The 230,686-nt window shown below is 27.2% G+C and carries 202 protein-coding genes, 1 tRNA gene and 8 pseudogenes (1 of these 211 cut by a window edge); 109 read left to right on the top strand and 102 right to left on the bottom strand.

The window, feature by feature from the left end; translation table 11 throughout:
- A protein-coding gene (locus tag BFL38_RS07525) for a M24 family metallopeptidase (protein ID WP_069726467.1) crosses the window boundary here: on the top strand, positions 1–37 show its 3' portion. It extends 1,079 nt beyond the left edge of the window; only the last 37 of its 1,116 coding nucleotides appear in the window; its start codon lies off the left edge, out of view; the stop codon is at positions 35–37.
- Between the two features lie 63 nt (positions 38–100).
- Here BFL38_RS07525 and BFL38_RS07520 read toward each other — a convergent pair whose 3' ends face one another.
- The 4 genes from BFL38_RS07520 to BFL38_RS07505 all read right to left on the bottom strand — a co-directional run bounded on the left by BFL38_RS07520 (position 101) and on the right by BFL38_RS07505 (position 4,549).
- Positions 101–775 (bottom strand): hypothetical protein, encoded by a 675-nt coding sequence (locus tag BFL38_RS07520; protein WP_069726466.1) that lies wholly within the window; start codon positions 773–775, stop codon positions 101–103.
- A 2-nt stretch (positions 776–777) separates the two neighbouring features.
- A complete protein-coding gene (locus tag BFL38_RS07515) occupies positions 778–1,365 on the bottom strand; it encodes an OmpA family protein (RefSeq protein WP_069726465.1) in 588 nt (195 codons plus the stop codon).
- Between the two features lie 12 nt (positions 1,366–1,377).
- Positions 1,378–2,628 carry a hypothetical protein gene (locus tag BFL38_RS07510; RefSeq protein WP_069726464.1) on the bottom strand — a complete coding sequence of 417 codons (1,251 nt, stop codon included), beginning with the start codon at positions 2,626–2,628 and terminating at the stop codon, positions 1,378–1,380.
- A gap of 112 nt (positions 2,629–2,740) precedes the next feature.
- Positions 2,741–4,549: a hypothetical protein gene (locus tag BFL38_RS07505; protein ID WP_176720559.1), complete on the bottom strand. Its 1,809-nt coding sequence runs from the start codon at positions 4,547–4,549 to the stop codon at positions 2,741–2,743.
- A gap of 158 nt (positions 4,550–4,707) precedes the next feature.
- Here BFL38_RS07505 and BFL38_RS07500 point away from each other — a divergent pair, with 158 nt between their 5' ends.
- From BFL38_RS07500 to tmk, 6 genes and pseudogenes are all read left to right on the top strand, one after another.
- Positions 4,708–5,016, top strand: coding sequence for a LysE family translocator (locus tag BFL38_RS07500; protein WP_069726463.1), 309 nt, complete (start codon positions 4,708–4,710; stop codon positions 5,014–5,016).
- Positions 4,998–5,198, top strand: a pseudogene (locus BFL38_RS14635) (cell surface protein); the annotation flags it as partial. The gene BFL38_RS07500 and the pseudogene BFL38_RS14635, both read left to right, overlap by 19 nt.
- Before the next feature lie 38 nt (positions 5,199–5,236).
- A complete protein-coding gene (locus tag BFL38_RS07495) occupies positions 5,237–6,181 on the top strand; it encodes a hypothetical protein (RefSeq protein WP_256097221.1) in 945 nt (314 codons plus the stop codon).
- A 190-nt stretch (positions 6,182–6,371) separates the two neighbouring features.
- Complete coding sequence (locus BFL38_RS07490; RefSeq protein WP_069726462.1) at positions 6,372–7,676, top strand: hypothetical protein; 1,305 nt, start codon at positions 6,372–6,374, stop codon at positions 7,674–7,676.
- Positions 7,677–7,947: 271 nt separating this feature from the next.
- Positions 7,948–9,099, top strand: a complete 1,152-nt coding sequence (gene mraY / locus BFL38_RS07485) for a phospho-N-acetylmuramoyl-pentapeptide-transferase (protein ID WP_069726461.1) — start codon at positions 7,948–7,950, stop codon at positions 9,097–9,099.
- 66 nt (positions 9,100–9,165) lie between these two features.
- Complete coding sequence (gene tmk / locus BFL38_RS07480) at positions 9,166–9,777, top strand: dTMP kinase (protein ID WP_069726460.1); 612 nt, start codon at positions 9,166–9,168, stop codon at positions 9,775–9,777.
- On the opposite strand, the gene BFL38_RS07475 is transcribed toward tmk, so the two are convergent.
- Together BFL38_RS07475 and BFL38_RS07470 are read right to left on the bottom strand one after the other, a co-directional pair.
- On the bottom strand, positions 9,746–10,162 hold the full coding sequence (locus BFL38_RS07475; protein ID WP_069726459.1) for a single-stranded DNA-binding protein: 417 nt from the start codon (positions 10,160–10,162) through the stop codon (positions 9,746–9,748). The genes tmk and BFL38_RS07475 overlap by 32 nt on opposite strands.
- An 83-nt stretch (positions 10,163–10,245) precedes the next feature.
- The gene (locus tag BFL38_RS07470) at positions 10,246–11,292 is read right to left on the bottom strand and encodes a hypothetical protein (RefSeq protein ID WP_069726458.1); all 1,047 of its coding nucleotides are present in this window, start codon (positions 11,290–11,292) and stop codon (positions 10,246–10,248) included.
- A 160-nt stretch (positions 11,293–11,452) separates the two neighbouring features.
- Between BFL38_RS07470 and BFL38_RS07465 the strand changes: the two genes are divergently transcribed.
- A complete protein-coding gene (locus tag BFL38_RS07465) occupies positions 11,453–12,346 on the top strand; it encodes an AAA family ATPase (RefSeq protein ID WP_069726457.1) in 894 nt (297 codons plus the stop codon).
- Positions 12,347–12,393: 47 nt separating this feature from the next.
- On the opposite strand, the pseudogene BFL38_RS07460 reads toward BFL38_RS07465, so the two are convergent.
- The 6 genes and pseudogenes from BFL38_RS07460 to BFL38_RS07435 all read right to left on the bottom strand — a co-directional run bounded on the left by BFL38_RS07460 (position 12,394) and on the right by BFL38_RS07435 (position 19,103).
- Positions 12,394–14,203, bottom strand: a pseudogene (locus BFL38_RS07460) (methyl-accepting chemotaxis protein).
- 1,180 nt (positions 14,204–15,383) lie between these two features.
- Positions 15,384–15,956 (bottom strand): tetratricopeptide repeat protein, encoded by a 573-nt coding sequence (locus BFL38_RS07455; protein WP_069726456.1) that lies wholly within the window; start codon positions 15,954–15,956, stop codon positions 15,384–15,386.
- A 400-nt stretch (positions 15,957–16,356) separates the two neighbouring features.
- Positions 16,357–17,025, bottom strand: a complete 669-nt coding sequence (locus BFL38_RS07450) for a DNA alkylation repair protein (protein ID WP_069726455.1) — start codon at positions 17,023–17,025, stop codon at positions 16,357–16,359.
- A gap of 17 nt (positions 17,026–17,042) precedes the next feature.
- Positions 17,043–18,047: an Ldh family oxidoreductase gene (locus tag BFL38_RS07445; protein ID WP_069726454.1), complete on the bottom strand. Its 1,005-nt coding sequence runs from the start codon at positions 18,045–18,047 to the stop codon at positions 17,043–17,045.
- A gap of 157 nt (positions 18,048–18,204) precedes the next feature.
- Positions 18,205–18,456, bottom strand: a complete 252-nt coding sequence (locus tag BFL38_RS07440) for a PepSY-like domain-containing protein (protein ID WP_008722057.1) — start codon at positions 18,454–18,456, stop codon at positions 18,205–18,207.
- A 32-nt stretch (positions 18,457–18,488) separates the two neighbouring features.
- Entirely contained in the window at positions 18,489–19,103 is a 615-nt protein-coding gene (locus tag BFL38_RS07435) for a PepSY-like domain-containing protein (RefSeq protein ID WP_069726453.1), read from the bottom strand.
- Positions 19,104–19,374: 271 nt separating this feature from the next.
- Here BFL38_RS07435 and BFL38_RS07430 point away from each other — a divergent pair, with 271 nt between their 5' ends.
- Positions 19,375–20,463, top strand: coding sequence for an aspartate-semialdehyde dehydrogenase (locus tag BFL38_RS07430; protein WP_069726452.1), 1,089 nt, complete (start codon positions 19,375–19,377; stop codon positions 20,461–20,463).
- Between the two features lie 283 nt (positions 20,464–20,746).
- Here BFL38_RS07430 and BFL38_RS07425 read toward each other — a convergent pair whose 3' ends face one another.
- A complete protein-coding gene (locus BFL38_RS07425; RefSeq protein WP_069726451.1) occupies positions 20,747–21,760 on the bottom strand; it encodes an ankyrin repeat domain-containing protein in 1,014 nt (337 codons plus the stop codon).
- A gap of 231 nt (positions 21,761–21,991) precedes the next feature.
- On the opposite strand from BFL38_RS07425, the gene BFL38_RS07420 reads away from it, so the two are divergent.
- The 6 genes from BFL38_RS07420 to BFL38_RS07395 all read left to right on the top strand — a co-directional run bounded on the left by BFL38_RS07420 (position 21,992) and on the right by BFL38_RS07395 (position 32,755).
- Entirely contained in the window at positions 21,992–23,092 is a 1,101-nt protein-coding gene (locus tag BFL38_RS07420; protein WP_069726450.1) for an ankyrin repeat domain-containing protein, read from the top strand.
- 17 nt (positions 23,093–23,109) lie between these two features.
- The gene (locus tag BFL38_RS07415) at positions 23,110–24,030 is read left to right on the top strand and encodes a hypothetical protein (protein ID WP_069726449.1); all 921 of its coding nucleotides are present in this window, start codon (positions 23,110–23,112) and stop codon (positions 24,028–24,030) included.
- A 111-nt stretch (positions 24,031–24,141) separates the two neighbouring features.
- Positions 24,142–26,664: a DUF5682 family protein gene (locus tag BFL38_RS07410; RefSeq protein WP_069726448.1), complete on the top strand. Its 2,523-nt coding sequence runs from the start codon at positions 24,142–24,144 to the stop codon at positions 26,662–26,664.
- A 310-nt stretch (positions 26,665–26,974) separates the two neighbouring features.
- Entirely contained in the window at positions 26,975–28,342 is a 1,368-nt protein-coding gene (locus BFL38_RS07405; RefSeq protein ID WP_069726447.1) for a TolC family protein, read from the top strand.
- 7 nt (positions 28,343–28,349) lie between these two features.
- The gene (locus BFL38_RS07400) at positions 28,350–29,585 is read left to right on the top strand and encodes an efflux RND transporter periplasmic adaptor subunit (RefSeq protein WP_069726446.1); all 1,236 of its coding nucleotides are present in this window, start codon (positions 28,350–28,352) and stop codon (positions 29,583–29,585) included.
- A gap of 29 nt (positions 29,586–29,614) precedes the next feature.
- On the top strand, positions 29,615–32,755 hold the full coding sequence (locus BFL38_RS07395; RefSeq protein ID WP_069726445.1) for an efflux RND transporter permease subunit: 3,141 nt from the start codon (positions 29,615–29,617) through the stop codon (positions 32,753–32,755).
- A gap of 137 nt (positions 32,756–32,892) precedes the next feature.
- On the opposite strand, the gene BFL38_RS07390 is transcribed toward BFL38_RS07395, so the two are convergent.
- Together BFL38_RS07390 and BFL38_RS07385 are read right to left on the bottom strand one after the other, a co-directional pair.
- Complete coding sequence (locus tag BFL38_RS07390; protein ID WP_069726444.1) at positions 32,893–33,702, bottom strand: hypothetical protein; 810 nt, start codon at positions 33,700–33,702, stop codon at positions 32,893–32,895.
- A gap of 198 nt (positions 33,703–33,900) precedes the next feature.
- Positions 33,901–34,428, bottom strand: coding sequence for a hypothetical protein (locus BFL38_RS07385; protein WP_069726443.1), 528 nt, complete (start codon positions 34,426–34,428; stop codon positions 33,901–33,903).
- A gap of 530 nt (positions 34,429–34,958) precedes the next feature.
- Here BFL38_RS07385 and BFL38_RS07380 point away from each other — a divergent pair.
- From BFL38_RS07380 to smpB, 11 genes are all read left to right on the top strand, one after another.
- A complete protein-coding gene (locus tag BFL38_RS07380; protein ID WP_069726442.1) occupies positions 34,959–36,503 on the top strand; it encodes an acyl-CoA carboxylase subunit beta in 1,545 nt (514 codons plus the stop codon).
- A 31-nt stretch (positions 36,504–36,534) separates the two neighbouring features.
- Positions 36,535–36,855 (top strand): OadG family transporter subunit, encoded by a 321-nt coding sequence (locus BFL38_RS07375; protein WP_069726441.1) that lies wholly within the window; start codon positions 36,535–36,537, stop codon positions 36,853–36,855.
- Between the two features lie 137 nt (positions 36,856–36,992).
- Positions 36,993–37,400: a biotin/lipoyl-containing protein gene (locus BFL38_RS07370; RefSeq protein ID WP_069726440.1), complete on the top strand. Its 408-nt coding sequence runs from the start codon at positions 36,993–36,995 to the stop codon at positions 37,398–37,400.
- 15 nt (positions 37,401–37,415) lie between these two features.
- Positions 37,416–38,543 (top strand): sodium ion-translocating decarboxylase subunit beta, encoded by a 1,128-nt coding sequence (locus BFL38_RS07365; protein WP_069726439.1) that lies wholly within the window; start codon positions 37,416–37,418, stop codon positions 38,541–38,543.
- Between the two features lie 153 nt (positions 38,544–38,696).
- Entirely contained in the window at positions 38,697–39,962 is a 1,266-nt protein-coding gene (locus tag BFL38_RS07360) for a M16 family metallopeptidase (RefSeq protein ID WP_069726438.1), read from the top strand.
- Positions 39,963–40,089: 127 nt separating this feature from the next.
- The gene (locus BFL38_RS07355; protein ID WP_008722095.1) at positions 40,090–41,445 is read left to right on the top strand and encodes a signal recognition particle protein; all 1,356 of its coding nucleotides are present in this window, start codon (positions 40,090–40,092) and stop codon (positions 41,443–41,445) included.
- Positions 41,446–41,467: 22 nt separating this feature from the next.
- Complete coding sequence (gene rpsP / locus BFL38_RS07350) at positions 41,468–41,827, top strand: 30S ribosomal protein S16 (protein ID WP_013113612.1); 360 nt, start codon at positions 41,468–41,470, stop codon at positions 41,825–41,827.
- A gap of 30 nt (positions 41,828–41,857) precedes the next feature.
- The gene (locus tag BFL38_RS07345; RefSeq protein WP_008726607.1) at positions 41,858–42,100 is read left to right on the top strand and encodes a KH domain-containing protein; all 243 of its coding nucleotides are present in this window, start codon (positions 41,858–41,860) and stop codon (positions 42,098–42,100) included.
- Positions 42,097–42,606, top strand: coding sequence for a ribosome maturation factor RimM (rimM, locus tag BFL38_RS07340; RefSeq protein WP_069726437.1), 510 nt, complete (start codon positions 42,097–42,099; stop codon positions 42,604–42,606). The genes BFL38_RS07345 and rimM overlap by 4 nt, the downstream gene beginning before the upstream one ends.
- Before the next feature lie 74 nt (positions 42,607–42,680).
- Positions 42,681–43,328: a DUF305 domain-containing protein gene (locus BFL38_RS07335; protein WP_069726436.1), complete on the top strand. Its 648-nt coding sequence runs from the start codon at positions 42,681–42,683 to the stop codon at positions 43,326–43,328.
- Positions 43,329–43,446: 118 nt separating this feature from the next.
- Positions 43,447–43,935 carry an SsrA-binding protein SmpB gene (gene smpB / locus BFL38_RS07330; protein WP_069726435.1) on the top strand — a complete coding sequence of 163 codons (489 nt, stop codon included), beginning with the start codon at positions 43,447–43,449 and terminating at the stop codon, positions 43,933–43,935.
- Between the two features lie 7 nt (positions 43,936–43,942).
- Here the strand turns inward: smpB and BFL38_RS07325 are convergent, their stop codons facing one another.
- From BFL38_RS07325 to BFL38_RS07310, 4 genes are all read right to left on the bottom strand, one after another.
- Positions 43,943–44,221, bottom strand: a complete 279-nt coding sequence (locus BFL38_RS07325) for a hypothetical protein (protein WP_069726434.1) — start codon at positions 44,219–44,221, stop codon at positions 43,943–43,945.
- 8 nt (positions 44,222–44,229) lie between these two features.
- On the bottom strand, positions 44,230–45,459 hold the full coding sequence (locus BFL38_RS07320) for a hypothetical protein (protein WP_069726433.1): 1,230 nt from the start codon (positions 45,457–45,459) through the stop codon (positions 44,230–44,232).
- Positions 45,460–45,691: 232 nt separating this feature from the next.
- Positions 45,692–45,958 (bottom strand): co-chaperone GroES, encoded by a 267-nt coding sequence (locus tag BFL38_RS07315; protein WP_008722116.1) that lies wholly within the window; start codon positions 45,956–45,958, stop codon positions 45,692–45,694.
- A 110-nt stretch (positions 45,959–46,068) separates the two neighbouring features.
- Positions 46,069–46,581: an adenine phosphoribosyltransferase gene (locus tag BFL38_RS07310; RefSeq protein WP_069726432.1), complete on the bottom strand. Its 513-nt coding sequence runs from the start codon at positions 46,579–46,581 to the stop codon at positions 46,069–46,071.
- A gap of 144 nt (positions 46,582–46,725) precedes the next feature.
- Between BFL38_RS07310 and xylB the strand changes: the two genes are divergently transcribed.
- A complete protein-coding gene (gene xylB, locus BFL38_RS07305) occupies positions 46,726–48,243 on the top strand; it encodes a xylulokinase (RefSeq protein WP_069726431.1) in 1,518 nt (505 codons plus the stop codon).
- A gap of 184 nt (positions 48,244–48,427) precedes the next feature.
- Positions 48,428–48,940 (top strand): hypothetical protein, encoded by a 513-nt coding sequence (locus BFL38_RS15455; RefSeq protein WP_256097220.1) that lies wholly within the window; start codon positions 48,428–48,430, stop codon positions 48,938–48,940.
- 564 nt (positions 48,941–49,504) lie between these two features.
- Here BFL38_RS15455 and BFL38_RS07295 read toward each other — a convergent pair.
- The 5 genes from BFL38_RS07295 to BFL38_RS07275 all read right to left on the bottom strand — a co-directional run bounded on the left by BFL38_RS07295 (position 49,505) and on the right by BFL38_RS07275 (position 55,299).
- Positions 49,505–51,112, bottom strand: coding sequence for a peptide ABC transporter substrate-binding protein (locus BFL38_RS07295; protein WP_069726430.1), 1,608 nt, complete (start codon positions 51,110–51,112; stop codon positions 49,505–49,507).
- 110 nt (positions 51,113–51,222) lie between these two features.
- On the bottom strand, positions 51,223–52,563 hold the full coding sequence (gene bioA, locus BFL38_RS07290; protein WP_069726429.1) for an adenosylmethionine--8-amino-7-oxononanoate transaminase: 1,341 nt from the start codon (positions 52,561–52,563) through the stop codon (positions 51,223–51,225).
- Between the two features lie 44 nt (positions 52,564–52,607).
- Positions 52,608–53,273: a dethiobiotin synthase gene (gene bioD / locus BFL38_RS07285; protein ID WP_069726428.1), complete on the bottom strand. Its 666-nt coding sequence runs from the start codon at positions 53,271–53,273 to the stop codon at positions 52,608–52,610.
- 25 nt (positions 53,274–53,298) lie between these two features.
- On the bottom strand, positions 53,299–54,300 hold the full coding sequence (gene bioB / locus BFL38_RS07280) for a biotin synthase BioB (protein ID WP_069726427.1): 1,002 nt from the start codon (positions 54,298–54,300) through the stop codon (positions 53,299–53,301).
- A 15-nt stretch (positions 54,301–54,315) separates the two neighbouring features.
- The gene (locus BFL38_RS07275; protein ID WP_069726426.1) at positions 54,316–55,299 is read right to left on the bottom strand and encodes a biotin--[acetyl-CoA-carboxylase] ligase; all 984 of its coding nucleotides are present in this window, start codon (positions 55,297–55,299) and stop codon (positions 54,316–54,318) included.
- 366 nt (positions 55,300–55,665) lie between these two features.
- On the opposite strand from BFL38_RS07275, the gene BFL38_RS07270 reads away from it, so the two are divergent.
- The 8 genes from BFL38_RS07270 (at position 55,666) to BFL38_RS07235 (ending at position 66,170) form a co-directional block, all read left to right on the top strand.
- Positions 55,666–56,115 (top strand): Hsp20/alpha crystallin family protein, encoded by a 450-nt coding sequence (locus tag BFL38_RS07270; RefSeq protein WP_008722136.1) that lies wholly within the window; start codon positions 55,666–55,668, stop codon positions 56,113–56,115.
- 107 nt (positions 56,116–56,222) lie between these two features.
- On the top strand, positions 56,223–56,651 hold the full coding sequence (locus BFL38_RS07265) for an Hsp20/alpha crystallin family protein (protein WP_069726425.1): 429 nt from the start codon (positions 56,223–56,225) through the stop codon (positions 56,649–56,651).
- A 180-nt stretch (positions 56,652–56,831) separates the two neighbouring features.
- The gene (locus BFL38_RS07260; RefSeq protein WP_069726424.1) at positions 56,832–57,905 is read left to right on the top strand and encodes a restriction endonuclease subunit S; all 1,074 of its coding nucleotides are present in this window, start codon (positions 56,832–56,834) and stop codon (positions 57,903–57,905) included.
- Between the two features lie 241 nt (positions 57,906–58,146).
- Positions 58,147–59,334, top strand: coding sequence for a restriction endonuclease subunit S (locus BFL38_RS07255; RefSeq protein ID WP_069726423.1), 1,188 nt, complete (start codon positions 58,147–58,149; stop codon positions 59,332–59,334).
- Positions 59,335–59,455: 121 nt separating this feature from the next.
- Positions 59,456–62,596 carry a type I restriction endonuclease subunit R gene (locus BFL38_RS07250; RefSeq protein ID WP_069726422.1) on the top strand — a complete coding sequence of 1,047 codons (3,141 nt, stop codon included), beginning with the start codon at positions 59,456–59,458 and terminating at the stop codon, positions 62,594–62,596.
- Entirely contained in the window at positions 62,580–63,287 is a 708-nt protein-coding gene (locus BFL38_RS07245; RefSeq protein ID WP_069726421.1) for a M48 family metallopeptidase, read from the top strand. Before BFL38_RS07250 ends, BFL38_RS07245 begins: the two co-directional genes overlap by 17 nt.
- 89 nt (positions 63,288–63,376) lie before the next feature.
- Positions 63,377–64,867 (top strand): DUF4026 domain-containing protein, encoded by a 1,491-nt coding sequence (locus BFL38_RS07240; protein ID WP_069726420.1) that lies wholly within the window; start codon positions 63,377–63,379, stop codon positions 64,865–64,867.
- A 334-nt stretch (positions 64,868–65,201) separates the two neighbouring features.
- Complete coding sequence (locus tag BFL38_RS07235) at positions 65,202–66,170, top strand: beta-ketoacyl-ACP synthase III (RefSeq protein ID WP_069726419.1); 969 nt, start codon at positions 65,202–65,204, stop codon at positions 66,168–66,170.
- 166 nt (positions 66,171–66,336) lie between these two features.
- On the opposite strand, the gene BFL38_RS07230 is transcribed toward BFL38_RS07235, so the two are convergent.
- Together BFL38_RS07230 and BFL38_RS07225 are read right to left on the bottom strand one after the other, a co-directional pair.
- A complete protein-coding gene (locus tag BFL38_RS07230) occupies positions 66,337–67,575 on the bottom strand; it encodes a M14 family metallopeptidase (protein ID WP_069726418.1) in 1,239 nt (412 codons plus the stop codon).
- 113 nt (positions 67,576–67,688) lie between these two features.
- Complete coding sequence (locus BFL38_RS07225; protein WP_069726417.1) at positions 67,689–68,546, bottom strand: hypothetical protein; 858 nt, start codon at positions 68,544–68,546, stop codon at positions 67,689–67,691.
- A 381-nt stretch (positions 68,547–68,927) separates the two neighbouring features.
- Between BFL38_RS07225 and BFL38_RS07220 the strand changes: the two genes are divergently transcribed.
- Both BFL38_RS07220 and BFL38_RS07215 read left to right on the top strand, forming a co-directional pair.
- Positions 68,928–70,199, top strand: a complete 1,272-nt coding sequence (locus BFL38_RS07220) for an MATE family efflux transporter (RefSeq protein WP_069726416.1) — start codon at positions 68,928–68,930, stop codon at positions 70,197–70,199.
- A gap of 52 nt (positions 70,200–70,251) precedes the next feature.
- A complete protein-coding gene (locus tag BFL38_RS07215; protein WP_069726415.1) occupies positions 70,252–71,547 on the top strand; it encodes a dicarboxylate/amino acid:cation symporter in 1,296 nt (431 codons plus the stop codon).
- Between the two features lie 386 nt (positions 71,548–71,933).
- Here the strand turns inward: BFL38_RS07215 and BFL38_RS07210 are convergent, their stop codons facing one another.
- Positions 71,934–72,698 (bottom strand): cell division protein FtsQ/DivIB, encoded by a 765-nt coding sequence (locus tag BFL38_RS07210; protein ID WP_069726414.1) that lies wholly within the window; start codon positions 72,696–72,698, stop codon positions 71,934–71,936.
- Between the two features lie 35 nt (positions 72,699–72,733).
- Positions 72,734–74,689, bottom strand: a complete 1,956-nt coding sequence (gene metG / locus BFL38_RS07205; RefSeq protein ID WP_069726413.1) for a methionine--tRNA ligase — start codon at positions 74,687–74,689, stop codon at positions 72,734–72,736.
- A gap of 584 nt (positions 74,690–75,273) precedes the next feature.
- Here metG and BFL38_RS07200 point away from each other — a divergent pair.
- A pseudogene (locus tag BFL38_RS07200) lies at positions 75,274–77,120 on the top strand (methyl-accepting chemotaxis protein).
- Between the two features lie 139 nt (positions 77,121–77,259).
- On the opposite strand, the gene BFL38_RS07195 reads toward BFL38_RS07200, so the two are convergent.
- The 3 genes from BFL38_RS07195 to BFL38_RS07185 all read right to left on the bottom strand — a co-directional run bounded on the left by BFL38_RS07195 (position 77,260) and on the right by BFL38_RS07185 (position 79,755).
- Complete coding sequence (locus BFL38_RS07195) at positions 77,260–77,790, bottom strand: Fe-S-containing hydro-lyase (protein WP_069726412.1); 531 nt, start codon at positions 77,788–77,790, stop codon at positions 77,260–77,262.
- A gap of 25 nt (positions 77,791–77,815) precedes the next feature.
- Complete coding sequence (locus tag BFL38_RS07190) at positions 77,816–78,658, bottom strand: fumarate hydratase (RefSeq protein WP_069726411.1); 843 nt, start codon at positions 78,656–78,658, stop codon at positions 77,816–77,818.
- A gap of 212 nt (positions 78,659–78,870) precedes the next feature.
- Complete coding sequence (locus BFL38_RS07185) at positions 78,871–79,755, bottom strand: MBL fold metallo-hydrolase (RefSeq protein ID WP_069726410.1); 885 nt, start codon at positions 79,753–79,755, stop codon at positions 78,871–78,873.
- A 162-nt stretch (positions 79,756–79,917) separates the two neighbouring features.
- Between BFL38_RS07185 and BFL38_RS07180 the strand changes: the two genes are divergently transcribed.
- From BFL38_RS07180 to BFL38_RS07160, 5 genes are all read left to right on the top strand, one after another.
- Complete coding sequence (locus tag BFL38_RS07180; RefSeq protein ID WP_069726409.1) at positions 79,918–80,703, top strand: exodeoxyribonuclease III; 786 nt, start codon at positions 79,918–79,920, stop codon at positions 80,701–80,703.
- A 98-nt stretch (positions 80,704–80,801) separates the two neighbouring features.
- Positions 80,802–81,134: an STAS domain-containing protein gene (locus BFL38_RS07175; RefSeq protein WP_008721947.1), complete on the top strand. Its 333-nt coding sequence runs from the start codon at positions 80,802–80,804 to the stop codon at positions 81,132–81,134.
- Between the two features lie 16 nt (positions 81,135–81,150).
- Positions 81,151–81,471 (top strand): YggT family protein, encoded by a 321-nt coding sequence (locus BFL38_RS07170; protein ID WP_069726408.1) that lies wholly within the window; start codon positions 81,151–81,153, stop codon positions 81,469–81,471.
- Between the two features lie 8 nt (positions 81,472–81,479).
- Complete coding sequence (locus BFL38_RS07165) at positions 81,480–83,618, top strand: tetratricopeptide repeat protein (protein WP_069726407.1); 2,139 nt, start codon at positions 81,480–81,482, stop codon at positions 83,616–83,618.
- 61 nt (positions 83,619–83,679) lie between these two features.
- Positions 83,680–83,889 carry a DUF1858 domain-containing protein gene (locus BFL38_RS07160; RefSeq protein ID WP_069726406.1) on the top strand — a complete coding sequence of 70 codons (210 nt, stop codon included), beginning with the start codon at positions 83,680–83,682 and terminating at the stop codon, positions 83,887–83,889.
- A 79-nt stretch (positions 83,890–83,968) separates the two neighbouring features.
- Here BFL38_RS07160 and BFL38_RS07155 read toward each other — a convergent pair whose 3' ends face one another.
- Positions 83,969–84,715 carry a DUF3108 domain-containing protein gene (locus BFL38_RS07155; protein ID WP_069726405.1) on the bottom strand — a complete coding sequence of 249 codons (747 nt, stop codon included), beginning with the start codon at positions 84,713–84,715 and terminating at the stop codon, positions 83,969–83,971.
- A 556-nt stretch (positions 84,716–85,271) separates the two neighbouring features.
- On the opposite strand from BFL38_RS07155, the gene BFL38_RS07150 reads away from it, so the two are divergent.
- From BFL38_RS07150 to BFL38_RS07125, 6 genes and pseudogenes are all read left to right on the top strand, one after another.
- A complete protein-coding gene (locus BFL38_RS07150; RefSeq protein ID WP_069726404.1) occupies positions 85,272–86,141 on the top strand; it encodes a DMT family transporter in 870 nt (289 codons plus the stop codon).
- Positions 86,142–86,158: 17 nt separating this feature from the next.
- Positions 86,159–87,271 (top strand): ATP-binding protein, encoded by a 1,113-nt coding sequence (locus BFL38_RS07145; protein ID WP_069726403.1) that lies wholly within the window; start codon positions 86,159–86,161, stop codon positions 87,269–87,271.
- A gap of 330 nt (positions 87,272–87,601) precedes the next feature.
- The gene (locus BFL38_RS07140; protein ID WP_069726402.1) at positions 87,602–88,735 is read left to right on the top strand and encodes a variable surface family protein; all 1,134 of its coding nucleotides are present in this window, start codon (positions 87,602–87,604) and stop codon (positions 88,733–88,735) included.
- 870 nt (positions 88,736–89,605) lie between these two features.
- Positions 89,606–90,619 carry a coiled-coil domain-containing protein gene (locus BFL38_RS07135; protein WP_069726401.1) on the top strand — a complete coding sequence of 338 codons (1,014 nt, stop codon included), beginning with the start codon at positions 89,606–89,608 and terminating at the stop codon, positions 90,617–90,619.
- Between the two features lie 44 nt (positions 90,620–90,663).
- Positions 90,664–91,806 (top strand): variable surface family protein, encoded by a 1,143-nt coding sequence (locus BFL38_RS07130; RefSeq protein WP_069726400.1) that lies wholly within the window; start codon positions 90,664–90,666, stop codon positions 91,804–91,806.
- A gap of 165 nt (positions 91,807–91,971) precedes the next feature.
- Positions 91,972–92,508 (top strand): annotated as a pseudogene (locus BFL38_RS07125) (cell surface protein); the annotation flags it as partial.
- 32 nt (positions 92,509–92,540) lie between these two features.
- Here BFL38_RS07125 and BFL38_RS07120 read toward each other — a convergent pair.
- Complete coding sequence (locus tag BFL38_RS07120; RefSeq protein ID WP_069726399.1) at positions 92,541–92,804, bottom strand: hypothetical protein; 264 nt, start codon at positions 92,802–92,804, stop codon at positions 92,541–92,543.
- Positions 92,805–92,874: 70 nt separating this feature from the next.
- On the opposite strand from BFL38_RS07120, the gene BFL38_RS07115 reads away from it, so the two are divergent.
- Positions 92,875–93,564 (top strand): hypothetical protein, encoded by a 690-nt coding sequence (locus BFL38_RS07115; protein WP_069726398.1) that lies wholly within the window; start codon positions 92,875–92,877, stop codon positions 93,562–93,564.
- Here the strand turns inward: BFL38_RS07115 and BFL38_RS07110 are convergent.
- The 8 genes and pseudogenes from BFL38_RS07110 to BFL38_RS07085 all read right to left on the bottom strand — a co-directional run.
- Positions 93,560–94,411: pseudogene (locus BFL38_RS07110) on the bottom strand (cell surface protein); the annotation flags it as partial. The gene BFL38_RS07115 and the pseudogene BFL38_RS07110 overlap by 5 nt on opposite strands.
- An 871-nt stretch (positions 94,412–95,282) precedes the next feature.
- Entirely contained in the window at positions 95,283–96,368 is a 1,086-nt protein-coding gene (locus tag BFL38_RS07105) for a variable surface family protein (protein ID WP_069726397.1), read from the bottom strand.
- 168 nt (positions 96,369–96,536) lie between these two features.
- Positions 96,537–97,277: pseudogene (locus BFL38_RS07100) on the bottom strand (cell surface protein); the annotation flags it as partial.
- Positions 97,278–97,332: 55 nt separating this feature from the next.
- Entirely contained in the window at positions 97,333–97,935 is a 603-nt protein-coding gene (locus tag BFL38_RS07095) for a hypothetical protein (RefSeq protein WP_069726395.1), read from the bottom strand.
- 246 nt (positions 97,936–98,181) lie between these two features.
- Positions 98,182–98,283: pseudogene (locus BFL38_RS15850) on the bottom strand (ATP-binding protein); the annotation flags it as partial.
- A 274-nt stretch (positions 98,284–98,557) separates the two neighbouring features.
- A complete protein-coding gene (locus tag BFL38_RS15155; RefSeq protein WP_176720558.1) occupies positions 98,558–98,725 on the bottom strand; it encodes a hypothetical protein in 168 nt (55 codons plus the stop codon).
- Positions 98,726–99,733: 1,008 nt separating this feature from the next.
- Entirely contained in the window at positions 99,734–100,651 is a 918-nt protein-coding gene (locus BFL38_RS07090) for an NHL repeat-containing protein (RefSeq protein WP_069726394.1), read from the bottom strand.
- Positions 100,652–100,796: 145 nt separating this feature from the next.
- The gene (locus tag BFL38_RS07085; protein ID WP_069726393.1) at positions 100,797–101,726 is read right to left on the bottom strand and encodes an SMP-30/gluconolactonase/LRE family protein; all 930 of its coding nucleotides are present in this window, start codon (positions 101,724–101,726) and stop codon (positions 100,797–100,799) included.
- Positions 101,727–101,893: 167 nt separating this feature from the next.
- On the opposite strand from BFL38_RS07085, the gene BFL38_RS07080 reads away from it, so the two are divergent.
- Positions 101,894–102,334, top strand: coding sequence for an RrF2 family transcriptional regulator (locus BFL38_RS07080; RefSeq protein ID WP_008728106.1), 441 nt, complete (start codon positions 101,894–101,896; stop codon positions 102,332–102,334).
- Between the two features lie 9 nt (positions 102,335–102,343).
- Here BFL38_RS07080 and BFL38_RS07075 read toward each other — a convergent pair whose 3' ends face one another.
- Positions 102,344–103,054, bottom strand: coding sequence for a Crp/Fnr family transcriptional regulator (locus BFL38_RS07075; protein WP_083249396.1), 711 nt, complete (start codon positions 103,052–103,054; stop codon positions 102,344–102,346).
- A 224-nt stretch (positions 103,055–103,278) separates the two neighbouring features.
- Between BFL38_RS07075 and BFL38_RS07070 the strand changes: the two genes are divergently transcribed.
- Positions 103,279–104,808, top strand: coding sequence for a sodium:solute symporter family protein (locus tag BFL38_RS07070; RefSeq protein WP_069726392.1), 1,530 nt, complete (start codon positions 103,279–103,281; stop codon positions 104,806–104,808).
- A gap of 23 nt (positions 104,809–104,831) precedes the next feature.
- A complete protein-coding gene (locus tag BFL38_RS07065) occupies positions 104,832–106,013 on the top strand; it encodes a cyclically-permuted mutarotase family protein (protein WP_069726391.1) in 1,182 nt (393 codons plus the stop codon).
- 441 nt (positions 106,014–106,454) lie between these two features.
- On the opposite strand, the gene BFL38_RS07060 is transcribed toward BFL38_RS07065, so the two are convergent.
- The 8 genes from BFL38_RS07060 to BFL38_RS07025 form a co-directional block, all read right to left on the bottom strand.
- A complete protein-coding gene (locus tag BFL38_RS07060; protein WP_069726390.1) occupies positions 106,455–106,673 on the bottom strand; it encodes a putative Se/S carrier-like protein in 219 nt (72 codons plus the stop codon).
- Positions 106,674–106,675: 2 nt separating this feature from the next.
- Positions 106,676–107,791: an aminotransferase class V-fold PLP-dependent enzyme gene (locus tag BFL38_RS07055; protein ID WP_069726389.1), complete on the bottom strand. Its 1,116-nt coding sequence runs from the start codon at positions 107,789–107,791 to the stop codon at positions 106,676–106,678.
- Between the two features lie 12 nt (positions 107,792–107,803).
- Complete coding sequence (gene yedF, locus BFL38_RS07050; RefSeq protein ID WP_069726388.1) at positions 107,804–108,376, bottom strand: sulfurtransferase-like selenium metabolism protein YedF; 573 nt, start codon at positions 108,374–108,376, stop codon at positions 107,804–107,806.
- 122 nt (positions 108,377–108,498) lie between these two features.
- Positions 108,499–108,966 (bottom strand): CvpA family protein, encoded by a 468-nt coding sequence (locus BFL38_RS07045; protein ID WP_069726387.1) that lies wholly within the window; start codon positions 108,964–108,966, stop codon positions 108,499–108,501.
- Positions 108,966–110,918, bottom strand: a complete 1,953-nt coding sequence (locus BFL38_RS07040; RefSeq protein ID WP_069726386.1) for a methyl-accepting chemotaxis protein — start codon at positions 110,916–110,918, stop codon at positions 108,966–108,968. Before BFL38_RS07040 ends, BFL38_RS07045 begins: the two co-directional genes overlap by 1 nt.
- Before the next feature lie 11 nt (positions 110,919–110,929).
- Positions 110,930–112,864, bottom strand: coding sequence for a methyl-accepting chemotaxis protein (locus BFL38_RS07035; protein ID WP_069726385.1), 1,935 nt, complete (start codon positions 112,862–112,864; stop codon positions 110,930–110,932).
- 235 nt (positions 112,865–113,099) lie between these two features.
- On the bottom strand, positions 113,100–114,500 hold the full coding sequence (locus tag BFL38_RS07030) for an MATE family efflux transporter (RefSeq protein ID WP_069726384.1): 1,401 nt from the start codon (positions 114,498–114,500) through the stop codon (positions 113,100–113,102).
- A gap of 140 nt (positions 114,501–114,640) precedes the next feature.
- Positions 114,641–115,183, bottom strand: a complete 543-nt coding sequence (locus BFL38_RS07025) for a hypothetical protein (protein WP_256097219.1) — start codon at positions 115,181–115,183, stop codon at positions 114,641–114,643.
- A gap of 154 nt (positions 115,184–115,337) precedes the next feature.
- Between BFL38_RS07025 and lepB the strand changes: the two genes are divergently transcribed.
- The 3 genes from lepB to queA are packed head-to-tail and all read left to right on the top strand — an operon-like array spanning position 115,338 to position 119,154.
- Positions 115,338–116,387, top strand: coding sequence for a signal peptidase I (lepB, locus tag BFL38_RS07020; protein WP_069726382.1), 1,050 nt, complete (start codon positions 115,338–115,340; stop codon positions 116,385–116,387).
- Between the two features lie 16 nt (positions 116,388–116,403).
- Positions 116,404–118,050 carry a hypothetical protein gene (locus tag BFL38_RS07015; protein ID WP_069726381.1) on the top strand — a complete coding sequence of 549 codons (1,647 nt, stop codon included), beginning with the start codon at positions 116,404–116,406 and terminating at the stop codon, positions 118,048–118,050.
- A 24-nt stretch (positions 118,051–118,074) separates the two neighbouring features.
- Complete coding sequence (queA, locus tag BFL38_RS07010) at positions 118,075–119,154, top strand: tRNA preQ1(34) S-adenosylmethionine ribosyltransferase-isomerase QueA (protein ID WP_069726380.1); 1,080 nt, start codon at positions 118,075–118,077, stop codon at positions 119,152–119,154.
- Positions 119,155–119,158: 4 nt separating this feature from the next.
- On the opposite strand, the gene BFL38_RS07005 is transcribed toward queA, so the two are convergent.
- The 4 genes from BFL38_RS07005 to BFL38_RS06990 form a co-directional block, all read right to left on the bottom strand.
- A complete protein-coding gene (locus BFL38_RS07005) occupies positions 119,159–119,857 on the bottom strand; it encodes a hypothetical protein (RefSeq protein WP_069726379.1) in 699 nt (232 codons plus the stop codon).
- 80 nt (positions 119,858–119,937) lie between these two features.
- Positions 119,938–120,888 (bottom strand): dipeptidase, encoded by a 951-nt coding sequence (locus BFL38_RS07000; protein ID WP_069726378.1) that lies wholly within the window; start codon positions 120,886–120,888, stop codon positions 119,938–119,940.
- A 46-nt stretch (positions 120,889–120,934) separates the two neighbouring features.
- Positions 120,935–121,525, bottom strand: a complete 591-nt coding sequence (locus tag BFL38_RS06995) for an ECF transporter S component (protein WP_069726377.1) — start codon at positions 121,523–121,525, stop codon at positions 120,935–120,937.
- A 247-nt stretch (positions 121,526–121,772) separates the two neighbouring features.
- On the bottom strand, positions 121,773–123,131 hold the full coding sequence (locus BFL38_RS06990; protein WP_069726376.1) for an FAD-dependent oxidoreductase: 1,359 nt from the start codon (positions 123,129–123,131) through the stop codon (positions 121,773–121,775).
- 440 nt (positions 123,132–123,571) lie between these two features.
- On the opposite strand from BFL38_RS06990, the gene mtnK reads away from it, so the two are divergent.
- Both mtnK and BFL38_RS06980 read left to right on the top strand, forming a co-directional pair.
- On the top strand, positions 123,572–124,786 hold the full coding sequence (gene mtnK / locus BFL38_RS06985; protein WP_069726375.1) for an S-methyl-5-thioribose kinase: 1,215 nt from the start codon (positions 123,572–123,574) through the stop codon (positions 124,784–124,786).
- Between the two features lie 39 nt (positions 124,787–124,825).
- Positions 124,826–125,881 carry an S-methyl-5-thioribose-1-phosphate isomerase gene (locus tag BFL38_RS06980; RefSeq protein ID WP_069726374.1) on the top strand — a complete coding sequence of 352 codons (1,056 nt, stop codon included), beginning with the start codon at positions 124,826–124,828 and terminating at the stop codon, positions 125,879–125,881.
- 9 nt (positions 125,882–125,890) lie between these two features.
- Here BFL38_RS06980 and BFL38_RS06975 read toward each other — a convergent pair whose 3' ends face one another.
- Positions 125,891–127,336 (bottom strand): phosphohydrolase, encoded by a 1,446-nt coding sequence (locus tag BFL38_RS06975; protein ID WP_069726373.1) that lies wholly within the window; start codon positions 127,334–127,336, stop codon positions 125,891–125,893.
- Between the two features lie 198 nt (positions 127,337–127,534).
- Between BFL38_RS06975 and BFL38_RS06970 the strand changes: the two genes are divergently transcribed.
- From BFL38_RS06970 to pth (BFL38_RS06950), 5 genes are all read left to right on the top strand, one after another.
- Positions 127,535–127,606: transfer RNA gene (locus BFL38_RS06970), tRNA-Gln, on the top strand.
- A gap of 23 nt (positions 127,607–127,629) precedes the next feature.
- Positions 127,630–128,583, top strand: a complete 954-nt coding sequence (locus BFL38_RS06965) for a ribose-phosphate diphosphokinase (RefSeq protein WP_069726372.1) — start codon at positions 127,630–127,632, stop codon at positions 128,581–128,583.
- Between the two features lie 17 nt (positions 128,584–128,600).
- A complete protein-coding gene (locus BFL38_RS06960; protein WP_069726371.1) occupies positions 128,601–129,191 on the top strand; it encodes a 50S ribosomal protein L25 in 591 nt (196 codons plus the stop codon).
- Positions 129,192–129,216: 25 nt separating this feature from the next.
- Positions 129,217–129,807 carry an aminoacyl-tRNA hydrolase gene (pth, locus tag BFL38_RS06955; RefSeq protein ID WP_069726370.1) on the top strand — a complete coding sequence of 197 codons (591 nt, stop codon included), beginning with the start codon at positions 129,217–129,219 and terminating at the stop codon, positions 129,805–129,807.
- Entirely contained in the window at positions 129,804–130,700 is an 897-nt protein-coding gene (pth, locus tag BFL38_RS06950) for an aminoacyl-tRNA hydrolase (protein ID WP_176720557.1), read from the top strand. Before pth (BFL38_RS06955) ends, pth (BFL38_RS06950) begins: the two co-directional genes overlap by 4 nt.
- A gap of 3 nt (positions 130,701–130,703) precedes the next feature.
- Here pth (BFL38_RS06950) and BFL38_RS06945 read toward each other — a convergent pair whose 3' ends face one another.
- Positions 130,704–131,795: a PP2C family protein-serine/threonine phosphatase gene (locus BFL38_RS06945; RefSeq protein ID WP_069726369.1), complete on the bottom strand. Its 1,092-nt coding sequence runs from the start codon at positions 131,793–131,795 to the stop codon at positions 130,704–130,706.
- A gap of 230 nt (positions 131,796–132,025) precedes the next feature.
- Between BFL38_RS06945 and BFL38_RS06940 the strand changes: the two genes are divergently transcribed.
- Positions 132,026–132,490: a NanQ anomerase/TabA/YiaL family protein gene (locus tag BFL38_RS06940; protein WP_069726368.1), complete on the top strand. Its 465-nt coding sequence runs from the start codon at positions 132,026–132,028 to the stop codon at positions 132,488–132,490.
- A gap of 245 nt (positions 132,491–132,735) precedes the next feature.
- Positions 132,736–133,686, top strand: a complete 951-nt coding sequence (locus BFL38_RS06935) for a flavodoxin family protein (RefSeq protein WP_069726367.1) — start codon at positions 132,736–132,738, stop codon at positions 133,684–133,686.
- A gap of 92 nt (positions 133,687–133,778) precedes the next feature.
- On the opposite strand, the gene BFL38_RS06930 is transcribed toward BFL38_RS06935, so the two are convergent.
- The 4 genes from BFL38_RS06930 to BFL38_RS06915 form a co-directional block, all read right to left on the bottom strand.
- A complete protein-coding gene (locus tag BFL38_RS06930) occupies positions 133,779–135,527 on the bottom strand; it encodes an NADH-dependent [FeFe] hydrogenase, group A6 (protein WP_069726366.1) in 1,749 nt (582 codons plus the stop codon).
- 22 nt (positions 135,528–135,549) lie between these two features.
- Positions 135,550–137,238, bottom strand: coding sequence for a NuoF family protein (locus tag BFL38_RS06925; protein ID WP_069726365.1), 1,689 nt, complete (start codon positions 137,236–137,238; stop codon positions 135,550–135,552).
- Positions 137,239–137,252: 14 nt separating this feature from the next.
- Entirely contained in the window at positions 137,253–137,753 is a 501-nt protein-coding gene (locus tag BFL38_RS06920; RefSeq protein ID WP_069726364.1) for an NADH-quinone oxidoreductase subunit NuoE family protein, read from the bottom strand.
- Positions 137,754–137,982: 229 nt separating this feature from the next.
- Positions 137,983–138,867: a DUF4261 domain-containing protein gene (locus BFL38_RS06915; protein ID WP_069726363.1), complete on the bottom strand. Its 885-nt coding sequence runs from the start codon at positions 138,865–138,867 to the stop codon at positions 137,983–137,985.
- A gap of 362 nt (positions 138,868–139,229) precedes the next feature.
- Here BFL38_RS06915 and BFL38_RS06910 point away from each other — a divergent pair, with 362 nt between their 5' ends.
- From BFL38_RS06910 to BFL38_RS06860, 12 genes are all read left to right on the top strand, one after another.
- Entirely contained in the window at positions 139,230–139,682 is a 453-nt protein-coding gene (locus BFL38_RS06910; protein WP_069726362.1) for a hypothetical protein, read from the top strand.
- Positions 139,683–139,813: 131 nt separating this feature from the next.
- Positions 139,814–140,092 carry a hypothetical protein gene (locus tag BFL38_RS06905; protein WP_069726361.1) on the top strand — a complete coding sequence of 93 codons (279 nt, stop codon included), beginning with the start codon at positions 139,814–139,816 and terminating at the stop codon, positions 140,090–140,092.
- 107 nt (positions 140,093–140,199) lie between these two features.
- Positions 140,200–141,423: a hypothetical protein gene (locus tag BFL38_RS06900; RefSeq protein ID WP_069726360.1), complete on the top strand. Its 1,224-nt coding sequence runs from the start codon at positions 140,200–140,202 to the stop codon at positions 141,421–141,423.
- Positions 141,387–142,043, top strand: a complete 657-nt coding sequence (locus BFL38_RS06895) for a hypothetical protein (protein ID WP_069726359.1) — start codon at positions 141,387–141,389, stop codon at positions 142,041–142,043. Before BFL38_RS06900 ends, BFL38_RS06895 begins: the two co-directional genes overlap by 37 nt.
- Before the next feature lie 140 nt (positions 142,044–142,183).
- The gene (locus BFL38_RS15450; protein WP_256097218.1) at positions 142,184–142,312 is read left to right on the top strand and encodes a hypothetical protein; all 129 of its coding nucleotides are present in this window, start codon (positions 142,184–142,186) and stop codon (positions 142,310–142,312) included.
- A 152-nt stretch (positions 142,313–142,464) separates the two neighbouring features.
- A complete protein-coding gene (locus BFL38_RS06890; RefSeq protein WP_256097217.1) occupies positions 142,465–142,746 on the top strand; it encodes a Smr/MutS family protein in 282 nt (93 codons plus the stop codon).
- A 32-nt stretch (positions 142,747–142,778) separates the two neighbouring features.
- Positions 142,779–143,525 carry a MerR family transcriptional regulator gene (locus BFL38_RS06885; protein WP_069726358.1) on the top strand — a complete coding sequence of 249 codons (747 nt, stop codon included), beginning with the start codon at positions 142,779–142,781 and terminating at the stop codon, positions 143,523–143,525.
- A gap of 149 nt (positions 143,526–143,674) precedes the next feature.
- A complete protein-coding gene (locus BFL38_RS06880; protein ID WP_069726357.1) occupies positions 143,675–144,037 on the top strand; it encodes a hypothetical protein in 363 nt (120 codons plus the stop codon).
- A 505-nt stretch (positions 144,038–144,542) separates the two neighbouring features.
- A complete protein-coding gene (locus tag BFL38_RS06875; protein ID WP_069726356.1) occupies positions 144,543–145,667 on the top strand; it encodes a chorismate mutase in 1,125 nt (374 codons plus the stop codon).
- Positions 145,660–146,193 carry a shikimate kinase gene (locus tag BFL38_RS06870; protein ID WP_069726355.1) on the top strand — a complete coding sequence of 178 codons (534 nt, stop codon included), beginning with the start codon at positions 145,660–145,662 and terminating at the stop codon, positions 146,191–146,193. The genes BFL38_RS06875 and BFL38_RS06870 overlap by 8 nt, the downstream gene beginning before the upstream one ends.
- Before the next feature lie 75 nt (positions 146,194–146,268).
- Positions 146,269–146,967: a DUF554 domain-containing protein gene (locus BFL38_RS06865; RefSeq protein ID WP_069726354.1), complete on the top strand. Its 699-nt coding sequence runs from the start codon at positions 146,269–146,271 to the stop codon at positions 146,965–146,967.
- Positions 146,968–147,001: 34 nt separating this feature from the next.
- Complete coding sequence (locus tag BFL38_RS06860) at positions 147,002–148,123, top strand: hypothetical protein (protein ID WP_069726353.1); 1,122 nt, start codon at positions 147,002–147,004, stop codon at positions 148,121–148,123.
- 156 nt (positions 148,124–148,279) lie between these two features.
- Here the strand turns inward: BFL38_RS06860 and BFL38_RS06855 are convergent, their stop codons facing one another.
- From BFL38_RS06855 to BFL38_RS06830, 5 genes are all read right to left on the bottom strand, one after another.
- Positions 148,280–148,693: a hypothetical protein gene (locus BFL38_RS06855; protein ID WP_069726352.1), complete on the bottom strand. Its 414-nt coding sequence runs from the start codon at positions 148,691–148,693 to the stop codon at positions 148,280–148,282.
- A gap of 8 nt (positions 148,694–148,701) precedes the next feature.
- A complete protein-coding gene (locus tag BFL38_RS06850; protein WP_008722992.1) occupies positions 148,702–149,520 on the bottom strand; it encodes a PTS sugar transporter subunit IIA in 819 nt (272 codons plus the stop codon).
- An 89-nt stretch (positions 149,521–149,609) separates the two neighbouring features.
- The gene (gene fusA / locus BFL38_RS06845; protein ID WP_069726351.1) at positions 149,610–151,700 is read right to left on the bottom strand and encodes an elongation factor G; all 2,091 of its coding nucleotides are present in this window, start codon (positions 151,698–151,700) and stop codon (positions 149,610–149,612) included.
- 741 nt (positions 151,701–152,441) lie between these two features.
- Positions 152,442–154,139, bottom strand: coding sequence for an amidohydrolase (locus BFL38_RS06835; RefSeq protein ID WP_069726349.1), 1,698 nt, complete (start codon positions 154,137–154,139; stop codon positions 152,442–152,444).
- 10 nt (positions 154,140–154,149) lie between these two features.
- Positions 154,150–154,533, bottom strand: a complete 384-nt coding sequence (locus BFL38_RS06830; protein ID WP_069726348.1) for a VOC family protein — start codon at positions 154,531–154,533, stop codon at positions 154,150–154,152.
- 238 nt (positions 154,534–154,771) lie between these two features.
- Here BFL38_RS06830 and BFL38_RS06825 point away from each other — a divergent pair, with 238 nt between their 5' ends.
- Positions 154,772–158,533 carry a phosphoribosylformylglycinamidine synthase gene (locus BFL38_RS06825; RefSeq protein ID WP_069726347.1) on the top strand — a complete coding sequence of 1,254 codons (3,762 nt, stop codon included), beginning with the start codon at positions 154,772–154,774 and terminating at the stop codon, positions 158,531–158,533.
- A gap of 82 nt (positions 158,534–158,615) precedes the next feature.
- Here BFL38_RS06825 and BFL38_RS06820 read toward each other — a convergent pair whose 3' ends face one another.
- On the bottom strand, positions 158,616–159,374 hold the full coding sequence (locus BFL38_RS06820; RefSeq protein ID WP_069726346.1) for an FkbM family methyltransferase: 759 nt from the start codon (positions 159,372–159,374) through the stop codon (positions 158,616–158,618).
- 245 nt (positions 159,375–159,619) lie between these two features.
- Here BFL38_RS06820 and BFL38_RS06815 point away from each other — a divergent pair, with 245 nt between their 5' ends.
- The 3 genes from BFL38_RS06815 (at position 159,620) to BFL38_RS06805 (ending at position 163,532) form a co-directional block, all read left to right on the top strand.
- Positions 159,620–160,432: a Cof-type HAD-IIB family hydrolase gene (locus BFL38_RS06815; protein ID WP_069726345.1), complete on the top strand. Its 813-nt coding sequence runs from the start codon at positions 159,620–159,622 to the stop codon at positions 160,430–160,432.
- Between the two features lie 20 nt (positions 160,433–160,452).
- Positions 160,453–161,679, top strand: coding sequence for a M20 metallopeptidase family protein (locus BFL38_RS06810; RefSeq protein WP_069726344.1), 1,227 nt, complete (start codon positions 160,453–160,455; stop codon positions 161,677–161,679).
- Between the two features lie 110 nt (positions 161,680–161,789).
- Positions 161,790–163,532, top strand: a complete 1,743-nt coding sequence (locus BFL38_RS06805) for an LTA synthase family protein (protein WP_069726343.1) — start codon at positions 161,790–161,792, stop codon at positions 163,530–163,532.
- 57 nt (positions 163,533–163,589) lie between these two features.
- On the opposite strand, the gene BFL38_RS06800 is transcribed toward BFL38_RS06805, so the two are convergent.
- Complete coding sequence (locus BFL38_RS06800) at positions 163,590–164,027, bottom strand: PepSY-like domain-containing protein (protein ID WP_008732191.1); 438 nt, start codon at positions 164,025–164,027, stop codon at positions 163,590–163,592.
- Positions 164,028–164,227: 200 nt separating this feature from the next.
- On the bottom strand, positions 164,228–164,665 hold the full coding sequence (locus BFL38_RS06795; RefSeq protein ID WP_069726342.1) for a PepSY-like domain-containing protein: 438 nt from the start codon (positions 164,663–164,665) through the stop codon (positions 164,228–164,230).
- A 255-nt stretch (positions 164,666–164,920) separates the two neighbouring features.
- Here BFL38_RS06795 and BFL38_RS06790 point away from each other — a divergent pair, with 255 nt between their 5' ends.
- Positions 164,921–165,157 carry a hypothetical protein gene (locus BFL38_RS06790; RefSeq protein WP_008723013.1) on the top strand — a complete coding sequence of 79 codons (237 nt, stop codon included), beginning with the start codon at positions 164,921–164,923 and terminating at the stop codon, positions 165,155–165,157.
- A gap of 36 nt (positions 165,158–165,193) precedes the next feature.
- Here BFL38_RS06790 and BFL38_RS06785 read toward each other — a convergent pair whose 3' ends face one another.
- The 4 genes from BFL38_RS06785 to dhaK form a co-directional block, all read right to left on the bottom strand.
- Positions 165,194–165,667, bottom strand: coding sequence for an ankyrin repeat domain-containing protein (locus BFL38_RS06785; RefSeq protein WP_069726341.1), 474 nt, complete (start codon positions 165,665–165,667; stop codon positions 165,194–165,196).
- Positions 165,668–165,747: 80 nt separating this feature from the next.
- On the bottom strand, positions 165,748–167,193 hold the full coding sequence (dhaM, locus tag BFL38_RS06780; RefSeq protein WP_069726340.1) for a dihydroxyacetone kinase phosphoryl donor subunit DhaM: 1,446 nt from the start codon (positions 167,191–167,193) through the stop codon (positions 165,748–165,750).
- Between the two features lie 24 nt (positions 167,194–167,217).
- On the bottom strand, positions 167,218–167,832 hold the full coding sequence (gene dhaL / locus BFL38_RS06775; protein ID WP_069726339.1) for a dihydroxyacetone kinase subunit DhaL: 615 nt from the start codon (positions 167,830–167,832) through the stop codon (positions 167,218–167,220).
- 198 nt (positions 167,833–168,030) lie between these two features.
- The gene (gene dhaK, locus BFL38_RS06770; protein ID WP_069726338.1) at positions 168,031–169,026 is read right to left on the bottom strand and encodes a dihydroxyacetone kinase subunit DhaK; all 996 of its coding nucleotides are present in this window, start codon (positions 169,024–169,026) and stop codon (positions 168,031–168,033) included.
- Between the two features lie 268 nt (positions 169,027–169,294).
- On the opposite strand from dhaK, the gene BFL38_RS06765 reads away from it, so the two are divergent.
- From BFL38_RS06765 to BFL38_RS06750, 4 genes are all read left to right on the top strand, one after another.
- On the top strand, positions 169,295–170,020 hold the full coding sequence (locus tag BFL38_RS06765) for a HEAT repeat domain-containing protein (RefSeq protein ID WP_069726337.1): 726 nt from the start codon (positions 169,295–169,297) through the stop codon (positions 170,018–170,020).
- Positions 170,021–170,240: 220 nt separating this feature from the next.
- Positions 170,241–171,239 carry an ABC transporter ATP-binding protein gene (locus BFL38_RS06760; protein WP_069726336.1) on the top strand — a complete coding sequence of 333 codons (999 nt, stop codon included), beginning with the start codon at positions 170,241–170,243 and terminating at the stop codon, positions 171,237–171,239.
- A gap of 25 nt (positions 171,240–171,264) precedes the next feature.
- A complete protein-coding gene (locus BFL38_RS06755; RefSeq protein ID WP_008723028.1) occupies positions 171,265–171,972 on the top strand; it encodes an ABC transporter permease in 708 nt (235 codons plus the stop codon).
- A gap of 24 nt (positions 171,973–171,996) precedes the next feature.
- A complete protein-coding gene (locus tag BFL38_RS06750) occupies positions 171,997–172,572 on the top strand; it encodes an ankyrin repeat domain-containing protein (protein WP_069726335.1) in 576 nt (191 codons plus the stop codon).
- Here the strand turns inward: BFL38_RS06750 and BFL38_RS06745 are convergent.
- Entirely contained in the window at positions 172,552–172,845 is a 294-nt protein-coding gene (locus BFL38_RS06745; protein ID WP_256097216.1) for a hypothetical protein, read from the bottom strand. The two genes, BFL38_RS06750 and BFL38_RS06745, sit on opposite strands and share 21 nt — an antisense overlap.
- A gap of 222 nt (positions 172,846–173,067) precedes the next feature.
- Between BFL38_RS06745 and BFL38_RS06740 the strand changes: the two genes are divergently transcribed.
- Together BFL38_RS06740 and BFL38_RS06735 are read left to right on the top strand one after the other, a co-directional pair.
- Positions 173,068–173,841, top strand: a complete 774-nt coding sequence (locus BFL38_RS06740) for an ankyrin repeat domain-containing protein (protein WP_069726334.1) — start codon at positions 173,068–173,070, stop codon at positions 173,839–173,841.
- 88 nt (positions 173,842–173,929) lie between these two features.
- Positions 173,930–175,522 carry a tetratricopeptide repeat protein gene (locus tag BFL38_RS06735; RefSeq protein ID WP_069726500.1) on the top strand — a complete coding sequence of 531 codons (1,593 nt, stop codon included), beginning with the start codon at positions 173,930–173,932 and terminating at the stop codon, positions 175,520–175,522.
- Between the two features lie 101 nt (positions 175,523–175,623).
- Here BFL38_RS06735 and BFL38_RS06730 read toward each other — a convergent pair whose 3' ends face one another.
- Entirely contained in the window at positions 175,624–176,568 is a 945-nt protein-coding gene (locus BFL38_RS06730) for an alpha/beta fold hydrolase (protein ID WP_069726333.1), read from the bottom strand.
- Positions 176,569–176,703: 135 nt separating this feature from the next.
- Between BFL38_RS06730 and BFL38_RS06725 the strand changes: the two genes are divergently transcribed.
- Genes BFL38_RS06725 through BFL38_RS06715 form a run of 3 tightly spaced genes read left to right on the top strand, consistent with a single transcriptional unit; the run spans position 176,704 to position 179,148 of the window.
- A complete protein-coding gene (locus BFL38_RS06725; protein WP_069726332.1) occupies positions 176,704–177,486 on the top strand; it encodes an outer membrane beta-barrel protein in 783 nt (260 codons plus the stop codon).
- A gap of 34 nt (positions 177,487–177,520) precedes the next feature.
- Entirely contained in the window at positions 177,521–178,291 is a 771-nt protein-coding gene (locus tag BFL38_RS06720) for an RNA-dependent RNA polymerase family protein (protein ID WP_069726331.1), read from the top strand.
- Positions 178,292–178,308: 17 nt separating this feature from the next.
- On the top strand, positions 178,309–179,148 hold the full coding sequence (locus BFL38_RS06715; RefSeq protein ID WP_069726330.1) for a hypothetical protein: 840 nt from the start codon (positions 178,309–178,311) through the stop codon (positions 179,146–179,148).
- Between the two features lie 50 nt (positions 179,149–179,198).
- On the opposite strand, the gene BFL38_RS06710 is transcribed toward BFL38_RS06715, so the two are convergent.
- The 9 genes from BFL38_RS06710 to ispG all read right to left on the bottom strand — a co-directional run bounded on the left by BFL38_RS06710 (position 179,199) and on the right by ispG (position 187,960).
- Positions 179,199–179,732, bottom strand: coding sequence for a Gx transporter family protein (locus BFL38_RS06710; protein ID WP_069726329.1), 534 nt, complete (start codon positions 179,730–179,732; stop codon positions 179,199–179,201).
- An 8-nt stretch (positions 179,733–179,740) separates the two neighbouring features.
- Positions 179,741–180,103 carry a NusG domain II-containing protein gene (locus tag BFL38_RS06705; RefSeq protein WP_069726328.1) on the bottom strand — a complete coding sequence of 121 codons (363 nt, stop codon included), beginning with the start codon at positions 180,101–180,103 and terminating at the stop codon, positions 179,741–179,743.
- 16 nt (positions 180,104–180,119) lie between these two features.
- Positions 180,120–181,160, bottom strand: a complete 1,041-nt coding sequence (locus tag BFL38_RS06700) for a CdaR family protein (protein ID WP_069726327.1) — start codon at positions 181,158–181,160, stop codon at positions 180,120–180,122.
- On the bottom strand, positions 181,157–181,939 hold the full coding sequence (gene cdaA / locus BFL38_RS06695) for a diadenylate cyclase CdaA (protein ID WP_069726326.1): 783 nt from the start codon (positions 181,937–181,939) through the stop codon (positions 181,157–181,159). The genes BFL38_RS06700 and cdaA overlap by 4 nt, the downstream gene beginning before the upstream one ends.
- A gap of 74 nt (positions 181,940–182,013) precedes the next feature.
- Complete coding sequence (locus BFL38_RS06690) at positions 182,014–183,075, bottom strand: hypothetical protein (protein WP_069726325.1); 1,062 nt, start codon at positions 183,073–183,075, stop codon at positions 182,014–182,016.
- A gap of 175 nt (positions 183,076–183,250) precedes the next feature.
- Positions 183,251–184,087, bottom strand: a complete 837-nt coding sequence (locus tag BFL38_RS06685; RefSeq protein ID WP_069726324.1) for a hypothetical protein — start codon at positions 184,085–184,087, stop codon at positions 183,251–183,253.
- Positions 184,088–184,221: 134 nt separating this feature from the next.
- A complete protein-coding gene (locus BFL38_RS06680) occupies positions 184,222–185,511 on the bottom strand; it encodes a hypothetical protein (RefSeq protein ID WP_069726323.1) in 1,290 nt (429 codons plus the stop codon).
- Positions 185,501–186,853, bottom strand: coding sequence for a tetratricopeptide repeat protein (locus tag BFL38_RS06675; protein ID WP_069726322.1), 1,353 nt, complete (start codon positions 186,851–186,853; stop codon positions 185,501–185,503). Before BFL38_RS06675 ends, BFL38_RS06680 begins: the two co-directional genes overlap by 11 nt.
- A 39-nt stretch (positions 186,854–186,892) precedes the next feature.
- Positions 186,893–187,960 carry a flavodoxin-dependent (E)-4-hydroxy-3-methylbut-2-enyl-diphosphate synthase gene (gene ispG / locus BFL38_RS06670; protein WP_069726321.1) on the bottom strand — a complete coding sequence of 356 codons (1,068 nt, stop codon included), beginning with the start codon at positions 187,958–187,960 and terminating at the stop codon, positions 186,893–186,895.
- A gap of 389 nt (positions 187,961–188,349) precedes the next feature.
- Between ispG and BFL38_RS06665 the strand changes: the two genes are divergently transcribed.
- A complete protein-coding gene (locus BFL38_RS06665) occupies positions 188,350–190,347 on the top strand; it encodes an ATP-dependent helicase (protein ID WP_069726320.1) in 1,998 nt (665 codons plus the stop codon).
- Between the two features lie 116 nt (positions 190,348–190,463).
- Here BFL38_RS06665 and BFL38_RS06660 read toward each other — a convergent pair whose 3' ends face one another.
- A complete protein-coding gene (locus BFL38_RS06660; protein WP_069726319.1) occupies positions 190,464–190,895 on the bottom strand; it encodes a PepSY-like domain-containing protein in 432 nt (143 codons plus the stop codon).
- A 292-nt stretch (positions 190,896–191,187) separates the two neighbouring features.
- On the opposite strand from BFL38_RS06660, the gene BFL38_RS06655 reads away from it, so the two are divergent.
- The 3 genes from BFL38_RS06655 (at position 191,188) to BFL38_RS06645 (ending at position 193,910) form a co-directional block, all read left to right on the top strand.
- Entirely contained in the window at positions 191,188–191,508 is a 321-nt protein-coding gene (locus tag BFL38_RS06655; protein ID WP_069726318.1) for a hypothetical protein, read from the top strand.
- Between the two features lie 5 nt (positions 191,509–191,513).
- Complete coding sequence (locus tag BFL38_RS06650) at positions 191,514–192,497, top strand: DUF2157 domain-containing protein (protein WP_069726317.1); 984 nt, start codon at positions 191,514–191,516, stop codon at positions 192,495–192,497.
- Between the two features lie 84 nt (positions 192,498–192,581).
- Positions 192,582–193,910 carry a tetratricopeptide repeat protein gene (locus BFL38_RS06645; RefSeq protein ID WP_069726316.1) on the top strand — a complete coding sequence of 443 codons (1,329 nt, stop codon included), beginning with the start codon at positions 192,582–192,584 and terminating at the stop codon, positions 193,908–193,910.
- Between the two features lie 97 nt (positions 193,911–194,007).
- Here BFL38_RS06645 and BFL38_RS06640 read toward each other — a convergent pair whose 3' ends face one another.
- From BFL38_RS06640 to BFL38_RS06625, 4 genes are all read right to left on the bottom strand, one after another.
- Positions 194,008–194,817 carry a family 1 encapsulin nanocompartment shell protein gene (locus BFL38_RS06640; RefSeq protein ID WP_008723064.1) on the bottom strand — a complete coding sequence of 270 codons (810 nt, stop codon included), beginning with the start codon at positions 194,815–194,817 and terminating at the stop codon, positions 194,008–194,010.
- A 33-nt stretch (positions 194,818–194,850) separates the two neighbouring features.
- Positions 194,851–195,201, bottom strand: coding sequence for a demethoxyubiquinone hydroxylase family protein (locus tag BFL38_RS06635; RefSeq protein WP_020064030.1), 351 nt, complete (start codon positions 195,199–195,201; stop codon positions 194,851–194,853).
- 174 nt (positions 195,202–195,375) lie between these two features.
- The gene (locus BFL38_RS06630; RefSeq protein ID WP_008723067.1) at positions 195,376–196,248 is read right to left on the bottom strand and encodes a glycine--tRNA ligase subunit alpha; all 873 of its coding nucleotides are present in this window, start codon (positions 196,246–196,248) and stop codon (positions 195,376–195,378) included.
- Positions 196,249–196,455: 207 nt separating this feature from the next.
- Complete coding sequence (locus tag BFL38_RS06625; RefSeq protein WP_069726315.1) at positions 196,456–198,117, bottom strand: methyl-accepting chemotaxis protein; 1,662 nt, start codon at positions 198,115–198,117, stop codon at positions 196,456–196,458.
- A gap of 238 nt (positions 198,118–198,355) precedes the next feature.
- On the opposite strand from BFL38_RS06625, the gene BFL38_RS06620 reads away from it, so the two are divergent.
- Positions 198,356–199,540: an ATP-binding protein gene (locus BFL38_RS06620; protein ID WP_069726314.1), complete on the top strand. Its 1,185-nt coding sequence runs from the start codon at positions 198,356–198,358 to the stop codon at positions 199,538–199,540.
- 130 nt (positions 199,541–199,670) lie between these two features.
- Complete coding sequence (locus tag BFL38_RS14905) at positions 199,671–199,847, top strand: FmdB family zinc ribbon protein (protein WP_256097214.1); 177 nt, start codon at positions 199,671–199,673, stop codon at positions 199,845–199,847.
- 8 nt (positions 199,848–199,855) lie between these two features.
- Here BFL38_RS14905 and BFL38_RS06615 read toward each other — a convergent pair whose 3' ends face one another.
- Together BFL38_RS06615 and BFL38_RS06610 are read right to left on the bottom strand one after the other, a co-directional pair.
- Positions 199,856–200,428, bottom strand: coding sequence for a DUF3226 domain-containing protein (locus BFL38_RS06615; protein WP_069726313.1), 573 nt, complete (start codon positions 200,426–200,428; stop codon positions 199,856–199,858).
- Positions 200,429–200,431: 3 nt separating this feature from the next.
- Positions 200,432–201,463 (bottom strand): AAA family ATPase, encoded by a 1,032-nt coding sequence (locus tag BFL38_RS06610; RefSeq protein WP_069726312.1) that lies wholly within the window; start codon positions 201,461–201,463, stop codon positions 200,432–200,434.
- A 136-nt stretch (positions 201,464–201,599) separates the two neighbouring features.
- Between BFL38_RS06610 and purE the strand changes: the two genes are divergently transcribed.
- Both purE and purC read left to right on the top strand, forming a co-directional pair.
- A complete protein-coding gene (gene purE / locus BFL38_RS06605) occupies positions 201,600–202,088 on the top strand; it encodes a 5-(carboxyamino)imidazole ribonucleotide mutase (RefSeq protein WP_069726311.1) in 489 nt (162 codons plus the stop codon).
- Positions 202,089–202,189: 101 nt separating this feature from the next.
- Positions 202,190–202,906 carry a phosphoribosylaminoimidazolesuccinocarboxamide synthase gene (purC, locus tag BFL38_RS06600; RefSeq protein WP_069726310.1) on the top strand — a complete coding sequence of 239 codons (717 nt, stop codon included), beginning with the start codon at positions 202,190–202,192 and terminating at the stop codon, positions 202,904–202,906.
- An 83-nt stretch (positions 202,907–202,989) separates the two neighbouring features.
- Here the strand turns inward: purC and BFL38_RS06595 are convergent, their stop codons facing one another.
- From BFL38_RS06595 to glmS, 5 genes are all read right to left on the bottom strand, one after another.
- Positions 202,990–203,475, bottom strand: a complete 486-nt coding sequence (locus BFL38_RS06595; protein ID WP_069726309.1) for a hypothetical protein — start codon at positions 203,473–203,475, stop codon at positions 202,990–202,992.
- Positions 203,476–203,571: 96 nt separating this feature from the next.
- On the bottom strand, positions 203,572–204,984 hold the full coding sequence (gene purF / locus BFL38_RS06590) for an amidophosphoribosyltransferase (RefSeq protein WP_069726499.1): 1,413 nt from the start codon (positions 204,982–204,984) through the stop codon (positions 203,572–203,574).
- Positions 204,985–205,267: 283 nt separating this feature from the next.
- Positions 205,268–205,447, bottom strand: a complete 180-nt coding sequence (locus tag BFL38_RS06585) for a hypothetical protein (RefSeq protein ID WP_069726308.1) — start codon at positions 205,445–205,447, stop codon at positions 205,268–205,270.
- Positions 205,425–206,456 carry a deoxyguanosinetriphosphate triphosphohydrolase gene (locus BFL38_RS06580; protein ID WP_069726307.1) on the bottom strand — a complete coding sequence of 344 codons (1,032 nt, stop codon included), beginning with the start codon at positions 206,454–206,456 and terminating at the stop codon, positions 205,425–205,427. The genes BFL38_RS06585 and BFL38_RS06580 overlap by 23 nt, the downstream gene beginning before the upstream one ends.
- Before the next feature lie 370 nt (positions 206,457–206,826).
- Positions 206,827–208,656: a glutamine--fructose-6-phosphate transaminase (isomerizing) gene (gene glmS, locus BFL38_RS06575; RefSeq protein WP_069726306.1), complete on the bottom strand. Its 1,830-nt coding sequence runs from the start codon at positions 208,654–208,656 to the stop codon at positions 206,827–206,829.
- 236 nt (positions 208,657–208,892) lie between these two features.
- Here glmS and BFL38_RS06570 point away from each other — a divergent pair, with 236 nt between their 5' ends.
- A complete protein-coding gene (locus BFL38_RS06570; protein WP_069726305.1) occupies positions 208,893–211,013 on the top strand; it encodes an alpha-amylase/4-alpha-glucanotransferase domain-containing protein in 2,121 nt (706 codons plus the stop codon).
- Positions 211,014–211,030: 17 nt separating this feature from the next.
- Positions 211,031–211,696, top strand: coding sequence for an AAA family ATPase (locus BFL38_RS06565; RefSeq protein WP_069726304.1), 666 nt, complete (start codon positions 211,031–211,033; stop codon positions 211,694–211,696).
- Positions 211,697–211,702: 6 nt separating this feature from the next.
- Here BFL38_RS06565 and BFL38_RS06560 read toward each other — a convergent pair whose 3' ends face one another.
- Complete coding sequence (locus tag BFL38_RS06560) at positions 211,703–212,677, bottom strand: substrate-binding domain-containing protein (RefSeq protein WP_069726303.1); 975 nt, start codon at positions 212,675–212,677, stop codon at positions 211,703–211,705.
- Positions 212,678–212,971: 294 nt separating this feature from the next.
- On the opposite strand from BFL38_RS06560, the gene BFL38_RS06555 reads away from it, so the two are divergent.
- The 4 genes from BFL38_RS06555 to BFL38_RS06540 all read left to right on the top strand — a co-directional run bounded on the left by BFL38_RS06555 (position 212,972) and on the right by BFL38_RS06540 (position 218,122).
- Positions 212,972–214,330, top strand: coding sequence for a family 4 glycosyl hydrolase (locus BFL38_RS06555; RefSeq protein WP_069726302.1), 1,359 nt, complete (start codon positions 212,972–212,974; stop codon positions 214,328–214,330).
- 105 nt (positions 214,331–214,435) lie between these two features.
- The gene (locus BFL38_RS06550; protein ID WP_069726301.1) at positions 214,436–216,019 is read left to right on the top strand and encodes an alpha-glucoside-specific PTS transporter subunit IIBC; all 1,584 of its coding nucleotides are present in this window, start codon (positions 214,436–214,438) and stop codon (positions 216,017–216,019) included.
- Between the two features lie 38 nt (positions 216,020–216,057).
- Positions 216,058–217,383, top strand: a complete 1,326-nt coding sequence (locus tag BFL38_RS06545) for a 6-phospho-alpha-glucosidase (RefSeq protein WP_069726300.1) — start codon at positions 216,058–216,060, stop codon at positions 217,381–217,383.
- Positions 217,384–217,531: 148 nt separating this feature from the next.
- Positions 217,532–218,122 (top strand): phosphatase PAP2 family protein, encoded by a 591-nt coding sequence (locus BFL38_RS06540; RefSeq protein ID WP_069726299.1) that lies wholly within the window; start codon positions 217,532–217,534, stop codon positions 218,120–218,122.
- 61 nt (positions 218,123–218,183) lie between these two features.
- Here the strand turns inward: BFL38_RS06540 and BFL38_RS06535 are convergent, their stop codons facing one another.
- From BFL38_RS06535 to BFL38_RS06525, 3 genes are all read right to left on the bottom strand, one after another.
- On the bottom strand, positions 218,184–219,860 hold the full coding sequence (locus BFL38_RS06535; RefSeq protein WP_069726298.1) for a VWA domain-containing protein: 1,677 nt from the start codon (positions 219,858–219,860) through the stop codon (positions 218,184–218,186).
- A 116-nt stretch (positions 219,861–219,976) separates the two neighbouring features.
- Positions 219,977–220,654, bottom strand: a complete 678-nt coding sequence (locus BFL38_RS06530) for a hypothetical protein (protein ID WP_069726297.1) — start codon at positions 220,652–220,654, stop codon at positions 219,977–219,979.
- 378 nt (positions 220,655–221,032) lie between these two features.
- Complete coding sequence (locus BFL38_RS06525; protein WP_069726296.1) at positions 221,033–222,364, bottom strand: glucose-6-phosphate isomerase; 1,332 nt, start codon at positions 222,362–222,364, stop codon at positions 221,033–221,035.
- A 117-nt stretch (positions 222,365–222,481) separates the two neighbouring features.
- On the opposite strand from BFL38_RS06525, the gene dcd reads away from it, so the two are divergent.
- Positions 222,482–223,000, top strand: a complete 519-nt coding sequence (dcd, locus tag BFL38_RS06520; RefSeq protein ID WP_069726295.1) for a dCTP deaminase — start codon at positions 222,482–222,484, stop codon at positions 222,998–223,000.
- Between the two features lie 626 nt (positions 223,001–223,626).
- On the opposite strand, the gene BFL38_RS06515 is transcribed toward dcd, so the two are convergent.
- Positions 223,627–223,950 (bottom strand): cupin domain-containing protein, encoded by a 324-nt coding sequence (locus tag BFL38_RS06515; protein WP_008723089.1) that lies wholly within the window; start codon positions 223,948–223,950, stop codon positions 223,627–223,629.
- A gap of 88 nt (positions 223,951–224,038) precedes the next feature.
- Entirely contained in the window at positions 224,039–226,717 is a 2,679-nt protein-coding gene (gene mutS, locus BFL38_RS06510; RefSeq protein WP_069726294.1) for a DNA mismatch repair protein MutS, read from the bottom strand.
- A gap of 128 nt (positions 226,718–226,845) precedes the next feature.
- Here mutS and BFL38_RS06505 point away from each other — a divergent pair.
- Positions 226,846–227,750: pseudogene (locus BFL38_RS06505) on the top strand (Rpn family recombination-promoting nuclease/putative transposase).
- Between the two features lie 66 nt (positions 227,751–227,816).
- A complete protein-coding gene (gene purD, locus BFL38_RS06500) occupies positions 227,817–229,070 on the top strand; it encodes a phosphoribosylamine--glycine ligase (RefSeq protein ID WP_069726293.1) in 1,254 nt (417 codons plus the stop codon).
- Between the two features lie 95 nt (positions 229,071–229,165).
- On the opposite strand, the gene BFL38_RS06495 is transcribed toward purD, so the two are convergent.
- The gene (locus tag BFL38_RS06495; protein WP_069726292.1) at positions 229,166–230,134 is read right to left on the bottom strand and encodes a leucine-rich repeat domain-containing protein; all 969 of its coding nucleotides are present in this window, start codon (positions 230,132–230,134) and stop codon (positions 229,166–229,168) included.
- Between the last annotated feature and the right edge of the window lie 552 nt (positions 230,135–230,686).

Here is a 230,686-nt window from a genome sequence, read left to right as displayed (position 1 = left end):
TATAAATGATACTCCTACAGATTTAATAGTTTTATAAAAATTAGATTTTAACAAATAAAAGGCATATAGTTTTTTTCTATATGCCTTATTTGTTTAAAATTTATTGATTAAATATATATGCTCCAAATCTAGGACCGAATCTATATCCTATTTGAACACCTACATCTAAATTTCCATAGCTGTCTCCTGATGAAACACTTGAATCTGCTATAGTCTGATTCCATTTAAAGCCCCAATCATAACCTATATAAAGCCCTATATTCAAAGCATTATTGTCATCAAAAAAGAAAGAATAATCAAAAGTACCTTTTATATATGTTCTAGGCTGAATTTTAGTTTCTGCCTTTAACTCAGAACTAGAATTTCTTAATGAAGAAGAAGATGCTAATCCAAATTTTACTCCGGAATTAATACCTATAGAAAATCCTTGTATATTAAATTTAGGATAAAAACCTATATAAATATCATGCACATAACTTTTAAAATTAATATCATTACCATGCGAATAACTGAATCCTGTAAAACCATATCCCAAAGAACCAAGCAGACTAAAGCCCATATTTTCTCTTATATTAAACATATACCCTATATCAGCTTCTACACCTATTTGGAAATTTCCGCTAGTTTTAAACTTTGAATATGGTTCATAAAGTGTCACACCTGCCCCTATAGGTACATTTGCTATTATCTCAAATCCCCCTATATTTGCATAGGAAATTTGACTTAATAGCATTAATGATAAACTTATAAATATTATTTTATATAATTTAACCATAATCATTTCTCCATATAGTTTAACTGATTAATAATATTATTATAATATTTTATATATTTGTCAAGATCTGTTTCGCATTTCAGTGCTATAAAATTTACTCTTCTATTTTTGTAAATATCATTAGTATATTTTGGCATTATATCGCTATAAGGGAAAATTTTAACTCTTTTATAAGAAAATCCGTAAGAAAGTATAACATCTCTTATAACACTAGCCCTTCTCTGTGATAATTTGAAGTTAATATCTCCATTGCCTTGCCCTATAATATCAGCATGCCCTTCTACAACTAAAATACAGCTTTTATTATTACTCATAAAACTGATAACTTCATTCATAACATATACATAGTCTTCTATATTATAAGGTTTTTCTTCATTTAACCTATAATATATTTCTTTATCAGTATCCAGCATTGTTCCTCTTTGCGTTTCAATCAAATTCATATTACTGCTTATATTAAATTCATAATTGCAAGGATCTATTTGTTTAGCGGGTCTGTTCCAAGTAAAATATAATCTTCTTTCAGGTATAAAACATGAGATTAAAATAAAAGCAATTAATAAAATAAAAAATATCTTTAAATATCTCATAATACTTTCCTATTAAAACCTTATGTTTATAGGTATGAAAGAAACAGCAAATTGTTTTGTAAATATGCCGTACTCAATAGCAAATGACTGATAGAATATATCAAAATGAAAGCCCACTCTCATATCATAAAGCTGATAAGACATTTTATCCTGAGAATTAGGTACATATAAATCATTAACTGTTATTTCATGCCCAACAATATTAGCATAGCTTCCTATACCATTTACTCCAACCTTTGATTCCAAACTTCCATATATGATATCAGCACCCACAGAAAAATAAGCAGCTAAATACTGTATAACAGGCACTTTATCTTGCATTTTAAATCCGAATACTAATTTAGGACTCAAGGCAAAAGTTTTCCATTTTGATTCTAAAAAAGCATTTCCATTAAATACTACACCTGTATCGGTTCCTCCTCCATAACCTAAATAAAGAGGCACATATACATTTCTATTATTGGCAGCCATTTTTAAATTTCCTTCGTCATAATTAAAATCGAATCTTAAATCTCCGAAGAAATATTTAGTTCTAAAAAGATAAGCCTTTAATGAAGCACCTATATTCCAGCCTAGAGATTCTATTTCAACATCGTTTACAACAGCACCATAAATCTCTTTAAATCCCAAAGCCATTCCTCCTCTAAGAGTTAAAGCCAAAGGTACAGGTCCGAGATTAACCTGCAAATAGGCATTAATATGAGGTATAGGAAGTATATCCAAAGCGTTAGCCAATGAATCATAATCATTTTCTGTTTTAGGCGGATTTTGTATATCGTTTATATGAAGCAGAGGCACATCACTATATAAATTAATACCAAAACTTCCTATAGGCGTATGCATAGGTATAAGAAGTCCTGTATTATTTCCGGAAGCTGCATTGAAAGCTGCTTTATTTTTTAAAGCATTAATAACTACTGCAGCCGTTCCCTGCTGCATATTAGCAACCTCTAAAAATCCTAATGTAGTACCTACTAACAATATAACAGATTCATTTGTTGTAGTATCAAGAACTTTTTCAGGATTCTGTGCTATTGTTATAAGCTCACCGAATGTAAAAGTTTTTATTCCGTCATCGAAAAGCTGATTCATCTGTTTGCTTTCTGTTAAAATATTCAATGTTTCTTTTGGAATATTATTATAGATTCCTGTAGATTCTATATAAGCATTAATAAAAGTTTTATAATCAATAGTTGGAAACTGTGAATATAAATTGATGCTTATAGTAATTATTATTGTAAATATTATATATATCTTTTTCATAAATAATTAAAAATCAATATAGATAAATCCATTAATAAAATAATTTTTTTATTATATTTTAATATTAATTTAATGCAAGCTAATATGAAAATAAAATCATTAATAATTAGCATTAAAGCTCAAAAGTATAATGCGTAACGGCCTCATCAGGACGGAAATAATTATTACCTTTGTCTTTAATTATTTTTAACATATCAGCCATGACTTTGTAATATAAGAAATAATAATCATAATTTTTAAAGTCGGACATTGTAGAGTTTAAAAGTAAATTATAATATTTCTCTGCAAGGTTCAAAGCCGTTTCATATTGAGTATTAAGTTTAAACTGCCTGTCATAATCCACTAAACGCACTATTTTGCTGTTGAAAGTAAATAAATCAGCCCCGCCGCTCTCCCAGCCTATATCGGAAGTTAATTGATTATTAGGCACTACATTAACCCAGTCGGATTCCTGTGCTTTGTCTGGAGATACTGAAGAGACTTGTAATTGATAATATCCAGACTTTTTAATATGCTCCTCTGTAACGGTAAAGTTTGTTTCAAATCTATCAACCGTTTCCATAATCTCTTTTATTGGCGGCATAGGATAAGTGCTGTTGAAAGTCCTGTAATATTTACCATTTAACTCAGTGTATGAAAGCTCGAAAGGCGTACCATCTTCAAATTCATAACCTCCAACTATACCAAATTTTCCTGTAAAAGATGCATAACGTGTTAGGTTATTAATATCTACGTTATTTTCTTTTTTCCAGTTTATACCGTCTTCTGTTGACCATATTCCGTCTTTTTGAGTAAAACTTTTATCACTAAAAAAACTCCATTGTTTTGTATTTGTACCATAAGAATCAGTATATTCCCAATGACTAGATTCACCTCCGTATACATATACTTTATCCAATTTATTTTCATCATATAGTATATAAAATTGCTGCCTTTTTTCTGGAAATGGCAATTCATATTTTACCCAGTTATTATTATCAGAAACATCTTTTGTTATATCAACTAAATAATAGTCTTTTGAATCATCACTGTAATTAGGCTCTTTCGGATCTCTATATCCTAGAATATGATCATCTAAAGGAGACTTCTGCCCTGTGATAAATAACTTACCTTTAATATAAAATAAAAAAGCAAGATTAAGAGTATCCATACCATATCTGCCCTGTATAGTGGGATTATCTGCATTAGGCTCTGGAATATTATAAATTTTATTTTCTATATTTGCAGAGTCTGACCAATTTATAAGGCTGTCTGATTCTCTTTTATAAAAATACATAGAGAAACTTGTAAAACAACCAAAATTCCAATAAGGATATATGGATGAAATAGAAATAAAATTTAGTTTTTCAAATGCCTTTTTATATGGATCATTCCAAGTGAACGATTGATCAGCTTTTGATGGTATTAATACTCTATTCGCTTCTATTATTAATTTTTTTGAATTTAGATTAGTCCAATATTCTGTTTGTTCTAAATCGCTGCCTGAGGAAAGGCTGTGTATTTTGGTTATTGTACTGCCGTCATTTTCTATTCTTAATACTGCTCCTTTGCCTGTGGGGTTAAGTGTTTTTGTGTTTGGGTTGTATTGGTATTCATTAGTAGCTAAAACATACCAGTCATTTTTAAACTTAAACCTTCTTCCGTATCCACCGAACACTGTACCGTTTGCCACTATTTCGGGTTTTATTTCTACTGGCTTTTCTTCAATTTTATCTTCTTCTGGAGGCGTTGGGAGAGGGGTTGGGTTCGGGTAGTCTGGTATTTCCGCTTTTCCGTCATCTTTACTTGCAAATTCTGTTGGATGCGGTATATATGTGGGGCTTAATAAATTTACCTTCTTACATGACATTATCAATACTACTATCAAAATCAATAAAAGAAGTAAAAAATACATTTTTTTGTTAATAAAATTCTTTTTCATAGTACAATCCTATTATTGTTAGTTATTGTAAACTTGATTAATTGAATGTTTACTGTTTCATAGATTATTTTTATATTATTGATAAATATAATTGATTGATTATTTACAGATTTGAAAAAATTGTTAATAAAAAATTTTAGGTAAATTTTTTTTGATGCTTGACAATAAACCGAGTTCATACTACTTGGCTTGGCTTGGCTTGGCTTGGCTTGGCTTGGCTTGGCTTGGCTTGGCTTGGCTTGGCTTGGCTTGGGTTTGGAACCTTAGCAGATATTCAAAAAAACACAAAACAAGAAGAAATAACTCCAGAATATCATGAAGAAGTAGAATCATATAGTGAAGAACCTAAGGAAGAAGATGTACAAGAATATACTAATGAACCTCAAGAAGAAGTAAAAGCAGATATTCAAGAAGAATCAAAACAAGAAGAAATAACTCCAGAATATATACCGGAGATGTTAAATTAGATTCAACTATTTCTGCTGGTATAGGCTACACTTCTGATGCTTTTGGTATAGGTATTGGTTATAACTATACTTTGGTAAACGGACAATTAGGCGTACATACTCCTGTACTTATGTTTAATGCTTTAAATAACAATTTAAGAATAGCTATACCTATACAAGTAGCTGTAAAAGATTATAATTCTGGTAAGATCTTGATAGAAACGGAAAAATAATATTTTTAATGGCTGTTATTATTACAAATGGAAATGATACAGGAGGGTATTTTTCTAGTATGGATTTGATTGATGGAAAAGATGGAATAAGAGGTGAATATCTTCATGTAAATGTTAAGTGGGAATTGGAATCAGTATTTGGTGTTATGATGCATGAACTTCAGCATTTGATTAATTACAATGTAAATGTTTTTGAACATAATATAGAAATGGATATTTGGCTTAATGAGGCACTTTCTGAGTCCACATCACATACATTTAATAATAGCATTGTACAAATGAGAGTAGAATCATTTAATGTAATACCTTATTATTCTTTTTATTCTTGGTATTTGAAATATGAAGACACAACAGATATATTTGGAGTAGATATGGCTACTTTAAGCTATTCTCCAGTATCAATTTTTATGAAATGGATTGACACTAAAACAGGAGGAAATCAGGAAGTTTATAGAAAAATAGCTTCTTCTACCATAGCAGACAGTGAACAAAGACTTGTAAATTCTGTAAAAGAATTAGCACACTCTTTAGGCAGCGATATGGATACTTTATTGATTAATTATATTTCTGATATATATAAGGGAAATAACTTAGGGTTAAATATTGGTGCTATTCCTTTTTCTGAATCTTATCCAGGAGTTATTGAACATTTAACTGTAAACGGACAATTACAATTAGTTCCTAGAGCATTAATAGTTTGCTCTGCTGAGGATGCTGGTAAAGTTACTGATCCTAAAATCAGAAAAACAGATTTAGATGGTAGTTATTATCTTCTATTAAATACTTCAAAAAATACAACTCCAGGATTGGTTTCAGCGAATAATATTGTAGATGTTTCAATAACTTTGCCGCCGTCATCAAAATCTTTAAGCGTACAATATAATGATTTTAAAGATTTAACCATATTCAAAGATAATTACTTCAGAGATGTGATAATTAATGAAAAGGATTAAGATAATATATTATTTAATAATCAGGCTATTATAAAAAATTGTAATAGTCTGATTTTTTGATTATTATTTTTAGTGATAAACTATATAAAAATATTTTACAACTAAAGTTGCAAACTGCTTGTTCATTGATTTAGAATTGCCATTGATAAAATTTTTATTATATATAAAAGTAAAACTATAAGGAATAATTATGAAAACATTTTATTTATTTTTATTTATTGTTTTTATGTTTATTGTTTCATGCGGTAATAAGGTTACATCCCCTTCAGAAACCATAGGTAATATAACATATTATAATCCAGCATATTCAGAAACTAAAGAATTTCCTTTTTGGCAATTTGATAGATTAGGAAACTATAATGAAACTAGAGCAAAATTCAGCAAAATAGTTGAATCAGAACATACAATTGTTTATTTACAAGATGGATATAATATTACAAGAGAGAAAGTAATATCTTTTTTTACAGAATTTGAAAATAATTATAAAAAAGAAATAGAAATATATGGAAATCATTCAGATCTTGATGGAAATGGTAAAATAATATTTTTAATGGCAGAATTAAATATCAATATTAGACCTGAAGATTCAGTTTTAATGGGATATTTTGCGCCAAATGATATAACTGAAGGAAAAGATGGTGTAAGGGGAGAATTTTTGTATATTGATGTAGTTTATATTAATGAAACTACAATTGGATTTATTATGCATGAATTTCAGCATTTAATTAATTATAATGTAAATGTATTAGAAGGTAAAAAAGAACCAGATATTTGGTTTAATGAAATGCTTTCAGAATCTACATCTCATATATTTTCAAAATATTTAACAGATGAGAGACTTGCTATATTTAATATTATTCCTATCTATTCTTTTTATTCTTGGTATCTTAGATATACGGATGGACAGCATATATTAAATGATAATAAAGTTATATTTAGTTATGCTTCTGCATCAGTATTTTCAAAATGGCTTGATATGAATACAGGAGGAAATTATAATATTTACAAAGAATTAGCAAATTCTTCTCCTAAACTTTCAAGTGAAGAAAGACTTGTAAGTACAGTGAAAAAATTAAATTCTAATCTAGGAAATGATATGAATGATATGCTTATTAATTGGCTAAAAGATATAAATGATAGAAAAGTTCCAAATGCTTCACTTATAGTATTGGAGTCATCAAGCGGTAATCTTTTTCCATTAGTACCTAAAGCAGCAATACTTTATGAAACAGTTAATATTCCTTCTATAGCAGATAGTCAAAAAATCAAAACTAAAGATTTAGGAAATGGATATTCTATAATATTAAATACTTTAGTCAATGCTGAGGCAGGTTTGGTTGATAGAAAAGATGTTGTAGAAGTTAGATTACCTCAATTATCTGCTTTAAACTCTTCATCAGCATATCAAAAATATGATTTAGATTTATTGCCGAAAAGACATTATTTTATAGACAGAGTAATTACTGAAAAAGATATAAAATATATTAATAAATAATAATCTATAAAAAATGAAAGATATTATAAAAATTGTTTAGAATCTTACTTACAGCTTTTTTATATACAAAAATAATATTTTAAATAAAACTCAATATCAGGCTATTATAAAAAATATAATAGTCTGATTTTTTTATATCAAAAAGTATACTGCAATAATTAGAATTTATTAATTAACATAATATTTTTTAATTGACAAAACCTTATATATATAATAGTATATTTACAATAAATATTTAACTTTTTTAATTATATAAAGGTTGTATATAATTATGCTGTATCAAATTTTTTATCCATTAAGGGAATCATTTTTTGGTTTTAACCTATTTAGATATATCACATTCAGAACTGCCGGTGCTGTAGCTACTGCATTGATATTAGTGCTTTTATTTGCTCCGAATGTTATAGAAAAATTAAAAAAACTTAATTTCGGTCAGGTTGTAAGAGATGACGGTCCTGAAACACACTTAGTTAAAACAGGCACTCCTACTATGGGAGGTATATTTATAGTAGGAAGTATTTTAATCAGTGTGCTTTTATGGGCTGAATTAGATAATTTAAAAATAATACTTCTTACTTTATCATTAGTAATACTTTCAATAGCAGGTTTCTTAGATGATTTTTTGAAGATTAAATATAAAAACTCGAAAGGTCTTCCCGGAAAATACAAAATATTTTTTCAAACTTTTGTAGGAATTATAATAGGAGTTTATTTATATTATTTTGATAAATCAACTTTTTTGATGACATTTGAACTTAATCAAGGCATAGGAGTATTAGAAGCTGTAAAAGTGGCACAGGTACCTTCTTCAACTATATTTCTTCCATTTGCAAGTACAATATATATAGATTTAAAAATATTATACATACCATTTGCAACATTTGTAGTTGTAAGTATGAGTAATGCTGTTAATCTTACCGACGGACTTGACGGACTTGCTATAGGTCTTTTAATAATAATGTCTATGGCTTTAGCAGTTCTCTCTTATGTATCAGGAAACTCACTAATAGCAACTTATTTAAAAATACCTTTCATATCAGATGCAGGAGAGGTTACAGTTTTTGTTGGTGCTTTAATAGGTGCTGGTTTAGGATTCTTATGGTTTAATGCCCACCCTGCTCAGGTGTTTATGGGAGATGTAGGAAGTTTATCTTTGGGAGGAGTTTTAGGTATCATAGCCTTATTTATAAAGCATGAATTACTTCTTGTTATAATAGGAGCTGTTTATGTGGCAGAGGCTTTAAGTGTAGTTTTACAAGTGTTCTCTTATAAATTTTTTAATAAAAAGCGTATATTTAAAATGGCTCCTTTGCATCATCATTTTGAAAAATCAGGCTGGAAAGAAACTCAGGTGGTATTTAGATTCTATATTATAGGAATAATAATGGCTCTTATTGGCATAGCTACGCTTAAGATAAGATAGAATTATATATTGATTTATTTTGAATAATTAGTATTATTTATAATATAGGTATAGTGGGAATAATTAATGGAAGGAAAATTAATAGTATTAGAAGGCATAGATGGTTCCGGAAAATCTAGTATTGGTATGATGCTCACCGATACTTTGAATAGTCTTGGAATAAAATCTATATATACATTTGAGCCTACTTATGCATATTATGGTTCTAAATTGAGAGAAAGCTTGCTCTCTAAAGATTTAAAACCTGAAGAAGAATTATCGTTATTTATAGCTGATAGAAAAGAGCATATAAAACATATGATTAAGCCTGCCATTAATGACGGATATGTAATAGTATTAGATAGATATATTTATTCATCTATAGCATATCAAGGTGCTAAAGGAATTGATAAAGAATATATATACAATCTGCATAAAGATTTCATATTACAGCCTGATTTAGTATTCATACTCCATCTCGATATAGAAACTGCATTAAATAGAATCATGGAAAAAAGAGGATTCGTTGATAGATTTGAAAACAAGAATTATTTAGAAGAGGTTGATAAAATATTCTGCTCTTTTGATGCCTCATATATACATCATATAGATGCTTCCAAATCTCAGGAATCAATCAAAGATGAAATTTTAAATACTATAAAAGAATCTAAAATACTTCCTCTAAATTCTCTTCAATAGAATCTGATATTATTTGATTATTAGCTGTTTTTGTGTAATAAGTATTGCCTATAGATTTCTTATCTAAATTTTTTATATCTAATGCTAGTATATAAACGGCACTTTTTTTAGTTCCGTCTTTTGATGTATAAATATTTTGTCTCAATTCTCCGCTTACTAGTACATGTCTTCCTTTAAATAAGCTAACAGCAGCTTTATCTGCATTATATCCCCAAGTTACTAAATCAAAGAAATATACTTCCTTTTGTAAAGTTCCATTTGTATAATAGAATCTATTATTGGCTACAGAAAATTTGCATAAAGATTTTCCATTTTTAGTTTTCATGTAAGTAGGATCTTTTGTTAATCTTCCTTCTATTACTATAATATTAGCATTTCCTGACATATTAAAACTCCTATTTATTATTATCTTTATGCTAATAGTTAAACAAATTTCTTTATCAATTTAAGCCTAACTTTTATAAAAAATTATAAAAATAAATAACATAAAGGGGAATCCTCTTTTATGTATGGTTTTAATTCTTCAAATGTAAAACTTATCTCTGTAATTCCTACTGTATATGGTGATATATCATTAGCCTGCCATACAAAATTTAAAGAATTGGGAAGAACTCTAAAAGTTGAGCTTTCCAATGTGATAGAATCAAATTCATAGTAATCCTCTTTAGAATAACCTTTTTTTAATATTTTATCTCTCATTAATGATATTAAATCAGCATTATTAAAGTCAGATATTAAATCTCTTATAGTAATTAGATTAGAACTTTCTAATGAAAATACTTCCTGAATATTAGCTTTTGCTGCATAATCTCCGCCTGTATATAATGATGAATAATTATCAAGTGCTATTATATGGCTGTCTATATATCCTACATTAACTGTATTATCTATTTCATAAGTAGTATTACTTGAACCTACATATAAAAGTCCTTTCCATTCATTATAGTAGTTATCACATTCTTCCTCGGCATAATTAATAGATGATTCCATATCTGAAGAGCTTATATCATTGCTCTTACTAAATAAAAGTAAAGTTTTATGATATGAGAATATAGAGTTACTTATACTTTCATTTTTATAATAATCTACTATATCCGCATAATATACAGGAAGATTTCTATTTAAAGAAAACTCGATATCTTTAACTTCATTTAACTCCTCATATTTTATTTCTGCATTTAATATTATATCATCACTTAAACTGCCGACTATAGAAGCATGAATATTATTATTATCATCAACTTCCTTCAAATTTATTTTATTGTTATTAATAGTACCTGTAATTACTGATTTTCCATTTTTTGTATAATAATAACCGCTTACTTTTTGATTCTTTTCATTTACATACAAATACATATCGGCCTTTTCACCGGATATATTTCCTTCAAGTAAATAGAATTTAGATTCTTGTATTTCTGAACCATTTTTAGTTTTATCCGTTGTAATGCTTTTAGAATTATTGCAGGAAATACTTAAAATAATAACAATTACCAAAGACAAAAACTTTTGAAACATATATAATACACCCTTAATTTTTTTGCTATAACTGTTAATATATAAATTAATATCAATAAATCAATACAAATAATTAAAATTATTATAAATAATTGACTTTTTATAAAATTAATAATATCATTGATTAATTATAAATTTCTTCTAAAAAGAGGATTAAAGTATGGAAAAAGTGCAAATAGAAAATGTTGAACTCACATTATCTCACCCGGATAATTTAAATATAAAATGGACAGGGCAGAATGATTTGGTAAGACAGATAATGGCTTCTTGGCATTTAATTTCAGAAGATGATATACCGCTAAATCCTAGAATCGTAGGAAAACCCGGTGCCGGAAAAACTACGCTTTCATATTATGTAGGAAAAGAGATTCTAAATAGAGATGTTTATATATTTCAATGTACAGTAGATACAAGACCTGAAGATCTTATAATTATTCCTGTAATATCTGAAAACAATAAAATAAGCTATCATGCTTCTAGTTTGGTTACTGCTATGATTAAAGGAGGGGTAGCTATACTAGATGAAGGAAATAGAATGAGCGAAAAAACTTGGGCTTCGCTTGCTCCGCTTCTTGATGATAGAAGATATGTAGAAAGTGTAATAGCTGGAATAAAGATAAAGGCTCATCCTGATTTTAGAATCATAGTTACTATGAATGATGATGCCAGCACTTTTGAGCTTCCTGAATATATACATTCTCGTCTTCAGCCTACTATAGAACTTCCTTTCCCTGATGTTAAAGAAGAATATGATATATTAAAGATGAATCTTCCTTTTGCTGATGATGAAATATTAAAAATCACTGTAGGTTTTTTACAAAAATCACATATTCATAATGCTTCTTTTTCTGTGAGAGATGGTATTAATATGGCTAGATATGCAATGAAATTATATAAAGGAAACATTGCAAGCAGCAGAGATACCGCATTTTTAATAGCATTAAAATCTGTACTTGGTAATGAGGGGCTTAGAATATTAAGTCTTAATATGGATGATAGAGATAATAAAAATAATAGAAGAAATATGGACGATGACGAAACTAATATCATATAATCATACAATGCATTTTTTATATGCATTATATGATATTGATTTTGATATTATCCTATTTTATGCAATTTAAAATATTCTAATTCTGAATAAACCCTTTCTGTATTATTAGCAACTTCTTTTCCTAATATGGAGCTATTATTTACTAGGGCAGAGTTTTCATGAGTGATATTATTTAATTCATTCATAGCAAGTGCAATTTCTTTTACGCTTCCTTCTTCCTTTGAAACCGCATTATGAAGATTATTTAAAACTTCTGAAACTTCATTGGCAGAAGCCTCTATATTTAAAAGTATTTCCAAAGAATGTTTAACAGATTCATCTCCTGTTTCTATTTTAGCAACTGTGTTTTCTATTATATTTGTAATCTTTCCGGCAGAACCATTAACATTTTGTGCAAGAGAACGGATTTCTGAAGCAACAACAGCAAACCCTTTACCTTGTTCGCCGGCTCTGGCAGCTTCTACAGCGGCATTCAAAGAAAGTATATTAGTTTGAAATGCTATAGACTGTATAAGTTTTATTATATCTGATATCTCTTTACTAGACTGAGATATATCAGCCATATTATTAGAAATCTGTGTTACAGCATCAACTCCAACTCTTGTGGAATCAGATACTTTATTACTCATCTCTTTTACATCATTAGTATGCTTAGATGTTTCGGATATAGAAGAAAACAGGCTTTCTATGGCACCGCTTATTTGTTCTATTGCAGCAGCCTGAGAAGATGTTCTGTCCGATAAGTTATCTATGCCATTGGATATTTGTCCGCTTGAATTATTTATAGAAGCCATATTCATTTTTATTTCTGATACTATAGATGATATTTTGTTTTGCATATCATTAACAGAATTAACCAAATGTCCTGATTCATCTTTTAAATGCAAATCTTCTTCATCAAATACACTATTAAAGTTGCCTTCTTTCATTAAATCTATAATCTTTATTGTGTTCTTTAAAGGCTTTACTATTTTATAAACTAAAAACCCTTCAAGGAATAAAAGAATGATCATAACAATAAATATGACAAACATTAAAATCATAAATTGATTATTTAATTCGCTGGCATCTCCTTTGAATATTAATATCCATGGAGCATTGTCTGTTTTTTGTACTGCATACCATTGATTGCCCACAATTTTTACTTCTCCTACATGTGATATGAGATTTCCTTTAAAGGAACTAAAAAGCGGATCTTTAAATAAATTATTATTTTCATTTAGTACATAATCATTATTTTCATGAGTCATATATATTCCATCAGCAGATACTATATAAAAACTTTCATCAAAACTTTCTTTTATATCTTTCATAATGCTATTCATATCAGCAAAGTCTATAGCAAATACTCCTTTTAATTTTCCATTTGTATATACAGCTTTACTGAATGTAACTGTAAGTTCATTAACAGCAAAATCTATATATGGATCGCTTATTGCTATATCATTAGAAGCTACTGCATCCTGATACCAAGGTCTTGAAGTTTGATTATATGTACGCGGATATTCTTCTAAAGTATTTATATATATGCCACCTTCTGAATATGGTACAGTATCTCCAAAATACATATTTAAGTAACCGGTACCTGATTTCTGTACATTTGTTATAAAATCACCGAATGTTTCTAAACTTGGATTTGCTTCTAAATTATTAACTATTAAATTAACTGTGTTTTTTATTTCTTTTACATACGCTTCTGTTTCATTTTTTGAATTTAAAGTTTGAAACTATTTTTCTTTTAAAAATTTTGATTTATATATTGGTTTGTATATAAACAATATTGCTAAAAATGCAGCAAATAGAAATATGAAATATAGAAAAAATACTCAAAAATTTGAACATTAATCCTATTTTCATTAATTTCTCCAAAATTTACTTTATATTTTTATAAAATTAAAAATAATAAAAAATTTGTAAAATATATAAAAAAATACAATTTTTTTTATAAAAAATAAAAAAATTATTTTTGTAATTTTCTAAAATTATACATTAGATAGTATTTTGTAAATTAGTTATCTTATATTTATTATTTTTAAACGCACGCAGAGTAAGGTTAAAATTATAAACTTATTTTTAATTCATATTTTTGTTATATTATAAATTTTATTTACAGTGCGTTAAATGATTTTTTTAAATCTAATCCTCGCTAGGGCGGGTGCTAACAAATTCTAATTAGGCTATAAAGATAGTAAATATTGAAATCCAAAGTAAAGCAGTAAATTTTAAAGGTCTAGTTTTTAAATTAAAGTTTAAAAGTTATTTTTTATCAACTTTTCCCGCAGCAAAAGTTGCAAAAGTTCTAATTCTTCTATAAATAATATGATTTTATCAATTATTATTAAATAAATTCTAAATTTACTCAACACTTTTGTAGATACTATAATTTCTAATTAAGTTATAAAGATAATCAATATAAAAATCTAAAATAAAGCGTTAAATTTTAAAGGGCGTGGTATGTAAATAAAGTTTTAAAACTTATTTTTCATTTGCCAACCCTCTATACTTATGAATTTAATTTGTAATTATTATTTTTTATTGCTTTAAAGTTTAACCAGAATTTTTAATACCCACCCAAGATTTTTTTAAATTTATAGCGTATTCACCGCACGCAGAATAAAATTAAAAATATAGATTTGTTTGTAATTAAAATTTTATTATATTATAAATTTTGCTTACCGTGCGTTAAATGATTTTTTAAATCTAATCATCACTAGGGCGGGTATTAACAAATTCTAATCAGGCTATAAAGATAGTAAATATTAAAATCCAAAGTAAAGCGTCAAATTTTAAAGGGCGGGGTATGTAGATAAAGTTTTAAAACTTATTTTTCATTTTCCCACCCTCTAGGCTTATGACTTTAATTTGTAATTGTTATTTTATATTTTCTTTTTTTGTTTAATTAGAATTTTTAGTTGCCCACCCAAGATTTTTTTAAATTTATAGCGTATTAACCGCACGCAGAGTAAAATTAAAAATATAGATTTGTTTGTAATTAAAATTTTATTATATTTTTAATTTTGTTCACCGTGCGTACAGTTTATCTCAAACCACATTGATTTTGAATATTTTTTATATTTTCTCTAGCATATTCATCATTAGGGTCTAATTTTAAAGCCTTTTTATAATCTTTTAAGGCATCTTCATATTGTCCTAGATTTTCTTTAGATATTCCTCTGTTATTATAAGCATAACTATAATTAGGGTCTATCTCTATAGCCTTATCATAGTCTTTAATAGCTTCTTCATACTGTCCTAATTTTTCTTTAGATATTCCTCTGTTATTATAAGCATCACTATCATTAGGGTCTATCTCTATAGCCTTATCATAGTCTTTAATAGCTTCAAAATACTTATTTAAATCTAAATTTATATTTCCAAATACTAAATAGATTTCAGCATTATTTTTATCCAGCTCCAAAGCCCTTTCAGCATCTTTTTTTGCTTCTTCATATTGTCTCAAACCGTTTTTTGCTCTGCCTCTTGCACTATAATATTTTGATGTAGTATTATCTAATTTTATAGCTTTATCAAAAGACTCTACAGCTTCTTTATATTTTGTTTCTTTATGATAATTAACGCCTTCTTCATAATATTTTTCTGATGATAACATATTAGCACTCACAATATTTTTTATTATAAAAATAATATATTTTATTTTTTAGTATTTTCAAGTTGTTATTATTTTAAAATACACTTTTTATTTTAATTTGCAATTATAATTTTTTATTAAAAAATAATTTATAAAATCATACCAAAGTTTTATTTGAATTTTAGTGTATTTACCGCACGCAGAATAAAATTAAAAATATAGATTTGTTTGTAATTCAAATTTTATTAATATTGTTAGTTTAATTTACCGTGCGTTAAATAATTTTTAAATCTAATCAACACTTTGGCGGATACTGAAATTTATAATTATGAGTTTTAAAGTAATAAACGAGCAGCTGATAACTGACAAAGGAAGTTGTCAGCTATTTCTTAGCGAGTTTATCGCTATCAACAATAATAAATTAAATGTATTTGCTTGCTTCTTTTATACTTAAATTTGCCATATTATCTTTATGCTTTTCTATAAAGTCTCTTACCCAATTAGCATTGGTTTTGCTGTAATCTCTTAATGCCCAGCCTATTGCTTTGTTTATAAAAAACTCTTTATTGTTTAAATTGTTTATTATAATTTTCTCTAATAATTCTCTATTTGTTTTTTCTTTTCTTGAAAGCTGATGATCTATAGCTATTCTTCTAAGCCAAATATTATCAGATAAAGACCATTCTAAAAGTATGTCATTAACTGTTTCATCTTTTAAAGCAATATCTCCGATAATTCTGTCTAAAAAATCTATAGTATCCCACCATGATTTTATGAGGGCATATTCTTTTAGCTTTTCTATATGAGTTTTATTTAAATATTTATTTTTTAAAATAAGATAATCTATTGCTGCATACTGAAATTCTCTGTATTTATTTTTATAGCATTTATCTGTAAAGTTAAAATCGATATATTCTTTTTTATCTTTTGAAATTGTTTTAAATACTTTTTTCTGAGCTTCTTTTCTCTCTTTTGAATGAATACCCAAAAACTCAAAATTATTTTTCATGTATTTAGCCATTGAAGCAGCTTCTTTATTGTTTTTTAATATTTCAAATTCTTTTGAGAGATTATTATATAAATCATTCATTTAGTGAAGCCTTAAAATTACTTATCAAAAATATATTTATAAACATGCTCTGATAAAGTTATTCCATTTTTTAAGTAATCAGCAGAACAAGCTTCTTTTCTCTCCCCCGGTATTGATATAGTTTCACCTTCTTTTAGAGCAGGTTCTTTTCTTATATCATCAATGAATGACTGCACAGTATTTAAATAAGTATCTAAATCATTATAAACAGCAGGATCAATAACAAGCATAAATGTGGATAGATTTCTTTTTTTATCCATATCTCCGTACATCTTTACTAAATTATTGCAGTAGGCCTGACCTATTAAAAGCCCTGTAAAAGCCTCAACCATAGTCATTATTAAATATCCCTTAACTCCTCCGAAAGGCACAACATATTTTATTTCATGCGGATTAGAACTAGGATTACCATTTTCATCAACCCCCCAATGCATAGGCACTGTTTCATTATTTTCACGGGCGGTAAATATGCGTCCTAATGATACTTCACTTGTAGCCATATCACCAAGTATAAAATCTTTTTTGGCAGGAAAACCATAGCTTATAGGATTAGTGCCAAAGAAAGATCTCTTTCCTCCGAAAGGTATAACGCAAGGATCCGTATTAACCATTATTAGAGAAACTTTATTTCTGTCTATAGCCATTTTATTATAATAGCCTAATGCCCCTGCATGACTATTGTTTTTTATTCCTATTAATGCAATTCCTTGTTTTTCAACAGTTTCCAAAGCCCATTCCATAGCATACTTCGTTGCTACATGTCCGAATCCTCCGTCAGCATCCATTAATGCAAAAGACGGTTTTTTCTCCTCTATATTAAACTCCGAATTTAAATTTATTCCTCCTGCTTTTATTCTTTCTATATAATGCTCTACTCTTAATACTCCATGCGAATGTATTGATCTTATATCTGCATAGATTAATAAATCTGTAACAATTCCAGCCTGTTCATTAGGAACTCCAGCCATTTTAAATTTATTGTATACGGCTTCCATTAATTCTTTTGTATTAACTCTTATCATGTACAAAACCTTTTTGTTATTCAATAAACATAATAAAGTTTACATAATTATAGATATAATGTCAATAATTTTATTTTAATATTAAATTAAAAAAAAGAACAAGAGATATATGAATATCTCTTGTCCTAATATATTTTTATGTTAAAGTGTATTTATATTAATCGTCCCATTCCTGACCTAATAGATTTCCGGCTTTATCAATGTATAATTCCATCATATTATTCATTTTAACTTTATATACATTGTAATGTTCCATTTCTACTGCCCAAATCTGAGCCTGAGGATAAGTTCTCTTAGCAGTTGCTATTACAGCTTGAGGAACTTGATTAAGAGGCACATACCAATCAGCAAATAAAGCTGAAGTGCTTAAAACTGTTAAAGCTGCTAATAAACAAAGTATTTTTTTCATAATATTACTCCTTTTATATAAAATGTATTAAATTAGTCGTCCCATTTTTGACCTAATAACTGACCATTATTATCAATGTATAATTCCATCATATTATTTAATTTGATTTCAAATATAGTAAACTGTTTTTCTATTTTTATAATTTGAGCATTAGGGTAAGTTCTTCTTATTGTATTCATAACATTAGCAGGAAGTATAGTAGAAGGCATATTTCCATAACATTTTACTTCTTTCCAATCTCCATTAGGGAAGAAATCTATTTGAGTGCCATTTTCTAAATATACTTCGATATCGTCCCAATCTCTTTCTATGAAAGTTACTTTCACATTAGCAAAATGCTGTTTTATAAAATTCTGAGCATTCTGAGGTATAGAAGATAATTGCACTCCATATCCATATTGTGCACCTTGACCTCCTTGCTGAGCATAAGGGTCTTGATAATTTTGCTGTCCTTGAGCTGGAGGCTGAGCATAAGGATCTTGATATCCTCCTTGTCCTCCCTGCTGACCATAAGGATCTTGATAACCTCCTTGTCCGCCGCCTTGACCTTGATTATTGTCATAATATCCATTATATTGAGCAAACAATGAACCTGTAAGCATTGCTGAAACAAAAATTATAGATAAAGCTTTTTTTATAGTAGTCATAAAATTTCTCCTATTTTTAATTTTGTAAAGACACCCTAATAGTAGGTAAATTATCTTTACATTTAGTATTATAGTATAATTTTAAGATTATGTCAATTAATTTTACTAGTTTTTTACTAAAAATTTACATTTTTTTTGTAAAAATTATAATAAATTCATTGAATTAAACTATAAAAACTATAGTTTTATATGTAAAAAAATCTTGATTTTAATGTACAATCAATGTATAATTATATGAATAAAAAAATAATTAATTAATGGTAATACAATTATGAAAAAAGTAAATTTATGTTTATTAGGGGCTTCCGGTGCTGTAGGTCAGGAAATGCTTAAGGTATTGGAAGAAAGAAAATTTCCTATTAATGAGTTAAGACTTCTTGGAAATAGAGAAGCAGGAAAAAAAGTAAAATTTAACGGAAAAGAATACACAATCGAAAAGACAACTAAAGATTCATTCAAAGATATGGATATAACATTGGTTGCTGTAGGAGCTGATTTAAGTAAGAAGTTTAGCCCATTAGCAGTAAAAGCAGGAAGCATAATTGTAGATAACAGCAGTGCATTTAGAATGGATAAAAATGTTCCTTTAGTAGTTCCTGAAGTTAATCCTGAAGATGTTAAACTTCATAAAGGAATAATAGCAAATCCTAACTGTTCTACAATAATAGCTTTAGTAGCATTAGCTCCGCTTCACAGATTTGGAAAAATTAAAAGAATTATAGCATCTACTTATCAAGCTGTTTCAGGTGCTGGTAAAGAAGGTATGGAAGAATTAGAGCAGCAGATTCAAGATTATGTTGCTAAGAAAAAACTTGTTAATAAGACATTCAAATATCAAATAGCATTCAATTTAATTCCTCAAATTGACTCATTTGATAAAAACGGATATACTAAAGAAGAATTAAAAATGACTAATGAAGGAAGAAAAATACTTCATGCTCCTGATATGAATGTAAGCTGTACTTGTGTAAGAGTTCCTGTTATAAGAAGCCATAGCGAATCTATTACAGTAGAAACTGAGAAAAAAATCACTGCTAAAAAAGCTAAAGAATTATTATCTAAAGCAAAAGGCGTGAAAGTAGTTGATGATCCTGCTAAGTTTAAATATCCTATGCCTTTGGATACTTCTGATCAAGATTTAATATATGTTGGAAGGATAAGAGACGATATCAGTGCTAAAAACTCATTAACATTCTGGTGTGCGGGAGACCAAATAAGAAAAGGTGCTGCTACAAACGCTGTACAAATAGCTGAGCTTCTTTTACCTGAATTAGAAAAAAAATCTGATGATTCTAAAGCTAAAACTGACGAAAAGAATCCTACTAAAAAATCGGCTGTAAGAAAATCAGTAAAAAAATAATAAATATAGAGGCTGTGTATATATACATAGCCTCTTTTTTTATTATAATAAATTAAGTAATTTGTATAACTTATCAGATTTGTTTCAAAAACAATTTAATAAATATTTTTTATATAAGTCTATATTAAAAACACAGAATATTATTTATTAAAACTATAAAATTATCTTATATCTATCTAAATTTATATGTAAAATTATACTTGTTTAAAAACTAATTTTTTATAATTTCGGCTGTGTGATTCCTAACCATAAGTATTAACAAATTGAGTTTAAATCAAGCTTATTAATTATATTTTTCAAGAAGCTCAACTATATCCTTATAATCTTCTAATTTTGCTAAATCAAGTGCAGTCCTGCCATATTCATCAGTTACAGAAGTATCTGCATTATTTTCTAAAAGTACTTTTGCAGCTTCAAACTGATTAAAACTAGCGGCCATCATCAAAGCAGTCATTCCATAATCAGTGGTATAATTAATATCAGCACCATTTTCTAATAACATATTTATTATATTAGTATTCCCTCTATAAGCAGCATTCATTAAAGGAGTAGGCGATATATCAATATGTTCATTTTCTATTTCGCATACTGTATTTGCATCAGCACCTTTCTCAAGTAAAAATTTTACCATCTCTTCATTATTATAAGTTGAGGCATAAACTAAAGCATTAATGTCGTCATCATCTTTTGCTTCAATGTCCACACCTTTTTCAATTAAAAGCTCTGCTATAGCAATATTATGCCGACCTGCACTTGCCATAAGTGGAGTAAATCCTGACTCAGTAGTTAAATTTACATCTGCACCTAAATCTATAAGTTTACGAACAAGTTCTTCATCATACATAGCTTCTATTAATGGAGTAGAATATCCCAAAGCTAAATTAACATCTGCATTATTTTCTAATAAATAATTTATGATATCAGTTTGCTTATATTCTATAGCTTTTATTAAAGGGGTTGACTTAGAATATTCATCTATCTCTAAGCTATAATTAACATCTAAACTTTTTGATTCAATTAATTTTTTGATTGTTTGAAAATCTCCTGATTCTATAAAAGATATAATTTCTTTATCTGTGTATGAATAATATTCTGTTTCTTCTGTTCCATTTTTATTTATTGATGAATTATTGTCTTCATTACTATCTGTAGTTTTTAATTCTTTTGTTTTATTTATATTATTATCTGTACTGTCATCTAAATTTATAGTTACTTTATCTGTATTATTATTGTTTGATTCTTTGGTATTACAAGAAAATATAATTATAGGAAGTAAAAAAATTAATAAATATTTCATAAACGATATATCCTATAGTCAAGTTTTTATTAGTATATTATATAAATATTTTTTTTCAAGTTTTTATATTAAATCCATATAGGGTATATAATCTTAAAGTATATTGATAATAATAAAATGAAATAATTATAAAAAATATAAACTATTTTTATGTTTTAAACTATTTAATAGTTGACTTTTTATGTATATTTTATATTATAGTATGTATAAAAATATTATTAAGGAGAGTTTATGAAAATTACTAAAATATTAATAACCATAATATTTTCATTAGTTTTATTTAATTCATTTGGTTTCAGTCAATATAATAATGATGAAAAAGCGTTAATAGAAGCTTGTAAGAAAGGCGATTTAGAAACAGCCAAAAAACTAATAAGAACAGGCACTGATATTAATACTAAAGATGATAAAAGAGTAAGTGCTTTGATGTATGCTGTTAAAAGCGGAAATTTGGATTTAGTAAAAGAATTAGTAAGATTTGGGGCTGATATAGGCTATTATTATGGTTCTTCTGATGACAGAGGTAAAAGAGTAAATATTGATATAGCTTTCTTTGCTATCGAAAACGGCAATAATGATATTATTGAATATTTATTAAGTAAAGGAGCTAATCCTAATGATTTTTTATTTTTTGCTATATACAAAAATGATATTAATAGAGTGAAAGAATTTATAAAAGCAGGAGCCGATGCTGATTATTATCTTCCTTATGCATCTGAAAGAGGTAATGTAGCTATAATGCAGGAACTTATAAAGGCCGGTGCTAATGATTTTAATAATTCTTTGAGAAGGGCAATATTTGAATATATTTATCAGGAAATAGATAATAGTGAAGCTATAATTGAATTGATAAAAAGAAATGCTGATATTAATATGACATTAAGTGTGGATATATCAGAAACTGACAACTATTCATATTATATTCAAGTACCAATATTTTTTTACGCCATACAAACAAAAAATTACAATATTGTTAAAGCTTTTTTAGATAAAGGAGTAAAACTTGAAGGTACTAATAGGGATAATCAAACTGTAATAATGGCTGCAATAATAACTAATAATGCTGATATAGTAAGAGAGATTCTAAAAAAAGATAAAAGTTTATTGGAAGACGATATTGAAGATGAGACAGTATTAACTTGGGCTATAAAAAATCATAGAGGTTTTCGTTATAATTATAATTATAGTGTAGATGTAAAAGTTATAGATGCTCTTTTAGAGGCAGGGGCAGATTATAATGCAGAAAATTCTGATGGTAAAAATGCTTTAATGGCGGCAGCTTCTGAAGGCAGAGAAGATATTATTGAATTATTGGAAAAATATGGAGCTTGATTTTTGGAGCATTATTTATGAAAAAGTTATTTATTATATTTATTATTTTAGTTAGTGTTTTGAATGCTCAGGAAGGAAAAGAAAAGTTTGTAAAATTATTTGAGGGTAAAGTTATTCTTAAATATTTTGAACATTATTCTGATAATGATTCCATATATTCTGGTAATGATCCTCTATATAAAATAGATAAAAATTCTAGTATTTTATCTGAATCCGGAGAAATATTATACTATTTTGATAGTGCTAAAAATGATAATCAATTTTATTTGTATAATATTGTAGAAAGACATAATTATGAAGAAGATAAATATGAAAAAGTTACAAATTATTATTTATCTATAATTGAAAATAATGTTTTGTATGTAACACCTTTGCTAGTAGGATACGAGCCTGATATATGGAGTGAATTTGCTGTTAATAAAAACGAAGCAGATAATGTATATGAACGATATGGAGCAGAACCTATAGCAATATTATTAGATGATAGTATATATAATTCGATTAGTAAAGTTTCATTAGAAAATTTTTTAGAAAGTTTATTCACTATATTTAAATCAGAAAACGGAGAAATATCATTTATTTTATCAAAAGAAAAATTTCTAGAATACTATTCATATCCTTATAGTATGTATTTTTCAGAAAATACTGATAGTTATTTATATGAAGATAATAAAAACAATTGTTATTTTAAATCCGGCTCTTCTAAATTAAACAAATTTATAGAAGAATCAATAAAAAATGATATGGGCGGTGAGTATCCATTTGGTTTTGGATGTTCATTTTTTAAAAACAAATTTGTATTTTCGTATGGATGGGCTGTTGAATATAGAATTATGATGTTTATAATAGATAGGGATACTTTATTTCTTATGGAAGTACCTTATAATCATAATGAGAATCAAAAATACGGGTTTAATGGAATATTCAAAAGACAGTAATATTTAAAAAATATAACAAAATATATTTTATCTATTTTCTATGTAGTTTCTAATTATTGCATTATGCTGTTTTTATAGTAAAATATTTTTCATTGTTAAGGATTTTTAATAATGAAAAAAGCGGATAAAATAAATAAAGATATTATAAAAGATAATAACAATTTTGATGAGTGTTTTGAAGAAAGCATAAAAGATAATGTAATATTTTTTCCAATCAGACACCACTCTCCAGCATGCTCATATCATTTGAAGAAAATTTTTGAGAGTTTTAAGCCTGATGCTGTACTTATAGAGGGACCAAATGACTGTAATGATTTGATGAAGTATATGATTGAAGAAGATACAAAAGCACCATTTTGTATTTATTCAAGCTATGTTGATGGAAATAATGAGAAGTACAGATGCTACTATCCTTTTTTAGACTATTCTCCGGAGTTTACAGCTATAAGAGAATCACTTAAAAATAATATTCACTGCTGTTTTATAGATATGAATTATGCTTTTATGATAGAGAATTCTATAGACAATTCAGAGGCTGAAAAAGAAAATAATGAAGAAGAAGAAAATTCTGAAGAAGTCAATAATGATACATATACAAAAAGAAAAAAATTAATATCTGTTTATGATAATGATGATAATAAATTCAATGTTAATGCTTATACTGTAGAGCTGACCAAAAAAGCAGGACTTAGAAGTTTTGCCGAGCTTTGGGAGAGAGATTTTGAGATAAACGGAATATTAAAAGACAGTAAAGATTTTATAAGAAGTGTTTATGCTTTAGGCTATTATATGCGTTTGATAGAAGATGAAGATTTTGAAACTAGAAACAGAGAATATGTAATGGCTTTAAATATTAAAGAGGCATTAGAAAAATATAATAGGGTTTTGGTAGTTACAGGAAGTTTTCATACTAAAGGTATAATAGATAAATTAAAAGAGGATGAAAAAGATAATAAAAAATTAAATAAAGAATATAAAAGATTAAAAAAATACATAATTTCAAATACAGCCAACTATTTGATACCATATTCTTTTGAAGATGCTGATGCTAGAAGAGGATACAGAGCCGGCATAGAGTTTCCGGCATTTTATAATTTGGTTTATAAAGAACTTGAAAATTATATAAGTAAAAATAATACCGGCAATATAGGTGATATGTATTTAGATGTTGTAATGTCATTTATAATAAAGGCTTCAAATATAGACAGATACAATCATAATGTAAGCATACCAGACTGTATTAATGCTTATTATATGGCAGTTAATCTTGCTAAATTAAGAGGTAAGTATTCGGCAGGAGTTTATGAGCTTATAGATGCCGCTAAAAGTGCATTTGTTAAGGGTGATATATCTTTGGAGAATACTAGCAATCTTGATTTGATGCTTAAACTTCTTTCAGGCATGTCAAATGGTCATGTGTCGTCAAAAAGTATAGTTCCTCCTGTTGTAATAGATTTTAGAAATAAATGCAAGGAATACAAGATAAAAACTAATAAAACAGAAGAAATAGAATCTGTATTAGATATAGTAAAAAATAGAAGTCATTTTGAAAAGAGTAAATTTTTTCATAAGATGCGATTTTTAGATACGGGCTTTTGCAAATTAGAAAGAGGACCAGACTATGTAAATAAAGTTAATAAGAATCTAGCAAGAGAGATTTGGAAATATGAATATAAAACAGCAGTAGAGTCCGTTTTAATAGATAAATCTGTTTATGGTGTAACAATAGAAGAGCTAGCATCAAATTTGATAGTTGAAAAGTTAAATAGCCGTATAGAATCTGCAGAGGTTTCAAAACTTTTAATAGAAGCTAATGTCATGGGGCTTTACAGCTTTTTTACTGATAACTATAATAAAATAGAAGAAACTATACTTAGTGATAATAATTTTGTAAGTCTTTGCACCTGCCTTAATAATTTATCATATTTAGCTAATATGGAAGCTATTAATAATAATTTATCAATAGATAGGGAATCCTTATTTTGTAATTATGATATAATATCTGTTATAGAATCTTTAGCCAAACAGGTATTTACGATTGCTGTTACAAATATGGACTCTATGAAAAATCTTAATGAAGAAGAAGCATTAAAAAATTCACATTATATAAAAAATTTATATTCATTTACATTAGAAAATCCTAATTGGTGCGATATGGAGATTTTCAATAATAAAATAGACTCAATGCTTGATAATACATTTGGAAGTTCTCATATATATGCAGTTTGCTTAGCATTAAAATATAAATTGGGAAGATTAACAGCAGATGAATTTTCTCATATAATATCATCTTTTATGGAATCTTCTGATATAGAATCAGCTTCATATTTTTTGAACGGTATACTTTTAGCAGCAAGAGATATATTATTCATAAATGAGAATATTATAGAAAGTATAGACTCTGCAATAAAAAAATTAGATGAAGATAAATTTTTAGAGATACTTCCTAATTTCAGATATGCATTTTCAAATTTAAGCCCTATAGAAATAGAGCGTTTATCATATATTATAGCTTATAAATATAATATCAGTAAAAACAAAATATTAATAGATGTTAATCTGCCTATAGAAGAAATACAATTAGCTTCCAAAATAGATAATGAAGTTTTCGATTTAATTACTAAAACTTTATAAAAAATCATAAAAATGAACATATTAATATTAAATTTGTATTATATGTATAAAGTGATTTATTAATTCATTATTATTTATTTATATTTCTTATTTATTGATAAAAAATATAAATAAAAGTATTGTAAGTATAGTTTACAATATTATAATTTTATTGTTATAAATTTATAAATATATCAGGAACTATTTTTAAATTTATTCGTCTAATAATACGAATTTTATATGGAAACTTGATATTTTCTATTCTAAGTTTATAATATGAAGATTTATTACTAAACTTTATAATATGATAAATTGATATTAGGAGCATGTGGTGAGATTTTATGTTACTCTGGTTTTGATTTTAATATTAAATATTTCTTTATATTCACAAGATACAAATTTAACAGATAATATTACAAATGAAACAAAAATATTTATAACTTTAGAAGATGCTCTGAATATGGCTTTTGATGCTAGTAAAACTTTGAAAAAGGCTGAATATGATGTGAGAATAGCACAAGTTCAAAAAGATGCATCATTCTCTGACTTATTTATGCCTTCTTTAAGTATAAGCGGAGGATTGGATTTAGCTGAATCTAAAGAATACTCTATCAGCAATAGAAATACAGGTGTTTATACAAGTCCTGATACTTGGTCAGTTTCTGCCGCTTTATCAAAAACATTATTTACAGGATTTAAAAATTGGAATACAGATAGAGCTAGAGATGTTAATTTAAAAATGAAAAAGGATACATATTATGATGAAAGACTCAATGTGGATCTCAATACAAAATTAAATTTTTATAATACATTTGTAGCTCAGGAAAATTACAGAGTATATTTACAGCAGCAGCTTAATTATAGCAATAGAATGCGAGAATCATATATAAAGTATAGAAACGGACAGGTTTCAGAGTATGAATATTTGAATGCTAAAGTACAATATGAAACTACAAAACCTCAGGTTATAAATTTAAGCAATCAATATCAAAGTTTGAAATTAACTTTTATCAGACAAATAGGTTTAACTAATGTTGCTGATGATGTAGATTTAGTAGGTAATATATTGGATGCTACAAATATAGCATTGCCTGATATGGCTTATGATGATTTGCTTACTATTATAATGAATAATAATATAGAATTAAAAAATATGGCTAGCAATTTAGAAATGTTAGAGTATAATAGGAAAGTAGCAAGGAGTTATTTATGGCCTACTTTATCAGCAAATGCTAATGTAGGAGTAACTACAGTAGATAAAGTAAAAATGGAGAATGGTACATTTAAGAAAAATAGGGCTGGTGAATTTAGTTGGAGTGTAGGTTTTTCTTTGTCATATAGTCTTAACTCTCTTTTGCCTTTTTCTTCTACAGCAAAAGCTGCTGAAGAAATTGAGCTTAGTATAAAGCAAATGGAAGTAAGCTATGATGAGTTAAGAGATACTATAGAAATAAGCAGCCGAGATTTGATTTCTACAGCAAAGTCTCAAGCGGTAAATTTGCAGTCGCAGGCAGAGAATGCCAGAACGGCAGCTTATGCTTTGCAAATGGCACAAAGGCAGTATAGAGGCGGTACTATATCTACACTTGAACTTAGTGATGCCGAAATTACATATTTGAATGCACAGCTTGCATATTTGCAGGCTATATATGATTATTTTTCAAGCACTTTACAAATATTAAAGCTTTTAGGTGCTTAAGGAGATTATGATGAGAAGAGTAAATATTATAATATTATCAATTGTTTTAATTTTATCTTTTTTATCTGCTTCTTGTAAAAAGTCAGCAGTAGATTTAAAGAAAAAAGAGAATCCTATAAGTGTATTGGTAGCAGCACCTATAAAGCAGCATTTAGAAGAGTATTTAGATTTATCAGCTGAGATTAAGGCCATTAAAGAAGTAGAAATATCTTCTGATGTACCCGGAAAAATTGCAAGTATCTTAAAATACGAAGGAAGTTTTGTTAATAAGGGAGACACTATAGCTTTAATAGACAGATTTGTAATAGGTGCAAATTATGCTTATGCTCCGGCAAGAACTCCTATTTCAGGATATGTTACCACTACATATATGGCGGCAGGTGCATCAATAGCAGCTTCTACGCCTATAGCAAATGTTGCTGATATCAGCCAATTAGAGGTAGAAATACAAGTTCCAGAACGTTCCATTTCCGGAATAGAATTGGGTCAAAAAGTAATTATAAGAGTTCCTTCAGCTCCTAATAAAGAAATAGAAGCTGAGATAACAAAAAGAGATTATGCTGTTAATCCTTCCACCCGTACTTTAATGGTAAAAGCTCTAATAGATAATAAAGACAGACTTCTTTTACCTGGAATGTTTTCTGATGTTTCAATACTTTTGAATTCAGCTGATAATGTATTTGTTATACCTAACAGTGCTATGTTTAGTGATGATTTAGGTAAGAATTATATCTATGTTGTTAAAGAAGATAATTCAAATAATCCGCCGTCAGAAGTTCAGGCTGCAAATTCAACTAATGTTCAATATAGAGCATATACAAGAGAAGTTAATGTATTATTCACTTCCAAAGATAAAGTAGCTTTAAGCGGAGGACTTGAAGAAGGAGAAGAGGTAGTAATGTTCGGACGCGAATTCCTTAAAAATGGTTCATTAGTTAATAGAATAGAAAATGACCCTACTATATTGGAATATATTACACCTCAAGCTACAGCTGTTGCTTCGGCTAATACTAATCAAAATACATCGGCAAATCAAACTGCATCTGTTAAAGAAAATACAGCTGCTGCCAAACAAACAACAACAGCATCTAAGCCAGCAGCTACTAGCACATCTAAACAAACTACAACTGCATCTAAACCTACTACTACATCTCAGCCTAAAACAACATCTACTAATACAACAAAAACTGCAGATACTGATAATAACAGCAGTGATAATGGTATTTATTCCATTGGCGGTTAATTATATATTCAATTAAAGGAGCGATTTTTATGAGAAGTTTTATTGAACTAATAGTTAAAAGACCAGTAGCAGTTTTTATGGGTATAATTGCACTGGTCATACTTGGTGCAGTAAGTCTTTCAAGGCTTCCTGTAGATTTTTTGCCTGACATGGAGCTTCCTTTTATTAGTATCAGAACTACTTATGATAATGCAGGTCCTGAAGAGGTAGAAAAATCTGTTTCTAAGATAATTGAGGGAGCTGTTTCATCAGTTAATAACATTAAAGAGGTAAGTTCATCTTCGGAAGAAGAGGACTCAAGAGTTTTTATTGAGTTTAACTGGGGCAGTGATTTAGCTTCTGCTACTGCTGATATAAGAGAGGCAATAGATAGAATAAGAAAATCGCTTCCAGATGATGCTGAAAGTCCTGCAGTTTATAAATTTTCTACTGATAATATACCTGTTATGGAAATATCTTTTTACGGCACTGAGAATTTATCTGCTTTATACAATTTAGTTGATAATCAAATATTAACTAGTATAGAACAGGTTGGCGGTGTTGCTATGGCTGAGATTAGAGGGGGACTTAAAACTCAGATTAAAGTTGATGTTGATATGAATAGGCTTCAGGCTTACGGACTTGATATCAATACTATTGTAAGCACTTTAGCTACTGAAAATCAGAATATATCAGGCGGAGAGACTTATGAAGGTGTTTATAAATATACTTTAAGAACTACAGGAGAGTTTAAAACCGTTGATGATATAGGAAATGTTGTTGTAGCTTTAAAAACTAATAGCACACCTATAAGACTTAGAGAGCTGGCAACTATATATGAAGGCTATGATGAAGACGGAGATGTTATTAAAGTTAATGGTACTCCTGCTGTTAATGTTTCTATCAATAAAGAATCAGGTGCTAATACAGTTGCAGTTTCTGATGGTATAAAGAAAAGACTTGATACTCTTAATCTCCCTGAAGGTATAAAATACGAAGTATTATTTAACAGTGCTGATAATGTTAATAATGCTATAAAAGGGGTTCTTGATACCGCTTGGCAGGGAGGATTATTTGCCGTTATAATACTTATGCTTTATTTATGGAATGTGAGAACTGTACTTATCATAGCAATATCCATTCCTATGTCTATTATAGTTACATTTACTTTGATGTATTTCTTTGGAACTACTTTAAATATTATTTCTTTATCAGGTCTTGTACTTGGTATTGGTATGATGGTTGATAACTCTATTGTTGTGCTTGAAAATATATTCTTCTATAGAAATAATGGTTATGGTAAGTATTCATCTGCTATAGATGGTACTTCTACTGTAGCTCTTGCGATATCTGCTTCTACTCTTACTACAATAGCAGTATTTTTACCTTTCCTTTTTGTAGAAGGTCAGACTGGTCAGATGTTTAGAGATTTATGTATTACTGTTACTGTTTCTATGATAGCTTCTTTGGCAGTTGCTTTAACTATTGTACCTATGCTTGGGGCTAGACTTGTAACTACTAAAAAATCTAAATTCTTATCCAAATTTGAAGATTTCTTTGATAAGCATTTCCACTCAAAAGTTAATTATGTATATGAAAAAATATTAACTTATTCAGTTTATCATAAAAACAGAGTATTAATTCCTGTTATAACTATCGTATTTTCTGTAATTATTGTTGGATTAATATTTATAGGTAAAGAGGGTTTCCCTGAATCTGACGAGGGACAATTTAGAGCTAGTATTACTATGCCTATAGGTACTAGAAAAGAACAGACCGGTGCTTTCATTGACAGAATGAGAAAAGATGTAGAAGAGGTTGTCGGAAAAGATTTAAGCAGAATTCAAACTAGAGCAAGATCCGGTTCTGATGCAAATAAAGGTGAAATCAGAGCTAAACTTATAGATAAATCTGACGGAAGAACTATGGAGACTGCTGAATATGTTGAGCTTGTAAGAAAAAAATTAGCAAGCTATCCTGCTACAATTAATGTCGATTTAGTAAGCAGCATGAGGGGCGGCGGAAATAGTGATTCCAGCGGTATTGACATAGATATAGTTGGTGAAGATTTAACTAGAGCCAGAGAGCTTGCTAATAATGTAATAGCTGCTTTGCAGGATGTTCCTGGACTTAGAGATGTTCGTTTGAAAAAAAGTGATGCGAGTCCAGAACTTAATGTTACTGTTAATAGAGATTTAGCTTCTAAAATGGGACTTAATATAAATACTGTTGCTAACTCTATTAAAACAAGTTTCGGAGGTACTACTGCTACTAGAATGACTCCGGATAATTCTGATGTTACTGATATTGATGTTATAGTAAGATTAAATGAAAGAGATAGAATCAATATAGATGATGTTAATAGAATGCTTATACCAACTCCTGCTGGAATGGTTCCGGTATCTGCTATAGCAAATGTAGATAAAAGTTTTGCTCCTTCAGAAATAGAGAGAAAAAATGACAGCAGAATAACTTCAATTACTGCCTCAGGATATGGAAGACCTATGAATCAGATAATGGCTGATGTACAGGCTGCTATAAATGAGAAAGTATTCTTACCTTCCGGCTTCTCAATAGTTTATTCAGGAGATTATGAAGATATGAATGAGGCATTCGGTCAGCTTATACAGGCTTTATTCTTGGCTTTAGTATTAGTTTATGCTATTATGGCAAGTCAGTTTGAATCTTATATAGCTCCTTTTGTTATTGCTCTTGCTATACCTTTTGGTTTTGCAGGATCTCTTACACTATTATTTATTACAGGACAAACTTTAAGTGTATACAGCGGTATTGGGGTTATAGTTCTTATTGGTATAGTAGTTAATAATGGTATTGTACTTATTGACTATATGAATCAGCTTATGCATGAGAAAAAGATTAACGGTGATAAAGCTGCTTTAATAGCAGGTCCTAGGAGATTAAGACCGGTTTTGATGACTTCTCTTACTACAATATTAGGTCTTCTTCCTATGGCATTATCAAGCGGAGAAGGTAATGAGATGTATCAGCCTTTATCATTAGCAGTTCTTGGAGGACTAACAGTTTCTACTATGTTTACTCTTGTTATAGTACCTACTGTTTATGCTGCTATTAGAAATAGAATACCGCTTAAAGATTATGATGCTAAAGATTTGGCTAGTGTTGAAACAGGAACAGGTATTGATGATGCTTTAAGCACTCCGGGTAAATAATAGATAAACATAAATAAAAAATAAAGAGCTTAAGTTATAGTACTTAAGCTCTTCATTATTGTAGTTTATATTAATTTAAGCATATAATTTTAACTTATAGTAATAAAATGTACTTATCATTAAAACTCAAATAATATTTATTGTCCTTTTGTATATGTATCAGCTGATGTAGAAATAGTAGTAGGGGATCCAGAAGAAGAAGATACTTTAGTAAAATTAGCATCAGAAGCACTATAATTTACATTTACATGTTGTATAGTAAAAGTTGTAGTTGTTGTATCAAAATTTAATACTGTATTAGGATAATTCATAGCAGTAGAAGTATAAGAATGACCGCTTTTAGTAAAATATGCAGCAGGAATTTTATAATTTCTCATTATTGAGCTTGATGTTATTGTTAAAGTAACTAAAGTAGATGTAACATTAATTTTTATTGTTGTACTATTACCTTTGGTTGCTGTATATGTTCCAGTATAAGTATTATCTATAGTAGTAGTTTTTTGTGTTTTTGAAAGCATTCCTTCCATTACGACACTACCTGAAGAAGCATCTCTTATTTTTAAATAGCCTACATCTGTATTGAAATTCATGTTGCCAGTATAGCCATCTTTATATACGACATAGTTTTTTTCACCAATAGGATTGGAATCTAAAAGACTGAATTTACTATTAAAATTATCTTTTACAAAATCTATTGCTGTTCCTGATGATGTTTTTAATCCTGTAATTCCTCCATTAGCTATAGTAACAGTATCGCCATTTACTGATCCATCTTCGCTGTAAAAATACCAAGTACCATCATGAGTTGATGATAAACCATCTGGTTTTTGCAAGTTTTGACTATCGTCACCTGGAACAGTAGTACTATCGGAATTTGTTACATTGTTTCCGCATCCTACAAAAATTATATTGCTTAAAATTAATAAAAATGTGAGTATTTTTTTCATATTTTCTCCTTTATTTTTTCATGAAAACATATTAACATAACATATTAAACATTTAAGTCAATATTTTTGGAACTGAATATAGTTTATTTAAACTTTCTATAAAATTATTATATACTTAAAATCCAAATTTATTATTATAAAAAAGGACATTATCTATTAAAGAAAATGCCCTAATAATTTCATAAATTAATTTTTTAATTAATTTGGCTTCCAATTTGTATCAAACTCAAATTCACATACAATTTTATTAGACTCAATAGTTTTATAGAATTTCTTTCCTGAATTTCTAAAACTAGATTTATTAAAAGTATCACTTGAATTTTTTGGTGTTAAAGTTATAGTGATAATTTGCGTAGATCTGCCTTGTGAAGTAATATTTGGAGGTGTTACTTCATAATTAATTTTCCCATTTTGTATTCCTGCAAATGCTTTATCAAGTCCTCCTTTTAAGGAATTTGGAGTAACATAAACATCTAATTTATAGTCTGTTAAACTATAGTCATTAAAAGCATAATTAATTGGAAAAGTAACAGATTTAGTAGTTGATGTTTCAGTAACTGATATTACAGGAGATTGATCTGTCATACTATTTATTTCAGCATTTAATGTTTCTATAGTTAGAGTGGCATTTTTGTCTTCATCAGTAGTAGAATCTGTTGTGTTATTTTTACAGCTTACAGACAATACCAAAACTAACATTAAAGATAGAATGAGTTTATTTTTCATTAATATTTCTCCTTTTTCTAATTAATTTGCTATATTATAAATTATTTATTTTTTAAGTAAACTATTTAGAAGTATATTTTTGCTATAAATTATAAAAAGTTATGAATAAATTAATATATATTTTAAATGTATAACTTATAATTTTATTTTATGATGCTGAATAATATTATATGTAATTAAAATAAATTGAATCTTTAATATGATATTTAAGATAAAGTTATGAATATTTAATTTTAAGATTAATTAATAAAGTGTTAACAGATTATGTTTTAAAGTTAATATTTTTATATATTTATTTGCAGTAAAAAATGTAATATTATTTAAAGTATATAAAAATATCTTATCACTTTATTTAAAATTTTTTATGTATAAAAAATTAAACTTTCGACTAAATTGTTAAAACATACAAAAGTTATAAAATACCATTGCAATAAATAAGAAATAGTTATATGGTTCTTTAACTAGTCATTTAAATTTTTGTTTAAAATCTATATAGTTAGATAAAAAATCTAATAAGGACTTAAAGGAATATGCAAGAAAAAATCAATGAATTAAGAAAAAGAAAAGAGAAAATAGAAGAAGGCGGCGGCAAGGAAAAAAATGAAGAGCGTCATAAAAAAGGTAAATTAACAGCCAGAGAGCGTATATTACAACTTTTAGACGAAGGTACTTTCTGCGAGATCGATGCTTTTATAGAGCATAGATGCAGTGATTTTGGTATGGAAAAAAATAAAGTTGCCGGAGAAGGTGTAGTTACAGGATACGGAAAAATTAACGGAAGACAGGTATGTATATATGCTCAGGACTTTACTGTTATAGGCGGTTCATTAGGACAAATGCATGCTGCTAAAATTTGTAAGGTGCAGGATATGGCTATAAAATTAGGCTGTCCTTGTATAGGTATTAATGATTCTGGCGGAGCTAGAATACAGGAAGGCATTGACTCTTTAAGAGGATACGGCGATATATTCTATAGAAATGTTCAGGCTTCTGGTGTTATACCGCAGATATGTGTTATAATGGGACCTTGTGCGGGCGGAGCTGTTTATTCGCCTGCTTTGATGGACTTTATCTTTATGACTGATAAAGGATCTAATATGTTTATAACAGGTCCTCAGGTAGTAAAAGCCGTAACAGGAGAACAGGTTTCTGCTGAAGAACTTGGAGGAGCTTATGTTCATAGTAAAACTTCAGGTGTTGCTTCTTTAATGTTCCCTGATGAAGTTTCTACATTAGAAGGTGTTAAGAAATTATTATCTTATATACCTCAGAATAATTTGGAAGATGTGCCTTTAGATAATACAGATGATGATCCTAACAGAGCGGATGAAGAATTATCTAATGTTCTTCCAGACAGCCCAAACAAACCTTATGATATAAAAGATATTATAAAAAGAGTTGTTGATAACGGAGAGTTTTTTGAACTTCAGCCTTTATTTGCCACTAATATAGTTATATGTTTTGCTCGTCTTGATGGAAAGTCTGTTGGTATAATAGCTAATCAGCCTAATTCTATGGCGGGTGTACTTGATATTAATGCTGCTGATAAAGCTGCAAGATTTATTCGCTTCTGTGATAGTTTTAATATTCCTCTTATCACATTAGTTGATACTGCCGGATATTTACCAGGCGTAGGACAGGAGCATAATGGTGTTATTAGACATGGTGCTAAACTTTTATATGCTTATTCGGAGGCTACTGCTCCTAAAATTACTCTTATCATAAGAAAGTCTTACGGCGGAGCTTATATCGCTATGTGTTCTAAACATTTGGGTGCTGATATGGTTTATGCTTGGCCTTCTGCTGAGATTGCTGTTATGGGACCGGACGGTGCTGCTAATATCATATTCAAAAAAGAAATAGATAAAGCTGATGATCCTAAAAAAGTAAGAGCTGAAAAAATAGAAGAATATAAAAAAGAATTTGCTAATCCTTACAGAGCTGCTGTAAGAGGTTATGTAGATGATATAATAGAGCCTGAATATACTAGAAGTTATTTGATTAATGCATTGCATCTTTTAAAAAGCAAGAGAGAAACAAGACTTCCTAGAAAACATGGCAATATACCTCTATAAAATTTAATTTTAAATAATTAAGGAGAATTAAATGGAACATAATGCAGCTATTACAATATTCGGTATAATGTCTGTTTTTATAGTTGCTTTAGTTTTTTATATATTGTCTTTAGTTTTGGGAATGATTTTCAAAACTAGGAATATAAAGAAAGAAGAAGAAATTATAAAGGTAGTAGAGGAAAGTAAAACTAAAGAAGAGGATTTAATAGATGATACTGAACTTGCAGCAGTGTTAACCGCTTCAATATCAGTTTATACAGGTATGTCTAATAATAAATTTATTATTACATCTATTAAAGAGTCTAAAACTCCTATATGGGGAATGGTTGACAGAGTAAATAAATTAAAATGATAATTTATTAATATAAAAAATAGTTAGCTTAAAAAAGCTTTATATTTTTATTAATAAAAGATTGATAGTCTTATAACTAAAGTTGTTATAGATTAGAATATTATAAAATATAAAAACATTTTGTGGAGAATAATATTATGACTAAGCAATATAAAATCACAGTTAATGGAAAAACTTATGATGTATCAGTAGAGGAGATAAGAACTGTAGCTTCAAATAAAACAGTATCTACTATAGTTAATGCCCCGGTAAATACATCAAAACCTGTTTCAGAATCAAAACCGGCATCAGCTCCGACAGTTTCAGCAGCTTCTGCTCCTATAGATGAAAATGCTATATCAATAAAAGCTCCTATGCCTGGTACTATAGTATCATTTAATGTTGCGGTAGGAGATAAAATTAATGAAGGTCAGGTTGTAGCTATATTAGAGGCTATGAAAATGGAAAATGAAATTACAGCTCCTGCTTCAGGAGAGGTGAAGTCTATACATGTTGAAAAGGGTTCTTCAGTTGTAGAGGGTCAGGTTATATTACAAATTAAGTAATATAAAGGGGTGAATATGAATAATGCTTTAGGTTTGGATTTTAACAATTTATTTACAGGTTTTTATCCGCCGACTTTAGCCCAAGTTATAATGATGCTTTTAGGAGCATATCTTATATATATGTCTATATATTATAAGAAAAAACCTCTGCTTCTTCTTCCTATGGGAGTTGCAATATTAGCTGCTAATATGCCGCTTCCTAAAATGACAGAAGATGTAGTAAATGGTTTTTTGGGTTTAATTCATAGCGGTGCAGACAGCGGCGTGTATCCTGTATTGGTATTTTTTGCGGTTGGTACTATGATAGATTTAGGACTTGTACTTGCAGATCCTAAAAATTTCTTTATAGGTGCTAGTTCTCAGATTGGCATACTTATAGTATTTTATATTATGAGTTCTTTGAATTTAGGAGAAGGTTTATCTGCTGCTGCTTCAATTATAGGTGCTGCTGACGGGTCTTTGGCTATGTATATGACTTCTCTAATTACAGAGCCTAAATATTTTGCTGCTATTGTTATGGCTGCTTATCTTTATATGGAGCTTCTTCCTTTGCTTCAATCAGGACTTACAAAAGTTTTGACTACTGCAAAAGAAAGAAAAATTCCTATGAATTATTTGAGACATGTTTCAAGAGGAGAGAAAATTATATTTGCAGTTATTGCTATGGGGCTTTGCGGAATATTCTTGGCAAACTCATTTCCTCTTATAGCTGCTCTTTTATTCGGAAGTATTTTGAGAGAATCAGATATTATAAAAAATTTCTCAGTTAATTTGCAAAAATCTTTAACAGGAATACTTACTATGCTTATAGGAATAGCAATAGGTTCTTCTGCTTCAGCTGAATATTTTATGACATTAAATACAGTGATGATATTTGCTTTCGGATTATTGTCATTGATATTAAGCACTACAATAGGTATAATTGCTGCGAAAGTTATTAATATATTATCAGGCGGTAAAGTTAATCCTATAATAGGTTCTGCAGGTTTAAGTGCTTTTCCTATTCCTGCTTGGGGAGCACATGTTTACGGACAGGAAAATAGTTCATCTAACTGTCTGCTTCTTCATGCAATGGCTGTTAATATTTCAGGCATAATATCCGGTGCTATTGTTATGGGTATACTTCTTACATTCTTCCATTAATTAAAAATAAATTTAATGATTATATATAATACTTAAACCCTGTTTATTAATTTAAATAGGGTTTTTTTATATAAAAAATCTCATTCATTACACTATAAAAAATAATAAAATTAATATATAATTATTAGTATAAAAAATATTTATGGAAAAACTATGGTAAAAAGATTAACATTAAAAAATGGTACAAGAGTTGTTTTAGAAAAAATGCCGATGCTTGATACTGTTTCTATAGGCTTTATATTTTTAACAGGCAGCGCCAATGAAAAAAAAGAAGAAAACGGATATACTCATTTTATAGAGCATATGCTTTTTAAAGGCACTGATAAAATTAGTGCAAAAGAACTTATTAGAAATATAGAAGGGGTTGGCGGTATATTCAATGCTTTTACTTCAAGACATTTAACTTCTTTTTATATCAATATAATATCTAAATATTTTGACAGAGCAGTTGATACTTTGGAAAATATTATGCTTTATTCTGCTTTCAGAGAAGATGATATAAACAGAGAAAAAAAAGTTATAATTGAAGAGCTTAAAATGTCAAATGATACTCCTGAAGAAATATCAGCCAATCAATTTTTTGCTGCTGCTTATAAAGGCACTTCTATGAGTTTTCCTATAGGAGGAAATATTAATAATATAAAAAAAATAAGCAGAGAAAAAATTTATTCTTATTTTAAAGATCATTTTAATTCTAATAATTTAATTATATCTATAGCAGGAGATTTTGATATTAATTATGCAGTAGACAGACTTGAAAAAATAAAATTAGAAAAAGGAACTAGAACAGTTAATGATGATCTTCCTTTTTATTATAAAACTATAACTAAAGAAAAACAGGAAATTAATCAGGTTTATTTTTCGCTTGTAACACCTTCATATAATGCATGCGATAATAAAAAAAGATATGCTATGAATATAGTTAATGATATATTCGGAGGAAGTTCCTATTCAAGATTATTTCAATCAATAAGAGAAAATAAGGGACTTTGTTATAATATATACAGTTATAATTCCAGCTTTATAAACGGCGGTACATTTGAGATACATGGTTCTACTAGTTTGGATAAATATGCACAGACTATAGAAAGTATATATTATGAAATAGAAAAATTGGTTAATGAAAGAATATCAGAGGAAGAGCTTGAAGAGGCTAAAGAGAGCTATAAAGGGTCTATGGCATTTAGTAAATTTAATGCGGAATTTATAATGAATAAAAATGCAAGGCATGAATTATATACATCTAAATATATCTCATTTAATGAGCTTTATAATATAATAGATAAAGTAGATTTACAATTAATTAATGATGTTATAGATGAAAAATTGATGAATAAAAAATTCTTCTTAACATCTGTAGGAGCTAGCGGTACTAAAGATATAAGTAAGGCTTTAAGCAGCAAACTTAAATTAAATTAATAATAATGTTTGAAATGTATTGAATATTTATGCCGTTATTATATATAATTTTTTATAAATATTGACTTTTAAAATATATTATGTATAATATTGTTAGGAATTAATATATTTATAAGGTTGTTTTTTAGTGTTTGGTAATTTAACTAAATCTATATCTAATGTATTCTCTAAAATACAAGGAAAAAAAGTCCTTACAGATAAGGATATAACAGATAGTCTATTAACTATCAAAGAAGCCTTACTTTCTGCTGATGTATCCTTAGAAGCTGCTGATAAATTTCTTGAAGAAGCTACTAACAGAGCTATAGGCAAAGAAAAATTAGAAGGCGTAGATCCTGCCAATCAATTTGTGGCTGATGTTCATGATACATTGGTTAATATGATAGGTGAGGGTGAAAGCGGTTTAAAATTAGAGCCTGTTGAGAAAACTACTATTACATTATTATTTGGTTTGCAGGGTTCTGGTAAAACTACTACATCCGCTAAATTAGCTAAATATTATAAAGATAAAAGACGCGTTATGCTTGTAGGTCTTGATGTTCACAGACCGGCCGCCATGGAGCAGCTTGCAGTTTTGGCTAGAGAAGTAGGTGTTCCTTATCATATAGATACCAAAGAAAAAAAAGCATATAAAATACTTAAAAAAGCTCTTTCTATAGCTAAAAAAGAGCAGTATAATATGATATTAGTTGATACTGCAGGACGCCTAGAGATAGATGAAGAAATGATGCTTGAATTAAGACGCGTTGTAAACTCTGCTAATGTTACAGAAAAAATATTAGTTGTGGATTCTACAGCAGGTCAAAGTGTTTATGATGTTGCCAAAAATTTCCAAAATAATATTGGAATTAATGGTGTTATACTTACAAAATTTGATTCCGGAGTTAGAGGCGGTGCAGCCTTATCTCTAAAATATGCTACCGGTTCATCTGTTAAGTTTGTCGGAGTAGGTGAACATTTAGATGATATTGATGTATTTGATGCCAAGAGAGTAGCCGGACAAATACTTGGTATGGGCGATATAGTAAAATTAGTAGAAAAAGCCCGTGCTGCTATAAGTGAAAAAGAAGCTCAGGAAATGCTTCAAAAAGTTATAGAAAATAATTTTGATTATAATGATTTCTTAAAACAAATTGAAGCTACTGCTAAAATGGGCGGTCTTAGCAAAATGACATCTATGATTCCGGGTATGGCTAATGTAGATACTGAACTTCTAAGCCGTGAAGAAGAAAAATTTAAAAAGTATAAAGCTATTATACAATCAATGACTAAAAAAGAAAGATTAGCCCTATTTCCTTTGAATAATTCAAGAAAAATGAGAATATCCAAAGGAAGCGGTCAAAGTGTTTATGATGTAAATCAGTTAATAAAACAGTTTACTATGATGAAAAACATGATGGGCAGCACTAAAAAGATGGATAAGCTCGCAAAGTCCCTAGAGGGTATGGGTATGTCTATAGATGATTTAAACAAATTAATGTAAATAAACTTGGAGGAAAAGAAAGGTGGTAAAATTAAGATTAAAACGTATAGGTCGCAAACATGAGCCTCATTATCGTATAGTGGCTGCAGATGCTCGTTTCCCACGCGATGGTCGTTTTATTGAAGAGCTAGGTTGGTTTAACCCTAAAGCTAAAGATGTATTATATAAGTTGAATGTAGAAGGCTTAAAAAAATGGCTTTCTAATGGTGCACAGCCAACTTATGTGGTAAAAAGCATTCTTGTTAAAGAAGGCTTGATGGAAAAAGATAAAGGTGCTCCTCTTGAAAGAAAGAAAAAAAGAGCATTGAAAAATCCTGAAAAAAGGCGCAAACATCGTAAACAAGCTAAGCCTGAATCTGCTGAGGAGAAAAGCGAAGCTTAATTACGTCTATAATATATAAAGGAGTGTGCTATGACGGAAGAAAAAGAGCTTATTGAGTATTTGGCTAAAAAGTTAGTGGATGAGCCTGAGGGTGTGAGTGTTAAGGTTATTGAAGGTGAGAAGAGTACGATTCTGGAATTGAAAGTGAACCAAAGCGACATAGGTAAAATTATAGGTAAAAGAGGTCGTATTGCTCATGCATTGCGTACTATTCTTTTTGCTGCTTCCATGAAAAGTGGTAAACGTGTAATGCTTGAGATTATTGACAATTGATTTTTTTTTACGGCAAAATCACAGGTTTACATGGTTTAAAAGGAGAGGTAGAAATTGCTTTTTCTGATAAGAGTTATTTTACCTCTCTTCCTATTTTAAATAAAGATACACCTGTTATCATCGATAATCAGACATTTACTCTATTAAATGTTAAAAAGAAAAATAAATCTTTCGTGTTCCTATTAAAAGAGATAAATACTATAGAAGAGGCTCAAAAATTAATAGGACTTGATATATTTATAGATTCTTCATATTTGCCTCAATTAGATGATGATACTTTCTATGAGGGTGAATTAATCGGATATAAAATCATAGATACTGACAATAATATTTATGGTGAGATAACAGATGTATACAGTCTTCCTTCAAATTATGTATTTGAAATTAAATTAAAAGAAAATAATAATATAGTTTCAATACCATTTGTTAAGGCATATTTTGGAGATTCTGATAAAATAAATAAAACTATAACAATAATACAAAAACCTATATTTGATGATGATTAGTATTAAAAAAATATTTTTTTACCTTTGATTATATTACCAAGTTATTAAACTTGAATAAAATTAAAGGATATAAAATGAAACAAATTATAACAATATTTATTGTTTTAATGTCTGCTTTTATAATATCATGCGGACAAAAAACTTCTGATAATACAGATAATCATTCATCGCATTCTATGGATAGCATGCATAGCAAAGGCTCTGAAATTATAGACTTAATGCACGCTCCTATGATGGAACAGCCGTTTCAAAAAACTAAGAATATTGATGCTGATTTTTTAGTGAACATGATTCCGCATCATCAGGGTGCTATTATATCTTCAAAAAAATTATTAGAAACAACTACTAATGAAGCTTTAATAACTTTGGCTAATAATATAATAGCAGAACAAGAAAAAGAAGTAAGCGAGTTTACAGATTTAGTTACTGAATTAAAAAATAAAAATACAAGCTATGAAGATATAGATACATCTATTCTGGGTGATGAAATGGAGAAGATTATGAATAATATGATGAAGGATATGTCTTCTATTAAAGCTGCAGGAGATAATGACATAGATTTCTTAAAGGGTATGATACCTCATCATCAGGCGGCTGTTGATGTTTCAAAGAAGATACTAGAATATACTAAAGATGATAAAATAAAAGAAATTGCAAATAGGATAGTAACAGCACAAGAAAAAGAGATAAACGATATGAATAATATGTTAAATAATTATTAATATTTACTTTTTTATAATAGGGGGTAATTTAATACCTCCTATTTTTTACTTTAAACTTTAGAATTGACAAATTGATTAATTCTAGTATAATCTATATACTTAAATATGGTGATGTATTATGGCTAGTAAAAAGGATAAAAAATCAGGCAGTAATGCTATTTCATCTGGGGAGATAGTAAAAAATAAAAAGGCTCTATTCAATTACGAGTTTATAGAGAAATTTGAGGCGGGAATTGTTTTGCTTGGTACAGAAGTAAAATCTCTTAGAGAAAGAAGTGTTAATATGGCTGACAGTTATGCTTCTTTTAAAAAAAATGGAGAGCTTTTTATAGTTAATATGCATATATCGCCTTACCATTTCGGAAATAGAAATAATCATGAACCTTTAAGAGAAAGAAAACTCTTGATGAAAAAAAGGGAATTAAGGAGATTATACGGAAAAATAAAGGAACAAGGACTTACTTTAATTCCGGTTAGCTTGTATTTCTCAAGAGGAAAAGTTAAAGTGGAATTAGCTTTGGCAAGAGGTAAAAAACTTCATGATAAAAGAGAGACCCTAAAAAGAAAAACTTTAGATAGAGAAATGGAAAGATATATAAAAAGATAAAATAAGTTTATTCATAAGATAAAGAATTTCTTATATAAAATTCTATTTTAGTAATATTATCCGATACTTCCTTAATATTTGTTTTTTTATCTTTTTCTGTTTTATATTTTTTTAATGAATCTATGAATTCTATTAGTAAATTTTTCATATTTTCCATAGAAATTTTTTCAAATTTTTTTGCTAAAACTTCTATTTTTTCTATAGTGCTGTAATCTATATTGTTTATACCGCTGAAAACTATATCAGATAAAAGCAGTTCTAAATCTCTTAATAAATCAAAAATCATATATATTATTACCTATTATTATCTTTTATCTTCAATAAATTAAGCCTGTATAGACATGGTATATCTTTTTTTACTGTAACAATATAAAAAATAGAAGATATAAATATTCCTATCAAAGCTGTTATTAAAGATAAATTACTCATAACAAATACAGTTTGATATAATATCAATATACATATAGGTATATATATTCCTCCTGCTAAAGCAGTAAGTATTAAAAAGAAAAAGAATACAAATATAGGATTGCCCATAACTGTATTGTTAAATATATATTCACTGCCAATATGAATGGCAAATGTTTCAAGATATAAGTATATTGTTGAAATACATGCCAGAATAAAAAATGCTATAGCATATATTTTTTCTCTTTTCATTAAAAATCCTGCTATAAAAAATACTATAAGTATAACAGAAAAGATATAACTGTCTAAAAGCAGAAAACAAGCTGATATTAATAATTCTGTCAATATTATCAATATCATGAGGGTAAAATTCTTTTTAATAGAGGCAAATCCAAAAAAAGTATATATTATAATTTTTGATTTACTGTTTCTATATTCTTCATATATATGCTTAAAGTAGCTTATAAATATTAATGCTATAGATACCAAGAACAGAGACGGAAATAAAGTTGATGTTATTAATATTGAACTTTTAATATTTAAATCATCAGTATCTCCGATTAATAATTTTGAAGATATTCTATTTTCTTTTTCTTCTTTTATATTTATATAGGCATATTCTTCATAGGATATATTAGTATTTCCTGTTGAACCTACATAAAGTATATGCATAAGTACAATACCATTTCCAGGATTTTTTAAATTTAATTTAGCTTTTGCTATTCCATTTTCATCGGTAGGAACAACATATATATTAGTATACATATTAACTGCTTCATTTGTATTTAATTGTGTATCTGCATTTTCATCTATTTCTTTTAAAAGTATTTCTTCTTTTTGATCCTCATCTATTTCAAAATCAAACACATCAGGGTTCAATGATGTGAATCTAACTAATCTATTAACAAGAGGAAATCCTCTTCTTTCAAGCATTATAGATATTTCATTTTGTGTATTTGTTTCATTTGATTCATTAGTTTCATTCGATTCTTTATATATGATAAAATTATTTTCTTTTTCATAAGTAAATTTATACTCAGGATCTTTATTAGTTGTATTATTTTGAGCATACACTGCATTTAATATTGCAAGAAATATTATTAAATATTTTAGCATTTATAAAAATCTCCTGATAAAGAAATGAAATTAATGATTGTTATTAATTATCGAACAAATTAATAAAATTAAATAATATAATTTTTTATATTATTTAACCTTATTAATTCTTTATGATACGAAAAAGTTTTATTAACAATAATAATAACTACCAAAAATAATAATCGTAAAAAAAGAACACTATCTTTTTTAAAGATTAGTGTTCTTTATTTTTTATTTGTATAGCTATTAATTATTTTATAAGAGCAACTATCTCTTCATTTTTTACTATTAAATATTCTGTATCGCCTTCTTTTATTTGAATACCAGCATATTTATCATATATAACTATATCGCCTTTTTTTACTTTTATATCTTCGCTGTCGCCTACTTCTATAACTTCTGCTTTCTGAGTTTTTTCTTTAGCTGTATCTGGAAGAAGTATTCCGCTTGAAGTTTTTTCTTCTTGTTCTAATACTTTTAGAAGTACTCTATCTGCTAATGGTTTAATAGATGACATATTGTATATCTCCTTAAAATGTATTTATTTCGATAATTTTTTTAATAATTTTTGCTATATTCTATAATAAAAAATGTTAAAAGTCAATAACTTATAAAGAGCAATATTATTTAGTATTGTATAATAACATTAATAGGGTATTTATCTATTTCTTTTCTTCCATTTAATTCTTTTAATTCTATTAAAAAAGATGAGCCTACAACTATGCCTTCTAATTTTTCAACCATTTTTATCATAGCAAGTGCAGTGCCGCCTGTAGCTATTAGATCATCAACTATTAAAACTCTTTCACCTTTTTTAATGGCATCTTCATGCATATATAGTGTATCTGTACCATATTCTAAAGCATATTCTTCTGAAATGGTTTTATAAGGCAGCTTTCCTTTTTTTCTTACAGGGATAAAGCCGCAGTTCATTTTATAAGCCAATGCTGAACCTATTAAAAATCCTCTGCTTTCTGCTCCGACTATATAATCTATTTTCTCATTACTTATTTGTTCTGCCATTTTATCTATGGCATATTTGAATGCATCTTTATTTTGAAGTAAAGTAGTGATATCTCTAAAAAGTATTCCTTTTTTAGGATAATCTTGAATATTTCTTATATAATCTTTTAACTCCATGTAACACCTCGTTTTAATAAAAAAATAGTTATGTAAATAATTACACAGTTTTTTATTATAATACTTTTATTAAAAAAATCAATTAAAAATATTGCTTTTAATAAACATAATTTTAATGTATTATTATTTATATAGGAGAAAATTATGAATTACTATATTGGTATAGATTTAGGAACTTCATCTGTAAAGACTTTAATAATGGCATCTAATGGTAAAATAGAAGCATTATCTCAAAAAGATTATGATTTTGATAAACCTCACTATAATTTTGCAGAGCAGGATGTTAATGTATGGTGGGAAAGCACTGTATTTACAATAAAAGATTCTTTAAATCAATTAGTAAAAATAGATTCAAATTATAATATTAAAGGAATAGGCTTTTCCGGACAAATGCATGGACTTGTGGCTTTAGATAAAAATGGAAATGTTTTAAGAAAAGCTATATTATGGTGTGATTCAAGGAGCCTTAAAGAGATTGAATATATAAACAGTAAAATAGGTTTAGAAAATATAATGCAGATAAATCATAGTCCTATAGCTGCGGGATTTTTACTTCCTTCTTTGCTTTGGATAAAAAATAATGAGCCTCATATTTATAAAAATATTGATAAAGTAATACTTCCTAAAGATTATATAAGATATAAATTAACAAATTGCATTGCCTCTGATATAACAGATGCAGCTGCTACAGGAGTTTTTGATAGTAATAAATCTTGTTGGTCTGATTATATAATAGAAAAATTAGGTTTAGACATAAATATTTTTCCTGATATTTTTTATCCTTATGAAGTATCTGGGACTATTACGGAAAAGTCTAGTAAAGAAACAGGATTAAAAAAGGGCATACAAGTTTCTTATGGAGGAGCTGATCAAGTTATGCAGGCTGTAGGCAACGGCATAATAAATACAAATACGGCATCAATTACTATAGGTACAGGCGGACAAATTTTAATGCCTGTAGATAAACCTGTTTATGATAAAAAGAATATGGCTTCTCATACATTCAATTTTTTATTTCCTAATACTTGGTATTATTTAGGTGCTGCTTTATCTTCTGGTTTAGCATTGAAATGGGCTAAGAATAATTTTTGCAATGCAGGTGAAACTTTTAAAGATATAGATTTAAAAGTAAAAGATATAAAAGCAGGCAGCAATGGAATAATATTTCTTCCTTATTTAGCTGGTGAGAGAACTCCTTATATGAACAGTAATGCTTCTGCTATGTTTGTAGGATTAACTTTAAGTCATGATAGATATCATATTTTAAGATCTGTTATGGAGGGAGTAGTATATTCTTTAAAAGACTGTTTTATGATTTTGACTGATGATTTAAATATGGAATGCAGTAAATTAATAGCTTCTGGAGGAGGATCTTATAGTGATGTATGGCTTCAGATTCAGGCTGATGTTTTAAATAGGGAAATTTATGTTTCAAAAACTAGAGAGCAGGCTGCATTGGGGGCGGCTATAACTTCTGCTGTTGCGAATAAAGAGTATCAAAGTTATGAAGAAGCTCTAAAAAACATTATAACTTATAATAACAAGCCTATAACTCCGATTAATGAGAATGTGAAAATTTATTCTGAATATTATGAGATATTTAAAGAATGTTATAGAAGAAATTCTGAGTTAATGTATGCAATAAAAAATATAGCTTATTAAAATTAATATTTAATATATATTACGCACGCAGATAAGATTATAAATATAATAAGATTATATTATAAACTAATCTTTATCACTAAGCTTCATTAAAGCGTGCGTTAATAGGCATAAAAAATTTATTTAACACTTAGGGCGGGTGTTAAAATGACTGTTTTGATTGACAATAATAAATAATACAAAAATGACTGATAAGGCAGTGAAATCTATATGGCGGGCAAATGTAATTAAATTTTACAAATATATAAATATCAATGTTTATGAAATATACTACTTGATATTATTTGAGGAGATTTTATATATAGCTCTATCAAGAAAAATATTTGTTATATTGACATTATTAATATTATTTTCTTTTAATCTTTTTGCTAATTTTAAGTTTGGAATTAGTCCTAGAATTGGGGCTGATATAAATATAGCTGAAACCAAAGATTATAATAGTGTATTATTAGATCCTAGATTAGATATCAATTTTCAAATAGGATATGGATTTAAATTAAATAATGTTAATTTATTAAGCGGTATAGATCTTTTATTTGATTTTGGAATTAATGAACATATGGTATCTATAATGTATAATAATACATCTTTGATTAATAGGGTAATAGCTTTTGGAATATATACAGGAGCAGCTTTGAAATTTGATTTAACTAAAAATAATCAGCATCTTCTTGCAGGAATAGCTTTAGGTGTGTAGTTTAATCCTTTAGTAGATGCAAATTATAAATCAGTACCAATATCTCCTTATGTAAGATTATCATTTGAAAGAAAATTCTTTGAAACAGAAAAAATAGATTTTATTGCCGGTGTACATTTATCCTATGAGAATATGATTTTTAATGCTAATGATATGAATAATTTATTTTCTTTTCATAATGTTAGGCAATATCATTCTGTAGGTTTGATGCTGAGCTTTGGATTTTTCTTTGAGAATAGATAAAACTTATACAAAATGATAATCTCTAAATAAATTTCTATGTTATAATATATTTTTTAATTTAGCTTATATAATTAAAAATTAATAAAATCAAGAATTTATTTACATACCCCACCCTTTATTCTTTTTTATTCAATTTAGAATTTTTAACCTTCATCATATTTATAGCTTATTTAGAAATTTTAGCACCCGCCCAAGATTTTATTAGAGTAAAAAAAATTTTTAACGCACGATAAATTAAATTTTAAATGTGAATTTAGCTGCAAATACAAATTTTCATTATATATAAAAATCTACTTACCGTGCGTTTGGAAATAAATAAAACTACTCTAAATATGCATTAAAAAACCTATATAAACCCTGAGAATCATATTCAACATTTTTTAGTTTAGGTGAAACAAGCAAGGCTTCAGAATAAAAATATATAGGTACTATTGAATTGTCATTCATAAAAATATTCTCTGCTAAATGAAGTGCATGCATTCTTATATTATTATTTTTATTTGTAGAGGCTATGTTAATGTATTCATCAAATGCATTATTTGAATAAGATCCATAATTATTAGGGGCATCGCTTTTAAAAATGTTCAAAAAGTTGATAGGATCATTATAATCGGCATACCACAAATAAACTGCCATATCAAAATCTTTATTATACATATTCTGAAGATAAGAAGACCATTCATGCTTAATTATCCTCACATCAATATTTAAATTTTCTTTAAGCATAGTCTGAACAGCATCAGCAATATTTATATCGAACTCTCTTGTTGCTATAAGCAAATCAATAACAGGAAAGTTTCTTCCGTTTTGGTATCCGGCTTGTGATAATAATTTTTTAGCTTCTTCTAAATTTTTCTGATAGTTGGAAGATATTATATGCTCTACTCCTTTTTCTCTAAAATCTCCGTTTATGTCATTAATACCATAAGGAACTAAACTTACAGCAGGACGCTCTCCGCATCTTGTAATAGATTTTACTATATAATCTCTGTCTATAGCCAAAGATAATGCCCTTCTTACTCTATTATCTTTTAAAGCTTCTTTATTATTTAGATTAAATCTATAGTAATATGATGCAGCTACAGGTACAATATGAACTACTCCTTTTTTCTTTAGAGTCTCTATATCATTTCTTGGAAAAGGCTTAGCAAAATGAATAGAACCATTAAGAACACCCGCAAGAGAAGTATTAGGCTCTTCCATTAAAAGAAAAGTTAATTTATTAGGTTTTATATTTTCATTATTCCAATAATTAGTATTTCTCTCTAGTATTATGCTTTTATCAAAGTTTCTCTCTGTCATCTTAAAAGCACCGTTACCAATATAGCTTTCAGGTTTTAATGTCCATTCATCTCCGTATTTATTTATTATATCCTCACGCACAGGATAAAAAGGAGGGTAGGCTGTAAGCTCTAAAAAGTACGCAGTAGGACTGTTTAACTCTGCTTCAAAAGTATAATCATCTACCACCCTAACCCCAAGCTCTTCTATAGTTTTTTTGCCGCTTATTACTTCTTTAGCATTTTTTATCACTTCAAAATAATAGCTGTATTTATTAGCAGTTTTAGGATCAACGGCACGCCTCCAAGTATATACAAAATCTTTTGCTGTAACACTTTTTCCATCGCTCCATTTAGCATTAGTTCTTATGTGAAAAGTATAAATATTTCCTTCTTCATTGATATCCCAGCTTTCTGCTGCTCCGCCTATTATTTTATTATTTTCATCTTTTTTGGTAAGCCCTTCAAAAGCATGAAGAATATATATCATGGTAAGGTTATCAGTATTCAGAGTAGGGTCAATAGTTAAAGGCTCAGGGGCCAGATTTATCACTATATCATTATTTGTATTAATTTCTTTTTTTGAAACTTTTGAACATGATATTATTGAAAGTATTAGTAAATTGAAAGCAATTATTTTTTTTAGCATATATTTTCCTTTTTAAAGTTATAATTTTTTATAAAAGATATATTTATCCTTTTAATAATATTTTTCTTTAATCCTAAAAAGATTTCAGGATTAAATAAAATTGTATTTTTTTAACCTAAAATATCACTTATAGATTTTACACATAAATCAACAGCCTTATCTATATCTTCTTCATTAATTATAAGAGGCGGATTAAAATATATAACATTACCCAAAGGTCTCAATAATAATCCTCTCTGAAGTGCTTTTTTATATATTTGATAACCCATTCTAAGTTTAGAGTCAAAACCTTCTTTGGTATTTTTATCAGTAACTAATTCCATTGCATTAATAAGTCCTATATTTCTAATCTCTCCTATATTTGGGTAATTTAATAATTTTTCTTTTAATTTATTATTTAAATATTTTGCTCTTATTTGTGCCTTATTTAGAATATCATCTTCTCTTAAAACTTTTTGTACCGCCAAAGCAGCAGAACAGCCAAGAGGATTTCCGCTGTAGGTATGGCTATGCATAAAAGCCTTGCCTTCATTATAGTCAGCATAAAATGCATTGTATATTTTATCTGTTGTGATTGTTATAGCCATTGGCATGTAACCGCCTGTTAATCCTTTTGAAACGCACATTATATCAGGGCTTATATTAGCATGGTCGCATGCAAACATCTTTCCAGTGCGTCCGAAATTTGTAGCTATTTCATCAGCTATAAAAACTACATTATGTTTATCACAAAGCTCTCTTAACTTTTTTAAATAAAGCGGAGGATATATTCTCATTCCAGCAGAAGCCTGAAGCAAAGGCTCTATTATAACAGCACAAGTTTCATCAGCATGTTTTTCAAATTTTTTCTCAGCATCTATAAAGCATTCGCAATTGCAAGTTTCTCTGTTTTGATTATATTTGCATCTATAGCAGTCGGGAGCTTCTATATGAATAGTTTCCATAAGCATAGGCTTGTATATTTTTGCATATAAGTCCAAACTTCCAACTGATAATGCCCCTATAGTTTCACCATGATAACCATCTGTAAAACACATAAACTTTATTTTTTTAGTATTGCCTATTTGATGCTGATACTGAAAAGCCATTTTTAAGGCAGCTTCTACCGATGATGAGCCGTTATCTGAAAAATTAAATTTGCTAAGTCCTTTAGGAAGTATTTTTACAAGCTCTTCGCATAATTTAATAGCTCCTTCATGCGAGAAGTTTGCAAATATTACATGCTCTAATTTATCAAGCTGTGATTTTATAGAAGCATTTATTTTTTCATTGCAATGCCCAAGTAAATTGCACCACCAAGAACTTACAATGTCAATATATTTTTTGCCGTTTTTATCATAAAGATATATTCCTTTTGCTTTATCTATTATTATAGGAGGAAGCTCCTCATAATCTTTCATCTGTGAACAAGGATGCCAAATATATTTTAAATCCTTTTCTTCTAATGTCATAATGAGTCCTTTATTGAAGTACATAAAAATTGAAGTAAAAAATATTATTCAAAAATATTTTCTATATTTATATCATCTAATTTTAAGATTCCGTCTATAACAAAGCCTATAATTTTTACTCCCGTAATATCCTCTATCATTTTTTTATTATCATCATGCATTTCATTTGTTATTTCAAACCTATTTAATATCACACCATTAATTTTTAATTTTTTACTTCTCATATATTCTATAGTTAATACAGTAGAATTAATTGTACCAAGTCCTGCATCAGCTACTATTAAAGACGGCAAGTCAAGTTCTTTTATAATATCTTCTAAAAAAATTTTTTTATTATTATCATATCGAATAGGGCATATTATACCGCCGCTTCCTTCCACTATCATATAATCATGTACTTTATCTATATTTTTATAAGCATTTTTTATAAACTCCATATTGGGAGGATTCCCCTCAATTTGTGCTGCCAAATGAGGGGAATAGGCATGCTTATAAGTGTATGACACCATTTCATCATAAGAATCTTTTAAATCTGCTTTTTGTTTTACATACCAAGCATCGCTGTCCGTTATATCATCACTTCCGCTTAATGCTGCTTTATAATAACCTATATTTAATCCTTTATCTTTCATTTTTTTAGCGATTAATGCTGATACATAAGTTTTACCTATATCAGTACCAGTGGCAGTTATAAAAAGTGCTTTAGACATATTAATAAAATCCTAAATAAAAAATTTAATCTTCTGTTAAAATAATTTCATATCCCAAATCTTCAGCCATTTTTTTATCTGTTTCTATTGAAATGCCGGAAGTGGTGAGCATATCTCCTGTTATAGCAGCATTTGCCCCAGATAAGAAGCATGCTCTTCCTTTATCTTTTAAAAGTCCTCTTCCGCCTGCAAGTCTTATAAATGCTTTAGGGTTAATAAATCTGTATATTGCCACTATTCTTTTCATATCATCTTCAGTGAGAGGCTTAATATTTTCAAAAGGCGTGCTTGCTATAGGATTAAGCATATTAACAGGAATAGACATAATGCCTAAATCTCTTAATTCTAAAGCCATGTCAATTCTATCTTCCCAAGTTTCTCCCATACCCATAATGCCTCCGCTGCATACAACCATTCCGGCTTTTTGTGCCACCTTTATAGCTTTAATTTTATCATCATAACTATGAGTAGTACAAACATTAGGAAAGAAATTTCTTGAGGCTTCCAAATTATTATGCACTCTTCTAAGTCCGGCTTCTTTCATCTTTTTAAACCCTTCTTCATCTAAAAGTCCCAAAGATGCACATACATATCCGTCTGTTTCTTTATTAAGAGTTTCTATTGCATTATATACTTCATCGATCTCTTTTCCGTATAATGCTCTGCCTGATGTTACTATAGAGTATCTTAAAACACCTTTATCAAAATCGCTTTTTCCCTGCTCCAGAATTTCTTCTTTATTTAGAATATCATATTCATCGCATTTTGTATCATAGTGAGATGACTGAGCACAGAATTTACAGTTTTCTGAACATTTTCCGCTTTTGGCGTTTATTATAGAGCACATATCAAATACATTAGAACAGAAATGTTTTCTTATATTATCAGCGGCTTTGCATAAATCTTCTAATGGAGAATCAACTAATTTTAAAGCATCTTCCTTTGTTATATTATATCCATTAATTATTTTATGTCTTAATTCTTCAATATTTATTTCTTCTTTTATAATTAAATCTATATTACTCATTTTTTAATCTCCTATTTATGATAATCTATGATTTATACTTCCTGATACTATTCTGTCTACTTTGCCGTCCTGAAATTCTGCTATAAGAGCAAAAGTTTTATCTATATCCAATACTTTTACTATATGCTCTTGATTATCTATATTAAGCAAAACTTTTTTTCCTATTAAAAAAGACCTTTTTTTATATTCATCATAGAATGAAGCATTATTAAAATAGTATTCATATATTCTTTCTAATATTTTAGCTATTAAAATATTTCTTATATCTTTGCTGTTTTGTGTATTATTAATTGAAACAGCTATATTATTTATCTCTTCAGGAAAGCCGTTTTTAGGGAAATTAACATTTATACCAATTCCTATAACAGCATAATCAAGTTTTCCGTCTTCAAAACTGAAAGCTCCTTCGGTAAGTATTCCGCATACTTTTTTATCATTAATAAATACATCATTAACCCATTTTATCTGTGTATTTTCATTTGAAACTTCTTCTATGGATTTTGACACCGCCATAGCTGCTGCAGTAGTTATAAAAGAACTGTTAAAAATCTTTTTTTCTTTTTTTAGATTAAGTATAATGCTCATATATATGCCTGTACCATAGGGCGAGAAAAAAGATTTTCCGTTTCTTCCGTATCCGCTTGTCTGCTCTTCTGCAATTACTACGGTTCCGCTTTCAGCTCCGTTTATTGCCATTGCTCTTGCTATAGTGTTTGTTGATTCTACGGTTTTGTATATCACGAAGCTGAATTTATCTCTATATTTAGGCATATTATCTTTTATTATTTTTGATGATAAAATGTCAGTTTCTTTTGAGAGGGCATAGCCTTTATTTGATACAGAAAGAATATCGTATCCTTCATCTTTTAGAGATTTTATCACTTTCCAAACAGCCGCTCTGCTTACATTGAGATTATTAGCGAGCTTTTCTCCGGATATAAATAAACCCTTGTTGGATTCTAATATTGATATTATATTTTCTTTTAAATTTTTTCTCATAATGCAGAATGATAACATAATAAATATAATTGTCAACTTTAAAATCTAAAAAGGTTTACAATTATTATTTAAATTGTATAGAGTATAAACAGGCAGTTTTAATTTTAGTATATATTGTATAATAGGAGTACATACTGTGAAATTTGAATGTATTAATATTATACATATTTTATCATTGATATCGTATATATAGAGTTTTAATAGCAGATAGTGTATTATAAATATACATAGATATAAAAATAATTGGCATATTTATTGCATATATAATAGTGTAAGCGATGATGACTCGGTGAGAGTTAAAACAAATGATAGTTAATCGCTGATTAAATTAGAAATATAAAAGTTTATATAAAAGGAGTTTTAATTATGACTAAAAGATTATTTTTTCCAGCTTTACATTCTATGTTAGATGATTTTAGAAGTTTTGATGAGGCATTCGGCAATTTATACAGCAATGATGAGGTGAGAAAATTATCTCATTACAATATAGAAGAAGATGATAAGAGCTATACTATAGAGATGGATATGCCGGGTGTGAGAAAAGAAGATTTAGAAATAGGTATAAAAGAAAATGTACTTTCTATATATGCTGAACGCAAAAAAGTAAGTAAAGAAAAACTTGAAAATAGTGAAAATAAAGAGGAAAATGACAGCGGCAATGAAGTAATAGTTTCTAAATATGAACAGAGCTTTAATATCAGCACAAAAGGAATTGATGTTGAGAATATAGAAGCTAATTTGACAGACGGGGTTTTAAAAATAGTTCTTCCTAAAAAAGAGGAAGTAAAATATGAGAAAAAAATAAATATAGGCTGATTATTTTATTGTTAATTAAATGAAGGCTGTAAATTATAGAGGTTTATGAAAAATTGCTAAAAATTAAAATATAAGAGAATAGTTAATATAAATTAAGGAGTTTTAATATGTCAAGAAGAATATTTGTACCAACATTACATTCAATTTTTTCAAATGCTAACAGATGCAATTCTTTAGGAAACTGCAGTCCTTATAGTGATTATCATAATAGAGTATCAAACTATAGAATAGAGGAAGATGATAAAAATTATATTATAGAGATGGATATGCCGGGAGTAAAAAAAGAGGATTTAGAAATAGGAATAAAAGAGAATATACTTTCTATTTCGGCTAAGAGGAAAAAAGCAGTAAAAACAGAAAACGGCGAATCAAAAGAGGAAGTTATTTCAAGCTATGAGCAAAGCTTTAATATCAGCACAAAAGGAATTGATGTTGAAAATATAGCGGCTAATTTGAATAACGGTGTTCTTATGGTAACACTTCCAAAGAAAGAAGAGCTTAAATATGAGAAAAAAATAGAGATAAAAGGAGAATAATTAAAACCTATATATAAATTAAATTCATAAGATATAATCCATAATAATAGAGACACAGGGCAGATAAAAATATCCTGTGTCTTTTTTATTTGCATTGATATAAGAAAGATTTTGAATTTTTTATATATCATAGTATAATATTGTTAAGAACTACATATTATATTTAATAGAGGCATATTTATGAAATCAGTACCGCTTCCAAAAGGCTGGCAAGAATTACAAATTAAAGATGTATGTTTAATCTATTATGGTAAAGGACTAGGAAAAAATAACATGGTAGATGGTGATATACCTGTTTATAGTTCTGGTGGAATAATAGGGTTTCATAATGAAAGTATTATAAATTCACAAGGTATAATAATAGGTAGAAAAGGTAATGCCGGAAGTGTTTTTTATTCTAGTTCTCCATTTTTTTGCATAGATACTGCATTTTATGTAGAAGCAAATAATAATATTGATTTAAAATTTTTATACTATAAATTAATTTCATGTAGATTAGAGAGATATAAAATAGATAGTGCAGTACCTGGTATAAATAGAGACACTATATACTCTATTTTTTTAACTATCCCACCCATAGACGAACAAAAGCGTATAGCAGAAGTTTTATCATTATGCGACGATGTTATAGAGAACCTTACTAAACTAATAGAGAAAAAAGAGCTTTATAAGAAAGGTGTAATGCAAAGAGTGTTAAGCGGCGAAGTTCGTTTCAATGGTTTTAAAGATGAATGGAAAATAAAAAAATTATCTGAAATTAGTAAAAGTATAAAAACCGGAAAATTAGATGCTAATGCTATGGAAGAAAACGGACAATATAGGTTTTATACTTGTGCTAGAGAATATTATAGAATAAATGAGTATGCTTTTGATGGAGAGGCTTTATTAATATCCGGCAATGGTGCTTATGTTGGATATGTTCATTATTATAAAGGTAAATTTAATGCTTATCAAAGAACTTATGTTTTAATGGATTTTGAAGAAGATATAAAATATATAAAATATTATCTTGACAGATATTTAAAAGAAAGAATAAAGAAAGAAAAAAATGAGGGAAATACACCTTATATAGTTTTAAGTACATTAACAGATATGGAAATAAAAGTACCAATCCTAGAAGAGCAGAAAAAAATTGCGGGTCTTCTTTCGGTTATAGACGAAGAGATTGACAATCTTAAAAAGCAGTTGGAGCTTCGCAAACAGCAGAAGAAAGGTCTTATGCAGAGGCTTTTAAGCGGAGATGTGAGGATTTAAAGTTTTGAATATAATTGTATAATGAAGAGGTAATCAGCCGCATATCCTCACATCAGGCATACTTTGTCTGGGTACTTACTTCGGTATCCTACAGTTGACTATCTGTAATATTAGTAAATACGGTGCATATTGTAGGTATTAAAAAGTATTGTAAATTAATATAAGAAAGATTTTGAATTTTTGATATATCATAGTATAATCTTGTTAAGAATTAGATATTGTATTTAATAGAGGGATATTTATGAAATCACTACCGCTTCCAAAAGGCTGGAAAGAAGTAAAACTTGGGAATATATGCAGTATAAATGTTAGTAGTCTGAAAGAAAATACTAATGAAAATTTTAAATTTAAATATATAGATTTATCAGCCGTAAAAAATGGTATTATAGATTTTCCAAATGATTATATAACTTTTAAAAATGCACCAAGCAGAGCAAGGAGAATAATAAAAATAGATGATGTTATTATGGCAACAGTAAGACCAAATTTAAAAGGATTTGCTTATATATCTTTTGACCCAGAGGAATATATATGTTCTACAGGTTTTGCAGTATTAACTTCAAAGTCTGAAATTTCTATGAAATATGTTTACCAAAATTTATATGCAAATTATATAGAAAAACAAATATTTAATATGTTAGTTGGTTCCAATTATCCTGCTTTAAATACTTCAGATATACTGAATATAAAAATATTATTACCGCCCCTAGATGAACAAAAGCGTATAGCGGAAGTTTTGTCATTATGCGACGATGTTATAGAGAACATTACTAAACTAATAGAGCAGAAAGAGCTTTATAAGAAAGGCGTAATGCAGAGAGTGTTAAGCGGTGAAGTGCGATTCAAGGGTTTTAAAGATGAGTGGAAAGAAATATATTTGCATAAAGTTCTTAAAGAAAGAAAAACTTATCAGCCCAAAAATGGAAGTTTAGAACATGTTTCTTTAACTAAAGATGGTATCATACCAAAAACAGAAAGATATGAAAGAGATTTTTTAGTAAAAGATAAAAATAAACAATACAAAATTACTAAAATAAATGATATCTGTTATAATCCAGCTAATCTAAAATTTGGAGTTATATGTAAAAATAATTATGGAGAAGGAATATTCTCTCCTATATATGTAACTTTTGAAGTAAATAAAGGTTTTGATGTTAACTTTTTTAGCTATATTTTTAAATCAGAAACTTTTATCAATAATGCAAGAAGATATGAAGAAGGTACTGTTTATGAAAGAAAATCAGTAAGTCCAGAAAACTTTTTATCTATTAAAATAAAAGTACCAAGCCTAGAAGAACAGAAAAAAATAGGGGAATTTCTCTCTGTGATAGACGAAGAGATTTACAATCTTAAAAAGCAGTTGGAGCTTCGCAAACAGCAGAAGAAAGGGCTTATGCAGAGGCTTCTAACCGGTGAGGTGAGGATTTAAAGTTTTTAGTATAATTGTATAATGAAGAGTAATCAGCTGCACTTACATTGTGCTATCTTAAAAGTTAAGCGATACCGTACCTGCGGTAATAGCTCGTACCGGCGAATACAAGGAGTTTTTTATGAATGAACAATACAGCGAAAGAATATTACAAAATAAAGTTATAGAACTTTTTAAAAATATGGGCTACCAATATTTAAGCCCGGAAGAAGCTCTTAAAGAAAGAGATAATGATACCAATAATGTGCTATTTAAAAATATTCTCGAAGAACAGCTTAAAAAAATTAATTACTTTATGTATGATGATAAGAAAAACAGATTTTCAATAGATAATATAAAAAAGGCAATAAGTGATTTGGATATGCCGCTTATAAAAGGATATTTAATCACAAATGAAGAAATTACAGAAAGAATTTTAAAAGGCGAATCATATAAAGAAAAAATCGGAAATAGATACGAAAGTTTTAATATCAAATATATAGATTTTGACAATATAGAAAATAATACATTTCATATCACTGAGGAGTTTACAGTAACTAGAAACAGCACAGAAGAAAAAGAAAAAACAAGAAGACCAGATTTAGTAATATTTATAAACGGCATACCTATAGCAGTAATAGAATTAAAAAAAGGAAGCGTAAACTCAAAAAATGCTATAGAGCAGATGGTGAGAAATCAGGAAGAAAAAGAAATAAGACAATTATTTAAATTCAGCCAATTACTAATATGTGCTAATGATGATATGGTTAAATACGGCACAGCAGGAACTCCGGTAAAATTGTATAATGTTTGGAAAGATAAAGAAAATAATGATAATAAAAGAGATAAAACAGGCAGAAAAGAAGAAAGCAAAGTGATGAAAGCATTAAAAAAAATAGTGAAAGACAGAGTGATAAATGAAATAGACATAACATTATATTCATTATTTGAAAAAGAAAGATTATTCGATATACTAGAATATTTCATCATATTTGACGGTACGGTAAAAAAAGTTACAAGATACAATCAATACTTCGCCATTAAAAAAACTATGGATAGAATAAAAAATATAAGTCAAGGAAAAAGACAAGGCGGAGTAATATGGCATACTCAGGGAAGCGGCAAAAGTCTTACAATGTCTATGCTTACAAAAATAATATCAAGAAAAATAAAAAACTCCAAAATAGTAGTAGTAACCGACAGAGTAGATTTAGACGAGCAAATTCACAGCACTTTCAAAAATACAGATATAGAGGTTGAAAGAGCAACAACAGGGGCAAACTTAATCAAATTGATAGAAAGCGGTAAAAGCGTAATAACAACAGTAATCAATAAATTTGAAAAAGTATTCGATAAAAAAGTGGTAATGGATTCGGCAGATATTTTTATACTAGTAGATGAAAGCCATAGAACGCAGTACGGAGATTTTGCTATGAAGATGAGAAAAGTTTTTCCTAATGCATGTTATTTAGGCTTTACAGGAACCCCTTTATACAAATCCGAAAAAAGTACAGCAGAGAAATTCGGAGGCTTTATAGATTCATACACTATAAGAGATGCATTAGAAGATAAAGTAATAGTTCCGCTGTACTATGAAAGCAGATTGATAAATCAGAAAATATACGATAAAAAAGGCTTAGATTACAGATTCGATTTAATTACAAAAGATTTAACAGATAAAGAAAAAGAAGATTTACAAAAGAAAAATCTAAGCGAAAATGTGATACTTGAAAGCGAACAGCGATTAATAGTATTAGCCGATGATATAGCAAAACATTATAAAACTAATTTAGCAAATACAGAGTTTAATGCTATGCTTGCAGTAGAAAGCAAATATGAGGCTATGAAGATGAAGGAAATATTTGATGCTTATCATAGCCTTGAAACAGCAGTGGTTATATCTTCGCAAAATGATGAAGGGGCAGACAGTGATGAATACAAAAAAAATAACGGCTCAGAAAAAAAACAGTATGTAGCAGAAAAATGGAAAAAATTATACAGCAAATACTCAAATGATGAAAATAAATATACAGAAGAAATAATAAAAAGTTTTAAAAAAGGCACTATAGATATAATAATAGTAGTAGATAAACTTCTTACAGGTTTCGATGCTCCAAAGGCTCAGGTTTTATATATAGATAAAAAATTAAAAGATCATGGACTTCTTCAGGCTATAGCAAGAGTAAACAGAGCATATTCGGGAAAAGATAATGGAATATTAATAGACTATAGAGGACTTCTAGCCAACTTGGATAATGCTTTAAATGCCTATGATAAATTAGCCAATTATGATCCTAAAGATATTGAAGATGTTGTATTCGATATAAAAGAAAAAATCGAAGAGTTTAAAAATGCTTATGAAGATTTAGTACAGTTCTTGCCTGAACTTACTTTAGAAAAAGCTTATGAGATATGTCCTCCGCTTCTAAGCGATGAAGAGAAAAGAAAAAAATTCTACGGATTATTTTTAAACTATTCAAAACTTTTAAATATATGTCAGTTCAGCGATCATTTTATAGATAGTTTTAAATATGAAGAAATTGAAAAATATAAAAAATTATTTAAAACTTGTATTGAGATTAGAAATCGTTTGAGAATTACCCATCATGAAGCGGTAGATTTTAAAGAATATGAATCTAAAATGCAGAAGTTATACGATGAGTTTGTAGGTACTGATAATAATGTAAAAGTATTAAATGAAATACCAAGCATATTTGATGCCAACTTTGAAAAAGAAATAGATTATTTAAATGAATCAAAAGCAGATGCCATAATAAATGCTGCAAACAGTGTTATAAAAGAAAAAATGGATGAAAACCCTGAAATGTATAGAAAACTTTCAGAGAAAATATTTGATATAATAGAAAAATACAAGAATAACAGAATAAATGAGCAGGAAAAACTTTTAGAGGCAATGGAAGTAGCATCAACAATAAGAGGCGAAAATGAAAAAGAAAATCTTAAATATGATGAGCGTATAAGAGATAATAAATGTGCAAGATCCATATATGATAACTCTAAAAAATATATAGATAATGATAATACATTAATAGACTTTTCTTTATTTGTTGATAAATTATTTAAATCTAACAGCGGTATGCCTAATTGGCAGAATATACAATCTATAAGAAATAATATAGAAGGAGATATAGATATAAAATTATATGAACTTGGTAAAGAAAGCGAGGATAAAAAAATATTAAGTATAAGTAATGAAGAGATGAAGGAATTTTTAAAAATGCTGGTGAAGATAGGTTTAAATATATATGCAAACTACAAGTGAAATAATAATAGAATATAAAAAAATAAAAAATATTTATATAAGAGTAAAGCCCGATTTAAATATATATGTTACTGCTCCAAAAAGAGCTTCTAAAAAATACATATATGAACTTATAGAAAAAAGAAGAGAATGGATAGAAGAGAGAAAGGAAGCTATAAAAAAGAAAAACAGCTTTGATATAAGTAAAAAGGAACTTGCAAGCGGCAATGAAGTATATTATCTTGGTAAAAGCTATATGCTTAAAGTATTAAAATGCAATAAAGAAAATATAATTCTTGCCGGCAGAATGATGTATATGTATGTAAATATAAAAGATAAAGAGGAATACAAAAATAGTGATATAAGAAAAAAACATATTCTTCTTGATACATGGTACAAAAAAGAAGCATTAAAGCTATTTGATTCACTTATAAAAAAATACTCTGCTATGATGAACTTAGAAATTAATACATTCACAGTAAAAAAATTAAAAAGCAAATGGGGTTCATGCGATATAAATAAAAAACATCTTACATTTAATTTGGAACTTATGAAATATCCGATTTCTGCTATAGAATATATTGTGCTTCATGAATTATCACATCTTCTGCAGGCTAATCATAGTAAAAAATTTTATAATATAGTAAGTTTGTATATGCCGGAATGGAAAAAGGAAAAGAAGATTTTGGATACATTTTTTACTAATTTATAATTTAAAGAAGTTGAAAAAAATATAAATTACTCTATACTAAAAAAGCTTTTTAATTTCATAATACAAAATTAATAATAGAGGTAAAAATAATGGATTATAATGAAAAGTTATATAATGTATTTTCCAGCGGAGAGCAGAGATTAGAATCATGGATGGCGGCTGTATTTACTAAAGAATATGATCATAATATGACAGTTGAAGAGTTCAGAGATATATTATCAGAATCTGATGAATATATGGTATTAGAATTCAATGAAATAGAAAAATCCAATTTTATAAGAGATAAATCTAAATGGGAAGTATCGGTTAAGCTGCAGTATTTGCCTATGGTTATAGATGAAATGGAAGAAATGGACGAAGACGGATGCGGTGATGGTTCCTGCGGATGCGGGCATAATCATGATGAAGAAGAACACTCCTGCGGATGCGGACATAATCATGACGATGAAGAGCATTCCTGCGGATGCGGACACAATCATGACGAAGAAGAAAATAATGATGAGCTTAGTTTTTATGCGGCATTAGTAGATGCTTCAAGTGTTACTGAAAATGTACCTGAAATATTTTCTGTAAATACAGTAAGAGAAGATGATTATAATGAAGCATGTCAATGTAAATATGCAGTACATGTGTCCACAACATTTGATAATCATCCTCTTACCGACTATCAAAGACAATTAAAATTATTAGACAGTTTAGTTCCGGAATGTTCTATATTTTTAGACATGTCATGCTATACAGCACATTCAGGAGATTGGCTTTCTTATACATCAACTTTTGCATTACCTCCTTCTTTAGATTATCTATATACTATACATGCAGTTTATGATGATGATAAAGACCCTAATAAAGTAGAATATTGGTTTCATACGCATGGACTTTACAGAGTAGGTTCTATAGAATTAGAAATAGTAGGAGTTGAAGATTCAAATGCATCTTATGGTGCATTACTTAATACTTGTGCAAAAATGTTTATAGAAAGGGGAGTTCCTGAAGCTGGATTTAAATTTAATCCTGCATATAACACTTATGTATGCTGGTTTCCTTGGCAGGAGGCTTTGAAGAAATTAAATATTGCTGATGATATTACAGGAAGTGCTAAAGACAGAAATGACGGAGTGCATAATACGCCTTCGGGTATTTTGCTTGCTGTAGATGCTGAAGGCAATTATCATTCGCTTGATTATTATAAAAATGAGCTTACAGATAATCCCATGTTTATGATGAGTTATTTTGAAACTTCGCTAATGAGAGAGGCTGCTTTTGAAAAATTAGAGTATTTCTTGGAATTATTGAATAAGAGTAAAGGTGATGATAAAATTTCTTTCTTAGTGAAATTAGGATACGGGGAGACAGAAGAAAACCCTAATGACTTAGAGCATTTATGGTTTGATGTGCATGACTTCACCAATGAAGGATATTTCGATGCTACTTTAATAAATGAACCTTATAAAGATTTAGGTATGCATGAAGGCGATAGAGGAATGCATAGTATAGAAAGACTCACCGATTGGGAAATATATACAGAAGAAAATAACTATAATTCAAGAAATATATACCTATTATTTCAAGAAGAATAATATTATTAAAAATTGCGGGCATATAATAAATTTAGTAATTATTATATATAATCAGCCTGCAATTTTTGTTAGTAAATAAATTAAAATGATCTATATTTATAAAACCTATATTAATAAATCTAATTATCAAACAATTTTTATATATTATTTCTTTATTAAGCACTATAACAGCTTATCTTTGATAATTTAACACTAAAATATTGTAAATAATATCAATACTGCAGTTAAAATTACAAAAATAGTTATTATTAGCTATAGATTTTTTTATATTTTTCATTAAACTTTTATAATAAGAGTTCTATCTTAAGTACATTACATTAAAACGGAGAAAAGTATGGAAAGAGCATATATAAAAAACATAGCTTACTATGTACCTGAAAGAATATTAGATAATAAATATTTTGAAAGTATATTAGACACTAACAATGAATGGATAATAACTCGTACAGGAATAGAAACAAGACATATGGCAAGAGCAGATGAAACTATTTTTGAAATGGGTTTGAATGCGGTTAGAAACTTAGAAAAAAAAGGTGTTGATTTGCAAGAGGTTGATGCAATATTGGTACCTACTGTAACAAAAGATTATATATTCCCTTCTATGGCAGGACAATTGCAAAAAACATTGGGATTAAAACACTGCTTTGCTACGGATATATCTGCTGCTTGCTCTGGATATATATATGCATTGAACACAGCTACTGCATTAATAGAAAGCGGACAATGTAAAAATGTACTTATAGTTTCAAGCGAAAAACTTACTAAAGATATTAATTGGAAAGACAGAGGAACTGCTATTTTATTCGGAGATGCTGCTACTGCTTCATTAATAACAGCAAGAAATGACGGTAAAGGCATAATAGGAATGCATATGCAAAGCGAGCCGGATATGAGTATTGTACTTAATGGGGGAAGTGTTTGTCCTATAAGAGCCGATGATATAGAGGCGCCTGAATTCAAGATATATATGGAAGGATCTGAAACTTTTAAAAGAGCTGTTACTGAGTTTTCTAATAGCATAGATAAAGTTTTGGCAGATTCCGGAAAACAATTAAGCGATGTTAAATATTTTGTACCTCATCAGGCTAATTTGAGAATTATGCAGGCTGTTGCTAAAAGAATAGGTCTTCCTATGGAAAAAGTAAGTGTTGTATTAAACAAATTTGGAAACTGTTCTTCTGCAAGTATAGGATTGGCTCTAACTGACGCTTTAGATAATAATAAAATTAATGACGGAGATTTAGTTCTTCTTACAGGATTCGGCGGCGGATTTACTTGGGGGTCTACTTTAATGATTTGGTAATAAATAAATATTTCAACCATTGACAGGTAATAATTTACATAATATTCATTTTTTTATTACTGCTAAATTTTTTATATATAATAGTAAAACTTGCAAAAACAGCTAATGAATGAAATAAATCAATCATTAGCTGTTTAATTTTTATTTTGATAATAAATTATATTTTCTATTCAAGTCCGTATATTTTCAAAAACTCACTTAATATAGTATGCATAATTATTCTTTTTTTGTCATAATCCAAATTTCTTGTAAGCTCTATTCCAAAAGATTCTATATTCTTTTTAGCCGCATAATAAGTAATAGTTGTAGGCATAGGGTAATACATTTGTTTAAATTTAAACTTCATAGGTTCTATCCTTGAGTTTATGTTATTCAATACTTTTACAACTTTGTCATCTAATTTTCTGCTGTCATATATTATAGAATCCCCAAAAAATTCTTTGAATCCGTTTCCCTCATGAAGAGTAAGTACAACATCTATATCATATTCATCAAGCATATTCATATACTCTTTGGCTAATTTATCAGTGTCGGTTCTGCTTATATTTTTATCAAAGAATCTATTATTAATATCCTGTCCTTCTATTGCTCTGGTATTTTTTCTATATGCTTCAGGTACAGCAATAGGCACTATAGTGAGACTTCCTTTTTTTATAGGCATATTGATTCTTTCCATAGCAACATCAGTACCAACTCTTTCGCTTCCATGAGGCACTATTAAAAATATATTAGGTCCTTTTTCCGGGTGAACCACTCTGTATATAGTATTTTCGTTCTTAGTACCTTCCATTATCTTAAAATTGTATCTGTCTATATCTTCATTTAAATGGCTTGCTACTTCGCTTTCTAATTGTCTTGATACATTTTCAATTAGGGCTTTTTCATTTTCTGTAGTTCTGTAAGGTCCGTTAAGCATTGGTATTATAGATGTTTTATGATTAGGTTCTAAAAAATAGCTTACTCCTAAAGAAGTCTCAGGAGTAATTTTTACAGCATTATTATATGTTATAACGGATACTTCATCATCATAAGATACTACAGCAAAAGATTTTCCTTTGAAATTATATCCTTTGCTGTCTTTTGTTAAAGTCATTTGAATATCATCATTATGTTTGCTTTTTACATAAATATATCCTGAATCCAAAGTGAATTTATTATCCTCATAAGTGAGCTTTGAACTAGGCATAAGTATGATTGATTTCTCTCCGTTATCGATTACTAAATAAGATTCCTCTTTTGTAGATATAGAGAAATAATCAGTGGGAAAACTTTTTTTTATATCCATATCAGCATGCTCTTCATTAACTATTACAGATGCTTCGCCTTGTCTGGATATAATTTTAAAATTATTAGCCGATAATACAGAACTAAGTATTATTGTTAGTATTATTATATATTTGCTCATCATTAAAACCATTAAATAAAAATATCGTTTTAATTGTCGCAAAAAAATAAAAATGCTTTAAATAAAATTTTATTTAAAGCATCTTATATAAATTTATGGTAACGAGAATAGAATTAATCTGCTTTTGAATATAGGATATCGCCAGGAGATATTACGGTTACTGTTTTATTATATTTTGCTGAAATAGGAACTCCGTCATCTCTTAATGTTATATCAAGTATGTAATTATAGTCAATATATTCAAAATATATGCTAGGCAATATGCTCACATCCTGAGAATTATATGTATTTATAGATATGCCTGAATATAAAAGTCCAAGTATTATAGTATATCCGTAAAATCCTGATCCTTTGGATAAATCAAAGAATTTTGAAGGTATTTTAAGTTTTTGAATATCATTTTCATAATATGTTACAAAATCTCCTTGTACATCTACAGTTCTTTTTAAACCATTATCTGTTCTGCTTCTTTTTCCCCAATATCCTTGAGCTATTCCCTCTTTATCACCCGGAGCCTTATCAATAATTCCGGCTATTATATCTGAACTTCTTTTATTTCTTATATATACATATCCTACAGTTTCATATTCATCTGTAGGAAATTGAATCTCTCCAACCCAATCTGAAGAACTTACTATATATCCGAAATATCTATCATAATATTTATTTTTGTTTTCATCTGCAATACTATAAATATTATCTTTAGTAAAATTTACTTTTGTTGTTTTATTTGATACAATTAAACCGCTTATTCCTCCATTTTCTATAACAACATCAACTGCATTATTTCCTGTTTCATCGGCATTAAAAAATTTCCAAGCGGCATCATATTTAGAGTCTACACCCTTAACTGTATACTCGCTGCTTTCTTTAGTAATAGGTGATGTTGAATTATTGGTATTTTTACCGCAGCTTATAATTAGCAAAAATAATATAATTGTAAAAGTTAAATAGATTGTTTTTTTTATCATGTTATATCCTTTATAAAAAATTTACTATTATGTAACATGTTTTTACATAAGAATAATTACTAAATAGTAATTCAATAATAAATATAATAAAAATTATCAATTTATTTATAACTTTTTTAGAAAATGTATGAAAAAATTATATATTATGATATAAAACTCACTTAATATATATATAATGAATACATATAATTGACAATTAATAAAAATAAATATATTATAAAAATATGAAACTTGTTATTGAATAAAGCTCCGGCAATATTTAATCATTATTGTTGGAGCATACTAAAAAACAGTATGCTATAGTTCTTTATAGCCATTAAAAATTATAAAGTTTTTAATGTGTTTTTTATTATTTATTTAATTTATTCAAAGGAAAGTTTCATGTATTTAATAAAATTTTCATTTATTTTATTCATTTCAAATATATTACAATATTTATACAGCATTACAGATATAATATTTATTTCTCATTTGCTTGGAGAAAATGGAGTTGTAGCATTAGGAAACTGTGCTTCTATAATGTTTATAATAACTTCTATATCTTTAGGTTTATCAATAGGAGGATCTGTTATAATATCAAAGTATAAAGGTGCTGATGATAATACAAGATATAAGCAGGCAATAGGAAGTTTATTATTTTTATCTTCATCAGCAGCTTTAATCATTTCAATAATAGGATTAATATTTTCAAAGAAGATATTATTATTTATGAATATTCCTAAAGAATCATTTAATTATGCTGATGATTATATAAAAATAATTTTTTTAGGGATATTTTTTATATTTCTATATGCTTCTCTATCAGCTGTAATAAAATCAAGCGGAAAAGAAAAAGTATCATTATATTTTATGATAATTGCTGCATTACTAAATTTTATACTAAATTTTTTATTTTGTTATATTTTGAAATTATCTGTAAAAGGTGCAGCATTAGCTACTGTAACATCTCAGGCTGTTTCATTTTTACTGTCTTTATATTATATAAGAAAATTATTAACTTTTAATTTTGATATCAAAATAATAAAGGAATTAATATTTATTTCTTTGCCTTGCATATTTCAAATTCTTATAATAAATATATCATATTTTTTTGTTAATATAATGATGAACAAATATGACAGTATTACAGGATTTACAATAGGCTTAAAAATAAATACTTTTATAGGTATGATTTCTTGGTCTATAGGAGAGGCTTTAAGTATAATTGTTTCAAATAGTATAGGAAAAAAAGATTATATCAAAATAAAAAGCACGGTTCATTTTGCTATATTATTTAATATATCTGCTGCAGTAATAGCAATAATATTTATACATATATTCCTTAAAAATATAATAGGTATATTCTACAGCGGAGATGATAAAGTTATTAATGATATTATTTTCTATATAAAAATATGTGCTTCATTTAATGGTATTACTTATGCTTTAATGTATGTATTCGATAGTTTTTTAATAGGCATTCAAAAATCATATTTGGCTTTTATTAATTCATTTATAGATTCTATAATATTTAAAATAATAATATCAAAAATCTTAGAAATATACATAGGATATTTAGGAATATATATTGCTATGGCATTATCAAGCACTGTACCTGCTCTAATAGGTATAATTTATTTCTATATTTTTAAAAAAAAGTATAGAAGTAATTGAATTATTTTTATATTTTTATATTATTTTTATAAAAATATAATTGGAGTTCTGTATGTTAAAAGACATAAGAAGTAAACTGCTTATTATAATATTAATAAGTTTGATTATAGGTGCTGTATTAGGTATAATAGTTTCATCTTCTGCATCAGAAGCTGCAATAGCAAAATTAATATCAATAGCAGATCCTATTGGTAATTTATTTGTAAGATTATTGAAGATGATAGTGATGCCTGTAATCATTTTTACACTTATAAGCGGAGTTGCAAGTATATCGCCTAAACATTTGGGAGTTGTTGGAATAGCAATATTGGCATTTTATATGATAACTTCTATATTTGCCTCTATATTAGGTTTAGCAGTAGGAAATATATTTAATCCCGGAGTAGGGTTAAAATTAGATGATGCTATGGCGGTTACAAAAGAGTTGGTAAAGCCAAATTTAGTTGATACATTGCTTGCTATAGTACCTACAAATCCTTTTGCTTCATTTTCTAAAGGTGATGGAGATGTTCTTCCTACAATACTATTTTCTATTTTCTTCGGTATATCATTAGCATTTTGTAGGGACAATGAAAAAACAAGAGAAAGTGCTGAAATAGTATATAAGTTCTTTGAAGGATGTACGCAAATTATTATAAAAATTGTAGGCTGGATAATGTTCTATGCTCCTATAGGGGTTTTAGCATTAATATTTTCTGTATTTGTTAAAAATGGCTCTCAGGCTTTCGGACAATTATTAAAAGTTACATCTACTGTTTATATAGGACTTATATTACAGTTAATTGTAGTTTATACTATAATAAATATTATATTCGGATTAAATCCTATAAAATTCTTAAAATATATTTCAGAAGCCTGCTTTACAGCTTTTGTTACTCGTTCTTCAAGCGGAACTCTTCCTATATCTATGAAGATTGCTGATGAAAAAATGGGAATACAAAAAGGAGTTTATAGCTTTACTTTACCTTTAGGTGCTACTATTAATATGGACGGTACTACAATATATTTAGGTATTTGTGCAATATTTATTGCTAATGCCACAGGTCACTTTTTAAATTTATCTTCTGAACTTAGGATAGTAGCTGTATCCGTATTAGCTTCTATAGGAACTGCTGGGGTACCGGGAGCCGGTTCTATAATGTTATTAATGGTTCTTAATTCTATAGGGCTTAGTATTGACAGTAATCCTAATATTGCCGCTGCATACGGAATGATACTTGGTATAGATGCTTTATTAGATATGGGAAGAACGGCATTAAATATATCTGGTGATTTATGCGGTACAGCTGTTGTAGCAAAAATTACAAAGCAAATGGATATGAGTAAGTGGAGCGGAAAGTGTAATTAAATTTAAAAACCTAATTACATACCCCGCCCTTTAGATTTTAGAATTCTATTTACAACTGATAAATATATTTAAATTTAAAGTTTAAATTATAAAAGCACACCCGCCCTAGCTGTGTTTAAATTTAAAATTTGTTTAACGCACGGTGAATGCATTTTAATATATTATTTAAATTGTTATTTAAATATTTTTATATTTGAAATTTTATTTACCGTGCGTAAATATAAAAATAATAAAATATATTTTAATTAACTATAGCCTCTTTAAATCTGAAATCTATTTATTATAAATAAAAATTGCTTCGCTAAAAATATATTTATACTAAAGTATAAATATGCTACGCAATTTTTATAAAGTATATTAAACATTAAATAAATAGATAAAATATATTAATTAACTATAGCCTCTTTAAATCTGAAATCTATTCTGTGAGTTTGATTATCCTGATTCTGCAATGTCTTTAATATAGCAGCCAAATCTACAAATTTATCAGTTTTTACATACTTTTCCAATATCACCTGCACCTGATATCCTCTAGGATAAAGTATCAAATCATCTCCATAGGCATTAATCTCTGATATAAGATTATATATTTCATTATGATTAGTTTTCAAATCATATATAACAGATGAAAGATATTTTGAATAATCATTTTCTACAATTTTATTTGTAGGATTGATACTTAGCCCTGTTATATATGGAACATCATAATTGTGAATAATATTATCTTTGAGAATATATCCGTCATCTGTGATTTCATATATTCCGCTGCTGGATTCTAATAAAAATAATGTTCCTCTTTCTATTACATTTATAATAAGTAAATCAGGAAAAGAAATTTTTATGCTTTCCACTTGAAGTCTATGATTATTTTCTATATCAGACTTTATTTCTTTTTTTGGTACATTAAAAATACTTACATTATTGTACTTTGATAATCCCGCTTCTTCCATTATATCTATAGCATTTAAAATTTCTAATCCCCGTATTTCCACTCTTAATATTCTAGCTTTATTTATAATCACAACAAGAAATAATATTATAACAGCCGAAACAAAAAAGATAATTATTTTTTTTATTATATTTTTCTGTTTATCGCTAAGTTTATTTTTTTTAAGCTTTTTTCTAAGTTTATTATCTTTAAAATCTTTCATTATAATATCATCTTTTAATGTTTAATTATAAATTATTAATTAACAGAACATCCTGCATCGAAACCTTTTTCTGTAGTCATAAGAGAAAGGGTTTCTCCATTATCAGCCAAAAGAAGCATACCATGAGATGTAACTCCTCTGAATTTTTTAGGCTTCAAATTGGCCAAATAAAGTACAGTTTTACCAACCATTTCCTCAGGCTTATAATATTCTGCTATAGAAGAAACAACTACTCTCTGTTCACCGCCTCCAATATCGAGTACAAATTTTAAAAGCTTATCAGCATTTTCTACTTTTTCAGCCACTAGTATTTTAGCAGTTAATAATTCTAATTTTTCAAAATCTTCTTTTTCTATATTAGGTTTATGCTTATCTTCTTTAGGAGGATTAACCTGTTTTTTATTATCTTCCATACTTGCACCTATTTCTTTTTCTATGTCATATCTATTGAATAAAGGCTCACCTTTTTCAATTTTTATTCCTGATTTTAAAGATCCCCATTGCTTAGCACTTTCCAAAGAAACACTGTCTCCAAGTCCTAATCTATTAAACACTTTTTTAGGTGTTTCTATAAAGAATATCTGTAAATAAGCTGTTACTATATAGTATACTTGGAAAGAAATATACATCACATTAGCAAGATGTTCTCTTTTACTTTCATCTTTAGCCAAATTCCAAGGTGCACTCTCTTCAACATATTTATTAGTAGTTCTAATCACTTCCCAAATATAAGCTAAAGCCTCATGAAATTTAAAACTATCTAAAGCAGATTCTACATTAGCATCAAGAGTAAGAACCATTTTTTTAAGTTCTTTTTCTCTATCGCCGTAAACACTCTCTGATTCATTAGGAAGAACACCATCAAAATATTTTCCAAGCATAGTAGTTATTCTATGCCATAAATTACCGTAATCATTAGCCAAGTCGCTGTTTATTCTCTTTAAGAAAAGCTCCTGAGAATAATATCCGTCAGAACCGAAATTAATCTCTCTCATAAGGAAATATCTTAAAGAATCAACTCCGTATTTATCTATTAAAGTATTAGGATCAACTACATTTCCCCTGCTTTTACTCATCTTTTTTCCATCATCAAAAAGCACCCAGCCATGACCGAATACTTTTTTAGGAAGCGGTATATCAAGCATTTTAAGCATTATAGGCCATATAATAGCATGAAAACGGACAATTTCCTTTCCTACAAAATGCACATCAGCAGGCCAATATTTTTTATATAATTCATCTTGTCCCTCTTCAGGATATCCTAAAGCTGTTATATAATTAGCTAAAGCATCAATCCATACATATATACTATGCTCGCTGTCAACAGGACAAGGTATTCCCCATTGCAATCCCTTACGGCTTACTGCTAAATCCTCTAAGCCCGGAAGTAAAAAGTTTTTAAGCATTTCATTTTGTCTTTCTTTAGGCTCTAAAAATTCAGGGTGCTCTTTATAATAATCTATTAACCATTGTCCGTATTCTGAAAGTTTAAGATAGTAGCATTCTTCTTCTTTATATTCTAATTCTTTTTCACAATCCGGACAGTAAAACTTTCCGTCATCTTTTTTCACTACCTGACTTTCAGTAAAAAATGCTTCGTCGCTTACGCAATAAAGTCCTTTATAAGCACCTTTATAAATATATCCTTTATCATAAAGAATTTTAAATATTTTCTGAACTCTTCTTTCATGATAGTCATCAGTAGTTCTTATATAATGACTGTAATCAATATGAAGTCTTTTCCATAACTCTTTAGTGGCATTAACAATATTATCAACATAAGCCTTAGGAGTAGTTCCTGCTGCTTCTGCTTTTCTTGCGATTTTCTCACCATGCTCATCAGTACCTGTTAGAAAATAAACATCATATCCCATTATCTTCTTATATCTAGCCATAGTATCTGTAGCTATAGTGCAGTAGCAATGCCCTATATGAAGATAATCTGAAGGATAATATATCGGAGTTGTAATATAAAACTTTTTATCTGTCATCTGTATGCCTCCATGTCAGGTTATGTATCTTTAATATTTTAAAAACAAATCAATTATACTAAAATTAATGTTTTTTGTAAAGCTAAAAAATTAATATAGTATTTCATTATTATTTATGTTTAAACTTATAATCAAGTTATTTTGCTTTGAAGAGAAAATATGTATATATAAGGTGAATGTTTTGCCAATTGTTTTATAAAAATACATAAGTTTGACTTATTTAAAATAAAATGGTATAATTTATATGAGTTTATTAAGGTTTAAGTATTATGTCTCATCAAGCATCAAGCATCAAGCATCAAGCATCAAGCATCAAGCATCAAGCATCAAGCATCAAGCATCAAGCATCAAGCATCAAGCATCAAGCATCAAGCATCAAGCATCAAGCATCAAGCATCAAGCATCAAGCATCAAGCATCAAGCATCAAATATTATTATATTCATATCGTTATTGCATAAAATAATATTCATAAAAATCTATTTTTTTAATAATAATTCTAATAAAAAAATATCTGCGTCATTTTTTGACACACAACTAATTTATACTTAAGAAAAAATATATTTATTTTAGGGAGAATAATTTTATGAAAAAAAGATATTCTATAAGATTTAAAATGCCTTTAATTATAAGTATAATAACTACAATATTTCTAATCATTACAATAACTATATTATCTTACAGGTCATTTTTAGGCGTTAGTAAAACAACTTTTTCCGGATTTTCAAGCACGATAGAAGGATATAAGTCTATGATGGATTCTTGGCTTTTTGACAATAAAACTCTTATAAAAACTTATGCTATAACTCCTGCGGTAAAATTAATTATCTATTAAACAGTTACAGTACGAATGCAAATATACAATTAAATAAAACATTACAGAAATTTGAATCTATAAATAAATTTTCTTTGGATATAGGTGTAACAGATATAAATGGCATTATACTTGATAATGCCAAACATAATGAAATAGGGCAGAATATACAGGATTTAAGACCGGGTATATGGGATAGTTTTAAACAAAACAATTATGATACCGCTTACGGAAACAAAATATTAAAATACGGCGATGATAATAAATGGTCTCTTACATTGATATCCGGAGTGCGGGATGCTAATAATAACTTAATAGGCTCTATATATATTACAATAAATTGGCAGGAACTTATAAATAAATTAAAAAAATTAAAACTAGACGAAACAGGAAGACTATTTGCATTAGATAATGAAGGAATTATAGTTGCAGACACTTATGATTATATAAATGAAAACGGAGGAGCTTATTTTAAGCTGATAAAAAAAGATAATAAGCAAAGCGGAATAATTAAATATAAAAATACAAGCAGCACTTCAAGAACAGCAGTATACACAAAATTGGAAGAAATGCCTTGGACATTAACTATGTCTATGAATGATAATATCATATATAAAGAAAATATAACCATGATTAAAATAGCTATAATAGTATGTATATTATCTATTTTATTTATTAATACCTTTACTTTATCGTATATTAAAAAAACAATGTCTCCATTAGAAAGTTTAATGAAACAGGCACAAAATATATCAGAAGAACATATTGAAGTAAAAGAAATAAAAAAAGAAAGAAAAGATGAGTTTGGAATATTAGAAAAAACATTTAATATAATGAGTGAAAAATTAGCAGAAGTTATTAATGAAGTAAATGAAACATCTAAAGAAATATTAGAATCATCTCAGAATATGATGGAAAGCAGCAGCGAATTATCATCAAGAACTGAATCGCAAGCCTCTAGTTTGGAAGAAACAGCGGCAAGTGTAGAAGAGATAGTTTCTACAATACAGTCATCAACCGAAAATGCAGTAAATGGAAAAGATATGATGAATGAATCTATTAACCATATAGGAGAGGCAGCAGCAATCATTGCAGAAACTTCATCAAACATAGAGGAAGTTTATAAATCTAGTGAAAAAATAAAAGACATAACAAAAATAATAGAAGATATAGCTTTTCAAACCAATATATTAGCTTTAAATGCTTCTGTAGAGGCGGCAAGAGCAGGAGAGCAGGGGAAAGGTTTTGCGGTAGTGGCAAGCGAAGTTAGAAATCTGGCACAAACTACTCAGGCTTCAGTAAAGGATATTACCCATTTAGTAGACAATACAGCAGAGCAAATTAATAATGCCACACAAACTGCTAGGAAATCTCAGGAATTATTTGAAGAACTTCAAAATAAAGTTAAAGAAACTTCTAATTTAATGGAAAGTATATCAAATACCGCATTAGAACAGCAGTCTGGTGTTAATCAAATAAGCACAGCAATAAATAATATGGAAAGTGCAACAACTCAAAATGCTTCTTTAGCTGTTGATTTTAATAATTTATCTAAAAATCTTCTAAGCAGAGCAGAAAAACTTCAGCAAAGTATTTCATTTTTTCAATTATACAAATAATAGAAAAAAGCATAAGACATTTATGTATTAATTATTTTTGAGAGTTTGGTTTATTAGTTGAGAGAAATAAAAATATAATTGTTTATTTAATAAAAAGAGAAGCTGTAAATGCAGCTTCTCTCTTTTTATTAAAATACTATTAAACAGTCAAAGCATTATTGCCATGTGAGTCTATTGTAACTATTAACGGCATATCCTCAACCAGCATTTCTCTAATTGCCTCTGTACCTAAATCTTCAAAAGCTATAATTTTCGATTCTTTAACGCAATTAGACATATATGCAGCAGCACCTCCTATAGCTGTAAAATAACATCCTCCATATTTTACTATAGCATCTATAACTTCTTTCCCCCTTTTTCCCTTACCTATCATAGATAAAAGTCCTAGTTCTATAAGTTTAGGAGAATAAGCATCCATTCTATAACTAGTAGTAGGTCCAACGCTTCCTATAACTTCATTAGGTTTATTAGGAGAAGGCCCTGCATAAAATACTGTCTGATTTTGTAAATCAAAAGGCAGTTTTTCATTTTTATCTATCATTTCTATCAATCTCTTATGTGCTGCATCTCTAGCTGTATATATAATTCCTGTTAAACTTACCATATCTCCGGCTTTTAATACCGATAAGACTTCTTTAGTTAAAGGGGATTTAAGTTTTTTTACTTCCATAAAATCATTGCTCCTTTTTTATTTCTTATAATACCGCTTCAGAATGTCTGGTAACATGACATCCGGTACAAACACAAACAGGAAGTGCCGCTATATGAGTGGCATACATATTAATATTAACGCATAGAGCTGTTGTTTTTCCGCCGAATCCTGAAGGACCTATATTCATTTTGTTTATATTTTCAAGCAATTCTTTTTCAAGCTGAGCCAAACGAGGATCTTCATTGACGGAGCCTATCTCTCTAAGTAAAGCCCTTTTAGCTATATCAGCACATTTTTCCATAGTGCCTCCAAGTCCTATGCCTATAATCATTGGAGGACAGGCATTGGCACCTGCCATTTTTACAGTTTCATATACAAATTCTTTTACCCCTTCTATACCAGCCGAAGGAGGAAACATTTTTAATCTGCTCATATTTTCGCTTCCAAATCCCTTTGGAGCTACTACTATTTTTACTTTATCCCCTTCAACTATATTATAATGAATTATAGCAGGCGTATTATCATTAGTGTTCTTTCTTTCAATAGGATCATTTACTACAGATTTTCTTAAATATCCTCTAGTATATCCTAATGCCACCCCTTTGTTTACAGCATCTGTAAGATTTCCGCCTGTAAAATGAACATCCATTCCTATATCCATATAAACTATTGCCATTCCTGTATCCTGACATATTGGTTTGGCATTTTTTGAAGCTATTTCTGAGTTTTCTATTAAAATGTTTAAAATATTCTTTGCAAGAAGATTTTCCTCTTTTTTTTCGTTTTCAATAAAAGCATTCTTAATATCTTGGTTTAAATTAATATTCGCCTCTATACATAATTTTGATATAATATCTGTTATAGTATCAACATGTAAATCACGCATAAAATATCCTGCCTTTTTTTAATTTATGTAAAATATTAATTTTTTTTATACAATTCAAATGAAGTATAATATATAGTATATTGATAAATTATATATTTTCAATTTTTAAGAATGATAATTGATATTTTGTATAGTAAAATATATACACTTTATAATAAAAAATAAAGTATTTCGTTATATTGAATTATACCGGTTAAGAAGTTAATAAAATATTATATATTAATATAAGAGCCTTCTTTTGCAAAAGCAAGATTCAGGTCAATTTCTTCTTTTTTGAGGAAAGCCATTAATTTGCTATATATTAAATCTATTTGAGCATCTGTTCTTTCCTGATTATGATGATGAAGTATAACATAAGGTACATCAGCATCGAGTCCCACCTGAATAGCATCATTCAAAGTAGAATGTCCCCATCCTACATGTCCATTATAATATTCACTTTTTGTATATTCACCTTCTATTATAAGGACATTAGCACCTCGTACAAAGTCTATTAGTCTTGCATGGAGTAAATCAGCATTATGATTGTAATGTGAAAGGGAAGGATGCTGTGCATGCAGACGCTTTTTATAAGGCTCATGATCTGTAAGATATACAACAGTTTTATTTCCTGAGGTTATTTTATATGAAAGTGTATGGCAAGGATGATTAACCCATAAACCTTCTATAGTCATATTTCCGAATGTTATTTTTTTTCCCTCATAAAATGCTTCAAATTTAAGATCAGCGGCAAACTGCTCCAAATTAACAGGGAAATAATCTTTAGCTAGTATATTATTTATAGTATCATACATTTCTGTATAAGAATCTTTAGGACCGTATATTGTAAAGCTGTATTTATCAGAGAAAAATGGGGCAAAGAAAGGTATGCCTATTATGTGATCCCAATGGAAATGAGTTAATAATATTATGCTTTCAGTCTTTTCGGATTTTAAAGCATAATAACTTGCATTTTTAAGCCCGCTTCCGGCATCTAATATTATATAAGTGCCGTCATCATCTACAACTTGAATGCAAGATGTATTTCCGCCATATACACTAAAACTGCTACCTGGGGTTGGTATAGATCCTCTGCTGCCAAGAAATCTTACTTTCACAAATAAACCTTAAATTATTATTATATTATATATCATAATACAATAATAAAAAAAAATCAATCTAATTTAATTTTAAAAAACTATACAATTTTTATATAGTTGTATTATTACAGCATAAAGTTTATAATAAATATACAATTATATAAAAGGTAATTAAAATATATGAGTATATTAAAAATAATATCTTGGAATGTAAACGGAATAAGAGCAGCATACAAAAAAGGTCTGGTAGATTTTATAAAAAAAGAAAATCCGGATATAATATGTCTTCAGGAAACTAAGGCATTTGAAGAACAGCTGCCTGAAGATTTGAGAAATATAGAAGGTTATGAACTTTTTATTAATCCTGCTGATCCTGAAATAAAAAAAGGATACAGCGGAGTTGCTATATATACTAAATTAAAACCAAATAAAGAAATAAAAAACAAATTAGGAAGTAAATTCTCAGACAGAGAGGGAAGAATATTATCATTGGAATTTGATGATTTTACTATATTTAATGTGTATTTCCCAAACGGCGGTAAATCTGAAGAGCATTTTCAATATAAACTTTCTTTCTATGATGAAATCACAAAACATTTAAGTAAGCTCAAAAAAAATACAAATATAATATTATGCGGAGATATGAATATTGCACATGAGGCTATAGATTTGGCAAGACCAAAAGAAAATGAAAAGAGTATAGGTTTCTTACCAGAGGAACGCGAAAAAATAACAGAATTTTTAAATAAGGGTTTTACAGATACATTTAGAATGTTTGTAAAAGATGGCGGACATTACAGCTGGTGGGATATGAAAACCAGATCAAGAGAAAAAAATGTGGGTTGGAGAATAGATTATTTCTTTGTTAACAATGAAATAGCTCCTAATATAAAAAGAGCGGATATATTAACTGATGTTATGGGAAGCGATCATTGTCCTATACTTATTGAATGGGATAAACAATAAAAACTGTAAATTAAAAAATTACTTGATTTTTTAAGGTTTTATAATATATTAAAAATTATTAAATATGGTTCTATTTTCATCTTATTAAAGGAGTTTGCATGGTTCGTACAATTATTGAGGATAAAACGGCTATAATAAATATAGAAAAAAATATAATATCTGAGAATGTAGATATACTAGAAGAAAAATTGAATTATATAAAAAATGCAGATATTTCTAATTTGATATTTGATTTCCATAATATAGAGTATATGTGTTCTTCTGCATTAGGGTTGATTGCATTAGCTTTAAGGGTATCTTCAGAAAATGGAGGGGTTGTTTATTTTTGTTCTCTAAGCAAACAGTTAAAATCATTATTTGAAGCTACTAAATTTTTAACCATTGTAAAAACTGCTGATAATATAGATGAAGCCTTAAAAAATATTAAATAATATAAACAGGATATATATGTTAATAGAAACAATTAGATTCATATACTATTTATTAATGCAAACTCTAAGACTTTATTCTTTTATATGGTTTGTATGGATTATATTAAGTTGGCTTCAGGCTTTCGGAGCTATGCATTTAGACTATTATAATCCTATAGTGAACTTTTTTTATAAAATAACTGACGGAGTTATAGATAAAATATTCGGAGGAAGAAGGCTTATTGTAGGTATTCTTGATTTATCTCCATTAGTATTTCTTTTGGTACTTCAGTTAGCTGCTCCTATTGTACTCAGAGTAGTATTTCAGTTTTTGCTAAATCTAGCAGTTAGGATATAGAGCATATTATGAGTTCTTTAGATGATATAAGTAAATATATTGATGATGGTGATTATAGAAAAGCCATAGAAGAATTGGATATTATTATATCGAGAGAACCGGATAATGCCAGAGCTTTTTATATGAGAGGAAAATCAGCATTCATAGAGCTTCAGAACGAAGAGTTTGATAGAAATAAATATGATGCTAGAAGGGCTTTGATATATTCTACTATAGAATATGATCTTAATAAATCAATAGATATAGACCCTAATATAACAGATGCATATAGAGGATTAATGTATCTTAACAGAGATTTGAAAAATATTGATAAAGAAAGAGAATATGCTCAGATACTTTTTGAAAAAGACAATAATGCTTATGATGCCTTGTTAATACTTGCAAGCAGCTATTTAAATAATGGAGAAAATGAAGCAGATTTCTATCAGGCTATAGGATATTATGATGATTTTATCAGAAAGGTAAAACCTGAAAAAAGTAAAGTGGCAAGATTTGAAAGAGGGCTTTGCTATTATAATCTTAATATACTTACAAAAGCTGATATAGAGGCTAATAAACTTATTTATGATTTTCCTTTTTATGATGATGCCTATTTTCTTAAAGGTATAATACTTGCAAAAAATGGCATAAAATCTGAGTTTTATGATGATGCTATATTCTTTTTAGACAGGGCAATAGAATTAAATGCTGATAATTTTAATGCTATATATGAAAGAGCAGAATGGTATTTTAATAAAGAAAATTATAGAAAAGCGATAGAAAATTATAATGAACTTTTAAAACATAATAATAAATATAGATTAGATGCTTTACTTGGTAAAATTCAGGCACTGCATGATTTAATTATAGAAAATGATGATAAAAATTATCCGGATAGTCAGGAAGAAGGAAAAGATTTAGCAGAAGTTTTTTATTTATTAGATAAAGTGATAGATGTAATAGGGATAAATAGTCTTCAGTACAGATACTATAGAGGAAATTTATATGCTTATCAGGGTGAAATAAAAAAGGCTATAGCAGAGTTTAAAAAAATACTCAATGAAAATAAAGAAGCATGGATTTATGAAAAAATTGCAGAATTATATCATAATTATGCTAAAAATGATGATGACTATAAAGAGGCTTTAAAATACTTATCTCATATAGATAAAATAGAATATAAATACTCTACATATTATCTATCTATATTTTCAAATTATGAAATAAAAAATTATGAGGCAGCAGCTCAATTATGTAAAGAGTTTTTTGAATATGTGAATGATAATGATGATGAGATATATTATATAAGATTTATATATGCTCATTCTTTGCAAATGATAGGCTCTAATGATTATAAATTAATACTAGATAATTTTAAGTTATGTTTAAATAGTAATCTTGATAAAGCTACTATATACAGATCTATAGCAAAGATAATGCTTTATAATATGCCTAATGAATATATTAATGAAGGCATATATATGTTAAAAAAAGCTTTGGAATTAAATGATGCTATATCATATCATATATATGCTAAAGAATTATTTTATGGTGATATTATTACTCCCTATCCGGAATTAGCTATTTCTATGGCGAATATAGCATTTGATATAGATAATACTTTGGAATGTGCTTTAACTGTTGTAGGAAAAGCGTATGAATTAGGACGAGGAATAGAGCAAAATGATTCTAAAGCTTTTGAAATGTATAATAAAGCTATGACAATATGCAAAAATAGTAATTCTAAATGTTCTTGCTCTAATGGGTTTATAGCACATTGTTATTATAAGGGAATAGGAGTAGAAAAAAATGAGAAAATGGCTTATGATATAATAAGAAAAACTGTTGATGATTTGGGAAATAATTCTCATGATTATGTAGCATTATTATATTCATATTTTGCATTGAATAATATAGAAGGATTTGATTTAGTTACTTCTTTAACATTATTTGAAAATATAGAAAATTATTCTCATAATATATATATTATAATGATATTGAAAAGAATATATAAAAAATTAGGAAAGAATAATGATGTTAAAAGAATGTCTAAAATGGAGAAAAAGGCATTAGAAAGTACAGGGGAATTAAATTTAAATTACATAAGAAAATATATTAAAAATTTCAATAACTTCTATCCTATTTTAAATAGAGATTTTACACTTTGACAAAAAAATATATTAATAGTATTATAAACATATAAATAAAAATAAAAAAGAGGTAATAAATATGATAAACAAAACTATGAGTATAGGTGAAATTATACAGATATTTCCTGATTCTGTAGAAATAATGACAGGCAGAGGTCTTCATTGCGTAGGCTGTCATGTTGCAAGCTGGGAAAGTTTAGAAGAAGGATGCAGAGGACATGGCATGAGTGATGAAGTTATAGATAGTATAGTTAAAGAAATAAATGATAAATTAGAAGCCAGCAAATAATTGGTTTTCATATCAAAAAATAAGAGATAGTATTTTTACTATCTCTTTTTTTATGATTTTGATAATTCTATAAAATGTATTATTTTCCGTCTTTATACTCTCTAATTATTCCTCTAACTCTTATTGTAAGTCCGTAAACTTTCTGTTCTGCTATAATAACATCTAAAGGAACTTGATTATATTTATCTTTTGAGATTAAAGCATCAGTACCATATTTATCCTTTTCATAAACTCTTATAGTAGATAATTTATCTCGCTCCAACTTTGTTTTTAAATCTTCTCCGTTTTCTATAGTAAATCTTATATCTTTTTTGACATTTTTTCCTTCAAGCCAATTAACTTTAAATGTGCCGATATTTTTGTCTACGAAACGCATAAAGAATACTAGTGATAAAGCATCAAATGCCATGCCTTCAAATTCTACTTTTTCATCAACTGTTCTTTTGTCATTGAATAGATAATAGTTATCATAAAAAGTTAAAGATTCTTTATTAGTCCAATCTCCTTCTGAAGTATCTTTCTTTAAAACTATAGGTTTAAAATCATTAGTGCTTATCCATGCTTCAAATATATCGCTTACTTTATAAACCCAATTAGCTGCTCCTGTAGTATAAACATGGGCATATAAATGGTATGCTGGGACTCCATTTACATTGCTTATAGCAAGAACTTTGGCTTCGAGTGTGCCGACTTTTCCGCTTATATTAAATTCCGGAACCTGTGCTAAAACATCATACTTTATATATTCACCTACTTTAAATGTCTGATTGTATCCGAAAACTATATTAGAAATCAATACCATTATGATAAAAATATACTTCTTCATAAGACAAAATAAGCTCCTTTACTGATATATTAAATTATTACATATTATATATACTGAAAAATTGAACTTTTGTCAAAGAGTTTTTACAATTTTTTATTGAATTTACAAAACAAAATTATTAAAAAATAAAATTTATTTTCATCTGCCCGCCCTCCATGCTTTTTATTTTATTTTGAAGTTTATAATTTCTGCTTTTTTATTGTTTAATTAGAAATATAGACACCCACCCAGGTTTATTTTAAATTTATTGCTTTCTAAACCGCACGCAGAATAAAATTTTTAATATATGATTATTTTGAAATTATAATTAAAACAATAAATAAAAGCTCATTTACCGTGCGTTAAATAATTTTTTAAATCTAATCAATACTAGGGCGGGCATGCTTTTTTAAATTAAGCAGAATATATGAATATTACTATCATTTGAAATGAATGCAAAAAACCTAAAGGGCGGGATTTAGAGAAAAATATTTAAATTTAATAGTTTGAAGGTATTTATCTTGCAATAGTATTTTTTTAATATATTATATTGTAATTAATTTAAGGTTTAATTTTTATGGCTTTATTCTTACTTATAGGAGTCATGGCACTATCTGCTTCTGCAATATTTGTTAAGCTTGCTAATGCTCCTTCATCTATAATAGCATTTTATAGAATATTTATATCATTTTGTTTTATATCTGTGATAACAATATCAAAAAAAACTTCAAGAGAAGAACTTTTATCTTTTAGTAAAAAAGAAATAATACTCTCTGTGATATCAGGATTTTCACTAGCACTTCATTACTTTTTATGGTTTCAATCATTAAGCCTTACATCTGTTGCAAGCTCTACAGTGATAGTAACATTGCAGCCTTTATTTGCCTTTATAGCAGGACATTTCTTTTTTAAAGAGGAGTACACTAAATTAGCTATTTTGGGTTTTATTATAGCAGTTATGGGTTCTGTAATAATAGGCTGGGGTGATTTTCAGATAAGCTCAAAAGCATTGCTTGGAGATTTTATAGCTTTTATATCTGCCGGACTTATAAGTACATACTTTATTATAGGGCAATATACGAGAAAAAGATTATCAGCTTTAACTTGGATTAGTTTAACATATTTCAGTGCATTTATCTTTTTAGGAATTTTGTCTTTTATAATGCATACACCTTTTACAGGTTATTCATTAAATACTTGGATTAATATATTAGGAATTACATTCATATCAACTATGCTCGGACAGGTAATATTTACTTGGCTTTTAAAATATTTTTCAGCGACTATCATCTCTATGACTATATTAGGCGAAGCTGTAGGAACTTGTATACTAGGATACTTTATATTGCATGAAAGCATAAGTTTTAAGCAGTTTATAGGAATAACTGTTATATTAGCAGGAATAGCTTTATTTTTATGGGAAAAGAGAAAAACTATTTCTAAATAAAGGAGTTTTTTATAACAATGAAAAAAGATAATAATAATGAAGAAAAAATCCATCAGAAACCTTTAATGGAAGAACTTTATAAAGATGAACTTGAAGTTTTGAAAAAAGAAGATAAAAATAGTAAGCCGAAAAATTGGAATTTATCTCCTCAGGCTGTCAGAGATTTCATATTAGGTAAAAAATTAAAAAGCGGAGCAGAAATAAAAAGAAAATTCTACGGAGATGATGCCTTAGTAGAAAGAGCAATAATAACATTAGCAGGCAACAGAGGATTAATGCTTGTAGGCGAACCTGGTACAGCCAAAACTATGCTAAGCGAATTATTATCAGCAGCTATAAGCGGAAACAGTACAATAACAATACAAGGAACTGCCGGAACTAATGAAGATAATATAAAATATTCTTGGAATTATGCCATGCTCTTTGCAAAAGGACCTGTAGAAGAGGCATTGATACCTTCGCCGGTTTATATAGGAATGAATGAAGGAATAATAACAAGATTTGAAGAGATTACAAGATGCCCGCTTGAAATACAGGATTCACTTATAAGTATATTGAGCGATAAAATCATGAATATTCCAGAGCAGAACAGAGTTCTATTTGCCAATTCCGGCTTTAATATTATAGCCACTGCCAATACCAGAGATAAAGGTATCAATGAAATGAGCAGTGCCTTAAAAAGAAGATTCAATTTTGAAACAGTTGAACCTATAAAAAATCCTAAACTTGAAGGTGAAATCATTACTAATCAATGCCAAACATTATTAGAGCTTTCTGATATAGATGTTGATATAGAATATGATGTTGTTGATATACTTGCTACTACATTTAATGAACTTAGAAGCGGCAAAAGTTTTGAAAATGCCAAAATACAGGAATTAAATTCGGTTATGAGCACTGCCGAAGCTGTATCGGTTTATTATCAGTCAGCACTTCATTCTTATTATTATGGTGATAAAAGTATAAAAATGGATACTGTAGTTGGAAACTTAATAGGAAGTGTTGCTAAAGAAAATAAAGATGATTTGCCAAAATTAAAGAACTATTTTAATAATTCTGTAAAAATAAAAGCTGAGAAATTCGGTAAGAAATGGAAAGAGTATTATGAAAGCAGAAATCTTATTAAATAGTATTATGTGTTAATATATTATATTAAAAATGAAAATAATATAGTTAATAATTTTGTAGATGGCAAAATAAAATCATATATATTAATTAAACTTTCAAATATATTTTTATTTTAGTATTTTTTATATATAATATTAAATTATATATTTTATAACTATATTAACTTTATATATTTATAGTGTTATAGTACATATTAAAGTAAAAAAGTAATATTTATTATAAAAAACAATTATATAATTATTAAAATATGAAAAATTTTGTATTTTTTATAGAATTTTCAAAAAAAATTTATATAATAGTATCTATATATAAAAATTTAGGAGAAAATAAAAATGAAAAAGTTTTTATTAACTGTAATGGCTATTTTAACAGTAGCCAGCGGATCAGTGTTTGGTATGTATGGTGCGGATAATACTTGGTTATTTTTCCTTATACATGGCAACCAATTCAGAGCCAGAATGAACCAAGTAGGTTTCACTCTAGGTAACGGCACTATCAAAGGTACTTTCGGTTTTAAAGCTAATACACTTATTAACGGAAGCATCTTAAATACAAGCGGTAAAGATGACAAAAATCCATTAGAAGCTACTATCTCCGGCGGTATAGGATATACTAGCGATGCTTTTGGAATAGGTGTTGGTTATAACTATACTTATTCTGCTACCGGTACAGGAATAAACACTCATACTCCTGTAGTAACTATGAATTTCCTAAATAATAATTTGAGAATAGCATTACCTGTAAGCATAGCAATAGAAAAGAGTATAGGAGCTTCTGGAGCATTAACAGATAGAAAAGATTATTTAGGCTTAAGCATACCTGCTCAGATAAGATATTACACAGGAATAGATGCATTTAACTACATAAGATTTGAATTAAACTACGGATTAAATAAATATGATGGAGTAATAGGCAATCAAACATCAAAATATGAAGCACAAACTATAGGTTTCCAATTAAGACTTCATTTCTTGAATACAGTTATGGGAAATAATGTAACTGTAAATCCATTCTTAAGAATTGACTTTGCTTCTACTATAGGAGCCAAAGGAAAAGCCAATGTAGTATTCCCAGCAAATACATCTTTCGATGGAAGACTTACAGCTTGGGCTGCAAATGCTTGGGCAGAAGATCCAAACAGCATTTATGATAGGGAAGCTTATGATTTGAAAATCATACCTAGTGTATCTTTAAGTGTTAATACAGACATTATCAATTTAATATTTGAACCTGGTTTAGGATACAGAGTACAAGATGACGGTATAAAAGGAAGCAAACTTACTCATTCATTATATTGGCAGGCTTACGGAGAAATTTATATCAGACCTGTTCAGGATCTTGAATGGTACTTTGAAATGGATGTTAATAACGGCGTACCTAAACTTCAAGGAAATGGTAACCCTAGCGTACCTGTTGTATTCGGAGCTAATACAGGTATCACTTGGTACTTACCTGCTCTTAATTAATTAGAAATTAATTATAAGAAACAAAGGGGGCTTTAAGCCTCCTTTTTTATTGTTATTTTATAATTTTTTCAATAGGTTTATAAAAAATTATTACCCTTATGTTTATTTCTTTAAAAATGTTTGTTTAACTATCATAGTGGGCGGGTGATCTAATTAAAACTATAGGCTTTATTTTTATATTAATCAGTATTTCAAACTGCTATTATAAGTAATGTTTTAAATTCAGAAATAACTAATTCTTAATATTAGCTTGCTTCAAAAAGCCCTTTTTTATATCAAAAATAATTATCAGCAATTAATACAGATAATTAATTTAGTTAAATATTATCAAAATATATATAATAAAATTCAAAAATTCATAAAAATAAAAATCATAATTATGCAGCTTTTATAAAGATTTATAATTTTTTATTAAAAAACTATGTAAATATGTATTTATATGATGATTTTTTTATATAATTCTGTTTATATGTATTGACATTTTATAACTTTTTTCTATAATAGATTATAGAGGATCTTTATGGTGTCTATTGAGTTTTTAAGCAATCTCTCAATAGACACTGTCAAAAGACTATAAAAAATTTAGGAGAAAAAAATGAAAAAGGTTTTATTAACCGCTATGGCTTTATTAACCATAGCAAGTGCATCAGTGTTAAAAGAGAAATAGAAAGTTTAAATAATAAAATAAATGAATCTAAAGAGGAGCAAACTAAATTTTTAGAAGAAGAGAAAGAAAACTTAAATAATTTTAAAGAAGAGCTTTCTAATAGTTTTGATTCTAAAATAGATGAAAGAATAGAAAAAAATAATTTTAATTATAATAATATAATGCTGGAACAGAATCTCAAAAATTTTAAAGATATTTCTAACTTGAGAAAGAATCAGAAAGATTTAGAAAACTCTATCAATGAGAGTAATACAAAATATGATGAAGTAATAGATAATATTAATAATATCAATGATAAATTAGATACTCATTCAGAAGAATATAAAAGAGAAATAGAAAGTTTAAATAATAAAATAAATGAATCTAAAGAAGAGCAAACTAAATTTTTAGATAAAGAAAAAGAAAATTTAAATAAAAATTATGAAAATTTATTAATTGATATTAAAGATATTAATGAAAAAGTAGATAGATATAAATCTCTATATGATGAAAAACTTTCTACAGCAGAAAATCAATTTAGCACATTAATTTTGGATCAGAATTTAAAAAATTATAATGATATTGACAGCTTAAAGAAAGATCATTCAGATTTAAAAGATTTTGTAGAAAAAATAGATAATACATTAAGTATAAATAGTTTAAAATATGATGATTTAATAAATGATATTAATAATAAATTGTCAGACAATTCATTTAAAAATAGAAAAGAGGTAGAGAGCTTAAATACAAAATTAGAAGAATCTAAAGAAGAGCAAACTAAATTCTTAGAGGAAGAGAAAAAAGATTTAAATAATATAAAAGATAATTTAAATAATTTCAAAGAAGAATTATCTAATAGTGTAGATGAAAAGATAGATGAAAAAATAGAAAAAAATAATGCCAATTATAATAGCATAATGCTGGAGCAGAATCTCAAGAATTTTAAAGAGATATCAGATTTAAGAAAGAATTATAAAGATTTGGAAAATAGTATAAAAGAAAATATTTCTAATACAGTTTATGCTTCAGTTAATGAAAATAATTCCAAATATGATGAATTAATAAATCAATTAGGAGCAAAAACAGAAGATAATAAAAAAGAAATAGACAGCCTAAACACTAGATTTGAGGAAGTCAGAGAAGAAGGGGGCTTTAAGCCTCCTTTTTTATTTATTTTTTATGGTAAATTGAGTGAAATCAAAATTATATATTTACATTTAAAAAATATTACTATATAATGTAATGTAATGAATAAAAAACATTTAATATTTATGGAGAAAAAATGAAAAAGGTTCTATTAACCGCTATGGCTCTATTAATCATAGCAAGTGCATCAGTGTTTGGTATGTACGGCGACAGAGATTCTTGGATTGACTTCTTAGTACATGGCAACCAATTCAGAGCTAGAATGGATCAATTAGGATTCGTTTTGGGTAACGGTACTATTAAAGGTACTTTCGGTTTTAGATCTCAAGCTTTAACAACTTCATTAGGAAACATACTTACAACAGGTGCTGCAGGTAATGTAGATTTAACAACTACTATTTCTGCTGGTATAGGCTACACTTCTGAATCTTTCGGTATAGGTTTGGGCTATAACTATACTCATGTACATGACAGATTAGGTATTCATACTCCTGTGCTTATGATTAACGCTTTAAATAACAATTTAAGAATAGCTGTACCTGTACAAGTTGCTGTTTCTGATAATGCTGATAATAATATGATTGGAGGCACTCCATCTCCTCTTAGAAAAAAAGATTATTTAGGAATAAGCACAGATGTTCAAATAAGATATTACACAGGCATAGATGCTTTCAATGCTATAAGAGTATACTTTAGATATGGACAAAATGGATATAAACAAAGAGATACTCTTAATGGACCAGATTATGAATATATTGCTCAGTCACTTGGTTTTGAAACTAGATTCTATTTCTTAAATACTCCTGTTGGAAATGTAACAGTTAATCCTTATTTGAAAGTTGCATTTGATACTTCTTTAGTTGGTAATTATCTTGAAATAAGAGCAGGAGATTTTCTTCAAGGTTGGTATAAGTTTGGAGGATGGGAGCAAATTCCTTATAGGGTAACAGTTGCTGCTGTATTAGGAATCACTGCTAACAGCGATATAGTTTCTCTTTATGTTGAGCCTTCTTTAGGTTATACAGTTAATGGAACCGGAAAAATTAAAGGTATTGATGATTATCATACTGTAGGTCATAAATTATACTGGGGAGCTTACACAGAGCTTTATATCAGACCTACTCAAGATCTTGAATGGTACTTCGAGATGGATGTTAATAACAGCGGAACAAAACAAAGTTATACTAGTACAGTAACAGGTGAAAAAATAGGAAGCGGTGTTTCTGTATACTTTGAAACTACTACAGGTATAACTTGGTATTTACCTGCTCTTAATTAATTGGAAATTAACTAGAAAAAATAAAGGGGGCTTTAAGCCTCCTTTTTTATTTATTTTTTATGGTAAATTGAGTGAAATCAAAATTATATATTTACATTTAAAAAATATTACTATATAATGTAATGTAATGAATAAAAAACATTTAATATTTATGGAGAAAATAAGATGAAAAAAATTTTATTAACAGCTATAACTCTATTGACTATTGCAAGTGCATCAGCATTAGCTATGTATGGAGACCAGGACGACTGGATTGATTTTCTTACAGATGGAAATCAGTTTAGAGCTAGAATGGATCAATTAGGATTTGTTTTAGGAAACAATACTATTAAAGGTACTTTCGGTTTTAGATCTCAGGCTGCAACAACTGCATTGGGTAACATACTTACAACAGGTGATACAGGTAATGTAGATTTGACAACAACTATTTCTGCTGGTATAGGCTACACTTCTGAGCCTTTTGGTATAGGTTTAGGCTACAACTATACTCATGTAAGTGATAAATTAGGTGTTCATACTCCTGTACTTATGGTTAATGCTTTAAATAACAATTTAAGAATAGCTGTTCCTTTACAAATAGCTGCTTCTCAAAATCCTTTCAAAGATTATTTAGGAATAAGCACAGATGTTCAAATAAGATATTACACAGGCATAGATGCTTTCAATGCTATAAGCTTTATTATCATTGTCTTCWTCAAGTACATCATCTAAATTAGGTACATCATCTAAATCTTCTACAGTTCATTGATATTATTATCTTCATCATCATCTAGTATATTGTCAGAATCTAAAAGCTCATCATCAGAATACTCTTTCATTTCCGGCATATCATTATCTTTATTTTCTTCTTCATTATTCTTATTTTCAATTTCATCTTTCAAATCAGGTATATCGTCCAAATTTTCTACAGTATCATTGATATTATTATCTTCATCATCATTTAGTATATTGTCAGAATCTAAAAGCTCATCATCAGAATACTCTTTCATTTCCGGCATATCATTATCTTTGTTTTCTTCTTCATTATTCTTATTTTCAATTTCATCGTTTAAATCAGGTATATCGTCTATGATAGAAGGCTATTTGGATAAAGTAGATAGTTCATCAGAAGATTTAACGGAAGAAGAAAAAGAATTATATCAAAGTTATTTATCCAATTCTTCAGATAATATTGAATCGAAAGAAGAATTGCAAGAAAAATCAGCTGAAGAAACAAACACAGAAGAAATAACTCCAGAATCTCAAGAAGAAGAATTGAAAGAAGATATATCGGAACCTAAAGAAGAAAAAGTAGAAGAAGATATTGAAGAGTCTCATGAAGAATCAGAAGAAGAGATAATCAATAATGAAGAAGATTTGACAGAAGAAGATAAATCTATGATAGAAGGCTATTTGGATAAAGTAGATAGTTCATCAGAAGATTTAACGGAAGAAGAAAAAGAATTATATCAAAATTATTTATCTAATTCTTCAGATAATATTGAATCAAAAGAAGAATTGGAAGCGGAACCAACTTCTGAATTATCAGAAGAATTAAAAGAAGAATCATCAGAGGAAACAAATACAGAAGAAATAACTTCAGAATCTCAAGAAGAAGAATTGAAAGAAGATATATCGGAACCTCAGGAAGAAAAAGTAGAAGAAGATATCGAAGAATCTCATGAAGAAGCAGAAGAAGAGATAATCAATAATGAAGAAGATTTGACAGAAGAAGATAAATCTATGATAGAAGGCTATTTGGATAAAGTAGATAGTTAGCAGTTATACCCAATACAGCAGCAACTGATACTTTATAAGGATTTTTCTCATATATATCTGATTGTTTCATATCATTTCCTACAAAATGAATTGGATTACCAACATGCTCAGCTGTATATGTGTAGACACCAGATTGAGCTAGTCCGCCTTTTAAAGCAGTATCAAATGCAACTTTCAAATAAGGATTAACTGTTACATTTCCTATTTGAGTATTTAAGAAGTAGAATCTTGTTTGGAAACCAAAAGCTTCTGTACTACCACCATTATTATTATTATCTTTAACTGTAGCATTTCTATAGTAGAAGTATAATCTTATAGCATTGAAAGCATCTATGCCTGTATAGTATCTTAACTGTATATTATTGAAAGCTACGCCTGTATATGTTGTTTTATTATTACCAGAATCATAATCTTTTACAGCTACTTGTATAGGTATAGATATTCTTAAATTGTTATTTAAAGCATTAAACATAAGTACAGGAGTATGTACGCCTATATATCCACCATTAATATCATTTGCCAAAGTATAGTTATAACCAACACCTATACCAAAAGCATCAGAAGTGTAGCCTATACCAGCAGAAATAGTTGAATCTAATTTAACATCTCCGGTATTACCGCTAAGTATATTGCCCCAATTATTTAAGTTCATAGAATTAGCTCTAAAACCAAAAGTACCTTTAATAGTATTATTACCTAAAACGAATCCTATTTGGTCCATTCTAGCTCTGAATTGGTTGCCATGTACTAAAAAGTCAATCCATGAATCACCTCTGCCATACATACCGAAAACAGATGCACTTGCAATAGTCAATAGAGCTATAGCTGTTAATAAAACTTTTTTCATTGTTTTTTCTCCTAAATTTTTTTATATATAGTTAATACTCTTTATGAGCAGTAACTCCAAAAATAATTTAGGAAACAACAAAGATTTAGAGGATCTTTATTGTTTCCGAATGCGTTAGAACCTTTAAGCTTAATTCTAACGGACTATAAAAAATCAGTGAGAATAATAAGATTTAGAGGATCTTTATTCTCCGTAAAAACAGCTAACTAACAAAAAAATTATGCTGCTTTTACTAGTGTGTTGAGTTGGGAATAATAAGGATTTAGAGGATCTTTATCGTTCCAAACATTGGTTATAAACATTATAAGCAATCTTTTTTTCTAATGTCTATATCATACCAACAATTTCATTCTAATAAATTTATATAAAAAAGTCAACAGTAATAATCATAAATTTATTATTTTTTTGAAAATAATAATTAAAATATATAAAAAACAGTTAATTATTTCATTATGTAAATAGTTGATTGAATTTTTTTTATAATTTTTTAATAAAAATAAGACTGATTTATTTAATCAAGCCTACTAATTTTTTAATAATTAATTTAGAGCTGTTTAAAAATATTTTACAATATTAAGTATGAAAATTATTAGATTAAAAAATTGAGTCTTTTATTTATTCAAATTACATTAAATATAAAGTGATGCCCTCAGTAGTTTAAAGTATGCAGAAATAAAGCCTACTATAAAAGTAAAACTAAAAATTTTTTTATAGTTTAAATTAGCCCGCCCTCCCACCCTATTAAACAAACATTTTTAACGAAATGAGCCTAAAGGTAAGAGTTTTTTATAAGTTTATTGAAAAAAATTATAAATGCTAATAAAAAAGGAGGGTTTTAATCCCCCCTTTATTTTCTCTAATTAATTTCTAATTAATTAAATTCTGGTAAATACCAAGTGATACCTGTAGTAGCTTCAAAGTATACAGGAATCCTAGAAGCTTGTTTTGTTCCGCTGTTATTAACATCCATCTCGAAGTACCATTCAAGATCCTCAACAGGTGTTATATAAAGCTCTGCATAAGCTCCCCAAGCTAATCCATGCTTTACTTTTTGATCAGCTGCATTTTGTGCTTTTCCGGCATATTCAGCTCTATATCCTAAAGAAGGCTCTACATAAAGAGATACTATATCGCTGTTAGCAGTAATACCTAATACCGCAGCAGCAGTTACATTATAAGGGTTTTTATCCCATTTAGTATTTTTTTGTACATAAACACTGTCTGCAATAGGTTCTACTGCTCTAACCATTGTATTGCTGCCAATTAAAGCAGTGTTATATGCTATTTTAACATAAGGATTAATAGTTGCATTTCCAATCACAGTATTTAAGAAATAAAATCTTGCTTCAAATCCAACTGACTGAAGAAACATATCAGAATTGTTTGCAGCATTTTTATATCCAGACTGTCCGTATTTGAAATATATTCTTATAGCATTGAAAACATCTATGCCTGTGTAATATCTTATTTGTGTATCTGTACTTATACCTAAATAATCTTTATATTGGTTTTCATTACCTTTTCCAAATGGATTTTTTGATACACCAACTTGTATAGGAATGGCTATTCTCAAATTATTATTCAAAGCATTAATAGTAAGTACAGGAGTATGTGCCCCTAAAGTGCTGTTATAATAAGTAAAATTATAACCAAGACCTATACTGAAAGGCTCAGAAGTATAACCTATACCAGCAGAAATTGTTGCATTAAGTCCTACATTATCAGTTTCTCCTGACATTATACTTCCCCATGAAGTTTTTAAAGCTTGGGATCTAACTCCTAAAGTACCTTTAATAGTATTGTTTCCTAAAACAAATCCTAATTGATCCATTCTGGCTCTGAACTGATTTCCATCTGTAAGAAAATCAATCCAATCATCACGATCTCCATACATGGCGAATGATGATGCACTTGCTATGGTCAATATAGCCATAACTGTTAATAAAAATTTTTTCATCTTTATTTTTCTCCGTAAATATTAAAAAATTTTAATTACATTATATAGTAATATTTACTAAATGTAAATATATAATTTTGATTTCATTCAATTTACTATAAAATTGATAAAAAATAAATAAAAAAGGAGACTTAAAGTCCCCCCTTATTTTTTATAGTTAATTTCTAATTAATTAAATTCTGGTAAATACCAAGTGATACCTGTAGTAGTTTCAAAGTATACAGGAATACCGCTTCCTATGAAAGTACCACTTGTTGGTTCTGTATAACCTTGTTTTGTTCCGCCGTTATTAACATCCATCTCGAAGTACCATTCAAGATCCTGAACAGGTGTTATATAAAGTTCTGCATAAGCACCCCAATATAAGTTATGTGATACTTTAGGATCAGTACCTGGAGTAGTTACAGTACCATTTATAGTTTTAGATTTTCCGCCGTAAGTAGCTTGATAACCTAAAGAAGGCTCAACATAAAGAGAAACTATATCGCTGTTAGCAGTGATTCCTAATACAGCAGCAACTGTTACATCATAAGGGCTTTTTTCCCATTCTGTTTTATAAGAATTATCGCTAGAACTTTCATGGAAGCTTAAACCATTTCCAAGACCGCCGGCTCTAACTTGATTATTTTCTGCATATCCTTTTAAAGAAGTATTGAAAGCAACTTTCAAATAAGGGTTGATAGTTACATTTCCAAGAGGAGTATTTAAGAAATAGAATCTAGTTTCAAAACCAACTGACTGAGCCATATAATCAGAATCTACATCAGTACCAATAATTTTATCTTTATATGAAGCTTGTCCGTATTTGAAATATACTCTTATAGCATTGAAAGCATCTATGCCTGTGTAATATCTTATTTGAACATCTGTGCTTATTCCTAAATAATCTTTGAAAGGATTTTGAGAAGCACTTAGTTCTTGAAAATAACCCTTTATATGTTTTATTATTCATCAATTAATATTTTTATTTCATTATACCCCATTCTTTCCATAATTGAACAGTGTAATTTTCTTCTCTTTGAGAAGTAGAATTAAACAATGTATTTACAGGAACTCTTCCTTCTCCATGACGCCATTCTTTTTCTACCCAGCCTTCAAAAGGTTTACGTTTACGAGCAAAGTTTTCTAATTTTTGTTCATCAAGAAATATAGATGCAAATAGCTCAGGATTTTTATTCATAACATCAAATAATTCTGGATTTTCACCAAGTACTACAAATAATTCTGGTCTTTTTGCTACATTATTAAATAGTATTTCTGCTTTTTCTTCAGAATTAAATAATTCCTGATGATTAAATAAGAAATTGCCGAATAATACAACACCATCATTAATAGGGCTTTTTTCTATGTTATTAAATAGTATCTCTTCCTCTCCAGTATAACTTGATATTCCTTTTAACTTATTTTTTGAATAATTATCAAGAGGAAGACTATCTACAAACTTATCCCAACCTTTACCATAAAGATTTCTTACAGAATCATTATTATTAGTAAAATCAGTTTGAGCATAACAGAACAATGAGAATAACAAAACAAATAGAAACAAGAAAATTATAAATTTTTTCATTCTTTTTCTCCTTAATAAGGAATAATTATATTTATAATATATATTATTATTATTATAAATAAATAAAAAGTCAATATATATTATAAAACCAAATGATAATATTGCTGTAAAAAAATAAATGTAAAAGTAGAAATTTGTTTTAATTTAAAAAAAATTAGTAATTTTTATTCATATATTATAAAATACTTATATGCTGTCATATATATTTTTTTACATCTTTTATATTTTGTAAGTCCATATAATTTATTAATTGGCTAACTGTACTTTTTTAATTAAGCCTGTGGAAAGTTCAGGAATATAAATAAAACCATTAACTAAATCTATATCAGCAGCACCTTTTAAGTTTCCTTATTTTCTTTAACTAATTCTAATATTTCATAATTATAATTTGCTTTAAGTAATTAACTGTGAACATATTGATATAAGCACTCATTATTACTTTAGTTTATATAATAAATATTATGTTAATTTATTAAAAAGCTGTAAACATTATTAATGATTTTTTTATTATAATTATTTAGCTATAATTAGTAAGTTTTGAAATTAATGGCATAAAAAAGAGTTACTGCAGTATAAACTGCAATAACCCTTTATATGTTTTATTATTCATCAATTAATATTTTTATTTCATTATACCCCATTCTTTCCATAATTGAACAGTTTGATTTTCTTCTTCCTGAGAATAAGAAGGCCACCAAGGTGGTTTTTCATGTACTACATGAATATGGGCATAAGATATTGATGAAAATAATAAAATGAATAAAAATAAAAAACTTATAAACTTTTTCATTATAGTTTCCTCCTTTTAATGAATAAGTCTAAATATATTTTATAAATAATAAATAAAAAAATCAATATTTTTTTATTTATTATTCAATAAATATTTATTTAGTTTGTACTATACAATTTACTAAATACAATATATAAAACCAAATTAATAAATATAAAGTTAAATATTTTTAATGGAACTATATTAATTAAAAAACTAAATTAATATTTATGTTTTTGCAGGCATCATTTTATTTTTTATAATTTAGTCCTTTATATACACGCGTTAAACTAGTTATAAGAAGATAGCTAGTCATAGTTTATAATTCCTACTATAAACTTAAGTTTATTTACCGCGTGCTGTTAAGTTCATAAATTTAAAAAGAACTTGGGCGGGTTTACTTTTTGGAATAAAATATCAAGTATTAATAGAATTTTTATTACAGGTTTAAATGTTAAACTTATGGGGTGGGGATTAAAATAAATTTTTTAATCTAATTACTAGTATCTTTTCAGCTTTTACTAATATGACATAAAAAAGCTTAAAAATATACTTTTTAAAAAACTTAATAACACTATAATAAATACGAATTCATTTAACTGTATATCTATTTAGTATGTTCTTATTCGTGTAAAATTATCAGAACTTACTATATATTAAATGAGTTTAAATATACTTATTAACAATTGTAAAAATACTAAAATATAAAACAGCATAAGTATTTATTTAGTTTTAAAATAAGTCTATTATTTCAATTAGGTTAAAAAGTATGTAATAAAAAATTATTTAATTTAATAGTAATAGCATATATATAAAATTCGATGATTTTTTTTAAATTATTTTATAAAAAATTCTTGAATTATTCTAGTATTTTATTATATTTTTAATATATGAAATACCTAATGCAAGTATTCTTATAAAAATTGAAATTAGCTAAATAAAAAATAAAAAACTTAATTAAAAAAAATTTTTCATTGTGATTTTCCTCCTTTGATTTATTTTCATAGGAGGATTTTTTATATGAAAAATTTATAATTGTACCTTTTTTATTAATCCTGTAACTAATTCTGGTATATATATAGTATTATTTTCATTTACATCTATATCAGCAGCACCTTTCAAGTTTCCTTCAATTTTTTCTAATTGTTCTTTTGTATTTAAATCAAATACATATATGCATGCATTAGTACCATTTTCTCCCCAATCAGAGACATATAATTTATTATTATAAACAGCTATTCCGTCCAATCCGCCGCTTCCTACTATATTATCACTCCATTTTTCTAAACCGCTGCCGTCAGCATTAAAAGAGTAGACATAACCTGTATTTTCTGCTCCCATAAATCCGCTTGTGGCAACATATAATTTTCCATTATCAAAAGCTATGCCATTAGCACCATAAACATTATCTACAGAATTTGAAAGTGATAAAGAGGAATTATTCTTTATATTTACAAAATATACTTTATTATTACCTGTATCAGTAACCGCTATAGTTTTATCATCTATTGCTGCTATATCGTTTAATAATTTAGCCTCATCTATAGTTAATTTTGTAATGATAGAATTATCTTTAACATTAGCCAAAACGACATTTCCAGATAAGCCATTATCTGCATCTTGATCTGCAATAGCTATAACATCATCAGTGATAAAATAAAAACCTCTAGGGGCATCTAACTCACCTTCAAAAAGTTTTATAGGGTTAGATCCGTCTTCATTGACGCATAGAAAAAAACCGTCTTTTTCTACATCTGAATTTCCTATATTAGCAATGTATAGTTTTCCATTTTTTAATCTTATGCTTTCAGGAGAAGAGGTTCCTTCAATATTTATTATATTTATTTCTTTTGTTATAGTTTCATTATTAGTATTTTTTGAATTATTATTAGAACAGCTTAAAATAAATAATATACTAGAAATTAAAATAAATATAATCTTACTCATAATAAAAAACTCCTTAATATTTTTTATAATTTATATTATATTTTTTTAATATATCAATATGAAAATTTAAATTAATTATAAAAAAAGCATCTTTAAATAACTTAATATTTAAAGATGCTTGGAGCTACTATGACAAAATTATAAATTATAATTGTACTTTTTTAATTAAGCTAGTAGAAAGTTCAGGAATATAAATAACATTATTAACTAAATCTATATCAGCAACGCCGCTTAAAGAACCTTCAATTTTTTCTAACTGCTCTTTAGTATTTAAATCAAATACATATATGCATGCATTGTTATTAGCACCATCTACACCCCAATCAGAAACATATAGTTTGCCATTAGCTATAGCAATACCATCTAAAGCACCAGCACCTAATACTGAAGCTGTCCATTTAGTTAATCCTGTTCCGTCTATATTTAAAGTATAAATATCTCCTCCATTAGGATCTCCTCCAAATGTACTTCCAGCTATATATAATACTCCATTATCTAAGAATATTCCATTAGCACCAACTACGCCTGTTACAGATGAAGTTATAGATAAAGATGAATTATTATCTACTTTAACAAAATAAACAGTTGAAGCACCTGTATCAGTTAGAGCTACAGTTGTAGGATCTATTACTACTGTGTCATTTAAGAATTTAGAACCTTCTATAGGAAGTTTAGTAATTATTTTATTTTCTTTGATATTAGCTAATACTAGATTTCCTGTTAAAGAACTGTCATTTACTTGATCAGGAATAATAATAATATCATCAGTTAAGAAAGAAAAACCTTTAGGGCTGTCTAATTGTCCTTCAAAAAGTTTTTGAGGATTAGAACCGTCTTCATTAGCAACGATTATAAATCCGTCTGCAGGAGCATTAGGATCTCCTAAATTAGCAATATATAATTTTCCGTTTCTTAATTTAACACTTTCAGGTGTAGCTAATCCATCAATATTAATAGTTACAGCCTCTTTTTTAGTCGGCTCATTATTAGATGATGTTGTTTTGTCAGCATTATTTGAACATGATACAGCAAATAAAAAAGCTGATAAAACTATTGAAGTGAAAAATTTATTCATTTGAATTTCTCCTTATCGTAAAAATTGTTATTAGGACTTTATATTATTTTTATAAATATATCAATAAGAAAAAATAAAAATATTGTTACCAAAATGATTACAATTGTTTTATATTGTTTAAATATATTTGTTGACTATTATAATTTTTTGATTATATTTATAATACTATGAAAATTAATACTAAGTTATCAGTTGCATCACATATCGTTTTGTGTATAGCGTTTTTTGAAAATGAAGGCACTACATCACATTTGTTAGCTAAAAGTGTAAGGACTAATCCTTCTATAATAAGAAAGATTTTATTGAAGCTTCAGGCTGCCGGAATAGTTGAAACTAATAAAAAGGGCAGCAGACTTATAAAAGATGAAAAAGATATAACACTTCTTTCTATATATGAAGCTGTATTTACTGAGGAAGAGAGGGGGCTTTTTAATTTTCATGAACCTAATCATGTATGCCCTGTAGGATGTGCTATGTTTGATGTTTTAGGCGAAGAGTTTAATAATGTAAGACTTGATTTTGAAAAATCTATGTCTAAAATAACTATTAAACAAATAGCTGATGAAGTCAGAAAAAGAAAAAAGCATTTGGATTTTATGAATAAATAGTTTTCAATATTAATTTTTTATATTTATTATACTTATTCTATTACCGTCTAGTTTTATAATATTTTCTTTTGATAATCTGTTTAATTCTCTTGATAATGCACTTCTGTCTGCGGATATAAACTCTGCTAATTTATCTCTATTAAATGGTATTATTATATTTTTGGATTTTTGAATATTAGCCATATATTTAATGTATATTATTATTTTGCTCCTTAGACTTTTCTGACTAAGAATATCATTTTTGAATGCTAGGAATTTATTTTTATCAGATATAACTCTTAATAAATTATGCAGAAACATATTTTTGATATTGTTATCATTTGCTTTAAATATATTTTCTATATTTATTTTTATTATTTCTGTATTTTCTAATGCAAGAGCCTGTATAGATGATACTTTGTTTGTGGAAAAAGCGAATGCTTCTGCAAATATATCTCCTTGATTTAGTATATTTACAATATTTTTTCTAGTATCATCATATTCTTTTGAAATTTCAACTTTTCCTTTTAATATAATATAAATATTTTCTACTATATCTCCAGCATCTATTATTATATTTGACTTTTTAAAAGATTTCTTTTCTGTTTTAAAATCATCTAAAATATTAATGATTTCATCTTTACTTATATTTTTAAATACTTCTGATTTAATTAAAATGTCTATATATTCATTCATCATATTTATTAAAATATTAGGTTTGCTGTTAGTTAATTCTAACATTTTTTAATAAAAAATCAATAACTTCATTTATAATTATTATTTTTTATATTATTATTTTGATTTCCGCATCTTTAAGTAATAAATAAGTGATTTTATCCAAGTTTTTATAAATCTATTTTTTATTATAAAATTTAATTTATTCTTATATTTTATTGACAACGCAAATTTATTTGACTATACTATAGTTGTTCACGTGAACAATATTATTTATAGGAGAACTTAATATGGCTTGGCATTGGTTTGACTGGGTAGTCATTGGGCTATACTTTGTCGTAATGTTTCTAATTGGTATGTTTTTTGCAAAAAGAACAAAATCTACAGATGATTATTTTAAAGCGGGAGGAAGGGTCCCTGCTTTGGTAACGGCTATGAGTATTTACGCTACAGCTTTATCATCTATTTCATTTATTGCTATGCCGGCTTCTGTTTATAATAACAGTTGGCTATTGGGTATGGCTCCTTTAGGTATTATTTTAATAGTATTGTGGGTAGCTCCTACATTTGTACCATTCTTTAGAAGAGTTAATGTTACAACTGCTTATGAGTATTTAGGAAAAAGATTTAATAGTTCTTTCAGATTAGTTGGAAGTTTAACATTTATACTTTTCCATGTGGTAAGAATGGCTATAGTAATTTACCTTCCTACTTTGGCTATACAGCAAGTATTGCCTGCTCTTAATCCTGTTTTAATAACAATTATAGTATCCATATTCTGTGTTGCTTATACATCTATGGGAGGCATAGAAGCCGTATTATGGTCTGATGCTATACAAACAGTTGTACTTCTTTTGGGAGCTTTCCTTATCATTATTGTAGGTTTCGCTTCTGCACCTGAAGGAATAGGTCAAGGTTTTCAGCTTTTAGCTGATGACGGTAAAATCATAAGTCCTGATTTCTTCTCATTAGATTTAGCTAAATCTAGTATATGGGTTATGATAGTAGGCGGTTTTGTTAATTCTATATATTCTTATATAGGAAGCCAAGATATAGTTCAAAGATACTCTACAAATAAAAATGAACATGAAGCAAAAAAAAGTTTGTATATGAATATTCCTTTGCTTTGTACTAGTATAGTAATATTTATAGGTATGGGTTCTGCTTTGTATATCTATTTCCATTTCAAAACTCCTTTGCCTGAAAGTGTTAATGGAAATGCCATACTTCCTTATTTTGTAGTAAATGCTTTGCCTGTTGGTATATCAGGACTTGTAATAGCTGCTATATTTGCTGCTGCTCAGTCTACAGTATCATCTAGTCTTAACTCTGTTTCTACTTGTATGACTGCTGATATATTAGAGTTTTTAAAACCGGGTATGGAAGATGCTTCTAAATTAAAATTTGCTAGATTATCAAGCTGGATTGTAGGTATATTCAGTACATTGCTTGCTATTTACTTCATATATAATGGTCAGGGTGATATGTTCCTTTACTTCCAAGCGATAACAGGTCTTTTAGGCGGTCCTATAGCTGCTGTATTCTTGGTAGGTATATTCTTTGATAAAATTGAAACTAAAGCTGTATGGGTAGGATTTATACTTTCTGTTATAGTAGCATTTTATATAAGCGATCCTGCAGGAATGCTTACTAAATTTATACCGGGTTATGCTAAACCTAAAATCTTTGAGTTTATGCTTTCATTTATAATTATAGGTGTTGGTGTAATAGGTTCTTTCTTAGCTTCTTTTGTTTTTGGAAAACCATCTGCAGAAAAAATAAAAGGATTGACTTATTCTACAACTATGAAAAATAAATAAATATAATTTTGTAAGGAAAAATCATGAAAAAATTTTATTTAGTATTATTATTAATTTTATCATTAGTCATAAGCTGTTCAAAGCATGGTTCTATACAATTTGGATTTTCATTCAATAGTAATACAGCCGAGAGAATATTAGATCCTGAAACAGATAAAAAAATCTTTTGGGAAGTTGGCGGACATTTGCCTGCTCAGACAGGGATGGAAAGAAATATTGGTACAGCAGGACTTTTATATGGTTCTTTAGCCGATAAATATATAGTTGTAGGCGGCGGAGCTAACTTCCCTGAAGAATCTGTACTTAATGGCGGAGCTAAAAAAACTTATTCCGATATTTATATGCTTGAAGATAAAAATGGTGTATTAGAAGTTGTGGAGCATATTAATTGGGAAAATGAATTAGGATATGGTGCTTCTGTAACTACTGCAGACGGCATATACTATATAGGGGGATCTTCAAATCCTGAAGCTGATGATGATATATTATTTATAACATTGAAAAATAATAAACTAAATGTTGAAAAGATAGGAGATTTACCTTTCACATTACAAAATGGGGTAGCTGTTTATAAAGATAATAAATTATATGTTATCACAGGAAAACAAGCAGGTAAAGGAAGCAACAAAGTTTATGAATATGATTTAACTACTAAAGAAACTAAAGAATTAGCTCCTGTACCTGGAGAAGAGAGCAGAACACAGGCTGTTGCTCAGTTATTAAACGGCAATATATATGTATTTAGCGGCGGTGATTTAACAGCATATACTGATGGTTATAAATATGATTTTGAAAAAAATACTTGGGAAAAAGTTGCTGATGTATCCATTAATGGTGAAGGAATATCTTTGCTTGGTGCTGTATCAGTTAAACTTAATGAAAGTGAAATGCTTGTTATAGGCGGATTTAATAAAGCTGTTTATGATGATGCTGTTTATAAGTTAGGTAATCTTCAAGGTACTGAATTAGCTAATTTCAGAGCCGGATATTTCGGAGCTGATCCTTATGAGTTTAATTGGAATAGCAATATATTAATTTATAATTGTGATTCTAATACTTGGAAAACAATAGGAGAAGTTCCTTTTGATGCTCCTTGCGGCGAAGGTTTAATATTAATAGGAAATATAATATATTCTATTAATGGTGAAATTAAACCAGGTGTAAGAACAGACAAAATGTATATTGGTGAAATTGTAGCTAATTAAGTAAAGACAATATCTATTATTAAAAGTTTTCCATAAATAAGGGCTTACTTAAAACAAGTAAGCTCTTATTTTTTTTATTATTGATAATAAAACATATTTTAAATCCCGCCCATTGTGTTTTTTTGCTTAATTCATTAAAGCATGCCCATTCAACATTTTATTATATTTTTATTTTATTTAACGCACGGTAAATGAATTCTTATATATAATAAAAACATCAATTATTGTTTTTTTATATATACAAATATTCTTAATCGTGCGGTGAAAACACTATAATTTTTTTAAAACTAGGGTGGGCGTGAAAATAACAGATTAAAATTTTAAAATAAATATGAAACAAAAATGACATAAGCGATAGAAAGCCTATAGGGCGGGATTATAAAAATATTTCTATAAATTTGATTATAATTCATATATTTATTTTTTTGTGATATTAAAAAATTATTCCATATCTTTAATGGTTACAACTAATCCGGCAGCTTCTAGTAATGATACAATATATAATTTATCTTTATCTTCTATGTCTATAGCCATATTGCATACTCCGAATACAGGTTCAGGAGCTGGACGAACAACAACTTCTATTCCAGCATCCAATAAAATTTTTTCAGCCTTAATTAAATCTCTAGGGGTTTGTAAATAACAAAAACTTTTTACCATAATTATTGTCCTAATACATTTATTAAATATTCTAAATCTTCTTTTGCAGTATACGGTGAAAAAGAAAATCTCAAAGCACCTTCATCATTTTTATAAAAGTTATGGGCTAAAAATGAGCAATGAAAACCATATCGGCATTCTATATTATAGTCTTCGTATAGTTTATGTGCAAAATTAGCCATATTTATATTATTGTCAATGGCTGCTATAGAAAATAAAAATCCTTGCGTATCTTTATTTTTAGACCATATAACTTTGTATTTATTCATAGTTTCTATTTTTTTTATCGTATCAATTATATCATCTATATTTATGTTCGAATTAGGTCTATTTTTTAATGCCGCTAAAAGTCCTATTATTCCAACAGTATTTGGAGTTCCAGCTTCATATATTTCTGGTATACTATAAGGAGTTTCATAACCATCGCCAAAACCGCCTCCGAAATATGCAGGATTTAATTTTTCTGGATTTTTAACATAGAATCCTCCTGTTCCTGTGGGCCCAAGAAGTCCTTTATGTCCTGTAAAAGCTATGAAGTCTATATTCCATTCATCAGCTTTTATATCATGCATGCCTGCGGCTTGAGTAGCATCTACAAGCAATGGTATATCTCCTATAGTTTCTTTTATTTTTTTTATAGGCTGTATAACCCCGCTTATATTGCTTTCCATATTAATAATAACCAATGATATTTTTTCTTTTTTTATTATTTCAGTAATAGCATTAAGATCTATTATTCCGCCTTCTAAAGATGGTATTATTTTGTACTCTACATTTTTATTTTTACTTAATTTGTATATAGGTCTAACTACAGCATTATGCTCTAAAGCGGATATTAATATTTTACAGCTGTTTAAATCAAGTCCTGTAAGTATATCATTTATAGATCTAGTAGCTCCGGGTGTAAATACTATATTCGAGGCATTTTTTACGCCCAAAAAATTTTCTGCTAATAATTCTCTGCATTCTTCTATTTTCTGTGTAGTTTCTTTTCCTCTTTTAGTATTAACTCTGCCGTAAGTTCCGCCTACATTTATTAAGAAATTATGCATTTCTTCAGCAACTTCTTTCGGTTTTGGAAAACTAGTAGTAGAGTTATCAAAATAATAATTTTTCATAATGCTATTTTTCTATGCCCTTATAACAGCAGAAGCATTAGCCATAGCCTCTATAATACCAAGCATATTAGTTTGTTCTTCAACTTTTATATCATTTAATTCATAGAATTTAACACAAGTACCGCAGAAAAATATTTTTATTCCGGCATTTCTTAATTCTTGCAATAAAGTTTTATACGGCTCTTCAACACCTAAATAAACTCCGCCATTATAACAATATAATGCTTCTGGTTTTGGATTAGCATCTTTTAATGCTCCTAAAAATGCCTTTAATAATAGCTCACCTAATTCATCATTTCCTTGTCCCATTCCTTTTTTATCCACAACAGCAATTACAGGACCTAAAGATTTTTCTTTATCAGTATCATTAGAAGATAACTCTTTATTTTTTATAATTTTAAAATTTAATCCCTCATTTGTATATGTTATGCCGTTATTTTTTAAAAAGTCTGTAATATTGTGAAATGCCACTTCATCATCTATTAATACTTCTATTTCTTCATTTAAAGCAGCATTTGTTATTGCAGTTTTTGTTAAGATTAATGGTTTTGGACAAGGTACGCCTTTAGCATTTACTGTTTTCATAATTTCACTTCCTTAATAAATAATTTGTAATAATATGGTATATGATATATTAAAAAAAATTTATTGTCAATTATATGTATAAAATAAGATTTAATAAAATAAATTGTTATTATACAATAAAGTTATATATAATTATCTTTTTCAAATGCGGAAAATATATTATGGAATAATTCAAATATATAATTGAGTATAATTGATTTTGAAAATAATTGAGTATTTTCAGGAGATAAAGTTATGATTATACCGACTACAAAATAAATAATTGCACTTGATATAAATAATAATACAGCTGCACCAATTATTCTGTCTACCCAAGAGAGATATATTATTTTTAATATATCTTTTACACTTTTCTCTACTTTGGAAAGTATTATCCTCGTGATAGAGTAGGTAGCTATTAAAGATATTATTTTTAAGATAAAAGAATGATCAAAATATTTAGACAGATGATTATATATTAATGGTGCTATTATAAATGTTATTATTATTGCTATAACAGGGATAATAATTGATATTAATCCTTTATACAATCCATATATTAAAGCAAAAACTAATATTGCAATTAATATTATATCAATATTACTAAACATTATGATTTCTTAAGTAAAGCTATTATAGGAGCAAATGTAAAGCTGCTTTTCTTTTTATGTGTACTAATAATATTTGATAATGCCTCTATATCGGTATGAGAAAATGAAGAATAATTTCCTATTTTCTTAGTTATTTCATTAAGATCATCTTTAGATTTTATTATATTATTGAAGTTATTAAATATTTTATATATATCTTGATTTTGGTATTCTATTTTTGAGTTTAGATTATTTTGAACTTCAAGCATAGCAGATATATTCTCTTTTATTGACAATACTATTAGATTTTGATTTACTAATATATTTGACATTACATCATTATACTGCTCTAAAGATTTAAAATGGCTTAGCTTTTTAGAATCATTATTTATATTATTTTCCATTTCTTCAATAAATTTATCTATAGTATCTAATATTCTATTAATTTCTTTTGTTATTATTTTGCATCTGTCTTTTATATAGAAAGAAGAATTTTCTATCATAACTAATCCGGCAAATATATCAGTAAGCATTTTTTCTATTGCATCTGTTCCCTTAGATATTTCAAATGACAAAGTACCTATTTCCTTTGCAACTACAGAGAAACTTTTACCATAAAATCCGGCCTTAGAAGCCTGAATACCGGCATTAATTGATAAAAGATTTGTTTTATTTGTGATATCTTTAATATATTCTATTGTATTGTATATAGATTCCGTAATGTTATTTACATCTTTAAACTGATTTGCTGATTCTATTATTGCATTTAAAAATTTATTTGAAGTTTCTTTAAAACTTTCTTTTATAAGTCTTAGATCGTTTTTCAATGTAATTATTTGCTCATTTGAAAAATCAGATTCTTTCATATTAGAAATAGTTTGATTTAATATTCTAAAATGATCTTGCATTTGTGATTTATATTTATCAAAGAATGTAAATATAGTATTTGTATATTTTAACCCATCTTTTATGATATTTTTCTTGCTATTTTTAGCATCCATTAATTTATCATTAGCTTCTAAAATTGAATCTATTTTGGAACTGATAATATTGTATGCATCTTTTGCTTCTTTATCTATTTCAAAAACAAACATAGATGTATCCATTAAATTCCTATCTATAATATTAAGTTCTTCTGATATTTTATCTATATTGGTTAATGTTTTAAGATTTAAATGTAATTTGTTATTTAATATACTTTCTTTTTTTATTGACTCAAGAGCATTTTTAGCAAAAGATGAAAATATTGATATAGATCTGAATGATGATGATATTACTATGGCAAATCCTATTCCATCAAAATCTATATTATTTGTAACTTTTTCTAAATATAAATATCTTATTATTAATGTTAATGCTATAATTATAGAAATTATCATAAGTATATTAGATTTATAATCATAATTAATTATCATATCCGCCAAAGTTGATATAAACATAATTAAAAATACTGATAATATAATATAATTCTTAAATACATAAAATAATCCTTCTGGTTTTATATAATATGAATTAGTTAGCGTATCATAGTAGTTAATTGTAGTTTTAAAAAAGATTTTAGGATATATTATACTTGAAACTATTAATGCTACAGATAATACAAGTAGAATTATAAATATAGTATTATTTATATTTATAATATTTTTATTTTTTGATATAAAGCTTCTAGAGTTTATAGGCATTAATATTATTGCCAATAGTATTATTATATTATTGGCTAAATACAGAGCTGCTGCTATATTTTGATTAGTTTTATAAGTACCCAAAAATATTATAATAAGAGATATAATATTATATATTAATATAAATAGTAAAGTAACTGAAACAGTAATATATATACCTTTTTTTGTTTTTATAGATAATAATAAATACATCATCATAAAAATAGCCATTAGAGAAATACCTATAATGGGTGCTAATAATTGTATTACTGTTATATTGTATCCATATATTAAACTTGAAAATATATTCATAACTATTCCTTCTACATAACTTTAGAGTATTCAGATACTTTACTTTCTAAGTCATTTGTATATTCTAAAAACTTTTTCATCTCTTCATTAAGTTTATTAGTTATAGATTCCAAATCATCAGATGTTGCCAAAAGTTTATTCATATCTCTCATAATATTTTTTATTTCTGAATTTTCTGCAGATGCTTTATCTGATATATCAATTACATAATCATTTATTTCTTCTATTCTGGTTTTTATATTCAAGAAGTCATTTTCTTCATTAATAATAATATTTGTCATATTTGATATTGAATTATGCATTTTATCAGTATTTTTTATGATATTCATATTATAATCATTTTGTTTTTCCATACTAGTATTGAATTTATTTATTCTATCATAATGTATGGAAATTTCTTCTGATAATTGAGACATATTATTATTAATATTGTTGCTGGAATATGTATATTTTTTAAATATGTCTTCTATTCCGAATAATAGATTTTGCATTCTATTTGTAGCCTGAGAAGTTTCATTTACTAGTTCACTAACTTCTTTAGATACAACACTGAAATTATTATGCCATTCTCCTGCTTTTGACGCTTGTATACTTGAGTTTATGGCAAGAGTTTTTGTTTTATCTGACATATTTGTCATAAATGATATTATTTTATTTATTTGGAAATTTAATTGATTAAAGGTTTCTGATTTAGCAAATTCCTTAATAAAATTATTTTTTTCTGCTTCTAAGTTCTTTTGTAAATCCTCAAACATGGCTGTTATATTTCTGCTTTGAGCTTGTAAAGCATATATTTTTTCTACAGATTCATGTAGTTTTACATTAGACTCTTCAAGTGTTTTTTTCTGCAATTCCACAGAGGCCTGCAAATTTGGGTATGTTTCTATTAATTCATTTATTTTTTTTATATTAATATTTCCGTCATTTATTTGGAAATTTTCTATAGTTATGAATTCATTTGTATATTCTATAACTCTGTTTATATCATTTTTCAAATTATTAATAGTGGAGTAGGTATTTTCTACTTTACTCACCAAGTTATTAACAGATTCAGAGAAATTGGCTTTTAATTCAGATAATTTTTCTGATGTATTTATTGCAGTATTAATTATTATAGAGTCCTGAGCTTTTATACCTTCTAAATCATAAGATTGATTTGTTTTCTTGTATACAGCCGAAATAAATCTGCTTACAGATGAATATATCATTATTATATTAAATATAGCATAAACTAAAGTAATTCTAGTAAATGTTGAATTTTTAAAAATTAAGAAATTACTTGAATATTTAGTATATATTGATATTCCATTAAAATCATCAAAAAATGCTAAAGATATTAATCCAATTAATACTAATAAAAGAACATTTTCTTTAATTTTTTTATTGACAGTCATTTCATATATAAATGAACATATAATTACAAAAGAATATATAGTAAATACGAAATCTCTAAGTATATATACTGTTCCCAATTCGCCTCTGCTTTTTATACTATTTTTCATAGTTTCATTCAAGGTACTCATAGGCTGAGTTGTTGATATAAAAAGCTGAGGATATAATAGTGCTATGGCAGATAAAAGTATTAATATAAATACAATAGCTATATATAATTTATCTAGTACAAAATGGAAATGTTCGCTTAAAGTTAATTTGCTTCTTATATACATCATCCATGGTATGATAGTCAGCGAAAGAGCTAATTGTTCAAATTTATACATATTAAGTGCTAAATAATTATTCTTGCTGTATAAAGAAATTATTATATTTGATGCTTCCAATCCTGAAAATAAAAAAGATAGAAAACCTAAAAGCAATACGATAGCCTGTGTTTCTTCATAGAGCTGAAAATATATATAAGCATATAATATTATACCAACTATTGATATTATAGTTGCTATAACAGGAATTCCTAATTCTAATGTTATGAGAGAAAAATTGTAATCCATAAATCCCCTGTAATCAATCAAATGATATTATAAATACTATTATAAGTTAATTTTAATATATTAAAAGTATAAAAAATAAAATTAACGAAAAAACAAAATACCGTTTATATGTTCGGAATTATTTTATCAAGTATTTACTTTCTTATATTAATTTTTTAATTTGAATAATTATCTAATCTATTTTGAAATAAATATATATTATAGTTATTAACTTACATATCAAACATAAATAATATTACTCTGTAAGTTTTCTCACCCATCTTTCTCTTTTTAGCATTATAACACCAACTGTAATTTTGGCGAAGTCAGTTAATTTAGCTATACCGAACATAGCTACAGGACCAACAGAAGTAAATTTTGCCAATATGAAAGCTAAAGGGGCAAACATAAGTAATGATACAGGAACATCAACAGCAAAACCAAATATAGTATCTCCGCCAGCCCTTGAAACTGCAAATTGAGCATTAATATATGTCCATACAGGCATATAGCAGGATATAAGTATTACTAAATTTCTTGTTATTGCCTGAGCATCTATTGTAAGTTTAGAGAAAATAAAAGGGATTAATAGGGTAGAGGACATTTGTACTAATCCAACAACTAAACCTGCTATAATAGATCCGTTTAATATCCATCTTGCTTTATTTTTAGCATCTTCCAACTCTCCTCGTCCAAGTGTACCGCCTACAACTACCATAGTGGATACAAATATACCCTGAAAAACCAAGTAGAATATATTGGCTATAGTGAATCCTGATGCCATACCTGCAACTGTTTCAGCTCCGCCTCGGCTGTTATATAAAGCCGTCATAAACATTTCACTTAATCCCCAACTTATTTCACTTAAAAATATCAAACTTGATTTTTTCAGCATTGAATAAAATACATCTAATTTTACTTTAAGTATTTCTCTAGTTCTTACATAAAATTTCTCATGATGAAGTTTTATATATACTATAAACAAAATCATTTCTATTATTCTAGCTATCAATGTAGCAATAGCAGCTCCTGTTTCTTCTAGTCTTGGAGCCCCGAAATTTCCATATATAAGTATATAGTTTCCTATAGTATTGCAGAATGTAGCTATTACTGATATTATTAATGGTATATGAGGTTTGCCTATCTCTCTGTATGAAGTTCCTATGGCACCGGATATTGATATTGGTATAAAAGTAAATGCTATTATACTCATATATTTTGTACTTGATATCAGTATTTCTTCTTGAGAGGCATTCCCTCTAGTCATTAACCGCATAAATATTTCAGGATTGACCAGCATTAGTATCATATAAGAAATAGAAATAACAAGAGGAAGTATTACTTTAAATCTAAATGCCTGCTGCATACCTTCTTTATTGTCAGCACCATTATTCTGTGCCATATATATACCGCCTGCCGCGTAGCAGGTATTGAGTATTACCAAGTATATAAAATTTAATTGATTTGATACATTCACAGCAGCCATTTTGGTATCGCCTAATTCTGCTACCATGAAATTATCTATTAATGATACCATTCCCATTATAAGCTGCTGAAGCATTACAGGTACTGCAATGGATATGCATAATTTATAAAAATCAAAATTTCCAAAAAGAGTTTTTTTACCGATATTAAATTTATTTGAATTGGTATTCATAATGTAATCTCTTTTAATAAAAAACTAAAGTATAAATTTAGTATGATTAATAAAAACGAAATGTAATATATAGCTATTTTTATATTTGTCAATATGATTTATGTAATTTTTTGATGTTTTACAAAAACAATTATATTATATTATTTATTTTTTGATATAGCCTCTTTCATTTCATTATAAAGTCTAATCAAGTCATTTGCGGCATCTTTTTTTACCTTTAAATTTTTGAATCCTTCAGCAGTTTCTACTCTTATATCAGTTAAAACTTTCATTTCTCTTATAGTGTTTTCAGCATTTATACTGTAGCTTCTATCTACATAAGCCGTATCCATAAAATATATAGAGGTACCATATATTATTTCGCTTTCTGTTTTAGGCATAAGAGATGTATACTGTAGAATTAAATAAGTATCATCTTCAAATTTCAATACAATTTTACTATTTTCTGATATATTAAATGAGCTGTCTGCAATGTACTGTACTTCCAATATTATATTATTAGGATCATTTGCACTTTTAAGTCTGAATTTGATAGTTTCTGACCAATAGCTCATAGAAATATAATCTGTTTGATAGATTTTCTGTCCATAAAAAGAATCATTTATTAAATGTACTTTTGCAGCACATGATGATAAAGATATACTAAAAATGATTAACAAAAATAGTATATATATTTTTTTCAATATTATCTCCATAAATAATTTATTATATTTATATAACCAATTTTATTTTAGTAAATAAAAATATTATTTACTAATTAGATAATTTATAATTGCTATTTTAATAGTTTTATTATATACTTTTACATCAATATTTATTATTGGAAGGGGTTAAATTATGGAGAATCCTATAAAAAATATGACAGAAACAATCATAGGCGAATGCCGTAATTTTAAACATACATTAAAAGAAATATTATATGCTATAGTGATAGTACTTCTTATAAATACATTTTTAATACAGAATTATCAAATTCCTACAGGTTCTATGATACCTATCATAATGCCTGGAGACAGACTCTTTGCAAATAGATTTGTATATGGAGTGAAACTTCCATTTACAGACGGACTTTTAGGCTACAGACTTCCGAAAATAAAATCGCCTCAGAGGGGAGATTTAGTTGTATTTAGAGCACCTCCTTCTGCTTCTTTCGGATGCGAATCTGCTATGCCTTATTATGAACCTTCGCCATTAGTTCAGATGCTTAAACTTCCTGTCATGATATTTGCTCTCACCCCTTTCACTTGGGACCCTAGATTTTTGCTTGCAGACTATATAGGGGAGAAACTTACAGGGGGAACTCATTTAGCTCCGGCTCCTTTATTTTTTGGACTTAAAACTGTTGATTTAGATCCTAGAAAAGAATTTGTAAAACGCGTTATAGCTACTGCCGGAGAAACCGTAGAGATTAGAAATAAGAAAATAATTATCAATGGAAATGAAATAGAAGATAAATGGGGATATTTTTTCTATGGCGATGACAGAGAATTTGTGCCTATTATAGATATTTACGGTCCTATATATGTACCTAAAAAGGGTGATGTTATGATATTTAAAAAGCTGGTTGACAGAGCTGATTATTATAATGACCTAAGTTCTTTTGAAGTTTATATTAATGATAAAGTTGTAAGCGATGATATTAAATTATGGTATTGGATGAATATATATGTTCCTAATACTAAAGATAGACCAGATGAATATATATACAATGTTCCTGAGGATTATTTCTTCGTAATGGGCGATAACAGAGATCAAAGCTGCGACAGCAGAATGTGGGGATTAGTTCCATACAGACATATAAAAGGTCAGCCTATGGTTGCTTGGATACAATCAAAAAGACCTGATGATGTAGAACAAGGCTTTTTCAAATATTTTATAATTAAATAAAAGTAAAGATAAAAATATGTATGATCAAATTTCTAAAGATACTTTAAAAGAATTGTTCAAAATTTGGAAAGCTAAAAATATAGAGGATTTAGAAATTAAATCCTCAAATGTTTCATTAGTTTCTTTTAAATTTTATGCTTTATCTAAAGAAGCTAAAGATATTGTTCTTTATGTACTTAAAAATGAAAGCAAAGAATTGAACTCTATAGATATAGCATATTCGCTTAAGTATAGTCAGAAGCAAGTACCTGCATTTTTTGATTATATAAATGAAATAAAAAAATCAGGGCTTTTATACTTAAAAATAAAAAGAAGAAGATTAAATTCACATGATGATACTTTGTATTTTCTGCCGAATGTAAAATCAATAATAGAAAGTATAATCTTAAAAGATGATATTAAAATACCATATTATACAGAGCTGCCGTATACTGCCAATGCTTATAAAAAATATCTTCAAAAAATTATACATATATATGAAAATGGAAACATTATAGAATATAGTAAGGCAAAAATAGATGATGATGAATTATTTACTTTATGCAAATCTAATATTCTAGCTGTTTATTTTTATCAAAATGATCTTAAGGTTTATGTTGCTGTTAATAATAAAAATGTTTTAGAGAATTTAGAGAAGAGTTTAAAAGAGAATATTGAAAGTTCAGTTTTTATTTATAATCATTTTAATATATTGAATGATATTGAAACTTTTATATATGAATGCGATGTTCAGAAATTATCTTCTGATGATATTAATATAAATTTTTTAACTAATAATTTGGATTCTTCTGTTATAATAAATATATGTTTAAAATTGGATTTGATTAAATTAGATAATAAAAATTTTATATCATTGGAATATGATAATATAAAAAAATATCTTTCATCTCCCATAGAAGAGAGAATTGATAATATAACAAAAAAAGTTTATAAAAATTATTCTGATTATTATAAGCATATTTTTTCTATTATGGAGAAAGAAAGCATATCAAAATCTGTACTATTTATGAAATTGAAAGAAAAATATAATATTTCTATAACTGCTGAAATATATAATAATGTTATTTATTCTATGTTTATTTTAGGAATTGCTGAAGCATCTTTTTATGAGAATGCCGTGCTTGCAGTTAGAAATATCAATACCTATACAGAAGAGAGTAATTTAAAAAGATCATTTATTAATGGAAATTTTGAACTTACATTGATAAATCATTATTTGTTTTCTAATAATTTTATTTATATGTGTAATTTGTATTTTGAACTTGATAAGCAGGAAACAGTATACACTTATACTATGACAGAAGAAAACATATTAAAAGGAAAAACTATTATAAGCGATGAAGAATCTGAGTATTCATTTAATAAATTTTTGGCAGTATTAAAAAATACATTATTAGACAATAATGTAGATATTCCTAAGCATATAGAAACTAGTATAAAGAGATGGTATGAAAGAGGTATTATTTCTTATGTATATGATAATGTTACTCTTGTTATAATAAAAGATGCCAATAAATTAGAAGAAATAATTTATGAGGCTAAAAGAAAAGGCATAATTATAACAAAAATTAATGATGAATATGCTATAGTAAAATCTAGTTCTGCAACTAAAAAAAGCCTTACCAAATTTTTAAGACAAAGAAAGATAATAGTAACATTCTAAATAAAAAATGAGCGGTAAAAAGTTATGACAGATTATTTTAATAAAGAAACCTATAATTTTTATTTACCTGAGAACTTAATAGCAACTAATCCTAATTATGAAAGAGATCATTGTAAATTAATGACTTTGAATAAGAATACGGGTAAATTAGAACATAAGATATTTGCAGATATTATTAATTATTTAAATAAAGATGATGTATTAGTTTTAAATGACAGCAAAGTAATACCTGCTAGAATATACGCGAAAAAAAATACAGGAGGCAATTCAGAGATTCTGCTTCTTAATAAAGTTAATAATGACGAAAGCACTTGGGAATGTTTGATAAAGGGTAAAAATATTAAAGAGGCTGATACATTATATTTAGATTATTCTCATTTAGATAATGTAGGAAATATTGAGGCATTAATAGAAAAAGATAATATATCAACTAAAATAATAAAATTTTCAAAACCATTGACAAGCGATATTTTAGATGCTATAGGAAAGATTCCGCTTCCTCCGTATATAATTCAAAGCAGAAAAAGAAAAGGTGAGGAAGAATATAATAGTAATGATAAAGAGTTTTATCAGAATGTATATGCCAAAAATGAGGGCAGTATAGCTTCTCCTACTTCCGGACTTCATTTTACAAAAGAGCTTTTAGAGAAAATAAAATCTATTGGAGTTACTGTATGCTATGTTACATTGCATGTAGGTTTCTCAACTTTTAATCCTCTAAAAGAAGATGATTTAAGGAATCATATTATGCATGAAGAAAAGTTTATTATACCAAAAGATAGCTATGATATTATAGTAAATGCTAAAAAAGAGGGGAGAAGAGTTGTATCATGCGGAACTACAGTTGCAAGAGTATTAGAAAGCGAATATGATAATTATGATTTTAAAAGAATGGAAGGCTCCACTAATATATTTATTTACCCTCCGTATAAGTTTAAATGTGTTGATGCTTTAATTACTAATTTCCACACACCGCATTCTACATTGCTTGCTATGGTTAGCGCTTTTGCCGGATATGATAATATAATAAATGCATATAAAACAGCAGTAGAAAATAATTATAGATTTTTTTCTTACGGAGATGCTATGTTTATGTTTGAATAGATTTCTATGCTAAATATATTTTTGGGAAATCTTTTTCATTGATTAATCCGTCTTTAATTAAAATAGCTCTTAATACATCTATATCGCTGTAAATATCGATTAAAGAATCATTATTAAATTCATCAATCATTTTTTTAAATCCCAAATTTATAATGCATATAGAGTTTTTTATATCTTTTTTTATTTTTTGTTTTTTACTGTTATCCATACAGCTTTCATCTAATTCTACATATCTATTCATAAATTTTTCAATCGTTGGTATATAATAATCAATTATAGAATTATAAGTTCTTTTATATGATTTATTATTGCTGGTTTTTTCTAAAATAAAATTAAGTTTATACAGCACATCATTTATAATCAGTCTTAAATCAGAATCATCTATTTGAGATATATTGTTTTTGATATTTTTGTCAAAACTATTTGTTCTATTTTCATTATTATTTGATTCTGTGTTATTACTATAATTGTATGAAGTTTCTTTTTTATCTGCTTTATTAATTTTATCAAACTTAATATTTTCTATATAGTTTTGTAATTTATCTTGCAATGTAAAAAATAAAATTAACAATAAGAATACAAATATAATAATAGAAATAAATTTAAAAGATATTGCCCAAAATACTAAGCCTGAAAATACTAATAGTGATATTGATATAATAAAATTAATATTACTTGAAAATAAATCTGTATATTTTTTCATAATAATGTCTCCATATAAATGTAAAAAATATTTACTTTTATATGATACAATAAAAATGAAAAATATCAATTATTAAATAATTATTTTACTGCTTCTTTTATAATTCTATGGAAATTTTTATATTCTATTTTCTCTATTTCTTCATTATTAAAACCGGATTCTTTTAATTTTATTATAATATCATAAGACTTTGAGGCATTTTCTAAACCTTTTATATAAGGAGCATCTTCATCTTCAAAATATTCATTATAATCAAAACCAAGCCCAACATGCTCTATTCCTATTTTATCGGCTATATATTTTATATGGTCTATGCCTCTGTTTATATTTTGTTTTTCTTTGTTCTCATCAATAAAGCCTTTATAAGAATTAAATCCTATAACTCCATTAACATCTCTTATTGCTTTTAATTGTTCATCTGTAAGATTTCTCATACTATTGCATAATGCTCTGCAATTAGAATGTGAGGCTATAACAGGGCATGAAGTAATATCCATAACATCAAAGAAAGATTTATCATTTAAATGCGATACATCAACTATCATACCTTTATCTTGCATTTTGTTTACAGCCTTTTTTCCTAATTCAGTTAATCCTCTTGATGAATTTCCTCTTACTCCTGTAGCTAATTTGTTTTCTTCATTCCAAGTAAGACTAGCATGTCTTGCCCCATACTCATAATATTCATCTATCAAATCAATATTATCATCTATGGATATAAGACCTTCAAATCCTATAAATATATATAATTTATTCTCTTTTTGTGCATTAATAATATCATTATAATTCTTTGCTATTAATATAATATCATTTATATGTTCAAGTTCTTTATTTATGGAATACTGAATTTCTCTTACTCTTTCTAATGCTCTATTATAATTTTTCGGTTCAGTCCATATAACAAATATAGATCCCCCTATTTTACCTTTTATCATATTGCCATAATGATACTTTTTTATAATATTATTTTCACCTTTGAAAGTTTTTACAGCAACATCAGTCCATATATCAGAATGAGCATCAAAAATCATATTTATTTGCCTTCTTGTTTAATATTAATTAATTTTTATTACTATATTATTTATTATCATCATTATTGTCAGTATTTGAATCATTTATACATTCATTTTTTTGAAATAGAATGATTTTTTTTATAGCTATATATACAATAATGCATGATAATACTTTATCAAATATATTCGTTAATAATCTAATTATAAAAGATGCATGAAAAAGATCTACGCCGTTTTCATTTAAAATTTTTATAAAACTATCTATTTTTGCCCCTGTAAATCCGTCAGATAGTATTATGGATATTGGGGTTCCTATTAAAGGTGATATTATTCCAATTATAATTCCTGATATGATTGCTGGTATAATATTAAATTTAATTTTTTTTGCTATAAGCCCAATTATTATCCCTATTAATGCATTTATTACGGCAAAATTTAAATGTGAATAGTTTATAAACAATGATATTATCATATTTGTTAATATACCTACAATAGCACCGTAAATAGGTCCTAGTAAAACGGCCGACAAAATAGTGCCTACAGAATCTAAAAATAAAAATGGTATTTTAAATAATAATACTATAAATGTTAAAGCAAAATTTATTACTATTCCTATAAAAGCTATTAATATATTGTATTTTAAATCATTATTCATTTTCTTTTCCAAATAATTCAGTAAAATATAATTATTTAAGTAATATTTAGCATTAAATGATTTTTTATTGCTGCAATATTAGTATCTTTATAATTTTCCAGCTTTTTGAAAAACATAATCTATTATAATATATAAAATATTATACCGAAATAAAATTTATTTTCAATATTATTTTTACATATAAAAAAACTCCTAGTAAATATATATTATTCACTAGGAGTTAATTTATTGCTTTAATTAATATTCATTATTTAGCAGTATAAGCAACCATAGTCATCCAAGATAATGGTTTGTTGTAATGAGGTAGGAAGAAGAAATCAGATAAAGCAAATTCCTGAACAGTCATACCTCTTTGTATAGCTAAAGAGAATGCATGTATAGCTTCAGCATGATTATGTTCAGAAGCAATTTGTGCACCTAATAAACGGCCTGTACCTTCTTCATAAACAATTTTTACTAATACATCTTCGTTGCCAGGCATAAATTCAGGTCTTTCAGAATCTTTGAAGAAATTAGATTTTGCTTTTAATCCTTTTTTCTTAGCAGTTTCTTCAGACCATCCAGTAGAAGCCATATTATATCCGAATACGCATATAGCATTAGAACCTTGAGTACCGCAGTATTCAACATGTTTTCCTAAAGCATTATTAGCAGCAACAATACCCATTCTTACAGCATTAGTAGCTAAAGCGATATATTCTTGTTTTTCAGAAGCTCTTGAATATACAGTAGCACAGTCCCCTATAGCATAAACATCAGGATCTTTACTGCTTTTCATAGTAGTATCTACTACAATAGCACCATTAGGTAAAGTTTCTAAATAGTCTTTATAAAGTTCGCTATTAGGTCTGAATCCAACAGACATAACTACCATATCTACATCATAAGAACCTTTATCAGTAACAACTTTTTTAACTCTGTCATCACCTTCAAACTTTTTAACAGTTTCACCTAAATGCATTTCTATTCCAGCTTCTTTGATTCTTTTTTCAGCTTCATCAGTGATTTCTTTATCAAAATAGTTAGCCATAACTCTAGGCATAGCTTCCATTAAGATAACTTCTTTACCATGATTTTTGAATGCTTCTATAAGCTCAACACCTATATATCCTGCACCAACAACCATAACTTTTTTTACTTCAGGTTTAGCTATTTCATTGATAATATCCTGTCCTTGTTGGAATAGTTTAGAGAAGAAAATACCTTTTTTAAGACCGTATTCAGTACCTTCCTGTTTTAATCCTTCTATAGGAGGAGTTACAGGCCAAGAACCAGTAGCAAGTATAAGTTTGTCATAAGTGTCTTCAAATTCTTTACCTGTTTTTAGTTCTTTTACATGTAATTTTTTATTAGCCCAGTCTATTTTCATTACTTCATGTCCCATATAAACATCAATGCCTTCTCCTTTTAGGCTTTCCGGAGTAGCATAGAACAGACCTTTAGGATCTTTAACAACTCCTCCAACCCAAAGTGCTATACCGCAAGCTAAGAAAGATATATTATCGTTTCTATCATAAGTAACTACTTTACAGTTAGGATCTGTAGCTTTCAAAGTTTTTGCTGCCCAAGTACCAGCATGGTTACATCCTATTACAATAACTTTCATAATAATTTAACCCCTTATTAAAAATAAATTGTATATAAAATTTTTGCTTATTATAGTACAAAAAAAAGACTTAGTCAAGTTATATTATGTTTATATTAGTGAATTTTAATAATTTTAGTATTTTTTTTATATAGTAATTTCACTAATTACAGTAAAATTACTATAAATAATATGATTTTTAATTTTTATTATGCTTAGTATTAAAAATTATATGTAAAATTTTTGTAATAAAAATATAATAATTTTACAAAAATATTAAACATTATAAAGAATATATGTTATTTTATTTTAATTATACTCATTTTAAATATTTAAAATTTATATGATATGTAGTATAGTATGGTATAGTATTATATTATATAAATATCATTATTATTAATATTGATATTTATACTTTTTATGCTATATTATTAAAAAATTGAAATTATAGGGTTAATATTATGTCAAATTTTAATGAATATTTTTTGATGGAAGAGAAAGATGTTTTGCTTTATGTAAAAAATAAATTAAAATATTTTTCTCAAGATGATAATATAATTTGCAAAGAAATAGGCGACGGCAATATTAATTATGTATATAGAATAAGCAACGGTAAAGATTCAATAATACTTAAACAGGCAGGAGTTCATACTAGAAGCAATTCATCAGGAAGAATACTTGATATTAACAGAAATTCAAGAGAGGCGGATATATTATCTTTTTACGGCAGTATACTTCCTGATTTGGCTCCGAAAATCATTTCTATAGACAGAGTTATGAATTTGTTTGTAATGGAAGATTTAAAATCTTTTCTTGTACTTAGAGATGCTTTGATGAAAGGGCAGATATATCATCATTTGCAAGAACAGATAACAGATTTTTTAGTTGAAACAACATTGTCTACCGCTGATTTTTTTACAGATCCATTTGCCAAGAAAGAAAATGTTATAAAATATACCAATAAAGAACTTTGTAAGATAAGCGAAGAACTAGTATTCAGAGAACCATTTTTTAATGTTCTTAAAGAAAATGTTTTTTCTAAGTCATTAAATAAATTTGTTGAGGATAATCTTTATAACAATAAGCAGCTGCAATTAGAAGCGGCAAAATTAAAGTACGAATTTATGAATAATCCTCAGGCTTTAATACATGGAGATTTACATACAGGTTCTATATTTGTTAATGAAGATTATATAAAAGTTATGGACTGCGAATTTGCATTTTATGGCCCTATAGGCTATGATTTAGGTACTATTATAGCTAATTTTATATTTTCTTATGTTTATCATTTATATGTTACCAAAGATAAAAATTATACATCATTTCTTTTCAATGTTATTGATAACACTCTAAAACTTTTTAAAAATAAGTTTATTAGTAAATTCCTGAATGAATGTACTGATATATCAGCACAAAATGATTATTTTATAGAATATTATCTTCTTGAAGTATTGAAAACAGGATTTGGTATATGCGGACTTGAATTATTAAGAAGAACTACGGGATGTGCTAGAGTAAAAGAAATAGAGTCGGTTTCTGATGATGATATAAGAAGAGATATAGAATTTACTCTTTTAAATATAGGTATTGAATGCTTATCATATAGGGACAGACTTTCTGAAGAAGAAAAGTTTATGAAATTTGTTGATAATATAATTGATAATATAAATTTATAATTTTAAATTTCTATTTTTAATAATTTTTGGGAGTTTTTTATGATTAATAGAATAGATAAAGAATTAGCTTTTATGCTTCAATTTGAAAATATAGCTTGGTATGATGACGGATGCGTTAAAATATTAGATAGAAGGGTTTATCCGAATAAAGTTAATTTTGTTGAATGTAAAACTCATAAAGAAGTTTCAAAAGCTATAGCAGATATGGTAACTCAAAGTGCAGGTCCTTATTTGGCTGTTGCTATGGGTATGGCATTAGCCGGATATGAATCAAAACATTTAGAAGGAAATGACAGAATAGATTTTCTAACTCATGCCTGCAATACTTTGGCTAATTCCAGACCTACAACAAGTGCTAGAATGATGTCTATTACTAAATCATGTTTAGAAGCTGGAACAGAGGCTATAAAATCAGGCAAAGACCCAATAGAAGCTATGTTTAATAGGGGAATAGAGCTTTCTACAAAAAGATATTCCAAAATAAAAAAAATAGCAGAAAATCTTGTATCAATGTTTCCAAATAAAGGCACTATACTTACTCAATGCTTTGGAGAATCTGTTGTTGGATTTATGATACAGGAGTTTCAGAAAAAGAATAAGGATATAAAGGTAGTATGTGCAGAAACTAGACCTTATTTTCAAGGTGCTAGGCTTACAGCAACGGTTGCTTATGATCAGGGTGCTGATGTAACGGTTATAACTGATAACATGGCGGCATATACTATGCAGGAGAAAAAAATTGATGTATTTACTTCAGCAGCCGATTTAATATGTCTCAATGGGGCTGTTGTAAATAAAATAGGAACATTCCAAATAGCAATAGTAGCAAAATATTTAGGCATACCTTATTTTGTAACAGGGGCTCCGGATAAAGGATATCATGGACTTGAAGATGTGCATTTTGAGTTTAGAGATGAAAAACTTGTAACTGAGGCTATGGGAGTAAAGACATCTAAAGAAGGTGTAAAAGGTTTTTATCCTGCATTCGACTATACTCCGCCGCATTTGGTAAGTGCTGTTGTAACAGATTTAGGTATTTACAGTCCTTATGATGTATTTAAATATTATATAGGTAATGATGAAGGAGAATATTAATAATTCTCTCTACAGCGGATTTTTTATATTTTCTTTTTTTATGTCTATTAAAAAATCTACAAATAATTCAAATAATATAGGATCTAATTGTGTTTTTTTAACTATATAATTATCATATATTAATTTTACAGCATCTTCCGCATTCATATCTTTTCTGCTGTAATTTTTTTGAGGCATTACAGTTGTATCAAATAAGTCTATTATTTCTAATACTTTAGCAGGGAAAAATGCCAAACTTTGAAGTGTTTGAATATCATCAGAATTATCTGATATAAGAGAAGAAGGATTTAAATCCTTGTTTTCATTGAATTGTTTATTTATCATTTTTATTACATTATTGCCGTAACCATAATATTCATGATGCATTCCCACAATCAATGATATATTATCATTATAATTTCTAAACAGTTTTAAAAACTGATATCCCTTAATAGCATGTGAAGTTGCTTCTTTGGCATACTCTTTTGATTTATTAATATTTAAATAGTCTAATTCTTTCACCTTAACAACATCATGCCAAAATGCTCCTGCTGCAAATGATGCTATATTTTCTATGGATATTTTTTTAAGTCCGTTTTTGAATATATCATTGAATTTAATATTAGTTTTATTTATCTTATATCTTTTAAAAACATTTTCATAAAATCTTTTAAATTTTTTATTAAAATTAATAATAGTTCTCAGATTTAAATGATTATCTATTTGCTCATTATAATAAAGCATAAATTCTATAAATATTATAAAAACTCTATTTCCATGTCCTATAACATTTCTGCAGTCAAAATTATCAAATCCGTAAAATAAACTTATATTAGGGTATATTTTTTCTACTAACTTAGTAATAGACAATATCAAATCATTTGCAGCTATTTGCGTATCATAGTATTCTAAATCATCAAAATATACTTGATTCATTTTATCTTTAGATGCATTTACCAGATGTATTAAATTAATTCTTTCTATAAATGCAAGCCTAGTTATTATTTCTAATATATATTTTATAGCATCAGCATATAATTCTTCATTGTAGTATTGATTTAATATATCAATATAATTTTTTATAGATATAAATCTTTCTTTAGGGCTTTCTTCTAATATCATTTCCAGCATTTTGTATTCAAAATTTTTTGTATTTTCAGAATCGGGCATACAGTCTTTGTATACTTTAATAAACTGATTAATATTTTCAATATGTTTGTATTCGTTTTTTTCGTTTTTTTCAAGCACTAAATCTATAATTGATTTTGAATTTTTTGTTATATAGAAATTATTAAATATATCGCTATTTATAGAATTTTTATCAAAAAGTATATCTATTTTATAATTAGGTATTGATAAATATAAATTATCATTGCTGGTACATATAATTTCAGGAGAGTTAAATTTAATAGTGTCTATATTCTCTTTTATAAAGTTTATATCTATTGCTGTATATTTTTCTAAATCAATATCCATATTCAGCCTTTAAAATTAAATACTGATAATTATTGCAATAATATACTTTTTTTATTTTTTATTCAATAATTTTATATGATTAAATTAATTTTTTATTTGTAAAAAAAATAATGTAAAAAATCATTTTAGGGTATTGACAATTTTTTTTTATATAGTAGAATATGAAACTCATAGAACTTAAAGTTCATTTATTAATGATGGGGTGTCGTCAAGCGGTAAGACAATTGGTTTTGGTCCAATTATTCGAGGGTTCGAATCCTTCCACCCCAACTTTTCTCTTATATGGTACTTAAATGGGAATAACAGACGAAATATTAATATTAAGCGGTACGGCAAACCCTCAATTGTCTGAAGATGTGGTTAAGAATCTAGGGCTTAAATTGGGTAATATGGAAATACGAAAGTTTGCTGATGGCGAGACTTTTGTTCAGGTAGAAGAAACAGTTAGAAATAAAGACACCTATGTAATACAGCCTACAGGACGCCCTTCTAGCAGTGAAAGCTGGATGGAGCTTTACTGTATTATAGATGCTTTAAAAAGAGCTAGTGCTAAAAGAATTACCGCAGTTATTCCGTACTATGGTTATTCTAGGCAGGATAGAAAGAATGAACCTAGGGTGCCTATAACAGCTAAATTGGTTGCTAATCTTTTGTCAGAAGCCGGAGCTCATAGGGTTTTAGCTTTAGATTTACATGCAGCTCAGATACAAGGCTTTTTTGATATACCTGTAGATCATATGCTTTCAAAACATGTGTTCTTAGATAAAATAAAAAAAGATCTTGATATGTCTAACTCTATTATAGTTTCTCCTGATATAGGAGGCGTAGGAAGAGCTAGAGCTATAGCTAAACAATTAAATCTTGATATAGCTATTATAGACAAAAGAAGAGACAGAGCTAATGAATGTGAAGTAATGAATATTATAGGTGATGTTAATGGCAAAGATGCTATTATTATCGATGATATAATAGATACGGGCGGTACTCTTATAAAAAGTATGCAGGCTTTGAAAAAAGCTGGTATGAGAAAGATATATGTGTTTATAACTCATGCTGTATGTTCCGGTGATGTTTATGAGAGAATTAATGCCAGTGATATAGAAAAGCTTTATATAACAGACAGCTTAAAAGTGATGAAAGATAGATTAGGCAGTAAAATAGAAGTTCTTTCAGTTGCTCCTGTTATTGCAGATGCTATCAGGCATATACATATGGAGCTTTCTATAAGTGTTCTATTTGATAAGTAAAATTAAAGGAAAGAAAAATGAGTGAGAATTATACTATTAAAGCTTTGCAAAGAGATACTAAATTTAAAAGTGTTGGCCGTAAATTAAGAAATGAAGGTTATGCTTTAGCTACTCTTTATGGAAGAGAAAATCAATATTCTATTGCTGTAGAGCTAAAAGAATTTGTTAAAGTTTTTTCTTTAGCAGGTCAGCATGATATAATCACTTTAGATATACAGAATGATAAAGCAAGAGAAGTATTGGTTAAAGATTATCAAATAGATGGTATAAAAAGAAGTATCAGACATATAGATTTTTACGAAATAGATAGAAATAAAAAAATCAAAACTTATGTTCCTATTCATATTGAAGGTACTCCTGAAGGTGTTCGCTTAGGCGGAGGTACTTTAGAGCAGGTTGAATACGGTTTGAATATTAAAGCTTTTCCGGGTTCTATACCTAGAGAATTGGTTGTTGATGTTAGCGAATTAAAAGTAGGAGACAGTTTGCATATTAGCGATATAAAATTCCCAGAAGGTGTTGATCCTGTAGGAGATGCTTCTAAAGCTATTGTTACTGTTGTTACTACTCAAGATGAAGATGCTAACAAAGGTGCCTCAGAAGCATAAAATATAGTTCTAGGGTTACTATTATATGATGAAATTAGTAATGGGACTAGGCAATCCGGGAGAACAGTATAAAAATCATAGACATAATGTCGGATACATGATTTTGGATAGAATTGCCAAGAAACTTAATGTAGAACTTGACATAAAAAAGAAAAAAACAGTTTTTGGAAAGGGTAAATCTGGTAAGATGGAGTATTTGCTCCTTAAACCGCAGACTTTTATGAATCTTTCTGGAGAAGCTGCTCTTTATATGGCAAGTTTTATGAAAATCACTGTTGAAAACATTATAGTTATATATGATGATATGGATATACCTATAGGTGAATTTAGGGTTATACCTTCTAAAAATGATGATTCCGAAGCCGAAGTCAATGATATTGAAATAGATCATAATGGTGTAAAAAGCATAAGAGATTCCTTAAAAAGCTACAATTTTACTAAAATAGGTGTTGGTATAGGAGCATGTCCGGAAGATGAAGAAAAAGCTGACTTTCTTTTAGCTCCTTTTACTAAAGATGAAAGAAAAAGGATAAGAGATATATCTGATAATGTTGTAGATGCTGCTTGTATTGCTTTATTTGAATCTCCTCAGGCTGCTAAAAAGAAATATCCATGATAACTAAATTAATTATAGGGCTGGGAAATCCGGGAGATGAGTATAAAAATAATAGACATAATGTAGGTTTTATACTTATAGATAAAGTAGCTGAAAATTTTAATATCAATTTTGATAATAATAAAAAGAAATCATTATATGCAAGAGCCAAAGAAAAGAATATAGAATATATACTTCTTAAACCGCAGACTTTCATGAATCTTTCCGGCGAATCTGCAATTTTTATATCAAAATTTTTTAATGTAAAACCAGAAGATATAATAGTCATATACGATGACATGGATATACCTTTTGGTACTTTTAAAATTAAAAAAGGCGGAAGTTCAGGCGGGCATAACGGAATAAAAAGTCTTATTTCTCATTTACAAAGTGATGATTTTACAAGAATAAGAATCGGTATAGGAAGACCTAGTGCTGGTAAAAAAGTTAATGATTATGTCCTTTCAAACTTTAGTAAGAAAGAGAGAGAGGAATTGGATACTGCAATTGCATATGATATAATAGATGCTGTAAAAATAGCTTTATTTGAATCTCCTGTAATAGCTCAAAATAAATACAATAAAAAAATAGGTAAAGAAAATTCAGATAAAAATAAAGGTAATAAAAATATGATTAAAATAGTAGCTAGAAATCCTATAAGCCAAGAAAATAAATCAAAATTTATAGAAGCAGCTAAAGAACTTATTGATAAAAGCAGAAAAGAAAAAGGATGCATTTCTTACAATTTGTATGAGAGTGTAGATGGGAAATATCTTACTTTCATAGAAGAATGGAAAGATGAGAAAGCCATAGAAAGTCATAATAATTCAGAGCATTTCAAAGCGATAGTTCCTAAATTGGGAGAATTAACTTCAGGAGATAAAGATGTTATTTTATATAAAGAAATAAAATAATATTTAAATTTTTATTTTAAATGCTGCAATGGTAAAATCATCATCAGGCGACATATATGAAAGATAATCATAAAAATCTTTTTCTATGTTGATGATTATATTTTCAGTTGAATTGTTTCTATTGTTAAATATAACTTTTTTAAATCTATCTATTCCATAAAAATCATATTTATTTTTAGATCTTGATGCTTCTGTCACTCCGTCAGTATAAAATATTAATACATCATCTTTTTTTATATTAACAGTTTCTTCCTCATAATATGCCTGGGGGAAAAGTCCTATTATAGTTCCTCCTTTATTATATTCTTTTATTTCAGAGTTTTGTAATATAAGAATGGGGGTATGAGAGGCATTGGAGTATTTTACAGTTTTGTTTTTTAAATCTATTTCTGCTGCTATCATTGTAAGATAGTAATTGATAGGCAGAATTTTAATTATATAATTATTAATATCATATAAAAAAGAAGAAGGTGATTTGAATGACTGAGCAAAATTTCTAAAAACAGTTTTGAACATAGCAGTTATTATTGCTGCCTCAACACCATGTCCGCTGATATCCGAAATGATAAAAAGTATTCTGTCTTCATCTAGATATATATAATCAAAAAAATCTCCTCCTATAGTTTCAAAAGGTTTATACAATGAAGCAGAGTTTATCTTATTATTGTTAGGCATTTTTTTTGGCATCATATTTTCCTGAAGCTTTCTTGCCTTTTTCATATCTTTTTTATATTGTTTTTTTATATCTTCTAAAACATCATATCTGCCTAATATATAACTGTTTTTTTCTTTCAAATCTTTTATTGCTGTTTGATAATCATTTATTATTGTGCTGTTTATTTTTGAAAATCTGTATATTTTTCCATCTGATGATTTTTCTTCTACTTGTTTATAATCTTGAATTAGGTATAAATTTATAATGTTTTTATATAAAATGATACCGGGAATAAAAAATGAAAGAAATAATATTAATAAAAGTATAAAAATAAATTTATTTTCATAATATGAAATGCATGCTATATTCAAAAGTAAAAATAGTATAAGAAATACCATAGAAATAAATTTAAAAAATATTAAAATTCGTTCATTTTTCATGTTAATTTTGCTTAGGATTAAAAATTATGTTATAGATTATATCAAAAAGATTGTAGTTTGCAAATATTTTTTATAAAATAATAATTATAGATATTGCAAAAATTATACATACTTTATAGAATATAAATATATTAGTAATTTTTAAAAGGATTTTTAATTATTTTATTTTTATCTTTGTTCTCGAGTGCATAACAGCATTTGATTATATATTAAAAAACGGAGGAATTGTTATGATATTAAAACCAATAAAAAGTGAGTTCAATCAGGATTTTCATAATTCTATTTGGAAGGCAAAAAATTATATAAGGGATCATTATGATGAATTAAAAAAACTTCCTAACGGTAAGCATTTGCTAGACAAAGAAATTTGCGAAGGTGCTTTTATCAATGTTACAGAGTATGATAATAAAGATAATCCGCCTTGGGAATCACATTTAAAATATGTTGATGTTCAGATAATATTTGAAGGCTCTGAAGATTTTATAATAGCAAATACTTCTTCATTAAAACCTAAAACTTATGATGAAGCAAGCGATTATCATGATTGGGAAGGAGAGGGAACTGTTCGTTTAACTTTATCTCAGGGAGATATGCTTATACTTCTTCCTTATGATGCTCATAGAGTAGGACTTCCTCCAAAATCAGGAAAAAATCATGTTAAAAAAGCTATAGTTAAAGTACCTTATAAAGGTTAATCAATAATAAAAAATATTAAAGACTGATGCTTATTTTTAGTATCAGTCTTCTTTGTATCATAATTAGCTATTGACAATACTGAAAATATATTGTATGCTATATATCATAAGGTAGGGCTTATACTTCTTTCTAAGATATAAGATTTCCGATAAACTTCGATAATTTACTCTTTTTATATTCAAAAACGAAGACTAGCTGCCTGTCTAGTAATTATAATTTCAATAAAAAAGGAGAATTATATTCTATGAAAGTTATGGGAATAGTTGCAGGAAGACATAACGGAAACAGTGAAATTTTAGTTAAACAAGCTTTAACAGCAGTAAAAGATGCAGGCGGAGAGGCTGTACTTATTAATTTATTTGATTATAATATAAAGCCTTGTTCAGGATGCGAATCTTGTACAATAGGTATTGAAAAGTCATTCAAAGAAGGAAAAGAATATAAAGGATGCATCTATAAAGAAAAAGATGATATGGACAAGATAGTGGAAGTTATGAATCAATGTCAGGGAATAATAGTAGGATGTCCTACTTATGATTTGCTTCCTTCTTCTTTATATTTATCATTTGCTCAAAGATTTTTGGCTTATGAATTATCGTTTAGGATAAAAATAGGGCAGGTAAAAGAAGATCCTCATACAGTGGCTGGACTTATAGGAGTGGGAGGCTCTAAACATGATTGGCAGACTATGAGTTTGGAGGGACTTGCTGCTACAATGTTTACTCAGTCTATTACTGTAGTGGATATGTATTTAGCTGAGAGTGTTGGAAGACCGGGAAATGTTCTTATACATAAAGATTATTTGGATAGGGCATATCAGATGGGTAAAAATGTATCTCAGGCAATAAATACACCTCTTAATGAAAGAAAATGGCTAGGGGATCCAAATTTAGGATTATGTCCTAGATGTCATTCATCTTTAGTATATCCGGGAGAAGAACATTGGGACGGAGTAAAATTTAATTTTGAATGTGCTGTTTGCGGTGCAGGCGGAGATTTGGTAAAGAATGATAATGGAGAATATAAATTTGTAATTGCAGAAAATGGGCTTATAAGAGATAGAAATATTAATGAAGCAAGAGCTGTACATTTACAGGAAATAATGGAAACAAGGAATAATTTTATGTCCAAAAAGAGCGAAATAGAAGAAGAATATAAAAGATTTAGAGAAATGAAATTTGAAACTATAAAATAGCCGTTAATAAAACTTTTTCAATAATATAAAAACAGCACTATGATAATATTTACTTATTTATCATAGTGCTTTTTAGTTATAAATTTTAGATACTATTTTGTATATTTTTCCTCAACTTTATATTCTGTGTGTAGGAAGTGATGGGCTCTTTCTTCAAGCGGTTTTCCAAGGAAGTCATCATAAAGTTTTTTAAGATTTTCATTTTCATGAGAACATCTATGTTTAACAACCTTTTTATCTTCATCATATAAACCTTTAGCCCTGTCGGTTCTAGTTTCATTTGTAGTTCCATAAGGCTGACCGCCTCCGCCTACACATCCTCCCTGACAAGCCATAACTTCTATAAAGTTGTAAGGAGGATTTTCACCTTTTTCTTTAGCTTCTCTCATTTCCTGCATTACAGGATCAACATTATGAAGTCCATTAACAACTGCAAGTTTAACATCTTTATCCATAACTTTAATAGTTGCTCTTTTTACACCTTCAAGTCCTCTCACATCTTCAAAATCAACATTGTTGAGATTACTTCCAGCTATTATATTATAAGCAGTTCTCAAAGCTGCCTCCATAACACCGCCTGTAGCACCGAATATAGTACCAGCTCCGGAATATTCACCTAATATGCTGTCAGCTTCTTCAGGCTCAATTCCTGCAACATCTATACCATAATGTTTAATCATTCTTGCAAATTCTCTTGTTGTTATTACCACATCAACATCTTTGTATCCGCTTGAATACATAGTTTCATTTTTTCTTATTTCATTTTTCTTAGCAGTACAAGGCATAATAGATACATTGAAAATAGTAAAAGGATCTACATTTGCTTTTTCTGAGTAATAAGTTTTTGTCATAGGGGCAAGCATCATATGAGGTGATTTTGCACTTGAAACATTATCGAGCAAGTCTGGGTAATATTCTTCTGCATACTTAACCCAAGCAGGACAGCAGGAAGTGGTCATAGCAGCTGTACCATTGCTTTCTGTAAATCTTTTAACAAATTCATGAGCTTCTTCCATTATAGTCATATCAGCTCCGAAATTAGTATCAAATATAGCATCGAATCCCATTAAACGCAAAGCAGCATATATTTTTCCCGTGATATTATCTCCCGGTTTAAGTCCGAAATATTCTCCCAAAGCAACCCTTACAGAAGGAGCCATTTGAACTGTAACATAAGTATTAGGATCATCAATAGCAGCCTGAACTTCATGAGTTTGATCTGTTTCATAAATAGCAGCTACAGGGCAGTGAGAAGCACATTGTCCGCAGTCTACACAAGGCGAATCTTTTAATGAAACTGCACCCGGAGCAAAATAAGTGTCAAAACCTCTATTAACAAAACCCAAAGCATGAACTTTCTGCATTTCCTGACAAACAACAACACATCTTCCGCATTTAATACATTTTTCCGGATTAAGAACTATACTTCCTGCAGATTCATCTCTAGGGTGATTTTGTTTAATATTATCATATTTAGAATTTCTAACCCCAAAGTCAGCAGCAGCAGTTTGAAGTTCGCATTCTCCATTTCTTATGCAGTTTAAACAATCATTAGGGTGAGCTGATAATACTAATTCCAATACTCCTTTTCTAACTGTATTAATTTCTGCATCATGAGTAATTATATCCATACCATTTTCTACTATAGTAGAGCATGCTCTAGTATATTTATTTCCTTGATTAGCTAATTTTACAACGCATATACCGCAGGCTGATGTAGGCGGTATATCTGGGTGATAACATAATGAAGGTATTTTTATTCCTAATTTTTTGGCAGCTTTTAATATAGTAAGACCTTCTTCAACTTCTATTTGTTTTCCATTTATTTTTATTTTAACCATAATTTTACGCTCCTTATTTAATTTAATTTTTCTTAGGTACAGGCGGAGTGAATATACCTGCTTTATATTCTTCTTCAAAATGCTTTAAAGTTGACATTACAGGGTTAGGGGCGGTGGAACCCAAAGCACATAGCGAGGCTTTTCTCATAGTAAGAGCTATATCTTTTAATTTTTGTATATCTTCTTCTTTAGCTCTTTTTTTGGTAAATTTTTCTAATATTTTAAGCATTTGCATACCGCCTACTCGGCAAGGTACGCATTTACCGCAGCTTTCATCTACACAAAATCCAAGATAGAATTTAGAGAAATCAACCATACTAGTATCTTCATCTATTACTATCATACCGCCGGATCCCATCATAGAACCTAATGCTACTAAATTATCAAAATCTATATGAGTGCCGAATAACGATTCTGGTATTATACCTCCTGAAGGTCCTCCTGTCTGAACACCTTTAACAAACTTGTCATTAGGTATTCCTCCTCCTATATCGAATACTATTTCTCTTATAGTCGTTCCCATAGGCACTTCTACAAGTCCAGATACATTAACATTGCCTGTTAAAGCGAATACTTTAGTTCCTTTTGAATTTTCTGTACCAATAGAAGAGAACCAATTACCGCCATGATTAATAATGGCAGTAACATTTGCAAAAGTTTCAACATTGTTAATAACTGTAGGTTTTTCAAAAAGTCCTTTTATAGCAGGAAAAGGAGGTCTTGGTCTTGGTGTTCCTCTATTTCCTTCTATAGAAGCTATAAGAGCAGTTTCTTCACCGCATACAAAAGCACCAGCTCCGAGTCTTATGTCCAAATCAAATGAGAAATCACTTCCTAAAATTTTCTTTCCTAATAAACCATAATCATAAGCCTGTTTTAAAGCTATTTGCACCCTATCAACAGCAAGACCGTATTCAGCTCTTATATATAAGTAGCCTTTATTCGCTCCTATAGTATAGGCTGCTATAGTCATGGCTTCTATTACAGAATGAGGGTCCCCTTCAAGTATACTTCTATCCATATAAGCACCGGGATCTCCTTCATCAGCATTGCATACTATATATTTTTGATCTGATTCAACTTCTTTTGTAAAGCTCCATTTTTTCCAAGTAGGAAATCCTGCTCCGCCTCGTCCCCTAAGTCCTGAAATCTGCATTTCATGTATTACATCATCAGGAGTCATTTCAAATAATACTTTAGATAAGGCTTTATAACCGTCATTTCCTATATATTCATCTATATTTTCCGGATCTATTATACCGCAGTTTTTTAATACTATTCTTCTTTGTTTCTGATAGAAGTTAATCTCTTTTGAAAAATCTCTATGCTCTCTTTGTTCTTTATATAGTATTCTTAATAATAATTCACCTTTCATTATATGTTTTTCTATAATATCCTGAGCATGTTCAGGTCCTACATGGGTATAAAAAACTCGGCCTGGCATAATTTTTACAACAGGTCCCTGACTGCAAAAACCAAAGCAGCCTGTTTTTACAACTAATACTTGATCTCCTATACCATTTTTTTCTGCATACTCTTTTAATAATTTTACTATTTCATCACTTTTATTTGATTCGCATGCAGTACCTCCGCATACAAGTATATGATATTTATTAGGTTCAGATGATTCTGTACCTTTTCTCAATTCTATTTCTTTAGCTTTATTAATTCTATATTCTTCTAATTTTTTTCTATCTAATTTTTCTGCCATTTTTATACTCCATTTTACTCTTTTTTAGCTTCATCATTTTTAATGAATTTGGCTATATCTTCTACTACAACTCTTCCTGAAACCTCTTCATTGAATGTTATTACAGGTGCTAAACCGCAGCAGCCTATACATCTAACTTCTTCAAGTTTGTATTTTCTATCGGCAGAGTATTTTTGATCCCCTTTGAGATTCAATTTTTTCTTTATTTCTTCTACTAGCTGACCTCCTCCCTTTAAATAACATGCTGTACCCATACATACTGATATACTATTTTCAGCAGGCGGTTCTAGTGAGAAATAGTTATAAAATGTGAGAATTTCATAAATTCTGGCAAGCGGTATATTTACTTCTTCTGATACATATTTTGCAACATTTCTAGGAACATAACCATAATGCTTTTGAATGCCATGACAAATCATAATAAGATTTCCTTCAGAATTTTTCCACTTTTCAACTAATGATTTTATTTCGTCAGCAATATCTTCTTTAGTCAATAGAGAAACATCTTCACTCATTATATACCTCCGTTTATACAATAAAAATTCAAATGATATTCTTATAGTATAGGAAAAAATATATTCAAATTCAATATTATTATGACATATATGTGATTTTTTTGTATATATTTATAGAATCTAAATAGTATAATACTACTATATGGTATTTTATATTGTCATGATATGCTTATAATATTGTAATTTTGTTTATTTTTGTTAAATTATATAGATATTTTCACTTTAATAATTAATTCTGTCTTTTTCCTGAAGCATATTCAAGCATATTAATATCCAAAATTTCTCTATGCGGTTTTAGAAGAGATTTTTCATACTGACATTTCCATTGTACATTTTCAAATATGCTTTGTATGGTATCTCCGCTTTTTATAATATCGCCTTTATCAAATATATAAGCAGCTATATTTAAAGCATGTGATATTATATCATTAGGATTTAGATCATGAAAATGATATTGTATATCAGGTAGACCTATTGCATACATTCCTAAAGTATCAACTATAAGATCATTAGAGTTTTCTACATTAAAAAGTCTTATATTTAATCCAGAAAGTAAAAATCTGAAATCTTTAGGATAATTATTATTGAGTATTTGTTCTGGAAGAAGGAGTTTGCCGCTTTGCTCATTGTATACCGCTGTACAATTATTAAAAAGCTGTAATGCAGTATAAAGCCAATTATTTAAAAGTGTTGTTCTATCTTTATAATCAAGTCCTGCCGCCAAAAAATCGCTAAGCATTATTTCATAATTACAGTTTTTTATTAATTCTTTGGGGTCTTTTATATCCCACATCTGGCTATAATAATAATCGCTTATAGTTGTATAATCAAATTCAAAAGCATTGGGCATCAATATTTGTGCAGGAACTTCTTTATCATCTTTGTATTTTACTTTCAAATCATTTATTGCTATGCTGTAAATACCATCTTCTGATGATATGACTTCTATATCATCATAGAATTTTTTTATTTTCTGTTTGACTAATTCTATATTAGGCAGCTTTGGTTTTTCTTCAAATAATAGTTTATAAAAATATACATGTGAGAAATTAGCCTCATCATGATTTATACTTTTATGATTAGTATTTGTATTAACTTCTTTTTTATCTTTCATATTTAAAAACTCCTATAGCCATAAATATTACTATATTTTTTAATAAAAGCAATGTAGGAATAAAGAATTGTATCAATCATTATAAATGTGTATTATATTATGAAGATAATTTTATTTAATATGTATACTATAATATTTGACTTACAATATATAGACAATATTATTATACTTGTTTATGAGTCCATAATACTTCTAAAGATTTAAAATTTTTAGGTTTATTTTTTATAATAAAATGCTTTTACATAAGATGAATATTCTTCAATTTTCTATACTAAAAAGTATACATAATAAATTTAATTTTGCTATTGAGAAAAAATAAATTTATAAATAATATGAATTTATAAATACAAATAGAGATAAATATGTTAAAAAAATTATTAATCACATCCTTATTATTTACAGTTTTATTTACTTTAAGCTGTGAAAAATTAAAAGAAGCAGCCGGTGAAGTTACAGGAACAATTACAGGAATAGAAAGCACTTATGCTGGAACTTGGAATCTAGATCCAAATAATAGTGCTTCACAATTAATTAGCTCAACTATTACAATAAATAATGATGGTTCTATGGCTTTTAATTATGTAGTTGGAAAGAAAAACATTACTTTCGCATCATCTGAGATATTAAAAATTGGAAATATGTATATGGCTAAACATACAGAGACAGTTACTTCTGGATCTTCTACCCAAGAAGTAACATATTCACTTAATATGACTTTCAATACTACCGTAACACCTAATACAGTAGAAGTAACCTATAATGAAGGAAATGAAACGGATGGAACTTATTATAAAGGTACTTTTATTAAACAATAATGATAAAATTTTAATATAAAAATTATTAAGGAGCTTTAAAAAAGCTCCTTTTTGTTTTCAAATTAATTTTATTTAATTGATAAAATAATATTAATAATGTAAAATGAGGCAAATATTTTTAGAGTTTTATAATGGCTTCAAATAAAAATTGCAAAGCAGAAAAGTTAAATATAAAAAACAAAGATATAAGATATATAATAGAAAAATACAGCTCAGACATAGGTTCAAAATATGTACAATACAGCGGTAATAAAAATAAACGCTATGATGATTATTATATTCTTCATTCTCTAAAAAATATAGTAAATAAAATTAATGCTCTAAAAAAAGAAAATGATAATATAAAAGTATTATTAGTATCAATTAATCCTGGTAAGACAGCTGAATCTAAAAAAAATATAGATATATAGAAATAGAATTAAAAAAAGATTTAATCTATAAAGAAAAAGATACCAATTATACAGATGATATTTATTTATTTTTAGATGAAAATAAAATTTGCTTTTTTGAAATAGGTGTGTTTTTAGAATTATATAATAATTTAAAATCTTATGAGCAATTCAGTTACACTTATATATATGAAATAATTAATAAAATAATAAGCCCTTATAAATTAATATATGAAAATTCCACATTTTTTAATAAAGAAAGAAATTATAAAGATATTATAAAAGATATAAAAAACAACAATTTTGAACTTATAATCAAAGAGAGAGAGATTGAAAAATTGAAGAAAGTAATGCAGGAATATTTTGATAACAATAAAAAAACTGTTTCAATTCTTCCTTCATATAGATTAAATAAAGAAGATAAGAAAAATGAAGAAGATGAGGAAAAGAAGAAACCTAAGAAGCCTAAGAAAACGAGATATTATACATTAGAAAGTTTAATAGTATTAGATGAAATATTAAGAATATACAAAGATATAAAAAGTACGGATTTTGTATTTATAAGAAATATAAGTTATTTAGATGATACTGAAGATATAGCAAAAGAGATATTTAATTTTGATAAGATATTAAAATCAAATATATATACTATTGAAAGTGAAAAATATATAAAGGAAATTATTTTAAATATAAGTGATGATAAAGAAAGACAAAAAGAAATAAAAAAAATCGATATAAAAAATATATTTAATAATTTTGAAAATATACAAATAAAAGACTTAGAGAATACTATATTTTATTTGCATAATACAATACTTAGTCTGATAAGAGATAATAAAAACTATAATATAAAAGAAGAAGATGAACATTTACAAAAAGGCATTTTATACTATGACAGCGTTTTTTATTATTTAAGATATTTTATAGGTTATTTATTTACTGATAAAAAAATTATAAATGAAGAAGAATATGTAAAAATAATAGAGCTTTACATTTATAAATATAATACACTTAGAAATCATAATATTTATAGATTCTACAAATTTTATTTAAATAATGAAACAGCAAAAAAATATAATATAAAAGATTATGGTATCATTGACTATAATATTTATTATTATCAAGATGAAGAAAAAATAATTAAAAATTATTCAATATATGATTATAAAGAAATATATATTTATTATTATAAGTTTATATTGATGAGTATTGCATACAATATTGTAGGATATCATAGAGATGAAAAAGATTATATAAAAACTAGAATAAAAATAAGAGAAGAGAGAGAAAAAATCCAGATATCAGAATATTTAATTTGGGAATTAGCTATAAAGAAGAATTTAAAAAAATAAAAAATGATATTAATAAGTTTAATAGAATGCTTAATAATTTATACTTTATTAATATTATTGATTATAAAGAATATAAAAAATATGATTGTTATAAACTTTTAGAATTAATAAATTATATTTGTTATTTAATTCAAGATGAAGAAAAATTTATAAATATAGAAGAAAATATAAAAGAATTTGAAGTCTATCAATCAATAATAAAAGAAATTATAAAAATAAAAAGCACTGTCAATGAAATTGAAAAAGTTATTGAATATTTGCATGACATTAATATTATTAATAATTTCAATTCAGCTAAAGATATAAAAATAATAGGTTTATTAGGTTTTATTAATAATAAAATTAAAGATAAATTTTCTGATATAGAAGAAAATATAAAAGAGTTTAAAGCATACAAATTAATAAAAAAAGAGATAGAATTAAATAATAAGAAAATAAGATTATATAATAATGGACAAGAATATATTAATAATTCAGAAGATACTTTAAATAAATTATTCTACTCATTTTTGGAAGAAGAATATAAATTAAACTCTGATAGTACAGAAGATATAATTAAAAAAATCAATAATTTCTATAATATATACAGACAATTAGAAATTCCTATAAAAAATATTTAAAAAAAATCAAAAAAAAATTCTTGATTGACCTCCATACGAATATGTCAATAGCTAAAAACATATAAAGGTACTAATATATAACTATGGTTAGATAAAAGTATTTAGCCTAACTAAAAATTATATTTTTAAGGAGGAGCAATATGAGCAAAAAAAACAATCATAATGCTGACATTTCAAATGCCAATAAAGGTACATATGGAACCAATATTACCTATGATAAGAATCAAGGCAACAGAGGTAAACAGATGAACCCTAATCAGAAAAAATAATAAATAAAATTTTTTCTGTAAGCCGCTTCAAATTATTTATTAGTTTGGGGCGGTAAAAAATTATAAACAATTAAAATTAGTATAAAAAAGTTTATATCTAATGATAGCGAGGTATTAAAAAAATTAATAATAATATTTAAGGAGATTGTATAATGAACATTTACTTATTTATTGACTTGCATGGAAAAAGAGCAAAAGAAGTAAGAAGCTGCTTCATAAATTTATTAAAGATACTGTATATATTAAAAATAGTATTTGGAGATAGTTTAAGCATTGATATGGAGGTGGTATTTGGAAGAGGGCTTCATAGTGAGAATAACAAACCTATTTTGAAATATGTTGTTTTAAGACAAGCTCAAAAATATAAATATTTAGGTTATCAATATAAATTAAATAAAAAAACAGCTAACGGCTCTATGATTATAACTTTTTAATTTTGACTTTATAAAAATAAGGTAAATGTAAAATGGCTAGAAGAGATGAAAACAATAATATTGATATAAATGCTAAAAGAGATATAAACCATTCTGATTTGCACTATTTTATAAAAAGCAAAAAATATACTCTGCCAAAATATTCATTTATTTTAAGGAGCAAAAAAAGATTAATGTCTATAGGAGAGTTTTTGAAACTTCTTGAAGAAAATAATATAAAGAATATGAGCATTAATTTATTAAGAGAATGGGATAATAAAGAAATTCTTCCAGCATACAGAGTAGAAAAAGGAATGGTTAGAACAGAAAGCAGATACTACATAATTGAGCATCTTGATATTGTAAGGGAGATAGTAAAATTAAAATCATACGGACTTGAGATAAGAGAGATAGAAAATATTATTTTTGAAAATAAATCTTTTGAAATACTTTTCTTATCAAAAATAATAAAAAACAAAGAGTTATTTATGAAGATGAAAGATATTGTAAAAAACATACATCATATAGAAGATAAGCTTGTAAGTTCTATATGCACTGAAGTGAAAAAAATATTTAATATCAATGACGCTGATTTTAAAGACACTTTTAATGATAAGTATTTAAACACTATATTAAATGATTATAAAAAGAGTAATTTAAATACTGATGAAGCAAGAATATTGTTATTATCATTAATACTTTTAAGTTTGTACAATTCTTATGATAATAATTGTTTTGACAGAAAAAAGTTCTCTAAACAGTTTTACAGTATCATAAGCGAAAATAAAAATCATACCTAACCATACTTAGGTGCATACTTTATTGATTAATAATATTGAATAAAGAGCAAATATATTTAATATAGGTAAATGCTTTTAAACATTTGATAACTTATTAAAGGTAATAAAAAATCTTTAATTGTTATAAATAAAAAATAGGAGATTTCAAAATGACTAAAAAAATTTTATCAATTGCTGCTGCCATAATTTTATCAAGTTTTTTAATGATTGGATGCAGTAATAAGACTACAGATCCTACACCTAATAAAGGTATAGAAACATATCAAGGAAATTGGCAGCCTAAAGATACTAGTAAACCTTATGGGGGTACTTTTACAATAAATGCTGATGGTTCAATTCTTATGGACGATTCTGAAGGTACAACTATACAAAAAAATCAGATAACAGACAAAGGTAATGAAGTGTATGAGTTTAGCATACAAGGATATACAATAACTCTTACATTTAAAGATGCTTCAAATTGTATTATGAATCAAGGCGGAATGAATATAGAGATGACTAAAGTTAATTAAAAATTATCAGTATTATAATAAAAACCTGTCTTAATAGTTTTATTATGACAGGTTTTGCTTTAAAATAATTTTACCACGCGTTGAACTTGCTGCATAAATAAAGTTAGTCAGCAATTACATAGTTCACTATAAATTAGAATTCTATTTATCGCGTGCAGTTAAAAGACATAAAATTTAAAAAATGCTTGGGTGGGCATGCTTTTTCTTGATTAGTTATCAATATAAATAAAATACATATTACAGAGTAAACTATAAATTTTAAAGGGTGGGGATTAAAATAAATTTTCTTTTGAATTTTTTTCTAATTCCCCGCCCATTATATTTATTAATGTATTTTGAAATTAAAATTTAATTTTGTTTTTTGTTTTATATGGATATCAAAGCACCCGCCCTAGCTTTTATTAAATTTATAGCTTTATATAACTTATAAAAAATAAAATCCTTTACAATTTGAGATCTATTTAGTATAATCTTAAATATCTAAATTTATAAAAGGGATATAATTATGCTCAATGATGAATTACAGGAATTAAGAAAAGAAATTGATAGAATAGATAAGCAGATAGTAAATTTGATAGATGAAAGAATGAAAATAAGTTTGAAAGTAGGTGAGACAAAAAAGAAATATGATGCCCCTATATTCGATCCTAAAAGAGAAAAAGAAGTAATAGAAAAAAAAATAGAATTACTTGAAAATAAAGAATTATCAGGATTAATTACCACTATTTATAATGATATAATGTATACATCAAAACAGCTGCAGAAACATTTAATTGACGAATATAATTCATCAGGAGATAAAATAGATGATAATAAAAAAAAGATAAAATACGATGAAAAAGTAGTATATCAGGGCAGAGAAGGCGGAAACGGACATGAAGCTGCTTTAAAATTTTTCGGGGAGAATGCTAAACTAGTAAAGAAGGAACATTTTGATGATGTACTTGAGAGTATAAGAAGCGGAGAATGTTATTATGGAGTTTTGCCTTTAGAAAATTCTTCCACAGGAATGGTTAATGAAGTTTTGGATATACTCGCTGATTATAATTGTAAAATAGTCGGAGAAGTTTATCTTCCTATAGAATACGGACTTATGGCAAAAAAAGGTACTAGTATAAAAGATATTAAAAAAGTAATATCTCATCATCAGGCTTTAAAGCAATGCTCTAATTTTATAAAAGAAAATAATTTTAAAGAGTTAACAGCATCTAATACAGCAGAGGCAGCATTCATAGTTTCTAATGGAGATGATAAAACAATGGCTTCCATTTCTAATAAGCATTCTTGCAAAATTTATGATTTAGAAATGCTTGAAGAAAATATTGAAAATATTAAAGGCAATACCACTCGTTTCATTATAGTTGCTAATTATGATAATGCTTTAACGACAGGCAATAAAATGACTATCAGATTTCTTCTGCCGCATGAAGAAGGAAGTTTGGCGGATTCTTTGGAGAAATTAAAAAGTTTTAATTTAACTTCTATAGTGAGCCGTCCGCATGTTGAAAGAAAATGGCAGTATTATTTTTATATTGATATGACAGGTGATTTTAAAAAGAATGAGTCAAAGTTTGAAGAGTTTAGAAAAAGTGTTGAAAATTTAATTATTTTGGGTGTTTATAATGAATAATAAAAATATAAAAAATAATAAAATTATATTTATTATAGGTTTGCCTGGATGCGGAAAAAGTGCATTATCAAAAATGCTTGCTGAAAAATTAAATTATAATCTGTACGATATGGATTCTTTTATAGAAAATAAAGAGGGTAGAACTATAACAGATATTTTTGCTAATAATGGAGAGGATTATTTTAGAAATATTGAAAGTGAAGTATTGCATGAATTAAGTCTTTTAAGTAATGCTGTTATATCTACAGGCGGAGGTATAGTTCTCTCTGAAAAAAATAGAAATATTATGAGGGATAAAGGATTTACTATTTTTGTAGATAGAAAACCTGAGATCATACTTGAAAATATAGATCCTGCCCAAAGACCTCTTCTTGCAAAGGATAAAAATAAATTATTGGAATTATCTAAGCAAAGAGACAGTTTATACAGAGAATCATCACATATTATATTCACTCATAACAGTTGGGAAGATAGTATTGATAATACTTTTAAAAAATTTTATGAAAGCATTAAAAATTACTGTTGATAAAATTTAAAAGAAGTATTATATTATTTAATTTATATAGCAAATTATATATCATAATAATGTTAGGATTAAAGTATGATAGCTGTTTTCGTTAATATGATAGCAGTTCTTGTAGGTTCTGTTATAGGTTTTGCATTTAAAAATAAATTATCAAAAAGGTATGAAGAACCTGTTTTTATAGCAGCAGGTATAATATCTCTTACTATCGGTATAACTATGGCTATAATTACAAAGCATATATTGATATTTGCTGTGTCAATAATGCTTGGAGGAGTTACAGGCACATTTTTTAGGATAGAAGAAAAAATAGAATCTTTCGGCGAGTTCTTAAAAAATAAATTTGCTTTTAAGGAAAATTCAGGTAATTTTGCTTTAGGATTTTTAACTTCTTCAATACTTTTCTGTTCAGGCTCTATGTCTATATTAGGGTCATTTCAGGCAGGAACTCAGGGTATATATGATTTAATATTCACTAAAAGTGTAATAGACGGATTTGTTGCAGTATTTATGTCTACAGTTTATGGTATAGGAGTTGCTTTTTCTATAATAAGCATATTTGTATATCAAGGTGCTTTAACTATACTTTCATCTTTTTTAGAGCCTTATGTTTCTGAAACAATGCTTAATGAAGTTTCTGCTGTCGGCGGAGCTACAGTTATGATGATAGGAATAAATTTATTAAAATTAACTAAAATAAAAACAGGAGATTTTCTTCCTGCTTTAATTTATTCTATTTTACTTGTTTTACTTATACCTTATATTCAATTTTTATGATATAATATATAAAAAATGTTAGGAGATATTATCAATGGAAGACATATTAAAAGAGTATATTGACTATACTAAGCAAAAATCACATGTTGAAGAAGTTGCAAATAAAAAACTTGTATCTCAAAATGAGAAATTTTTAAAATTAAAAGAGTATGTAAAAGAAAATCATGATAAAGAATTGGATATATGCAGACAAATAGCATCAGAATTTGAAAATATGGATATACTAAAATCATACTATGCTGCCAATTTTGTAGGACATTCGCTTCATCATGAGGATATAATAGATGATGAAATAGGTAAAAATATTATTAATTTATTTTTTAGAAATATAGATAATGCCTGCCGTTTTATAGAGAATGCTGCTCAGTTTTATAATGTAGATGAAGATGATCTTACTGATGATGATATAGCCCGCATTAATATAGATATTATGTACAGATTAGATTATAAACCGTTAGAGGCATTTATTGGAATAGATATGATGATTCCTCCTGTTATGACTGTTATATGTTCCAATCAGGATTTAAGAAAGTATTTTATTAATTTAGGACTTGAAGATCATATAGAATATTTAGAGCCTTATATTAATGCTTTATCATATATACATATTGGTATAGAGGCATGCTGTAAGACTAAAATCCTCGTTCTTTCTCGTAAAGTACAGAGAGGTTTTTATATAGAGGCTTCAGATATGAGTAATGGATATTATCTTATAACACTATTAGAAGCAGAATTATATAAAAAAGGATTATTAAAAAGATACGGTATAGATAATTATGAGTTTAATGAAACTATTTATAATATAGCCATTGGAGATGAACATCCTCAGGAATTAATGGAAACAGAGGCACATCAGCAGTATTACACAATATATGCACTTCAAAAAGACGGCAGTTACAATATTGAAGATGAGAATGGCGAATTGGATTGTTATAAAATATTATATAGCGATATGTCTCCGGAAGAAATTCCTGATTTGGACGGCACTCATATATTGATTATGGATAGTGAAGGAATGTGGACAAAACCTGTAAAATGGGATATAAGCTATTTCACAAAACCTCATCAGAAATTAAAACCTTATGTGAAGATATTAGATGAAATATCAGATGAAGAATATAATACTTGGATAGAAAAAATAAAGAATTCTAATTAAAGCGATAAATGAATAGCTGATAACTGAATAATGAAGTTGTCAGCTTAATTTTTAAGAATGCATAAATAAAAAGTTTATCGCTAACAATAATACAAAGCTTATTTAATTAATATTGAAAATAAGTCTTTTTTATAGTTTGATTTTAATTTGCTTGTTTTATCTTATAGAAGTTTTGAATTCGGCTGTGAATGTGGAATCCTGATTATCTTTCACTGTTGCTTTAGCATTATAAACAGCAGAAGGAAGATATTTACCATTTTTATCAAGTCCAGACCATATACAAGCAGCTGTTTTTTTTGAAGCATCAATAATTAAATCTTTTGAATCCATTAAATCACCATTTTGAGAATATATTTCCACTTTAGCACTTATAATTTCACCGCTTTTAATAGATACTTTATATGTAGTATTCTCACCATTAGAAGGCGAAAAGGGATTAGGGTAGTTATAAAACTCAGAAATGCTTGAGCTAGGTTTATTAGGCGAACATGAAATATAAAGGAAAGCTAAAAGAAGTATTATAAAAGTATTTCTTTTAGCTGTCCATATTTTTAATAAATTATTTATCATTAATGTTATCAGTCAGTAGTGAATAATATTCTTCCGCAGTGGAAACACATAATAATTTGATTTTGTCTTCTAACTTCATTAACAGTCATTTTAGGTATAGCAACATTACAAGCACTGCATTTATAATTTTCTATTTTAGCTAGGGCTTCACCTTTATTTTCTTTAATTCTTTTGTAATTTTCTAATACAGCAACATCAATTTTGCTTAATATAGTGTCTTTGTATTTTTTATACTCTTCTAAAACAACATCAGATTTTTGCTGAGAGTGAGTAGAGCTGTAAAGTTCATAGGCTTTAATTTGTATTTCAGCTCTTTCAAGTTCAATTAAGAATTTAATTTGTTTTTCAGCTTCAAATTTTTCATCTAATTTTTTGAATGATTCTAAAACAGAAGCAAGTTCATCATAGCTTTTAGTAGCCATAACTTTATCAAGTATTTCTTTTTGATTTACCAAGAAGAAAATTTGAGAAAGGTTAAGAAGGTAATCCTGCGGGTTATCAAGATCGGAAAGTATTGCAAATACAAGTTTAACAGGACTTTTTTCATCAGAATCTGAATCATAGTTAATTTCATCTTTTAAGAAACCAACAAATATATCAGTTTTTCCATAACCTTGTATTCTTCCATGAGGAACAGCAACCCCATTTCCAATGTTAGTAGTGTATTCATCTTCACGTTTTTTGAATGCATCGAATATAGCATCTGCAGAAGCAGAAGCAACTGGTGCAATTTTTTCACTTAACGCTCTAAAAAGTGATTCTTTGTCTTTTGATTCCAAATCTTCAAATACATGTTCTTTTGTGATTTTGTCAATTATTTTGAGCATACAATCTCCTAGTTTTATACATATTCTAATATTATATGATAGTATATAAAAAATATCAACTTTATTTTTATATACATTACCTCTAATTATTACTCTCCGCTGCCAAGCAATGCTTTTCTTTCCTCTATAACCTTATCGGCTAAAGGTCCTGTAAGCTCTTGATAGTGGGAATGTTCCATTTCAAAAGTACCTTTTCCTGAAGTAGATGCTTTCATTTCTATAGAGTAAGTAAGCATTTCAGATAATGGAACTTCAGCTTTAATCATCTGTATAGTATTTGATGCTGCTTCCATACCCAAAATTTTTCCTCTTTTACCTGTAAGTTCATTCATTATAGCACCTGTAAACTCCTCAGGCACATAAACTGTAACTTTCATAATAGGCTCTAATAATACAGGGCTTGCATTTTTGAACGCTTCTTTTGCTGCCATAGAACCTGCTATTCTAAATGACAATTCATTAGAATCTACATCATGGTATTTACCGTCAAAAAGTCTTACTTTTATATCTACCATAGGATATCTTCCCAAAGGTCCCTGTGCCATAGCATCTTGTATACCTTTTTCTACTCCCGGTATATATTGTTTAGGTATGGCTCCTCCAAATATATCATTAACAAATTCATAACCGCCGTCTCTAGGAAGAGGTTCTACTTCTAGATGAACTTCTCCGAACTGTCCGCTTCCTCCGGATTGTTTTTTATGTCTGTATTGTGCCTGAGCTTTCTTTCTTATAGTTTCTCTGTATGCTACTCTAGGAACACTTTGTTCTATTTCAGCTTTAGTAAGAGATACTACTCTCTCCAATGCTAATTTTACCTGTAAAGCACCCATAGCTTTAATAATAGTTTCTTTAGTTTCACTGTCATACTCTACATGGAAAGTTAAATCTTCCTGAGCAATAGTATCAAGAACTTCAAGAGCTTTTATATCATTTTTGAGTATTTTAATAGCGGTAAAGTATATAGGCTGAGGTACTTTAAGCGGTAAGAATTGGAATGGAGCAGACGGAGAACTTATAGTATCACCTGTTCTGCAGTCTGAAAGTTTTGCTAATACTCCTATATCTCCTGCTGTAATAGTATCGCTTTCTATTTGTTTTTTTCCTCTAGCCATATATATATGAGATACTTTTTCTTTTTTACTTGTTCTGGAATTATATATTTCATCGCCGCTTTTTATACTTCCTGAACGAACTTTAAAGAAAGATATTCTTCCGGCATATTGATCTATAGTAGTTTTGAATACAAAGGCAGCGAAAGGATTATTATCACCCAATATGCTTCTTGTTGCAGGTTCATTAGTGAGAAGGTCTGTGCCGTCTGTAACAGGTACATAAGAAGGCGAAGGCATATATCTTATTATGGTATCAAGAACTGCTCCCATACCTATATCTCTTATAGAAGTTCCAAATAAAATAGGTACTACTTTATATTGAAGTATAGATTTTGTTAGAGCTTCTATATATTCTTCATCTGTAAATTTGCCGCCGTCTAAGTATCTTTCCATAAGTCCGTCATCAACTTCGCATACTAATTCTTTTAATCTATCGCGGGTTGTCCTGTACTCTTCATAATATTCTTCAGGTATTTCTGCCTCTACTATTTTTCCATGATCATCTCTGAAATATGCTTTATGATAAATAACATCTATTATACCTTTAAAATCTTTACCGTTACCCATAGGAATTTGTATAGGAACTACAGGAGGTTCTTTAAAGTTATTTTCGATTTTTTCTAATAAAGCTTTATGATCAACCATTTCTTTATCTATTTTATTGATAAATACTATTCTAGGTCTTCTGAAACTATTAGCCATCTGCCAATGTTTTTCTGTTTCTATTTGTATTCCGAATTCTGCATCTATAACAACTATGCATGATTCAGCTACTCTTAAAGCAGGGTTAATCTCACCGCTGAAATCACCAGACCCAGGAATGTCCAGCAAATTAATTTTATGCTCCTTCCATTCTATCAAACTTAAAGAAGTTCTTATGGACATTTTTTGCTTGATTTCTTCGTCTGTATAATCACTGACTGTAGTTCCTCTTTCGATTTCACCTTTTTTATCTATAGATTTAGCTCTATAGAGTAAGGCTTCATTCAAACTAGTTTTACCGCTTCCCACATGTCCTAAAAGTGCAACATTACGAATACTTTCTGGGTTATAAATTTTTCCCATAAACATTCCTCCTTTGGTAACAGAAATTATTTTGATGTAATAGATTATTATTTGTTATATGATTTGACTTGTTTCTAAAGAAGCTTAAAGAATAAGCTGATTCATAGAAAACTAAGTAATGCATGATAACTCAAGTATAGTAAAAAAAATCTCAAAAATCAAATTTTATACTCTATTTTTATTATTAAGCAATAATTAATAAATATTAGTTTTTATTTTATTTAGAAAAATTTTATAAATAAAAATATTGATGTCAATACATCGTTAATATTTTATGATTTATATCTATAACAAATAAATCTATTATATGTATAGCATTAATACCTACATACAAATATTTCATAAAGTATATAATGAATGATCAAAATCTTGAATCTGTTATGTCATTGATTATGATACTTTTTACTTTTTATATATTCTATGCATATTATAATATCATATCTAATTTATTGTACGCTATAGGACAAATTAAATATATTCTTTTTCAGTCTTTTATAGTTAATACTTTTTTTAATATACTATATTTCATTTTGTATTTAAAAGGACTATATGAGGTTACACTTTTGAACATAACTTTAAGATTTGTAATTGCTATTTTAATATCTACGGTGATTATATATATAATTTATTTTGCTAAGATTAGAAAAATTATAGAATTAGAAAAACATAATATATAAAAAATTACTGCATTTATTTTTATAAAAAATGCAGTAATTTATAATTTTATTTTGTTTAATCAATTTATAATTCAGATTTTTTTGTATATAAAGTTTTTCCTTCTTTTATAGTTTCAAGCACTTCTATATCTTTTATTTTTACAGGATCGCATGTTAGAGGATTATCGCTTAATATCACCAAATCTGCAAATTTACCCTCTTCAATAGTTCCTTTTATATCTTCTTCTTTATTTTGATAAGCAGCATTAATAGTTATAGCCTTTAAAGCCTCATAAGGAGTAACCTTCTGATTTTCGCCTAGTAATACTCCGTCTCTTGTAATCCTATTAACAGCACACCAAATAGTTTCAAGCATATTAGGTTTGATAACAGGTGTGTCCTGATGATATGTGAAGCACAAATTATTATTTAATGCTGTTTTTGAAGCACTAATCTGAGAAGCTCTTTCCATACCTAAATTTGCCAAATGAACATCTCCCCAATAATATACATGTGCTACAAATATAGAAGGTATAATATTAAGGTTTGACATAGAAGTATATTGTTCTTCTCTTATTATTTGGCTATGTACTAAAACTGCTCTGTAATTATTAGTAGTATTTCTTTTTATCATAACATTACTGAATGCATTGATATACTGATCTGCTGCTGCATCACCGTTACAATGAGCCTGAAGCTGCATTTTATCATCTAATGCAGTTTCTACAAATTTTTCTACATCGCTATTACTATATATTCCATATCCTCTATATCTTGCAGGACCGCTTACATAAGGCTGTTCAAGCCATGCTGTCTTTGCCTGAGGAGAACCGTCTAAAAATATTTTATATCCTCCTATTTTAAATCTGTTTTTGTAATTTCCTATCATATCACTATTGGTTTTTGCTAATGAATAAGAATTTTTCAAATCTATAAAACCTATAACATCAATTCTAAATCTGTTATTAGTTATCATATTATTTATAAGAGGAAATTCTGCCGTAGAAATTAAAGCATCCTGTGCTGTTGTAATACCGTATCCCAAATAAACATCTTCTGCCTGATTGATAAAGTTCATCAAGTCCTCATCTGTAAAAGAAAATTTGATACTTTGTGCATAATGCATAAATGCTGCCTCTTCCATATATCCTGTAGGTTTTCTGCTGTTAGGATATCTTGCTATCACACCTCCGGGTATATCTGGAGTATTTTCATTAACTCCAAACTCTTCTAGTGCCTTTGAATTCATAGCTCCGACATGTCCAGAAGCATGAGTTATAAATATTGGATGAGTAGTAGAAATTTTATCTAAATCATCTCTGTCTGGATTTTTTTTATTTGGCAGTAAATTATTATCATATCCGAAACCAACTACCCAAGCATCTGGTTTTAATTTATTAACTTCTATATAATTAGTAATTTTCTGAGCAATCTCAAGCATATTAGTAGATCCTGTCAAATCTACTGTAGTAAGCGACTGAGCAAATCTCACCATATGACTATGTGCATCTATAAAAGAAGGCATTAAAGTTTTACCATTCAAGTCTACTATTTCAGCATATACATTATTTATTAAACTCTTTTTATCTTCTTCTGTATAGGCTACCTTCATAATAGTATTATCTCTTACTTCAATAGCCTTAGCATAAGAAGCCTCATCTCCTTTCATAGTGAGTATATTACCATTATGATAAACTTTTATTTTATGCGATGTTTTATCATAGCATGAGTTAATAATAAAGCCCATTAGTAAGCAAAAGATAAAGAAGTATATATTTTTCATTTTTATCTCCTTATATTGTTATTTCTATTTTATTATTTTCATTATCAAGTATTACGCTCTCATAATATCCGTCGCCTGTTGTTCTTGGATATGATGCGATTTTAAATCCGTCACTCTCTAATTCTTTTGTGAGGCTGTCAACTTTTTCTTTACTTCCAACAGATACTGCAATATGAGCAAAACCGTATATATCATCATTAGTGTTTCTATTCTTTATATCCTTTCTAGTCATTATTTCCAATCGGCAGTTATCTTCAAATGTTAGAAAATATGATTCAAAACCTTTCTTCTCATTAATATATTTATCATTGCATTTACAGTTAAAATACTTAATATAAAAATTTTTAATACTCTCTAAATCTTTAACCCAAACAGCAATATGAGATATTTTCATGTTATAGCCTCATAACAAAATTCTTATATTATTATAACATTAATATAAAAATTAAAAATAGTCATTTTCTTTTTATATGAGTAATTACAGTAAAAAATAATGAACTATCGATTAAAAATTATTAAGAATTTATTTTAATAGAAATAATTATAATAAAAATCACTTTTCAAAACTATTGATATAATAAGCATTGGATATATAATCATTATATTAAAAAATTAATTAGGAAATAGTATCAATGAATTATCGTATCTTTATAGAAAAAAAAGACGGCTTTAATTTGGAAGCTAAAAGATTAGAAAATCAATTAAAAGAAAATTTTAAAATAAAATCTAGTGTAAGACTTCTCAATGTTTATGATATATTTAACATAGAAGAAAGCCAGTTACAAAACTCTATTAAAGTAATATTTTCAGAGCCTCCTACTGATCAAATAGTTGAAAAAAAAGATTTTGAACACTTAAAATATTTTGCAGTAGAATATTTACCAGGGCAGTTTGACCAAAGGGCAGATTCAGCAGTTCAATGCCTTAAACTAATATATAACAATATTGAAAATGTTTCTATAGTAAGCGGTAAGGTTATAGTTTTTGAAGGAAATATTGATGAAAGCACTATAGAAAAAATAAAAAAATTCTATATTAACCCCGTTGAAAGCAGAGAAAAAGATTTAAGCAAATTAGAAATAGAAGAATCTCAAAAGGCTGATGATATAAAAGATGTAGAAAACTTTATTAGTTTTAACAGTGAAGAATTAGCAGAGTATAGAAATAATCTTGATTTGGCTATGACATATAAAGATATAGAGTTCGTACAGAATTATTTCAAAAACGAAGAGAAAAGAAACCCGACAGAAACAGAAATAAAAGTTCTTGATACATATTGGTCAGATCACTGCAGACACACAACATTTATGACAAAAATTAATGATGTGCAGTTGGAAGATGCATTAAAAGAAAATAATAAAAGTAATTTTGCAGAAGTGGTACTTAATGCCATTAACAGATACTATGAAATGAGAAAAGAGCTTTACGGTGAAGATGCTGACAGTAAAAGAGATATTAACTTAATGGACATGGCAACAATATCAGCAAAATATATAAAGAAAAAAGGCAAACTTGAAGATTTAGAGATTTCAGATGAGATAAATGCATGTTCTATCTATATAGATGTTGATGCTGTAGATGAAAATGGCAATAATAAAATAGAAAAATATTTATTAATGTTTAAAAATGAAACTCATAATCACCCTACAGAGATTGAACCTTTCGGGGGAGCTTCTACTTGTTTGGGAGGTGCTATAAGAGATCCTCTCTCTGGAAGAAGCTATGTATATCAGGCTATAAGAGTTACAGGAAGTGCAAACCCCTTAGAAAAATTAGAAGATACTTTGGCTGGAAAACTTCCTCAAAAGAAAATTACTACTACAGCAGCTGCTGGATATTCTTCCTATGGAAACCAAATAGGGCTTACAACTTGTTTGGTTAATGAAATATACGATGAAGGATATAAAGCAAAAAGACTTGAAGTAGGGGCAGTTGTAGGAGCTGTTCCGGTAAGCTATGTAAGAAGAGAAAAACCAAAATCAGGCGATATTGTTATAGTGCTTGGCGGAAGAACAGGAAGAGATGGATGCGGAGGAGCTACAGGTTCATCAAAAAGCCATACTGACACATCTTTAAGACTATGCGGTGCTGAAGTACAAAAGGGTAATGCCCCAGAAGAGAGAAAAATACAGAGATTATTTAGAAATAAAGAGGTTACAAAATTAATAAAAAAATGTAATGATTTTGGTGCTGGCGGAGTTTCAGTTGCTATTGGAGAATTGTCTGATGGAATAGACATTAATCTTGATGTACTTCCTGTAAAATATTTAGGATTAAATGGTACTGAACTAGCAATATCAGAATCTCAAGAGAGAATGGCTGTTGTAGTTGAAAGTAAAGATGCTGATAAGTTTATAAAATTAGCTAATGATGAAAATATTGAAGCTACAAAGGTTGCTGTAATAACTGACACTAACAGACTTGTGATGTACTTAAAAGGCAAAAAAATTGTAGATATAAGCCGTAAGTTTTTAGATACCAACGGAGCTAAACAGGAAACTAATGCAGTATTAAAAAATATTGATTTTGAAAATAATCCTTTTAGTACAAAAAATGCATGCTCTTTAAAATCGCATTGGTTTAATATGATAGAGGATTTAAATGTTGCTTCTCAAAAAGGTTTAGTAGAAATGTTTGACTCATCAATAGGAGCTTCTACAGTGTTAATGCCTTTCGGCGGAAAATATCAAATGACTCCAAGTGATGTAAGCATTCAAAAAATACCAATATTCGATAACAATGCTAAAGAAATAAATACGGCTTCTGCTATTACTTGGGGGTATAATCCTTCTATTATGAAATGGTCAGAGTTTCATGGCGGAATATACTCTGTAATAGAATCTATGTCAAAACTCGTTTCTGTTGGAGTAAATTATAAAAATATAAGATTATCATTCCAAGAATATTTTGAAAAGTTAGGCAATGACGCTAAAAAATGGGGAAAGGTTTATTCTGCATTACTTGGTACAATATATGCTCAGACAGAGTTTGATATACCAGCTATAGGAGGAAAGGATTCTATGAGCGGTACTTTTAATAATATATCTGTGCCTTCTACTTTAATATCATTTGCAGTAGCAGCTATTGACAGTAATGATGTAATTTCTCCAGAGTTCAAATCTGCTAATAATTATGTTTACTTAATAAAGCATAATATGAAAGAAAATTATATGCCTAATATAGAAGAGATAAAAGAAAACTTTGACTTCTTACATCAAAATATAAAAGACAAAAAAATATTATCCGCATACACTATTAAATTTGGAGGTATTGCTGAGGCTTTAACAAAAATGTCTTTTGGTAACAGAATAGGCGTTGACATAAAAGATGAGCTTTACTTCTTTAATCTTATGCCTGCTTCATTTATAGTAGAAACTAAAGAAGAATTAAATTATAAAAATGCTATTCTAATAGGAAAAACTATTAACGAATACAAAATAAAAGTATGCGGTGAAGTTATAGACTTAGAAGAAATAGAAAAATCATGGCTTGAAAAATTATCAAGTGTATTTCCTTACAAAACTAATGAAGAAATAGAAACTTACACGCTAGCTATTTATGAGAGAAAAACTCCTTTTATATGCAAAAATAAAAAAGCTAAACCTAATGTTTTAATAGCTTCATTTTTAGGTACAAACTGCGAATATGACACTCAAAAAGCGTTTTCTGATGCAGGAGCTTGCACTGATATATTTGTATTTAGAAATATAAAACCAGAATATATAAAAGAATCAATAGAAGAGATGTCTAAAAAAATAGATAACTCTCAAATATTTATGATACCTGGCGGATTTAGTGCTGCAGATGAACCAGACGGTTCTGGAAAGTTTATTTCTGCAATACTTACAAATGAAAAAATAAAAACTTCTATACATAAATTATTAGAAAGAGATGGGCTTGTTTTAGGTATATGTAACGGTTTTCAGGCATTAATAAAATCTGGACTTCTTCCTTATGGAAAAATAGGAAACATTACAGAGAACTCCCCTACTCTTACATTCAACAAAATAGGAAGGCATATTTCCCAAATGGTTACAACAAAGGTAGTATCAAATAATTCTCCTTGGCTTTATAATATACCTGTTGGAAGCGAATTAGTTGTTCCTGTTTCTCATGGCGAGGGCAGATTCTTTGCTGATGAAAATATTATAAAGGAACTCATCAAAAAAGGACAAGTTGCCACACAATATGTTAACTTTGAATCAGAGCCTACTAATGAGTTTAGATTTAATCCTAATGGTTCAGCTTATGCTATAGAAGGTATAATTTCAGAAGATGGAAAAGTTTTAGGTAAAATGGGACATAGCGAAAGATACTCAAATAATTTATACAAAAATATCATTACAAAAGATATTTACAATATTTTTGAAAATGGTGTGAATTATTTTAAATAAAAAGTTATTAAATATATAATATAAAAGAAAGCTGCTATCTTAAAGTAAAGACAGCAGCTTTTATAATAAAATTGTTATAATATTATTCTTTTACAAATAAAATATCACATCCTATATCAATTAAAACTTTATATCCTTTAGTTTTCATAAAGTCAATTAGTGTATTTTCTTTTTCATTATTTTCAATGGTTAAAAGCCCAAAACTATAAGTATTAAAATCTATAGTCTTTAATATATCTAATTCTCCGCCTTCAATATCAAGAGATAAAAAATCTATATGTTTTATTTCACTATGATAATTCTTCATTAAATCATTAAAAGTAATAGATTTAATATTTATATATTCTAAATTATCTATTTTTGCTTCAGATTTTATTCTTTTGGCATGCTCATCAGAGCAATGTTTTTCTAAAACATTTAAAGCATCTACCTTAGATCTAATAAATTTAATACTATCAGAATTTTCACTATCAATAGCAAAATTATATGTATAACATTTTCTATTCTTTTTTAAAAGTTCAAAATTATCAGGATCTGCTTCTATACAAATACCATTCCATCCTAATTTTTCAAATATATATGTATTATTAATCCATTCACCATTATGTGCACCTATATCTATAAAGAATCCATTTTTTTTACCATTAAAATATTCATATACTAAAAAATCTTGATCATATTGACTTTTAAATTTTATATTATTATTTATTTCTATAATGTTTTTTAAAAATGAATATTTATTATTTAAATAAACATTTTCATTTACAGCATTTTTTAGATAATTTCTTATTTCTTTAAATGGAACCCACCATAAAAAATTATTAATAGTTTTGATATCCATTATTCCTCCTTAAAATTTTTTTAAAATAAAAATACCTAACAATGGCTGTTAGGTTTATATGATTTCTAAAAATAAAGATTATTATATTAGTTGGCTTGGCTTGTAGATTCTAGCCATAAATTATTATAAATATATTGAATATTCATGTTTTTTATTATATATTATAAAATATTAAAATGCAATTTTTTTTACTTAAAAAATATATAAATTTACTTTTTATTAAAATTAATTTAGAGGAATAAACAATGCATATATCAGATATAGCAAAAGAAAAAATTAAATTAATAGCTGCTGACTTAGACGGAACTTTACTTAACAGCAATAAAGAAATTTCAGAATATAATCAAAAAATAATTAAGAAACTTATTAATAAATATAATATAGACTTCATATTATCAAGCGGAAGACCTTATGAAGGAATAAAAAATTATAATGAAATTTTAGAAAATAATAATTTGTCTATTATTTTTAACGGAGCTTCTATTGCTGATAATGATGGTAATATAATATTTAGAAAAACTTTAGATGAAGAGGCTTCTAAACAAATAATAGAATTATCAAAAAAATACGATGTATGTCTGCATGTTTATGATAATGGAAAATATATTGTTTCAAAAGAAAATTTTCCAATAAAATCTTATGTTCAAATAGAGAATAAAGTTAATGTAATTGCGGGACTTGAAAATATCAATGATTACAGATTTGATAAAATGCTTATTTTAGGAGAAAGGGATATTTTAGAAAAATTAAAAGAAGAAATTGACTCGTTAAATTGCGTTCACACTTGTTTTTCAGGTACTTTGTTTTTAGAAGCTGTAAATAAAGAAGCAAATAAAGGAAATGCATTAAAAAAAATATGTGAAATTAAAAAAATAGATATAAAAGATACTATTGCTTTTGGAGATAATTTTAATGATATAGAGATGATAGAGTATTCTGGTATTGGTGTCGCTATGGGAAATGCTGAAGAAAATGTAAAACAAAAAGCTGATTATATTGCTCTTTCTAATGAGGAAGATGGAGTCGGAAAGTTTTTAAGCAGTATTTTTTCAATATAATAAATTTAAAAAGTTGTTTTATGGAAGAATTAGATTTAATAAAAAATAAAATAAAAAGCATAAAAAAAGAATTAATCAGCATAAGAAGAGATATGCATTCCAATCCTGAATTATCAAATGAAGAGTTTAGAACTATGGAATTAATATCTAAATATTTAACATCTCATAATATAAGGCATAGAACAAAATCTGCCGGTACAGGTATTATAGCTGATATTGATGGTATTGATAAAAAATTTACAGTTGCTTTTAGGGCGGATATTGATGCTCTTCCAATAGAAGATTTAAAACATTGTGATTATTCTTCTAAGAATAAAGGTGTCTGTCATGCATGCGGTCATGATGTGCATACTGCTATTAATATGGGTATAGCAAATATATTTTCAAATAGTACTGATAATAAAGAAAAAATTATTCCTCCTTGCAATGTTCGTTTAATATTTCAGCCGGCAGAAGAAACTACAGGCGGTGCTTTTCGTATGATAAAAGATAATGCACTAGAAAATGTTAATGTTATATATGGTATCCATGTTTCATCTAATGCTGATATCGGATATATACAGATAAACGATAATATAGTTAATGCTAGCTGTTTAGATTTTATAATAAAAGTTTATGGAAGAAGCAGTCATGGTGCTAACCCTTCAGGAGGAGTTGATGCTATAGTTATTGCATCAAAAATAATAAATGATTTACAAACAGTAATAAGCAGGAATATTGCAGCAGAGGATAGTGCAGTTATTACGGTTGGTACTATTAATGGAGGTACTGCTACAAATATAATATGCGATTATGTTGAAATGACAGGTACCATAAGAGCTTTAAAAGAAGGCATTATGGAGAAAGTAAAGTTAAGAATAAAAAAGATGATAAAGTTTATAGCAAATTCATTTGATGGAGATGCGGAGTTTATAGAAACTGTTTATTTTGCAAGTCTTGTAAATTGGAAAGAGGCTTCAAATATTGTGAGAGAGAATGCTTCTAAGTTGTTGGGTGAAAATAAAGTATTAGAATTAAGTCCTTCTTTAGGTTCTGAAGATTTTTCTTTTTTTGTTCAGAATAAACCGGGAGCATTTTTTTATTTAGGTGCTAGGAATGAAAAGAAGGGGATAGTATATAAAGCACATAATGGATTATTTGATGTGGATGAAAACTGTATAGAAATAGGATTGATGCTTCAGATAATGAATCTATATAAAAGCTATTTGGAAAAAGATTTATTTTATATTGGCAAAGAAAGAAATTAATATATTTTGATATTATATTTTTATATAGATAAAAAAATTATAAATAATTGTATAAAAAAATATATATTATATAATATGTATTCAATATTTTAATTTTTATGGATGCATATATGAAAAATATAAAATTCAAAGATAATAGTTTTTATCTGATCTCTTTATTATTAATATTATTGCTGTATTATTCTATAACTCAAATTTTATTTCCAATGTTTTCAGTTATGAAAATGAATTTCAGTATTGCTGATATATTGTATATTTATTTGTTTTCTATAATATCCTATATACTATCTAATAAAAATAATTATATATCTTATTTTTTTATAATAGTTGCGGTATTTTCGTTTTTTGCTATAGAACCATTAGGAATTACTATAGAATCCAAGCCTCTATTTTTTACTGATATGCCGGATTTGTATCCTTCTCTTATAGAGGTTCTTCCGTTATATATGAAAATTATAACAGTATCTGCTACTATTTTGTATTTCGGACTTTTACTTGCTTATGCTTTATATTTTATATATAGATTGATTAAAATGTACAAAATAGATATTAAAAAAGCTGTTATAATGACTTTAATAGTAGCAACTGTAACTTATATATCATTTTTTAGAAATATCAAAATGGATTCTATATATGTTGATTATATTAATATAGCTAATAAGTACGGTATTATTAACACTATAAGTTATAGAATTTCTTATGATAAATTTATGAAAGTAAATGCAAATATGGAAAATGTACAGGAGGCAGTTAACATATTAAAAGATGCTCAGAATAAAAGAGATATATCCAATTTAATACTATCTTATGATTCGGATAAAAATAGAGATGTATTTGTAATATTTTTAGAATCTTTTTATGATTATGAACATTTTCTTCCTTTAATGGATAAAGATCCTTTTCCTGAAGAATACAGAGAATGGGCAAGTAATTCAACTAAAGTAGGACCTAATGACAGCTATGGAAGTTTATTCGCTAGAATTTCGGGACTTACAGGAACTTCTCCTATATTTCCTAAAAAACAAAAAACACCTATATACACAGCTTTGCCTTATTTGATGAAAGAAAATGGATATTATACTATAGCTTTAGAGGAATCAGATGTAACATATTATCTTGATGCATTATTTCCTAATATAGGCATAGATGAAGTTGTATTTAATTTGGGACTTACAAATATAAAAAATTATATAAATACTAATGATTTTGATAAGCCTGTATTTATAACAGGGTTTACATTCATGGGGCATGCAGGAAGCCATGTTGAAAATGACTTAGATGTATATGAAAATAATAAGAGATTTATGGATAAAATAGATAAAAGAGATATACCTGTTTTAGTTGAAACAATGGAAAATTCAGCATTAACTGCCAAAGATATAATAGATACAAAAAATACTATATTAGAAAAATACCCAGATGCTCTTATAATATTTAAACATGATCACTTATATCCGTATTTAAAAACTATAATACATAATTCAACTATAGATGATTCAATGAAAGAGGATTTCTTTTATTCTTATGATATTTCCCCTATATTGATATGGAATGGAACTAATGGCTATTATAAATTTGAAGAGAATGGATTTCCTCCTGAAAATATACCTATGTTTGTTGCTGTAAATACAGGAGCTGATTATACAAATTCTATAATATCATTATTATATAAGGATAAAACAGACGGCATTATAAGGTTTTATAATTCATTTTATACAAATGATAATGGAAAAATAGTCAGAATAGAAATAGATAAAAATAGTTTGCCGTATAAGCAGAATAATGCTCAGAGAATATTATCTCAAGATTTATTTAGAGGACAAAAGTATTTTTATGAATGTATAAATAATTAATTTTTTATAATAATAAGGACTGACAATTAACTGTCAGCCCTTGTTTTTATTAGATTATTAGTCTAATTTATCTCCTACAATTTTGCCGTTGTTATCAACATAAACTTCTCTGTTGTTTCCTAATTTTAATTTAAAGCTTAAATATTCTTTGCTTATTTCTAATACAGGAACTTGAGGATATTTAGCTTCTACTGTTTTAATTATATTAGCAGGTACAAATTTTGTAGTTATAGGCTGATTATTTCCAGCTACATCAGTCCAATCTCCATTTTTATCAAAATCAATTTCTACACCGCTTGCTAATTCTACTTTATATGATTGTCTGTCCTGTTCAGCATAAACTATCTGATCATTTGCAAAATTGGCTTTCACAAAATCCTGTGCTTTTTTAGGAAGCTGATTTGCCTGTATAGCTATATCAGCAGCAAAGGCACTAACAGCAAACAGCATCATTACGGATGAGATTAATATAATTTGTTTTAAATGTTTTATCATAAGATAACTCCTTTTGTTTTTTGTTATACTTATATGATAATACATAAATTAGTAAATGTCAAGTTATTTTACAATATTTTTAAAATAAATTTACTTAAATTATGAAAAAGTAAATAAAAAGTAATAAATGTAAATATATTTTAAATAAAAAAATCCGGTATTAATAAAATATACCGGATCTTTTATTGATTTTTTAATTATTAATCTAATTTATCTCCTGTTATCTGTCCGTTATTAGATACATAAACTTCTCTATTATTTGATAGTTTTAATTTGTAACTATTATATTCTTTGCTTATATCTAGAACCTCAATCTGCGGGTATTTTGTTTTTACAGCATTTAATATTGCAGCAGGTATAAATTGAGTAGGTATAGGTCTGTTATTTCCAGCTACATCAGTCCAATTTCCAGATTTATCAAAGTCAATTTCTATTCCGCTTGCTAATTCCACTTTATATGATTGTCTGTCTTGCTCTGCATAAACTATTTGATCATTTGGAAAATTAGTTTTTACAAAAGTTTGAGCATTTTGTGGTAATTGATTAGCTTGTATAGGCATATCCTCTGCTGTTAAAATTAGGCTTGAAAGCATCATTAAAGATACTATAGAGATGAAAAGTTTTAATTTTTTCTTCATACGCTTCTCCTATTCATTAAAATCATTTAGCAGTAATTAAAACTTATACATTTTTTTTATGTAAAATATTGTTTATAAATAATATCTTTTTTTACAATTTTTTTAATAATATTATATTTTAATAATTTTATATAATTTTTTATATAAAATTTGTATATAAAAAAACTCTTTATTAAAAATAATTTACAAAAAAATGTTGACTTTTTATAAAAAAATCTTAAATTATTCTAATATGAAGTAAAAATAGGAGGGAGTATGGCTCATAATATTATAGATGGATATAGAAAAATAGAAGGTAATTATCCAACTTATAGAGAATATCTAATACATTTCTATTGTAAAGATTGTTCTAATTTTTGGGCAGTAGATGATAAAGAAATTAATATATCAGAAGATGATGATATTTCTCAAATTGATGATATCATTGAAGATTCAGTTTCTCATTGTCCAATATGCGGATCGACAAATATAACAAGAAGCAATAATAATTAATAAATGAAAAGATAGTATTAAAAGAGAAAATGTATTTTATATATTTTCTCTTTTATTTTCTATAAAATCAACAATTTCTTTGCATCCCATATCTTTAGCTATATTAAGTGCATCTTTGTTATCTTCATTTTTGACTCTTAAATCAGCCCCATTTTCTATAAGCATCTGCGTAGCTTTTATATTATTATTTTTTACAGCTATTATTAAAGCAGTGTCTCCTCTTACATCCATATCATTAATATTAGCACCATTTTTGATAAGGTATTCTATAGTGTCTAAAGCCCCATCTTCTGCGGCATACATCAACGGAGTTTTATTGCTGAAATCTTTTGAATTAATATTAACGCCAGAGGCTATTAATCTCTTAATTTTTGAAAGATCACCATATAAACAAGCTATATGTATATTTTCTGAGCTTTCTATTCTAATATTTTTAGCTATTTTTTTCATAATAGGCCATAATATTACTACAGCCACTATTACAACTATGATGATAGTGTTGAAATTCATTGTTTTTTCCAAATTTTATATAAATTTATATACGGGTAATATGTTTATAAAACAATATAAAATTATTATAGTAAAAGCTATTATTTTTTTAAATAAATAAATTTTCCTTCCTTGTTTTTAGTATCTATTACTATATCTTTTCCCTTTAACTCCATAGCTGAGTTATATATAACATAAGGTATATTCAATGATTTTAAAAGTATAGCCGCATGAGATACCGCACTTCCATTTATAGAAATCACACCTTTTATATTTTGTCCTAATTCAGTTATAATAGAGGCATACACATTATCAACTATTAATATTGTATTATCCTCACTAGGCATATTAATTTTTATATCTAATAAATATTTTAAAACTTGATATAGTATATCTTCTATATCATATTTTCTTTCTTTTATGTATCCTTCATCTAAAGAATCAAAACTTTTGAATATATTTCTCATTACTTTATTGTATGAATAAGCAGCAGAATATTTTTTATTATCTATTAAATCGTATACTTCTTTTAAAGCATAATCATCAAAAAGCATAGATATATAAGTTTCAAATATTAAATATTCATTATTTTGCAGATTTTTTTCTTCTATGATTGTTTTTTGTTCTATAAGATCCTTTTTCACATTTTCAATTGCAGTATTGAATTTATCTTTTTCAGATTTGGCATCTTTTATATATTCTTTTTTTACATCTATACCAAAATACATATAAACTGCTTTTCCAACTACATATCCGTCAGATACTACAATAATATTATTATTTATAGAGTTTTGATGAAGGGTTTTCTTTTTTGTTTCAATTTTGCCATTTACCAAATGTTCAAATCTATCCAAAACCTGATCAGCATCTGGTCCTTTAGCATATATTTCCATAACATCGCCATATTCTATATTTAATAAAGTTACTTTAGTGATACTATCTGCAGATACAGGCGGCTTATGTTTAGTCTTATTGGAAATATATACCTCGCTTTTAGAATTAGCTATCAAATTAATAAACATAAATACAGGTCTGGCATGAAAACCATTTTCTAATAATATCTTATATTCTCCTTTCACATAATCTTTAAATTCTATATTATCTAATACTTCATTATTTGCATTATAATCAACTTTATCTTTAACATAAGATATTTTAGGCGTTAAACTTTCAAGAGATTCATTAATAACTTCGTCTATATTTTTACCTAATGAAGACTGTATAGCAGCATTTATTCCTCCCTCTATAAAAGGAGCTGAAGTCATTCTGACATTTGCTGATTTTTTTTCATCAAGCATAGATATTGCAAGTTCAGAACTTATCAAAGCACTTCCCAAATCGCAAAATATGATAACTCCGTCATCTGAATATACACTTTCTATTGCATTAAAAACATCAACAGCATCAGTACCAATTTCTTGGTGATTTTTCCCTGTTCCTCCTGAAAATGATATATCAACATTATTAATATTAGTAACTTCCTTTATGTACTCAGCAGCAATTTTAGCAAGTTTATAACTATGTGAAACAAATATTAAACTAACCACATTAATTCCTTTTAATATAATTTTTTATAAAATATTTATTAATTCTTTTATCATCATAAATGAAGAAGTTGCTCCAGGATCCTGATGACCTGCACTTCTTTCTCCTAAATAGCTAGCTCTTCCTTTAGTAGCAATCATATCTATAGTTGATTTCATTCCATTTTCAGCTGATGTTAATACTTTGCTTTTAAAATCTTCTATATTTTCATTATTTTCTTTCATAGCATTAAATGCCGGAAATAGAGTATCAAGCATAGTTTTTTCACCTTCTTTAGATTTTCCTAATGCTGATATGGCATTTATTCCTTTATTAAATATTTCTGTTATATCTTTTAATGTTAATTCCTCTTTATTAGCAGAAACTATACTAGCATTAAGAAAGAAAGTACCGTATAAAGGTCCTGAAGCTCCGCCTACATTTTTTATAAGAAGTGTTGCTGTTTGTTTAAATATAGCAGATATTGCAGAATTCTCATCTTTACTTAAAGCATCTCTTACAAAATCAAAACCTCTGCTCATATTTATTCCATGATCAGCATCTCCTATATCAGCATCCAATTTGGTAAGATAATCTTTATTTTCATCGTATACAAGAGACAGATTAATAAGCCATTCTTTTATTTTTGTATTATTACACATAAATATATCCTTTATAAAATAAAAATTGTTTGCTAAAATGTTATGCCAAATAAACTTTACAGATGTGCTCAATTTTTATATTTATCTTTTTTGTATTTTAAAACTATATTTATTATTGCTATGTTATTAATAAAAAATTTTATTAAAAAACAATATTAAATTTTAATTTGACAAACAATCAGCTTATAATTTTACGAATTACATCCCCCATCTTAAAGCAGCTGTATGTACAGGATAATCCCAAAGTTTTAATATATCATCATTAGTTTTCATTAAACTAATAGAAGCACCTGCCATATCTATAGAAGTAACATAATTACCTATTAAGTTTCTTACTATTTTTATTCCTTTTTTTTCAGCTATTTTAACAGCATCATTATACAATATGTAAAGTTCCATTAGAGGAGTAGCTCCCATACCATTAATCATACATATAACATCATCGCCATTTTTGTATGGTATGTCAGAGCATATAGCTTCCATCATTATTTCCGCTATTTCAGAAGATGCTTTCAGTTTTGTTCTTTCTCTTCCCGGTTCTCCATGAATTCCTATACCAATTTCCATTTCATTATCAGATATATCAAATGTAGGTTTTCCAACTGCCGGAACTGTACATGAAGTTAAAGCCATACCCATAGATCTGGCATTTTCTTTACAATAATTTGCATATTCCAAAACTTTATTTATATCATCTCCTCTTTCAGCAGAAGCCCCGCATATCTTTTCAAAAAATACAGTAGCTCCAACTCCTCTTCTTCCTGTGGTGTATAGACTGTCTTTAACCGACACATCATCATCTATAATAATACTTCTAGCATCAATACCCTCAGCTTTGCATAATTCTTCAGCCATTTGAAAATTCATAACATCTCCGGTGTAATTTTTTACTAGAAATATAATTCCTTTATTATTGTTTATTGATTTAGCAGCTTCTTCCATTTGATCCGGAGTAGGTGAAGTAAATATCTCACCCGGACAAGCTGCATCAAGCATACCATATCCTACAAATCCGGCATGTAAAGGCTCATGTCCTGAACCTCCGCCTGAAATTAATGATACTTTGGTATTTTTATTGGCTCTTATTACATATATAGGATCATAATTAACTTTTAAAATATTAGAGTATGCTTTTTCCATGCCTTGAAGTTCTTCTAATATTATATTATTTACATCATTAATTATTTTTTTCATAATTCTCACTCCTATATTTTTTTATTTTGTATATATTATGTTACTTAATATATTTATATTATAAAACACATACATCTTTTTGCAATAGAATATATGGAATTTTATTAATAATTAATTTAAAAATTATCTGTAATAAAAAATTTAGTATATATGAGAAATACAGTATTTTTATATATGATTATTTTTTTATAAATTTTGTAAATTTGCTTGCAATTATTGAATAATAATAGTATTATTAATAGAAGTTAATATATTAAGGGGTTGTATAATGCTCAAGAAAATATTTATCGTAACATTAATGTTTGCATTTTCTTTATCATCTGTTTTTGCTCAAGATACTACTACCACAACTACTACTGATACAGAAACTACAGGCAATAAGCCAAGAGAACAATTAGCTCAAAATTTTGTGGATGCATTGGCTGCTCAAGATGAAAAACTTTTAATATCAGCTATAGAAGGCGGTAGTCCTCAAGTTAAAGCTATGTGTTTCAAAGCTTTAAGTGAAAAAGGTGCTAGTTCTGAAACTCTATTAGAAGCAATTAACAGATATGTAAGCTATGGTTTAAATGCACCTTCTAGTCAGAATTCTGATTCTATGGTTCGTTATCAGGCTTTACAGGCTGCTAAAGCTGCTAAGTCAGAAACTTCTGTAGAATATATATCACAAATGTTATATTCTGAACAAGAAACTTCTAATATTATAGCTGCTGCTCAGGCATTAGGCGAAATAGGAAGTCCTAAAGGTGTAGCTGCTTTGCTTTTCCAATTAAGATTAGCTAAAACTCAGGCTATAGTTTATGAAGTTGCTGTTGCTTTAGGTAAAATAGGTGATCAGGCTGCTTTAAGTGATTTGATAGATTTAGCTCAAAATGATCAATACTTCGTAGTTGTTAGACAAGCTGCTGTTGATGCTATAAAAAATATTAAACCTTCATCAGATAGCGGAAATAACAATACAACAACTACTACTACTGATACCGCAGCTCAGTAATATTAGTTAATAAAAACATTAATTTAATTTTGAATAAAAAAAGTCTGTCTAAGTAGGCAGACTTTTTTATTTATATACTTTTTAAGTATTGATGATAATTTTTTATTACTGAAAAAATATTATTTTGCGATAATATATAATTAAATATATATTGATAAATTATAATTTTACTGTAGAATATAACATTCTTTTGTTGTAATTAATATTTAAAGGATTTTTAATGATCAAAGTTGATAATATAGTTAAGTATTATGGAGAACATATAGCATTAAAAGGGGTATCCTACACTATAAACAAGGGCGAAATAGTAGGTTTTTTAGGTCCGAATGGAGCTGGTAAAAGCACTATGATGCGTATAATTACAGGTTATCTTCCGGCTACAAGCGGATATGTTTATTTAGATGATTATGAGGTTTACGACAATCCTATAGAAATTAAAAAAAGAATAGGGTATATGCCTGAAAATGTTTCACTATACACTGAAATGACAGTTATAGATTATCTTAGATTTTGTGCAAAACTTAAAGGCATACCAAGAAAACATATAAAAACTGCTTTGGAAAATACTATAGAAATAACAGGACTCACAAAATATAGAAACAGAATAATAGGGCATTTATCAAAAGGTTATAAGCAGCGTACGGGAATAGCACAGGCAATAATACATGATCCTGAAGTTCTGATATTAGATGAACCTACAAGCGGTTTAGACCCTAATCAATTAATAGAGGTTAGGTCTTTAATAAAAAGTTTAGGCGGAACAAGAACTGTTATACTTTCTACTCATATATTAAGCGAAGTTGAAGATACTTGTGAAAGGGCTTTAATTATAGACAGCGGAGAGCTTATTGCTGAAGATACAATAGAAGGGTTAAAAATGGCTATGGATAGAGAAATATTGGGTGGCAATATAGAACTTAAAGTAGCTGACAGATATAATGATGCTCTTTTATGTGTTAGGGAAGTTAATGGAGTTGTTCAGGCAGAAGCTAACTCTTATGGGGATATTATTATTGAATGTGAGAGAGGAAATGATTCTAGGGCACAAATAGTTAAGCATTTAGTTAATAATAATTTTGATGTTCTGGAGATAAGGGCTAAAGAAAGATCATTAGAAGAAGTATTCATTTACTTTACAGATAAGAAGAAAAATGAAGATTTTGATAAATCTAAATATATCAGAGATGCTGTATTGAATGCAGAAAATAATGAAGAATAAATAATTAATTAAGAGGTTAAGATAAATGAGAAATATATATGTTGTATTTTCAAGAGAAATTCAATCTTTTTATGTATCGCCATTATATTATATATTAGGATTTATATATCTTGCTTTGACAGGATACTTTTTTACTATAGAAATCTATTATAGCAGACTTGCTGTTATGGAAAACACCATGTATAATATTGGATTTTTTACAATATTATTCCTTTCTATTCTTTGTATGAAACTTATAGCAGAGGAAAGGGCTTCTGGAACTTTTGAACTTATAATGACAGCACCAATCACTTCATTACAATATGTTTTAGGAAAATATTTATCTGTATTGGTTGTATATGCTTCACTTCTGGTGATGACTTTTGTTTATCCTATACTTCTTATGATTTTCGGAAAGCCTGATATTGGAGTAATATTCAGCGGATATTTGGGATTATTCCTTTTAGGTACTGCAATACTTGGTCTTGGACTTATTGCAACAAGTATATCTAAAAGTCAGTTAGTAGCTGCTATTTTAGGAGTATCTATGGGAATATTTGCATATATAATAAATTGGCTTAGTGAAATGTTTACTGGGGCTAGCAAGATATTGAATGCTATTTCTATAACAACATACTTTTCTGATTTTACTAAAGGTATGATAGATATACAGAATGTTATATTCTTTTTAATTTGGGCTGTTGCATGTATATCAATATCTACTATGTTTGTAGAATCTTATAAGTGGCAGTAATCTTATTAAGAGAGGTTCATTAAAATGTCTAATATAGTTGAGTATGTGAAAAATAATGATATAGAAAATGTAAAAAAATGTTTGGAGTCTGATAATTCTTTAGCGGATGCAAGAGATGAAGAGTCTAGATTCACATTGCTTATGATTTGTGCTAAGAAGGGATATTTTGATATAGCCAAACTTTTAGTAGAAGAAGGAGCTAATTTAAATGCAAGAAGTAAAACGGGTATAACTGCTTTAATGTTTGCATGTGCTGAGAAACAAGTGAAAATAGCTGAGTATTTAATAGATTCTGGTGCTGATGTTAATTTAAGGGACAGACCATTATTTTCAGCCCTTCTTTATGCCTCTCTAACAAAAGAGCATGATATAATAAAAGCATTAGTTGAGGCGGGTGCTGATGTTAATGCTAAGAATTTCAAACTTGTAACACCATTAATGTTTGCTGCTGGTATAAATGACATAGAAACTATGAAATTATTAATAGAAAATGGGGCAGATATAGAGCATAAAAATAGAGACGGTGAAAGAGCTTTAGAATTTGCTATTCGTAAAGAGCAGAAAGAAGCAGAAGAATATTTAAAGACTGTTTCTAAATAATTTTTTTAAAATATATTCATTTAATTGATTTTTAAAAATACAAATACTAGAAATAATTATGCTTTCTAATATTAAAATAAAAGTGAATATTATATTTCCAAAATACACTTGATTATCTTTATCTATAAATGTATTTAAATCTGTTCCGTAAGTATTTATATTGTATAAAAGTCTAATAAAGAAATAAGCACTAATTAATATGTTAATAGATACGAAAGAAATAACATGAAGTTTATCTAATAGTTTTTCGTTTATATGAAATAATTTAGTCAAAAAAACATTTATCATTTTTATAAAATAGTATAATAGAATAAATAATAGTAAAATTATTAAGCTTTGGGCGATTAGTATTGGGCTAAACATTAATATCTCAAACATAGCTGTACTCATATTTTTATTATACATCATATTTGTATTTTTTCAATTATAAAAAATTTAACATAATTCTATATAATTAGTTATATATATTTGTAAATTTATTGCGGATATTATATTATGCAAAAATATTTAATTTTAATATTTATCATATTTAATGTTTTTTTATATCCTGAATATATAATCGGTTCCGGTAAATATGATATCAATAGAGATGAAGATAAGATTTTTATATATGCTGGGGATAATAATTATAAAGGAGTAAAAAATTTATTATATAATGGAATTGATGTCAATATACTTGACATTGATAAAGTATCTCCTTTGATGATAGCTTCTTTTAACGGATTTAATGATATAGTTGATTTACTTATAAAAAATAATGCTGATGTAAATATAGTCAATAATTTCGGATATAGTGCTATGATGGCAGCGGCTGCCGGAGGTCATTATGATGTTTTTAATATATTATTAGATAATGGCTCAAATATCAATCAAGTCAATAATGACGAAAACAATGTATTGATAGAGGCTTGTTTTTCTGAGAATACTGATATAATTAAAAAAATATTAGAGCTTGACATTGATATTAATCATCAAAATAATATGGGGTATACCGCATTGATACAGGCTGTCATAAATGATTATGAAGATGCTGTTAATATTTTACTAGAGAATAACGCTGATATTAATATTATTAGCGATGATGGTAAAAGTGCATTGATGTTTGCCGTTATTAGAAAAAATACTGATATAATTGATATTTTACTTAAATATAATCCTAATATTAATATTGAAGATAATGATTCAAATACAGCTTTAGATTATGCTTATGATACAGGCAATGAAAAAATTATTAATATGATTAGAGAATATTACGAGAATAATAACTAAAAAATACGATCAAGTTATCATATTTATTTCTTTTTATGAAATGCAATCCGATAAATATCTTACTTAATATCGGGATTTTTGCATGGAAATGGAAGAAGAACATAATTTTATAAAAAATGAAGAAAATTATGAACCTGAAATAGAAAAGTCTTCTTCAAAAGTTGTTATGTTAACAACTTTATTCCTTGTTTTATTAATCGCTGGAATATGCTATTGGATATATAATTCAAATACATATAATAAATCCTATTCATATAAAAGTAATATACAGACTAATACTCAATTAAGTAATAAAAATGATATTCTAAATAGAAATAATATAAAGAAAAATTTAGATTATTTACTAGAAATAAAATATAAAGAATATATCGCTCCTCATGTTAATAGTTTCAATTCAATTATAGATAAAAGCGGTTTATTAAATGTAGATACTAGAACTATAGCTATTATATTTGCAGCTACATTACTCACTATTATTGCCTCTATGTTTTTATTTAGAGGAAGTGATTCTAAAGCATTAGAAAGTGCTGATTCAGATGTTAGTTTTTTTAATAGGGATAGCAATGATAATAATAAAGATAAAAAAGATGAAAGTATTAATAAATTGGATACATCAGGTATTATTAATTCAATAGGTTTAGATAATGAGCAAAAAATTATTGATACAAATAATGATGGGGATAAGTTAGTTTTGAAAAATGATTATTATAAATACAATAAGAATGGAGATAATTTATTTTGGAATGTTATAAAGAAAAATAAGAATGATGAAAATTTAGATATAAATGAATTATCCCTTATGGCTTTAAGAGAGGTTGAAAATGGAAATGATGATAATGCAATAAACATATATACGAAAATATTGAGTTTTGATGATAATAATACGGCTGTATTAAAAAGCAGGGCATTGCTGTTTAATAAAAAATATGAAGAAACTTCTGAAGATAAATATTTTGATGCTGCTTTAAAAGATTATAATAAAATAATAGATATTAATAGTTTTAATGAATATAGCAGTACAGACACTTTGAAAGACAGAGCGGTTCTTTATACTAAAAAATATCATTATACATCTAATGAGAATTATTTTAATTTAGCTTTAAATGATTATAATAGGATAGTTAGTGATAATAATGATAAAGATGATTTAAGCACATTGCTTATATATTCAGATCTTTATAATGAAAAATATAAAAATACTCATGATAAAAAATATTTTCAAATGTCTTTAGATAATTATAATAAGGCTCTTGCTATAGATAATAGTAATACTTCTATATATATAAACAGAGGCTGGCTTTATTTAACAGATTACAAAATTTGTAAAGATATAGAAAGTTTAGATAATGCTGAAAAAGATATAAAGCATGGACTTACTTTAGAAAAAGATAATTTTTATCTTTTGAATAATGGCGGAATAACATCGCTTTATAAATACAAACTAGAAAAACAGGTAAAAGATTTAAAAGAGTCTGAATATAGTTTTCTAAAATCTATTAAGAATAATAAATCAAATTCTGTTTTGGCTGAAAGTTATTATTATTTGTCATTGGTTTATGATGAATACGCCAAACTTACTACCATTACAGCTGAAAAGATGAAGGAATACACTGAAAAAAGTAAGTATTATTTTGAAGAATCAAGGAAATTGGGATATTCTCCTGAGCCAATATCTAAATAAATTTTTTGTAATTTATATAAATAATTAAATATTATTTTTGTCTATTATGCATAATATGGAAATTTAAAATCTATAGACTTTGAATTTTGGAATTTAGAAGATTAATGTCCGTTTACCCTGCTGCATATACCTTCTACTATTGTATTATAATCTTTTGTATTTTCTATATTGAGAAGATGTCCTGCATTCTCTGCGATAAATAAATCTTTATCAGGAGCTGTTATAGTTTCATAGTATTCTTTTACAATAACAGTAGGTACCTGCCAATCATCAGCACCGCATATAAAAAATATAGGCATACTGAAGTTTGTAAATTTACTTGTATCATAATCAATTATATAATATATAAGATTTTTATTTAATATTAATGAATTATGATTAAAGATATCTTTAAATGAGTATATAGGACTTTGTTTAATTATTTTATTTAATTTATCATTGCCTTCATAATACCCAGCTAATTTATATTTTACTTGTATCTCCCTGAAATTTTTAAATATTTCAAATACATTATTTTTATTTATAATAGAAGGATAATTTTTTAATTTCTCTATTTTTTTGATATATTTCTGATTATTGCTTTTTTGAACAATATTATAACAATAATCAAATCCGGTTTTCTCTCCTATTTGAAAATTTACAACTTGCCCCATACCAATATAGGCAGAAACTAGATTAGGAAATTTTTTTATAAATTCAATTCCCAAAACACTTCCCCAAGAATGCCCTAGTAAAATAATATATTTAGAATTATATCTTAATTTAATATAATTAATTGTTTCTTTCAAATCTATAAGCAGTTTCTCTATAGTGATATCTTTATCTTTTGATTTATTTCTTGCCTGAGTTTTTCCTGTTCCTCTTTGATCATAGTACACTAAATTATAGTTTTGAGTTTTTGAATGCATTTTATATAGAAAATATGCTTCGCTTTCTCCTGGGCCTCCATGCAGAAACAGTAAAGTTGTATCCGATTTTTTTGGGTAATGTATAAAATATTGTTCTATACCATTTATATTTACATATTCTTCAAAAAATATATCCATGATTTAGTATTATATAGAATAATAGTCATTATTACAATGATAAAAATAACTAATTAATTTTATAATAATACCGTTTGATTAATATGACAATATGTGTTATTATAAAAACATAGAATATAAAAATTAAGGGTTACAATGAAATTATGTAAAATATTAGCGGTGTTATTTATTCTTTCTTATTCGGTATTTGCAAAAAGCGGATTAGAGCTTGGCGTTTTTGTTCCTATAGGTTTTAATGTAGGTATTCATTATTATGACAAAGCTCCATCAAGTTTAAATAATCAGCAGGCAGCTACATACAATACTTATGTTACAAATAATACAAGGACTTCCCATATTGGGTATGATGCAGGTGCTTTATTTCAGGCAGGCTATAGACTAGAATTAAATGAAGAAATTAGTTTTAGTTTTATGGGAGAGCTTGGATACAGCAGAGACACTTTTAATTACAGATTAAAAGACAGTAAAACAGATGTTCCGGCACTTAAACAGCAGAATTATCGTTACTATACTTTTGACAGCCTTGTTATTGGTATTTTACCTAAAGTTAATTATAAAAGATTTTCTTTTGGCGTAGGTGTAGGAATGAAAATATTTTTATCCGGCACAATCAATAATTCAGGATATAATCAAACATTAGATTATACAGCTGAAACTATAAAAATGATAGATATGAAAAATTACAAAGACTATTTTACTTCAAATGTAATAGGATATTTAAAATTAACTTTAGATTATTCAGTATATACATCTAAGAAATTTGATATAGTTGTAGGAGCATATATTGATTATGACTTTGCTTTAAGATATCAGATAAAAGGCTCAAAAATCAATAATCAAATTGATGCCCCTATAGAAAATATATCAAGTGTAGATTTAGGTATACAAGTAGGCGTTAAAATAAGACCTATGAATTAATATTAAGTATTAAAAAGTTGATAAAGAGAAAATTATGAAAAAAGTATTGAATATATTTATAATAATGTTTTTAAGCTGCCTTACTGTTTTTGCTAAAAGCGGTATAGAATTAGGAATATTTGTTCCATTAGGTTTAAGTATTGGAATAAATCAGTATAGTTTAACTAATAAAAATCCAACATCACAGCAGAAAACTCAATTTGAATCAGCAGTAAAACAGGCAAATAGAAAATCATCAGCGGGATTCGATGCAGGTTTTTTATTTCATATAGGATACAGATTTGATATAAATAAAGATTTTAGTATAAGTGTTTTAGGTGAATTAGGATATAATCATGATGAGTTTTCATTTTATAGTATGAGCGGGGATAAAAAAAATGAAAATAGTTATGTTTATATGTTTGAGAGTATGTCTTTTGGTATATATCCTAAATTTAATTGGAAGAAATTTGCATTCGGAGTGAATGTAGGAATTAAAGTGCCTCTATATGCTAGGGCTATGTCATCTTATATAAATTATGATGCTAAGAATATTGATAGAAATATAGAAAATTATAATGCATTTCAGATAAAAAATGTATTTGATGTCCCTATCATACCATATCTTAGAGTTTCTGTAGATTATGAAGTTTATACGGATAAGAAATTCGCATTAGTATTGGGCGGTTATATAGGAGGAGATTTTGGTATGTCTTTTAAAAATACTATATTAAATAATCAAAGCATAGCCAAAATAACAAAACAAACTATATCTAGTTTTGATATAGGTTTTCAAGTTGGCATAAGAATACTGCCGAATAATTAATTTATAAGGAGAAAAATATGGTAAAAAAATTATTTAGTTTACTTCTGCTTGCTGTTTTAGGATGTAATAATAATGTATTAAAGCCTGATGATTTTAGTAAAGAAAGTATTGATAAAAAATACCCATATTGGCAGGTTGGTATAGAAAGTTTTGAGATAGCCAGCGAATTAACAAAATACACAACTATTACAGTTGATGAAAAAAAGTATATGTTAATATGTATGGCTCTTATCAGATTGGCAGTTAATACTGATGAGTTTGCAAGCCGTATAAAGGCTGCGGATGCTGAATTGGGTTCTTCTGTAAATGACAGCTATGACGGACAAGAACTTAAAGTAGGAGATAAATATGATGCTCAAAAAGTTATAGATACTGTTCGTTCTCTTAAATATGATTTTGTATATAGAAAAATGAATACAGCAGCTGGAGTTGGTACAGGTGAAATGGGAAAATCAAGATATCTTCGTCATGGTCTTCAGCCTGAAAATCAAATACCTACAGGCGGATGGGTAGGATTCAGCAGCGGTAATTGGGGCAGTATAGATTCTGCTTTATTTGGCAACTATTCTACTTATATGGAAAGTCAGGCATACGCTAATACAGCAGGTTTAATGTTTCATGAACATATGCATAATATAGGCTTTCATCATGTAGGGAAATATAAAGTTCCTTATACTCTTCAGGGGGTAGTAACTGACATTTTAAATAAAATATTATGGAAAGATGCAATAAATGGAGCTAATCCAAGTTTAAAAGATAAATATGAAAAACAGCTTAATGAACTTATAGCTTATTATCTTACAGAATATAAACATTTATTGAATGAAGATACTATTTTCGATCCTAGTCAAAAATAATAAAGTTAATGAATTATAATCTAAAAATATAAAAGGCTTTGATAATTATTTTAATTATTGAAGCCTTTTTTATAATTATCATTGCATAATATCATAGTGATAATACCAACTATACTTCCTGTGATAAGCGATAATATAAATACAGGTACTATTAAAAATCTTATATCAGGCAATTTAAATAAATATTTAGATAGAAAAGCCTGAGATAAATTACTTATTAAAGCACCGGCTAAACTCACACCAAATATAGAAAATGTATTTTTAAAATAACTCATTAATTTCATTACTATGATTGATGTTATACCTCCGCATAATCCTAAATAAAAAGGAGGCGTTAATATATAAGCAAAAGCCAAAGCAACAGAAACATTTTTTATAAATATAAGCAGCAGCAGTTCTCTGAAAGTAAATACATCTACAACCATTAATACAATAACAAAAGAAAATCCTATTCTGAAATATGGTATAGGTCTTGGAAACATATTTTCAACAGCGGCAATAAATGATGATAAAAAAGCAAAAAATATTATATCATATATTCTTCTTTTGCCTGTATGAGATTTTATATTTTCTAAAAATAACATAAATATTCCTATTGAACTATAGAATCTATTTCTATATTGTTCTCCATATTTTTTTCAAATCTTATAGATATACCATTGGGCATGCATATTATAGGGGCATTTTTTAGTACACCTGCCTTAATGCATAATTTATCCCTGCAAGGAGAGCTTTCAAACATAATTTGCCTATTGCTTATAATGATTTTTGATTCGCCTAATAAACCATTAACAATAATTTCTCTGTCCGTATTTAAATCATATCTGAAAGATTTGTCATGAGTATCTATTATTATTTTACTGCTTTTATTTGAAATTAGATTCTTAGCATAAAAAAATGAGAAAATAATTATAAATAAAAATATTAGCACATCGCCGTATTTTAATCTTTTCATTATTTACTAATTTACCTTATTCATTAGATGCATTATTTAAATTGTTTTCATTTGTATTTTCATTAGTATTGATGATATTATTATCATTAGTGTCTCTTTCTGTTATCTCAATATCAAAGAATGAAGGTTCTATTTCTAGGAGTCTGGTATGTTCGGGTATATTGGCTTCTACAGATATATTAGAATAAATACCGGAATTAGTTAATTTTTGTAAGTCTATATATAATTTAATATCATCAGGTGATAAATTTGAGAGCATTACTTTATTCGCTTCTAAAATTACTTTATTTATTATAAGCGGGTTAGTATTGTTTATTTTGAATTTGCCGTTTAGATTGTCTATTTTTACCGCAATATTATTAAATTCTTTTCTGTCAAGATTTCTATCAAAGATTATATTAATATTTACCCTTGAAACATCTGATTTGATATTTATAGGTGAATTGATTCTTGATATTGTAGAATAATCAAAATATTTACCTGTTACATCTACATTATAAGTTTTAATTTCATTCATAGATGATACTAAAGTTTTAGGACCTGATATTATAGTGTTGGAAGGATTTACTCTTATATTGTCAATTGTAAGTCCGTAAGAAGTCTTTCCTACTATAGGTACTTTTATAGGTACAGTTTTATATGATAGTTCATCTAGTATTATAGGTATTTGGCTAGGATTAATTATAATGTTCATTTTTGAGTAATCTATGTCGCTATCTAAAAGAACATCATACATATTGCTGCCTATAACAGCATTTGTAAGATCTATATAAGCACTAAATTCTGTAGGAAGTTCATAAATATTATCTTTGAATCCTGTTAAAGTTATTGTAATATATTCAGGTACATCATTCGCTATTAATAATCTTGAAGGGGTGTTTTTTATTTCTATTTTTGCAACATAGTCTTTAGTATATTCTTTTTGATATCTTACAAATAGAAACAATAAAAATGACATTAAAAGACATAATAATTTAATACCTAATCTATTAGTTATACGAGCTAATATCTTTTTTAAATTAAATTTAGTTAAATTCGATGTTTTTTTACTTTTCATTTTTTTATCTCTAAAAGTTCCCCAAGCCTTTTATATAATTCTTCTCTATTTAAATTATATTCTAATATGCCATTATGAACAATAGATACACATTGAGTTTCCTCTGAAACTACAACTACAACGGCATCTGTTTGTTCTGAAATACCAAGTGCTGCTCTATGTCTAGTTCCTAATCTTCTATTTTTTATTTGAGGCTCTATTTCTGTAAGCGGTAGATATGCACTTGCAGCTGCTATTCTATTTTCCATTATTATGGCAGCACCGTCATGAATAGGGTTATTCTTAAAAAATATAGCTTCAATAAGCTCTATGGATATATCAGCATTAAGCTTTACCGCTCTATCAACTAAAGAATGAAGAGATATATTTCTTTGAAAAACTATTAAAGCACCATATCCTTTATATGATAAATTAAATGTGGCACTCAATATCTTTTGTATTTGATCTTCATCATATCTGAATGACTTTTTCAAAAATGCTCTTCCGCCTAGTATTCTCAAAGCATGTTTTATTTCTGCTTGGAATATCACTACAATGGCTATAAGTCCAACTTGAAAGAATTGATCAAATATCCAAGATAATGTAGAAAGTCCGAATACTTTTGCTATTAAGGTTATAAAGAATAATATTATAAAACCTATTGCTATGCTGTAAGCTCTTGTATTATACATAAGCATATATATAATATAAAATAATACAGCAACCAATATTATATCCAGACCATAAAAGAAATATCGCCAATTTGAAGTTGATATAAAATTATTTATTAAATAAAGCATCGTTTTCAATTATATCACAAATATATAATTTGTAAATATTTTATTATTATGTATGATAATAAAATTATCAGTATCTAATTAGAAAATAAATATTTATAAAAGCTGTCAGGCTTTATATAAGGTTTTAATTCATCAATATTTATATTTATAAAACTATATTCTATCTTTTCTTTTGTAAAAAAGAAATGAATAGTTAAAGAACTATCAGTATTAAAATATATTTCAGCATAATTAAGTGAGGTTATATATTCATCAAAATATTCTGAGAAATTATCTTTCTCATAATTGTCTGTTTGTTCTTTTATTTTGTTTTTCAAAAAAGTTCTGAATTTTTCAGTGTCATATACTAAATTTCCTAAGTAATTATTTATTTTTACCAATGAATCTATATCAAATATGCTTACAGAAGATTTATAAATCATATCATTTTCTAAATAGTATACATCATAATAGTTGATAATAGAAAATATATTATTATCAAAGTAATCTGAAATATAAGAAAATTCAGTATGGTTTGAATTATCATTTTGATTATATGTTTTTAGGTTTTTATCGAGATTATCATTCATATCAGAGATTAATTCATTTAATGTAATATTTGTCAAATTTCCTTTATAAATTGCCAAAGATTTATCATCTATGTATATGCTTCCTATAGCACCGGCATTTCCTTCATATTCTTTTTCTATATATATTTCATAAAGACAATGAATAAATTTTATAGTTTTTATGCTGCATTCTGATGATTTATCCTTATTTCTCCATTTACCATTTAAATTAACATACATTTCATTTTTTGAATTGATAATATCGTATAATTGATTTTCATTAAAAGTAAAAGCAAAAATTTCATTATTAGGAGTCTTTATAGTCATACCTTTTTTATCAATACTGCCTTCCAATTTTACAGCATCATTATTGCTTACATATTTATAATGCCCTTTTATTGTTCTGATTTTACCTTCAATAATAGAATTAGGATTTTTTATTTTTATATGCATAGTTATAGGGGAGTTATTTATAGTGCCGTTAAGTGTAAGGAGCAGATATTTATCAATATGAGTATTGTCTAAAGTATTAGGGTATATATTAATAGTTATCATAAATAATAATATTAATATATAAATCTTTTTCATAATAAATACCTTTAATTATTAAAATTTTATATTCTTGTTAAAGAAAATTCGGTTTTTATATTGATAAATTTAATTTGTAAATATAAAAATAATAAAAAACCTGCCTTACAATTTAAAATATAAGACAGGATTTTTATAATATTGATTGTTTTAATTTAACAGCTTATGTCTAAAATTAATTAAAAGCTTTAGGTCCGAATCTGAAACCTACTTGTAAGCCTATATCATAAGTAAATAGTATTGAACTGTCATATCTTCTTTCAGTTTGACCAGCAATACTTCCTTCCTCCAAAGTTATTTCAGTTCCTGAAACCATATCAACACCTGTATATAAACCTATATTCATAGCTATTTTATCTGTAAAGAATATTGAATAATCAAAAGTTATTTTACCATAAAAACCTACAGGATTTACTATTTTATATTTAGCATTATCTCCGCCCATTTTTCCGCTTTCACCATTAAGTTCGCCATACATGCTTACAGCCATAGGAACTATGATACCGCCGCCTATACCTATAGAAAATGCATTAATATTGAATTTAGGTAATATACCAATTTTTAAATTATGTGTGTATGTAGATATTTTAAAACCATCAGGATATCTTCCAACAAGCCCACTAGCAATGTCTTCATCATTAGCACCAGGAACTTTAAGTCCGTCAGTTACATTTGCTTGGTCAAAACTATATTGTCCGAAACTAGAATCAAAACTGTATCCTATTTCTCCTAAAAGGCTTATACCGAAATTATTTAATACCTGCCACATATATCCTACTTGAGCAGATATTCCTGTATCAAATCCTAATCCTGCCGGAGTTTTATAAAGTACATTTGCTGATTGACTCACTGCCCCAGAAGATGAAATATGACTGGAATAATAATTATCTATTGATATTGACATTCCTACTGGTACATTGAGTATGAACTCAAAACCGCTTTCAGCGAATGCCGATGTGCTTAATGCTGCTGCTAATACAGCTGTGAAAATAATTTTTTTCAAGTGTTCCATAAAAAACCCCTTATTAATATTTTTTATTTATAACAATTAAAGATTATTTTCCTTTAATAAGTTATGATTGGTTAATATAAACTATATTTTGTTAATTGCATTTGAAGTATGCTTTTTTTTAAATACCTCAAAAATTATTTTAAAATTTTTTTGAATATGCTGTATTTTGAAATTAATTCTATATGGCGTGTATATTGTTCTTTAAAATTTTTGTAATAATGTTTTGTGAAATTATAAAGCTCTATATATCCTATGTCTGTTTTGTGATAGTTATTTTTTATTATTATTTTATAAATTGAATATTCATCTTTTTTTGTTAGCTTTATAGGTTCGTATTCATTATTATTTTCTATATCGATTTTTTTTAATTCTTCTATATTTTTTTTTAAAAATAAAAAGTCATCATTAGAAATCCTATCTGTAAAGTATAAAAAAATTAATATTTTATCATTGAAAAAATTCGTATAATTCTTTATATATCTATTATGTTCTGTCTGATATTCAATTAATTTTTTATTGAAGTCAATATATTCTTCCAGATATGAATCATTTTTATAATCTTCATAAGAAAATACTTCAAATATTTTTATAAGATTTTTTTTATAAAATGTTTCTTTGTTTTCTATTTTGAATCCCATATATAAATATTCTTTTTTTTCTTTCTTATCTTTTTTTAATGATTTATAAAATTTTTTGTATGATTTTAAAAGTTTATTATGTTCATCTTCTGTTATTTTTTCTTGTTTGAAATTATCAAAAATATAAAAAGGTATGAAGTATAATTTATAATCATAATATATCATTTTATTATTATCTTTTGATTTGTAATTTTGAATATTGTTATATAAGCATTTTATTTTGGCATTTATGATATTATAATAATTATTATCTTTGCTGTATAAAATATCTTTTAATTTACTTCTCTCAAGTTCAAAATACTCTGCTATTATGTCAAATAACTCAATTTCTTCTAAAGAATAAAAATAACCTTCTTTTCCTTTTTCTTTGCTTTTTAATTTATATGCCGGAAATACTGATTTTATATATTGACTTTGCTTTATTCTTTCTTTTATTCTTTTTATATATTCTTCGCTGTCTATTTTATTGTTATATAATATATTGTAATATTCTATAAAGGCATCTCTGCTTAAAAAATATGTATGTGATTTATTTATTATGCTGATTATCTCATTTTTATTTATATATTTTATCTTTTCAGAACTGTCATAATCAAATATATCATTATTTTTTATGATTACTTTTCTTACTTTATAATCTTTATTAGTGTCTTTTTCTCTTCCGGATACACTTTCAATTATGTAGATATTTTTACTAGCATTTATTATCTCCTTCAAAGAAGAAATATGTTTTTTTGAATCTTTATAATTGAATTCTATATTTTTTGTATTTATATCAAATACCATATTCTATAATCCCCATTATTATTTCTTCTATTCTTTGGTAATATTTGCTTTCTTTTTCAATATTATCTTTGGCTTTATTAAGATAATACAATGCTTCTTCTTTTAATTTATAATCTAAAAAAGATATATCATATAATTCATATACAGCAATTCCTTTAAGATAGAAATACCAAAAATCATTTTTCTCTTTTAAATATTCAATATATTCTAAAGCTTCATTGCATAAATTTCCTGCAACATGAAAATCATTTTCATATTTATAAATATCAGATAATCTCAAAGTATTAATTATTAAATTAATATTAATATTATTATTAATTTTATGTTCGCATACATTTTTATAATATTTTACTTTTGTATAATTTTTATTGTTTTTATCCACTTTAGAAAATATTTTTAAAGCTTCTTCATAATTTTTTTTATTGAATTTTAATTTGCCGCTATTATAGTAGCCTTCAGAAAAATCATTAATATCATCATCTACTTCAATATCCAAAAATATTTTTTCAGATCTCTCTAAATTATAATTGCACCAAGCTATGTAATGATCGCATTTTATTATATCTAAAGGCGAATCAAATTGATTTCTTACGAATATTTTCTGTGCCTTTCTGAAACCTTTTAAAGCTTCTTCATAATTTTTTAATGTGTAATAAAGTTTTGCTCTGTTATAATAACTTTCAGCCTGTATTGAATTAATACTGATTGATTTATTGAAATCTTCCAATGCTTCATCATATATTTTAAGATTATATTTTAAAAATCCTCTTAGATTATAGGCTTTATAATCATCATTATTTTTATTAATAAAAAAGTTATAATTTTCCATTATGTCTATATAATCATATTTCGCTTTTTCTCTATTAAAATACTTTATATAGTTCTTTATTTGAGAGGAAGTTTTTAATATAAGTTTTTCTTTATCATAATAGGATAGCGGATTTTTAATGAAATTTTTTATATGTTTTTTTATTATAAAATTATTAGATACATTTTTTAAATATTCTATATCCAGCTTCATTAATAGTTCTAATTCTTTTGTATATTCATTATTTTTTGATTTATATATTTCTAATAATTTTTTGCAGGTTTTATATCTATAGCAATATGCTAATAAATAATATTTATTTGATTTTATTGCCTTTGAAAAGTATTCAATGGATATTTTTAATTTATCTTCATCGTTTTCTAACTGCATTAAATAGGCAAATAGAACATACAATTTATAGTATTTTAAATCTTCTTTTACTATATCAGATAATAATTTTTCGGATAATAAATACAGATTATTTTTATATGATTCTCTTATGTTGATTATGATATCTTTTATTTTTTTATTCATTATATAAATACAAATTATTCAATATATAAAGAAAATTTATTAGAACTCTTCTATTTTTTTTGTAAGGAAATTTATAATATTATCTTTAGCTACTTTTATAGGTTCATTTTCCTTTTCAAAAAATATAAAATTGCCGTCTCCTGTTCCAGCCACTCCAAAATCAGCATGCCTTGCTTCTCCCGGACCATTTACAACGCAGCCCATAATAGCTATAGTGATATTCTTTTTGATATTCTGAACATGTTTTTCTATAAAGCTGGCTACCTCTTCAACATTAACTTGACATCTTCCGCAGGTAGGACATGATATTATTTCTATAGAAGGTTCATTTCTTATGCCTAAAAATTTAAGTAGCATTCTTCCTGCCATTACTTCTTCTACAGGATCTCCTGTTATGGAGTATCTTATAGTATCGCCAATACCCTGCATTATTAAATATGATAAAGCACTCGTACTTTTTATGAGTGAACTCCTTAAAGTACCTGCCTCTGTTACGCCTAAATGTATAGGATAATCGAATTTTTCTCTAAATAAAGTATTAGCTTCTATTGTAGTTTTTATATCTGAAGATTTTAAAGATACTTTTATATTTGTGAAATCTAAATCTTCCATAAGTTTTATATGTTCAGCAGCACTTTTCACCATGTTTTCAGGAGTTACTTCTTTATATACGCTTCTGTCCAAACTTCCGCCATTTACTCCAACCCTTATTGTAAGATTTCTTTCTTTAGCTTCTTTTATAACTTCTTTTACTTTTTCTTTATCTTTTATATTACCCGGATTAAGTCTTAAAGAATCAATACCGCTTTTCATACTTTCTAATGCCAATCTATAATCAAAATGTATATCAGCAATTAAAGGTACTTTGGTTTGATTTTTTATTTCTTTGATAGCTTTTGCAGCATCCATATCCAAAACGGCAAGCCTTACTATATCAACTCCTGCATCTTCAAGAGATTTTATCTGCTCAACAGTATCTTTTATATTTCTAGTATCTGTATTTGTCATAGACTGTATGCTAATGGGATTGTTTCCGCCTATTAAAACATTTCCAATTTTTACAGTTTTTACTTTTTTTCTTATATCATTAATATTTTCTATATTCATTTTATTTCCTTACTAAACTAATTGCTTTTTAAAAAATTATATTGTTTATAGTATCATTTTAATATATTTTTGCAAATGTATTTTAGTAGTTTATATGCAATTTATCAAATATGTTTTATCTATATATAGAGATTTGTTATAAAAATATTAAGTTAAGAATTATTAAAGTAATAAATAATTAATGAATATTATATATAATTTAAATAATAATTCTTATAATCAGATTATAGAGTAAATAAATTAATATTTTAATTAATACATTTTGTAATATATTTGAAAACAGTTTTTTATTTAAAATTAAATAATAGTCAAAAATATATGAATTCTAAATTTTACATTATTTTAATATGATATATAATAGCTTTTCAAAATGAGAGGTATTTTTTATTATGGCATTAATGTTAAATGAAGAACAAAGACAAGCAGTAGAACATATTGACGGACCTTTGCTTGCATTGGCTGGAGCAGGATCCGGAAAGACTAGAGTTATTACAGAGAGAATCGCATATTTAATAAAGCATGGAGTTCTTCCTAGTCAGATACTCGCTGTTACTTTTACCAATAAAGCTGCAGCTGAAATGCGTGAGCGTATAACAAAATTACTAAAAGAAAAGCCGAAGCAATTAGTAGTAAGTACATTCCATTCTTTTTGTGTTAGAGTGCTGAAAGGAGATATTGAAAAGTTAGGATACAAAAATAATTTTAGCATTTATTCTTCATCTGACAGCCGTACTTTGATAAGAAATATTTTAAGAGAAATAAAAGTTAATACTCTCAATTATGATGAGGGATTATTCGCTTGGTATATAGACAGATATAAAAATAATTTGATAAAGCCTTATGAAGTGGAGCCTCATGATGATTTGGAAAAAATTGCTAAGAGAGTTTATGAAGTTTATCAAAGCTATTTAAAAGGATATAATGCCGTTGATTTTAATGATCTTATTAATCTGACAATAGATTTATATATAGAGTTTCCGGAGGTTCTTGAAAAATATCAGGAAAGATTCAGATATATAATGGTAGATGAATATCAGGATACTAATTTTGCACAATACAAACTTACAACTTTGCTTGCATCAAAATACAGAAATATTGCCGTTGTAGGAGATGATGATCAAAGTATATATGCATTCAGAGGTGCTGATGTATCTAATATATTATCATTTGAAAATGAGTATCCGGATGCAAAAATAGTAACGCTTACAAAAAATTACAGAAGTACAAAAGCAATACTTGAGGCAGCACATTCAGTAATAAGCAATAATACTCAAAGAAAAGATAAAAAAGTAGTTGCTGAAGGTGAGGAAGGAATACCTCCTACTATAATGCCATGCGAAGATGAGCGGGAGGAAGCTCAATTTGTTGCGGATTCTATAATAAATTATTCTATAAGCAAAAGATTAAATTATGAAGATTTTGCTGTACTTTTTAGAATGAATTCTCAGTCAAGACTTTTTGAAGAGGCTTTCAGACTTAGAGGTTTGCCTTATACTGTTGTGGGTGCTTTTCAATTTTATGAAAGAAAGGAGATTAAAGATATACTTGCTTATCTTAATTTATTTGTTAATCCTGAAGATGAGGTATCTTTGCTTAGGGTTATAAATATACCTAAAAGAGGAATAGGGGCGGTTGCTATAAATAATCTTAATGAAGCTAGTATAAAAAATGGAGTTTCACTATATGAGACATTGCTCAATTATGAGAGTATGGAAGAAATTTCTCCTAAGGCTAAAGCAGGAATAAAAGATTTTCTTGAAGTTATAGAGCATTATCATAATTTATTTACTGTTGATAAAAATGATTTAGAGCGTCCTAAACTATATGAGAACATAAATAAATTTTTAGATATTATTGCTTATCATAATGAGATTTTAAATTCAAGCGATACAAAAGAGCAGGGTGCTAAGAAAATTGAGAATGTAGAATCTCTTATGAATGGGATACTTGAATATGAAAAGTCTAATAAAAATGCTACTTTAAAAAATTATTTAGATAGAATTTTACTTATGAGCATAGAAGAGCAAAATGATGAAGAGGATAAAAAGAAAGGCATTATGCTTATGAGTATACATGCTGCTAAAGGACTTGAGTTTCCTTATGTTTATATATGCGGAATGGAAGACGGTATTATGCCTCATCAGAAAAGTTTAGATGAAAATGGATTGGAAGAGGAGAGAAGACTTTGTTATGTTGCTATGACTAGGGCTAAAAAGCATTTAACTCTTACATATTGCAGAAGCAGAACCAAGATGGGAAGAAAGGTTGAATGTACGCCTTCTGTATTTTTAGAAGAAATGAGCGAGAATTTGCCTGAAGAAATGGCTATGAATGAAGAGGAGTTTTTCTCTAATTTAAAGGCTTCTTTAAGACCTGAAAACAAATAGATTTTAAATTTTTTAAATAAAGTATTTAATTTAAAATAATAAAAGAGGGAGTTATAAAAACTCTCTCTTTTATTTTTAGTATTTTTCATAAATTAATATGCATAATAATATTTTTATTAATCATCAAATTTTTGTCCGATTAACTCTCCATTAGCAGAGATGAATAATTCCATAAAGTTATTTAATTTAACTTTATAATTACCCCATTCTTTTTCTATATCTATTACAGCAGCCTGAGGATAAGTATTTCTTATAGTGCTAGCTATATTAACAGGTAAAGCAGAGAATGGTACAGCATTATACTCACCATCTATGCTATGCCAATCACCATTGTATAAGAAATCTATTTTAGCTCCATTAGATAATTTTACCTCAAATTTTCCGTCATCTCTCTCTACTTTCCATATTTGTGTATTCGGATAAATTTGCTGTATGAAACTTCTAGCATTTTGAGGAAGCGAAGAAGCTGGTACTACCCAATCAGCAAAAGCACTTGAAGTAGAAATTATAGTTAAAGTTATTAATAAAGCGAATAATTTTTTAGTCATAGTAAATCTCCTTTTGTTTTTATTTTTTATTGTTTTGCTATATGTAAATTATCTTTACAATTATAAGTATAGCCTAAATACAAATTTTGTCAATATAATTTACATATAATTTACAAAAAATTTACTTAAAATATGTATTTTTATAGATATAATAATACATATTATACATAGTCTTTTGTGAATATATATAAAAACTTAATAAATGTAAAATTTAATTACATTTATTAAAATGTTATACAAATATTCATATTTAGCTATTGCAATTATTTGATTATAATATTTAATTGTATATATGAGCAGTAAAGATTTACAATTAATATCTGATAAATTAAATGAACTCATTTCATATTTGGAAAATAATGATTTGGATAATTTTTTCAAACATAAAGATGAATTTTGCAATTTGATAATATTAGAAAATGCAGACAGTATTAATGATAATATAAAACTTGAGATTGAAAATATTGTTCCTGCCAATTTGATGAATACTTTTATAAATTTTATTAAATATATAAGAGCTTTAAGAAGTATGAATCATAATGATAATGATTATACTAGATATACATTGGATAATATGAAATTTATAAAAACACAAATATTTAAAGACTATTAAATATCATGGGAAGCAAAAAGAGATTTTTACTTAAAGAGTTAAAAAAGTGGAATAAAGATAATCTCATAACTAATGAACAGTTTGAAGTATTATCTAAAATGTATAGAGATGATTATATAGATTGGCAGCCCATTATAAAAGCTATAATGATAACAGGTATTATAATGGTAGCTATTGGATTTATTGCTTTTATAAGTTTCTATATTTTTTCTCTTTATTTTATAGCATTTTTATTCGCTTTGCTTTTTTTATTAGGATTTATAATTGATGAAATACTTAAAAGAAAAGATATTTACTTACCTAAAACTTCTTCTGCAATAATAGCCATTTCTTCTATATTTTTATCAGCATTTATTTTTACTTTATCATATATTATAACTCATAATAAAGATAATTTTATTTTATTGTCTCTTATAAGCATAATGTTATTTTTTATAATAGCATATATAAAGAAAAACTATGCTGTATTATCTATTGCTATAATAGGTTTAATAACTTGGTATGGTTTTGAAGGTTTCGATATATCTGGAATTGATTTAACACTTAATAATTACATAAGATTTATTATAACAAGCATATTAATGTTTTTAATAGGAATAACTGATATCAATAAAAAAATTTCAGATGGATATTCTAATTTTTCAATCATATATTACACGGTTGGAATATTATATTTAAATATAATACTTGCAATAATGTCAATATTTGGAAATAATGCAGAGCCTATAATATTTGAATACGGTTCATCTGAATTGTTAATATATAGTTTATTATTTTTATTTATAGATATAATTATTTTTGTAATAGGCTATAAATTAAAAAATTCTTTAATAGTAGGGTATTCAATATTTTTTGTTATTCTTAATCTTTATATAAGATATTTTGAATATTTCTATTTGAAAATGAATACTTGGATATTTTTTATAATATTGGGTTTATCAACCATATTAATAGGTGTAATAATAGAGAGAATAATAAAATATAAATAGTATAAATATAAAAAATGTATATTATATATTGTTTAATAAATAATTTCATAAATTTATAATTCATAAAAACTATTGAGGTTATTTATGGGCAGTATAGATATAAGATACATAAAAGAATTATTACAAAAAAAAGAATATGAAGAAGTAATACATATATGTGGTGAAAATTTAATACATCGTTATAATAAGAAGAATATAGAATTATACTTATACAGAGCAATAGCATATTTGAATCTTAAATTATATTCAAAATTTATTATAGATTCTAGTAAAGTACTAGATTTTGAAGGTTCTGATTTAATAATTTTTAATTCTAAAGGAATAATTAGTTTTTATTTGAAATCATATAGTGAAAGTATATCATATTTGGATAAGGCAATTCAATTAGATAAATATTGTTCTGAAGCCTATTATTATAGAGGATTATCAAAATTCTATATTATGTCAAACTATATTAATAGTATAAGAGATTTTCTTTATTTAGATTTTCTCCATTTTTATCATGATATTCTAGATGATTTAAAAATGGCCAAAAAACTTGGATATGAATATACTAATATAGATAATTATCTTTATTTATTAGATTCTTATTTAGAATTACGTAACAATAATATAAAAATCCATAAATCAATTTTTGATGAAATATTTTATTACGATGTTTATAATAATATTAGATTTATAGATTATTATAATAAATATGTTAATGAAATGACTTCAAATTTTAATGTTGACTTATTATTAAATAAATATTTAATAAATGATAATAAATATAAAAATGAAATATATAAAAATAAGACTGATGATCCTCATATAGCTAGATTAAAAATTATGTATGATGGTGAAATGTTTGATAATCACCAGATGAATGCTTCTGATTTATCATTAATTGTAAGCTCTGTAGAAAAAATATTTTTAAAAATTAATGAAATTGTTAATAAAAATTTTGTAAAAGTAGATGTAAAAGTAGATGCTAATTTTATAAAAGGAAGCTTTGGAATAGAGTTTGTTATAATTATTGAATTAGTAAAAGAGGCATTTTTAATTCTTAATAGCTATGGAGTTACCGCCATATTAAATGCCAATGGTTTAACTGAAATGTTTTATAAAATAGCTCATTTCTTTATAAAATGTAAAAATAATAAAAAATTAGAAATTAAAATAAAAAAAGATAATATTGAAGAAATCGAATATAATCCTATTTCAGGAATATCATCAAAAAAAATGGTTAATTCAATGACATTAGAAATGAATATTGATGAGTTTTCTGAGGATATGAAAGATATGATTTTAATTATTATGAAAGATAAAGTTTCTAATATGACTATTGAAACCAATGATGATAAAGAAACTATTACTAAAGAAGATATAGATAAAAATAATTTTGATGATTCTAATAATGATGAAAAAAATTAATTTATTAAAATATTAAATATTATTTTTTATAAAAATACCTGCAGATTTTATATAACCTGCAGGCTTATAATTTTTAAAGAGTTATTATGAAATCAAACTATTCTAAAACAACTATTGCATTAGAGTCTTTAATTCTAGGTATAATAGTTTCCATTATTCTAAAACTATGATTTAAATCTTTCTGTTCTAAATATGCAGTAGACATATCTATTCCAACAGCTAAATCCATATACTGAGGCTCTGAACAAATCAATGCTGCTTTCTTTCCTTTAATAACAGGTACATTATAAAGATTTCCAATCATGCTGGATATTCTCTGTGCCTCTGTCATTCCTGTACCTTGCTGTATTCTTTGCAAATCAAAATATAATGATTGGCTTAAACATAATACAAATCTTCCTACAATGCCTTTTTCTCTAATCATATTTATAGCTTTTACTATATCTGTATAAGGGTTCTCACCCTGTCCCCAATCAGAGATTTTTAATTTTTGTACTCCTTCAGCATTGAGTATTCCTTTTAATTCAAGAAAATCATTTCCATTGAATATTAAATTATCTTCTTTGTTAGCAAGTGTCTGAGCTGCCTGAGATACAATAGATAAATCTAAAGGAAGTTTATTTGAAATATTATTTTCCAAATCTCTCCATAATAAAGTAAAATCCTGATAAATCTGAGGAAGCTCAACAGATTTTCTTCCTGAAGTCTTTACAAAACCATCTTCAAAAACTTCTTCTCTATCGCTTTTATCATACTGAACACTTATAGCACCTGCACCAAGAGGTCCGTAAATAGACAAAAATCTTCTTCCTATAAGTGTTCTGCTTGCTGTTTCAACAACAACTTTATCTATATTCTGCCAAAAATTTTCTTCAAAAGGCGAACTTTCTCTAGCTAAATAATCCATATATATCCTCCTTTATGTTTTATTATTGCTTTATCAGTCTTTTTTCAAACTTCCAACTGTAAGCCCGGATAAATTAGGCTCTTTTATTCCAAGCTCTTCCATCATCTCTTTAACCTCTAATTGACCGGATTCAAAATGTTCTGCTTCTTTAGGATCTAAATGTCTAAGCAAAGCCATAAGCTCTCCTACATGTGCTTTTTCTTCATCTCTTATGTCGGCTAATACTGCCTTTGCAACAGGGTCATCTGTAGCCATAACATGAGCATCATACAAATATATAGCTTCCAATTCTCCGGCAATATCAAGTCTTACTGCTTGTATTAATTCTTCTTTAGTTACTTTTCTATTCACATTTGCATTAAACGGATTTGCAAAACTAGGCATAATATTAGTCTCCTTTTTTATTTATTTTCTTAATAGTATTAATTACTAATAGATAGTATATATAATTAAAAAATAAAGTCAACATCATTATGAAAAAATTAATGATTTTCATATAAAAAAAGCTGCCATTATATAAAATGACAGCTTTAATAATTAATAACTATAAAAGTAAATTTATTTATTTTTTATTAATGGATAACCTAATTTTTCTCTTGATTCTATATAAGCAGCGGAAACTTTTTTCATAAGCTCTCTTACTCTTGCTATGTATCCAGCCCTTTCAGTTACACTTATAGCATTTCTAGCATCCAGCATATTGAATACATGTGAACTTTTCATTACCATGTCATAAGCAGGAAGCACGCAGCCATTAGCCAAGCATCTATCACATTCATTTTCATATTCTTTGAAATGTCTGAAATACATATCAGTATCAGCAACTTCAAAATTATATTTAGAGAATTCTTTTTCTCCCTGTAAATGTACATCTCCGTATTTTATGCCATGTCCCCATTCTAAGTCATAAACATTATCTATATTTTGCAAATACATACATATTCTTTCAAGTCCGTAAGTAATTTCACCTGTAATAGGCTTTAAATTTATTCCTCCTACAGCTTGGAAATATGTAAATTGAGTTATTTCCATACCATCAAGCCAAACTTCCCAGCCTAATCCCCAAGCACCAAGGGTAGGGGATTCCCAGTCATCATGAACGAATCTTATATCATGATCTTTAAAACTTATACCCAATGCTTCTAAGCTTTGTATATATAAATCCTGAATATTTTCTGGAGATGGTTTCATTATAACTTGATATTGATAATAATGCTGAAGTCTATTAGGATTTTCTCCGTATCTTCCATCAGTTGGTCTTCTTGACGGTTCTACATAGGCTACACTAAAAGGTTCTGGTCCTAATGCTCTTAATGCAGTTGCTGGGTTAAATGTTCCTGCTCCTACTTCTAAATCATAGCCCTGCTGTATTATGCATCCGTTTTCGCTCCAAAATTTATTTAAAGTCATAATTAAGTCTGTAAAGGTCATAATAGATATATCTCCACTCTTTTTTATTTGATGAAATAATGATAATAATTATATAATATCATTGATTAAAATGCTATATAATTATTATTAAAATATTGAAGTTTTATGTTAATAAACTAATATTAATTTTCTATATATCTATATAATAAAAAAACAATAACAGTGTAGTATACTGTTATTGTTTATTTATTATATATTTTATAAATATTAAACTTTAAAGAAATTCATCAAGTTAACTAATTCCTGTGCCTGTCCCATTAATGCCTCAGAAGAAGCTGTAGCCTCTTCTACCAAAGCTGCATTTTGCTGAGTTGACTGATCCATTTGTGAAACTGCCATATTTACCTGATCTACTCCAGCCTGCTGTTCTACTGCCATAGCACTAATATCCTGCATAATCTTAGAAGTATCTTCAATTTTTTGTTCTATATCCATAAATATTTCTTTTGATTTTCTAGCTGTTTCAGTAGCTATTCTAATCTTATCATTAGAGTCAGCAATTAAAGAAGTAATATCTTTAACAGAAGACTGACTAGTTTGAGCTAAGTTTCTTACCTCACTCGCTACTACAGCAAATCCTTTACCTTGTTCACCTGCACGGGCAGCTTCTACTGCAGCATTAAGTGCCAATATATTAGTTTGGAAAGCTATATTTTCTATTATTTTAGTGATATCAGTAATTTTATTACTTGCTTCAAACACAAGTTCTATATTATTAGTAGTAGCCTCTATTATATCCCCAGCTTCCTGAACTGATTTTTCAGAATCCTGCATCATCTGATTACCTCTTAAAGAATTATCGGCAGATGATTTTATTGTAGAGGCAATTTGTTCCATAGATGAAGCTGTCTCTTCCAAATGCGAAGCCTGAGTTTCTGTTCGGCTTGATAAATCTGTATTACCATGAGCTATCTCTGTAGCTGCCTCTGAAATCTCTCTTGAGCTTTCTAAAACTCTTGTGATAATTTCTCTTAAATGAGATATCATGTTATCAAAACTGCTTAGGAGTGAATCAAATTCGCCATGACCTCTGTATTTGCTCGGATCTATTTTTACAGTTAAATTACCATTAGATATTTCTGAAGCCAAATGAACACATAATCTCAAATTCTTTCCTATTTTTCTTCCTAAAGAAGCCAAGAAAATTACAACAGAAAATCCTACTATAAATAAAAATATGAAAAATAATATAGTATCTTTTTTAACTTCTTTTGCAGCATTTTGCAAACTTAAATTATTATCAGAATCAAGTTTATCAAAAAACTGATTAATAGGAGTCATTATTTGTGAAACACTTTGTTCATAAGATTTACCATTCACAAGCTCTATAGCTTCTAACTGTCTTGCTTTATATTCATCAGGTATACTTCCATCCGGATTTCTAGGAATACTTTTTATTATTTCCATAGCCTGAACTTCTAATTTTACAAGATCTTCTGAACGGCTTTTTGATAAAGTTAAATAATCAAACATTTCTTTAGAGAAATTCAAATCTTTCATTACATTTGAATATGATTTAGTTTCTCCATCATAAGAAGGTTTTTGACCGCTGCCTAAATAAATTGACCAATAGATACCTCTGTCATAGTTTATTGGTGTTGGTTTTGTACCGCCTGATATTGCTATACAGTCATTATATGCCTGTTCATATTTGGCATCTCCTGTAGCTACATAACTTCTTACAAACTGAGTTAAAAATGCTGAGTTTTGCTGATACTGCCTTGCTATAGCAGATGATTTTATAGTATGCTGATAAATACGGCTGTATTCTGTTACACTTCTAACTATCCTAATCTGAAGATATATTAAAAATATAGTCATAACAAAAGTATATACGCAAAATATAATAAATCGAGTCCTTATCTTCATAGTGAAATATCTCCAGTAAAGTTTTTATTTTTTATAATGATTTCGGAATTACTCAACTATTTATTTAAAAAAATTAAGTGTTTTTCCTATATAAATTATACATTACATATTAAATATAACAAAAAAATTACATTTTATACATAAAATTTAAAAAAAAATTACATAAAAAGTGCTTGAATATTATTAATAATAAACTTAAAATATATCACTATAAAAAATAATTACGGAATAATTATAAATGGATAATAAAATAACACAAATCAGAATCGGTTTCTCTAATATAGTAATATTCAGAAATATTATAAAAACTAAAGTTATAAAAAAATTATTAAAATTTTTGGAAATTTATAATGATAATGACAAAATAAAAGTAATAGATTATTATTCAGACTTTTTATATGAACTTTTAAAATATAGCGATACAATAGGCGATTATATATTAGAACAAATATTTCAGGATAATAATATATATATAAATAAATATATAAAAAATGAATATATAAACGATACATTAAAAAATGCACTAAAAAATGAATTAAATTTCTTTGAAGTTTTATCTTCACTTGATTTTAATACATTATTTTCAGATGAATATTCCAATCAAATATCAAAGTTGGAATGCAAGAAAATAAATTTTTATGAATTATATAAAAATCATATAGAAGAAATGCCTAAAAAAGGTCATGGAATATTTTTTTATAATAATATGTTTACTCTTGATGATAAAAAAAATATTATACCGGCAAAGCATAAGGATATGCAGGATATTAAACAATTATACGGTTATGAAAGGGAGAGAAGTAAGGTTATATCAAATACTAAAAGTCTTCTTGAGGGTAAAAAGGCTAATAATATACTTCTTTACGGTGATGCTGGAACCGGAAAAAGCAGCACTATAAAAGCAATAGCTAATATGTTCAAAGATGAAGGATTAAGACTTATAGAGGTTAAGAAAAGTCAATTATCATTCATAACTGATATAATAGAAGATTTAAGTTTAAGCCCTCTGAAATTTATAATATTTATAGATGATTTAACTTTCTCTTCTAATGATGATACTTTTTCATATTTAAAAGCAATACTTGAAGGCGGAGTTAACTCTTTCCCATCAAATGTTGTTGTTTATGCTACTTCAAATTACAGACACTTAATAAAAGAGAATTTTAATGACAGACAGGGTGATGATATACATATAGAAGATACTATTCAGCAGATAATGAGTTTAACTAACCGTTTTGGTATAATAATAACTTTTCAAAGACCAGACAAAGATTTATTTGTAGATATAGTGCTATCTTATGCCAAAGAAAATAATATAAAAATGGACAAAGAAGAACTTATAAAGCAGGCTGAAAGTTATGCTATAAGAAGTGCAGGAAGAAGTCCGAGAGTAGCAAAACAATTTATAGAATCAATATTATGATTTTTTATTAAATATAATTATTTTTTTTAATTAAAGAACAATACAATTTTTAAATTTTTTTAATATAATGTCAAAAACTGTCATGCATATATACTATAATACTATTATATTAAAATTAATTTAGGAGTTTATGATGCTTCCTTTTAATCCACCTTTTATGTATATATGTAATTCATGCGGTAAAATTTTTACTAAATCTAAAAAGCCTATTTTAGGAAATACTATATTTTCAATTTTAAACAAACCCAAATGCCCTAAATGCGGAAGCAAAGATACTAAAACTATAGATCATATTATAAAAAAATAAAAGTATTATTATATACTGTCAAAAAACTCTTTTAAAGGATTTAAATATTTATCATTTAAATTCCAGAAATCATTATTAGTATAATCTCTTTTATCTTCTTTTATTGTTTTTTTATCATATGATTTTATTGATTCTAAATATGCATATATTTTTGCTTTTTTAGCTGGAATTACAGTTTCAGGTATTGAAGTTATACAATTTGTGTATTTATCAAAGCAATTAATAATATCTTTTATAACAGCGATATTGCTTAATAGATCTTCTAAAGTGCCTAAAGAATTATTATTTGGAAATAAAAATATGTTATTATCATCTATATCCAAATTTGTTTTTATATTATTTTTCGATTCTTCAAAATTATTATCAGCATCAAATATTACTGCTAATTTATAATTATTATCAATATATTTTTTTATATTGTTAATATTATAATCATTAAAACTTTTTCCGCCATTTTCTTCTACAATAATATTATCATTTATATCAGTATCTATTTGGTATTGAAATTTAATATAATCTTTTATAAATTTTTTATCAGCTATACCTTCAACAAGTATTATATATTTTTTATTATTATCCATAAATTAATACCTTATATCTGAATCATTTTCCAATAATTCTTTCACTCCATCAATATTATAATTATAGGATTGAAAACCTTTATTTTCTGTATTAACTATATTAATAATATTTATCATATCTTTCATATCATTAAATTCTTTATCTGATATTTCAGATAAAAATTTCAATACTTCATAACTATGAGTCGTAAAAAATATTTGCATACTGCTGTTACTTCTAATTAGGCTTAATATACTTCTTAATAAATGCTTAATACTTTTATAATGCAAACCGTTTTCTATTTCATCAATTAATATCATATTATATTGATTTACTACCATAGGAATTATAATTGACAAATATTTTTTTAGCCCATCTCCCATAAGATTTAAAAGTATTAATTCATTCATTTCTTCTATATCCAAATATATATCATTTTTTATTATTTTTATAGATTTTATCTTTTTATTGAAAAATGATAGCAAATTTATTAATAATTCTTCATCTTTGTTTTTGATAATATTTGCAAGAGAATCCAATAAATCACGGCATTCTACAACATTATACAAATATAATTCTGATATATTATTAATGTATTCTTTTGTACCAATTTTTTTTATTGTTTTTCTAATACTGCCATTTCTAAAAATATATTTATATTCTTCTATTTTATTTTCTAATTCTATATTAAGTTTATATTCTAATTCGTTAAGCTCATCAGTTTTATTTTCAAATAAAATATCTTTTCTTAATATAGGAGATATAATTAAATTATGATTTACATTATCAAATTGATAATCAAATTCTATGTTGTTATTTTTATAATCAAAATTATAAAACAAATTTTTTAATTCGGAATTTTCATTTATTCTTCTTATAGAATTTATATGATAAGCTATTGAACAGTCAGGCATACCTGATATTATAGCTATGGCTTCAAGTATGCTTGTTTTTCCGCAATTATTTTGACCAACTAATAGATTAATTTTATTTAAATTATTTATTTTTAGTTTATCAAATCCTCTAAAATTTTTAATTGATATATTTTTAAGCATGACTAAAACCTATATTCTAATTTTTATAGAATATCGGAATTTTTTTAATAAAATAGATATTATCATTATTGTATTAATTGATTTATTATATTAGAATTAATTAAATTTATAATATATTTTTTATTAGGAGAAAAACATGAAAGTAGCTATAATATTTGGAAGCAGATCTGATACTGATAAAATGAAAGGAGCTGCTTCTTGCTTAAAAGAATTCGCAGTTGAATACAAAGCCTTTGTTCTTTCTGCTCATAGAGTACCGGAACATCTTGAAAAGACTATTAAACATATTGAAGAAAATGGATATGAAGTAATTATAGCAGGTGCTGGACTTGCTGCACATTTACCTGGTGTTATAGCATCAAAAACAATTCTTCCTGTAATAGGAGTTCCTATTAGTGCAAGCAATCTTGACGGAATGGACGCTCTTTTGTCTATAGTTCAAATGCCTAAACCTATAACTGTTGCTACTGTTGGTATTAATAATTCTTATAATGCTGGAATGCTTGCTGTTGAGATGCTTGCTTTAAAATATAACGATATTAGAAATAGATTAATAGAATACAGAAAAAAAATGAAAGAAGATTTTATTTCTGATAATGAGAAGCCTATAGAATTTGATATATAATTATTTTTATAATTTTACAACATTACTATATAGAAAAATTCTCAAAAAAGTATATAATATACGGAATACAAAAAAGTTTTTACTTATACAGGAGTTTAGATATGTCTAAAGAAAAAAAAGAAATGCTCTATGAAGGAAAAGCAAAAAAGGTTTATTCTACTGATAATCCAGATGAAATAATTGTGTATTATAAAGATGATGCTACTGCTTTTAATGGAGAAAAAAAAGGCTCTATAAAAGATAAAGGTGTTATGAATAATGAGATTACTTCATTGCTTTTTAAAATGCTTGAAAAGAACGGAGTAAAAACTCACTTTATAGAAAAATTAAATGACAGAGAGCAGCTTTGTCAAAAAGTAAAAATATTCCCATTAGAAGTAATTGTCAGAAATTTAATTGCAGGATCTATGGCTAAAAGACTTGGTATAGAAGAAGGTACGGTTCCTCCTAACACTATATTTGAAATTTGCTATAAAAATGACGAATATGGTGATCCTCTAATTAATGATCATCATGCTGTTGCTTTAAAACTAGCTACTTATGATGAATTAAAATATATTTATGAAGTAACTGCAAAAGTTAATAATCTGCTAAAAGATGCTTTGGATAAAATAGGAATTACTTTGGTTGATTTCAAAGTTGAATTCGGTAAAAATTCAAAAGGAGAAATACTTTTAGCTGATGAAATTACTCCTGATACTTGCAGATTCTGGGATAAAGAAACAGGTAAAAAATTAGATAAAGACAGATTCAGAAGAGATTTAGGTTCTATTGAAGAGGCTTATATAGAAGTTTTAAATAGACTTAATAACCTATAATTTATAGTATAGTGTTAAAAAAATAAAAGACTTTGCTTGATATTATATTATGTAAAGTCTTTTTTATGTTTATTAATTAAATTTTATTTTTGTTCTGGTTCTTTTATTTCTGTTATTTTTACTTCTTTTACTTTTTCATCAGCTGTCTTTTTCAAGGTTAGTTTTTCTCTATCATTTTCAGCTATATAATAATTGTTTCTTAATTTTAATATTATATCTTTAGCTCCATTAATCCCATCATTTTTTTTATACGCCTGAATGAGTATTTGTATTAACGATATAGTAGATGGAAGCCCTATATATATAATTGCTACACCTGCAGAAGGGATAGTTGCTACTGAGGAAGCTATTAATGCTTTATCTTTGCCGAATTTTTTTGATGATACTATAGCAGTAACAGCAACTAGAACACCTCCTATAAGAACACCCCATGCAATTTTACCCGTATTTTTTATGTTAGAAACTTTATTTCCAAGTTTATGTTCTATATAAATAACATCATCATCTGACATAAGAGCATTTACTAACTCTTCTTCATTCATACAAATTTTATAAGAAACTTCTTTCATAATAATTTCTAACCTCAGCTTTATTATATCTTTTGATAATTATATAATAAAGTTATTAATAAAAAAGTCAATTACTAGATAAATATTTTTATTATATCAGCAAGTTTTATCAGCTGAAGGCTTATTTGGTATTTCAGTAGGATATTTTCCTGTGAAACAGCCTATGCAGTAATTGTGATTTTCTAAAGCTTCAAGCATATCTTCTATAGTGAGATATTCTAAAGTATCAGCATTAATTTCCTTTCTGATTTCTTCTACAGATAGTTTAGCCCCTATAAGTTCTTTTTTAGAAGATATATCTACTCCGTAATAACAAGGGCTATTTATAACAGGTGAGGCAGATCTGAAATGCACCTCTTTAGCACCGGCTCTTCTTACAATATCTATCAATATTTTACTTGTTGTTCCTCTTACTAGAGAATCATCTATTAATATAACTCTTTTTCCATCTATTAAGTGTTTTAAAGGATTAAATTTTAATTTAACAGTTTCTTCTCTTGAAGATTGTTCAGGCATAATAAATGTTCTTCCTATATATCTATTTTTTACTAAACCTATACTATATGGAATTTTACTCTCTGTAGCAAATCCTAATGCCGCTATAGTTCCTGAGTCCTGTACGCCTATAACTATATCAGCATCTACCTTGTTTTTTTTAGCAAGCAATACGCCTGTTTGAAATCTTACATTATAAACATTGATGCCGTCTATATTGCTTTCAGGACGGGCGAAGTATATATGTTCAAAAGCACAAGGATAATGTTTAACTTCCTCTTTAATATATTTGAAAGATTTTACACCCTCTTCGTCTATTATAACCATTTCTCCAGCTTCTATATCTCTGATAAATTCAGAACCTACCGCATCCAAAGCACAAGATTCAGAAGCTAAAAAATAATCTCCATTAGCATTAGTACCTAAACATAATGGTCTTATTCCATGCGGATCTCTTATTCCAATAAGTTTTCCATCAACAACTATAACAAGAGCAAAAGCTCCTTTTATAATATTTATAGTTTCTTTTATACCTTCTATAAAATTATTTACAGTTTTTCTAGCTATAAGTTTAATAATGACCTCGGTATCAGAAGTAGCATTAAATGTTGCTCCTTCCTCTTCTAGTTTGTATCTCAATTCTTCTGCATTAGTTAAGTTTCCATTATGTGCGATTGAAATCTGACCTAATCTGAAAAGATTTTCAAGAGGCTGAGCATTTTCTATTTTACTAGCTCCGGTAGTAGAATATCTTACATGCCCTATAGCAATATTTCCCTCTGTATCTTTAGGTATATTACTAGAAAATAAATCTGATACAAGCCCCATAGACTTATAGGTAAATAAATGTTTATAATTGGATATTGTTATTCCGGAACTTTCCTGACCTCTATGCTGAAGTGCATATAGGGCATAATTTAAAGTTTTTAATATATCTTTTTTTATTTCTTTGGAATAAATACCAAAAACCCCGCATTCTTCTCTAGGCTTATCATTCATATCAATATTATTCATCATATATTATTATAACCAACTTTATTTTTATTTTCAACTTGACAATATTATAATTAATTGCATTTTTACACAATAGATTTATTGAATATTTTTTTTTATTATTGCTATGCTCGCCTACGCATATAAAAGATGCCAGCTAAAGCTGTCATCTGCTCCGGCTCGCTTTATTATTGCTATGCTTGCCTTTGCATATAAAATATACCAGCTAAAGCTATCATCTGCTCCGGCTTGCTTTATTATTGCTATGCTTGCTTACGCATATAAAAGATGCCAGCTAAAGCTGTCATCTGCTCCGGCTCGCTTTATTATTGCTATGCTCGCCTACGCATATAAATATACCAGCTAAAGCTGTCATATCTTTTATAAGACTTGTATCAACATTGTATAGATTTATATTCTCATCATCAGTTAATTTTTTTAATTCTTCTTTATTTTTAGGCTTATATATAATTAAATTTTCCATAAGTAATTTTTTTATGCAAAGATATTGCCTCAGAATCTGTAAGATGAGCAACATAATCTTTTACTAATTCTTCATCACTGTTATAAGGAATATCTGCTTTTTTGAATAAAGTATCTTCTTCTATCATATCTTTATGCTTTAATAAATATTCAAATATTGTTGATATTATTCTATTTACTCTTTCCACATCTTCAAGTATTGATTTGCTTTCATATACAGTTTTGAACATAAAAGCTCTTAAATCATTAATAGCCTTTAAAACTTTTTCATCAATATCAATTTCCATTTTTTCCATACTAGCTTCTATAACCCCCATAATCATAGTGTCAGCTCTCTCACCATAAGTAGTGCCAAGAACTTTAACTATATCTTTAGGTAAATCTTCATGTTTAAGAAGTCCGTATCTTATAGCATCATCAACATCATGATTGGCATAAGCTATAGTGTCTGATATCCTCACTATCATACCTTCATTAGTTGAAGGACCTGATGAGTCTGTGAGTAATTTTCCGTTTTTTCCTTTAGTATGCTTTATAATACCATCTCGTACTTCAAAACTTAAATTAAGCCCTTTTCCTTTTTCTAAATGTTCTACTACTCTTAAAGAATGCGAAGAATGATGAAAACCTTTAAAATATTTTGATATAGCTTTTTCTCCTGCATGTCCGAATGGTGAATGCCCCAGATCATGACCGAATGCAATAGCCTCTGCTAAATCTTCATTGAGTCTTAAAGCTCTCGCTATGCTTCTTGCTATCTGCATAACTTCAAGAGTATGAGTGAGTCTGGTTCTGAAATCTCCAACTGAAAGCATTATTACCTGTGCTTTATCTTTAAGGCGTCTGAAATATTCGCTATGTACTATTCTGTCTCTGTCTTGCATATAAATAGTTCTTATATCGTCTTTTTCTCTAGGGTATACTGTTCCTTTGCTGTCAGCTGAAAAAGATGCAGCAGGAGATAAAAAACTTTTTTCTCTGGTTTCTATATCAAGTCTTATAGTTCTCAAAATATTTTCCTTATAATAAAATAATAGTTTTAATACTCTAATAATTATGTTAATAATAAAGCAATTAACAAAAAAATACAATTATAATTTATTTAAAGAAATAAAAATCTCTATTTTGATAAAATATATGAATAAGATTAAGTAAATATTAGACTTGTTTTAAAACTACTTTATAAGATTAAGTATTAATTATTATATGCAGTCTTTCACGGCTGCTTCTCCATCAAAGTCATGCTTCGCATCATAAAAGAGGTGGGGTTTTTCCGTAGGCACGACTGTGAAGACCCAGCTATAATTTAAAAATATTAAATTAAAAATTTATAAATTGAGTTTTTAAACAAGTCTATAAAATAAAATATTTTATTTTATCTTATTCAACTGTAACACTTTTTGCCAAATTTCTAGGTTTGTCAACATTGCAGCCTCTTATCACAGATGTATAATAAGCTAATAGCTGTAATGCTACAATGGAAACTATAGGCATAAACATATCCTCAACTTTAGGAAGATATACTATTTTTGTGTAAGTATCTTTATCTATATCAATACCTTCTTTAACAAAAAGCAAAACATTAGCACCTCTTGATATTACTTCTTTTGTATTGCTTATCATTTTACTAAGAATTTTTTCCTGTATTGCCAACGCTATTACAGGAGTATTATCAGTTATAAGCGATATAGCACCATGTTTAAGTTCGCCTCCTGCATAAGCCTCGCAATGAATATAGCTAATCTCTTTCATTTTTAAAGCTCCTTCCATTACCTGATAATAATCTAAATCCCTGCCTATAAAGAATATGCTGTTAGCCTCTTTATAGGCATAGCATAATGATTTTATTTCATCATTCATAGTAAGAACTTTATTCACAGAATCAATAGTGTTAAGTAAATTTTTTATAAGAGTTTTTATATAATCATTATCTTTAATTCTTCTTGCTGATATTATTTTAAAAGTTATCAAATACATTATAGCCATCTGTACAGAATATGCTTTTGTAGAAGCCACAGATATTTCAGGTCCTGCATAAGTATATATAACATAATCAGCATTTCTAGCTATAGAGGAACTATGAACATTCACTATAGCTAAAGTTTTATATCCTTTTTCTTTAACTAAATTTAAAGCAGCTAAAGTATCAGCAGTTTCTCCGGATTGCGATATGAATATTGAGAGAGTTTTTTCTGTAAGTATAGGATTTTTATATCTAAACTCAGAGGCTATTTCACATTCTACAGGTATTCGGCAATTATCTTCTATAAGTCTTTTTCCTATCATGGCAGCATGCATTGCTGTACCGCAGCCTATTATATAGACCCTGTCAAAGAATGTCCAAAAACTTTCATCTTCAATTCCGTCTCTCTTAAAATCGGGAATACCATGCACTATTCTAGGTTCTATTGTATCAAGAAGAGCTTTAGGCTGTTCATTAATTTCTTTAAGCATAAAATGTTCATATCCGCATTTTTCAGCCTGTTCTACAGTCCAATTTGCCTCAAGTATTTCATAATCTTTTTCTTTTAAGTTCTTATCATATATAGTTATTTTATTTTTTTCTAAAACAGCTATATCCCCATCATCTATCAAAATATATTTATTAGTATATTTTAATATTGCAGGTATATCTGAAGCTAAAAAATTTTCATTTTCACCTAAAGCCGCTATTAAAGGAGCAGATTTTCTAACAGCATATAATTTATTTACATCATCTTTAAAAATTATAGCGAATGCATAAGAGCCTTCTATGATATCTAAAGCCTTTTTTATAGCATTTAAAGGATCTCCTTCGTATAATGAATCTATTAAATTGGCAGCAGCTTCAGTATCTGTTTCTGATAAAAATTTATATCCTTTTTTTATCAAATCATTTTTTATATCTTTATAGTTTTCTATAATCCCATTATGTACCAATGTGAGCCTTTCTGTGAAATGCGGATGTGCATTAATATCTGAAGGAGCTCCATGCGTAGCCCATCTTGTATGACCTATACCTATATTTGACTCTATATTTTTTTGGTTTTTTAAAATGTTTTTTAAATTTTCAAGTTTTCCTTCGGATTTGAATGTGATAATATTATTTTTAGAATCAACTATAGATATACCAGCAGAATCATATCCTCTATATTCTAAAGAAGTGAGTCCATGCATTAGTATATCTGATGCTTTGTTATTGTAGCCTATATATCCTACTATTCCGCACATAATTAAAAAAGTCCTTAAATCAAAATTTTATCAAAAAATGTAATTTTTTAAAAATGCGTTTTTTTGATAATCTAATATGATAAATAAAAAAAGAAAAAAGTCAATACTGCTCAAAGTAATACTATATATAAACAAATACTTTACAAAAAGCCATATTTATTATAGAATTATGTTAATTAATTTTTCTATTATTACGAAATTATAAGTAATAAATTTCAATTAAGCAGGGCATTATCATGAAAACTATTAATTTAATATTGGGCAACCATAATCATCAGCCGGTAGGAAATTTTGACTTTGTATTTGAGAATACATATAAAAATGCTTATAAGCCTTTTTTAGATATATTAGAAAAATATAAAGATATAAAATTTAATTTTCATTATACAGGCTGTTTGTTAGAATGGATTGAAAAGAATCATCCGGAGCATATTAAAGCTTTGAAAAAACTTGCAGAAGAAAAAAGAATAGAAATTCAAAGCGGCGGTTTTTATGAACCTATAATGCCTTCAATACCTGATAAAGATAAAGATATACAAATAAAAAAATTAAATAAATATATAGAAGATAATTTTAGTATTACTCCAAAAGGTGCTTGGATTGCTGAGAGAGTTTGGGAGCCTACATTAGTTAAAAATTTAGCTATGAATGGAATAAAATATATAATGCTTGATGATTCTCAGTTTTTAACTACAGGCATAGATACTAAAAATATGTTTGGCTACTTTATAACTGATAATGAGAATTATAAATTAAATATATTTCCAATATCACAGGAACTTCGTTATTTAATACCATTCAGAGATGTTGAAAAGTCTATTGAGTATTTAAAGTCAATAGCTACAGAAGAAGGAGACAGAGTTGTAGTTCTTCATGATGACGGAGAAAAATACGGAGATTGGCCTGGTACTCAGAAATGGGTATATGAAGATAAATGGCTTGAAAAGTTTTTTGATGCTCTTACAAAAGAAAAAGATACAATAATCACCACTACATACAGTGAATATATGGAGCGTCATGCACCTACATCAAGAATTTATATACCTACAGGTTCTTATGAGGAGATGCTTACTTGGGTTCTTCCTGCCAAAGTACAAGATGAGTTTCATTTAAAACAGGAAGAATTAAAAAAAGCTGAAGGTAATGAGATTATAAGCAGATTTATGAGGGGCGGTTTCTGGAGAAATTATTTTAGTAAGTATTCTGAAAGTAATAGAATGAATAAAAGAATGATATTTACTTCAAATATGATAGGAGAAATTACAGAATCTAATTATAAAGAAAAAGAGGAGGCTTTAAGTTATTTATTAAAAGGTCAATGCAATTGTCCTTATTGGCATGGTACATTTGGAGGACTTTATTTAAATAATTTAAGACATGCTACTTATGCTAATTTAATTAAGGCTACTTCTATATCTTTAGAAAAAATTTATGGAAGGAAATATTTTTTGAGTCATAATTTAGATTTTGATATGGACGGCAGAGAAGAGATTATGATTTCATGTGAAAATGCCGGATTAGTTTTCCATACTTTAAGCGGATCTTTAATAGAATGGGATTTAAAAAAAGGAAATCCTATCAATTTAATAGATTGTCTTAAAAGAAGAGAAGAGGCTTATCATATAGCTGCTGTGAGAAATTCTAATAATAATCAAAATAATAATGAGCATGTATCTATACATGAAATAGCAAAAAAAGTTGATGAGAAAATTGCTAAGTATTTGGTATTTGATAAAAATGAAAAAGTATTCGGAGTTGATCATTTCTTAAGTAAAATGCCTTCTGCTGAAGAATTCCAATTGTTAAAATATGAAGAGAATGCGGATTTTTATAATCTTCATTATGATGTTTTGGAAAATCTTATTAATAAAGACTATGCTACAGTATCTTTTGAAAAAACTTCAAAAGTTAATGGTAAAGATGTACATTTAATAAAAAGATATATTATAAACAATGACGGAAAATTTTCTGTTGAATCTATTATAGAAAATAAATCTAATGAACATATAGAATTTGTATATGCTTTGGAAAATAATATCACATTGCTTGCAGGACATGAAGCAGACAGATATTATATAGGAGGCAATGAAAAAATTTCTAATAATTTATCAGACTGCGGAGAATATAAAGGCACAGTTTTTGGTATGGCTGATGAATCATATATAAAAATAAAGGTTTTAATGGAAGCAGAAGAAGAAACAGTATTTTTATATATGCCTAATTTTACTATATCAGATGCAGTTGATAAACTTGAAATGAATTATCAAAATTCTACTATAGTATGCTGCAAAAATATATCCTTAAAAGCCGGAGAAAAAGTTAAATATAAAGTAAAATTAGATGTTCAGTATATTTAATTTTAAAGGTAGTATAGATGAAGCTGTTTTGTATTATATCTGATAAAAGTCATGTCGGTAAGACTTATATTTCTTCTCATATAGTATCATCTTTAAAGATGCTCAATAAAACTGTATGCTATTATAAACCTTTTGTGATGGAAATACGGGATAATAAATTATTTGATCCTGAATATATAAAAAATACAACATATCTAAAAGCTTCAGAAATATTTGTATCGTATGCTACCAATGGAAATATTTCTCCTCTTCATAGTATTAATACAAAAATAGATGAAAGAGATATTACAGATCTTATAGATGAAAATAATAATATTTACGATTATATGGTATTTGAATCATTATCTTTATATTTACCTATAAAAGAAAATTATAATTTTATGGATTTGATACTTGATATAGAAAAAGAAAATAAAATTCATATAATACCTGTTATAGAATATGATTATAATGTTATACATTCATCTTTAGAGCAGGTGGAATTATTTCATACTAGAGGATTTAAAATACCATTTATCATTATTAATGTTAAAAAAGATGTATTTGTGTCAGCTAATGTTATAAAATATATATCAACTCAAATAGAGCCTATCAAAGTACATATAACTGAATTTGATAATGAAGCAGGAATATCAAAAATTAATGATATTAAGTATCCTGATATAATTAAAGATTTATTTTAATATATTTTATATTCTTAAAGAGCTTTTTCTAGCTACTACCTCAGGAGTATAGCTTATTATAGGAGATTTCTCTGTAAAAGATTTCCCATTTCCAAATAAAATATATTCTATAGAGTATAAAATCTTTTCATATAATTTCTGATCCATAGAGCTTAATCCTAAAAATTCGGATATTTCTAAATTATCAAATCCGATTATTCCTATATCTTTTCCCATTTCATATCCGTATTCATTTATAGCCTTTATTCCGCCTATAGCCATTTGATCGCAAAAGTAAAAAATAGAATCTATTGTTTTATCTTGCAAAATTTTCTTTGTTATATTGTATGATTCTTCCATAGAAAAATTGTATGTAGTAAATAGTTTGCATTCTATGTTTAGATTATCGCATGCTGTTTTTACACCTTCATATCTTTCCACTATATCACCGTTTAATTCATAATGCCCAACAAAAGCAGGTTTTTTCCAATTATTTTCGTATAAATGTTCTATAGCTAGTTTTCCTCCTAGATAATCATTAACATCTATATTTAATCCGTATTCCTGCTGCGGCATATTTATAAATACTGTTGGTATTAAAAAGTCATTTGTAATTTCTTCAGTTTCAGTGGATAAACTTATTATACCCCTTATATCATTCCATTTTTTTTTGTTTTTATTAATTAATATATTTAAAGGTATATTTTGGCTGTTTTCATATAGTCTTATCGAAATATTATATTTTAAAGTTATTTTCTGCAGATATTTAATTATATCAGAAACTATCATTAGATTATGGTCGCTTAATATGAATAGTATATCTCTGTAATCAGATTTTACTATTGTTCTTAAATCCTCTGGATAGTATTGTGCCAAAACAGACATTATTGCTCTAAAAGTATCACTATGAAGCTTTTCCGGACAATAAAAAAATCTTTTTACAGTTGTTTCAGCAATATTCAAAATTTTAGCAATATGCTCAACTTTCTCTTTCTGTACCATTAAATTAATCCTGTATTATTTTTTATATTATGTTTTCTTGAAATATATAATATCATAATAATGATATTAAAAATATAATAAATATTAAGAAAAATAGCAATTAATATTTAATAATATAGTATTTTATAGAAAAAATAGACGATTTCAACTAAAAAATGATTTTTTATTTATAAAAAAATGATTTTTTAGTATCATTTTATTGACATTATATATTATTTGTGTATAATAGTTATATGTTGATATTATTTATTTGATTGGTATTCAATTTTATAAATAAAAAAGAAGGAGATGGAAATGATTAAATTTGTTTTGGTTGGTGCAGGAAGTGCACAATTCGGATGTGATATGCTTGGAGATATTTTCTCTACTAAATCTTTAGAGGGTTCTCATGTTACATTATTGGATATTAATCCTACTGCTTTAAAAAAAGTATATGATTATGTTAAAGAGTTTATAGAATTAAATAAGTTAAATTTTACTGTTGATGCTGCTACAGATAGGAAAGAGGCTTTTAAGAATGCTGATTTTATTATAAGTTCCATAGAGGTAGGAGATAGATTTCAATTATGGGATGAAGATTGGAAAATACCTATGCAGTATGGCATTCATCAGGTTTATGGAGAAAACGGAGGACCTGGAGGAGTATTTCACTCTTTAAGAATTATTCCGCCTATTTTGGATATAGTAAAAGATGCTATGGATATATGTCCTAATGCTTATATATTCAATTTTTCGAATCCTATGACTGCTATATGTACAGCTGTGAAAAGAGTTTATCCTAATGCTAAATTTATAGGTATGTGCCATGAGATAGGCTGGCTTCATAAATGGCTTCCAAAAATTTTAAGAATGAATTATGAGTCATTAGATATAAAAGCAGGAGGACTTAATCATTTCAGCTGCTTATTAGAAATTAAAGATAAAAAAACAGGAAAAGATTTATATCCTGATGTATTAAAAAATGCTCATGGCTATTTTGAACATGAAGTAGGGTATAGTGATTTATTAAAATATGCTAAAGAAAATAATGCATTTTCAAAAACAGAAAGTTTTGATCACTCTATAGAAGAGAAATTGAAAGGTGAGTTTATATGGGCTGATAGAAGACTTTTGAAAGTAATATTAGAAAAATATAAATTATTACCTATAACAGTAGACAGCCATTTCGGAGAGTATATAGCTTGGGCTTGGGATGTGGTTGATCATAGAGGAATATTAGATTTTTATGAATTATATAGAACTGTACTTTCTAAAGCAGAGCCTAAAATAGAATTAAGAGTAAAAGAAAGAGTTTCAAGTATAATAAACGGCATAGTTACAAATGAAAGTTATGTAGAAGAAGCTGTGAATATTTTGAATGACGGATTAATAGAAGATTTGCCTAATTGGATAGCCGTTGAAGTACCTGCTGAAATAAGCAAAGACGGAGTTAAAGGCCTAAAATTAAATAATGTTCCTAAAGGTTATTTATCACTTTTAAGAAATTATGTAAGCGTATACGATTTAACTGCTGAGGCTGCTATACATCATAAAAAAGAGTATGCCATACAGGCTATACTTGCTAACCCTGTTGTTAATGTATGTAAAAATATTGAAGAGATGGTTGATAAAATGATAGATTCTCAGAAACCATATTTGTATTATTTAAAATAATTTATTTTTTATTTCGTTTGCGTTTGAAAATGATGATGCAAAATATTTTAGAGATTTATAAAAACTCTAAATTATGATATAAAAATTTGCATAGGGGGATATAAAATGTTTGCGAATATTGATTTAAGGGCTAGTTTCCAAAAGTTTGGGGCGGCTATGTTTGTACCGGTATTACTTTTTTCTTTTTCCGGTTTGGTTGTAGGATTAACCATTATTTTTAAGGATCAGTCTATAGTAGGAAATCTAGCTAATCCTGATGGTGTATTCTACAAATTAATATTTATAATAGAAGAAGGTGCATGGACTATATTCAGAAATATGCCTTTATTTTTCTGTTTGGGTATTCCAATAGGTCTTTCAAAAATGGCACCTGAAAGAGCAATATTAGCAACTTTGATATGTTACTTATCATATAATTATTTTATAGCTGCTATACTTAATTTTTGGGGTCCTCAGTTTGGAGTTGATTTCACTCAGGAAGCAGGCGGCGTAAGCGGTTTAACTTTGATAGCAGGTATCAAAACTTTAGATACAAGCATCATAGGTGCAATATTTATAGGAGTAGTTATTACTATTATTCATAATAGATTTTATGAAACAAAACTTCCTGATTATTTGGGGGTATTTCAAGGAACATCTTTTGTACATATTATAGGTTTCTTTGTTGTATTAGTTTTGGCATTCTTAACTTGCTTGATATGGCCTAAAATACAGTCTTTAATAGCTTCAATGCAGAATTTCTTGGCAAATGCAGGCGGTGTCGGAGTATTTATATATACTTTCTTAGAAAGAATATTAATACCTACAGGACTTCATCATTTCATTTACGGGCCTTTCATTTACGGACCTGCGGTTGTACCTGAAGGTATAGAACCATATTGGATAAGCCATGTTTCTGAATTTTCAAATATGCTTGAGCCTCTTAAACAATTATTTCCAGAAGGCGGATTCGCTTTGCATGGAAACTCTAAAGTATTCGGTGCTCCCGGACTTGCTTTAGCTATTTATTTCTGTGCTGATAAAGAGAATCGTGAGAAGATGGCTGCTTTACTTATACCTGTAACATTAACATCAATACTTGTTGGTATTACTGAGCCTTTAGAGTTTACATTCTTGTTTATATCTCCTTTCTTATTCTTGGTGCATTCTATTTTGGCTGCCAGCTTAGCTGCAGTATTGTATGTAGTTGGCGGAGTAGTAGGAAACTATGGGGCAGGATTAATAGGTTTTATAACACAAAACTGGATCTTTGCTATGAAAAATCATTCATCTATGGTTGTAGCACATATTGTTATAGGACTTATATTCACAGCTATATGGTTTTTTGTATTTAGATTTTTAATATTGAAATTTAATATTCCTACTCCGGGAAGAGGTGAAAGTAAGACTAAGCTATATACTAAAAAAGATTATAAAGAAAGAGAAGCTAAAAAATCAAGTTTTGAAGAGCAGGCTGCAATTTATTTAGAGGCTTTAGGCGGAAGAACCAATATAGAGCATGTTACTAATTGTGCTACTAGATTGAGAGTAACTGTTAAAGATGTTAATCTAGTAAAAGATGCTGATGAGTTCAAGGCTGCTGGTGCTCATGGGCTTGTTAAAAAAGGAAATGCTATACAGATAATAGTAGGCTTATCAGTTCCTCAAGTAAAAGCTAAATTTGAAGAACTTTTGAAAACTAGCGAATAATAATACTAATTTTAATAAATTTTTTAAGGAGTAATAAAATGAAAAAACATTCAGTTGTTATAGCCGGAGGCGGAAGTACTTTTACGCCGGAAATTATTTTAATGCTTTTAAGTGAAGAAGGAAGATTTCCTTTGTCAGAATTGAAATTATATGATAATGATGCAGAAAGACAGGCTATAGTTGGAAATGCTTGTGCTATCATTATGAAAGAGAGAGCTCCTCATGTTAAATTTTCTTTCACAACAGATCCTAAAGAGGCTTTCACTGGAGTAGATTTTGTTATGGCTCATATAAGAGTTGGTAAATATGAAATGCGTTCTTTAGATGAAAAAATCCCGCTTAAATACGGATGCGTAGGACAGGAAACTTGCGGAGCCGGCGGTATGGCCTATGGTATGCGTTCTATAGGAGGAGTTTTAGAGCTTATAGATTATATGGAAAAATATTCTCCTAATGCTTGGATGCTTAACTATTCAAACCCTGCTGCTATAGTTGCTGAAGCTTGCAGAAGATTAAAACCTAATTCTAAAGTTTTGAATATCTGCGATATGCCTGTTGGTATAGAAGATTTTATGGCTGTTATATGCGGCTTGAAATCAAGAAAAGAAATGCAGGTAAGATATTTCGGATTAAACCATTTCGGTTGGTGGACTAGCATAATAGAAAAAAGTACAGGAAGAGATTTAATGCCTATATTAAGAGAACATATCTCTAAACATGGATATTTGCATCCTAGTGTTGAAGGACATATGGATGCTGATTGGCATTCTACTTATGAGAAAGCAAGAGATGTTTTTGCAGTTTCTCCAAACTTTATGCCTAATACTTATTTCAAATACTATTTATTCCCTGATTATGTTGTAAGCCATTCTGATATTAATTATACTAGAACTGATATGGTTAGAGACGGCAGAGAAAAAAGAGTATTCGGAGAATGCAGAAGAATAACAGAAGCTGGTACTGCTAAAGATTCTACTTTTGAAGTAGGAGGACATGCTACTTATATAGTAGATTTAGCTTGTGCTATAAGTAATAATACAGGAGAAAGAATGTTATTAATAGTTCCTAATAATGGTTCTATAATAAACTTTGATCCTACAGCTATGGTTGAAATACCTTGTATAGTAGGCTGCAATGGTCCTGAACCTTTGGTAATGGGTGAAATTCCTAGATTCAATAAAGGATTAATGGAGCAGCAGGTGGCAGTAGAAAAATTGGTTGTTGATGCTTGGATAGAAGGTTCATATTTGAAAATGTGGCAGGCTATCACTATGTCAAGAACTGTTCCTAGTGTTGAAGTTGCTAAGAAAATATTAGATGAGCTTATTGAAGCTAATAAAAAATATTGGCCTGAATTAAAATAATTATTTTTTTAATAATTATATGATATTAGAATAGGGAAGGGGAATTATTACTCCTTTCCTATTTTTTTATATATATCATTACTAAAAAAAATTATTACATATTTACAATATAATTGTTTTATTAAAAAATTAACTATAGGAATTATAAATGGACATAATAAATATATTTGATAAAAGTATAATAGAGTTTGCTCATAGTTTACATAATAATTACAATATACTAGATATGTTTTTTTCATCAATAACATATTTAGGAGAATCAATTCCTTTGATGATATTTACAATCATATTAATATTTATAAAAAGAACTAGAGTTTGTGGTATTAATATGGCTGTAAGTTTATTTATATCTGTACTTATAGGAGCTATTATATTAAAACCATTAATAGCAAGAGAAAGACCTTTTACAGAGCCAATTTATCAAGAATATTGGATTGCTGTTGGAAAGCATATTGAAACCTCTTTTTCTTGTCCTTCTTCTCATACTACTGCATCATTTGCTGTTCTTTTTCCTATTTTTCTTTATTTTAATAAAAAATATAGTTTTATAGCAGTATTGATTGCTGTATTAATAGGTTTTTCAAGAGTTTATTTAGTAGTTCATTATCCTAGTGATGTAGTATTTGGGGCATTCATTGGAATAACTGTATCTTGTTTGACATATTTTATTTTTAATAAATTAAATATTGAATACAGGCTAAATCAAATTGCAATTATAAATAAATTTGATAATCCATAAAATAATAAAAGCCCAAACCTTATTCGGTAAGGGCTTTTTTCATTATTATCAATATACCTATTTAAAAATTAAAAAAGTATAAATAATCATCAGAAAGATCTTCCTCTTCTTCTATTTCGGAAGCTAATATAAATTCTACAGAAACATTCTTTTCTTTAGCTGTAGATAAATTTAAATCTAAATCAGCTCTTCCTATTACTTTAGAAGGTGCATCTGTAATAACTACTATTAATCTTTTTTGATTTATATACTCAAAAGTTTCTAATGCTTCCTGCAAAGCTTCATACATAGGTTCTGCCTTATCTCCGCCTCCTGCCGCATAGAAATAATTAACTTCTCTATTGATAAAATTAATATTATCACTGAACTCTATTTTTTTTGTAAGATAAGTATCTTTAACATCTCTGTAAAGCAAAAAACCTACTCTTGAATATTTATGATTATCAAATAATTCTGTAACCATACCTCTTATATCTCTTTTTATTGCTTTCAAATATGGATGCATACTTTCTGTAGTATCCAACACTACAACTAAATCGATACTTCCTTTATCTTTATATCTTTCAACAATGCTTTTAAATTTATCACTTAATTCCTCTGCATTTCTTACATAATTATTAGGAGTATTAAATGATTTGCTTGCATTATTTAAGTTATTCATAGCCTCCAAGTTGTAATTATATTTTTCATCTTCAGCAGGCTTTTTATCAATTGCAGGCTCTTCATTAATTACAGGTTTTTCAACTATATTAGCAGAAGATAAAATTTTTATTTGATTGCTTTCTTTCTTAATAGGAACATCTTTTTTTACTATTATAGTATTAGTAGAAGTTTCTATAATTTTATCTGAAGGTCTTATTTTTACTGGTCCCTCATTTCCTCCGCTAGGCATTGGAGGCGGTATTACTTCTTGTTTTACATTTGTAGTTTCTATAACATAATCTATAGGAAAAGTAAAACTTTGACCTTGAGTATTAAATACATTGAAAGATAAATATCTGTCTTCAGGAAGCTGTTTAAAATATGCTTTTATATAAAGTTTTTTACCTAAAGATCTGTTAAATGTATCCTCTAATATAATACCGCTTTTATCATAATTAGCAGTATTTCCATAAGAAGTATCTATCAATTTATATGCCGTATTTGTTCTTCCTTCTCTTACATAAAATGCATATTCTCCGTTATCGCCTCCGGAGTAGTACAAATAAAATGCATACAGATCTCCTTCTTTTTCTACATTTCTAAGTGTTATAGTAGGTGTTGAAATATCAGCATTATTTGCCTTTAATATTATTTCATTATTTATTAAGGTATTATTATTGATATCATAAGCCTCTAAAATAAGACTAATATTATCCCTTAAAGTAAATAAAGAATTATTATTTCTATTATCTAAATAGATATTTTGAGGAATAAATATTTTAAATACTTCTCCAAGTTTATAATGATAATCGCTTTCTTTTATTCTAACTATAGAATTAGAATTGCCGCTGTTATCAATATAAAGATAGGAATTAAATCCGTCTTGTCTTTTTAATTGTATTTTATATCCATATACATTCGGCTTTTTCTTTAAATAAAGCTGATAGCCATTTATAAATTTAACTATTTCTATATCGTTAGTACTGATTTCCAAAGAATAAGTATTTACAGCTATCTGACTATATAAATTTTCTAAAGTAGAAATGAATACTACCGATAAAATAACAAATAAATATTTATATCTTATGTTTTTCATGTTGATACCCTCTTACAAGTTATTATCGGTTTAGGATATCATAAACCTGCATTGTTATGTTAATTGAAATACAATATTTTTAATAATGAGTTTACATAATTATAAAATTGCATATATTACAAAATATTTTTTACTTCAATCACTTCGCTTGATTCCATGAAATTATTTATTGTTACTAATTTTATTGAATGAGTGCCGTCATTAAGTTCGGCATGGGCTATAAAATAATAATTGATTCCTTTTACAACTTGGTTTGCAGCATAAAGTTCAGGTGTATATTTTATATCTTTAATATCTTTAACTGCATTTTTAAATACATTGATAATATTATTAGCTTCTTTAGAATTTGATATATTAATTTTAGCTTCATCAGACGATGTGCATACTATGCCTCCAATACTGCCCTGACTGCTTTCTATTATCTTTTCTAATTTTACTATAGATATTTCATTTGAATTAGATACATTGCATATAATAATTTCATAATATGGAAGTGCTGAAGGATATGTTATTTCACTTCTGCAAATAAAAGCATAGTTTATACCATCACTTAACTGTTTACCAAGATAAAGCATTAACTCTCTTTTTACTCCTAATAGATTTTGCACTGTATTATCAAAAATTGTTTTAATATCTTCATCTACAGCATTTATCTGTTTAGGAGCAATATACCATTCTCCTGTTTTTAATGTTTTTTGATTATCTTGATTTAAATTGTCTGATATCTTTTCCGTTTTATCAGAGCATGATATTATTGAGATAAAAACAGCAAAAAGTATTAATATTTTTTTCATAATGTTTTCCCTTAAAATTATTAATTATATAGTTTATACACTAAATATAAATAAATACAATGTGAAAATAATATCTGAAAAGGATATGAAATAATTTTATTAAAAAATAATTCATCTTAGATGATTAGATATCAATATTATTAAAAATTATTATAATTCAATGATTTTTATCATTGAAATCATATATTGTCATAAAGAAAATAAAGATGCTGTATATATAAAAGAATTTAAAAAATAAATTTGAAATAATATATAAAAAGCAAATAAAAGGTTTAATATATTTTATTTAAGTAAAAAATAATAGATATTTAAAAGTTAAAGCTGATAATAAATAATACTTATTATCAGCTTTATTAATTAATATATTATGATAATTAATTATTTTTCTAATCTAGCTCTTAGAGTTTTACCCATTTCTTCATAACCTTTTTTACCGAGCATAGCAAACATATTTTTCTTATATGCTTCAACTCCAGGCTGATCAAAAGGATTAACTCCAAGCATATAACCTGAGATACCGCATGCTTTTTCAAAGAAATATAAAAGTTCTCCAATAGTGAAAGGAGTAATTTTATCAATATCTACTATTATATTTGGTACTCCTCCGTCAACATGGGCTAATACTGTAGCTTCCAATGCTGATTTATTTATTTCATGCAAAGTTTTTCCGTCTAAATAATTAAGTCCGTCTAAATCTGATGCCTCTTTTTGTATTTTTAAATCAATATCTTCTTTATCAACTCTTATAACAGTTTCAAACAATCCTCTTTTACCGTCCTGTATAAACTGACCTAAAGAGTGCAAATCGGTAGAGAAATCAACAGAAGCAGGGAATATTCCTTTTTTATCTTTACCTTCGCTTTCTCCGTATAATTGTTTCCACCATTCTGATATATAGTGCATTCTAGGTATATAATTAACCATTATTTCTGTGCTGTATCCTTTAGTATAAAGTGCATTTCTAAGCATAGCATATAACATAGAAGGGTTTTTCTTATAATCCATTTCTTTAGTTAATTTAGCCATAGCATCAAAACCTTTAACAAACTCTTCTATATTGATTCCAGCAGCAGCAATAGGTATAAGACCTACAGGAGTAAGTACAGAATATCTTCCGCCTACATCATCAGGTATAACAAAAGTTCTGTATTTATTTTCATTGGATAATGTTTTTAAAGCTCCTTTAGCCTTATCTGTAGTGGCTATTATTCTTTTAGCAGCACCTTCTTTTCCGTATCTTTTTTCAGCATATTCTTTAAGCATTCTGAAAGCTATAGCAGGTTCAGTTGTAGTACCGCTTTTTGATATTACATTAATGTAAAAATCTTTTCCCTCCAAATAATCAAGTAAATGCTTAAAATATTCACCGTTCATATTATGACCGGCATATACGATTTGAGTATTTCCTTTTTTAGCCTGAGAGAAAGGATTTAAAAATGATTCAATTACTGCTTTTCCGCCTAAATAAGATCCTCCTATACCAACTGATACCAATACTTCAGCATTTTCTCTTATTTCTTTAGCTAATTCATCAATTTCTTTAACCATTTTCAAAGCTTCAGTTGGTAAATTAACCCAGCCCAGAAAGTCATTACCAGCACCTTTTTTGTTTTCAAGAAGTTCATTTGCATATTTAGCATGTTCAGAAAGGTATTCTAATTCATGCTCTTGTAAAAATCCTAATACATTTTTATAATTTATAGATAGCATTTAATAACTCCATCATTTTATTTTAGTGTGTAAATTATACTATAATAATACCGAAAAATAAAGAAAATAATTGATAATTTCTTAAATAAAAATATTATAAAAATAGGATACAAATAGATGATTTTGTCTGGGCTTGAAATAGAAAAAAATCTTGGCAGAGATATAATAATAGAACCATTTAATAGAAAACAATTAAATTCAAATAGCTATAATGTGAAACTTCATAATAAACTTTTAGTATACAAAGATAAAATTCTGGATATGAAAAAAGCTAATGATGTAGAGGAGATAATAATACCAAAAAGCGGTTATGAATTAAAACCTAATGAATTATATTTAGGAAGAACTTTAGAGTATACAAGTACCAAAAATTTTGTTCCTATGATAGAGGGTAGATCATCTATAGGAAGACTTGGAATCTTTATTCATATTACTGCAGGATTCGGAGATGTAGGTTTTGCTGGATATTGGACTTTGGAAATTTTCTGCATAAAGCCTATTATAATATATCCTAATGTAGAAATAGCTCAGCTTTATTATCACACTATAGACGGAGAATATGAAGAGTATACGAGCAGTAAATATCAGAATAATACAGATGTTCAGCCTAGTATGCTTTATAAGGATTTTAAATAAACTATGTTTAAAAATTTATTTAACTCCCCACCCTTTAAAGTTTAACACTTTATTCTGCAATAAAAACTTTCTTTGTATTTATTGCTTCTTTAGTAAAAGCATGCCCGCCCAAGCGTTTATTAAATGTGAAGATTTATTTAACGCACGGTTAACTAAATTTTATATGTAATTGAAGTTGAATTGATGATTTTGTTTATGTTTATAATTATATTCTGCGTGCGTTATTATAGTTAAAATTTTAAATAAAACTAGGGTGGGGGTTATAATAAGAGAATAAATCTTATATAGATAATATAATTTAAAATATAAATATAAAGTAAAATAACCTAGAGGGTGGGGAATGTAATAAGGTTTTAAGATTAAATTACATACCCCGCCCTTTATACTTTTTACTTTTTACTTTATTTGACTTTTTAATTCTATTTATATTTTATACTTATACATAAAAAATGATACCCACCCAAGCTATTTTTTATTTTATGGACTTTAACAGCACGCGGTAAATAGATTTTAAACTTATAGTATAAATTTTTATTATGACTAGATTTATTTTTTATAGCTGGTTTAACGCGTGGGCTTAAAATCTAATTATATAAATTAAATAATGAAATATTATAAATATTTATTTATATGAATACCAAAAGCAAATTTGATATACCATTTTCAGAAATTCCTATCATAGAATGAACAGAATGCGGTCTTACTCTTATAATGTCGCCTTCTTCTAAATCTACGATTTCTTCTTCTACTATATATCTTACTTTGCCGCTTAATACTATTACCATCTCTTCGGAAGGATGTTCATGATATGGTATTAATTGATTAGACTTTTGTGCAATGGCATAAACAGTATACCCTTTATCAGATAAAGTTTCTATCAATCTTTCATCATCTTTTACACAGTCAAATTCTCTTTCAGTTGTTGATTTGTAATAGTATTGTTCAGTCATTGTACACCTCATTATTATAGTATAATTTCGGCTTGCAACCTCTTAAAATTGAATTTATAAAAAAATAGCCAAAATCAATATGGTATTTTCATATCATGTTCTTCCATTTGTTAATTAAATTCATAGCATCAATAGGGGTAATATTATTTATATTTAATTCTTTAATTTCTTTTTCTATTTCGCTTTCTTTTATTTTTTCTTCTATATTATCATTATTTGTATTGTCATAAAATGGTAGTATATCCTTTGATTTTTGAGTATTTAATTCTATATTTTCAACCTGTATACTAGCATCAGTTTCAAGTTTTTTTAGTATTTCGCCCGCTCTTTTTATCACTTTATTAGGAGCTCCAGCTATTTTTGCTGCATATATTCCGTAGCTTGACTGTGCTGCACCTTCTGTAACTTTTTTCATAAATATTATTTCATCTTTATATTCTTCAACTAATACTTTATAGTTTTTTACACCTTCTAAATCTTCAAGCATAGTAAGTTCATGGTAATGCGTAGCAAATAATGTTTTAGCTTTTTTATTTTCTTCATGAACTAAATATTCTACTATAGCCCAAGCAATAGAAAGCCCGTCATAAGTAGAAGTTCCTCTTCCTATTTCGTCCATTATCACAAGGCTTTTGTTTGTACAATGATTAAGTATATATGCTGTTTCATTCATCTCTACTAAGAATGTACTCTCTCCTCTTGCAATATTGTCGCTTGCTCCTACACGCGTAAATATTCTATCAACTATAGATATCTTAGCACTTTCGGCAGGTACGAATGATCCAATCTGAGCAAGAAGCACTATTAAAGCGGTTTGTCTTAAATATGTACTTTTACCGCTCATATTAGGTCCTGTAATTATAAGCATATGTTCATTTTTACTGTCCAAGTATGTGTCATTTGGAATGAAACTTTCTGTTTTTAGATTGACCTCTACAACTGGGTGTCTTCCTTCTTTTATATCTATTATTCCGTCATCTGTTATTATTGGCTTAACATAATTATCCTCTTTAGCAAGGCAGGCAAGAGAAGAATAAACATCTATTATAGAAATTACTTTAGCCATTTTTAATATTGAGTTTAAATATTCATTAGTTTTATTTCTTACATCTATAAATATATCATACTCCAAAGCATAACTTTTTTCATTAGCTTCATTGATAATAGTTTCATACTCCATTAATTTGCTTGTGGTGTATCTTTCACTTCCTATTAATGTTTGTCTTTTTATAAAATCGCTTGGTACTGATGAGGCATTTGCTTTGGTTACTTCTATATAATAACCTATAACATTATTGTAGCGTATTTTTAAATTATTAATTCCAGTATCTAATTTATAATTATGTTCAAGTTCTGATATCCAAGAGCGTCCCTCTCTTCTAGCTTCATTATATTTTTTTAATGTTTCATCATAATCATCTTTTATAATATCGCCTTCATTTATAACTATTTTAGGCTCTTCTAATATTGCACGTTCTATCAAATCAGTAATTATTTTTATATCATTAACCTCTTCAAAGTTTACATCCTCAAAATTGTTCATAGCAAGTTCGGTTATAACCTCAAGTGAAGTTACTAAAAATCTTTTTAATGATACAAGCTCTTTAGGGTTAATCCTTGAAAGTGCTAGTTTTGATGCAAGCCTTTCTATATCTCCAATATCCTGAAGTAAATCTCTTATTTTATACATAAACTTTTGATTTTTATAGAAAAACTCCACATTATCAAGTCTTTTATTTATATCATTAATATTTAATAATGGCTCTACTATTATTCTTTTTAAATATCTCGCTCCCATAGAAGTTTTTGTTCTGTCTATAGTGTCGAACAATGTCATTTTATTATTATCATTTCTTATTGTTTCTAATATTTCCAAACTTGCTATTGTGGCATAGTCTAAAGTCATTGAATCTTTTCTATTATATAGTGTAATATTGGATATATGTTCAAGTGAAGTTTTTGAAAGCTCTTGAATATAAAATATTGTTGAGCCTAAAAGCGATATTAAAAGAGGTTTTTCTTCTATACCAAAACTTTTTAATGATACTGTTTTGAAATGATTAGTTAATGTTTTGTATGCATAGGAGTATTCAGCCGTATAATTTGCTGTTGTACTATAAAATATATTTGAAAACTTATTTTTTATCTCTTTTATAATTATACTTTCTGAAACGGATTCTATAGTCATAATTTCTTTAGGAGAAAATCTTATAATCTCTTCTGTAAGTTCATTAATAATTTCTTTTACAGCTTCATTTTGATTTTCTAAGTTAGAATTTATTTCTGAAGCATAAAGCTCTCCTGTAGAAATATCGCATATAGATATAGCAGCATTTTTCTCGCTTTTTGAAACTATTATAGAAGCTAGATAATTGTTGCTTTTGGATTCTAAATATTTATTTTCTGAAATAGTACCAGGTGTTATAACCTGAGTAACTTCCCTTTTTACAATGCCTTTTGCTGTTTTTGGGTCTTCCATTTGATCGCATATAGCAATCTTCATTCCAGATTTAACTAATTTTGATAAATAATTGTCTATAGCATGATAAGGAACTCCAGCCATAGGAACATTAGCTCTTTTTGTAAGAGTAAGTCCTAATATATCAGACACCACTTTTGCATCATCAAAAAATACCTCGTAAAAGTCTCCCATTCTAAAAAGAAGTATACTGTCATTGTATTTATCTTTAATTTCTTTATACTGCCTCATCATAGGTGTGAGTTTTTGATTTTCTTCTTTTTCGCTTCCAAAAAATGTTTCCTGCATTATATTTATCCGTTTATAATTTTTTTGATTAGTATAATATATTTTTATTCTTTAATCAAATTTGAATTTTATTTGCTTTATATGATTATAGTATTTGACAAAGAATAAAAATTCATTATAATAATTTTATGGAATTGAAATCAAACAATAAAAATTTTAATGTACTTAATGATTACTTTGTACGCTATCTTTTAGGTTCTATTGGAAATGAAGATATTCTTGAAAATATAGTTAATTGCGTTCTTAGAGATTCAGGCTTTCAAGAAGTACATAATTTAGAAATAATTAATCCTCATAATCTTCCTGAAAATATTAATCTTAAAGAATATGTTCTTGATGTTAAAGCAATTACTAAAGATAATAAAAAAATTATTATAGAAATACAATTATCTGGAAATATAGATTTTGTAAAAAGGATATTTTATTATATATCAAAAAATATTGTTAGTGAATTAAATGAAATGAATCTTATGATATTATCAGTCAGGTAATAAGTATTAATTTTGTGAATTTTAATATGGACTTTTATGATGAAGGTAAGGCACACAGATGTTTTAATCTTATAGATACTTAAAATCATCAGGTATCATTAGATATGATGCAAATGCATATAATAGAAGTACCAAGATTTATAAAGGTACTTAATAATTCAAATATAGATGATATCAAGAGAAATAAGATATTATCTTGGATAGAGTTTTTTACAGTTAAGGATTTAAATAAAGAAGTTAAAGACAAATTAAAGGAGGTCAATGATATCATGCCTAAAGTAATAGATAAATATGAAAGATTTATATCAAGTGAAAAAGAAATGGAAGTTTATAATGCTAGGGATGCTTTTTTATATGGACAAACTTTAATGTTAAAGAGGGAGAGAGAGGAAGGAATAAAAGAGGGTATAGAACAAGGTATAGAAAAGGGTGAAAAAAATAAAGCTTTAAGCATAGCTAAAAGCCTTAAAAAATCTGGTTTAGATATTAAGTTTATCAGTAATAATACAGGTTTGAGTATAGAGGAAGTAGAAAATTTATAATAAAAAATATCTATATATATTTATAGAAAATGTTTTTTATAAAAATAAAAAAAATAAGGAAAAAATATGAAAATATTAGTTATAGGCTCAGGTGCCAGAGAGCATGCCATTTGCAATAATTTGAGTAAAAATGAAAGAGTATCAAAAATATATTGTGCCTTAGGTAATGCTGGAACAGCCAGAGAAGATAAATGCGAAAATGTCAAAATTTCTGCTATAGATGAAATATTAAATTTCGCCAAAAAAGAAAATATTGATTTAACTATTGTAGGAAGCGAAGAGATGCTTGTATACGGAATAGCTGATAAGTTTGAAGAAAACGGATTAAAAATATTCGGACCTAATAAGCAGGCTGCTATACTTGAAGGCTCCAAAGTTTATGCTAAAAATTTCATGAAAAAATATGGTGTAAAAACTGCTGAATATGAAACATTTACAGAATATAGTAAAGCGAGTGAATATTTAAATAAATGCAGTTATCCTATAGTTATAAAGGCGAGCGGACTTGCTTTAGGTAAAGGCGTTTTAATATGCCAAGATAAAAAAGAGGCTCAAAATGCCTTAGAAGATATAATGGTTAAAAAAATATTTAAAGAAGCTGGAGATGAAATAGTAATAGAAGAGTTTTTGGAAGGTGTTGAAGCATCTATACTTTCAGTAACCGACAGCAATGTTATAATACCTTTTATATCTGCTAAAGATCATAAAAAGATATGTGATAATGATACTGGAAATAATACAGGAGGAATGGGAGTTATTGCTCCTAATCCATATTATACAAAAGAAGCAGAAGAATTATTTATAAAAGATATATTAGAGCCTACACTTAAAGGTATAAAGTCCGAAAAAATGTCTTTTGCAGGCATAATATTCTTTGGTATTATGATAACAAAAAAAGGTGTATACTTGCTAGAATATAATGTAAGAATGGGAGACCCTGAAACTCAGGCAGTGCTTCAGATTTTAGATACTGACTACTTATCTATTATAGAATCAGCTATGAAAAGAGACTTATCAAGTTTAAATATCAAATGGAAAAACAAACATGCATGCTGTGTTGTAATGGCATCTGGCGGATATCCAGCAAGCTATAGCAAAGGATACAAAATAGAAGGCATTGAAAATATAAAAGGTAAATGTTTTATTGCTGGTGCCAAAATAGATGAAAATAATAATATTGTTACTGACGGAGGACGAGTTCTTAATGTTGTTAATATAGCGGATACTTTAGAAGAGGCTAGAAAGTTAACTTACGAAGATATAGAGAAAATAGATTTTAAAGATAAATACTATAGAAAAGATATAGGATTAATAAAATAAATATTTTAAAAATTAAATTGACTAATATAATGAATTTTATAATTTTGGGTTTGTATTAAGAAATATAATACTTAATATAAACCCAAAATCTTATATTATTCTCTTACAATATTTACAGATGGATCTAAATTTAAAGCAGTTCTCCAAGTCTCATCTGAAGCTGTACTGCTTGATGGTATATATACTGTTTTTAAACTGCATCCTACAAATATATTATTTGCAATAATCATTGATGAAAGATCATTATTTAAGAATCTTACACTTTCCAAATTTTGGTCATAATAAAAAGCATATTTTTCTATTACCTTTACAGATGCAGGTATAGTTATTGTATTTAATAAATTACAGCTTTCAAACATACTATCAGATATGGTATATAAATTATTAGGTAATTTTATGTATGTTAAATTATCGCAGTCGTGGAATGCTGATTTGCCTATAGAAGTTACAGAATCAGGAAGTTCTATACTTTCAAATCCGCATAATGAAAATGCTAACTCATCTATAACATTTAATGAATTAGGTAATTTCAAAGTTTTTAAATCATGACATCCCACAAATCCTCTTCTGCCTATCTTGGTTAATGTATCAGGAAGATTTATATTTGTTAATCCCGGACAATAAAAAGAATATTCACCTATCTCTGTTATTGTATCTGGAAGTATTATTTTTTTTACTGATTTATTAATAGCATTTGCTCCCAATAAATAATCTTGTATTTTATTGTTAGGAAAATCTACATATTTTAAAGATACTTCAATTTCTATGTTTTCCAAAGAAATATAATCAAGCATTTGAGTAATTGAACTCCAAATATCATATTTTTTAGTTGATGTTCCTTTAAATATTAATTTATATTTTCCATTATTGTTATTAGCATATCGTACTAATGCTTCTTCCATATTTTGAGTATTAGCCTCATCTATTTCTAGTCCGTACTCCAAATATTCTAAATATTCATCATTAATATAATTATTATTATATGATGCAGGAGTGATGCTGTTTCTGCATGATAAAAATAGCGGTATTAATAGTATTATAGTTAATAAGATTATTTTTCTCATATTAATATTATAACAATTATTTAGAATTATTGCCAATAAAAATATAATTATTATTATAAATTTGTTTTTTACTTATACTGAATCCCGCCCTTTAGGCTTTTTGAATTTATATTTTATTTTTGTATTATATTTCTTTTTTGTTTATAATTGAAATTACAGCACCCACCCAAAATTTTATTAAGTTTATAATCTCTTAACCGCACGCAGAGTGATACTATAATTACAGATGAATTAATAATAACAATTTAAATTATATAAAAAATTTTGCTTACCGTGCGTTGAATGTATTTTTAAATTTAGTATGTATAGAATAATGAAAAACTTCTTAATTTATATACGCATTAATTTTTGATTTTATTTTTTTAAAGTTAATTCTTGATTAGAAAAATCATAAAACTTTTTGTTATTGTTTATTTGAATTAATCTAACTTAGTAAGTAATACATGTTTTTCAAGCTAAAATATGTTATATCTATATCGCTTAAACAAAATTTGCTTTTTTTAAAGTTTGACAAAAGTTAATTTTTATTAGATAATATAATGTCAATAAAAA

Source organism: Brachyspira hampsonii (genome assembly GCF_001746205.1).
In the GTDB taxonomy this organism is placed as follows: Bacteria; Spirochaetota; Brachyspiria; order Brachyspirales; family Brachyspiraceae; genus Brachyspira; species Brachyspira hampsonii_B.
Note: the sequence above shows the minus strand (reverse complement) of the source record. Positions and strands in the feature narration are given on the sequence as shown.

Coding starts and splice junctions, on each gene's coding strand:
- BFL38_RS07520 (WP_069726466.1), bottom strand. CDS start 775: ATGGTTAAATTATATAAAATAATATTTATAAGTTTATCATTAATGCTA.
- BFL38_RS07515 (WP_069726465.1), bottom strand. CDS start 1,365: ATGAGATATTTAAAGATATTTTTTATTTTATTAATTGCTTTTATTTTA.
- BFL38_RS07510 (WP_069726464.1), bottom strand. CDS start 2,628: ATGAAAAAGATATATATAATATTTACAATAATAATTACTATAAGCATC.
- BFL38_RS07505 (WP_176720559.1), bottom strand. CDS start 4,549: ATGAAAAAGAATTTTATTAACAAAAAAATGTATTTTTTACTTCTTTTA.
- BFL38_RS07495 (WP_256097221.1), top strand. CDS start 5,237: ATGGCTGTTATTATTACAAATGGAAATGATACAGGAGGGTATTTTTCT.
- BFL38_RS07490 (WP_069726462.1), top strand. CDS start 6,372: ATGAAAACATTTTATTTATTTTTATTTATTGTTTTTATGTTTATTGTT.
- mraY (WP_069726461.1), top strand. CDS start 7,948: ATGCTGTATCAAATTTTTTATCCATTAAGGGAATCATTTTTTGGTTTT.
- tmk (WP_069726460.1), top strand. CDS start 9,166: ATGGAAGGAAAATTAATAGTATTAGAAGGCATAGATGGTTCCGGAAAA.
- BFL38_RS07475 (WP_069726459.1), bottom strand. CDS start 10,162: ATGTCAGGAAATGCTAATATTATAGTAATAGAAGGAAGATTAACAAAA.
- BFL38_RS07470 (WP_069726458.1), bottom strand. CDS start 11,292: ATGTTTCAAAAGTTTTTGTCTTTGGTAATTGTTATTATTTTAAGTATT.
- BFL38_RS07465 (WP_069726457.1), top strand. CDS start 11,453: ATGGAAAAAGTGCAAATAGAAAATGTTGAACTCACATTATCTCACCCG.
- BFL38_RS07455 (WP_069726456.1), bottom strand. CDS start 15,956: ATGTTATCATCAGAAAAATATTATGAAGAAGGCGTTAATTATCATAAA.
- BFL38_RS07450 (WP_069726455.1), bottom strand. CDS start 17,025: ATGAATGATTTATATAATAATCTCTCAAAAGAATTTGAAATATTAAAA.
- BFL38_RS07445 (WP_069726454.1), bottom strand. CDS start 18,047: ATGATAAGAGTTAATACAAAAGAATTAATGGAAGCCGTATACAATAAA.
- BFL38_RS07440 (WP_008722057.1), bottom strand. CDS start 18,456: ATGAAAAAAATACTTTGTTTATTAGCAGCTTTAACAGTTTTAAGCACT.
- BFL38_RS07435 (WP_069726453.1), bottom strand. CDS start 19,103: ATGACTACTATAAAAAAAGCTTTATCTATAATTTTTGTTTCAGCAATG.
- BFL38_RS07430 (WP_069726452.1), top strand. CDS start 19,375: ATGAAAAAAGTAAATTTATGTTTATTAGGGGCTTCCGGTGCTGTAGGT.
- BFL38_RS07425 (WP_069726451.1), bottom strand. CDS start 21,760: ATGAAATATTTATTAATTTTTTTACTTCCTATAATTATATTTTCTTGT.
- BFL38_RS07420 (WP_069726450.1), top strand. CDS start 21,992: ATGAAAATTACTAAAATATTAATAACCATAATATTTTCATTAGTTTTA.
- BFL38_RS07415 (WP_069726449.1), top strand. CDS start 23,110: ATGAAAAAGTTATTTATTATATTTATTATTTTAGTTAGTGTTTTGAAT.
- BFL38_RS07410 (WP_069726448.1), top strand. CDS start 24,142: ATGAAAAAAGCGGATAAAATAAATAAAGATATTATAAAAGATAATAAC.
- BFL38_RS07400 (WP_069726446.1), top strand. CDS start 28,350: ATGATGAGAAGAGTAAATATTATAATATTATCAATTGTTTTAATTTTA.
- BFL38_RS07395 (WP_069726445.1), top strand. CDS start 29,615: ATGAGAAGTTTTATTGAACTAATAGTTAAAAGACCAGTAGCAGTTTTT.
- BFL38_RS07390 (WP_069726444.1), bottom strand. CDS start 33,702: ATGAAAAAAATACTCACATTTTTATTAATTTTAAGCAATATAATTTTT.
- BFL38_RS07385 (WP_069726443.1), bottom strand. CDS start 34,428: ATGAAAAATAAACTCATTCTATCTTTAATGTTAGTTTTGGTATTGTCT.
- BFL38_RS07380 (WP_069726442.1), top strand. CDS start 34,959: ATGCAAGAAAAAATCAATGAATTAAGAAAAAGAAAAGAGAAAATAGAA.
- BFL38_RS07375 (WP_069726441.1), top strand. CDS start 36,535: ATGGAACATAATGCAGCTATTACAATATTCGGTATAATGTCTGTTTTT.
- BFL38_RS07370 (WP_069726440.1), top strand. CDS start 36,993: ATGACTAAGCAATATAAAATCACAGTTAATGGAAAAACTTATGATGTA.
- BFL38_RS07365 (WP_069726439.1), top strand. CDS start 37,416: ATGAATAATGCTTTAGGTTTGGATTTTAACAATTTATTTACAGGTTTT.
- BFL38_RS07360 (WP_069726438.1), top strand. CDS start 38,697: ATGGTAAAAAGATTAACATTAAAAAATGGTACAAGAGTTGTTTTAGAA.
- BFL38_RS07345 (WP_008726607.1), top strand. CDS start 41,858: ATGACGGAAGAAAAAGAGCTTATTGAGTATTTGGCTAAAAAGTTAGTG.
- BFL38_RS07335 (WP_069726436.1), top strand. CDS start 42,681: ATGAAACAAATTATAACAATATTTATTGTTTTAATGTCTGCTTTTATA.
- smpB (WP_069726435.1), top strand. CDS start 43,447: ATGGCTAGTAAAAAGGATAAAAAATCAGGCAGTAATGCTATTTCATCT.
- BFL38_RS07325 (WP_069726434.1), bottom strand. CDS start 44,221: ATGATTTTTGATTTATTAAGAGATTTAGAACTGCTTTTATCTGATATA.
- BFL38_RS07320 (WP_069726433.1), bottom strand. CDS start 45,459: ATGCTAAAATATTTAATAATATTTCTTGCAATATTAAATGCAGTGTAT.
- BFL38_RS07315 (WP_008722116.1), bottom strand. CDS start 45,958: ATGTCATCTATTAAACCATTAGCAGATAGAGTACTTCTAAAAGTATTA.
- BFL38_RS07310 (WP_069726432.1), bottom strand. CDS start 46,581: ATGGAGTTAAAAGATTATATAAGAAATATTCAAGATTATCCTAAAAAA.
- xylB (WP_069726431.1), top strand. CDS start 46,726: ATGAATTACTATATTGGTATAGATTTAGGAACTTCATCTGTAAAGACT.
- BFL38_RS15455 (WP_256097220.1), top strand. CDS start 48,428: ATGACTGATAAGGCAGTGAAATCTATATGGCGGGCAAATGTAATTAAA.
- BFL38_RS07295 (WP_069726430.1), bottom strand. CDS start 51,112: ATGCTAAAAAAAATAATTGCTTTCAATTTACTAATACTTTCAATAATA.
- bioA (WP_069726429.1), bottom strand. CDS start 52,563: ATGACATTAGAAGAAAAGGATTTAAAATATATTTGGCATCCTTGTTCA.
- bioD (WP_069726428.1), bottom strand. CDS start 53,273: ATGTCTAAAGCACTTTTTATAACTGCCACTGGTACTGATATAGGTAAA.
- bioB (WP_069726427.1), bottom strand. CDS start 54,300: ATGAGTAATATAGATTTAATTATAAAAGAAGAAATAAATATTGAAGAA.
- BFL38_RS07275 (WP_069726426.1), bottom strand. CDS start 55,299: ATGAGAAAAAATTTAAAAGAAAATATAATATCAATATTAGAATCCAAC.
- BFL38_RS07270 (WP_008722136.1), top strand. CDS start 55,666: ATGACTAAAAGATTATTTTTTCCAGCTTTACATTCTATGTTAGATGAT.
- BFL38_RS07265 (WP_069726425.1), top strand. CDS start 56,223: ATGTCAAGAAGAATATTTGTACCAACATTACATTCAATTTTTTCAAAT.
- BFL38_RS07260 (WP_069726424.1), top strand. CDS start 56,832: ATGAAATCAGTACCGCTTCCAAAAGGCTGGCAAGAATTACAAATTAAA.
- BFL38_RS07255 (WP_069726423.1), top strand. CDS start 58,147: ATGAAATCACTACCGCTTCCAAAAGGCTGGAAAGAAGTAAAACTTGGG.
- BFL38_RS07250 (WP_069726422.1), top strand. CDS start 59,456: ATGAATGAACAATACAGCGAAAGAATATTACAAAATAAAGTTATAGAA.
- BFL38_RS07245 (WP_069726421.1), top strand. CDS start 62,580: ATGCAAACTACAAGTGAAATAATAATAGAATATAAAAAAATAAAAAAT.
- BFL38_RS07240 (WP_069726420.1), top strand. CDS start 63,377: ATGGATTATAATGAAAAGTTATATAATGTATTTTCCAGCGGAGAGCAG.
- BFL38_RS07235 (WP_069726419.1), top strand. CDS start 65,202: ATGGAAAGAGCATATATAAAAAACATAGCTTACTATGTACCTGAAAGA.
- BFL38_RS07230 (WP_069726418.1), bottom strand. CDS start 67,575: ATGAGCAAATATATAATAATACTAACAATAATACTTAGTTCTGTATTA.
- BFL38_RS07225 (WP_069726417.1), bottom strand. CDS start 68,546: ATGATAAAAAAAACAATCTATTTAACTTTTACAATTATATTATTTTTG.
- BFL38_RS07220 (WP_069726416.1), top strand. CDS start 68,928: ATGTATTTAATAAAATTTTCATTTATTTTATTCATTTCAAATATATTA.
- BFL38_RS07215 (WP_069726415.1), top strand. CDS start 70,252: ATGTTAAAAGACATAAGAAGTAAACTGCTTATTATAATATTAATAAGT.
- BFL38_RS07210 (WP_069726414.1), bottom strand. CDS start 72,698: ATGAAAGATTTTAAAGATAATAAACTTAGAAAAAAGCTTAAAAAAAAT.
- metG (WP_069726413.1), bottom strand. CDS start 74,689: ATGACAGATAAAAAGTTTTATATTACAACTCCGATATATTATCCTTCA.
- BFL38_RS07195 (WP_069726412.1), bottom strand. CDS start 77,790: ATGGAAGTAAAAAAACTTAAATCCCCTTTAACTAAAGAAGTCTTATCG.
- BFL38_RS07190 (WP_069726411.1), bottom strand. CDS start 78,658: ATGCGTGATTTACATGTTGATACTATAACAGATATTATATCAAAATTA.
- BFL38_RS07180 (WP_069726409.1), top strand. CDS start 79,918: ATGAGTATATTAAAAATAATATCTTGGAATGTAAACGGAATAAGAGCA.
- BFL38_RS07175 (WP_008721947.1), top strand. CDS start 80,802: ATGGTTCGTACAATTATTGAGGATAAAACGGCTATAATAAATATAGAA.
- BFL38_RS07170 (WP_069726408.1), top strand. CDS start 81,151: ATGTTAATAGAAACAATTAGATTCATATACTATTTATTAATGCAAACT.
- BFL38_RS07165 (WP_069726407.1), top strand. CDS start 81,480: ATGAGTTCTTTAGATGATATAAGTAAATATATTGATGATGGTGATTAT.
- BFL38_RS07160 (WP_069726406.1), top strand. CDS start 83,680: ATGATAAACAAAACTATGAGTATAGGTGAAATTATACAGATATTTCCT.
- BFL38_RS07155 (WP_069726405.1), bottom strand. CDS start 84,715: ATGAAGAAGTATATTTTTATCATAATGGTATTGATTTCTAATATAGTT.
- BFL38_RS07150 (WP_069726404.1), top strand. CDS start 85,272: ATGGCTTTATTCTTACTTATAGGAGTCATGGCACTATCTGCTTCTGCA.
- BFL38_RS07145 (WP_069726403.1), top strand. CDS start 86,159: ATGAAAAAAGATAATAATAATGAAGAAAAAATCCATCAGAAACCTTTA.
- BFL38_RS07140 (WP_069726402.1), top strand. CDS start 87,602: ATGAAAAAGTTTTTATTAACTGTAATGGCTATTTTAACAGTAGCCAGC.
- BFL38_RS07130 (WP_069726400.1), top strand. CDS start 90,664: ATGAAAAAGGTTCTATTAACCGCTATGGCTCTATTAATCATAGCAAGT.
- BFL38_RS07120 (WP_069726399.1), bottom strand. CDS start 92,804: ATGCCGGAAATGAAAGAGTATTCTGATGATGAGCTTTTAGATTCTGAC.
- BFL38_RS07115 (WP_069726398.1), top strand. CDS start 92,875: ATGATAGAAGGCTATTTGGATAAAGTAGATAGTTCATCAGAAGATTTA.
- BFL38_RS07105 (WP_069726397.1), bottom strand. CDS start 96,368: ATGAAAAAATTTTTATTAACAGTTATGGCTATATTGACCATAGCAAGT.
- BFL38_RS07095 (WP_069726395.1), bottom strand. CDS start 97,935: ATGAAAAAATTTATAATTTTCTTGTTTCTATTTGTTTTGTTATTCTCA.
- BFL38_RS15155 (WP_176720558.1), bottom strand. CDS start 98,725: ATGAAAAAGTTTATAAGTTTTTTATTTTTATTCATTTTATTATTTTCA.
- BFL38_RS07090 (WP_069726394.1), bottom strand. CDS start 100,651: ATGAGTAAGATTATATTTATTTTAATTTCTAGTATATTATTTATTTTA.
- BFL38_RS07085 (WP_069726393.1), bottom strand. CDS start 101,726: ATGAATAAATTTTTCACTTCAATAGTTTTATCAGCTTTTTTATTTGCT.
- BFL38_RS07080 (WP_008728106.1), top strand. CDS start 101,894: ATGAAAATTAATACTAAGTTATCAGTTGCATCACATATCGTTTTGTGT.
- BFL38_RS07075 (WP_083249396.1), bottom strand. CDS start 103,054: ATGTTAGAATTAACTAACAGCAAACCTAATATTTTAATAAATATGATG.
- BFL38_RS07070 (WP_069726392.1), top strand. CDS start 103,279: ATGGCTTGGCATTGGTTTGACTGGGTAGTCATTGGGCTATACTTTGTC.
- BFL38_RS07065 (WP_069726391.1), top strand. CDS start 104,832: ATGAAAAAATTTTATTTAGTATTATTATTAATTTTATCATTAGTCATA.
- BFL38_RS07060 (WP_069726390.1), bottom strand. CDS start 106,673: ATGGTAAAAAGTTTTTGTTATTTACAAACCCCTAGAGATTTAATTAAG.
- BFL38_RS07055 (WP_069726389.1), bottom strand. CDS start 107,791: ATGAAAAATTATTATTTTGATAACTCTACTACTAGTTTTCCAAAACCG.
- yedF (WP_069726388.1), bottom strand. CDS start 108,376: ATGAAAACAGTAAATGCTAAAGGCGTACCTTGTCCAAAACCATTAATC.
- BFL38_RS07045 (WP_069726387.1), bottom strand. CDS start 108,966: ATGTTTAGTAATATTGATATAATATTAATTGCAATATTAGTTTTTGCT.
- BFL38_RS07040 (WP_069726386.1), bottom strand. CDS start 110,918: ATGAATATATTTTCAAGTTTAATATATGGATACAATATAACAGTAATA.
- BFL38_RS07035 (WP_069726385.1), bottom strand. CDS start 112,864: ATGGATTACAATTTTTCTCTCATAACATTAGAATTAGGAATTCCTGTT.
- BFL38_RS07030 (WP_069726384.1), bottom strand. CDS start 114,500: ATGAATACCAATTCAAATAAATTTAATATCGGTAAAAAAACTCTTTTT.
- lepB (WP_069726382.1), top strand. CDS start 115,338: ATGGAGAATCCTATAAAAAATATGACAGAAACAATCATAGGCGAATGC.
- BFL38_RS07015 (WP_069726381.1), top strand. CDS start 116,404: ATGTATGATCAAATTTCTAAAGATACTTTAAAAGAATTGTTCAAAATT.
- queA (WP_069726380.1), top strand. CDS start 118,075: ATGACAGATTATTTTAATAAAGAAACCTATAATTTTTATTTACCTGAG.
- BFL38_RS07005 (WP_069726379.1), bottom strand. CDS start 119,857: ATGAAAAAATATACAGATTTATTTTCAAGTAATATTAATTTTATTATA.
- BFL38_RS07000 (WP_069726378.1), bottom strand. CDS start 120,888: ATGATTTTTGATGCTCATTCTGATATATGGACTGATGTTGCTGTAAAA.
- BFL38_RS06995 (WP_069726377.1), bottom strand. CDS start 121,525: ATGAATAATGATTTAAAATACAATATATTAATAGCTTTTATAGGAATA.
- BFL38_RS06990 (WP_069726376.1), bottom strand. CDS start 123,131: ATGAAAGTTATTGTAATAGGATGTAACCATGCTGGTACTTGGGCAGCA.
- mtnK (WP_069726375.1), top strand. CDS start 123,572: ATGTCAAATTTTAATGAATATTTTTTGATGGAAGAGAAAGATGTTTTG.
- BFL38_RS06980 (WP_069726374.1), top strand. CDS start 124,826: ATGATTAATAGAATAGATAAAGAATTAGCTTTTATGCTTCAATTTGAA.
- BFL38_RS06975 (WP_069726373.1), bottom strand. CDS start 127,336: ATGGATATTGATTTAGAAAAATATACAGCAATAGATATAAACTTTATA.
- BFL38_RS06965 (WP_069726372.1), top strand. CDS start 127,630: ATGGGAATAACAGACGAAATATTAATATTAAGCGGTACGGCAAACCCT.
- BFL38_RS06960 (WP_069726371.1), top strand. CDS start 128,601: ATGAGTGAGAATTATACTATTAAAGCTTTGCAAAGAGATACTAAATTT.
- pth (WP_069726370.1), top strand. CDS start 129,217: ATGATGAAATTAGTAATGGGACTAGGCAATCCGGGAGAACAGTATAAA.
- pth (WP_176720557.1), top strand. CDS start 129,804: ATGATAACTAAATTAATTATAGGGCTGGGAAATCCGGGAGATGAGTAT.
- BFL38_RS06945 (WP_069726369.1), bottom strand. CDS start 131,795: ATGAAAAATGAACGAATTTTAATATTTTTTAAATTTATTTCTATGGTA.
- BFL38_RS06940 (WP_069726368.1), top strand. CDS start 132,026: ATGATATTAAAACCAATAAAAAGTGAGTTCAATCAGGATTTTCATAAT.
- BFL38_RS06935 (WP_069726367.1), top strand. CDS start 132,736: ATGAAAGTTATGGGAATAGTTGCAGGAAGACATAACGGAAACAGTGAA.
- BFL38_RS06930 (WP_069726366.1), bottom strand. CDS start 135,527: ATGGTTAAAATAAAAATAAATGGAAAACAAATAGAAGTTGAAGAAGGT.
- BFL38_RS06925 (WP_069726365.1), bottom strand. CDS start 137,238: ATGGCAGAAAAATTAGATAGAAAAAAATTAGAAGAATATAGAATTAAT.
- BFL38_RS06920 (WP_069726364.1), bottom strand. CDS start 137,753: ATGAGTGAAGATGTTTCTCTATTGACTAAAGAAGATATTGCTGACGAA.
- BFL38_RS06915 (WP_069726363.1), bottom strand. CDS start 138,867: ATGAAAGATAAAAAAGAAGTTAATACAAATACTAATCATAAAAGTATA.
- BFL38_RS06910 (WP_069726362.1), top strand. CDS start 139,230: ATGTTAAAAAAATTATTAATCACATCCTTATTATTTACAGTTTTATTT.
- BFL38_RS06905 (WP_069726361.1), top strand. CDS start 139,814: ATGGCTTCAAATAAAAATTGCAAAGCAGAAAAGTTAAATATAAAAAAC.
- BFL38_RS15450 (WP_256097218.1), top strand. CDS start 142,184: ATGAGCAAAAAAAACAATCATAATGCTGACATTTCAAATGCCAATAAA.
- BFL38_RS06890 (WP_256097217.1), top strand. CDS start 142,465: ATGAACATTTACTTATTTATTGACTTGCATGGAAAAAGAGCAAAAGAA.
- BFL38_RS06885 (WP_069726358.1), top strand. CDS start 142,779: ATGGCTAGAAGAGATGAAAACAATAATATTGATATAAATGCTAAAAGA.
- BFL38_RS06880 (WP_069726357.1), top strand. CDS start 143,675: ATGACTAAAAAAATTTTATCAATTGCTGCTGCCATAATTTTATCAAGT.
- BFL38_RS06875 (WP_069726356.1), top strand. CDS start 144,543: ATGCTCAATGATGAATTACAGGAATTAAGAAAAGAAATTGATAGAATA.
- BFL38_RS06870 (WP_069726355.1), top strand. CDS start 145,660: ATGAATAATAAAAATATAAAAAATAATAAAATTATATTTATTATAGGT.
- BFL38_RS06865 (WP_069726354.1), top strand. CDS start 146,269: ATGATAGCTGTTTTCGTTAATATGATAGCAGTTCTTGTAGGTTCTGTT.
- BFL38_RS06860 (WP_069726353.1), top strand. CDS start 147,002: ATGGAAGACATATTAAAAGAGTATATTGACTATACTAAGCAAAAATCA.
- BFL38_RS06855 (WP_069726352.1), bottom strand. CDS start 148,693: ATGATAAATAATTTATTAAAAATATGGACAGCTAAAAGAAATACTTTT.
- BFL38_RS06850 (WP_008722992.1), bottom strand. CDS start 149,520: ATGCTCAAAATAATTGACAAAATCACAAAAGAACATGTATTTGAAGAT.
- fusA (WP_069726351.1), bottom strand. CDS start 151,700: ATGGGAAAAATTTATAACCCAGAAAGTATTCGTAATGTTGCACTTTTA.
- BFL38_RS06835 (WP_069726349.1), bottom strand. CDS start 154,139: ATGAAAAATATATACTTCTTTATCTTTTGCTTACTAATGGGCTTTATT.
- BFL38_RS06830 (WP_069726348.1), bottom strand. CDS start 154,533: ATGAAAATATCTCATATTGCTGTTTGGGTTAAAGATTTAGAGAGTATT.
- BFL38_RS06825 (WP_069726347.1), top strand. CDS start 154,772: ATGAATTATCGTATCTTTATAGAAAAAAAAGACGGCTTTAATTTGGAA.
- BFL38_RS06820 (WP_069726346.1), bottom strand. CDS start 159,374: ATGGATATCAAAACTATTAATAATTTTTTATGGTGGGTTCCATTTAAA.
- BFL38_RS06815 (WP_069726345.1), top strand. CDS start 159,620: ATGCATATATCAGATATAGCAAAAGAAAAAATTAAATTAATAGCTGCT.
- BFL38_RS06810 (WP_069726344.1), top strand. CDS start 160,453: ATGGAAGAATTAGATTTAATAAAAAATAAAATAAAAAGCATAAAAAAA.
- BFL38_RS06805 (WP_069726343.1), top strand. CDS start 161,790: ATGAAAAATATAAAATTCAAAGATAATAGTTTTTATCTGATCTCTTTA.
- BFL38_RS06800 (WP_008732191.1), bottom strand. CDS start 164,027: ATGATAAAACATTTAAAACAAATTATATTAATCTCATCCGTAATGATG.
- BFL38_RS06795 (WP_069726342.1), bottom strand. CDS start 164,665: ATGAAGAAAAAATTAAAACTTTTCATCTCTATAGTATCTTTAATGATG.
- BFL38_RS06790 (WP_008723013.1), top strand. CDS start 164,921: ATGGCTCATAATATTATAGATGGATATAGAAAAATAGAAGGTAATTAT.
- BFL38_RS06785 (WP_069726341.1), bottom strand. CDS start 165,667: ATGAATTTCAACACTATCATCATAGTTGTAATAGTGGCTGTAGTAATA.
- dhaL (WP_069726339.1), bottom strand. CDS start 167,832: ATGTGTAATAATACAAAAATAAAAGAATGGCTTATTAATCTGTCTCTT.
- dhaK (WP_069726338.1), bottom strand. CDS start 169,026: ATGAAAAAAATAATTAATGATGTAAATAATATAATATTAGAAGAACTT.
- BFL38_RS06765 (WP_069726337.1), top strand. CDS start 169,295: ATGCTCAAGAAAATATTTATCGTAACATTAATGTTTGCATTTTCTTTA.
- BFL38_RS06760 (WP_069726336.1), top strand. CDS start 170,241: ATGATCAAAGTTGATAATATAGTTAAGTATTATGGAGAACATATAGCA.
- BFL38_RS06755 (WP_008723028.1), top strand. CDS start 171,265: ATGAGAAATATATATGTTGTATTTTCAAGAGAAATTCAATCTTTTTAT.
- BFL38_RS06750 (WP_069726335.1), top strand. CDS start 171,997: ATGTCTAATATAGTTGAGTATGTGAAAAATAATGATATAGAAAATGTA.
- BFL38_RS06740 (WP_069726334.1), top strand. CDS start 173,068: ATGCAAAAATATTTAATTTTAATATTTATCATATTTAATGTTTTTTTA.
- BFL38_RS06735 (WP_069726500.1), top strand. CDS start 173,930: ATGGAAGAAGAACATAATTTTATAAAAAATGAAGAAAATTATGAACCT.
- BFL38_RS06730 (WP_069726333.1), bottom strand. CDS start 176,568: ATGGATATATTTTTTGAAGAATATGTAAATATAAATGGTATAGAACAA.
- BFL38_RS06725 (WP_069726332.1), top strand. CDS start 176,704: ATGAAATTATGTAAAATATTAGCGGTGTTATTTATTCTTTCTTATTCG.
- BFL38_RS06720 (WP_069726331.1), top strand. CDS start 177,521: ATGAAAAAAGTATTGAATATATTTATAATAATGTTTTTAAGCTGCCTT.
- BFL38_RS06715 (WP_069726330.1), top strand. CDS start 178,309: ATGGTAAAAAAATTATTTAGTTTACTTCTGCTTGCTGTTTTAGGATGT.
- BFL38_RS06710 (WP_069726329.1), bottom strand. CDS start 179,732: ATGTTATTTTTAGAAAATATAAAATCTCATACAGGCAAAAGAAGAATA.
- BFL38_RS06705 (WP_069726328.1), bottom strand. CDS start 180,103: ATGAAAAGATTAAAATACGGCGATGTGCTAATATTTTTATTTATAATT.
- BFL38_RS06700 (WP_069726327.1), bottom strand. CDS start 181,160: ATGAAAAGTAAAAAAACATCGAATTTAACTAAATTTAATTTAAAAAAG.
- cdaA (WP_069726326.1), bottom strand. CDS start 181,939: ATGCTTTATTTAATAAATAATTTTATATCAACTTCAAATTGGCGATAT.
- BFL38_RS06690 (WP_069726325.1), bottom strand. CDS start 183,075: ATGAAAAAGATTTATATATTAATATTATTATTTATGATAACTATTAAT.
- BFL38_RS06685 (WP_069726324.1), bottom strand. CDS start 184,087: ATGGAACACTTGAAAAAAATTATTTTCACAGCTGTATTAGCAGCAGCA.
- BFL38_RS06680 (WP_069726323.1), bottom strand. CDS start 185,511: ATGGTATTTGATATAAATACAAAAAATATAGAATTCAATTATAAAGAT.
- BFL38_RS06675 (WP_069726322.1), bottom strand. CDS start 186,853: ATGAATAAAAAAATAAAAGATATCATAATCAACATAAGAGAATCATAT.
- ispG (WP_069726321.1), bottom strand. CDS start 187,960: ATGAATATAGAAAATATTAATGATATAAGAAAAAAAGTAAAAACTGTA.
- BFL38_RS06665 (WP_069726320.1), top strand. CDS start 188,350: ATGGCATTAATGTTAAATGAAGAACAAAGACAAGCAGTAGAACATATT.
- BFL38_RS06660 (WP_069726319.1), bottom strand. CDS start 190,895: ATGACTAAAAAATTATTCGCTTTATTAATAACTTTAACTATAATTTCT.
- BFL38_RS06655 (WP_069726318.1), top strand. CDS start 191,188: ATGAGCAGTAAAGATTTACAATTAATATCTGATAAATTAAATGAACTC.
- BFL38_RS06650 (WP_069726317.1), top strand. CDS start 191,514: ATGGGAAGCAAAAAGAGATTTTTACTTAAAGAGTTAAAAAAGTGGAAT.
- BFL38_RS06645 (WP_069726316.1), top strand. CDS start 192,582: ATGGGCAGTATAGATATAAGATACATAAAAGAATTATTACAAAAAAAA.
- BFL38_RS06640 (WP_008723064.1), bottom strand. CDS start 194,817: ATGGATTATTTAGCTAGAGAAAGTTCGCCTTTTGAAGAAAATTTTTGG.
- BFL38_RS06635 (WP_020064030.1), bottom strand. CDS start 195,201: ATGCCTAGTTTTGCAAATCCGTTTAATGCAAATGTGAATAGAAAAGTA.
- BFL38_RS06630 (WP_008723067.1), bottom strand. CDS start 196,248: ATGACCTTTACAGACTTAATTATGACTTTAAATAAATTTTGGAGCGAA.
- BFL38_RS06625 (WP_069726315.1), bottom strand. CDS start 198,117: ATGAAGATAAGGACTCGATTTATTATATTTTGCGTATATACTTTTGTT.
- BFL38_RS06620 (WP_069726314.1), top strand. CDS start 198,356: ATGGATAATAAAATAACACAAATCAGAATCGGTTTCTCTAATATAGTA.
- BFL38_RS14905 (WP_256097214.1), top strand. CDS start 199,671: ATGATGCTTCCTTTTAATCCACCTTTTATGTATATATGTAATTCATGC.
- BFL38_RS06615 (WP_069726313.1), bottom strand. CDS start 200,428: ATGGATAATAATAAAAAATATATAATACTTGTTGAAGGTATAGCTGAT.
- BFL38_RS06610 (WP_069726312.1), bottom strand. CDS start 201,463: ATGCTTAAAAATATATCAATTAAAAATTTTAGAGGATTTGATAAACTA.
- purE (WP_069726311.1), top strand. CDS start 201,600: ATGAAAGTAGCTATAATATTTGGAAGCAGATCTGATACTGATAAAATG.
- purC (WP_069726310.1), top strand. CDS start 202,190: ATGTCTAAAGAAAAAAAAGAAATGCTCTATGAAGGAAAAGCAAAAAAG.
- BFL38_RS06595 (WP_069726309.1), bottom strand. CDS start 203,475: ATGAAAGAAGTTTCTTATAAAATTTGTATGAATGAAGAAGAGTTAGTA.
- purF (WP_069726499.1), bottom strand. CDS start 204,984: ATGAATAATATTGATATGAATGATAAGCCTAGAGAAGAATGCGGGGTT.
- BFL38_RS06585 (WP_069726308.1), bottom strand. CDS start 205,447: ATGGAAAATTTAATTATATATAAGCCTAAAAATAAAGAAGAATTAAAA.
- glmS (WP_069726306.1), bottom strand. CDS start 208,656: ATGTGCGGAATAGTAGGATATATAGGCTACAATAACAAAGCATCAGAT.
- BFL38_RS06570 (WP_069726305.1), top strand. CDS start 208,893: ATGAAAACTATTAATTTAATATTGGGCAACCATAATCATCAGCCGGTA.
- BFL38_RS06565 (WP_069726304.1), top strand. CDS start 211,031: ATGAAGCTGTTTTGTATTATATCTGATAAAAGTCATGTCGGTAAGACT.
- BFL38_RS06560 (WP_069726303.1), bottom strand. CDS start 212,677: ATGGTACAGAAAGAGAAAGTTGAGCATATTGCTAAAATTTTGAATATT.
- BFL38_RS06555 (WP_069726302.1), top strand. CDS start 212,972: ATGATTAAATTTGTTTTGGTTGGTGCAGGAAGTGCACAATTCGGATGT.
- BFL38_RS06550 (WP_069726301.1), top strand. CDS start 214,436: ATGTTTGCGAATATTGATTTAAGGGCTAGTTTCCAAAAGTTTGGGGCG.
- BFL38_RS06545 (WP_069726300.1), top strand. CDS start 216,058: ATGAAAAAACATTCAGTTGTTATAGCCGGAGGCGGAAGTACTTTTACG.
- BFL38_RS06540 (WP_069726299.1), top strand. CDS start 217,532: ATGGACATAATAAATATATTTGATAAAAGTATAATAGAGTTTGCTCAT.
- BFL38_RS06535 (WP_069726298.1), bottom strand. CDS start 219,860: ATGAAAAACATAAGATATAAATATTTATTTGTTATTTTATCGGTAGTA.
- BFL38_RS06530 (WP_069726297.1), bottom strand. CDS start 220,654: ATGAAAAAAATATTAATACTTTTTGCTGTTTTTATCTCAATAATATCA.
- BFL38_RS06525 (WP_069726296.1), bottom strand. CDS start 222,364: ATGCTATCTATAAATTATAAAAATGTATTAGGATTTTTACAAGAGCAT.
- dcd (WP_069726295.1), top strand. CDS start 222,482: ATGATTTTGTCTGGGCTTGAAATAGAAAAAAATCTTGGCAGAGATATA.
- BFL38_RS06515 (WP_008723089.1), bottom strand. CDS start 223,950: ATGACTGAACAATACTATTACAAATCAACAACTGAAAGAGAATTTGAC.
- mutS (WP_069726294.1), bottom strand. CDS start 226,717: ATGCAGGAAACATTTTTTGGAAGCGAAAAAGAAGAAAATCAAAAACTC.
- purD (WP_069726293.1), top strand. CDS start 227,817: ATGAAAATATTAGTTATAGGCTCAGGTGCCAGAGAGCATGCCATTTGC.
- BFL38_RS06495 (WP_069726292.1), bottom strand. CDS start 230,134: ATGAGAAAAATAATCTTATTAACTATAATACTATTAATACCGCTATTT.